At 54.2% G+C, this 230,686-nt stretch carries 226 protein-coding genes, 5 tRNA genes and 1 other annotated feature (1 of these 232 running past the window's edge); of the genes, 40 read left to right on the top strand and 191 right to left on the bottom strand.

Annotated features, from left to right (window positions below):
* The 20 genes from dxs to FHS19_RS10815 form a co-directional block, all read right to left on the bottom strand.
* A protein-coding gene (dxs, locus tag FHS19_RS10910) for a 1-deoxy-D-xylulose-5-phosphate synthase (protein ID WP_183581878.1) crosses the window boundary here: on the bottom strand, positions 1-303 show its beginning. Its footprint begins 1,605 nt before the window's first position; the window shows 303 of its 1,908 coding nt (coding positions 1-303); its start codon is at positions 301-303; the stop codon falls past the left edge of the window.
* Between the two features lie 118 nt (positions 304-421).
* Positions 422-1,348 carry a polyprenyl synthetase family protein gene (locus FHS19_RS10905; protein ID WP_183582900.1) on the bottom strand — a complete coding sequence of 309 codons (927 nt, stop codon included), beginning with the start codon at positions 1,346-1,348 and terminating at the stop codon, positions 422-424.
* Positions 1,320-1,583 (bottom strand): exodeoxyribonuclease VII small subunit, encoded by a 264-nt coding sequence (gene xseB, locus FHS19_RS10900; RefSeq protein ID WP_183581877.1) that lies wholly within the window; start codon positions 1,581-1,583, stop codon positions 1,320-1,322. The genes FHS19_RS10905 and xseB overlap by 29 nt, the downstream gene beginning before the upstream one ends.
* Positions 1,573-2,937, bottom strand: coding sequence for an exodeoxyribonuclease VII large subunit (gene xseA, locus FHS19_RS10895; RefSeq protein WP_183581876.1), 1,365 nt, complete (start codon positions 2,935-2,937; stop codon positions 1,573-1,575). Before xseA ends, xseB begins: the two co-directional genes overlap by 11 nt.
* Positions 2,938-2,950: 13 nt before the next feature.
* Positions 2,951-3,808 (bottom strand): bifunctional methylenetetrahydrofolate dehydrogenase/methenyltetrahydrofolate cyclohydrolase FolD, encoded by an 858-nt coding sequence (gene folD, locus FHS19_RS10890; protein WP_183581875.1) that lies wholly within the window; start codon positions 3,806-3,808, stop codon positions 2,951-2,953.
* Between the two features lie 60 nt (positions 3,809-3,868).
* Positions 3,869-4,312: a transcription antitermination factor NusB gene (nusB, locus tag FHS19_RS10885; RefSeq protein ID WP_183582899.1), complete on the bottom strand. Its 444-nt coding sequence runs from the start codon at positions 4,310-4,312 to the stop codon at positions 3,869-3,871.
* Between the two features lie 164 nt (positions 4,313-4,476).
* Positions 4,477-4,710: a DUF2273 domain-containing protein gene (locus FHS19_RS10880; RefSeq protein WP_076170017.1), complete on the bottom strand. Its 234-nt coding sequence runs from the start codon at positions 4,708-4,710 to the stop codon at positions 4,477-4,479.
* Positions 4,711-4,725: 15 nt separating this feature from the next.
* A complete protein-coding gene (amaP, locus tag FHS19_RS10875) occupies positions 4,726-5,265 on the bottom strand; it encodes an alkaline shock response membrane anchor protein AmaP (protein WP_183581874.1) in 540 nt (179 codons plus the stop codon).
* Between the two features lie 78 nt (positions 5,266-5,343).
* A complete protein-coding gene (locus FHS19_RS10870; RefSeq protein ID WP_183581873.1) occupies positions 5,344-5,751 on the bottom strand; it encodes an Asp23/Gls24 family envelope stress response protein in 408 nt (135 codons plus the stop codon).
* A gap of 121 nt (positions 5,752-5,872) precedes the next feature.
* Positions 5,873-7,216: an acetyl-CoA carboxylase biotin carboxylase subunit gene (accC, locus tag FHS19_RS10865; RefSeq protein ID WP_183581872.1), complete on the bottom strand. Its 1,344-nt coding sequence runs from the start codon at positions 7,214-7,216 to the stop codon at positions 5,873-5,875.
* 28 nt (positions 7,217-7,244) lie between these two features.
* Positions 7,245-7,742: an acetyl-CoA carboxylase biotin carboxyl carrier protein gene (gene accB, locus FHS19_RS10860; protein WP_183581871.1), complete on the bottom strand. Its 498-nt coding sequence runs from the start codon at positions 7,740-7,742 to the stop codon at positions 7,245-7,247.
* 148 nt (positions 7,743-7,890) lie between these two features.
* The gene (locus tag FHS19_RS10855; RefSeq protein WP_183581870.1) at positions 7,891-8,778 is read right to left on the bottom strand and encodes a SpoIIIAH-like family protein; all 888 of its coding nucleotides are present in this window, start codon (positions 8,776-8,778) and stop codon (positions 7,891-7,893) included.
* Positions 8,779-8,827: 49 nt separating this feature from the next.
* The gene (gene spoIIIAG, locus FHS19_RS10850) at positions 8,828-9,466 is read right to left on the bottom strand and encodes a stage III sporulation protein AG (RefSeq protein ID WP_183581869.1); all 639 of its coding nucleotides are present in this window, start codon (positions 9,464-9,466) and stop codon (positions 8,828-8,830) included.
* A gap of 16 nt (positions 9,467-9,482) precedes the next feature.
* On the bottom strand, positions 9,483-10,247 hold the full coding sequence (gene spoIIIAF, locus FHS19_RS10845) for a stage III sporulation protein AF (protein WP_183581868.1): 765 nt from the start codon (positions 10,245-10,247) through the stop codon (positions 9,483-9,485).
* 15 nt (positions 10,248-10,262) lie between these two features.
* Positions 10,263-11,453 carry a stage III sporulation protein AE gene (spoIIIAE, locus tag FHS19_RS10840; protein WP_183581867.1) on the bottom strand — a complete coding sequence of 397 codons (1,191 nt, stop codon included), beginning with the start codon at positions 11,451-11,453 and terminating at the stop codon, positions 10,263-10,265.
* 17 nt (positions 11,454-11,470) lie between these two features.
* Positions 11,471-11,860, bottom strand: coding sequence for a stage III sporulation protein AD (gene spoIIIAD / locus FHS19_RS10835; RefSeq protein ID WP_076170009.1), 390 nt, complete (start codon positions 11,858-11,860; stop codon positions 11,471-11,473).
* Positions 11,861-11,872: 12 nt separating this feature from the next.
* A complete protein-coding gene (spoIIIAC, locus tag FHS19_RS10830) occupies positions 11,873-12,076 on the bottom strand; it encodes a stage III sporulation protein AC (protein WP_076170008.1) in 204 nt (67 codons plus the stop codon).
* Between the two features lie 14 nt (positions 12,077-12,090).
* Entirely contained in the window at positions 12,091-12,609 is a 519-nt protein-coding gene (spoIIIAB, locus tag FHS19_RS10825) for a stage III sporulation protein SpoIIIAB (protein WP_183581866.1), read from the bottom strand.
* Positions 12,602-13,645, bottom strand: a complete 1,044-nt coding sequence (gene spoIIIAA, locus FHS19_RS10820) for a stage III sporulation protein AA (protein ID WP_221223899.1) — start codon at positions 13,643-13,645, stop codon at positions 12,602-12,604. Before spoIIIAA ends, spoIIIAB begins: the two co-directional genes overlap by 8 nt.
* 78 nt (positions 13,646-13,723) lie before the next feature.
* The gene (locus FHS19_RS10815; protein ID WP_376771897.1) at positions 13,724-13,993 is read right to left on the bottom strand and encodes a YqhV family protein; all 270 of its coding nucleotides are present in this window, start codon (positions 13,991-13,993) and stop codon (positions 13,724-13,726) included.
* Between the two features lie 368 nt (positions 13,994-14,361).
* Here FHS19_RS10815 and FHS19_RS10810 point away from each other — a divergent pair, with 368 nt between their 5' ends.
* Positions 14,362-15,099, top strand: coding sequence for a 2-phosphosulfolactate phosphatase (locus FHS19_RS10810; protein WP_183581865.1), 738 nt, complete (start codon positions 14,362-14,364; stop codon positions 15,097-15,099).
* Between the two features lie 77 nt (positions 15,100-15,176).
* On the opposite strand, the gene FHS19_RS10805 is transcribed toward FHS19_RS10810, so the two are convergent.
* The 5 genes from FHS19_RS10805 to FHS19_RS10785 all read right to left on the bottom strand — a co-directional run bounded on the left by FHS19_RS10805 (position 15,177) and on the right by FHS19_RS10785 (position 19,505).
* The gene (locus tag FHS19_RS10805; protein ID WP_183581864.1) at positions 15,177-16,430 is read right to left on the bottom strand and encodes an aspartate kinase; all 1,254 of its coding nucleotides are present in this window, start codon (positions 16,428-16,430) and stop codon (positions 15,177-15,179) included.
* Between the two features lie 312 nt (positions 16,431-16,742).
* A complete protein-coding gene (efp, locus tag FHS19_RS10800; protein WP_105444627.1) occupies positions 16,743-17,300 on the bottom strand; it encodes an elongation factor P in 558 nt (185 codons plus the stop codon).
* 40 nt (positions 17,301-17,340) lie between these two features.
* Positions 17,341-18,417: a M24 family metallopeptidase gene (locus FHS19_RS10795; protein ID WP_183581863.1), complete on the bottom strand. Its 1,077-nt coding sequence runs from the start codon at positions 18,415-18,417 to the stop codon at positions 17,341-17,343.
* A gap of 50 nt (positions 18,418-18,467) precedes the next feature.
* Entirely contained in the window at positions 18,468-18,914 is a 447-nt protein-coding gene (gene aroQ / locus FHS19_RS10790; RefSeq protein ID WP_116229636.1) for a type II 3-dehydroquinate dehydratase, read from the bottom strand.
* Between the two features lie 81 nt (positions 18,915-18,995).
* Positions 18,996-19,505 (bottom strand): YqhR family membrane protein, encoded by a 510-nt coding sequence (locus tag FHS19_RS10785; protein WP_312887196.1) that lies wholly within the window; start codon positions 19,503-19,505, stop codon positions 18,996-18,998.
* 129 nt (positions 19,506-19,634) lie between these two features.
* Here FHS19_RS10785 and FHS19_RS10780 point away from each other — a divergent pair, with 129 nt between their 5' ends.
* Together FHS19_RS10780 and FHS19_RS10775 are read left to right on the top strand one after the other, a co-directional pair.
* Entirely contained in the window at positions 19,635-20,630 is a 996-nt protein-coding gene (locus FHS19_RS10780; protein ID WP_183581861.1) for a DUF1385 domain-containing protein, read from the top strand.
* 6 nt (positions 20,631-20,636) lie between these two features.
* Complete coding sequence (locus tag FHS19_RS10775; protein WP_183581860.1) at positions 20,637-20,957, top strand: SA1362 family protein; 321 nt, start codon at positions 20,637-20,639, stop codon at positions 20,955-20,957.
* 87 nt (positions 20,958-21,044) lie between these two features.
* Here the strand turns inward: FHS19_RS10775 and FHS19_RS10770 are convergent, their stop codons facing one another.
* From FHS19_RS10770 to mntR, 3 genes are all read right to left on the bottom strand, one after another.
* Positions 21,045-21,965 (bottom strand): patatin-like phospholipase family protein, encoded by a 921-nt coding sequence (locus FHS19_RS10770; RefSeq protein ID WP_183581859.1) that lies wholly within the window; start codon positions 21,963-21,965, stop codon positions 21,045-21,047.
* Between the two features lie 79 nt (positions 21,966-22,044).
* Positions 22,045-23,631 (bottom strand): family 10 glycosylhydrolase, encoded by a 1,587-nt coding sequence (locus FHS19_RS10765; protein WP_183581858.1) that lies wholly within the window; start codon positions 23,629-23,631, stop codon positions 22,045-22,047.
* Positions 23,632-23,890: 259 nt separating this feature from the next.
* On the bottom strand, positions 23,891-24,316 hold the full coding sequence (gene mntR, locus FHS19_RS10760) for a transcriptional regulator MntR (protein WP_076169997.1): 426 nt from the start codon (positions 24,314-24,316) through the stop codon (positions 23,891-23,893).
* 204 nt (positions 24,317-24,520) lie between these two features.
* On the opposite strand from mntR, the gene splB reads away from it, so the two are divergent.
* On the top strand, positions 24,521-25,591 hold the full coding sequence (gene splB / locus FHS19_RS10755) for a spore photoproduct lyase (protein ID WP_183581857.1): 1,071 nt from the start codon (positions 24,521-24,523) through the stop codon (positions 25,589-25,591).
* Here the strand turns inward: splB and FHS19_RS10750 are convergent.
* The 8 genes from FHS19_RS10750 to FHS19_RS10715 all read right to left on the bottom strand — a co-directional run bounded on the left by FHS19_RS10750 (position 25,588) and on the right by FHS19_RS10715 (position 33,497).
* A complete protein-coding gene (locus FHS19_RS10750) occupies positions 25,588-26,301 on the bottom strand; it encodes a cytochrome c biogenesis CcdA family protein (protein ID WP_183581856.1) in 714 nt (237 codons plus the stop codon). The two genes, splB and FHS19_RS10750, sit on opposite strands and share 4 nt — an antisense overlap.
* Positions 26,302-26,315: 14 nt before the next feature.
* Positions 26,316-27,119: a metal ABC transporter permease gene (locus FHS19_RS10745; protein ID WP_183582897.1), complete on the bottom strand. Its 804-nt coding sequence runs from the start codon at positions 27,117-27,119 to the stop codon at positions 26,316-26,318.
* A 56-nt stretch (positions 27,120-27,175) separates the two neighbouring features.
* Positions 27,176-27,883, bottom strand: a complete 708-nt coding sequence (locus FHS19_RS10740; RefSeq protein WP_446686413.1) for a metal ABC transporter ATP-binding protein — start codon at positions 27,881-27,883, stop codon at positions 27,176-27,178.
* A 76-nt stretch (positions 27,884-27,959) separates the two neighbouring features.
* On the bottom strand, positions 27,960-28,919 hold the full coding sequence (locus FHS19_RS10735) for a metal ABC transporter substrate-binding protein (RefSeq protein WP_183582895.1): 960 nt from the start codon (positions 28,917-28,919) through the stop codon (positions 27,960-27,962).
* A gap of 274 nt (positions 28,920-29,193) precedes the next feature.
* Complete coding sequence (metG, locus tag FHS19_RS10730) at positions 29,194-31,176, bottom strand: methionine--tRNA ligase (protein WP_183581855.1); 1,983 nt, start codon at positions 31,174-31,176, stop codon at positions 29,194-29,196.
* Between the two features lie 448 nt (positions 31,177-31,624).
* Positions 31,625-31,906, bottom strand: a complete 282-nt coding sequence (gene yidD / locus FHS19_RS10725) for a membrane protein insertion efficiency factor YidD (RefSeq protein ID WP_183581854.1) — start codon at positions 31,904-31,906, stop codon at positions 31,625-31,627.
* A gap of 4 nt (positions 31,907-31,910) precedes the next feature.
* The gene (locus FHS19_RS10720; RefSeq protein ID WP_183581853.1) at positions 31,911-32,378 is read right to left on the bottom strand and encodes a Fur family transcriptional regulator; all 468 of its coding nucleotides are present in this window, start codon (positions 32,376-32,378) and stop codon (positions 31,911-31,913) included.
* Between the two features lie 141 nt (positions 32,379-32,519).
* Positions 32,520-33,497, bottom strand: a complete 978-nt coding sequence (locus FHS19_RS10715) for an ABC transporter substrate-binding protein (protein ID WP_183581852.1) — start codon at positions 33,495-33,497, stop codon at positions 32,520-32,522.
* 210 nt (positions 33,498-33,707) lie between these two features.
* Between FHS19_RS10715 and FHS19_RS10710 the strand changes: the two genes are divergently transcribed.
* Both FHS19_RS10710 and FHS19_RS10705 read left to right on the top strand, forming a co-directional pair.
* Entirely contained in the window at positions 33,708-34,721 is a 1,014-nt protein-coding gene (locus tag FHS19_RS10710; RefSeq protein WP_183581851.1) for a FecCD family ABC transporter permease, read from the top strand.
* On the top strand, positions 34,718-35,776 hold the full coding sequence (locus FHS19_RS10705) for a FecCD family ABC transporter permease (RefSeq protein ID WP_246426538.1): 1,059 nt from the start codon (positions 34,718-34,720) through the stop codon (positions 35,774-35,776). Before FHS19_RS10710 ends, FHS19_RS10705 begins: the two co-directional genes overlap by 4 nt.
* A gap of 133 nt (positions 35,777-35,909) precedes the next feature.
* Here the strand turns inward: FHS19_RS10705 and FHS19_RS10700 are convergent, their stop codons facing one another.
* The 7 genes from FHS19_RS10700 to FHS19_RS10670 all read right to left on the bottom strand — a co-directional run bounded on the left by FHS19_RS10700 (position 35,910) and on the right by FHS19_RS10670 (position 46,184).
* Positions 35,910-38,378 (bottom strand): copper amine oxidase N-terminal domain-containing protein, encoded by a 2,469-nt coding sequence (locus tag FHS19_RS10700; RefSeq protein ID WP_183581850.1) that lies wholly within the window; start codon positions 38,376-38,378, stop codon positions 35,910-35,912.
* Positions 38,379-38,665: 287 nt separating this feature from the next.
* Complete coding sequence (gene nagZ / locus FHS19_RS10695; protein ID WP_183581849.1) at positions 38,666-40,279, bottom strand: beta-N-acetylhexosaminidase; 1,614 nt, start codon at positions 40,277-40,279, stop codon at positions 38,666-38,668.
* Between the two features lie 44 nt (positions 40,280-40,323).
* Positions 40,324-41,112 carry a response regulator transcription factor gene (locus tag FHS19_RS10690; protein WP_221223897.1) on the bottom strand — a complete coding sequence of 263 codons (789 nt, stop codon included), beginning with the start codon at positions 41,110-41,112 and terminating at the stop codon, positions 40,324-40,326.
* On the bottom strand, positions 41,087-42,934 hold the full coding sequence (locus tag FHS19_RS10685; protein ID WP_183581848.1) for a cache domain-containing sensor histidine kinase: 1,848 nt from the start codon (positions 42,932-42,934) through the stop codon (positions 41,087-41,089). Before FHS19_RS10685 ends, FHS19_RS10690 begins: the two co-directional genes overlap by 26 nt.
* 25 nt (positions 42,935-42,959) lie before the next feature.
* Positions 42,960-43,787, bottom strand: a complete 828-nt coding sequence (locus FHS19_RS10680; protein WP_183581847.1) for a carbohydrate ABC transporter permease — start codon at positions 43,785-43,787, stop codon at positions 42,960-42,962.
* Positions 43,787-44,671, bottom strand: coding sequence for a carbohydrate ABC transporter permease (locus FHS19_RS10675; RefSeq protein WP_183581846.1), 885 nt, complete (start codon positions 44,669-44,671; stop codon positions 43,787-43,789). Before FHS19_RS10675 ends, FHS19_RS10680 begins: the two co-directional genes overlap by 1 nt.
* A gap of 127 nt (positions 44,672-44,798) precedes the next feature.
* Positions 44,799-46,184 carry an ABC transporter substrate-binding protein gene (locus FHS19_RS10670; protein WP_183582892.1) on the bottom strand — a complete coding sequence of 462 codons (1,386 nt, stop codon included), beginning with the start codon at positions 46,182-46,184 and terminating at the stop codon, positions 44,799-44,801.
* A gap of 244 nt (positions 46,185-46,428) precedes the next feature.
* Between FHS19_RS10670 and FHS19_RS10665 the strand changes: the two genes are divergently transcribed.
* Positions 46,429-47,145: a Crp/Fnr family transcriptional regulator gene (locus tag FHS19_RS10665; protein ID WP_183581845.1), complete on the top strand. Its 717-nt coding sequence runs from the start codon at positions 46,429-46,431 to the stop codon at positions 47,143-47,145.
* Positions 47,146-47,583: 438 nt separating this feature from the next.
* Entirely contained in the window at positions 47,584-48,468 is an 885-nt protein-coding gene (locus FHS19_RS10660) for a hypothetical protein (protein ID WP_183581844.1), read from the top strand.
* Positions 48,469-48,533: 65 nt separating this feature from the next.
* Here the strand turns inward: FHS19_RS10660 and infC are convergent, their stop codons facing one another.
* The 9 genes from infC to FHS19_RS10615 all read right to left on the bottom strand — a co-directional run bounded on the left by infC (position 48,534) and on the right by FHS19_RS10615 (position 56,183).
* Positions 48,534-49,016 carry a translation initiation factor IF-3 gene (gene infC, locus FHS19_RS10655; RefSeq protein ID WP_183581843.1) on the bottom strand — a complete coding sequence of 161 codons (483 nt, stop codon included), beginning with the start codon at positions 49,014-49,016 and terminating at the stop codon, positions 48,534-48,536.
* Between the two features lie 87 nt (positions 49,017-49,103).
* A complete protein-coding gene (locus FHS19_RS10650; protein ID WP_183581842.1) occupies positions 49,104-49,832 on the bottom strand; it encodes a hypothetical protein in 729 nt (242 codons plus the stop codon).
* Between the two features lie 131 nt (positions 49,833-49,963).
* Positions 49,964-50,683 (bottom strand): hypothetical protein, encoded by a 720-nt coding sequence (locus FHS19_RS10645; RefSeq protein ID WP_183581841.1) that lies wholly within the window; start codon positions 50,681-50,683, stop codon positions 49,964-49,966.
* Between the two features lie 164 nt (positions 50,684-50,847).
* Positions 50,848-51,168, bottom strand: coding sequence for a winged helix-turn-helix transcriptional regulator (locus tag FHS19_RS10640; RefSeq protein WP_183581840.1), 321 nt, complete (start codon positions 51,166-51,168; stop codon positions 50,848-50,850).
* 287 nt (positions 51,169-51,455) lie between these two features.
* A complete protein-coding gene (locus FHS19_RS10635; protein ID WP_145023765.1) occupies positions 51,456-52,187 on the bottom strand; it encodes a ThuA domain-containing protein in 732 nt (243 codons plus the stop codon).
* A gap of 12 nt (positions 52,188-52,199) precedes the next feature.
* On the bottom strand, positions 52,200-53,168 hold the full coding sequence (locus FHS19_RS10630) for a sugar phosphate isomerase/epimerase family protein (RefSeq protein ID WP_183581839.1): 969 nt from the start codon (positions 53,166-53,168) through the stop codon (positions 52,200-52,202).
* A gap of 62 nt (positions 53,169-53,230) precedes the next feature.
* Positions 53,231-54,325, bottom strand: a complete 1,095-nt coding sequence (locus tag FHS19_RS10625) for a Gfo/Idh/MocA family protein (RefSeq protein ID WP_183581838.1) — start codon at positions 54,323-54,325, stop codon at positions 53,231-53,233.
* Positions 54,318-55,085 (bottom strand): sugar phosphate isomerase/epimerase family protein, encoded by a 768-nt coding sequence (locus FHS19_RS10620; RefSeq protein ID WP_183581837.1) that lies wholly within the window; start codon positions 55,083-55,085, stop codon positions 54,318-54,320. Before FHS19_RS10620 ends, FHS19_RS10625 begins: the two co-directional genes overlap by 8 nt.
* A 48-nt stretch (positions 55,086-55,133) precedes the next feature.
* Positions 55,134-56,183 (bottom strand): Gfo/Idh/MocA family protein, encoded by a 1,050-nt coding sequence (locus FHS19_RS10615; protein WP_183582891.1) that lies wholly within the window; start codon positions 56,181-56,183, stop codon positions 55,134-55,136.
* Between the two features lie 155 nt (positions 56,184-56,338).
* Here FHS19_RS10615 and FHS19_RS10610 point away from each other — a divergent pair, with 155 nt between their 5' ends.
* Both FHS19_RS10610 and FHS19_RS10605 read left to right on the top strand, forming a co-directional pair.
* Positions 56,339-57,187, top strand: a complete 849-nt coding sequence (locus FHS19_RS10610) for an AraC family transcriptional regulator (RefSeq protein ID WP_116229617.1) — start codon at positions 56,339-56,341, stop codon at positions 57,185-57,187.
* A gap of 18 nt (positions 57,188-57,205) precedes the next feature.
* Positions 57,206-57,478, top strand: a complete 273-nt coding sequence (locus tag FHS19_RS10605; protein ID WP_183582890.1) for a glycoside hydrolase family 99-like domain-containing protein — start codon at positions 57,206-57,208, stop codon at positions 57,476-57,478.
* Between the two features lie 75 nt (positions 57,479-57,553).
* On the opposite strand, the gene yxiS is transcribed toward FHS19_RS10605, so the two are convergent.
* From yxiS to FHS19_RS10590, 3 genes are all read right to left on the bottom strand, one after another.
* Positions 57,554-57,862, bottom strand: coding sequence for a protein YxiS (yxiS, locus tag FHS19_RS10600; RefSeq protein WP_076169969.1), 309 nt, complete (start codon positions 57,860-57,862; stop codon positions 57,554-57,556).
* On the bottom strand, positions 57,855-58,820 hold the full coding sequence (locus FHS19_RS10595) for a Gfo/Idh/MocA family protein (RefSeq protein ID WP_183581836.1): 966 nt from the start codon (positions 58,818-58,820) through the stop codon (positions 57,855-57,857). The genes yxiS and FHS19_RS10595 overlap by 8 nt, the downstream gene beginning before the upstream one ends.
* 93 nt (positions 58,821-58,913) lie before the next feature.
* Complete coding sequence (locus tag FHS19_RS10590) at positions 58,914-59,600, bottom strand: TerC family protein (protein WP_183581835.1); 687 nt, start codon at positions 59,598-59,600, stop codon at positions 58,914-58,916.
* 338 nt (positions 59,601-59,938) lie between these two features.
* On the opposite strand from FHS19_RS10590, the gene FHS19_RS10585 reads away from it, so the two are divergent.
* Positions 59,939-60,553, top strand: coding sequence for a TVP38/TMEM64 family protein (locus FHS19_RS10585; RefSeq protein ID WP_183581834.1), 615 nt, complete (start codon positions 59,939-59,941; stop codon positions 60,551-60,553).
* Positions 60,554-60,637: 84 nt separating this feature from the next.
* Positions 60,638-61,603: a peptide-methionine (S)-S-oxide reductase MsrA gene (gene msrA / locus FHS19_RS10580; protein ID WP_183581833.1), complete on the top strand. Its 966-nt coding sequence runs from the start codon at positions 60,638-60,640 to the stop codon at positions 61,601-61,603.
* Positions 61,604-61,729: 126 nt separating this feature from the next.
* Here msrA and FHS19_RS10575 read toward each other — a convergent pair whose 3' ends face one another.
* Complete coding sequence (locus FHS19_RS10575) at positions 61,730-62,110, bottom strand: lipid II flippase family protein (RefSeq protein ID WP_246426537.1); 381 nt, start codon at positions 62,108-62,110, stop codon at positions 61,730-61,732.
* Positions 62,111-62,191: 81 nt separating this feature from the next.
* On the opposite strand from FHS19_RS10575, the gene FHS19_RS10570 reads away from it, so the two are divergent.
* The gene (locus tag FHS19_RS10570; RefSeq protein WP_183581831.1) at positions 62,192-62,656 is read left to right on the top strand and encodes a DUF2188 domain-containing protein; all 465 of its coding nucleotides are present in this window, start codon (positions 62,192-62,194) and stop codon (positions 62,654-62,656) included.
* Between the two features lie 144 nt (positions 62,657-62,800).
* On the opposite strand, the gene FHS19_RS10565 is transcribed toward FHS19_RS10570, so the two are convergent.
* Entirely contained in the window at positions 62,801-63,505 is a 705-nt protein-coding gene (locus tag FHS19_RS10565) for a YitT family protein (RefSeq protein ID WP_183581830.1), read from the bottom strand.
* A gap of 656 nt (positions 63,506-64,161) precedes the next feature.
* On the opposite strand from FHS19_RS10565, the gene hmpA reads away from it, so the two are divergent.
* Complete coding sequence (gene hmpA, locus FHS19_RS10560; protein ID WP_183581829.1) at positions 64,162-65,364, top strand: NO-inducible flavohemoprotein; 1,203 nt, start codon at positions 64,162-64,164, stop codon at positions 65,362-65,364.
* A gap of 331 nt (positions 65,365-65,695) precedes the next feature.
* Here the strand turns inward: hmpA and FHS19_RS10555 are convergent, their stop codons facing one another.
* Positions 65,696-66,193, bottom strand: a complete 498-nt coding sequence (locus FHS19_RS10555; RefSeq protein ID WP_183581828.1) for a Crp/Fnr family transcriptional regulator — start codon at positions 66,191-66,193, stop codon at positions 65,696-65,698.
* A gap of 304 nt (positions 66,194-66,497) precedes the next feature.
* Between FHS19_RS10555 and FHS19_RS10550 the strand changes: the two genes are divergently transcribed.
* Complete coding sequence (locus tag FHS19_RS10550) at positions 66,498-66,881, top strand: YhjD family protein (RefSeq protein WP_183581827.1); 384 nt, start codon at positions 66,498-66,500, stop codon at positions 66,879-66,881.
* 141 nt (positions 66,882-67,022) lie between these two features.
* Here the strand turns inward: FHS19_RS10550 and FHS19_RS10545 are convergent, their stop codons facing one another.
* From FHS19_RS10545 to FHS19_RS10505, 9 genes are all read right to left on the bottom strand, one after another.
* Positions 67,023-67,937 carry a hypothetical protein gene (locus tag FHS19_RS10545; protein WP_183581826.1) on the bottom strand — a complete coding sequence of 305 codons (915 nt, stop codon included), beginning with the start codon at positions 67,935-67,937 and terminating at the stop codon, positions 67,023-67,025.
* A 16-nt stretch (positions 67,938-67,953) separates the two neighbouring features.
* Positions 67,954-69,315 carry a nucleotide sugar dehydrogenase gene (locus tag FHS19_RS10540; protein ID WP_183581825.1) on the bottom strand — a complete coding sequence of 454 codons (1,362 nt, stop codon included), beginning with the start codon at positions 69,313-69,315 and terminating at the stop codon, positions 67,954-67,956.
* A 69-nt stretch (positions 69,316-69,384) separates the two neighbouring features.
* A complete protein-coding gene (locus tag FHS19_RS10535) occupies positions 69,385-70,194 on the bottom strand; it encodes a response regulator (RefSeq protein ID WP_183581824.1) in 810 nt (269 codons plus the stop codon).
* A 50-nt stretch (positions 70,195-70,244) separates the two neighbouring features.
* Positions 70,245-71,612, bottom strand: coding sequence for a glycosyltransferase family 2 protein (locus tag FHS19_RS10530; RefSeq protein WP_183582889.1), 1,368 nt, complete (start codon positions 71,610-71,612; stop codon positions 70,245-70,247).
* A 43-nt stretch (positions 71,613-71,655) separates the two neighbouring features.
* A complete protein-coding gene (locus FHS19_RS10525) occupies positions 71,656-72,849 on the bottom strand; it encodes a HEAT repeat domain-containing protein (protein WP_183581823.1) in 1,194 nt (397 codons plus the stop codon).
* 36 nt (positions 72,850-72,885) lie between these two features.
* Entirely contained in the window at positions 72,886-75,120 is a 2,235-nt protein-coding gene (locus FHS19_RS10520; protein WP_376771855.1) for a hypothetical protein, read from the bottom strand.
* Positions 75,121-75,668: 548 nt separating this feature from the next.
* Positions 75,669-75,971, bottom strand: coding sequence for a hypothetical protein (locus tag FHS19_RS10515; protein ID WP_183581822.1), 303 nt, complete (start codon positions 75,969-75,971; stop codon positions 75,669-75,671).
* Between the two features lie 19 nt (positions 75,972-75,990).
* Complete coding sequence (locus tag FHS19_RS10510; protein WP_183581821.1) at positions 75,991-76,491, bottom strand: YhjD family protein; 501 nt, start codon at positions 76,489-76,491, stop codon at positions 75,991-75,993.
* Complete coding sequence (locus tag FHS19_RS10505; RefSeq protein ID WP_183581820.1) at positions 76,488-77,756, bottom strand: DNA polymerase IV; 1,269 nt, start codon at positions 77,754-77,756, stop codon at positions 76,488-76,490. The genes FHS19_RS10510 and FHS19_RS10505 overlap by 4 nt, the downstream gene beginning before the upstream one ends.
* Before the next feature lie 294 nt (positions 77,757-78,050).
* Between FHS19_RS10505 and FHS19_RS10500 the strand changes: the two genes are divergently transcribed.
* Positions 78,051-78,725, top strand: a complete 675-nt coding sequence (locus FHS19_RS10500) for an SOS response-associated peptidase (RefSeq protein ID WP_183581819.1) — start codon at positions 78,051-78,053, stop codon at positions 78,723-78,725.
* Between the two features lie 126 nt (positions 78,726-78,851).
* Here the strand turns inward: FHS19_RS10500 and FHS19_RS10495 are convergent, their stop codons facing one another.
* The 8 genes from FHS19_RS10495 to FHS19_RS10460 all read right to left on the bottom strand — a co-directional run bounded on the left by FHS19_RS10495 (position 78,852) and on the right by FHS19_RS10460 (position 87,515).
* The gene (locus tag FHS19_RS10495) at positions 78,852-79,238 is read right to left on the bottom strand and encodes a cupredoxin domain-containing protein (protein ID WP_183581818.1); all 387 of its coding nucleotides are present in this window, start codon (positions 79,236-79,238) and stop codon (positions 78,852-78,854) included.
* Positions 79,239-79,277: 39 nt separating this feature from the next.
* Positions 79,278-79,472, bottom strand: a complete 195-nt coding sequence (gene tatA, locus FHS19_RS10490; RefSeq protein ID WP_183581817.1) for a twin-arginine translocase TatA/TatE family subunit — start codon at positions 79,470-79,472, stop codon at positions 79,278-79,280.
* A 66-nt stretch (positions 79,473-79,538) separates the two neighbouring features.
* Positions 79,539-81,218, bottom strand: coding sequence for a GMC family oxidoreductase (locus FHS19_RS10485; protein ID WP_183582887.1), 1,680 nt, complete (start codon positions 81,216-81,218; stop codon positions 79,539-79,541).
* Positions 81,219-81,285: 67 nt separating this feature from the next.
* Positions 81,286-82,068, bottom strand: coding sequence for a gluconate 2-dehydrogenase subunit 3 family protein (locus tag FHS19_RS10480; protein ID WP_183581816.1), 783 nt, complete (start codon positions 82,066-82,068; stop codon positions 81,286-81,288).
* A gap of 309 nt (positions 82,069-82,377) precedes the next feature.
* Complete coding sequence (locus tag FHS19_RS10475) at positions 82,378-82,665, bottom strand: stage VI sporulation protein F (RefSeq protein WP_076169947.1); 288 nt, start codon at positions 82,663-82,665, stop codon at positions 82,378-82,380.
* A 62-nt stretch (positions 82,666-82,727) separates the two neighbouring features.
* Positions 82,728-84,779, bottom strand: a complete 2,052-nt coding sequence (recG, locus tag FHS19_RS10470) for an ATP-dependent DNA helicase RecG (RefSeq protein WP_183581815.1) — start codon at positions 84,777-84,779, stop codon at positions 82,728-82,730.
* A gap of 13 nt (positions 84,780-84,792) precedes the next feature.
* Positions 84,793-85,650 (bottom strand): fatty acid kinase binding subunit FakB, encoded by an 858-nt coding sequence (locus FHS19_RS10465; protein WP_183581814.1) that lies wholly within the window; start codon positions 85,648-85,650, stop codon positions 84,793-84,795.
* Positions 85,651-85,709: 59 nt separating this feature from the next.
* Positions 85,710-87,515, bottom strand: a complete 1,806-nt coding sequence (locus tag FHS19_RS10460; protein ID WP_183581813.1) for a fatty acid kinase ATP-binding subunit FakA — start codon at positions 87,513-87,515, stop codon at positions 85,710-85,712.
* Positions 87,516-87,800: 285 nt separating this feature from the next.
* Between FHS19_RS10460 and rpmB the strand changes: the two genes are divergently transcribed.
* Entirely contained in the window at positions 87,801-87,989 is a 189-nt protein-coding gene (gene rpmB, locus FHS19_RS10455) for a 50S ribosomal protein L28 (RefSeq protein ID WP_047910965.1), read from the top strand.
* Positions 87,990-88,343: 354 nt separating this feature from the next.
* On the opposite strand, the gene spoVM is transcribed toward rpmB, so the two are convergent.
* From spoVM to FHS19_RS10360, 19 genes are all read right to left on the bottom strand, one after another.
* Entirely contained in the window at positions 88,344-88,424 is an 81-nt protein-coding gene (gene spoVM, locus FHS19_RS10450) for a stage V sporulation protein SpoVM (RefSeq protein WP_036707696.1), read from the bottom strand.
* A 150-nt stretch (positions 88,425-88,574) separates the two neighbouring features.
* A complete protein-coding gene (locus tag FHS19_RS10445; protein ID WP_076169943.1) occupies positions 88,575-88,835 on the bottom strand; it encodes a hypothetical protein in 261 nt (86 codons plus the stop codon).
* A 4-nt stretch (positions 88,836-88,839) separates the two neighbouring features.
* Positions 88,840-89,502: a ribulose-phosphate 3-epimerase gene (rpe, locus tag FHS19_RS10440; RefSeq protein ID WP_089548135.1), complete on the bottom strand. Its 663-nt coding sequence runs from the start codon at positions 89,500-89,502 to the stop codon at positions 88,840-88,842.
* Positions 89,503-89,506: 4 nt separating this feature from the next.
* Positions 89,507-90,421, bottom strand: a complete 915-nt coding sequence (gene rsgA / locus FHS19_RS10435) for a ribosome small subunit-dependent GTPase A (protein ID WP_183581812.1) — start codon at positions 90,419-90,421, stop codon at positions 89,507-89,509.
* Positions 90,422-90,577: 156 nt separating this feature from the next.
* Positions 90,578-92,725, bottom strand: a complete 2,148-nt coding sequence (pknB, locus tag FHS19_RS10430) for a Stk1 family PASTA domain-containing Ser/Thr kinase (protein ID WP_183581811.1) — start codon at positions 92,723-92,725, stop codon at positions 90,578-90,580.
* On the bottom strand, positions 92,722-93,498 hold the full coding sequence (locus tag FHS19_RS10425; protein ID WP_183581810.1) for a Stp1/IreP family PP2C-type Ser/Thr phosphatase: 777 nt from the start codon (positions 93,496-93,498) through the stop codon (positions 92,722-92,724). Before FHS19_RS10425 ends, pknB begins: the two co-directional genes overlap by 4 nt.
* Positions 93,499-93,505: 7 nt before the next feature.
* On the bottom strand, positions 93,506-94,546 hold the full coding sequence (gene rlmN / locus FHS19_RS10420; RefSeq protein ID WP_183581809.1) for a dual-specificity RNA methyltransferase RlmN: 1,041 nt from the start codon (positions 94,544-94,546) through the stop codon (positions 93,506-93,508).
* Between the two features lie 154 nt (positions 94,547-94,700).
* A complete protein-coding gene (rsmB, locus tag FHS19_RS10415; protein ID WP_183582886.1) occupies positions 94,701-96,026 on the bottom strand; it encodes a 16S rRNA (cytosine(967)-C(5))-methyltransferase RsmB in 1,326 nt (441 codons plus the stop codon).
* Between the two features lie 56 nt (positions 96,027-96,082).
* Entirely contained in the window at positions 96,083-97,015 is a 933-nt protein-coding gene (gene fmt, locus FHS19_RS10410) for a methionyl-tRNA formyltransferase (protein WP_183581808.1), read from the bottom strand.
* A 6-nt stretch (positions 97,016-97,021) separates the two neighbouring features.
* Positions 97,022-97,504 carry a peptide deformylase gene (def, locus tag FHS19_RS10405; protein WP_183581807.1) on the bottom strand — a complete coding sequence of 161 codons (483 nt, stop codon included), beginning with the start codon at positions 97,502-97,504 and terminating at the stop codon, positions 97,022-97,024.
* Positions 97,505-97,591: 87 nt separating this feature from the next.
* Positions 97,592-100,135, bottom strand: a complete 2,544-nt coding sequence (gene priA / locus FHS19_RS10400) for a primosomal protein N' (RefSeq protein ID WP_183581806.1) — start codon at positions 100,133-100,135, stop codon at positions 97,592-97,594.
* Entirely contained in the window at positions 100,135-101,361 is a 1,227-nt protein-coding gene (gene coaBC / locus FHS19_RS10395; RefSeq protein WP_183581805.1) for a bifunctional phosphopantothenoylcysteine decarboxylase/phosphopantothenate--cysteine ligase CoaBC, read from the bottom strand. Before coaBC ends, priA begins: the two co-directional genes overlap by 1 nt.
* Positions 101,362-101,523: 162 nt before the next feature.
* Positions 101,524-101,748: a DNA-directed RNA polymerase subunit omega gene (rpoZ, locus tag FHS19_RS10390; protein ID WP_183581804.1), complete on the bottom strand. Its 225-nt coding sequence runs from the start codon at positions 101,746-101,748 to the stop codon at positions 101,524-101,526.
* A gap of 45 nt (positions 101,749-101,793) precedes the next feature.
* Entirely contained in the window at positions 101,794-102,366 is a 573-nt protein-coding gene (gmk, locus tag FHS19_RS10385; protein ID WP_183581803.1) for a guanylate kinase, read from the bottom strand.
* Positions 102,367-102,382: 16 nt separating this feature from the next.
* Positions 102,383-102,643, bottom strand: coding sequence for an extracellular matrix/biofilm regulator RemA (gene remA, locus FHS19_RS10380; RefSeq protein ID WP_006209218.1), 261 nt, complete (start codon positions 102,641-102,643; stop codon positions 102,383-102,385).
* Positions 102,644-102,699: 56 nt separating this feature from the next.
* Complete coding sequence (locus FHS19_RS10375) at positions 102,700-103,596, bottom strand: YicC/YloC family endoribonuclease (protein ID WP_183581802.1); 897 nt, start codon at positions 103,594-103,596, stop codon at positions 102,700-102,702.
* Between the two features lie 35 nt (positions 103,597-103,631).
* Complete coding sequence (locus tag FHS19_RS10370) at positions 103,632-105,515, bottom strand: bifunctional homocysteine S-methyltransferase/methylenetetrahydrofolate reductase (protein WP_183581801.1); 1,884 nt, start codon at positions 105,513-105,515, stop codon at positions 103,632-103,634.
* Between the two features lie 208 nt (positions 105,516-105,723).
* On the bottom strand, positions 105,724-106,563 hold the full coding sequence (dapF, locus tag FHS19_RS10365; RefSeq protein WP_183581800.1) for a diaminopimelate epimerase: 840 nt from the start codon (positions 106,561-106,563) through the stop codon (positions 105,724-105,726).
* A gap of 78 nt (positions 106,564-106,641) precedes the next feature.
* Positions 106,642-109,437, bottom strand: coding sequence for a calcium-translocating P-type ATPase, SERCA-type (locus tag FHS19_RS10360; RefSeq protein ID WP_183581799.1), 2,796 nt, complete (start codon positions 109,435-109,437; stop codon positions 106,642-106,644).
* Between the two features lie 189 nt (positions 109,438-109,626).
* Between FHS19_RS10360 and FHS19_RS10355 the strand changes: the two genes are divergently transcribed.
* Positions 109,627-111,384: an Rqc2 family fibronectin-binding protein gene (locus FHS19_RS10355; protein WP_183581798.1), complete on the top strand. Its 1,758-nt coding sequence runs from the start codon at positions 109,627-109,629 to the stop codon at positions 111,382-111,384.
* Between the two features lie 140 nt (positions 111,385-111,524).
* Here FHS19_RS10355 and thrS read toward each other — a convergent pair whose 3' ends face one another.
* The 9 genes from thrS to FHS19_RS10310 all read right to left on the bottom strand — a co-directional run bounded on the left by thrS (position 111,525) and on the right by FHS19_RS10310 (position 122,527).
* The gene (gene thrS / locus FHS19_RS10350) at positions 111,525-113,453 is read right to left on the bottom strand and encodes a threonine--tRNA ligase (RefSeq protein ID WP_183581797.1); all 1,929 of its coding nucleotides are present in this window, start codon (positions 113,451-113,453) and stop codon (positions 111,525-111,527) included.
* 439 nt (positions 113,454-113,892) lie between these two features.
* Positions 113,893-114,753 carry a PHP domain-containing protein gene (locus tag FHS19_RS10345; RefSeq protein WP_183581796.1) on the bottom strand — a complete coding sequence of 287 codons (861 nt, stop codon included), beginning with the start codon at positions 114,751-114,753 and terminating at the stop codon, positions 113,893-113,895.
* A gap of 64 nt (positions 114,754-114,817) precedes the next feature.
* On the bottom strand, positions 114,818-115,723 hold the full coding sequence (locus tag FHS19_RS10340) for a selenium metabolism-associated LysR family transcriptional regulator (RefSeq protein WP_183581795.1): 906 nt from the start codon (positions 115,721-115,723) through the stop codon (positions 114,818-114,820).
* Positions 115,724-115,894: 171 nt separating this feature from the next.
* Complete coding sequence (locus FHS19_RS10335) at positions 115,895-116,332, bottom strand: hypothetical protein (protein ID WP_076169925.1); 438 nt, start codon at positions 116,330-116,332, stop codon at positions 115,895-115,897.
* 313 nt (positions 116,333-116,645) lie between these two features.
* Complete coding sequence (locus FHS19_RS10330; RefSeq protein WP_183581794.1) at positions 116,646-116,909, bottom strand: YlbG family protein; 264 nt, start codon at positions 116,907-116,909, stop codon at positions 116,646-116,648.
* A gap of 36 nt (positions 116,910-116,945) precedes the next feature.
* On the bottom strand, positions 116,946-117,383 hold the full coding sequence (locus FHS19_RS10325; protein ID WP_183581793.1) for a YlbF/YmcA family competence regulator: 438 nt from the start codon (positions 117,381-117,383) through the stop codon (positions 116,946-116,948).
* A gap of 114 nt (positions 117,384-117,497) precedes the next feature.
* Positions 117,498-119,411 carry a helicase-associated domain-containing protein gene (locus FHS19_RS10320; RefSeq protein WP_183581792.1) on the bottom strand — a complete coding sequence of 638 codons (1,914 nt, stop codon included), beginning with the start codon at positions 119,409-119,411 and terminating at the stop codon, positions 117,498-117,500.
* The gene (locus FHS19_RS10315) at positions 119,408-121,168 is read right to left on the bottom strand and encodes a DNA repair helicase XPB (RefSeq protein ID WP_183581791.1); all 1,761 of its coding nucleotides are present in this window, start codon (positions 121,166-121,168) and stop codon (positions 119,408-119,410) included. Before FHS19_RS10315 ends, FHS19_RS10320 begins: the two co-directional genes overlap by 4 nt.
* 183 nt (positions 121,169-121,351) lie before the next feature.
* Positions 121,352-122,527, bottom strand: coding sequence for a M20 family metallopeptidase (locus tag FHS19_RS10310; RefSeq protein WP_183581790.1), 1,176 nt, complete (start codon positions 122,525-122,527; stop codon positions 121,352-121,354).
* 206 nt (positions 122,528-122,733) lie between these two features.
* Here FHS19_RS10310 and FHS19_RS10305 point away from each other — a divergent pair, with 206 nt between their 5' ends.
* Together FHS19_RS10305 and ftsW are read left to right on the top strand one after the other, a co-directional pair.
* Positions 122,734-123,081 carry a YugN family protein gene (locus tag FHS19_RS10305; RefSeq protein ID WP_105444577.1) on the top strand — a complete coding sequence of 116 codons (348 nt, stop codon included), beginning with the start codon at positions 122,734-122,736 and terminating at the stop codon, positions 123,079-123,081.
* 11 nt (positions 123,082-123,092) lie between these two features.
* Positions 123,093-124,352 (top strand): putative lipid II flippase FtsW, encoded by a 1,260-nt coding sequence (ftsW, locus tag FHS19_RS10300; RefSeq protein ID WP_183581789.1) that lies wholly within the window; start codon positions 123,093-123,095, stop codon positions 124,350-124,352.
* Between the two features lie 90 nt (positions 124,353-124,442).
* Here ftsW and FHS19_RS10295 read toward each other — a convergent pair whose 3' ends face one another.
* Positions 124,443-124,829: an Asp23/Gls24 family envelope stress response protein gene (locus FHS19_RS10295; RefSeq protein WP_183581788.1), complete on the bottom strand. Its 387-nt coding sequence runs from the start codon at positions 124,827-124,829 to the stop codon at positions 124,443-124,445.
* 152 nt (positions 124,830-124,981) lie between these two features.
* Between FHS19_RS10295 and cax the strand changes: the two genes are divergently transcribed.
* Complete coding sequence (gene cax / locus FHS19_RS10290; RefSeq protein WP_183581787.1) at positions 124,982-126,055, top strand: calcium/proton exchanger; 1,074 nt, start codon at positions 124,982-124,984, stop codon at positions 126,053-126,055.
* Positions 126,056-126,270: 215 nt separating this feature from the next.
* Here the strand turns inward: cax and FHS19_RS10285 are convergent, their stop codons facing one another.
* The 5 genes from FHS19_RS10285 to FHS19_RS10265 form a co-directional block, all read right to left on the bottom strand.
* Positions 126,271-126,561 (bottom strand): Fpa/YlaN family protein, encoded by a 291-nt coding sequence (locus FHS19_RS10285; RefSeq protein WP_183581786.1) that lies wholly within the window; start codon positions 126,559-126,561, stop codon positions 126,271-126,273.
* Positions 126,562-126,917: 356 nt separating this feature from the next.
* Entirely contained in the window at positions 126,918-127,163 is a 246-nt protein-coding gene (locus FHS19_RS10280) for an HPr family phosphocarrier protein (RefSeq protein WP_076169916.1), read from the bottom strand.
* Positions 127,164-127,308: 145 nt separating this feature from the next.
* On the bottom strand, positions 127,309-128,424 hold the full coding sequence (locus FHS19_RS10275) for an aminopeptidase (protein ID WP_183581785.1): 1,116 nt from the start codon (positions 128,422-128,424) through the stop codon (positions 127,309-127,311).
* A gap of 152 nt (positions 128,425-128,576) precedes the next feature.
* Positions 128,577-129,398, bottom strand: a complete 822-nt coding sequence (locus FHS19_RS10270) for a hypothetical protein (protein ID WP_183581784.1) — start codon at positions 129,396-129,398, stop codon at positions 128,577-128,579.
* A gap of 133 nt (positions 129,399-129,531) precedes the next feature.
* Positions 129,532-131,517 (bottom strand): sensor domain-containing diguanylate cyclase, encoded by a 1,986-nt coding sequence (locus tag FHS19_RS10265; protein ID WP_183581783.1) that lies wholly within the window; start codon positions 131,515-131,517, stop codon positions 129,532-129,534.
* Between the two features lie 485 nt (positions 131,518-132,002).
* Here FHS19_RS10265 and rpsD point away from each other — a divergent pair, with 485 nt between their 5' ends.
* Complete coding sequence (gene rpsD, locus FHS19_RS10260) at positions 132,003-132,602, top strand: 30S ribosomal protein S4 (protein ID WP_183581782.1); 600 nt, start codon at positions 132,003-132,005, stop codon at positions 132,600-132,602.
* A gap of 160 nt (positions 132,603-132,762) precedes the next feature.
* On the opposite strand, the gene tyrS is transcribed toward rpsD, so the two are convergent.
* The gene (gene tyrS / locus FHS19_RS10255; protein WP_183581781.1) at positions 132,763-134,016 is read right to left on the bottom strand and encodes a tyrosine--tRNA ligase; all 1,254 of its coding nucleotides are present in this window, start codon (positions 134,014-134,016) and stop codon (positions 132,763-132,765) included.
* 57 nt (positions 134,017-134,073) lie between these two features.
* Positions 134,074-134,337: a binding site (T-box leader), on the bottom strand.
* A gap of 148 nt (positions 134,338-134,485) precedes the next feature.
* Here tyrS and FHS19_RS10250 point away from each other — a divergent pair.
* On the top strand, positions 134,486-137,602 hold the full coding sequence (locus FHS19_RS10250) for a transglycosylase domain-containing protein (protein ID WP_183581780.1): 3,117 nt from the start codon (positions 134,486-134,488) through the stop codon (positions 137,600-137,602).
* Between the two features lie 201 nt (positions 137,603-137,803).
* On the opposite strand, the gene acsA is transcribed toward FHS19_RS10250, so the two are convergent.
* Complete coding sequence (gene acsA / locus FHS19_RS10245) at positions 137,804-139,528, bottom strand: acetate--CoA ligase (RefSeq protein ID WP_183581779.1); 1,725 nt, start codon at positions 139,526-139,528, stop codon at positions 137,804-137,806.
* 283 nt (positions 139,529-139,811) lie between these two features.
* Here acsA and FHS19_RS10240 point away from each other — a divergent pair, with 283 nt between their 5' ends.
* The gene (locus tag FHS19_RS10240) at positions 139,812-140,444 is read left to right on the top strand and encodes a GNAT family N-acetyltransferase (protein WP_183581778.1); all 633 of its coding nucleotides are present in this window, start codon (positions 139,812-139,814) and stop codon (positions 140,442-140,444) included.
* Positions 140,445-140,618: 174 nt separating this feature from the next.
* Here the strand turns inward: FHS19_RS10240 and FHS19_RS10235 are convergent, their stop codons facing one another.
* From FHS19_RS10235 to FHS19_RS10220, 4 genes are all read right to left on the bottom strand, one after another.
* Positions 140,619-141,317: a 5'-methylthioadenosine/adenosylhomocysteine nucleosidase gene (locus tag FHS19_RS10235; RefSeq protein WP_183581777.1), complete on the bottom strand. Its 699-nt coding sequence runs from the start codon at positions 141,315-141,317 to the stop codon at positions 140,619-140,621.
* 206 nt (positions 141,318-141,523) lie between these two features.
* Positions 141,524-142,537 (bottom strand): catabolite control protein A, encoded by a 1,014-nt coding sequence (gene ccpA, locus FHS19_RS10230; RefSeq protein ID WP_076169906.1) that lies wholly within the window; start codon positions 142,535-142,537, stop codon positions 141,524-141,526.
* A gap of 90 nt (positions 142,538-142,627) precedes the next feature.
* Complete coding sequence (gene ytxJ / locus FHS19_RS10225) at positions 142,628-142,975, bottom strand: bacillithiol system redox-active protein YtxJ (RefSeq protein ID WP_076169905.1); 348 nt, start codon at positions 142,973-142,975, stop codon at positions 142,628-142,630.
* Between the two features lie 112 nt (positions 142,976-143,087).
* Positions 143,088-143,393, bottom strand: coding sequence for a hypothetical protein (locus FHS19_RS10220; RefSeq protein ID WP_183581776.1), 306 nt, complete (start codon positions 143,391-143,393; stop codon positions 143,088-143,090).
* A 353-nt stretch (positions 143,394-143,746) separates the two neighbouring features.
* Between FHS19_RS10220 and FHS19_RS10215 the strand changes: the two genes are divergently transcribed.
* On the top strand, positions 143,747-144,271 hold the full coding sequence (locus FHS19_RS10215; RefSeq protein WP_183581775.1) for a type 1 glutamine amidotransferase domain-containing protein: 525 nt from the start codon (positions 143,747-143,749) through the stop codon (positions 144,269-144,271).
* A gap of 91 nt (positions 144,272-144,362) precedes the next feature.
* On the opposite strand, the gene ptsP is transcribed toward FHS19_RS10215, so the two are convergent.
* The 4 genes from ptsP to aroA all read right to left on the bottom strand — a co-directional run bounded on the left by ptsP (position 144,363) and on the right by aroA (position 149,954).
* Complete coding sequence (ptsP, locus tag FHS19_RS10210) at positions 144,363-146,141, bottom strand: phosphoenolpyruvate--protein phosphotransferase (protein ID WP_183581774.1); 1,779 nt, start codon at positions 146,139-146,141, stop codon at positions 144,363-144,365.
* Positions 146,138-148,024 carry a glucose PTS transporter subunit IIA gene (locus FHS19_RS10205; RefSeq protein WP_183581773.1) on the bottom strand — a complete coding sequence of 629 codons (1,887 nt, stop codon included), beginning with the start codon at positions 148,022-148,024 and terminating at the stop codon, positions 146,138-146,140. The genes ptsP and FHS19_RS10205 overlap by 4 nt, the downstream gene beginning before the upstream one ends.
* A gap of 128 nt (positions 148,025-148,152) precedes the next feature.
* The gene (locus FHS19_RS10200) at positions 148,153-148,596 is read right to left on the bottom strand and encodes a CoA-binding protein (RefSeq protein ID WP_183581772.1); all 444 of its coding nucleotides are present in this window, start codon (positions 148,594-148,596) and stop codon (positions 148,153-148,155) included.
* Between the two features lie 65 nt (positions 148,597-148,661).
* On the bottom strand, positions 148,662-149,954 hold the full coding sequence (aroA, locus tag FHS19_RS10195) for a 3-phosphoshikimate 1-carboxyvinyltransferase (RefSeq protein ID WP_183581771.1): 1,293 nt from the start codon (positions 149,952-149,954) through the stop codon (positions 148,662-148,664).
* A 130-nt stretch (positions 149,955-150,084) separates the two neighbouring features.
* Here aroA and FHS19_RS10190 point away from each other — a divergent pair, with 130 nt between their 5' ends.
* On the top strand, positions 150,085-150,390 hold the full coding sequence (locus FHS19_RS10190; RefSeq protein ID WP_183581770.1) for a rhodanese-like domain-containing protein: 306 nt from the start codon (positions 150,085-150,087) through the stop codon (positions 150,388-150,390).
* Positions 150,391-150,582: 192 nt separating this feature from the next.
* Here the strand turns inward: FHS19_RS10190 and FHS19_RS10185 are convergent, their stop codons facing one another.
* Entirely contained in the window at positions 150,583-151,098 is a 516-nt protein-coding gene (locus FHS19_RS10185; RefSeq protein WP_246426536.1) for a shikimate kinase, read from the bottom strand.
* A gap of 220 nt (positions 151,099-151,318) precedes the next feature.
* Here FHS19_RS10185 and FHS19_RS10180 point away from each other — a divergent pair, with 220 nt between their 5' ends.
* Positions 151,319-151,612 (top strand): hypothetical protein, encoded by a 294-nt coding sequence (locus tag FHS19_RS10180; protein ID WP_246426535.1) that lies wholly within the window; start codon positions 151,319-151,321, stop codon positions 151,610-151,612.
* On the opposite strand, the gene gnd is transcribed toward FHS19_RS10180, so the two are convergent.
* Positions 151,603-153,015 (bottom strand): NADP-dependent phosphogluconate dehydrogenase, encoded by a 1,413-nt coding sequence (gene gnd, locus FHS19_RS10175; protein WP_183581768.1) that lies wholly within the window; start codon positions 153,013-153,015, stop codon positions 151,603-151,605. The two genes, FHS19_RS10180 and gnd, sit on opposite strands and share 10 nt — an antisense overlap.
* 181 nt (positions 153,016-153,196) lie before the next feature.
* Complete coding sequence (locus tag FHS19_RS10170) at positions 153,197-153,793, bottom strand: YkzI domain-containing protein (RefSeq protein WP_183581767.1); 597 nt, start codon at positions 153,791-153,793, stop codon at positions 153,197-153,199.
* A 309-nt stretch (positions 153,794-154,102) separates the two neighbouring features.
* Between FHS19_RS10170 and FHS19_RS10165 the strand changes: the two genes are divergently transcribed.
* Positions 154,103-154,729 (top strand): DUF1054 domain-containing protein, encoded by a 627-nt coding sequence (locus FHS19_RS10165; protein WP_183581766.1) that lies wholly within the window; start codon positions 154,103-154,105, stop codon positions 154,727-154,729.
* 85 nt (positions 154,730-154,814) lie between these two features.
* Here FHS19_RS10165 and FHS19_RS10160 read toward each other — a convergent pair whose 3' ends face one another.
* The gene (locus FHS19_RS10160) at positions 154,815-156,098 is read right to left on the bottom strand and encodes an MFS transporter (protein WP_376771850.1); all 1,284 of its coding nucleotides are present in this window, start codon (positions 156,096-156,098) and stop codon (positions 154,815-154,817) included.
* A gap of 179 nt (positions 156,099-156,277) precedes the next feature.
* Here FHS19_RS10160 and FHS19_RS10155 point away from each other — a divergent pair, with 179 nt between their 5' ends.
* Positions 156,278-157,753 (top strand): aminotransferase class I/II-fold pyridoxal phosphate-dependent enzyme, encoded by a 1,476-nt coding sequence (locus FHS19_RS10155; RefSeq protein ID WP_183581765.1) that lies wholly within the window; start codon positions 156,278-156,280, stop codon positions 157,751-157,753.
* A gap of 103 nt (positions 157,754-157,856) precedes the next feature.
* On the opposite strand, the gene FHS19_RS10150 is transcribed toward FHS19_RS10155, so the two are convergent.
* The 3 genes from FHS19_RS10150 to FHS19_RS10140 form a co-directional block, all read right to left on the bottom strand.
* A complete protein-coding gene (locus tag FHS19_RS10150) occupies positions 157,857-158,174 on the bottom strand; it encodes a DUF1292 domain-containing protein (RefSeq protein ID WP_076169893.1) in 318 nt (105 codons plus the stop codon).
* A 94-nt stretch (positions 158,175-158,268) separates the two neighbouring features.
* Positions 158,269-158,820, bottom strand: a complete 552-nt coding sequence (locus tag FHS19_RS10145) for a copper amine oxidase (RefSeq protein WP_183581764.1) — start codon at positions 158,818-158,820, stop codon at positions 158,269-158,271.
* Between the two features lie 195 nt (positions 158,821-159,015).
* The gene (locus FHS19_RS10140) at positions 159,016-159,207 is read right to left on the bottom strand and encodes a hypothetical protein (RefSeq protein WP_145023670.1); all 192 of its coding nucleotides are present in this window, start codon (positions 159,205-159,207) and stop codon (positions 159,016-159,018) included.
* A gap of 132 nt (positions 159,208-159,339) precedes the next feature.
* Between FHS19_RS10140 and FHS19_RS10135 the strand changes: the two genes are divergently transcribed.
* Positions 159,340-160,077: an MBL fold metallo-hydrolase gene (locus FHS19_RS10135; RefSeq protein WP_183581763.1), complete on the top strand. Its 738-nt coding sequence runs from the start codon at positions 159,340-159,342 to the stop codon at positions 160,075-160,077.
* Positions 160,078-160,180: 103 nt separating this feature from the next.
* On the opposite strand, the gene FHS19_RS10130 is transcribed toward FHS19_RS10135, so the two are convergent.
* The 3 genes from FHS19_RS10130 to FHS19_RS10120 form a co-directional block, all read right to left on the bottom strand.
* Positions 160,181-160,420 carry a DUF3892 domain-containing protein gene (locus tag FHS19_RS10130; protein WP_076169889.1) on the bottom strand — a complete coding sequence of 80 codons (240 nt, stop codon included), beginning with the start codon at positions 160,418-160,420 and terminating at the stop codon, positions 160,181-160,183.
* 88 nt (positions 160,421-160,508) lie between these two features.
* Positions 160,509-160,952: a GNAT family N-acetyltransferase gene (locus FHS19_RS10125; protein WP_183581762.1), complete on the bottom strand. Its 444-nt coding sequence runs from the start codon at positions 160,950-160,952 to the stop codon at positions 160,509-160,511.
* Between the two features lie 285 nt (positions 160,953-161,237).
* The gene (locus FHS19_RS10120) at positions 161,238-161,438 is read right to left on the bottom strand and encodes a hypothetical protein (protein WP_183581761.1); all 201 of its coding nucleotides are present in this window, start codon (positions 161,436-161,438) and stop codon (positions 161,238-161,240) included.
* Positions 161,439-161,602: 164 nt separating this feature from the next.
* Here FHS19_RS10120 and FHS19_RS10115 point away from each other — a divergent pair.
* A tRNA-Val gene (locus tag FHS19_RS10115) sits at positions 161,603-161,675 on the top strand.
* Positions 161,676-161,770: 95 nt separating this feature from the next.
* Here the strand turns inward: FHS19_RS10115 and FHS19_RS10110 are convergent.
* The gene (locus FHS19_RS10110) at positions 161,771-162,088 is read right to left on the bottom strand and encodes a hypothetical protein (protein ID WP_183581760.1); all 318 of its coding nucleotides are present in this window, start codon (positions 162,086-162,088) and stop codon (positions 161,771-161,773) included.
* 185 nt (positions 162,089-162,273) lie between these two features.
* On the opposite strand from FHS19_RS10110, the gene FHS19_RS10105 reads away from it, so the two are divergent.
* From FHS19_RS10105 to FHS19_RS10095, 3 genes are all read left to right on the top strand, one after another.
* Complete coding sequence (locus FHS19_RS10105; RefSeq protein WP_234489327.1) at positions 162,274-162,453, top strand: YjfB family protein; 180 nt, start codon at positions 162,274-162,276, stop codon at positions 162,451-162,453.
* A gap of 202 nt (positions 162,454-162,655) precedes the next feature.
* Positions 162,656-162,850, top strand: a complete 195-nt coding sequence (locus tag FHS19_RS10100) for a hypothetical protein (RefSeq protein WP_183581759.1) — start codon at positions 162,656-162,658, stop codon at positions 162,848-162,850.
* Positions 162,851-163,012: 162 nt separating this feature from the next.
* Positions 163,013-163,186: a hypothetical protein gene (locus tag FHS19_RS10095; protein ID WP_183581758.1), complete on the top strand. Its 174-nt coding sequence runs from the start codon at positions 163,013-163,015 to the stop codon at positions 163,184-163,186.
* Between the two features lie 78 nt (positions 163,187-163,264).
* On the opposite strand, the gene FHS19_RS10090 is transcribed toward FHS19_RS10095, so the two are convergent.
* Positions 163,265-164,005: a glycerophosphodiester phosphodiesterase gene (locus FHS19_RS10090; RefSeq protein ID WP_183581757.1), complete on the bottom strand. Its 741-nt coding sequence runs from the start codon at positions 164,003-164,005 to the stop codon at positions 163,265-163,267.
* 173 nt (positions 164,006-164,178) lie between these two features.
* Between FHS19_RS10090 and FHS19_RS10085 the strand changes: the two genes are divergently transcribed.
* Positions 164,179-164,340 carry a mechanosensitive ion channel protein MscL gene (locus tag FHS19_RS10085; protein ID WP_183581756.1) on the top strand — a complete coding sequence of 54 codons (162 nt, stop codon included), beginning with the start codon at positions 164,179-164,181 and terminating at the stop codon, positions 164,338-164,340.
* 33 nt (positions 164,341-164,373) lie between these two features.
* Here the strand turns inward: FHS19_RS10085 and FHS19_RS10080 are convergent, their stop codons facing one another.
* Together FHS19_RS10080 and FHS19_RS10075 are read right to left on the bottom strand one after the other, a co-directional pair.
* Positions 164,374-164,865 (bottom strand): general stress protein, encoded by a 492-nt coding sequence (locus FHS19_RS10080; RefSeq protein ID WP_183581755.1) that lies wholly within the window; start codon positions 164,863-164,865, stop codon positions 164,374-164,376.
* Positions 164,866-164,969: 104 nt separating this feature from the next.
* Positions 164,970-165,086 (bottom strand): sporulation protein YjcZ, encoded by a 117-nt coding sequence (locus FHS19_RS10075; protein ID WP_183581754.1) that lies wholly within the window; start codon positions 165,084-165,086, stop codon positions 164,970-164,972.
* Positions 165,087-165,299: 213 nt separating this feature from the next.
* On the opposite strand from FHS19_RS10075, the gene FHS19_RS10070 reads away from it, so the two are divergent.
* Entirely contained in the window at positions 165,300-166,382 is a 1,083-nt protein-coding gene (locus FHS19_RS10070; RefSeq protein ID WP_183581753.1) for an AI-2E family transporter, read from the top strand.
* A 29-nt stretch (positions 166,383-166,411) separates the two neighbouring features.
* Here the strand turns inward: FHS19_RS10070 and FHS19_RS10065 are convergent, their stop codons facing one another.
* The 7 genes from FHS19_RS10065 to FHS19_RS10035 form a co-directional block, all read right to left on the bottom strand.
* The gene (locus FHS19_RS10065; RefSeq protein ID WP_183581752.1) at positions 166,412-166,822 is read right to left on the bottom strand and encodes a hypothetical protein; all 411 of its coding nucleotides are present in this window, start codon (positions 166,820-166,822) and stop codon (positions 166,412-166,414) included.
* Positions 166,823-166,854: 32 nt separating this feature from the next.
* Positions 166,855-167,523, bottom strand: a complete 669-nt coding sequence (locus FHS19_RS10060) for a uracil-DNA glycosylase (protein WP_183582883.1) — start codon at positions 167,521-167,523, stop codon at positions 166,855-166,857.
* A 172-nt stretch (positions 167,524-167,695) separates the two neighbouring features.
* Positions 167,696-167,781, bottom strand: a tRNA-Leu gene (locus FHS19_RS10055).
* Between the two features lie 152 nt (positions 167,782-167,933).
* Positions 167,934-168,019, bottom strand: a tRNA-Leu gene (locus tag FHS19_RS10050).
* Positions 168,020-168,044: 25 nt separating this feature from the next.
* A tRNA-Ile gene (locus FHS19_RS10045) sits at positions 168,045-168,121 on the bottom strand.
* A gap of 38 nt (positions 168,122-168,159) precedes the next feature.
* Positions 168,160-168,236: transfer RNA gene (locus FHS19_RS10040), tRNA-Met, on the bottom strand.
* Between the two features lie 109 nt (positions 168,237-168,345).
* Positions 168,346-168,510 carry a hypothetical protein gene (locus tag FHS19_RS10035; protein ID WP_163879495.1) on the bottom strand — a complete coding sequence of 55 codons (165 nt, stop codon included), beginning with the start codon at positions 168,508-168,510 and terminating at the stop codon, positions 168,346-168,348.
* 209 nt (positions 168,511-168,719) lie between these two features.
* On the opposite strand from FHS19_RS10035, the gene FHS19_RS10030 reads away from it, so the two are divergent.
* Positions 168,720-169,586 carry a YitT family protein gene (locus FHS19_RS10030; RefSeq protein WP_183581751.1) on the top strand — a complete coding sequence of 289 codons (867 nt, stop codon included), beginning with the start codon at positions 168,720-168,722 and terminating at the stop codon, positions 169,584-169,586.
* A gap of 150 nt (positions 169,587-169,736) precedes the next feature.
* On the opposite strand, the gene pyrE is transcribed toward FHS19_RS10030, so the two are convergent.
* From pyrE to lspA, 12 genes are all read right to left on the bottom strand, one after another.
* Complete coding sequence (gene pyrE / locus FHS19_RS10025) at positions 169,737-170,378, bottom strand: orotate phosphoribosyltransferase (RefSeq protein ID WP_221223895.1); 642 nt, start codon at positions 170,376-170,378, stop codon at positions 169,737-169,739.
* Positions 170,375-171,112: an orotidine-5'-phosphate decarboxylase gene (pyrF, locus tag FHS19_RS10020; protein WP_281382511.1), complete on the bottom strand. Its 738-nt coding sequence runs from the start codon at positions 171,110-171,112 to the stop codon at positions 170,375-170,377. The genes pyrE and pyrF overlap by 4 nt, the downstream gene beginning before the upstream one ends.
* A gap of 21 nt (positions 171,113-171,133) precedes the next feature.
* Positions 171,134-174,346 (bottom strand): carbamoyl-phosphate synthase large subunit, encoded by a 3,213-nt coding sequence (carB, locus tag FHS19_RS10015; protein WP_183581750.1) that lies wholly within the window; start codon positions 174,344-174,346, stop codon positions 171,134-171,136.
* Between the two features lies 1 nt (position 174,347).
* On the bottom strand, positions 174,348-175,478 hold the full coding sequence (locus tag FHS19_RS10010; protein WP_183581749.1) for a carbamoyl phosphate synthase small subunit: 1,131 nt from the start codon (positions 175,476-175,478) through the stop codon (positions 174,348-174,350).
* A 148-nt stretch (positions 175,479-175,626) separates the two neighbouring features.
* On the bottom strand, positions 175,627-176,910 hold the full coding sequence (gene pyrC / locus FHS19_RS10005) for a dihydroorotase (RefSeq protein ID WP_183581748.1): 1,284 nt from the start codon (positions 176,908-176,910) through the stop codon (positions 175,627-175,629).
* Positions 176,911-177,021: 111 nt separating this feature from the next.
* Positions 177,022-177,930: an aspartate carbamoyltransferase catalytic subunit gene (locus tag FHS19_RS10000; RefSeq protein ID WP_183581747.1), complete on the bottom strand. Its 909-nt coding sequence runs from the start codon at positions 177,928-177,930 to the stop codon at positions 177,022-177,024.
* Between the two features lies 1 nt (position 177,931).
* Positions 177,932-178,486: a bifunctional pyr operon transcriptional regulator/uracil phosphoribosyltransferase PyrR gene (gene pyrR / locus FHS19_RS09995; protein ID WP_105444544.1), complete on the bottom strand. Its 555-nt coding sequence runs from the start codon at positions 178,484-178,486 to the stop codon at positions 177,932-177,934.
* Between the two features lie 351 nt (positions 178,487-178,837).
* On the bottom strand, positions 178,838-179,095 hold the full coding sequence (locus tag FHS19_RS09990) for a twin-arginine translocase TatA/TatE family subunit (protein WP_183581746.1): 258 nt from the start codon (positions 179,093-179,095) through the stop codon (positions 178,838-178,840).
* Between the two features lie 89 nt (positions 179,096-179,184).
* Complete coding sequence (gene tatC / locus FHS19_RS09985) at positions 179,185-179,952, bottom strand: twin-arginine translocase subunit TatC (protein WP_183582880.1); 768 nt, start codon at positions 179,950-179,952, stop codon at positions 179,185-179,187.
* Positions 179,953-180,145: 193 nt separating this feature from the next.
* On the bottom strand, positions 180,146-181,399 hold the full coding sequence (locus FHS19_RS09980) for an LL-diaminopimelate aminotransferase (RefSeq protein ID WP_183581745.1): 1,254 nt from the start codon (positions 181,397-181,399) through the stop codon (positions 180,146-180,148).
* Positions 181,400-181,494: 95 nt separating this feature from the next.
* A complete protein-coding gene (locus FHS19_RS09975) occupies positions 181,495-182,403 on the bottom strand; it encodes an RluA family pseudouridine synthase (RefSeq protein WP_376771896.1) in 909 nt (302 codons plus the stop codon).
* A 47-nt stretch (positions 182,404-182,450) separates the two neighbouring features.
* Positions 182,451-182,948: a signal peptidase II gene (gene lspA, locus FHS19_RS09970; protein WP_183582879.1), complete on the bottom strand. Its 498-nt coding sequence runs from the start codon at positions 182,946-182,948 to the stop codon at positions 182,451-182,453.
* Positions 182,949-183,180: 232 nt separating this feature from the next.
* Between lspA and FHS19_RS09965 the strand changes: the two genes are divergently transcribed.
* Entirely contained in the window at positions 183,181-183,918 is a 738-nt protein-coding gene (locus tag FHS19_RS09965; RefSeq protein ID WP_183581743.1) for a TraR/DksA C4-type zinc finger protein, read from the top strand.
* Here the strand turns inward: FHS19_RS09965 and FHS19_RS09960 are convergent.
* The 38 genes from FHS19_RS09960 to FHS19_RS09775 form a co-directional block, all read right to left on the bottom strand.
* Positions 183,915-184,244: a DUF5665 domain-containing protein gene (locus FHS19_RS09960; protein WP_183581742.1), complete on the bottom strand. Its 330-nt coding sequence runs from the start codon at positions 184,242-184,244 to the stop codon at positions 183,915-183,917. The two genes, FHS19_RS09965 and FHS19_RS09960, sit on opposite strands and share 4 nt — an antisense overlap.
* Positions 184,245-184,422: 178 nt before the next feature.
* Complete coding sequence (gene ileS / locus FHS19_RS09955; protein ID WP_183581741.1) at positions 184,423-187,515, bottom strand: isoleucine--tRNA ligase; 3,093 nt, start codon at positions 187,513-187,515, stop codon at positions 184,423-184,425.
* Between the two features lie 959 nt (positions 187,516-188,474).
* Positions 188,475-188,972, bottom strand: coding sequence for a DivIVA domain-containing protein (locus tag FHS19_RS09950; RefSeq protein ID WP_183581740.1), 498 nt, complete (start codon positions 188,970-188,972; stop codon positions 188,475-188,477).
* Positions 188,973-189,120: 148 nt separating this feature from the next.
* Positions 189,121-189,903 (bottom strand): YlmH family RNA-binding protein, encoded by a 783-nt coding sequence (locus tag FHS19_RS09945; RefSeq protein ID WP_183581739.1) that lies wholly within the window; start codon positions 189,901-189,903, stop codon positions 189,121-189,123.
* Between the two features lie 9 nt (positions 189,904-189,912).
* Positions 189,913-190,185 carry a YggT family protein gene (locus FHS19_RS09940; protein ID WP_183581738.1) on the bottom strand — a complete coding sequence of 91 codons (273 nt, stop codon included), beginning with the start codon at positions 190,183-190,185 and terminating at the stop codon, positions 189,913-189,915.
* Positions 190,186-190,192: 7 nt separating this feature from the next.
* Complete coding sequence (locus FHS19_RS09935; RefSeq protein ID WP_183582878.1) at positions 190,193-190,639, bottom strand: cell division protein SepF; 447 nt, start codon at positions 190,637-190,639, stop codon at positions 190,193-190,195.
* Positions 190,639-191,331: a YggS family pyridoxal phosphate-dependent enzyme gene (locus FHS19_RS09930; protein WP_183581737.1), complete on the bottom strand. Its 693-nt coding sequence runs from the start codon at positions 191,329-191,331 to the stop codon at positions 190,639-190,641. Before FHS19_RS09930 ends, FHS19_RS09935 begins: the two co-directional genes overlap by 1 nt.
* Entirely contained in the window at positions 191,328-192,194 is an 867-nt protein-coding gene (pgeF, locus tag FHS19_RS09925; RefSeq protein ID WP_376771894.1) for a peptidoglycan editing factor PgeF, read from the bottom strand. Before pgeF ends, FHS19_RS09930 begins: the two co-directional genes overlap by 4 nt.
* Positions 192,195-192,280: 86 nt before the next feature.
* Entirely contained in the window at positions 192,281-192,598 is a 318-nt protein-coding gene (locus FHS19_RS09920) for a YlmC/YmxH family sporulation protein (RefSeq protein ID WP_183582876.1), read from the bottom strand.
* Positions 192,599-192,906: 308 nt separating this feature from the next.
* Complete coding sequence (gene sigG / locus FHS19_RS09915) at positions 192,907-193,689, bottom strand: RNA polymerase sporulation sigma factor SigG (RefSeq protein ID WP_076169861.1); 783 nt, start codon at positions 193,687-193,689, stop codon at positions 192,907-192,909.
* Between the two features lie 77 nt (positions 193,690-193,766).
* The gene (gene sigE / locus FHS19_RS09910; RefSeq protein WP_076169860.1) at positions 193,767-194,489 is read right to left on the bottom strand and encodes an RNA polymerase sporulation sigma factor SigE; all 723 of its coding nucleotides are present in this window, start codon (positions 194,487-194,489) and stop codon (positions 193,767-193,769) included.
* A gap of 147 nt (positions 194,490-194,636) precedes the next feature.
* Positions 194,637-195,602 carry a sigma-E processing peptidase SpoIIGA gene (gene spoIIGA / locus FHS19_RS09905; protein WP_183582875.1) on the bottom strand — a complete coding sequence of 322 codons (966 nt, stop codon included), beginning with the start codon at positions 195,600-195,602 and terminating at the stop codon, positions 194,637-194,639.
* Between the two features lie 493 nt (positions 195,603-196,095).
* Entirely contained in the window at positions 196,096-197,220 is a 1,125-nt protein-coding gene (gene ftsZ, locus FHS19_RS09900; protein ID WP_183581736.1) for a cell division protein FtsZ, read from the bottom strand.
* 61 nt (positions 197,221-197,281) lie between these two features.
* A complete protein-coding gene (gene ftsA, locus FHS19_RS09895) occupies positions 197,282-198,562 on the bottom strand; it encodes a cell division protein FtsA (RefSeq protein WP_183581735.1) in 1,281 nt (426 codons plus the stop codon).
* Positions 198,563-198,757: 195 nt separating this feature from the next.
* On the bottom strand, positions 198,758-199,525 hold the full coding sequence (locus FHS19_RS09890) for a cell division protein FtsQ/DivIB (protein WP_183581734.1): 768 nt from the start codon (positions 199,523-199,525) through the stop codon (positions 198,758-198,760).
* Between the two features lie 61 nt (positions 199,526-199,586).
* The gene (gene murA, locus FHS19_RS09885) at positions 199,587-200,870 is read right to left on the bottom strand and encodes a UDP-N-acetylglucosamine 1-carboxyvinyltransferase (RefSeq protein WP_152398416.1); all 1,284 of its coding nucleotides are present in this window, start codon (positions 200,868-200,870) and stop codon (positions 199,587-199,589) included.
* A gap of 16 nt (positions 200,871-200,886) precedes the next feature.
* Positions 200,887-201,792, bottom strand: coding sequence for a UDP-N-acetylmuramate dehydrogenase (gene murB, locus FHS19_RS09880; protein ID WP_183581733.1), 906 nt, complete (start codon positions 201,790-201,792; stop codon positions 200,887-200,889).
* A 159-nt stretch (positions 201,793-201,951) separates the two neighbouring features.
* Positions 201,952-203,061: an undecaprenyldiphospho-muramoylpentapeptide beta-N-acetylglucosaminyltransferase gene (gene murG, locus FHS19_RS09875; protein ID WP_183581732.1), complete on the bottom strand. Its 1,110-nt coding sequence runs from the start codon at positions 203,059-203,061 to the stop codon at positions 201,952-201,954.
* A 5-nt stretch (positions 203,062-203,066) separates the two neighbouring features.
* Positions 203,067-204,164, bottom strand: a complete 1,098-nt coding sequence (gene spoVE / locus FHS19_RS09870; protein WP_183581731.1) for a stage V sporulation protein E — start codon at positions 204,162-204,164, stop codon at positions 203,067-203,069.
* A 48-nt stretch (positions 204,165-204,212) separates the two neighbouring features.
* The gene (gene murD, locus FHS19_RS09865; RefSeq protein WP_183581730.1) at positions 204,213-205,634 is read right to left on the bottom strand and encodes a UDP-N-acetylmuramoyl-L-alanine--D-glutamate ligase; all 1,422 of its coding nucleotides are present in this window, start codon (positions 205,632-205,634) and stop codon (positions 204,213-204,215) included.
* A 3-nt stretch (positions 205,635-205,637) separates the two neighbouring features.
* Positions 205,638-206,603 (bottom strand): phospho-N-acetylmuramoyl-pentapeptide-transferase, encoded by a 966-nt coding sequence (mraY, locus tag FHS19_RS09860; protein ID WP_183581729.1) that lies wholly within the window; start codon positions 206,601-206,603, stop codon positions 205,638-205,640.
* Positions 206,604-206,623: 20 nt separating this feature from the next.
* The gene (locus FHS19_RS09855; RefSeq protein WP_312887245.1) at positions 206,624-208,024 is read right to left on the bottom strand and encodes a UDP-N-acetylmuramoyl-tripeptide--D-alanyl-D-alanine ligase; all 1,401 of its coding nucleotides are present in this window, start codon (positions 208,022-208,024) and stop codon (positions 206,624-206,626) included.
* Positions 208,024-209,511 carry a UDP-N-acetylmuramoyl-L-alanyl-D-glutamate--2,6-diaminopimelate ligase gene (locus FHS19_RS09850; protein ID WP_183581728.1) on the bottom strand — a complete coding sequence of 496 codons (1,488 nt, stop codon included), beginning with the start codon at positions 209,509-209,511 and terminating at the stop codon, positions 208,024-208,026. Before FHS19_RS09850 ends, FHS19_RS09855 begins: the two co-directional genes overlap by 1 nt.
* A gap of 66 nt (positions 209,512-209,577) precedes the next feature.
* Positions 209,578-211,605 carry a stage V sporulation protein D gene (locus FHS19_RS09845; RefSeq protein WP_183581727.1) on the bottom strand — a complete coding sequence of 676 codons (2,028 nt, stop codon included), beginning with the start codon at positions 211,603-211,605 and terminating at the stop codon, positions 209,578-209,580.
* 92 nt (positions 211,606-211,697) lie between these two features.
* Entirely contained in the window at positions 211,698-213,977 is a 2,280-nt protein-coding gene (locus tag FHS19_RS09840) for a penicillin-binding transpeptidase domain-containing protein (RefSeq protein ID WP_183581726.1), read from the bottom strand.
* An 18-nt stretch (positions 213,978-213,995) separates the two neighbouring features.
* On the bottom strand, positions 213,996-214,412 hold the full coding sequence (locus FHS19_RS09835) for an FtsB/FtsL family cell division protein (protein ID WP_183581725.1): 417 nt from the start codon (positions 214,410-214,412) through the stop codon (positions 213,996-213,998).
* Positions 214,413-214,498: 86 nt separating this feature from the next.
* Positions 214,499-215,449: a 16S rRNA (cytosine(1402)-N(4))-methyltransferase RsmH gene (gene rsmH, locus FHS19_RS09830; RefSeq protein ID WP_183581724.1), complete on the bottom strand. Its 951-nt coding sequence runs from the start codon at positions 215,447-215,449 to the stop codon at positions 214,499-214,501.
* Between the two features lie 20 nt (positions 215,450-215,469).
* Entirely contained in the window at positions 215,470-215,907 is a 438-nt protein-coding gene (gene mraZ, locus FHS19_RS09825) for a division/cell wall cluster transcriptional repressor MraZ (RefSeq protein WP_076169844.1), read from the bottom strand.
* 215 nt (positions 215,908-216,122) lie between these two features.
* A complete protein-coding gene (locus FHS19_RS09820) occupies positions 216,123-217,394 on the bottom strand; it encodes an adenosylhomocysteinase (protein WP_183581723.1) in 1,272 nt (423 codons plus the stop codon).
* A gap of 27 nt (positions 217,395-217,421) precedes the next feature.
* Entirely contained in the window at positions 217,422-219,053 is a 1,632-nt protein-coding gene (gene bshC / locus FHS19_RS09815) for a bacillithiol biosynthesis cysteine-adding enzyme BshC (protein ID WP_183581722.1), read from the bottom strand.
* A 143-nt stretch (positions 219,054-219,196) separates the two neighbouring features.
* Entirely contained in the window at positions 219,197-220,126 is a 930-nt protein-coding gene (locus tag FHS19_RS09810) for an ABC transporter ATP-binding protein (RefSeq protein WP_183581721.1), read from the bottom strand.
* The gene (locus FHS19_RS09805; RefSeq protein ID WP_183581720.1) at positions 220,123-221,118 is read right to left on the bottom strand and encodes an ABC transporter ATP-binding protein; all 996 of its coding nucleotides are present in this window, start codon (positions 221,116-221,118) and stop codon (positions 220,123-220,125) included. Before FHS19_RS09805 ends, FHS19_RS09810 begins: the two co-directional genes overlap by 4 nt.
* A gap of 14 nt (positions 221,119-221,132) precedes the next feature.
* Positions 221,133-222,080 (bottom strand): ABC transporter permease, encoded by a 948-nt coding sequence (locus tag FHS19_RS09800; RefSeq protein ID WP_116229530.1) that lies wholly within the window; start codon positions 222,078-222,080, stop codon positions 221,133-221,135.
* 2 nt (positions 222,081-222,082) lie between these two features.
* Positions 222,083-223,015 carry an ABC transporter permease gene (locus tag FHS19_RS09795; RefSeq protein WP_094598767.1) on the bottom strand — a complete coding sequence of 311 codons (933 nt, stop codon included), beginning with the start codon at positions 223,013-223,015 and terminating at the stop codon, positions 222,083-222,085.
* 238 nt (positions 223,016-223,253) lie between these two features.
* The gene (locus FHS19_RS09790; RefSeq protein ID WP_183581719.1) at positions 223,254-224,927 is read right to left on the bottom strand and encodes a peptide ABC transporter substrate-binding protein; all 1,674 of its coding nucleotides are present in this window, start codon (positions 224,925-224,927) and stop codon (positions 223,254-223,256) included.
* 165 nt (positions 224,928-225,092) lie between these two features.
* Positions 225,093-225,485, bottom strand: coding sequence for a DUF3397 domain-containing protein (locus FHS19_RS09785; protein ID WP_183581718.1), 393 nt, complete (start codon positions 225,483-225,485; stop codon positions 225,093-225,095).
* 6 nt (positions 225,486-225,491) lie between these two features.
* Complete coding sequence (locus tag FHS19_RS09780) at positions 225,492-226,460, bottom strand: ketopantoate reductase family protein (RefSeq protein WP_183581717.1); 969 nt, start codon at positions 226,458-226,460, stop codon at positions 225,492-225,494.
* A 153-nt stretch (positions 226,461-226,613) separates the two neighbouring features.
* Positions 226,614-227,264, bottom strand: coding sequence for an RsfA family transcriptional regulator (locus tag FHS19_RS09775; RefSeq protein ID WP_183581716.1), 651 nt, complete (start codon positions 227,262-227,264; stop codon positions 226,614-226,616).
* A 328-nt stretch (positions 227,265-227,592) separates the two neighbouring features.
* On the opposite strand from FHS19_RS09775, the gene FHS19_RS09770 reads away from it, so the two are divergent.
* Positions 227,593-227,829, top strand: a complete 237-nt coding sequence (locus tag FHS19_RS09770; protein WP_076169833.1) for a DUF2626 domain-containing protein — start codon at positions 227,593-227,595, stop codon at positions 227,827-227,829.
* Between the two features lie 220 nt (positions 227,830-228,049).
* Positions 228,050-229,150 (top strand): coiled-coil domain-containing protein, encoded by a 1,101-nt coding sequence (locus FHS19_RS09765; protein WP_246426534.1) that lies wholly within the window; start codon positions 228,050-228,052, stop codon positions 229,148-229,150.
* A gap of 40 nt (positions 229,151-229,190) precedes the next feature.
* Here FHS19_RS09765 and FHS19_RS09760 read toward each other — a convergent pair whose 3' ends face one another.
* Entirely contained in the window at positions 229,191-230,411 is a 1,221-nt protein-coding gene (locus FHS19_RS09760; protein ID WP_183581714.1) for an extracellular solute-binding protein, read from the bottom strand.
* Between the last annotated feature and the right edge of the window lie 275 nt (positions 230,412-230,686).

Here is a 230,686-nt window from a genome sequence, read left to right as displayed (position 1 = left end):
TTTGACAAAGCCGCACATCCCCTTGTATTTCCGCAGCGTATCAAACTGATCCATCCGGCCCGTCAGCATCTTGTGAACGTAGGCCTGATGTCCTACATCGAAAATAAATTTATCGCGCGGGCTGTTGTAGCAATAGTGCAGGGCCAGCGTGAGTTCCACCACTCCCAGATTTGATGCGAGATGCCCCCCGGTGACCGACAGCTTCTCAATCAGAAATTGACGGATTTCGGCCGCCAGAGAAGTGAGCTCGTCAACCGATAGTGATTTCAATTGTCCTGGCTCGTTAATTTGTGGAAGCAGCACGGCAATCTCCCCGCTTTCCTTCGTAATTAGTGATATGGTTATCCATAATATTCTTCCATGATTAGATTCTTTTCGCCATTATATCATAAAATGCCCATCATACATAAAGCATCATGCTCTAATGGTCTCTGTGCATTAAATAATCCGCGATTTCCAGCAGGCGCTCCCGATCCTGAAAACCGGCGTTCAAGACAGCCGTTTTGGCTTCACGGGTCAATGACTCGACCTGCTGCTGCGAAGCCTCAAGACCGATAAAATAAGGATATGTCACCTTCTCCTGCTTGATGTCGCTCTGTGTCTTCTTACCCAATTTTGCCTCGTCTCCAACCAGATCAAGGATATCGTCCTGAATTTGAAAAGCGAGCCCCAGTCGGCTGCCAAACGTACGCAGTGCTTCCAACTCGCGCTCCGAACCTCCGGCAATCCGTCCGCCGGCCAGGAGCGAGAAGACGATCAGATCACCCGTCTTGTGCTGGTGGATATACTGAAGATGTTCCAGATCCGTGAGTCCCTGCTCCCCTTCCATATCGGCCGCCTGTCCGCCGACCATCCCTCTTGGACCGGCCATCTCCGCGAGGTCCTTTACGATGGCCAGAACCGGGGCCGCATCAATGCCATGTTTCACCGAGATTTGGGCAATGGTATAAAAGGCATGCGTAAGCAGGGCGTCTCCGGCCAGAATAGCGGTAGCTTCGCCGTATACTTTATGATTGGTCAGTTTGCCCCGGCGGTAGTCATCATTATCCATAGCTGGCAAATCATCATGAATAAGCGAATAGGTATGCACCATTTCAACGGCACATGCCGCATCAAGGGCAGCCTCCCCGTTGCCTCCGAGCGCTTCGCAGGCGGCAATGACCAGCAGCGGACGGAGCCGCTTCCCTCCGGCCATCAAGGAATACGTCATGGATTCCTTTAAAGATGAAGGAACCTGCCAATGATACGGCAGGCTGTCCTCTAATGAGGCGGTTACTTTCTCGGAAATCTGCTGCATGTATTCCTGGAACGAAACCCGGTCACTCAAAAACTTCACCGCCGCTCTGATCGAGCTGTCCGCCGCCGAACGGCTTCTTGCGAAGCTCTCCATCCTCTTCGACGATTATCTCGATTTTCCGTTCCACCTGGTCGAGCTTCTGCCCGCACAGCTGGGACAGCTTCATTCCCTGCTGGAACAGCTCGATCGCCTTTTCGAGCGGAACGTCGCCGTGCTCCAGTTCTCCGACGATATCCTCGAGCTGAATCATCGCGTCCTCAAAGCTGAGCTCTTTTTCATTCCCCATGATCCTGTCCATCCTCCTTCAGTTCCCATACCTGGCAGGATAACTGGCCGTCGTTCACTTTGATATGAACCACGTCGCCAGGCTGTACCTCATGAATCGATTTAATTAAACGCTTCTCCTGCTCGTCATAAACGAGGCTGTAGCCGCGGGCCATGACCTTCAGCGGACTGAGGGCGTCCAAATGGCGCACGCCGGAAGTAAGCTGGGATTTCTTGTCTTTCAATATGTTCTGCATCGACTGAAGAAGCTGCCGGCGCGCCGCGTCGTTGCGGCTCCGGGCTCCTGTCAGCTGCTCCTGTGGATTGTACCGCATCAGTGCATGGTACATGCGGCTTCTCTTTTCCCGGTTCAGCTGAACCCGGGAACGCAGATTGCCGCTCAGGCGCTGGCGCAGCATGTCCAGGCGCTCGGCATGCTGCAGCATGTAGCGCCGCGGATGCAGCAGCACGGGCGAGCGCTGCAGGGACGCCAGCTGCTGGCGGCTGCGCTTCACCCGCTGCTGAAGCAGCTGCAGCAAGAGCCGTTCCCGCTGCTGCAGCCGCGCCTTCAGCTCGCCTGCATGCGGCACGGCCAGCTCCGCGGCCGCGGTCGGAGTCGCCGCTCTCAGGTCTGCGGCGAAATCCGCGATGGTGAAGTCCGTTTCGTGCCCGACGGCCGAAATGACCGGTATTTGCGAGGCGCGGATCGCCCGCGCGACCATTTCTTCGTTAAAGGCCCACAGCTCCTCCAGTGAGCCGCCGCCGCGGCCGACGATCAATACATCCGCTTCATCCAGCTCGTTCATCGTGCGAATGGCCTTGACGATCGAGGGAGCGGCTCCCTTCCCTTGGACCAAGACGGGAGCGAGAATGATCCGCGCCCGCGGGTAACGCCGCTCCAGCGTCGTCATAATATCGCGTACGGCCGCACCGGTCGGCGAAGTGATGACGCCGATCGTCTCCGGAAATTCCGGAATCGGCCGCTTGCGGTCTGAAGCAAACAGCCCTTCTTTCTCCAGCTTTTCCTTAAGCTGCTCATAAGCCAAATACAGGCTGCCGATCCCGTCGGGCTGCATTTGGGTGGCATAAAACTGGTACTGTCCGTCCCGCTCGTATACCGTAACGTTCCCTCTTGCGATGACCCTTGAGCCCTCTTTGGGGCGAAACGGCAGCCGCTGGTTGTGGGAGGCAAACATGATCGCTTTGATCCGGCTTCCCTCATCCTTGAGCGTGAAATACATATGCCCGCTGGAATGGTGGGTAAAATTCGATATTTCCCCACGAATCCAGACGTCGGACAGCAGACTGTCCGAGTCCATCTTCATCCGGATATAACGGTTCAAATCCTTGATTGAAAAAATACGCTGCGGCTCCATGGCATCAGCTCCGTTATGCCAATCCGTGGTGGCGTTTGGCCGCGATCAGGGTGTTCTGCATCAGCATCGTAATCGTCATCGGACCTACGCCTCCAGGTACCGGCGTAATCGGGCCCGACACTTCCTTGACGCTTTCGAAATCCACGTCTCCGGCCAGCTTGCCGGTCTCCAGCCGGTTCATGCCCACGTCGATGACAACGGCACCCGGTTTGACGAAGCTCGCATCAATGAAATTGGCCCGACCGATCGCAACGACCAGGATGTCGGCCTGACGCGCAATGTCCGCCATCCCGATCGTCCGGGAGTGGCACATCGTCACCGTCGCGTTCTCCCGCTGAAGCAGCAGCGAAACCGGCTTGCCGACGATATTGCTGCGGCCGATGACGACTGCATGCTTACCGGCCAGTTCTACGCCCGCACGCTTGATCAGCTCGATGACGCCTGCCGGCGTGCATGGAAGAAGGCTGTCGTCCCCGATGACCAGGTTGCCGACGTTTACCGGATGGAATCCGTCAACGTCTTTGTCTACCGCGATCGCGTTAATGACGGCCTTCTCGTCAATATGTCCGGGAAGCGGCAGCTGGACAAGGATGCCGTCGATGGTGTCCTGCTTGTTCAGCTTGTCCACCAATGCAAGCAAATCCTCCTGAGTCGTCGAGGCCGGAAGCCGGTGAACCTCCGAATAGTATCCAAGATCGTGGCACGCTTTTTCCTTGTTTCTCACATATACCTGGGAAGCCGGATCCTCTCCTACCAGCACGACGGCAAGTCCCGGAGTGACGCCTTTAGCGGCCAGCTCCTTGACTTCGGCGGCGATTCCGGTCCGGATATCCTCAGAAACCTGTTTTCCATTGATAATAGATGCTGTCATGTCGCTCTCTCCCCTATGTTTTAAATTGGCAAAGCGGACGGTTAGCGTCCATATGCAAGACTATGACTTCAATTGATCGAGCTCGCGGATCATGTTCCCCAGGACTCCGTTGACAAACTTGCCTGAATCCTCGGTTCCGAAATGCTTGGCAAGCTCGATCGCCTCATTGACGGCAACCTTGGCCGGCACGTCGTCGCGATACAGCATTTCATAGGCGGCGAGGCGGAGGATTTGGCGGTCCACCTTGGAGAGGCGGCTCATTTGCCAGCCTTTCAAATAATTCTCCAGCAGATCGTCCACCGCTTTTTTACTGCCCCAAATGCCGTTTACGAGCCCCAGCACATATTCCTTCAGTTCCGCTTCATCGGTGATCGTCCGCTCGGTATCATTTTCTTCGGCGGCATCCTCCAGCAGCATTTCCAGCGCTTCTTCGCTTGTTGCTTCGTTCATTTCCATCTGATACAGGCACTGAACGACCAGCTCCCTGGCTAAACGTCTTTTCATCATGTTCCTCCTAGAACCTTGAAATTTCCTCTTGTCCTTATTATGGGTCACCGCGGGAATAAAAACATCGTGATTTGCACAAAAAAACCGTGAGCATGTCAATCTCCAGAATATGGGCTTCAAGAAGCTGCAGCTCTTTTTCCGGAGAAAGGCATATCACGGGTTCATTTGAACGGGCGCCAGCGCTCGGAGAGCCACTGACCCATTTCCCGCCAGCGGAAAAAGGAATCCATCCGCAGATCCTTCCTTTTGCCGGCAGAATATCCTATGAACACTACCAATGCAAAGAACAACATATCCCAAAAACCCGCAAACAAATAAATAAAACCGAAAAAAATACCGCCGGCAATGCCGGTAATCCGCCCTTTGTGACTCTCCCAAATTTCTTTCCAGATCACTCGGAGAATTCACCTCTATTCCACTCTACTCTTGATCACTGGCGCATGGGCCACATTCGCTATATATACCGCCACGTTAGAGACCGGAATGCCTGTCGTATCCTGAAGGTGATCATGAACCTGCTTCTGGACGTCGGAGGTCGTGGCCGGGATAGACACATCGCCATCAACGACGGCACGAATCATGATTTCAAGACCCGCCTCCGTCACATGGATCCTGGCCTTCAGGTCTTTGACGCCCCGCACCCGCGAAGCCGCCTTGAGGCACAGATTCTCAATCGTCTCCACCGAGATCTGGATGTCGCCGAATTCGGTCCTCTGATCAATGGAGTGGACATGCGATCTGTCCGGGCGAATCGAAATATAGAAGAAGCGGATACTGAGTAAAAAGAGGATCACCGCCGCCACGATGACCGTTAGCTGAAGCTCGGCTGTGTTCAGCAGTTCATCCGGAGACGGAACCAAATCACTCATGAGGAGGATGGCAAATACACATATTACTCCGATACTCAAGCTGTAAATAAACAGCAGAAGTCTGTCCAGTATCTTAGCCACGAACAGCACAGCCTCCTTAAATTAGAGTAAACCCTCGACATTTCGGGTGTCGGGGGTTATGATGACCAATTGAATCCTTTATTTTACACGCTGACTGTAATCAACGTCTTCGACTCTTTCGGCGTTCTTGAAGTAAACATCATGGATATGCACATTAACTTCAATGACCGTAAGGCCTGTCATCATTTCGATGGAGCGTTTGACATTGCGCTGGATTTCCGTCGCCACTTCCGGCAGGCGGTTTCCGTACTCGATAATGACCGAGACGTCCACAGCGGCTTCGCGCTGGCCGACTTCCACCTTCACACCTTTGGACAAATTTTTGCGGCCGAGCAGCTCGGCGATGCCTCCGGCAAATCCGCCGCTCATGCCGGCGACGCCCTTCACTTCCACCGTCGCAAGACCCGCAATGACTTCGATCACTTCAGGTGCTATTTGAATTTCACCGATGTCCGTACGTTCAAATTCACTCGGTAATGTGCTCATCCCTGAATCAACACACCTTTCGGATAATATATAAAACCGCTTCAGACGAAAGCAGGATTGCCCCTAATCATTCATACTATACCATTTGGGGAACTTTATGACAAACAATCCGAAGCAGGCGTCAGATTTCGTTCTCCTCCAAAAACTTAATGTCAAAATCGCCGCGGTTGAACACCGGATGCTCCATCAGCTTCTGATGGAACGGAATGGTGGTGTGGACGCCTTCGATCACAAATTCGGACAGCGCACGCTTCATCTTAGCGATCGCCTCCTGACGCGTCGGTGCCCATACGATCAGCTTCGCGATCATGGAATCGTAGAACGGAGGAATGCTGTAGCCCGGATAGGCCGCACTGTCCACCCGTACACCGGGACCGCCCGGAGGCAGGTAAAATTGGATTTTGCCCGGAGCCGGCATAAAGTTGCGGTCCGGATCTTCCGCGTTGACACGGCATTCGATCGACCAGCCGTTAATCTGAATGTCTTCCTGTGTAAACGACAACGGATGCCCTTCAGCGACCGAAATCATTTCTTGGATCAAATCCACGTTTGTGACCATTTCCGTAACCGGATGCTCCACCTGGATGCGGGTGTTCATTTCCATAAAGTAGAACTGGCCGTCGTTGCCGAGCAGAAATTCCAGCGTGCCCGCACCGGAGTAGTTAACGGCAAGGGCGGCGCGTACAGCTGCTTCACCCATCCGCTGACGAATGTCGGGAGACAGCACCGGACAAGGCGCTTCCTCGATCAGTTTCTGACGGCGGCGCTGCACCGAGCAGTCGCGTTCGCCCAGGTGAACGACGTTGCCATGGTTGTCAGCAATCACTTGAATCTCAACATGCTTCATGCCTGTCAAATACTTTTCCAGATAAACGCCGGCATTGCCGAACGCCTTTTGGGCTTCCTGCTGTGCCGCCGTGATCTGCTTAATCAGCGCCTGTTCGTCCTCAGCGATACGGATGCCTTTTCCGCCGCCGCCGGCCGTCGCCTTGATGATCAATGGGTATCCGATGTCCCGGCCGATCATCACAGCCTCATCCAGATCCTCAACCAGCCCGTCGGAACCCGGAATGACCGGTACGCCGGCGCTCTTCATCGTCTGCTTCGCCACCGCCTTGTCGCCCATCTTGTTGATGGCGTCGGCCGAAGGTCCGATAAAGGTAATGTTGCAGGACTCACAAATTTCCGCGAAGTCGGCATTCTCGGCGAGAAAACCGTATCCCGGATGAACGGCGTCGCACTCCGTCAGCGTAGCGACGCTCATAATGTTGGTGAAATTCAGGTAGCTGTCTTTCGAAAGCGTTGGACCGATACAGTATGCCTCGTCCGCCAAACGGACGTGCAGCGCCTCCTTGTCCGCCTCCGAATAAACCGCAACGGTGGAAATGCCGAGTTCGCGGCAGGCCCGGATAATCCGGACCGCGATTTCACCGCGGTTGGCAATCAGAATTTTTTGAAATTTCATGCAAGTAACCTCCTCCATTGTGCGGTGCCTACTCCGACTTCACCAGAAACAGAGGCTGCCCGAATTCCACCAGTTGTCCATTCTCCGCAAGAATCTCAACGATGGTGCCTTTTACTTCGGCTTCCAGCTCATTCATAAGCTTCATCGCTTCTATTATGCAAACCGTCGTTTTCTCGTCAACGCGGTCACCGACGCTCACAAACGGTGCGGCATCCGGAGAAGATGCTTTGTAGAACGTTCCTACCATTGGGGAGACAATTTTATGTAGTGAGGAAGCCGCATCCGGTGCTGCTGCCTGTCCTGCTGCAGGGGCCTGTGCATTGTCGGCGGGTGCCTGTACGTATTGCGGGGCCGGCTGTGCGGCAGGAGCCTGTACAAATTGAGGCGCAGCCTGGACGCTAACCACTTCGGTTTTGCCCGGCTTGCGGATGGAAAGGCGTGCTCCTTCCGATTCAAGTTCAAGTTCATGTACGGAGGTCTCATCGACCAGCTTGATCAATTCTTTTATCTCGTTCAATTTAAACATTCGCAATTCACTCCTTCAGCTGCGTGGAAGCCGTGGCTTCGGACAATTCATACACATAACGATAAGTATTATAACATAATCGGAAGAAATGGAAAGAGTCCTGGGCTGTCCCGGACTCTTTCGACGATATTTCTGTTTTTCCGCCATTTTACTCGGAAACGACCTTCACGCTGACTTTGTCCTGGGTTACTTTCAGCTCTTTCATCACCAGCTGAACGATGCCCGCTGCCTGCTTGGCATCCATTTTGTCGCTCAGGACGAGCACTTGGTATTTGTCATCATCTTCCTTCACGAATGCGTTCGCAAAGGAGAATTTCTGCTCCAGTTCTTCCTCGATGCTTTCGATGATCGTCTCTTTGTTTTCAAGTGCCTGCAGTTCCTGGCTCGCCTTGGCCGAAGCTTCGCTGTCCTTGCTCATGTCATTGATTGACGCCATCAGGTCGTTTGTTTTTTGAGCATTCGTCTGCGACCGCTGCCATTGAAGGGATTCGAGCATGCTGCTGCCTGACGAAGCCTGGGAAGCCACCTCCTGCAGAATCTCATCGTCCGTTTTCTCCGTGCTTGCGGTTGTCTTGCCGGCGTCTGTTTTACTTGTGGATGCCGTTTTGCCGTCCGCAGCCTTATCGGTTGTCGCTTCGCTCTTTTGTCCAGCGGCGGCCGTATCTTTGGCTGTGTCTTTGGCTGCGGCGTCTTTATCCGCCGTGCTGCCTGCAGCTGCCGTATCCTTCGCCGCATCTTCCTTCGACGGATCCTGGGCTGTATCCTTCGCGGCGGAACCGTCGGCTTTGCCTGCGTCCGCCGTCTTGTCACCCGACTGACCCGATGTCACGACTTCGTCTACGACAACCCCGTTGTCCTTGCTGCCGGCCGAAGCCGTCGTCTTGGCGTCTTTGTCGGTCTTGCTGTCCACCTGCTGGCTGTCGGCGACCGGCGTCTTCGACGTCCCGGAGTCTTCTGTAAACAGATAATAAGCGGACAGGACTACCATCAAGCTCAGCATCGAAACCAACCAAATCGTTTGTCTTTTACTGTTCATTCGTTAAATCCTCCTCATAAGTCAACTGGATTATATCGGGGAAATCGGCTTACCCCTGCTTGCGCGGAACGACGGAGATCCGGTAGTCCGGTACGTTCAGGCCTTTTTCCACCGCGTCCACAATCAAGTTGCGAACCACTTCGTTCTCTGCACCTTTGGCTACGATCAGCACCCCGCGAATCTGCGGTTTTACCTTTTTCGTTATGATTGGCGTCTGCGTTCCCGACTGCTCGTAGGTGACGATCTCCCCATCCCGGGTATATTGGGTCGTATGGCGCTGTCCGCCGTTCGCGTCGTTTTCTTCCGACTGCTGCTGGGAGTCTTTTACATTCCTTTGATAGACGATTTCCTCCGTGGAATCCACCGTGACCATGACGTCCACCGTGCCTACGCCAACGATTTTCTCCAAAATGTCCTTCATCCTGCCTTCGGCCGTTTCCTCAATCGCTGCAAAGTCCGAAGTCTGTCCTGCCGAGCTCTGGAACGTTTCCTGGGACTCGGCCCCAGCCGGAGGCTCCCTCCCTATGTTTTCGTTATCGAGTTTCTTCACATTGACAAAGGAGTTGAACAGCACGATAGCCACCCCGATCAAGCCGACGATGATCAGCCACCTGAACGTATGCACCCGCTTCGTCCCTCCCTGTCCGCCCCCCAGCCATTGCTCAAGCTTCTTCAGCCAGTTCCCCATCGTTTCACCTCCGCCTTCATAACCGGGACTCCTGCCCGGATCCGCTTCGTACCGTGATCACTTCCGGATCGATATTCCATTCGCTTGCCAGCAGCTTACGGACTTCGCCGGCGCTTTTGTCATCCACCGCGCCTGCGGCCTCCTGTGCTTGATCCTCGCCCGGATCAGAATTCAGCTGATCCGGTCCAGCCTGCTTCTCATCCGGCTCGATCGTCACCTGCACGTGAACCGGCTTCACCGGCTCGATCTGGATGCCGCTCTCCCCCTGGGTGCCACCCGAACTGCCCGAATCACCTTGCGAGTCCCTCATTGTAACGGTCACCGCACTAATGTACGGCTGTGACTGATCGGCTCCGGCGTTCGGATCTTCGTTAGACTGCGGCAGTCCCAGCACAACCTGCACGTTCGCGGGTTCCTCGCCGGTTTGCTGCTTGATCTGTTCCTTCATCGTGGAAGCCACCTGCTCTCCCGCCCACTGGAGCGTTTGTTTCTGCTGCCGATGCTTGATCTGTTCGGCTTCGTCCATGATCTGGTCGAGGCTGGTTTTGGAACCGCCGCCGCCTGGCTGCCGGTCCATCCGGCTGATCGCTGCACTCAGCTTGTCGAGCGGCGCGTCGGTCACGATTCGGATCAGGGGATTCAGCAAAGTGACCAGCACGAGCAGGCTCAGGACCAGCTTGACGTATCGTTCCATGGATCTGCTCGGCAGCAGCATATCGACGAAGGTGGCGAGCAGCACGACCATGATGACTTCCTTCAGCCAGTTTCCCAGCCATTCCATGGGCTCCCCCTCCCTTCACCGCATCATGACAGTCACGTTGCCAGCCGTCAGCATAATGGTGATCGCCAGGAAAAACATCAGTCCGACCGCCGCCAGGGCGGCAAAGACGTAAATCATGCTTTTGCCGATCGTGTCCAGGCAGGTCGTGATCGGTGAATCTCCCAGCGGCTGCATGATGGCCGCCGAAACTTTGTAAATGAGAGCGAGCGTCAAGATTTTGATGGCCGGAAAAGCGCAAAGGAACAAAATGATGATGACGCCTGCCAGACCGATGGAGTTTTTGACCAGCAGCGATGCCGAGATGACCGTGTCTGTCGCATCGGCAAACATTTTGCCGACGACCGGAATGAAGCTTCCTGAGACGTATTTGGCCGCCCGGATCGTCACCCCGTCGGTGATGGATCCGGTGATGCCCTGTACGGAGATCACGCCGAGAAAGATCGTCAGCAGCACCCCGAGCAGCCCGACGCTGATATTCCGCAGCAAGTTCGCCATCTGCGTCAGCTTGTACTTATCCGACAGTGAGCTGACCAGATGAAGCACAGCCGAGAAGAAGAGCAGCGGAAACACCATGACGTGGATCAACGTTCCGATCGTATTGATCATGAAGATGATTAGCGGATGCGTAACGGACACTGTGACGATATTGCCCATGGAGGCCAGCAGAGCGAACAGCAGCGGTACCATGGCCATCATGAAGTCGATCATCCGGTCTATCGCCTCTTTGGCATAACCGATGGCGACGTTGAAGCTGTTGATGGCCAGCACGATGATGACCATATAGCATAGTGCGTATGCGACTTTGCTGACCGTTTTCCTCTCAAAGGCCGCCTGGAGCGTCTCCAGAATCATGCTCATGATGCTCAGGATGACGATCGTGACGAGCAGCTTGCCGTTGTACAGCACCTCGTGCCACATAAAGGTCCCTGTCGCCGTTAGCACCGATTTAAGGCTGAAGCCGCTGCCGCCGGGAAGGAGCATATCCATGAAGGATGGTGTTTTCTGGTCCGGAAAAAATCCCCCGTACTCCCTCATCAGGGAATCCCAGTACTTCTCCACCTGATCCTTCGGCAAATTCTCCGCCTGGCTCTTAATCAGCTGATCCGTGGGTGAATCTGCAAAGACCCGGGTGATTCCCGCTACCATGAACACGATAAACAAGATAACGATGTGCATTTTTTCCGGCAGTCTCCGCAGTCCCGGCATGTCTTCACCCCTCTCCTTCAGGCTGGCAGCAGCTTAAGCACCGTTTCGATGATAATGCCGATAATGGGAATGGCAAGCACCATGATCAGCACCTTGCCCGCGAGTTCGATTTTGGAAGCGATGCTCTCCTGCCCGGCGTCTCTGACGAGCTGTGCTCCAAACTCGGCGATATAAGCAATCCCTATAATTTTCAGTATCGTTTTCAGGTAGATCATCTGGACTCCCGACGCCTCGGCCAGCCGCTGGAGCTCCTGGATGACCATGCCGATTTTGCCGATCAGGAACATAAAGATCAGCACGCCGGTCGCGGCGGCCAGGACGAAAGCGAACATCGGCTTGTGCTCCTTAATGACGAGGATCAGAATCGTGGACAGGAGCCCAAGGCCTACCACTTGAATAATTTCCATGGATAGCAACCCCTACTGGAACAAAAAGATGGTTTTGATCTCCTGCAGCAGGTTATCGAGCAGCCGGACGACCATGAACAGCACCACGACAAAACCAATGACCGTCACCCAATGAGCCATATCCTCTTTTCCCATTTGCTTCAGCACTGTGTGAATCATGGCAATGATGATGCCGATTCCCGCAATCTGGAAAATTGCGTTCACTTCAAAGTTCATTCCTAGGCACCTCGCTAAAAGATCAAAATAACGATCAATGCTCCGATGAGCAGCCCGAGACTTTTACTGATCTTCTCGTATTTGGCCTGGTCGTCCCTGGCTGTTGCTTCTTCATGCTTCAACTGCTCGACGGCCAGCTGGATGTGCTTGATTTGGTCCTGCCGGTCGCTTGTCCCGAGCGTGAAGCTGAGCTGATGCAGCACCTCGCGTTCAGGTGCCTTCATGGAGGTCCGCTTCCAGTTCTCATGGAGAGAACGCTGGAGGCTCTCCTGGGCGGTCAATCCTGTGGCCGGCCCCATCTCATGTGCTGCATTCAGAAAAAAGGTATGGAGAGGCTCCCGCATTTGATCCGCTATTTTGCGAAGTGCTTCCGGAAGTGGGGTAAATCCATAGGTGATTTCGGTCGACAGCCGCTGCAAGGCCAGGATCAGCTCCCGGATCTGCTTCGGCCGGCTGGCAAACTGCCTGGCCTGATGGAATCCGGCCAGTGTGCCGGACAGCAGGATCAGTACGGCGCCAAAAAGCTTAAGCAAGGAAGTTCACCCCTCTCTGGCTGCCCGTCTGAAGCTGCAGCGGCCGGTGCTGCTGGTCGAGGATCCGGCAGCTTAACCCTTGTGCCTTCCTTTTTAAAAGAACGTACCTCTCAAACATTCCGGTCTCTACGAGCCCGGCCAGTGCGGGCCGGTGCTTCAGCTCTTCGATCCCGCCGGCATGCGCCGTGGCGACGACCGTAATGCCCGCATGCAGCGCCTCCGTCACCGATTCGGCGTCCTCTCCCCTGCCGATCTCGTCCACCATGAGAACATCCGGCGACATGGACCGGATCATCATCATCATGCCTTCCGCCTTCGGACAGGCATCCATCACGTCGGTGCGGGGTCCGACGTCAAAGCTCGGCACTCCCTTAAGGCAGCCGGCAATTTCGGACCGTTCGTCGACGATGCCCACCTTCATCCCCGGCAAGCTGGATTTACCCTGGCCAGGCAGTCCGCTGCTGATCTGTCTCGCCAAATCCCGCAGGAGGGTCGTTTTGCCCTGCTGCGGTGCCGAGAGCAGAAGCGTATGCCGAATCCGGTTTCCTTGCCTATCGATCAGAAAGGGGAGAATGCCGTCAGCGGCACCTCTCACTTCCCGGGCAATCCGCACATTGAATCCGCTGATGTCACGGATATGCTCGACATGTCCGGCGTGAAGAACCGTTCTCCCTGCCAAGCCGATGCGGTGTCCGCCGGGAATGGTGATAAAGCCTTTGCGAAGCTCTTCCTCCATCGTGTACAGTGAATGGTTGCTGATCAGATCGAGCAGCCTTCGGCTGACCTCCCGCTGCGGCTTGTACGCCTTGTCCGCATCCAGCGTCAGCGTGCTTTGTCCCGTAACGTAGTGGTGTGTGCCTGCGCCGTTGATCTCCAGCGGCCTGCCTTCACGGATGCGTACCTCCTCCACGACGCTTAGAATATGGTGAGGGAGCTGGTGAAGGATCGATTTGACCGGCTCCGGAAATAACTCCAGCCAGTTTGGATTTGAAATAGGACCACCCCCGTGCTGCCTTTCTCCTGCAAGCTTGTTCAACTTCTGATGGATAAACTACTAGATGTTTTCTTACTTATGTCTATGCTTGGCCCTTAAATTTATGACCACTGTAATCTATCATTTTTTGAGAATGCCGATTAAGAGACAGGACACGCCGAAAAAGATCCACGCCATCTTTCCCCAGGAAAGCTTATCGGCAACGCCGATGAGCCCGATGGAAGTCGTCAGGATGAGCACCGTTGGCCCGACGAATGCCAGCAGGGAATTGACCGCCAGCGCCTTATCCACCTGAGCGAGCTTCAGCATCAGCAGTGCCGCGGCGATTTCCAGACTGCCGGAGATAAAACGGAGCGTAGCCATGCTGACCACGAACTTGTCCACAAAAATGACCCCCTTTTGCGAGATTGTACTTCTAACCTCATAGATATGCGGGACTCTCTCTTTTTAGTTGTCTTTTACAAGAAAGATTACGGAAAATAACTTGGAAAAACGGAGGTGCCGCGCTGATAGTCAAAAGAGGCATGTCAAGGCCTCTATTTATTAACTCCTATATTTGGAACAAAATGTTCCGGGCTTGCATATATTGTTTGGTGAAATACCTATCCGCTTGTCAGTTGCCTGGGTTGGACCTGTCTGCAGACAAACTGCCTGCATCCGGCCAACCAAAAGAGGACCGTTCAACCATCGGCATCTTCAGGGCTAAGCAGCTGAAAGAGGTGTCGTATTATTTACAGATGCATAAGGAGGATTTATCCATGCGGGTGGATGTCATTGCCAATGTGGACGAAGTAAGATCGGAGGAGTTTGTGCAGAAGAGCGCCGTTGTGATTGACGTGCTGCGGGCAACCAGTACGATGATCACGGCTCTGGCCCAAGGCGCTACCGGGCTGATGCCCGTGGAGACGGTTCCTCAAGCCCAGCAAATGCGGGGAGACCAAACGTTTGTCGGTGGAGAACGGTATTATAAAAAAATCCCCGGTTTTCAGGCAGGGAATTCGCCGCATGATTATATGACCCCTGAAGTTGCCGGAAAGCTGGTGGTGCTGACCACGTCCAACGGGACCCGGGGGCTGCTCAAATCGCATAAAGCCGCCAGAATCTTTGCCGCTTCATTTATGAATGGGACGGCCTGTGCGTCGGCTCTGTTATCGTTCGGGAAAGATGCCATCCTTCTTTGCTCGGGATGCCGCAACGACTTTTCGCTGGAGGATGGCCTGTGCGCGGGAATGATCATCGATGCGATGGAGTCCATTTCGGACGCGCCGCTTCAGCTGAATGATCTGGGCCTGGCGATGAAGCATACGTACCGGCAGTGCAAGGGATCCCTGTTTGAAACTGTAATGGAAGGATGTGCGGCGAAGCAGCTGGTCAAGCTGGGGTTTGCACATGACGTCGAATACTGCACGGGGATTGACACGGTCCCTGTCGTGCCGTATGCGAAGTCGGAATTGATCCTGACACCGTTGTTCGCGATTGCTGCGAACCGCGGATAAACCAAGCCGCGCTGAAATAAACAAAGCCGCCCCCTGCCATGGGGACGGCTTTTTTGTATGAATATTTTCGTTCTAACCTAGCGGCGGTCCTGCGGGCCTCCCACAAACACCTGCGCATCGGTATCGAGGTTATAGGCGGTATGAAGCGCTCTGACCACCTGCTCGAGATTGCCGCCTTCGATGACGCAGGACGTTTTAATCTCGGATGTGCTGACCATTTTGATGCTGACGCCCTGCTTGGAAATGACATCGAACATTTCGGCCGCAACGCCAGGATGGCTGATCATGCCCGCGCCTACGATCGATACCTTGACCAGATTGTCTTCCGAGGTGACTTCACGGTATGGAAGCGTGGATCTCAAGTCCTTGATGACCTGAAGTGCCTGGCCGCTTTCCGACAGAGAGGTGGTAAAGGAAAAGTCCGCCTTGCCGTCCTGAACGCCGCTCTGTACGATGATGTCTACGTTGATACCAGCGCCGGCGAGCGCTCCGAACACCGTGGCAAGAACGCCGGGAACGTCTTCCACTCCCAAAATACTGATTCTTGCCACATTTTTATCATAAGCGATGCCGCTTACCACTACTCCCTGCTCCATGCTGGTTTCCTCCTTCACAACCGTGCCTTCATTATAGTTAAAACTGGATCTGACGACGAGCTTCACCTGGTGATGCTTCGCGTACTCCACCGCGCGCGGATGAAGAACGGCCGCCCCAAGGTTGGCCAGCTCCAGCATTTCATCATACGAAATTTCCTCCAGCTTGCGGGCGCACTTCACGATTCGCGGATCCGTCGAATAGATGCCATCCACGTCGGTATAAATCTCGCACACGTCGGCGTTAATCGCCGCAGCCAGCGCAACGGCCGTCGTATCGGATCCCCCGCGGCCGAGCGTCGTGATTTCCCCTTCTTCGGTCATGCCCTGGAATCCGGCAACGATCACGATGTTTCCTTGCTGCAGGGCTTCGTTCACCCGGTCCGGTACAATATCCATGATTCTCGCTCTGCCGTGTACCGGCTCTGTCCGGAATCCCGCCTGCCAGCCTGTCAGCGAAACGGCACTGCGGCCGAGCTGATGAATGGCCATCGACAGAAGTGACATGGAAATCTGCTCCCCGGTGGTCATCAGCATATCCATCTCGCGTGCAGGCGGATTTGGGTTGAGCAGCATCGCCTGATCGATCAAATCATCTGTCGTATCCCCCATCGCGGAAACGACTACCACACACTGGTGTCCTTCGTCCTGTTTCTCGACGATACGCCGGGCCACGCGCTGCATACGCTCGATATCTCCGACGGAACTGCCTCCGAATTTCATGACGTACAGTGACAACTTCGATTCACTCCCCACTCATTGTACAACTGGGCATTATGCAATCATTTCCCACGCCGGTAAAACCGCCCGATCCTATTTCTATATGCGATCAGCACCCTTTTCGCCAATAGACTGGCCATGGTGAAAAAAGCAGGATCTCATGTTGCAAAATGCTGACAACTGTCTAATTTTACGCTTTAAACTAGTATAATACGAAAGTACATCCGATTGTTAATGTTTTTTCATGGGATTATACAAAAAATCCTCCTTTCAGAAGGAAAGGAGGATCGGCATAGCCCTGACGGGTGTTAAGGCATTCTATCGCCGGCTTTACGCGCGGGAGATATATTTACCTTCACGGGTGTCGATCAGAAGCACATCGCCTTCATTGATGAACAAAGGCACTTGAACGTTCAGGCCGGTTTCCAGCTTCGCGTTCTTCGTCGCCCCTGTAGCCGTATTTCCTTTAATGCCTGGCTCGGTTTCAACAACCTTCAGTTCGACGCTGGTTGGCAGGTTGATCCCGAGAATTTCGCCCTGGTAGCTGACGATGTTCACGTTCATGTTCTCTTTGAGGAAGTTCAGTTCCCACTCCAGCTGATTGCTGTCCAGCGTGAACTGGTCGTAGGTTTCGTTGTCCATGAACGTATGCTCTTGACCGCTTGCATACAGATAAGAAACGCCGCGGTTTTCGATGATGGCACGGCCGATCGTTTCACCTGCGCGGAATGTGCGCTCAACGGTGTTGCCGTTACGGAGGTTTTTCAGCTTCGAACGTACGAAAGCTGCACCTTTACCTGGTTTAACATGCTGAAAATCGAGAACGGTAAAGATGTCGCCATCAACTTCCACCGTCAGACCTGTTTTAAAATCGTTAACTGAAATCACTGAAATGCCCTCCTAAAGGTTTAAGTATATATTGCATTTATCACGCCGGTAAAACGGTGAAATCTTTTGACGAATGCGTCAAGATCACAATCCCCGTCTCCGTGATCACAATATCGTCTTCAATGCGTACGCCGCCGAGACCCGGCAGGTAAATTCCCGGTTCCACGGTCACGACCATGCCCGGCTTCAACACATCGTCGCTCAGCTTGGACAGGCGAGGCATTTCATGAACCTCCATGCCGAGGCCGTGCCCCGTACTGTGGCCAAAATTGTCGCCGTAACCGTACTTCGTAATCATATCGCGGGCAAGCGCGTCCGCTTCGCGGCCGGTCATTCCCGGCTTGATGTTCTGGAGTGTGTGGAGCTGGGCTTCCAGCACAATGTCATAAATTTCTTTAAGCTTCGGATCCGGATCCCCGATCGCAATCGTCCGCGTCAAATCGGAGCAGTACCCGTCAAGCAATGCGCCGAAGTCGAACGTGATGAGCTCGTTTCCGGCAATTACCCGTTCGCTGGCAACACCGTGCGGCATGGCGGAACGCTCTCCGGAAGCGACGATCGTATCGAAGGAGGAAGAAGTGGCACCGTGGCGGCGCATATAAAACTCCATCTCCAGATCGACTTCCCGCTCCGTCATTCCCGTCTTGATAAACCCGAGAATATGCTTGAACGTATCGTCGGCCAGGTCCGCCGCTCTCTGCATTACCTTCAGCTCTTCGTCATCCTTGAAGATACGCAGCTTCTCCACGAGGCCCGAAACCGGCACGAGCTGGATCGGTTTGAGCTGCTCCGCGTAAGCAGTGTATCCTGCAAAAGATACGTCATCCTGCTCGAATCCAAGCTTGCCGATGTTTGCGGAAGCCAGCAGTTCCTTCACCGTTTCCGTCACCTTCGGCCCGTGCTCGACGATCGTAAATCCCTTCGCTTGCTGCGGTGCCTGGGTCATGTAACGAAAATCGGTCAGGAGGTACGCATCATGCAAAGTGATGAGGACATATCCCGATGAACCGGTAAATCCCGTTAAATAGCGGCGGTTAATGGAACTGGTTACAAACATGGCTTCCACATTGGATTGCTGCATCGCTTCACGCAGCTTGTTCACTCGATTGATGCTCATCGTTACACTCCTCTCTCATGTACAGCTTTCCCCGGGGAAAGAGGCAGCGACTACTGTCCCTGACTTTCCAAGTGGCGCAGCAGTGCCATCATGCCAAGTTCATAGCTGACAGCGCCGAATCCGGCAATTTGACCTACGGCCACGGGAGCAATCACGGAAGTATGGCGGAACGTCTCCCTTGCGTGGATGTTCGACAAATGGACTTCCACCGTCGGAATTTTAACGGAACTGATGGCGTCCCGGACGGCATAGCTGTAGTGAGTCAGCGCGCCCGGATTCAGAACGATGCCGTCGGCATGACCCAGCGCGGCATGGATCCTGTCAATGATATCTCCCTCATGGTTGGACTGATAAAATGTGACGGACACGCCCAGGGCCTCCGCTTTCTCAAGCAGGCCTTCTTCAATCGACGCAAGACTTTGAGAGCCGTACACGCCAGGCTCCCGGAGTCCGAGCAGATTCAGGTTCGGTCCGTTGATCACCCAAATGGTTCTCAAAATGGTATTCCCACCCTTTGTCGTCAAATAACCATCTGCTATTTTAACATAGGGGATGTCTTCTTGAGAAGTTTTTTTGCTCTAGTGCGCCTTGGCCCTGCCGGGTTCCCGCTTGCGCTCATCCGTAAATTCAAAGGCCACCGTATATCCGATGAACAGCCCCCACAGCAGGTACAAGCAAAACTCGGTGACGATCGTATTCCATGTCAGATGATTGAGACGGTTCATCATGCCGAAGGCGGGACCCGCCACAAATAAGACGGCCCACCAGCAGATACCGTATATGATACCCGGCCACGGACCGGCCAGTTTCCGGAACAGCAGCGTATAGATGACTGCCGCGACTATGGAAAACGCAATAAAAAAGAGCCAGCCAAGCAGATCTCCGGCCCCGCTTTTCAAAAAAGAATGCTTGAAGAAAGGCTCGGCCAAAAAGGCCGGGATGACGATCGTGAAATGCAGCCAGTGGAAAACCCAGTGAACCGCCCCCCAGAACAAACCGGCAAAAAAGCCGAGCTCCAGCGAGAAAGCAAGCGGATTGGTATGGCCTGTATTCGTATGCTGCCGGATTGCAGCTCCTTGAGAACTCACTTTGAATATCACCCTTTTTGTTTTTCTTAGTATGTTCATTTCGGGCCGGGGCTAATCCAACTAGAAATCGCACGGGAAATTCGTTACAATAAAGGCATCACAACTAATCATTCGGGGAAGGTGAATTGTTTGTCGGAGCAATCCAAAACGGTCAGCTACGGTGGCCAAGCCGTCATTGAAGGCGTTATGTTTGGCGGTAAGCACGTCAATGTCACCGCTGTGCGGCGGAAGAATCAGGAGATTACATTTTTGGAGGTGCCGCGCGAGGATAAGCCTTGGGTCGGCAAATTGCGCAAAATCCCTTTCCTTCGCGGTATTGTCAGTATTATAGATGCAAGCGCCAAAGGTACGAAGCACCTGAATTACTCGGCGGAATCCTACGCGGATGACGAAGTGGAGCCGGAGGAGCGCGCCAAGCAAAAGGAGAAAGAGGAATCCGGCTGGAGCTTAGGGATGATCATCGGCGTGGCCGCGGTCGGCGTACTATCGTTTCTCGTGGGCAAGCTGGTGCTGACGCTGGTGCCTGTATTTTTGGAGAATTTCATTTTCGGCAAGATGTTTGACAACTATATCCTGCATAACCTTATAGAAGGCGGCATTAAACTGCTGCTGCTGCTCGTTTACCTATGGGGCATTTCCCAGACCCCGGTCATCAAGCGGTTGTTCCAGTACCATGGAGCGGAGCATAAGGTGATCAGCACCTATGAAGCGGGAGAAGAGCTGACGGTAGCCAACGTGCAAAAGCACAGCCGGCTGCATTACCGCTGCGGCAGCAGTTTCATGATGCTGACGATCGTGCTGGGCGTGCTGATTTATTCGCTCGTTCCGTGGGATAATATGACGCAGCGGGTTCTGCAGCGGATCATCCTGCTTCCGGTCGTCATCGCCATTTCGTTTGAATTTCTGAAACTGACCAACGCGCTGCGCGACGTACCGGTGCTGCGGTATCTCGGTTACCCGGGCCTTTGGCTTCAGCTGTTGACTACGAAGGAACCCAAGGATGACCAGGTAGAGGTGTCCATCGCCTCCTTCAACCGCATGCTCGAGCTTGACGCCCGGATGGAGGAAGCTCCCGGGGCGGAACAACCTGTGAGAAACGGAGTCTTGGATCCCCTGAAAGGATGAGATGACATGAAAAGGCAGGCTGTAATTTTCTGGATTGCCATTGTACTGGCTGCCATCGGACTGCTCAGCAACATTTTTTTTGGCGGTGCAGGATCGCTTATGAGTTTGCTTGTGCCCTTGATCGTGTTCGGTGTCGTTTTCCTGCTGTACAAATTCCCGCCTGCCCGTTACAACAAGCGGCCCAAAGTTAAGCCGTCACAGCGTACGATGGAGAAATACAATGCGTCCAAACGCGGTCAACCATCCGCCAAACGCAAAAATTACCCTTTCCAGGTGATTGAAGGCTCAAAGGGTAAGAATGACGATCAACAACCGAAATACCACTAAGCGCAGTTTGAACAAATATCGAAAACAAGGCATTCGCCCCTCCTTCCAACGGAGGACCAGCGAATGCCTTTTATTTTTCCCCTTATGTCACGGCTTCCAGCCCGCGAAAAATTTTTTCCCTGCCTGCAAGCCGGACTCATACAGCTGCTGGCTTTCTTCCGGTGTAATATGAAACTGCGTCGTTCCGACGCCGAGGGTCGGAATTTTGATCGTCCGGATACGGTTCTCCTGCTCGATGTACCGCTCATCATGAGCGGACAGCATCGTTTCAAACATCGCCTGCAGCATGCTGATCGGCCCGCGGATCAGATGGGGTTTGTTCGTCGTTCTGCCGACCATTTGAAATCCGATCGTCGGAACCGGCTTCTGTCCGGCCCCTTCCGCAGCGTCGTCAAAGAGCCACAGCGGGAAATTGCTGAGCAGCCCTCCATCTACGATATAGACAAACTGGTCGACGAACGATTTTCCCCTGGCCGCTTCGCCTGTCATTCTCAGCATGACCGGGTCAAAAAAGTACGGAATGCTCGTACTCATCCGGATAGCCTTGGAAACCGCAAACCTGGACGGGTTGGCGCCCAGCTTGCCCAGGTCTTCCGGAAGCACCAGAATGCGCCCGTTCGTAATATCCGAGGCGATGATCATCAGCTTGCCTTGGGGGATATCCGCAAACGTCTTGACCCCTTTGGCCGCCAAAATATGGTGGATCCAGACTTCGAGCGCTTCCCCTGAATACAGCCCTTTCTTCAGCAGCAAGCGCGTGGCGGGTCCGATCACTTTGGTATTGAATATAGGCGCGCGGTGAAGAAAGGACTCAAAGGGGGTCGTCTTCACGATCTCGCTCATCTCGTCGGCCGAAAACCCCGCCGCCAGCAGCGCCGCCACAATGGAACCCGACGAGGTACCCGCCACCCGGTTAAATACTACCCCGGCTTGCTCCGCAGCCTTGACGGCTCCTGCCAGCGATATGCCTTTCACTCCGCCGCCCTCGAACACCGCGTTGACGATCATAATAAAACCCCCGTCTCTCATTATCCCACAGTAAGATATGAGCACGGGGGTTCATTCATGACAATGTTCTATGAATTTATCATTGCTGGTAATAGGCGGTCAGCGCCTGAACAATGCCAAGCGGATTTTTGAGCAGATCCTTGGCGCTGTAGAAGATGCTGCCTTTGACTGCGTCGTATTTCGTATTGTATTGAAGCTGGTTGATGATCTCCTGCGCCGACTGCCATCCAGCTTCGGCGGTTCCCAGCTTGTACGGGGCATGACCGATATAGAGATCCACTCCGGTGCCCTGCACTTCTTGCGCCCACCAGTCGACGAGCTTGTCATATTGGGCGATTTTGAAGGACATGCTCCAATAAATTTGCGGTGCCACGTAATCGATCCATCGCTGCTTCACCCAGGTTCTCACATCCGCGTACATGGAGTCGTACGCCGTTACGCTGGCTTTGGTATCGGAACCCGTCGGATCGTTGGACTGGTTGCGCCATACGCCGAATGGGCTGATGCCAAACTGAACGGCTGGCTTGGACGCGTGAATCGACTGACCCAGCCGCTGCACGAATTGGTTTATGTTATCGCGGCGCCAATCCGCTTTGCTCAAGCCCTGCGAATTATAGGCTGTGAATGCGGCGTCATCGCTGAACGTTCCGCTCGACGGATAGAAATAATCGTCCAGATGGACACCGTCGATATCGTACTTATTCACGACTTCCATCACGACGTCGATAATATGCTGCCTTGCTTCCGGAATGCCCGGGTTGATGATCAGCTGGTTATTGATGGATACGACCCAGTCGGGATGCTGAACCGCCACATGATTGGCCGCCAGCTTGCTCGTGGTCGTGTCCAGATTAGCCCGGAACGGGTTGAACCAGGCATGGAACTGCATCCCCCGCTTGTGGGTTTCCTCGACCATATACTGGAGCGGATCATATCCCGGATCTTTGCCTTGCGTGCCGGTAAGCACCTTCGACCACGGAACCAGATTCGAAGGGTAGAGCGCATCTCCGGCCGTCCGAACCTGAACGAACACCGCGTTCAGTCCCATGGCCTGCAGCTTGTCAAGTAAAGCGGAATATTCCTGCTTCTGCTGCTCGATTTTGCCGTATGAGGACGTTGTCGGCCAATCCAGGTTATATACTGTCGAGATCCAGGCGCCACGGAGCTGGCCGGAGCCGCTTCCCCCCGATTCACCAGGCGGCTCGGTAGGTATGTAAGCATTTGATGTTAAGGTAATCGTTCTTGTCACCTGGTCCCAGTCCACCTGCAGACCGAGCTGTTCCCCGACAAAACGGAGAGGGACCAGCACGCGGCCGCCCCGAAGCTGCACGGAGGCATCAAGGGCGACGGAGGCTCCATCCACCAAAGCCGTCTTTTTGCCGCTGGTCAACGTAATCGTATGACTTCCGCCTGAAATATCGGCGGTTTTCGCGCTTTGATTCCATGCGACGGCCGCCCCCAGCCCTTCGCTGATCACGCGGATTGGAACCATCGTCACATTCACTTTTGGCATGATGTACGGGGGAATATCGCTGACCAGCTGCTTCCCGTCCAGGACCATCGTGATGATGTTTGCAGCCTTGGCCTGCTGCTGCCCCGTAAACGGAATCAGCAGCACCAACAGCAGCGATGCCACGATCCACCTATGAAACTTCCGAAACGCCATTCTACTAATCCTCCATTATTGATAGATTTGCGGGTAAAAAAATCGGTCATCCGCGCGCTATCTAGAGATCACCATCCGGCATCATACAACCTTGAAATCATGATCTGCTGAGTAAAGCGCGAACGACCGATCGGGCAGAAAAGCTGCAGCCTTTGCTGCGTGTGCACGCGGGTTTGCCAGTCTTGGCTGGAAATCACCGGATTACGTGCTGGGAATGAAAGAGGCACCTGTCGTTTGAGGGTTCGGACAGATGCCTTGTTTACGAATCGCTGACCAATTCATTATGAATGTTCCGCAGCTCCTCCAGACGCTGTCCATCCCGGCGGAAATATTCCACCAGCGTCTCGATACGCGTTATGGAATCCCAGCTTAAGTGGTGCTCGATGCCTTCGACATCTCCATAAATATTTTCCTGCTGAACCCCGATCATCGTCAGGAATTCCTCCAGAAGCTGATGCCGGTCGACCAGGCGTTTGCCCATTTTCTTACCTTTGCTAGTCAGAACAAGGCCGCGGTATTTTTCATAAATCAAATATTCGTCCTTGTCCAATTTCTGGATCATTTTGGTAACGGACGAGGGATGAACCTCCAAGCCTTCGGCGATGTCCGAAACACGCGCGTATCCTTTCTCGTCAATCAATTTATAGATACGCTCCAAATAATCCTCCATGCTGGGCGTTGGCATTATATTCCCTCTCTTCTTTAATAAACGTCAATCATCTGGCCCGATTACCTGCTCTTGTAATGATACATGTTCTCAAGAGGACTTGGCAAGTCCTGCCGCCGCCGCGCTCTCCCCAACCTGATCAGTTATTGCCACGGGTTGCCCCTGCCCCCTGCACACATACTATACTGAAGCCCGCATATTTTCCTGGAAAGGAGTCGTTCTATGGGTACTGGTGTTAAAGAAAAGTCCCGGCGGACGCTGCGGCCGACAAAGCCGTTTGTCCCCGATCTTGTTTATTTTGAACCGGATGCGCTGAACTATCCCAAAGGCCGGCACATCATGGAATGGGTCAAGTCCAAAGACATCCCTTACCGTATGACCAGCTCTCATAACCGGATCACCAATTTACCAGGCGAAACCGATCAGGAAAAATACAGAAACGCCAAGCGAACCCTCGTCGTCGGCGTGCGGAAGACGCTGAAGTTCGACCAGTCCAAGCCTTCGGCCGAATACGCCATTCCGATCTCAACCGGATGCATGGGTCACTGCCATTACTGCTATCTGCAGACGACGCTCGGTGCCAAGCCCTATGTCCGAGTCTATGTGAACACACCCGATATCATTGGCGCCGCCAAGCAATACATCGAGGAACGCGCGCCGGAAATCACCCGATTTGAAGCGGCTTGTACTTCAGACCCGGTTGGACTCGAGCATATTACGGGCTCTCTGGCGGAACTGATTACCTTTATGGCCGGCGAAGAATTCGGCAGACTCCGGTTCGTGACCAAGTACCATCATGTCGATCCGCTGCTCTCGCTGAAGCATAACGGACATACCCGCATCCGGTTCAGCATCAATTCGGACTACGTCATCCGCAACTTCGAGCCGTCCACATCGCACTTCGAGGAACGGATCGAGGCCGCCGGAAAGGTCGCCAGGGCCGGCTATCCGCTCGGTTTCATCATCGCCCCGATCATTTGGTATGACGGCTGGCAGGATGGCTATGCCGAGCTTCTGAAGCGTCTGGCGGACACGCTCCCTGCCGAGGCGACGAAGGACTTGACGTTCGAAATGATTCAGCACCGCTTCACGAAAACCGCCAAAAATATCATTGAGCAGCGCTATCCCAAAACCAAACTGGAAATGGATATCGCGAGGCGCAAGCAAAAGTGGGGACGCTGGGGCCAATTTAAATACGTGTATCCGGACGAACAGCAAAACGCCCTGCGCGAGTTTATCACAGAGCGGATTTTTGAACACTTTCCGGAAGCTACCATCGACTATTTCACCTAAAACTTAAGCCATTCGGGCGTGATGGCCTGCAACCAAATCGTAATTTTGGTCATTTGGTTCGTGAACAGAAGTACGCCCATAAACAGCATGAGCGCCCCGCCGATTTTCATCATCATCCCCGAGTACTTCACGATCCACTTGGTGGACCCGATGAAAAAGGCAAGTACAAAAAATGGAATGGCAAATCCGACGGTATACGCCGTAATCAGCGGAAACCATGCACCGGGTTCGGTCGCCGCCAAAGCGATGATCGCCGCCAGGATCGGGCCGACGCAAGGAGACCATCCCGCGGAGAAGCCGATTCCGAAAATAAAAGAACCTATATAACCAGCGGGCTTGAACTTCAGATCCATCTTGAATTCGCGCATCAAAAAGCGCGGTTGAAAGATGCCGATCAGAAACAGCCCCATCAAAATGATTAACAGCGCCGACAGCTGGCGGATCAGGTCCCGGTTGTTGTTAAAGAAGTTGCCGAACAAACCGGCCCCGACGCCAAGCGTATAGAATACGGCGGAAAAACCTAAAATAAAGGCCAGCGTATGACTCATCGTCCGGAAACGGACTTCTTTTTTATTCTGCTCCGTCTTCAACGTCTGCACCGACATCCCGGTAATGTAGGAAATGTAGGAAGGGTACAGCGGCAGGCAGCACGGAGAAATAAAGGAAGCCAGTCCGGCGAAGAAGGCAAGCCAAATATTCAAGTTGGACAAAGGACAAGTACCTCCTACGTTGATAATCCCTTCTTGCCCGCCATCGTCAAGATCAGCAGCGCAATCAGCAGCAGCACGATGGTTGCTCCCGGAGCCAGGTTCCATACGCCGGCAATCACAAGTCCTCCCACAACCGCAATCTCCGAAATAACCACCGACAGGATGACGGAAGATTTGAAGCTTCTGGCGATCAGGAGGCTGATAGCGACAGGAATGGTCAGCAGTGCCGATACGAGCAAAGCGCCGACGATTTTGATGGCCGTGCTGATAACGAGGGCCGTCAGGACGGTGATCAGCATGTTCATCATGCGCACAGGCAGACCGCTTACGCTCGCGGCGTCTTCTTCAAAGCTCAGCAGGAAAAACTCTTTGAAAAAGAGCGTAATAACAACCACGACGAGCAGCGTCACAGCCCCTACCACGTACAGATCCTGGGTATCCAGCGTATAAATGCTGCCGAACAAATAGCTCATCACATCTGTATTGTAACCCATCCCGAGTGTGAAAAACAAAGAAGCCAGCGCAACGCCGCCGGACATAATGATCGCTATCGACAGCTCGGCATAGCTTTTATAAGCTTTTCTGAGCTTTTCTATCGCAAAGGAAGCCAGAACCGCAAATACAAGACCTGCCCCCAGGGGATACAGCTCAATCAGAAAACCGAGCGCCACTCCGGCGATCGTGACATGCGCAAGCGTGTCCCCGATCATGGACAGGCGCCGCAGCACGAGAAAGATGCCGATCAGCGGTGCGGTGATCCCGATCAGCAGACCGCCGGCAAGCGCTCTTTGAAAAAAATCACTGAGGATAATTTCTATAGCCAACAATAACGACTCCTTCGACTGCTTTTAATATTTTGATAACGATGGTGCTGTTATGATAATGAGTGCTGCAGGTCCTGAACCTCGCAGTCCTGAATCTCATGGGAATGTCTGACGAAAAATTCAATCTTGCCGTTTTTCTGCTTCGGTTTCTCGCCCAAATATCCCTCAATCATGTCCATATCGTGCGAAACCATCAGCAGCGTCATATGATGATGCCGGTGCATGTGGGTAATCAGCTCGAAAAATCCGGCCTGCGTCTCCGCGTCAATGCCCACGGTAGGCTCGTCCAGTATGAGCAGATCCGGGTTGTTGATCAACGCCCGCGCAAGGAAAGCGCGCTGCTGCTGGCCGCCTGACAGCTCGCCGATCCGTTTGCTGGCGATGTCTTGAATCCGCATGACCTCAAGCGCATCGTCACACTGCTGCTGCATATGTCTGTTTACCCGGCGGAACAGGTTTTTATTATTGTAGAGCCCGGAGAGAACCACCTCGCGAACGGTAGCCGGGAACAAAGGGTTAAACGAATTTTTCTGCGGGACATAGCCTACCCGCTCCCAGTCTTTGAACCTGCGAATCGGCTGGCCGAACAGCCGGATGCTGCCCTGGCCGCTGGGCAGGAGGCCGACGATCATCCGCAGCAGCGTCGTCTTGCCCGCCCCGTTGGAGCCGATAATGCCGACAAAATCGCGTTCTTTCACGGTAAAGTTCAGATCGTTGATGACCTTTTGGTCCCTGTATGAAAAGGAGATGTTCTCCATCTCGATAATCGGTTGATGACAATCGTCCATCATCGGCGTAAACATACGAAATCCGCCTTTCTGTTAGTTGCTTCATTTATTGTAATGCGAGAATGAGGTTATGCAAATTTTTGTCCATCAAGGTAAAATAGTCGTCGCCCTGCTCCTGCTCTTCCTTCGTCAGCCCTTCGAGGGGGTTCAGGACGGACACGGTCGCTCCGGTCTCGGAAGCCAGCGTTTTGGCCAGCCGGTCGGAGACCAGCTCTTCGAAAAAGATATACTTGATTCCTTCCGACTTCACCAGGTTCGACAGCTCCACCAAATCGCGGGCACGGGGCTCGGCATCCGGAGACAAGCCCATGATGGGATGCTGCTCCAAGCCGTAATCGCGGCACAAGTAGCCGAAGGCCTGATGGGACACGACGATTTTGTGACGCGGAACCTGTGACAGCTCCGTCTCGAACTTGCGGTGAAGCTCCTGCAGCTTCCGGCTGAGCTCGGCGTATCGCGCTTCGTAAGCCTGCGCATGCTGCGGATCGGCCTCCACATAGCTGTTCTTGATGTTCTCGGCCATAATGATGGCTGATTTCGGGCTGACCCAAGTGTGGGGGTCGATGTGATGCTTGTGCCCGGTCCCCATGCCCTCGCCTTCGAGATCATGCCCGCCGTCTTCTTCGCCTTCGATCAGCTGGATGCCTTGGCTGACCTCAACGGCCTTCACCTTGGAGTCCCGGTTCAGCCCCTTCAGAAAATTCGGTACCCAGCCTTCGAGACCGGCTCCGTTATATAAAAACAATTGCGACTTGGACGTGTTTACGATATCCTGGCTTCGCGGCGTCCAATCATGCGGTTCGACACCGGCTGGCAGCAAATTGATGACGTTGGCGTCCTCGCCGCCGATTTCCTTGGCAAACTCATAAATCGGATAAAACGTCGTAATGACATTTACTTTATCCGGATCCAGCTGTGCGTTCCCCGAGTTATCGCAGCCGGTAAAAACCAGCATCGCCATCAGAAGAAACGCAGGCGCCAGCATCCGCTTGATCACATTTCTCATATTCACAGATGTACGCTCCCACTAATCGTAACTTTTACTAATAAGATTATGAATGGGCTTATTTTATTTGTCAACCTTGGTTGAAAAATTACCAGTGGAAAGTGAACGATGTGTGCCAACGAAACGGAACTTTTTGGATCTTGAGTGTCTTCCACGAGATCGATATCCCTTATGTCTGGACGACAAAAAGACGGAAGCCCGCTGCTTGCGGGATTCCGTCTTCCTATGATCCATTTAAACCATGCTTACCTTTAGGTGCTCTATCTAAGCGCTCCTACTTCACGACCGCTCCGTTCGGCATGCTGTCCGGCACTGTCGCCAGCGTCAGCTGATCGCCTTGGGATGCCGCCAGAATCATGCCCTGCGACAGCTCACCGCGCAGCTTCACCGGCTTCAGGTTGGTGACGCAGATGACCTTGCGGCCGACCAGCTCTTCCGGCGTATAGAACTTCGCGATACCTGATACAACCTGCCGCTGCTCGAAGCCGAGATCAAGCTGCAGCTTGAGCAGCTTGTCGGCTTTCTTGACAGGCTCGCAGGCGATAACCTGGGCCACGCGCAGTTCGACCTTGGCAAAATCCTCAATGCCGATTTCTTCCTTCAGCTCAGGCGCATCCTGCGGCGCGGCTGCTTCGGCCGCCTTGCCGGCTTCCGCTTCCTTCGCGGGAGCTTCGGATCCGGTCATCGCCTGCTTGATGTACGCGACCTCTTCTTCCGCATCCAGGCGCGGGAAGATCGGATTGCCTTTCACCAGCTGCGTTCCTTCCGGAATCAAGCCGATCGTCTTGCCGCTGTCCCATTCGGTCAGCTCACCTTGCTGAATGCCCAGCTGCCCCCAAATCTTCAGCGGAGCCTGGGTCAGGAACGGCTGCAGCAGGATCGAGCCGATCCGCAGGCTTTCGACGAGGTGGGACATGACGGACGCCAGCTCTTCGCGCTTCGCCTCGTCTTTTGCCAGCGCCCATGGCTGCGTTTCGTCGATATATTTGTTGCTGCGGCTGATAAATTGGCCGATGGCCGTCAGCGCAACGGAGAACTCCATATTTTCCATCGCTTCTTCAACTTTACCGTATACATCCTTCGCCGCTTCCTCCAGCGACGAGTCAAACGGAGTCACGCCGGAGCGGTACGCCGGAACCCGTCCCTCGAAATATTTGTCCACCATCGCCACCGTGCGGTTCAGGAGGTTGCCGAGGTCATTGGCCAGATCAGAGTTAACGCGCTCCACGAAGCTCTCCGGCGTAAACGTGCCGTCCGCGCCGAACGGAACCTCGCGCAGCAGGTAATAGCGAAGGGCGTCCAGACCGTAACGGTCGATGAGCGTGACCGGATCTACGACGTTGCCTTTCGATTTGGACATCTTGCCGTCCTTCATCAGCAGCCAGCCGTGTGCAAACACTTTCTTCGGCAGCGGCAGGTCGAGCGCCATCAGGATGATCGGCCAGTAGATCGTATGGAAGCGGACGATTTCCTTGCTCATGAGATGAACGTCAGCCGGCCAGTATTTGTCGAACAGGCTTGTATCTTCCGAGCCGTAGCCCAGCGCGGTGGTGTAGTTCAGCAGCGCGTCGATCCAGACGTAAATGACGTGCTTCGGATCGCTTTTCACCTTGACGCCCCATTCATAGGTTGTCCGGGACACCGCCAGGTCTTCCAGTCCCGGCTTGATAAAGTTGTTGATCATTTCGTTCTTGCGGGACACCGGCTGAATAAAGTCCGGATGGTCTTCATAGTATTGGAGAAGCCGGTCCACATATTTGCTCATCCGGAAGAAATAGCTCTCTTCCTTGACGCGTTCAACCGGCCGACCGCAGTCCGGGCATTTGCCGTCTACCAGCTGCCGTTCCAGGAAAAACGATTCATCCGGCGTACAGTACCAGCCTTCGTACTCTCCCTTATAAATATCGCCCTGCGCCAGCAGGCGTTCAAACACTTCCTGAACCACCTTCGTATGACGCGGTTCCGTCGTCCGGATAAAGTCGTCGTTGGAAATGTCGAGCTTCTTCCACAGCTCCTTGATCCCCGCCACGATGTCGTCGACGAACTGCTGCGGCGTCTTGCCTGCTTCAGCGGCCTTGCGCTCGATCTTCTGACCGTGTTCGTCGGTTCCCGTCAAATAGCGCACATCGTAGCCGCGCAGCTTCTTGTAACGAACCATGGCATCGCCGGCCACGGTCGTGTATGCATGGCCGATATGCAGCTTGTCGCTGGGATAATAGATCGGCGTCGTCAAATAAAATGTTTTCTTGTCAGCCATTGTTCATCTTCCTTTCCAAAATCGGCGTTCCTGTATCTTCTGTGTGAACACAAAATAACCCCACGAAGTGGGGCTTTTGCTGTGATACCCTATTCAGGTACTTTGCGGGGGCCCCGAGGATACAAAAAAACTCCCGCCCCTAATGGGACGAGAGATTCCTCACGTGTTACCACCCAAATTCCCTGCGCCTTCGCAGGCGGCAGGCTCCATCAGTACCGGCCTGTCTCAGCCGCGCACTGTCCATTATCGCTGGATCACGCCGCTCCCTTACGCATCCCCTTATTAAAGATGCTGCTCGAAAGCGGTTCCTCCCGGACCATCTTCGGAGACTTCGCTTATACCGGCTTTCAGCTGCCCCGGCTCTCTGCAATAAGCTACCGTTCTCTTACTCATCCGTTCCTCGGAAATGTCATATATTCCATAATATACTGAACCCGCATGCCGCGTGTCAAGTCAGGTGTCCCTCGCCATCGGAAGGATGAGGGGCGCCTGCGCCTTCCTTCTCCTTGCGCGGGGGAACCAGATCCACTCCGCCCGGATGAAACGGATGGCACTTGGCGATCCGTTTCATGGCAAGCCACGATCCTTTGGCGGCCCCATGCACCTCGATCGCTTCCATTGCGTAGGCCGAGCACGTCGGGTAGAAGCGGCAGGTCGGCGGTTTTAACGGCGAAATGTATTTGCGGTATATGATAATCGGTCCTTGGACGATTCTTCGCGATACGCCCATGGCATCAATGCTCCCCGATACGCCCGGACGCCGGATTGGCATTCAGTCCCGCATCCGCAGGCTGCCGGCAGTCTTTACAATATCCGAATACTTCAAATTTATGCTTCACGACCTGAAATTCGTCTGGCGTATCCGCCATCGACACCGGGCAGAAGCTGATCGGATACGTCTTCTCGCATTGCAGGCAGATCATGTGATGATGGTGGTGGTCTTCGCTGCAGCTGGCTTTAAATTTGACCCCGTCCTCAAACACGATCTGTTCGAGAACGCCCAGCTCCTGCATGACTCGAAGATTGCGGTATACGGTATCGAAACTGAGTCCGCTATATTTTTTGCCCATGAACTCATAGACATCCTTGGCTGACAAATAACCCGAATGTTCACCAAATAATTTGGCGAGCGTCTTGCGCTGGTCGGTTATGCGCAGTCCCTGCTCGGACATGGCGTCAATAATCTTCTCCGTCGAAAGCATACGCTCATCCTCCCATTCTATGCTTAAAGCCGAAAGCCACTCTTGTTTACAACATTTGTCTACTATTTATAATGCATCAAATCCCGTCCTCCGTCAATGAAGCAGGGGACCCCTGACGGAGCCCCCTGCGTGCGCTTTGATTTATTTAAAATAGGATACCAGCTGGTCGAGCATCAGATTGGCTGCGATTACCCCGCCGGCGGTGTTCCAGATGGCGTCGTCCACGCGATGGGCGTTGCCCTTCTTGACCACATCAAGGTTCTTCCAAAGTTTGTCTTCGGTCCACTCCTTCTCCATCTTGCTGCCTTCGCCGTCGCCGGTTTCATAGGTAAAGTAGAACAAAATGTCGCCGTTCATGTCCGGAATGCGCTCTTTGCCGACATCGTCGGAGAATCCGGGATTATCCTGCACCGCCGGGCGGGCGAGGCCGATTTCCTTCAAAATAATGCCGGAGAACGTGTCGTTATAGTAAATCCGCGCCTTGCCCGGCATAAACCGGACCATCGACACTTTCGTGCTCAATTTGTCGCCGATCTGTGCTTTCACGTCAGCCACATGCTTATCATAGTCGGCCAGCACCTGATCGCCCTTTTCTTTCTCGTCGACCGCATCGGCCCACAGCTTGAAGTTTTCTTTCCACTCACCTCGGAGCGTTTCGGAAAATACGGTTGGAGCGATGGCGGACAGCTGCTCGTAAATTTTCTCCTGGCGCATTTTCGTGCCCAGAATGAGGTCCGGTTCAAGCGCAGCGATCGCTTCCACGTTCGGTTGGCCTTCGTCGCCCACATTTTCTACGTCCTGCATTTGATCCTTAATATGGGGATACCATGGGTCTCCGGTCCAGGATTTAACGGCACCCACCGGTTTGATTCCCATGGACAGCAGCGCTTCGGTTCCTTCATTCGTCAAAACGACGATTTTCTTCGGATGTGCCGGTACTTTGACCTGCCCCATAACCGTATCAATCGTGCGATCCGCATCGTTCGAAGCTCCTGCTTCCGTACTGCTCTCTCCTGTACTTCCGGAAGCGGTGCTGCCGCTGCCGCTGTCTTTGCCGCATGCGGACAATACCAGCACAGCAGCCAACAACATAAGTATAAGGCCGTTCCATTTTCTCATAAGTAAAAGCTCTCCCCTTCTAATCTCCTGATAATGATTCTCAGTATCGTCCTAATCCTAATTCATAGCGCCAGCATTGTCAATAAACTTCCTGCATTGAAGTCCAAAAAACATCTACTGAAATTGAGAATCAGCCTCATTGACAAGCCTATGCGCTCCACTTAAACTTTAATATGTTATTTACAGCCTGATTGAAAAGAGGGGTATGCCGTGCAGCCGGAATGGTTACATAGATCATCTGCCAAATGGACCGGTTTGATCGCAGGGCTCGTCCTCCTGCTCTTATGTGTTGCAGCCAGCATCCTCTTTGGGGTGCACAGCACCAATTGGAGGGAAGTTGTCGAAGCCTTCACTTCGTTTAATGGGAGCAATGAGCATATTATCGTCCGTGACGTCCGCGTGCCGCGCGCGCTGATCGGCGCCTTCGTCGGCGGAAGCCTGGGAATTTGCGGTGTGCTGCTGCAATCCCTGACCAAAAATCCGCTTGCGGATGCAGGAATATTCGGCATTAATGCCGGCGCCTCCCTGCTTGTCGTAGCTTCATTCGTCCTGCTCGGCGTCAGCTCGCTCGCTTCCTTCACCTGGATCGCTTTCCTCGGGGCGGCTGTCAGCTGTCTGTTCGTTTTTGTTCTCGGCTCCGCCGGGCGGCAGGGCTTAACGCCGCTGAAAATTACGCTCGCCGGGGCGGCCATTACCGCCTTCTGCAGCTCGCTGACCAACGGCATGCTCATCATTAGCGGCCGGGCGATGGAGGAAGTGCTGTTCTGGATGTCCGGTTCCGTTGAAGGCCGGAGCCTGAGCATTTTGCTGGGGCTTCTGCCTTACATGCTTGCGGCTTGGATCGTCGCCCTTCTCATCGCCTCGTCCGTCAACACGCTCATGCTCGGCGAGGACGTGGCACGGAGCCTGGGGCAGAAGACCGTGCTCCTCAAGCTGACCATGGGACTGCTCATCGTCGTGCTGGCAGGCAGCTCGGTCGCGGTCGCCGGACCGATCGGGTTTGTCGGGCTGGTCATCCCACATATCGCCAGGGCTCTTGTCGGCAGGGATACCCGCTGGCTGGTCGCCTACAGCGCACTGCTGGGAGGCATCCTGCTCCTTCTTGCGGATATTGCCTCCCGCTTTATCGCCATGCCCCGGGAGATCCCGATCGGCGTCATGACGGCGATCATCGGAGTGCCGTTCTTCATCCACGCTGCCAGAAAGGGGTTGCTTCGCCAATGAGCCGTTCATCCAGACCGAAAGGCCCCGTCAGCGTCCGAATGGGCGGGGATGCGGTTTCCTTTCTCACATCGAGACGCCAGATCGCTATCCTGATCATTCTGGCCATTGTCCTGCTGCTTGCGGTCATCATCAGCATCGGCTTCGGCACGAAATACGTGAACCCCTGGGAAGTGACCCAGGCGATCTTCGGCCAAGGGAACAAGCTGGACGTCGTGGTCGTGCAGAAGCTCAGGCTTCCTAGGGTCATCGTCGGCGCATTGGTCGGGGCCTGCCTCGCCATGTCCGGAGCGATTACGCAGGGACTAATCCGTAATCCCCTGGCTTCCCCGGACATTATGGGCGTCACGAGCGGCGCCTCCGTCGCGACGACGGCCATCATTACCCTGATTCCGTCGGCCAGCGTGTTCTGGCTGCCGCCGGCTGCCTTTGTCGGCGCAGCGCTCACCACGCTGCTGATTTATGTGCTCTCGTGGAAAAAGGGCGTCAACCCGCTCATGCTGGTCCTGATCGGCGTCGGCATCGGGGCGGTAGCTTCGGCCATTTCCACGATGCTGCTCGTCACAGGCCCGACAGACGTCGCACAGAAGGCCTTTAACTGGCTGCTGGGCAGCGTTTACGGCAGCTCTTGGAAGCATGTCAACATGATGCTGCCCTGGTTCATCGTGCTGGGCGCGCTCAGCCTCATCTTCGCCCGCCGCATCAACATGCTGCAGCTCGGCGACGACTTGGCCGCCGGGGCCGGCAGCCGGGTGGAGCGCGACCGGACGATCCTGCTCTTCATGGCCGTCGGGCTCGCCGGGGCCGGCATCTCCGTAGGCGGAGCGATCGGTTTTGTCGCCCTCCTCGCCCCCCACATCGCTCGGAAGCTGATCGGGTCATCTTACGGCTCCCTGCTTCCGGCCAGTGCCTTAAGCGGGGCCATCATCGTCGTCGTGGCGGATGTCCTCGCCCGCAACCTGTTCACCCCGCTGGATATTCCGGTCGGCGTGTTTACATCGGCCGTCGGCGCGCCGTTCTTCATATTCCTGTTATGGAAGAGCCGCAGCTCTTCCTAAAGCAATACGGCAGCAAATGCATTATAAAAAACACAAAGAAGACCCCCATCTACCGCAGCTGCGGTGGATGGGGGTCTTTGCATTGCCTATAAGAATAAAAAGAATAATAGCTGTCTTCCGTAATATGATCCGCTTACTGCTTCATCTGGGGCATCGGCATCAGGAGCAGGTTGATCGGCAGGTTGCTGCCAGGCGCCGGTGTGTACCAAATTTCTACGCTTTGCTCATAGTTGCCGGTACGGTACAGAACGCTCGTTTCGTTCGGCGCATTGACTTCCTGGCTGTTGTTGGCTGCCTGCACCTGCTGGCCGTTCACGAGCAGGATGCCGCTGTATACGCCGCCGCGCGGGTTAAGCGTAATCAGCGTATTCGGAGCGACGCGGTTCAGCTTGATTTTGTACAATACACCAAAGTTGCCTGCATTGGAAGCTTCGGTTCCATAAATCCCGTCCAATCCCCTCAAGTTCGGATCCACGTTGTTATCACCGAGAACGATACGCGTTTCGCCGGTGCCAAGCACTTCGTCGGTAGACATGTTGACGACGGAATTCGGATACGTTCCCCGGTTATGAACGTCACGATCAAGGGCCGGAAGGAATGGCAGTGACTGAAGCGGATCCTTCGTGGCGTCGAGCATAATGACGCTGTATTTGACCGGATAGTTGCTGAATGCATCCGCCAATACGGAGATGCCTTCACCCGGTTTGATTTTAATATTGTTGATATTGGTCATAATGACCTTGCTCTCGCCAGGAGCGAGGGTGATATCTTGACGGCCCGAACCGCTCGTCATGGAATCGAAGTAACGCATAACGGACGCTTTGCCGTGACCTGTCGCATACGGGCTTGGTCCGCCCATGCCGAAGTTCTGGATGTTGATCGTGTTGTTCATATCGAGCATCGTGTTGGTGGCAATGACGTAAACCTGCATGTTTTTGTTGGTCGCATTGACATGGTGGAGCATGAACCGGGTGCTTCCGAGTGCCGTTTCCTGATACAGGAGGCCTTCGGAATATACCGTCTCCGGGCTGTTGCTGCGGATCAGCGTGGCTGGATCGGAAGTTGTCGTGAAGGCCGCTGTTTTCCAGCTAGGCACCGATCCGCCGTTGAACGTAAATTTGTCTCCCACCGGCGTGAAGAGCTTATTGAATTCATCTTCGGTGTACAACGTTTCGTTCGTAATGACAACGGTCTGCTGGAACTCGCTTACCGCGCCGTGTTTGTCTGTAACTTTGAGCCGAATCGTCTGAGGTCCAGGCTGGAAGAACGCCTTGCGGTCGTTCAGCCATTCGCGGCTGACGATTGCGTCTTCATCATCTGTACTCTGGTCGGTAATGGTGATCAGTTCACCCATTTTGTATTGTTCTTTGTCGGTTGTAAAACTGGCCACCGGCGGCTCGTTCGGCTTGAGCACGTTCACCGTGATGCTGTACGGATCACTCCACTGTCCGCTGGAATCCTGAACATAGTGGGTCACCGTATGCAGTCCGGGTTCTTGGAACATGTCCTCTTTCCCTTCCCAGCGCTCGTCAACGATTGGCAATCCGTTAGGAGAGGTCGCTTGGGAAATGTAGTTTACCGTCGTTTCGCCTGCAAAAATCTCAGTGGGACCCACGCTAAACGTCGCTACCGGCTTCGTCGATAGGTTCAGAATGACGCGCTTCCCAGGCTGGTCGACCGTGTAAGGAATGCCCAGCGCCTGCGTGATCGACGTGAGCGGGACCATAAACGTATTTTTGTACTGATACGCAGGGCCCTTCATCGGTTTCGCCTCTCCGTTGACGCGGTAGCTGCTGCTGTTGGTTTTGAACCGGAGCTCGTTGTTATCTTTGATAATAATCGTTTCTTTCGTCTTGGCGTCATACGTCAGCTTCAGGCCAACGCGTTCCACCATGGCGCGGATCGCCACGTAAGATACTCCGTTCTTGACGGCCATCGGCTGCCCGGCCAAGTACAGTTTGCCGTCCTGGTACATTTTGTTGCTGTTCATCATGAGGATCAGCTGGCCGGCCTGACCGGTTGTCGTACTTCCCGTCGCCGTAATCCCCTGCGGATCGGTGGTTATCGCGGTGCCGTCTGCCGTGCCATCGGACTGTCCTTCGTTTCCTTGTGAGCCGGCGTTTTGGCCGTTCGCCGCTTGGCCACCGTCATTTGCGTTCCCGGTGCTGCCATCGGTTTGATCGGAAGTGCTTGTTCCGTCTGTCGTGCCGCCGTTCGGAGCAGCGCCTTGTTCAGCGTTACCGGTCGTTCCCGCGGTTCCCGAACCTGTGGTGTCTTGGCCGGTAGTTGTCGTAGTGTTGCTTGTACCGCTTTCAGTTCCCGGCGTGCCAGTCGTTCCCCCTGTATTCCCGGTTGTATCTGTCGTGCTGGACGTGCCTGCAGTTCCTGTAGTACCGTTAGTGCTTGCAGCGCCCGAATTGCCAGAATGGGTTGTACTGCTCGTGATGTTATTGGTGACTGCGCTTGCCGCTGCATTGTCTACACCTTGGACCGTTCCCGCATTTTGCTGGACCTGTACCGCGGTTTCCGCGCCGGCCGGCAAGACCAGAGCGGTTTGTGATGCAGCTAACACTGCAATCATGGTCAATTTCTTGAAATTCATCTCCAGACTCCTTCTGCTCCCATTTTTAAATCACGTTCTACTCTAACGAGCCTCCCGACCCCATACAAAAAAAGAGGCTGACGCTAGTTCCCCCCGACATCAGATCCATCAAGCGTTATGTTTTTTCTGATATCATTGAAAAGACATAGTATTAGACGCTTCATTCCCCGAAAAGTTGCTATCGATTTTACAGATGCGCAAAAGAAAAAGGAAGGATATCCCAATTGGGCATCCAACCTTTGGTAAATCTACTCCGTAAGCCCTTTTCTTTCAGATCATCATGCTCCCTAGGACGTCGTGGTTTGACTGCCAAGGCTAACCGGCAGCGCCCCTTCCGCCTTAGCATGCCCCGCTAGAATGGAAGCCAGCCCTTCCATAAAATAAGGCGTATTTTCGTAGCAGCACAGGTATGCCGGCGAGGCAGGTACCGCCGCCAGATCGTATGGGTTCCGCGTTGAGGCTACCACGAGCCGCTGTGGCTGTAGCGCGATCAACCCTTCGACGAGTCTGCGCTGACCTGCAGGAAGCCCGCCACCCGCCGTGTATGTGGCGATGACGATCTGGCGATAACCTTGGGCGGCGGCCAGCACCTGTTCGACCTCGTGCAGATCAGGCTCCGCGCTGATCGTCAGCTCATTTACGTCCTGTATGTATTCCGACAGCGCCTGTCCGAGGGTCTTCACTTCCGTCCACGGCTCATCTACCTGTGTCTCCGAGCGGAGCTCCGGCCACACGACAAGGACCCGCTGGTCCTCCTGAAGCGGCAGCTGTCCTTCGTCTTTGACGAGCGTAATGCTGCCCGCTGCCACTTCCCGCAGCAGCCGCTCGGTCTCCGGTTTTTCATGCCTTTCAAGGAAGGCAGGCGCGCCTCCTTGGGTAGCTGGGGGCTGCAGCCGCTTCTCCTTCAGCTTCAGGATCCGGTTCACGGCAGCGTCAATGACGCTTACCGGAATTCTTCCGCTGCGCACGGCTGCCTTGACCGCTTCAATCGCTTCGATTTGATCCTGAAGCGTATGGCTGACCAGGACGATGTCCGCTCCCGCCTCCACCGCACGCACCGCGCCTTCGCCCACGCCAAAATGCTTAGCAATCGCGTGCATTTCCAGGCAGTCGGTCACGATGACACCCTCATAACCGAGCTGATCACGAAGCAGGCCGGTGAGCACCGCTTTGGACAGCGTCGCCGGAACCGCCTCCTTCTCGATGGCCGGGAAGACGACATGTGCCGTCATAATGACGTCCACCCCGTCCCGGATCGCCCGGACGAACGGCTTCAGCTCCACCTCGCGCAGCCGCTCCATGCCGTGCTCCACCGATGCCAGCCCCAGATGGCTGTCGACGCTGGTATCGCCATGCCCCGGAAAATGCTTCGCTGCCGCCGATACACCGTGCTCCTGGTACGCCCGAATGGCGGCCGAGCCGTGCTCAGCTACCTTCTCCGGATCTTCGCCGAACGATCGGACGCCGATCACCGGATTCCGCGGGTTGTTGTTCACGTCAAGCACAGGAGCGAAGTTCATGTTAATCCCAAGCGCGCGCAGCTCCTGAGCGCCGATGGCGGATACCCGGTAGGTATAGTCCGGGTTTCCCGTCGCCCCAAGTGACATATTTCCCGGAATGCGGCTCACCCTCCGATGGTCGATGCGGGCCACCATGCCGCCTTCCTGGTCAATAGCAATCCACAGCGGCAGCTTCCCCTGCTTCGCAGCTATCTCCTGAAGGGAGGAAGACATCGCGGCCACTTGTTCCGGCTCGCCGATGTTCCGGCGGAAATAAATGACGCCGCCCACATGGTACTCTTCGATCAGACGGCGGATTTGCTCATCCGGCTCCTGCGCGTGGAACCCGCAGATGAACATTTGCCCGATTTTTTGCTCAAGCGTAAGATCCGATACTAACATGACATGCCCACTCCCTATTCATATATTGCTCTATCCGTACGCCCCTACCCGGCCGATCTTCCCTTGGTCTGGTCACGGAATTCGGACGGCGTCAGCCCGGTGTGCCGCTGGAACACCTTGGTAAAGTACCTCCGCTCCTGGTAGCCAATGCTGCTGCCGATTTGCGTGATGCTTTTGTCGCTGTGCGTAAGCAGATATTTAGCGGTTTCAATCCGTTTGCCGGTCAAATATTCGACGAAGGTGACGCCGAGGTGATTTTTGAACAGCAGGCAGAAATAGCTGCAGCTGATGCCCAGGTGTCCAGCCAGCTCCTCGATGCCCAAATCGCTGCCAAGCCGCTCTCCGATATAAAGAATCGCTTCCGACATCAGCTGCTGCGGGCTCTTTCTGGCCCCGCTGTCCCTGCTGTCCTCCTCAATCCGGGCGACGGTCACCTGGAACGGGTCGCTGCGCCGTTTCCGGAGAATATCCTCACGGGCGGAACGAATTGTATTCTCCAGCTCCTTGTAGTGGATCGGCTTGCAGATGTACTCCCTGACATTATACTTGATCGCCTGCCGGGCATACTCAAATTCCTGATATCCCGTCAGCAGAATGATTTCGGCGGCGGAACCGCTTCTGCGCAGCTCGCCGATCAGGGTCAGGCCGTCCATCACGGGCATGCGAATGTCGCACAGCACAATATCGGGAGTATGGAGGCTGCAAATGTCCAGCGCTTCCTGTCCGCTCCGGGCGGTGTACACCTGCATCTGCATGTCGCTCCACGGAATAACGCTTTTCAGATTGTTCAAAATCGGGGCTTCATCATCAACCAGCAGCACGTTCAGAATCATCCAAGTCCCTCCACTCGTTGTCTGGTATGATACATTGAATTATCGTTCCGGTGGTGCCGGACGAACAAATGAACAACCCGTATACATCGCCGTAGTGAATCCGGATGCGGTCGGCCACGCTGCGTACACCGAGTCCCCTGCGTTCGTGGTTCACCTGCATGTCCTTCTCTTCCGGCGGTTCCCCGCTATCGCTCTTCATGTATTCAAAAGCCGCCAGCTGCCGCGGACTAATACCGATGCCGTTGTCCTGCACTTCCAGAACGAGCCGGCCTCGCTCTTTCCAGCAGGACACATAAATCATGCCCTTATAGCCGATCCCTTCAAAGCCGTGCTGGATGCAGTTCTCGACGAGCGGCTGCAGGGTCAGCTTCAGCACGCTGCGGCTCCGCAGCTCCAGCGGAATATCGATCTCATATTCAAACAAATCCTGAAATCTGAATTTCTGGATTTCCAAATAGCTCTGCAAATGCTCGATTTCCTGGCCAAGCGTAATCTCCTCATTGTCCTGGATGCTGATCCGCAAAATGTTACCGAGCCGGTGCACCATTTCGCTGACCTTCTCCCCTTCGTTCTGAACCGCAAGGACGTTGATCGACTCGAGCGTATTGAACAGAAAATGCGGTTTAATCTGGGCCTGGAGCACCCGCAGCTCCGCCTTCGCCTTCTGCTTCTGCTCCTTCTGGATCTGTTGAAACAGGCCGTTGACCCGTTCAACCAGATCGTTGAAGCCCTTCGCCAGAATATGCAGCTCGTCTTTGCCCCGGTGATGCACCTGGACATTGAAATCCCCGCCTTCCACTTTACGCATGAAGCGGACGATGACCGCGATCGAGCCCGTAATTCGGTTCATGAAGACCATGTTGAAGGTCACCGCCGCCAAAAGGCAGACGAGCGTAATGCCGATAAACCATTTGGCAAAGACCAGCGTTTCCTGCGACAGGGAGCTCCACGATGTGACGGAAACCAGGCTCCAGTTATATTCTTTCATATGATAAATCGAAACGATGCTTTTTTCCCCGTTAAACGCCGTCTTGAAGCTCTGAAAATCTCCGCCGAACTTGACGTCCCTCTTCATCACGGACTGAATTGGCTGGCCGTCCAGCACTTTATTCGGATCGTACAGAATCAGTCCTTTATCGTTCACGAGCATAAAATCGGTGGACTGCATATCACGGTTTAAAGACAAATTGCGGAAGATCAGCTCGATATCCCAGTTTTTGATTTGGGTCACCAGGATCCCGATATTTTTAAAATAGCTCAGCTCCTTGATGAGCCGAATTTGTGTAAACACCGGGTCGGATCCGGTAATTTCCGGGTATTCATGCGGTCCGAGCCATTTGGGGACCCCGTTCAGGGCCATAACCTCTTGATATAGCGGATGGGCTTTAAACTCTTCAAATGACAGCGTATTAAAGTCTTCCTTGGTGAAAATGGAGACTGTGCTCGATGGCCCGCTGCCCTGCAGGTTGTACAGATAGGCATAACTGATGGCAGGATGATTGTACAGCAGGCTCCGGAAGTTGCGCTGGCTGTTGTTCAGGTTCAGCTGCTCGGCATCGTTCAAATCCTGTTTGGTCGGGTCCTTGGCGATCAGCGCCATATGAAACACCGAGGTTGCGATGCCGTTATCCGTCACGTTGTCCATCTGCTTCAGCACGCTGTTGATGCTGTAGCTGATGGCTTTAAGGGAATATTCCGTCTGCCGGCTGTATTTGGTCTCAATCGAATGAGAGGTCACTATAAAGGTAACGACGCCCAGCACGCACAGCGGAACGATGATCAGTGTAACAAATGCCGTAAACAATTTTACCCGCAAATTCATTGGCATTCATCCATTTCTTTGCATGTTATCCCTTAACACCGCCTGCTGTAACGCCTTCAATGATTTTCTCCTGAAGGATCGCGTAAATCACGATGACCGGTACGACGCTGTAGACAATGCCGGCCGACATCTGCGCGTAATTCATCTGGTATTGATCCCGGAACTGCACCATCCCGACCGGGAGGGTCCGCAGCGAATCATTGGAGAGGAAGTAGTTGGCTAGCAAAAATTCGTTCCAGTTGCCGAGGAAGTTCACGATAAACACCGTAACCATGGCCGGAACCGTCAGGGGTACGACAATTCTAGCAAATATACCCTGGGCTTTCAACCCGTCCATGACGGCCGCTTCCTCGATTTCGCCGGGCAGGGATCGCATGAACGCCGCCAGTATGATGACCGAGAACGGGAGCGCGTTGGCGATATACGGAATGATGAGCGCCAGATGCGTATCCAGTATCCCAAGCTTGCGGACAAGCAGATAGATCGGGAGCATAAGCGCATTGTTCGGGATGAGCATGCCGATCAGGATCAGGCCGGACAGCAGCGCGCTGATTTTAAAATGCCGCATGCGGGTTATCGCAAACGCAAACATCGCGGCGATCAGGATGGATACGACGGCCGACAGAATCGAGATATACAGGCTGTTGAAAAAATAGGTGCTGATTTTGGCGTTGACCCATGCCTCCACGTAATTGCCTAGCGCAAACTGCTTCGGAATGCCGAACGGGTTCAGGGCGATCGCATTGTTATCCTTTTTGACCGAAGAGAAAAGCACGAACAGGAACGGGAAAAGAATAACCAACAAGTAGGCCATCAGGACGATGTGGGGCAGCAGCTTTTTGAGCCTGGTCATCAGTATTCAATCCTTTCGCTGCGCCTTGCAATCAACAGCAGGTACAGGGCAGTCAGTATTAATGTAAAGACGAAGATGAGAACGGAAATGCTGTTGCCGTAACCGTATTTGAAGTTCGTAATGGCATATTTGATCATGTAGGTGGCCATGACATCTGTCGAGCCCGCCGGTCCGCCCTTCGTCATGACGATGACGATGTCCGCGGCTTTCATCGCTCCGGCGATGGACAGCATAATGACGACGGAGATGATCGGTTTAATGAGCGGCAGCGTAATGGAGAACGCCCGCTGTACGGCCGTTGCTCCGTCGATGGCGGCGGCTTCGTCCAGCTCGCGGGGAATGGAAATAATGGCGGCGAGCACCATGACGATATAAAAGCCGGTCCACTGCCAGGCATTGGTAATCAGGATGGACAGCATCGCGTATTTTTCGTCGGAGAGCCAATACAGCGGTTCAATGCCGAACACTTTTAAAATATTGTTCAGCAGCCCGATGTTCGGCTCATAAATAAATCCCCAGAGGATGCCGATCACGGCGGTGGACATGATCGAGGGCAAAAATACCGCCGTCTTGTACAGCCCCTTCAGTTTTTTGACATGGGCAATCAGCAGCGAAAAAAAGACGATCAGCGGCACCTGGATTCCGCAGGAAAAGAGAATGAAATAGCCGTTATTCCGGACCGCGGTCCAAAACCGCTTCTCCGTCAGCGCCTTTACGAAGTTGTCGAAGCCGATGAATTTCGGATCGCTGGATACGCCGTTCCAGCTCGTTAGGCTGTAACGGATCGAGCTTACAATCGGATACAGAAAAAACATGGCAAACAAAATCAAGCAGGGAAGAATAAACAGGACGTAGAGCGCAGGATTCTTCAGTGCTTTGTTCATGGAGTTCCTCCCAACGCGGGCGCTTGTGGTCGTCCGCCCGAAAAAATGTCATGCTCCCTCCAATCGAGGGGCTTTGCGAAAAAACAGGTGCCCCGGTTTGACCCGAGGCACACCGCATCATTTGCCGTTATTCTTCCAAGGAATTCGCTTCCTCTTGTGCCTTCTGGAGCGCTTCGCCCATCTTCTCAGACGTCGTCTGGTTGCCGATCAGCTTTTGGATTTGAATGTTGCTGATTTCCGTCGTCACGTCGGCCTGCACGAGCGAGTCGAATGCCGGGAAGGAGGACTGGGCCGAGTTCAACACGTCGACGATTTGCTTCATCAGATCGTCGGTAATGCTCGACTCCAGCACAGACGCATCCAGCTTCATGGCCGGCAGGACCCCGTCTTCCACCAAGCCGCGGATCTGCATTTCCTCATTGAACATGTTCTTGATAAAGACTTTCACCGCTTCCAGCTTGCGCGGATCCTTGGCGACCGCGGACGAGAAGCCGTAGCCGTTGTTGACGTCGCGCATCAGCGCCGTCTGATCGCCTACGCCGCCGTCCACCGGCGGAAGGTTGAAGAAGCCGACTTTGCCGATCATGCCCGCACCGGATTCCCCTTGCTTGAACACCGAAGACTTCCAGGTGCCGTCATACATCAAAATGGCTTCCCCGCTCGTAAATTGGGTTGTGTACTCGGCATATTCAAAGCCCAGCTCGCCCTTTTTGAAGTAGCCCTTGTCAACCCATTCCTTATGCTTTGCAAACGCCTTGACCATGTTCGGATCGTTCCATTTGGCTTCGCCGGTAGCGAATTTGTTTGTAATGTCCGGTCCCGCGTAGCGCGACCACAGATGGTTGGTCAGCATCAGCGGCACCCAGCCTGCCTTGGAGGCTGCTGCCATGGGCACCTTGCCGTCGGCCTTGATTGCGGCCAGCTGCTCTTCCAGCTCGGCGAACGTTTTAGGCGGCGCCCAGCCCTTTTTATCGTAATACTCCTTGTTGTAGAAGAAGCCTTCGCCGGATCCGCCGATCGGCAGTCCGTAGACTTTTCCTTCGTAAGTGAACGGCTCGAGCGAGCTGAACTTATCCTTAATCCCCAGCTCTTCAATAATCGGCGTCAAATCGAGCAGCTTACCCTCCTTGGCGTACACTTTGGAATCGGGGCTGCCAAACAGGTCGAAAATATCCGGCGGATTGCCTGCCGCCATTTCGCCGCGCAGCTTCTCTTTCCGGTTGACGTCGGACTCTACTCCGTCCAGCTTGAACGTTAACCCCTCGATTTCGCCCTCCGTCTTTTTCACGACGTCCTGCAGAATGGCAAAACGCTTCTCTTTGTCCTGGCCAACCTGCGTATGTCTCAGGGTCAGCTCGAACGGTTCGGCCTTTTGCGCTTCCTCCGTCTTCGGTTCCGTTCCTGCTGAACCGCCGCCCGTCTCTCCGGCCGATTTGTTATCGCTTCCACAACCGGATAACGCGAGCGACGCCGCGAAGCATAACGAGATCAGCAGCATCAAACTTCTTTTCATCTTCATCTGGTTGAACCCCCTTAGCAATCTGGTTTACATGCTTAATTATAAGAAGCGGCCGCCATATCCGTAAGGAGAATATTCCGCTAATGAAGGGGGAAAATCCTCCACACCAAGTGAAAATAATCACATTGTTAGAAATTTGACACTTTTTGCCCGCCCGGCGCGCACTCAGCCGCCCGTATTCTCGCTATAATGAGGATAAAGGCAATCATTACAGCAAGTCAAAAAGGGGAAATGAACGATGAGCACACTGCCTGCACTCGAGGAAACGGTCCGGAATACATGCTGCTTCTCGGACACCAACTTCACACGGATGCTTTCCATGATGACGGAAATGAAAATGCCTGCGGGTTCCCACCTGTTCTGGGAAGGGGATGCTGCGGACAGATTTTATTATATCAACAGCGGATGCGTTAAATTAAGCAAATCCTCAGTCGAAGGGAAAGAGCTTATCGTCTATATGTATACAAGCGGTGATATCGTCGGTCAAGCCGACCCGATCGGCAGCCGTACGCACAGCTATACCGCCGAGGTGCTTGAGGACAGTATCATCGGCGTGATCGACCAGCAGGATATGGAATTTCTCATCTGCCAGGACGGCACTTTTGCGATGGATTTTATGAAATGGATGGGCAACCATCACCGGCTCACGCAGACCAAGTTCCGGGATTTAATGATGTACGGCAAGCCCGGCGCGCTCTGCTCGACGCTGATCCGGCTCGGTAATACGTACGGAGAACATACCGGAGGACGCATCATCATCCATAAAAAGCTCACCAATACGGATCTGTCGAACATGATCGGAGCTACGCGCGAGAGCGTGAACCGGATGCTGGCCGACCTCCGCAGATGCGGTGCCGTGGACATGGTGGACGGACTGATTGTCATTAACGACATCTCTCATCTGCAGGGCATCTGCCACTGTGAGCATTGCCCAAAAGAAATATGCCGGATCTAAGAGAAATCATCACTTCCCTCTGCGAGCAACGCAGGGGGTTTTTCATTGGCTAAAAGGAGGCTGTATGGCTTCGATTCCTTTCTACCATCCTCTAATTTTTCTCTTTCCACCCTTCCAAATACCTATATTCATTAAAGCGCTTTCTTCATATACTATTAAATGATTCTAAAGACCTATATATAATGCGGAATAAAGAACCGATCAATTGGATAGCACCTATTTCCAAGGACTCATCAACTACGCAGATCTACCTATCATGTCGTGGGCCTGCTATCAGACTACAGATCCTTGTAAGGAGGACTGAGATCCGCCAATACCAGGAACATCATTAGCATTACCCGCTGCCAGATCTGGTCATAAGGAATCGTGTTTGTCGTGAAAGAGGGTCCATCGAATCAGGTAGTACCGCATATCACATAAAGGAGTGTATCGATTGTCATGTCAAGTAAATATTCATTGCGTTCAGGATGGATTGCCGCCTTCGTTGTATTATGGTTTGCCGCGGGTCTCTTCCCCGGAAACGAGGCTAAAGCGGAAGGTTACACCAAAGCCACCTGGCTGTGGAACACGGTTCTGATCAAGACGGAAGCCAAGGAGATGCTGAAATTTTCGGCCGATCACGGAGTCCGTACGATTTATCTCCAGACCAACAGCGATATTCCTGCTTCCTACTATAAGAGCTTCATTAAGCAGGCCGGAGCTTTGGATATCCGGGTCGATGCGCTCAGCGGCGCCCCGTCCTGGGGACTTACCTCGGAACGTTACAAAATCACAAGCTTCCTCGAATGGGTGAAGGCGTACCAGAACGGCGCTGCAGAGGACGAGAAGTTCCAGGGCGTTCATGTCGATATTGAACCCCACGTGCTGCCTCAATGGAAGTCGGACCAGACCTCGGTCATCCGCCAATGGCAGGAGAACGTCCGGTATTTAACCGATAATGTGCGTGAAATGAATTTGCCAGTTGCCGCCGATATTCCGTTTTGGCTCTGCAACTATACGACAGCGGACGGAACAAGCACGCTGAGCCGCTTCATGATCAGCCAATATGACGCGGTTGCGATCATGTCCTACCGGGATACCGCTGACGGCATCTACAGCACCGCCAAACGCGAACTGGAAGAGGCAAACTATCTCGGCAAGCCGGCCTTTGCTTCCGTCGAAACGAAGCCGAGCAGCGAAGGCGAATTTATTACCTTCTATGAGGAAGGAAAAGCCTATATGGATTCCCAGCTGGGCAAGCTGCAGGAGATGGCTCAGGTCAACGCCTCATTCGCAGGGGTGTCCGTTCACGACCTCGACGGCTGGAGATCGCTTATAGACTAGACCGAACCGCAGAAAAGCCCCTGGGTGCCTGAATTTATCGGCGCCCGGGGGCTTTTGTCCTCTTGTTATGCGACCGGATCGATCTGTACGGCAGCCTGCTTGCCGCTCACTTGGATCCCTGTTTTGGCGCGGCCCCACTCCTTCAATTCCCGAATGAGGTCCTCCAGCAAAGCTTTGGCGGCGGCGCCCTCCTTGCCTTGCACCCGGACCACCAGCATGACCGCATTTCCCGCCTTTAATATTCGCGCAGCCTGCTGCTTTTTGGTGTCCAGATCATGCTCCTCGATGTTTGGGGTCAGCCGGATCTCCTTCACCTTTACCACCCGGTCGGGAGATTTGGCTTTGGCTTCCTGGGCTTCCTTCTTGGCGTCGGCGGCAGCCACCAGCCGGCACGGCGGCGGACTGCTCATCAGCGACGTGCAGACGAGGTCCACTTTCAGCCTGCGGGCCATGGCCAATGCTTCCTTAGTCGGGAGGATCCCGATATCCTCGCCGTTCAAGCCGGTTAATTCCACTTCTGACGCCTTGATCTTCTCATTCATCCACATGGGTTACCCTTCCTTCTACACACGACATGTATCATTAAACCTAGGCGTTCATATCAAATTAGATGTCAGCCTGGTTCAGCTTGTCCATCATACGCTTGCCCGCTCCAGCCTGATTTCCACTTCGTCCTGCGGTGTCAGCTTCATTTCCAAACCGCTATCCACCAGTTCCTTCCCGTTCACCTTGACGACCCACTTCTCCACCGATTTGGGACTGTATCCCTGAACGGTGTCCACGTACATTTTATTATCCGTCAGCTTGACGAAGCCGCTGTAAGCCAAGACGTCCCGAACGCTTTGATTCGCGGTGTACGGATATACGTAGGAATGTGTCATATCAGGCTTCATCGACCCGCCGTCCAGTTTCAGCACCGCAAATTCGGGAGCCTTCGCTTCTTTTCCGTCCTTTTTAGGATCGGTGTACTGAATGTTGATGGAAATTTCGTCATGCTCCTGCAGCACGGTGTCGAGGTTATCCTTGCCCAGCTTCTTGCCATTGATTTCAAATGCCCACTCAAATAACGGATCCAGGGACACCTGGCTGATCGTCAGGACGCTGCCGTTGTCGCTGAAACCGACAATGCCGCTTCTCTTTAGCCCTTCCCGGACCGTCACGCCCTGTTGCAAATATTGTTGTAAATTTTGGATGACCGCCGATGAGAAGAAACCGTCTTTTTCCGAGAGAGAGACTTCCCCATTGACGTCATTCGAATAAACGTTAGCCGATGCCTCCTCCTGGTCGGCTTGTTTACAGCCTGTCAGCAGCAGCGTTGTTATGATCAACATGATGAATGCAGCTTGTAGAACCGGCTTCCTCATCGAATAACCACCTTTGTTTCCGCAATTCGCAGGACTCTTCCAAAACGCAAATAGAGCCCTCCCCTGAGGACTCTATTTTACCATATACGAGCCGGGTCCGCATAATCCGCGCATTCCGGCAGATCCTTCCTTTAATCGATCAGAGGCTCCATAAACGTCCGGGTACCATCGGTATTTTTCAAATAAGGGCCCAAACCGAGAAAATTCGCCTGATCCACGTATACGCCTGTCATCCACGTGCCTTCCAGCACCTCGCCCCCAAACTGCAGCATCAGCGGCGGAGCCGATATATATTCCTGGTAGATCGGAAATTTCGCGTTGTGCTTCTTGTAACTTTTGCCAAGCTGGATCAGAGGGGCTTCATGAACATAGGTAGGCACAAAATAAGTGGAGATGACCTCCAGTTCTTCTTCTGTGAAAAAAGGAGTGTCGCCGAGAAAGGGGTGGAACATGGTGATTTCTTCGTACTGAGACCAGATGATGACCTGCAGCAGCATGCTCTGCACCCGACCGTTGTGAAAGATGTATTCATGCTTGGAGGTTCCGTCTGAGGTAGGGTTCGCTTCAAGGCTCTCGACATTATGCCGCTCACACCCGATGCATTTCCAGCCCGTAGGGCCTTGAATCCATTTCTGAAAAATCATACTGCTCTTGTCTTTGTCTTCGTCGGCAGGCGACACCTGAGCAGGCCTGTCTATGGTCCAGCGTTTCCAAATCGATTCCGGCCAATACCGGCACAGCATGCTGAGCGTCTTGTCGTAAATGCCCCGAACCTTGACCGAAGCGCTTTCAAGCTCGTGTACATCGTCCTTGCCGTACCCTAATCCCTGGGAGAGTATGATCTTCCTCATCGTCATCCGCCTCCTTATACGCCGAAAAGGCAGTTTTTTACCAATTATACTACAGACTCCGTCATTTGGTGCAAGTCTTTTCCTATAATTAACAAAAACCCTCCTTAATGGAAGGAAGGTTTGTCGTTAACGGGTTCCCGTAGAACCGTACTTTTCGGACGGTTTTACAGCTCAACCCACTGCTCTGCCCACTCTTGAACCTGCTCCATAACGGGACGCAGCGCCCGGCCTTTATCCGTCAGCTCATATTCGATACGGACAGGCGTTTCCGGATAAACGTGCCGAACCAGAATGCCTTCGGTTTCCAAGTCTTTCATGCGTTCGGACAGCATCTTATCACTCATCGAAGGGATCAAATTCGATATATCCTTGAACCGTTTCGGACCATCCATCAGGGAAAAAACGATCAAGCCGTTCCAGCGTTTTCCTAGTATGGAGAAAGCATTTTCGAATCGCGGACACATGCTAAATTGTTGTTGATTCATGATCTTCACCTCTTTACAGAATCCATGTAAACAGTTACGTCTCATGAACGCTTACATTAAGTTAGTACATTTCATTTTAACACATTTTTGTGCAAAATGAAACAAGACAACCGCTGGAAAGCTCCACAAATGTTCATTCCCTTTCAAAACGAGACTCCCGATTCCTTGCTGGTCCCATACTGATCCACTAATTTGCAGACAGTCCGAAAATCATGCATGCTCTGCAAACAAGCAAAAAAAAAGCGGCGGTTGAACCGCCGCTTTTGGCTGCTGTGCCTTGCGAATACTTACAATACTGCCGCCGGCTTCAGCTCTCTGACCGGCTGCATGTTGCCGAATACCGGAGCCGAAGTTTGGAGAGGATACGCCCAGTTGATCGCGTTGGCGATGACTTTCAGAATTTCCGGCTGGTAATAAGTCGGGAACGTCTCATGGCCCGGACGGAAATAGAAGATCTTCCCTTGGCCTCTGCGGAAGGTGCACCCGCTTCTGAACACTTCGCCGCCTTCGAAATTACTAATAAACACGAGCTCATCCGGAGCCGGAATATCGAAAAATTCGCCGTACATTTCCTCATGCTCGAGGATAATCTTGGCGTCAATGCCCATGGAAATCGGATGGGACGGGTTCACGTTCCAAATGATTTCCTGCTCTCCGGCTTCTCTCCATTTGAGATCGCAGGAGGTTCCCATCAACGCTTTAAACGGTTTGGAGAAATGGCCGGAGTGCAGCACGATGAGGCCCATGCCGCCAAGCACGCGTTTTACGACACGCGCCACCACCTCGTCGCTGACTTGGTCGTGGGCCATATGGCCCCACCATACAAGCACGTCTGTGGCATTCAGCACTTCTTCGGTCAAACCATGCTCCGGCTGGTCCAGCGTCGCCGTTGTAATCGCAAAGCCGTTGCCGTCCAGCCCCGCTGCCAGCGCGGCATGAATGCCTTCCGGATAGACTGCCTTCACTTCGTCGTGAATATTTTCATGAACGAATTCGTTCCAAATGGTTACATTAATCACTGATTTATCCCCCTAGACCCACCACATCTCGCCGAGTGGCTCTTCGATAAGTACTTGCTGCAGGTTTTGAACGGCTTTGGAGAAGCCTTCTTCAACAGACATCAGGCCGTCTTCATGCTCGATGCTGACAACATAATCATAGCCGACGAGGCGCAGTGCGCTGATAATGTCAGCCCATGTTTTCACGTCGTGGCCGTAGCCTACGCTGCGGAACTGCCAAGCGCGGTCCAGCATGTTCGTGTAGGACTGCATATCGGTCAGGCCGTATTTGTTGACGTTGATCGGATCGATAACGGTATCCTTCGCGTGGAAGTGATGGATCGCACCTTCACGGCCCAAAATGTGGATCGCCTGCACCGGATCGATGCCCTGCCACCACATGTGGCTCGGATCCAGGTTGGCGCCGATCGTTTCGCCGGCCGCTTCACGCAGGCGGAGCAGCGTCGCAGGCGTGTGCACCGAGAATCCGCCGTGGAGCTCCAGCGCGATTTTTACGTTATGCTCTTTGGCAAACTTCGCTTGTTCGGTCCAGTAAGGGATGACTTTGTTCTCCCACTGCCATGCGAGCACTTCCTGGTAATCGTTTGGCCAAGGCGCAACCGGCCAGTTCGGATATTTGGCATCCTCATGGTCGCCAGGGCATCCGGAGAACGTGGTTACCACTTCAACGCCCAATTTCTCAGCCAGCAGCACCGAGTTTACGAAATCCTCGTGGTCGGCTTGAGCCAGATGCTTCTGCGGATGCAGCGGGTTGCCATGGCAGCTCAGCGAGCTGATCGTCAGGCCGCGGGATTCGATCGCATCCTTGAACTGCTTTAATGCGGCTTCGTCCTTCAGCAGCTCCGCCGGCTTGCAGTGCGTGTTGCCGGGATTGCCCCCAGTTCCGATTTCAACAGCCTTCAATCCTTTGGAGACGACATAATCCAAAGCGTCCTCCAGTTTGCGTCCACCAAACAATACCATAAATACTCCCAGTTTCAAGTGTACTCCTCCTCATTCTTGGTTATCGTAGCTATAAATAATTGCTTCTATGCAAAGGATGACTATTCCTCAAAATAAACGGCTTTGCCCGTTTTGGCAGACTCGTAAATGGCTTCCAGAATCTGCGTGACCACATATGCCTGCTCCGGTTTGACAACCGGATCTTTATCTTCCAGGATGGCTTCGAGCCACTGGCGCTGCTCCTTGTCGGCATCGGTCTCTGCCGATCCGGAGTAGAAGGCTACGCCGCCGGCGTTCAGATCCACCGTGGTTTCATAGAGGCGGCTCATTTTCTCGCCATTGATGCGCAGGCCGTCCTTCATGTCAGCCCCGCCTTCCGTCCCGGCAAGAACCGTTTTCGCTTCCCCGGTTTCCACGACGTTCAGCGCCCAGCTGGACTCCAGAACGATGGTTGCGCCGTTCTGCATCGTAATGAAACCGAATGCGGAATCCTCTACCTTGAATTCTTCCGGATTCCACGGGCCGAAGGCATTGGCCGCATTCTCTTTATGACCCAGCTTGTGGAAAGTGCTCCCGAGCACGCTCTTCGGCTGATAGTTGTCCATCAGCCAGAGCGTCAGGTCGAGCGCGTGGGTGCCGATATCGATCAGCGGCCCCCCGCCTTGCTTTTCCTCGTCAAGGAACACGCCCCAGGTCGGAACGGCACGGCGGCGGATGGCCAGCGCTTTGCCGTAATAAATGTCGCCGAGCTCCCCGTTCTCGCACAATTCCTTCAAGTATTGGCTGTCGTTGCGGAAACGATTCTGGTAGCCGATCGTCAGCTTCTTGCCTGTGCGCTTGGCGGCGTCCACCATCTCTTTGGCCTCGGCGGCCGTCTTGGCCATCGGCTTTTCGCACATGACATGCTTGCCGGCTTCCAGCGCCGCCACCGAAATGACGGAGTGGGAATCATTCGGCGTACATACATGAATGACGTCGATGCTTGCGTCCTTCAGCAGTTCGCGGAAATCCGTATACACTTTGGCGCCTTCTGCGCCGAACTCGGCAGCGGCCTTCTCGGCGCGCTCCTGCACGATATCGCAGAACGCAACCATTTCCGCCTGGGGCTGCTTCTTGAGACTCGGCATATGCTTGCCGTTGGCGATTCCTCCACAGCCGATAATGCCGATTCTTAGGGTTTTGCTTGAGCTAGACATTCACGGGTCCTCCGTTTCTGGCATAAGATTTGATCCATTCCATGCTGGCTGCAATGCTTTCGAGCGGTGGTCTTTCACAGAAATCCTGCTCCACAACGATCCATTCCACGCCGGCTTGATCCGCTGCCTCGGCTACGGCTTCCAGGTTGACTTCGCCTGCGCCGAGCTCGACCGTCTGCGGTGTGCCGTCTTCTTTCCGCTTTACGTCCTTCCAGTGCACAATCGGAAGGCGTCCCGCATACTTCTCGATGTACTCCACCGGATCGTAGCCGGCAAAATATACCCAGCACGTATCCAGCTCGACCTTCAGCAGGTCGGCGGGCACCGCTTCATACATCGCGTCGAACACCGTTTCCTCGCCGCGCGTTTCCGTAAATTCAAAATCGTGGTTATGATACAGCAAGGTCGCTCCCTGAGCGGCGCATTTCTCGCCGATACGCTTCAGGTTGTCAAACACCTCGTCCCACTTGCGCTGCTCCTCGCCAAGGTAAGGAACGATCAGGCTGCTGTTGCCGATCTCCTTGTTATAGGCGATTTCCTCGTCCAGTGCGTTCTGCATCCGGTCGTACGGCGTATGGGTCCCGATGGCGACCAGACCGTTCTCGTCCAGCAGCTTCTTGACCTCGGCGCTGGAGCGTCCGAAGAAGGTGTGGAATTCCACGCCCTGATAACCCAGCTCTGCTACTTTCTTCAACGTACCCTCAAAATCCTTTTCCATTTCATCACGAACCGTATATAACTGCAGTCCAAGCTTCAACATATTGGTTCACCCCTGTGTTCGCTTATTGTCATCTCGTGAAGATGACCGTCATTCATGGCTGCTCGCAAGTACGACATGGCTGCCGCTAATGGAAGACTCTTCAAAGGCATACATGGCTTCCAGCACGTGGTAAGCCAGATTGCCGTTGGCCCGGTGCTTCCGCCCCGAGCGGATCGCTTCGACCATGTCGTTTACGCCGCGGCCGCGTTCATTCTGGGTGCTCTCAAATATGGGCGTCAGCACCTCCCAGTCGCTGGAACCGCTGCGGCGAAGCTTGACGTCGCCGTTAAAGAAGTTCGGATCCGGCAGACTGAGCGTTCCTTCCGTACCGTAAATTTCAATCCACGGCAGATTGGCCCCAGCTTTAACATCAAAGCTGGTAATCATCGTGGCGATGGCGCCTTGTTTAAAATCGATGGTGCCTGCCAGATGGGTCGGTGTCTGCACTTGAATCTGCTGGCCGCTCTTAGGCCCCGAGCCGATCGTCCGCACCGGAATCTGGGCACCCACCGAGGCGCTGATCCGGCGGATCGAGCCAAGCAGCTCTACCAGCGCCGTCAGGTAATACGGACCCATGTCCAGCATCGGACCGCCGCCCGGCGCGTAGAAAAATTCAGGGTCCGGATGCCAGCCCTCCGGGCCGCCGCCCATCATAAATGCGGTTGCCGCCACGGGTATACCGATCCTCCCGGCATCGATCGCCGCTTTGGCGGTCTGCACGCCTGATCCAAGGAACGTATCCGGCGCGCTTCCGGCGCGCAGGCCTTTCTGCTCCGCCAGTTCAACCACGCGCTTGCCGTCCGGCAGCGAGGTTGCCAGCGGCTTCTCCGCGTATACATGCTTGCCGGCTTCAAGCGCCGCCAAATCGATGGAGGCATGGCTGCCGGGAATCGTCAGGTTGATGACGAGCTCAATTTCCTTATCCCCCAGCAGCTCATCCACGGTGTATGCGTTTGCAATCCCAAACTCTTCAGCCCGCGCCTGGGCGCGTTCAGTCACCAGGTCGGCAACCGCCACCACTTCAACGACCGGGCTTTTCTTTAAATTCTCCAGGTAAATGGCACTGATGTTGCCGCAGCCGATAATGCCGGCTTTCATTTTGTTTTCCACGAAAGTCACTCCTTACGATGCGGAATGCGTATTCAACAATCTAGTAACATGGTATTCCGAATTTATTTATATTAAAATGAATAATATGATCGAAACATGAACAATCTGGTCATTATTTTTTTGATTGCAAAGGGAGTCATACCATGTCCACCCAAGATTCAGTCCACATTTATACAGCAGGATTTTCATTTCATCATAAACCGTTCTACATGAGCGAGATGGACGGAGTTAAAAATTACCTCATGCGTCTGCAGACCGACGGCAGATGCCGCGCACTGGTGGACGGTGAGCTCGTTCCCGTGGAGTCGGGCGATCTCTTGATTTATTCTCCTGACGAGCCTTACGAGCTGTTGATCGGTGAGGAGCCGAACGCTCAAGGCGAGCTTGCCGTGGAAAGCGGCGACTATCATATTTTTTTCGGCGGTGAGTGGATCGACCAGTGGTGGGCCAAGCAGAAACGGCCGACGCGCATCCGCGTCCCTCTTAACGAGAGCCTGCTCAGCCTGTTCCGCCAAATCGTGCTGGAGCAGCGGAGAATGTCCAATCCGTATCCCGAAATATCCGGATACTATATGCGGATTTTATGCCTCGAAACGGACCGCCTCCTGAGCGAGCATCCCTCCACGACCCCGAGAACGTACTTGGCTTACCGCATGAAGCATTTTATTGAAGAACACGCCTCGTTGTCCTTCAAGCTGGAGGATGTCGCTTCGCATGTCGGCATCAGCGTCTCCAGGGCGGTCCATCTGTTTAAGGAGGCCTTCGGGACAAGCATTATGCAGTATACGCTGGATGTCCGGCTGGAAATGGCCCGTGAGCGGATCGTGTTTAGTCCGATGTCGCTCGAAGACATTGCGGAAACGTCGGGATTCGGCAGTTATACGTATTTCCACCGGGTGTTCCGGTCCCGGTTCGGCAAGTCGCCCAAGGAGTACCGCATGGAGAACAGGGAGCAGATCCAGACCGGGATCGGCGTCCGTTCGCCGAACTAAAACATCGGATAAGACAGGCTGAAGCCGGCGCGGATAAGCGCCGGTTTTTTCACGCTGCCAGCCGCAGCATCTCCGCGCAAGTTCGGCTGGTATCTGGCAAGGCAGATCGAAAGGGCAAGCCGGCTGTACCGCAGCGAGTCTCTGTTTATCAACGCCTGGAACGAATGGGCGGAAGGAGCTTACCTTGAACCGGACCGGCATCACGGCTACCAATATTTGAACGCGGTGAAAAACGCGCTTGAAGCATTCCGCGGGCTATATCGGCCGCAAATAAGCTCTCCCGCCCTATGAGCAAAGAAGCCATGCCCCCGATACGGGGCATGGCTTCTGGACTGCTTTATCATTCGATGCCACAGCAAAAATTGCTTATTTTTTGGCTCTCGCCGCGATCGTTTCAGATACGACAAACGCCAAGTCTTCGTTGCCGAACAGGGACAGAACACCAAGCACGGTATCGTCCGGAATCGGGCCGGCCTCCTCTTTAGGTACAGTCAGGTCCAGCACCCGCTGCAGGCGCTCGTTGTCCCCCTGCTGCGGATATGCCTGCCGGTACAGCTCCAGGGGGTCCAATCCGTGATTGACGCACCACTGGGCAAAAACCAGGATCATCATATCCTCATCCTGCCGGTAGCTTTCCACGATGCCTTCTTCCAGCGACTTCTGCCGTTCATCCATTGTCAGTCCCCCCCTTCTTCTGCTCCGCCAGCCTCGATGCCAGCTCATGGCTGCGCATGACCCGCTCGGCGCGAATGGTGCAGTCTTCCGGAGAAGCGAGATGCTCCAGAAAATGGTCCACGGCCCCGCTGAAGCCTCGCCTATGCAGGATCGAATCCCAGCTTCCGAATTCGCATGTCTCGGGCAGCCTTCCCTGCCCGCACAGAACCGCATGCTCCAGATTAACGACTTCCGCCGACCGGCCGCTTCCGTGAAGCTCGAGCTTCTCTACATCCGTTCCGGCTTGCCGGACCATACTGTACCTTCCCGTGGCATTTCGGCCGAAGCCAAGCTCGCCGGAGGTGTGCAGCAGCCGGCCCTGTTCATCCTCGCTTAGATGGTGATGAAGCAGCTCGTAATCCTTTCCGCCCAGCCAGAGCAGCAGGTCCAGCATATGGATCAGATCGTCGTAAATCGTGTCGCTGCTGCTCCCTTTCTGCAGGGTGGTCCGGTGCTTGGTGGCAGCGGCTTGAACAAATCCGCCGGTCTCTTCAATCCATGCCTTTGCCCGCATATACAATGGGGCAAACCGGCGGTTAAAGCCTACCGCAAGCAGCAAGCCTTGCTTTGAAGCCAGAGCGGCCAGTTCCCTGGACTTGGCGAGATCCGTCGTCAGCGGCTTGTCGACATAGACGGATACCCCGCGTTCCAAACAGGCTTTGACCACGTCATAATGGGTGTCTGTCGGGCTGTGGACAAAAACGGCATCCAGGTCCCATGACAGCAATTCTTCCAGGTCGGTCGTCCCTTGAGGAAACCGGTAAGTCTGCGTCACGCGCTGCACCGTAGCTTCGGAGCGGCTCATCACCCCGGCGACCTCCACCTTCTCATGGTGGGCCAGCAGCGGAAGATATACCTTGTGGGCGATATCGCCGAGCCCCGCCAGCGCAACCTTCCGCTTACGATTTATTACATTCATGCCTAGGGTCCACCTTTCTCCAATCCAACGTACCTTCCGGACATGCCGGACAGATACCCATTATACCGTGTTTGGCCGGTATTTTTAAGACGTTTACAGCGACTCTACCGCCCGGTTTTCCTTCTGCTTCTTCTTTTTGGTCAGCAGTCCCGCTACGACGACGGCGGCAATGATTACAATTTCAAACCCGTACTTCAGGACCGGGCTGGCAAACCAGTCGTGAATGAGCGGCTCCTCCACCAGCATTTTGGATGCCGTCCAGGCCAGTACCGCCGCGCCGATCGTAATAATGACCGGGAAGCGTTCCGTCAGCTTCAGAATGATCGTGCTGCCCCATACCATGATCGGCACCGAAATTGCCAGGCCGATAATGACGAGCAGGAAGTCTCCATGAGCCGCTCCGGCTACCGCCAGCACGTTATCGAGCCCCATCATGGCATCGGCGATAATGATCGTGCGGATGGCCGCCCACAATTGATTTCCTGCCGAAATGTCGTGCTTTTTCTCATCTATCAGCAGCTTATACGCGATCCATACGAGCGCGATTCCCCCGACAAGCCGCAGTCCCGGGATCAGCAGCAGCTGTACGACCAGCAGCGTGGCGATGACCCGGATGATGACGGCACCGACGGTCCCCCAAATAATGACTTTTTTCTGGTCTTCTTTTTTGACGTTCCGTGCGGCGAGCCCGATTACAATGGCGTTATCGCCGGCAAGAACCAGGTCAATGATGACGATGGACATAAGCGCTGCCCAAAATGCCATAGTAAACAATTCCATACGATTTCCACCTTTCTGTGTTTGAGTGAAATGATTAGTCGCCGCACTAAAAAAAGCGCCCCTTACCTTCATTAGGTAAAATGGCGCTTTTTGCCCACCAAAAAAGACCTTTACCTAATGAAAAATCAGGCAAAGGTCTCGCAAAACAACATAATCGTTGCCAATAAAGCCGGGGATACCGATCCCGTAGTGACGACTTTATTGCATGAGCTACTCCCCTTTGGGAACTATTCACTTGTTGGAACCATTATAGCAAAACTCTAATGCAATTACTATAATTTTTATTCATTAATTTTTGGTATGATGGAGATTATAGGCTAAGTGGAAAGGAAATCACGATGAAAAAATGGCTGCTGCCCCTCTTGTACATCCTACTGCTCGTTTGGGCCTTCCTGTACCGGGACGCGATCATGGCGGCGCTTAGCGAAAGGCCGTCATTCCTTCTGCTGGTCGGAATAGCCGCCTTGGTCGCCCTGTTCCCTGTCGTTCCCTATAAGCTGGTCATCGCGGCGCTCGGCTACGCCTACGGTACCCTGTGGGCGGCGGTCGTCGCCTGGATCGGAACGATGCTGGCGGCCACGATTCTGTACGGGCTCGTCCGCTACTTGTTTCGGGACCGTGGCAGGCAGTATCTGGAACGGATCAAGTCGCTGCAGACCTTTACCACATTTATTGAAACGCATCCTTTTGTCAGTATAGCCGCCGCGCGGGTCATACCGATCGTTCCGCAGATGGCGGTCAACATATTCGCCGGGGCCGCGGCGCTTCCCTTCTGGAGCTACACCGCCGCTTCCGGGATTGGCAAGGTGCCGGGCATCCTGCTGTATGCCTACCTGGGCGGCAATCTGTCCGCACATCCGTGGATCTCCGCCGCTGCAGCTGCCGCTTATGTCCTTTTGCTCGGGCTGATCGCGGTAATGTACCGCCGCCTCTCCCGAATGAGACCGAAATAACCGGGCTCCTTGGTTCCCTTGCGCGGATGGATTATAATGGAGTTGTACACCTTACTTACGATTTGAAAGAAACGGAGTGATATCATGAGCGACGTACAACCAGTTGAACATAAAGCCACTTTTGCGGGTGGATGCTTTTGGTGCATGGTAACCCCGTTTGAAGAGCTGCCAGGCATCGTCCGCATCGTGTCCGGGTACACCGGCGGCCATAAGCCGAACCCGACTTACGAGGAAGTATGCTCTGAAACGACGGGGCATGTGGAAGCAGTGCAGATTACGTTCAATCCGGACATTTTTCCTTATGAAAAGCTGCTGGAGCTGTTCTGGCAGCAGATCGATCCGACCGATGCGGGCGGGCAGTTCTACGATCGCGGCTCATCCTACCAGACCGCTATTTTTTATCACAGCGAGGAGCAGCGTGAGAAGGCCGAAGCATCCAAGCAGGCGCTCGAAAGAAGCGGTCGCTTTGACAAGCCGATCGTGACGCCGATTTTGCCTGCCGCCCCGTTCTATGAAGCGGAAGAGTACCACCAGGATTACCACAAGAAAAACCCGGGACATTACAAACGGTACCGGAAAGGATCAGGCCGCGATGACTTCCTGGAGAAGCACTGGACTCCTGAGAAAAACAAGGAAGAACTGAAACAGCGCCTGACGCCGATTCAATACGAAGTTACCCAGAACAATGCCACGGAGCGGCCGTTCCAAAATGAATTCTGGGATCATCATGGCGACGGTATTTACGTCGACATCGTGTCCGGTGAGCCGCTGTTCAGCTCTACGGACAAATATGATTCCGGCTGCGGCTGGCCGAGCTTTACCCGGCCGATCCGGGACTACTCCATCAAGGAGAAGCTGGACATGAGCCATATGATGGTGCGGACCGAGGTGCGCAGCAAAGGCTCGGACTCGCATCTGGGCCATGTATTTGACGACGGACCGGGGCCGAACGGCCTGCGCTACTGCATCAACTCTGCAGCGCTTCGCTTTATTCCGAAGGAAGACCTGGATAAGGAAGGATACTCCGAATATAAAGTGCTGTTTGAATAAACGGCGATGCCGTTCTATGCGAGAGCAGCGGCTGACAGGCACTGGTGATCGTTCTTTCATATAAAAAAAGGTAAGGCTTGCTGCCTTACCTTTTTTATTGCCGTACCCTTGCTCCGTCGCTCCAGATCAGCCGGAGATAAGCCAACCGATCCAGAACGCGCAGGGAACGAGCAAAAGCTGGGCCGCGATCGTCCCGGCGCAGCGGGATACGAGCATCAGGCCGAGCACCTGATTCATCCGTCCCAGACGCGACTCTCCACGCAAGGTCCGATCCGACAGCAGAGCGATCCGCGGATCGACGAGCAGCGTCAGCAGAATCGTCGCCACCCCGTTGATCAGACCGGAGGAGGTCGATGCCGTCAGCCGGGAATCCGGCCACAGATAAGCGGCATACAGCGCGGGCAGCACACCGACGGTATATATGGCCGTCACAGCCATATTGATCACCATCAGGCGTCTGGGCATTCGGCCTTGAAACAGGCTGCGCAGCATCTGGAAATTCGGCATAACAGGCGGATGACCATCGTTTGATTTACGCGACGCCGGGTAATATAGGGGTAAACGAGAACTGGTTTGGAGGGATGGATAATGCCTTGGAATAAGCATGATTACCCTGTATCTATGAAAAACTTGGAGCCCCGTGTGCGGAATAAGGCGGTCGAAATCGCCAACGCGCTGCTCGAGGAAGGCTATGAGGAAGGACGCGCCATTGCCATCGGCACGGCGCAGGCGGAAAAGTGGAATGAGGATCATCCGGCCGGTGAAGATGGGCAATCACAGCATACGTCCGGCCATTCGGATGACGAGCGGGACGAGCAGTCAGGCAAGTCTTCCCGGTCCCGCAGAGGCCAGAGCGGCGATGCCGACGTCCATGTCGTAACCCATGAGGACGGATGGGCGCTCAAGGTGGAAGGCAAAGCCAAGCCTTTGTCGACTTTTGGATCGAAGAAGGAAGCTATGGATGAAGCGGAAGACTACGCCGAGAAGCACGATGTCCATGCCATCGTTCATGGTAAAGACGGCAAAATCGAGAGCAATCGAAGTTATTCGTGATCCTGTTCATGCCATCATTCATGCAAGGACGGCAAAATTGAGCGAAGTATTCTTGATATGTTTTGGCGGGAGGCTTCTTACGTTGCCCCACCCTGCCGTAAACAGCAAACCGCCTGATTCCCTCAGGAACCAGGCGGTTATCTATCAGTGGACACTCCGAACTTTGTGAACGGGTTTGGCTGCAGGCTGTTTCTGTCCCGCGGACATTTTAGGTGCGGCATCTCCCGCTGCCGGCGAGGTACGATGCGCACGAAACGAGACCGTATAAGTGATCATTTTCCCTGCAATGCTTACGGCCAAAATCGTAAACAACGTTTCCTGGAGAGGCAGATAAAACAGGGACACCAGCAGGACGACCGCATCGAGCAGAATAAATACGGTGCCGACTTTAAGGCCGGTGAGACGGCTGAGCAGCAGAGACACGATATCGTCGCCGCCTGTCGCTCCTCCAAACCGCAGCACCAGTCCGGTTGCAAAGCCGGACAAGACGCCTGACAGCAGCGCTGCAAGCAGCAGGTTGCCGTGAAGATTGATGTCAAGCGCAGAGTAGCGTTCCATCAGATCGTAAAAAACGGAAAACGAAACGGTCGCCACAAGCGTGTTCACAATAAATTTGCGTCCATTCAGCAGCAGCGCCACCAGGATCACCGGAATATCCAGGATCAGCACGGTCACTGCCGGGTCAAATCCGAATGCGTACTTGCCGAGCAGCGACAGTCCAACAAAGCCGCCCTCGGATAGATGATTCTGAAAATTAATGTGATAATACGTAAAAGCCAGTAAAAAAGTACCTAACATCATAATAGCGATTGGTCGAAGCATTGAAATTACATGGTCTTTCTTCCTCATACAGGTTACCCCTCATCGTAGTTAGTTGGTCAGGGACGCGACTAACTTCCGCGGGAAGAAACCTGTAGGACCGAGTCCTTCGCATCTTAAGCTTCCTTCTTTCGCGAGAAGTTTGTCACAACCCAATATCCGGGCGCTTGTTCTCTACGATGGAAGCTAAGTGTAAGAGAGATCATAACGTTTCCAAATCGTCCTTTGGGGAATGTTCCTTCGGGGACACATGGTATCCTGATCCTTTCTTTTGTTTGATAACTTCTATACTTATTATACCACAGTTGCACTGCCTGCTAAACAGCTTGCTGCGGAGAATGCGTTAGAATACGTCTATTGTCGTGCATTCTATGAAGCCAGACTGCTTTTTAATATGGTAGTTTTTCTTGCGATATAAGGAAACCAGCCTCCGAAGCTTATAGTTTCTTATATCTAAAAGAAGGGCTTCTATGCCGCAGGCACTGTCATCCAGATTTCAGGAATGATACCGTGATACCGTGTCATATCCTATGCCCTTTTCCGTCGGATCATGTCTTCCAGAACGTAATTTCAAGTTCACACAATGTCAATTATTTATGTGACTGAAATCACAATAAAGGGTATGCGGCTTTTCTATACTTAACTTATGAAACCGTTAAATATTACGTTGAAAGAAGGAACCTTTTATGCTGAGCCAACAAACCATTGATACGATCAAATCGACCGTTCCGGTACTGGAAGTACACGGACAGTCCATTACATCCGTCTTTTATAACAATCTCTTCAAGGATCATCCGGAGCTTCTGAACATATTCAACCATGCCAATCAGCGCCAAGGACGGCAGTCGGCGGCCCTGGCGGGTGCCGTCTATGCCGCTGCCGCCCATATCGATCACCTCGAGGATATCATTCCAGCCGTCAAGCAGATCGGGCAGAAACACCGGGCGCTGCAAATCAAGCCGGAACACTACCCGATCGTCGGGCAGTATTTGCTCGGCGCCATCAAGGAAGTTCTTGGCGATGCGGCCACGCCGGAAATTCTCGGAGCCTGGAAAGAAGCTTACGGCGTCATCGCAGACGCATTTATCAGCGTGGAAGCGGAAATGTACAAGGAAGCTGAAGCCGCACCGGGAGGCTGGTCCGGCTTCCGCCCATTCGTCGTGGAACGGAGAGTGAAGGAGAGCGAAGTGATCACTTCCTTCTATTTAAAACCGCAGGACGGCGGTCCCATCGCCTCTTATTTGCCGGGACAATACATCACCGTCCGCGTCCAGCCTGAAGGCCAGCCGTATACGCAGATCCGCCACTACAGCTTGTCCGCCGCACCGGGCGGTTCTTCCTACCGGATTTCGGTGCGCCGCGAGGATGCCGCGCCAGGCAAACCGGCAGGCATCGTCTCCAACGATTTGCACGTGAATGCCCAAGAAGGCAGCGTCCTCGAGATCAGTGCGCCGGCGGGCACGTTTACGCTGGATCAGACCCATGACATCCCTGTCGTGCTGATCAGCGGTGGAGTCGGCCTGACGCCAATGGTCAGCATGCTGGAGACGCTGCTGAAAGAACAGCCAGCCCGTAAAGTCGCATATGTTCATGCGGCCATTAACGGAAGCCATCATGCGATGAAGGAGCATATCGCCAACCTTGAAGCCGAGCACCCGCAAATGTCCTCCTACCTCTGCTATGAGACGCCGCTTGAGGGAGACAGCTGCCATAAAACCGGGTATATCGATGCCGCATGGCTGCAGCAAATCGTCGATCCAAACGCTGATGTTTACTTCTGCGGCCCGGTTCCGTTCATGCGCACCGTCTACAGCGCCCTTAAGGAGCTGGGAATCCCCGCCGAACGGATCCATTACGAATTTTTCGGCCCGGCAGGTCAACTCGACTGACATATCGTTGGCGGATCAGCTCGGTTAGCTTATCAGCGGCGGGATAACTTGCCTATCAGACAATGATATTTTAAGGCCAATATAACGCACAGATGGGTCAATGCAGTTCGCTGATCAGCCAATACGATTTCATGCCGTTCAATACGATTTACTGAAATGTAAAAAGGGGCTGCCCCTTCAGGTTCTCTGGACCTGGGGGGCTGCCCTTTGTTTGTTTGCCGGACCGTGTTTCGTACCGTTTAACCGTTTGTGTATGACGGGATGGCTATATGGCGGGATGATGGCATAACGGTCTGACGATAAGTGCACTTTTCAAGCCCCGCGCCGCGGTTTAATGCCCCCGGAGCAGCCGGTTGATCGTTTCCCTGCGTACTCCAATTAACTGCCCGATCTCCTCCTGGGTCAGCAGCTCGGTAAAGTGGATGCCATGGGCGTAGCTGTTTAGCCAATCGGTCAGCAGCGCCAGCCGCTCCGCGGGAGTCCCCACGGTAAGGTGGTCGATCCGCTGCTGCATAAAGCGTACCTTCTCCTGCAGCAGAAGGGCGATTTCAAGCGCCTTCTCCGGGTGCTCGCTCAGCTCGCGGTACCATTCCTCCGCCGGTATTTTCTCGACTTCGCTGCGCATCAGGGCCGTTGCCGTTCCGTGGATATCCTTCGGGGTGATCAACGAATGATGAGGCACCGTTTCCCCCGGATAAAGCACGTTAAACAGAACGCTGTTCCCATTTTTATGAAGCCTTGTTACCTTGAACAAGCCGCTCTTGATATGGTATAAAAATTCCCCGCTGTCCCCCTGTCTGAATAATATTTCTCCTTTGTTCAAAAACATGATTCTTCCTCCAGCCTAAAGTTCCGCGATTCCAAGTTTCTTTGATCCAATGCCGATCGACGAAGCTAACCATGGTATCGTCGCAAGATAAAACTTTGATGTGTGTCGCGCGTTGTCGTATGCTGTGTGTTCTATAAGTGCGTCAATCGACGTTTCTTTTCTTATTATACCAAAATCGCCCGTCCGGGCCGAAGTCCTGGCCGCTTCCATAAATTCGTTATTGCCTTCCCGAATACTTTTGCTATAACATGAGTATAATTAGAACATACGTTCCTATACTGTCTGCAAGGAAGTGCCATGCCTCATGAAAGCATCCCTCCCCCCTCCGGCCCCTTCGGAAGAAGACAGCCGTCTGGTCAAAGCCTATCTGCTGCATGTGGTTTTGCTTGATGCGCTGGAGCAGGACGTTCGCCTCATCGGCACCGTTCCGCTGAAGATGTCACAGCTGTATATCCGGGCCCTGTCATCCATCCAGGATCAGATCATGGCGAGCCTGACGTCGATCCGCCGCGAGATGAAGGCCCGCGGTGTCCGGGTTTACGAGGAGACGCGTACCGCCAAGGGCATTGAGGCGTCGTACCTGTGCCGCGGATACCAGCGGCGGTTCGCCATGCTCTGGACGTACGTGCAGGCGGAATCGGGCCTGGTGCTCAGCCGCTATCTCGGCATCCGGCTGCCGGACGCCTGAAGTGAATCCCCCGCCAAGCGGGGTTTTGATTTCGATATGCGATGTGCGTTCAATCTTATGCGGTGCTCGGTCAGCTGACATTCCATCCAAGCGAAAAAAAGGCGTGCGAAAGGTCCCCCTCTTCGCACGCCTGATTTCATTTTACTGATTGGACTTCTCGGGCTTCTCATCCGAAGCCGCCGAAGCGATTTTGTCCTGCCAAATTTCATAATGGTGTACCGCCAGTCCGGCAAAGGAAGGATGGCTGTCGCCCAGACTGTTCACAGACTTCATCTCTTCCTCCATCACAGGCACGGCCTTACCAAAAAACGTGATGTGCGAACCTTCTTCGGTGTCTCCCAGCTCCATGCCGATCCATACCGATTTACCGAGCTGGTCCGCTTCATCCAACTGCTCGCGGGCCAAATCGTAAATCTTCCGTCCACTGTCCCGGTACGACATGACGGCGACGGCATCAAACTGGCTGATCATCCACCGGCTGAAGTTCCCGCTGCCGTCTGCAGCTTGAACGTTGCCCAGCCAGAAGGGAACGGCCGCACTCATGTACAGGCCATTCTCCCTGCCCTGGGCTACCCATTTCTCCACATTGCTGCTCCATTCGCTGACTACGCCGTCCTGATCCCTCCCCCAGCGTCTTAACTGATAGGGCTCCACATCCAGCTGGATGCCGGCAAACTTCTCGCTTGGGGCTGCCTTGGCATTGTAGTCAAACACCCACTGCAGAAATTGATCCGCCTCCCTGCGCTGGCGTTCATAGGCCCAATCGGGCTGCCCGTCCAGCGCGTGCACGGCAATGCCTTCCTCATAGGCTGCCGCAATAAAGCGGCGGTAGTCCTCATCGCTTACTTTTTTCTGAACCTGAAGGAAGATCGTGCCTACGTTTTGCTCCCTGCAGAATGCTATAATTTTGCCGGGATCCTTGATCAGCTCGGTATCCCACAGCCAGGTCGCTTTTTGATCTTCCATCGTTGACGATTTTAACAGGAGAGGCAGGAGCAGCAAGCCGCAGATGACTAGGATCACCGGGATTTTCGCTTTTTTGAGCAGCTCTCCCAAACCATCCCCTCCTTTATTACCCGATTAACGCCACATCCGGCTCTTCCACGTGCTGCACCGAATGTCCGATTTTATAAATATGAGGCAGGGTGTAGTTTTTGAATGCATTGCGCGTATCGATGATCGGCACGCCCATCGCTGCGATTTCGCCGTAGTCGAGTCCGCTGTGGTTGGTGATCAGCACCATGCAGTCGTATTTTTTAAACTGCGCCGAATCGTAGGCTACGCTGTGAACGGTCTCGCCGTGTTTGTCGCGGAAGCTGACAGCGTACGGATCGTAGTATTCCACGTTCGCGCCGTTCTCTTTGAACAGCTCGTAGACTTCAAGCCCCGGAGATTCGCGCAGGTCGCTGATGTCCGGCTTGTAAGCCATGCCGAGGATGAGAATCGACGATTTCTTGATGGACTTCGCGTATTCGTTCAGAATCGTCGACGTCTTGCCGATAACGTAATACGGCATGTTGTCGTTGGTTGACTGCGCCAGCTCGATAAACTTGCTGTAGAAGCGGAAGCCCTTCGCCTTCCACGACAGGTACATCGGATCGAGCGGAATGCAGTGTCCGCCGATGCCAGGACCCGGGTAGAATGGCATAAAGCCGAACGGCTTGGTCGCTGCCGCGTCGATAACCTCCCAAATGTCGATGCCCATGCGGTCGCACATCATGGCCATTTCGTTGATGAAGGCGATGTTTACGCTGCGGAACGTGTTTTCCAGCAGTTTGGACATTTCAGCCACTTTCGGCGAAGTGACGGGCACCACCGTCTGCACATACTGGGAGTAGAGCGCCGTTCCCAGCTCCAGGCAGGCCTCAGTCGTACCGCCGATAACTTTTGGCGTATTGAAGGTGTTAAAGCGGACATTGGAAGGGTCCACACGCTCTGGAGAGAAGCAAAGGAAGAAGTCCTCGCCTACCTTGTAGCCGAGCGCTTCGATTTCCGTCTGGATGAGCTCTTCGGTCGTACCCGGGTAAGTGGTGCTTTCCAGGGTAATCAGCATGCCTTTTTTCATGTGCAGCTTGATTTGATCCACGACGCTCGTAATGTAGGACGTATCCGGATCCTGGTTCTCGCTGAGCGGTGTCGGTACGCAGATGCTGAGCGCGTCGATGACGGCAATCATGCTGTAGTCCGTCGTCGGCTTGAAGCGTCCGCTCGCCACGACCGCGGCCAGGTCTTCCGAAGAGATATCGGTGATATAGGATTCGCCCTGGTAGATTTTATCGATTTTCGCAGGATCCACGTCGATGCCGATAACGGTAAAGCCCTGCTTGACCATTTCCACGGCCAGCGGAAGTCCTACATATCCTAATCCTACTACGCCCAGTACGGCTTTTTTGGTTTTAATGGCTTCCAACAACTGCTTATATTCGTGATTCACAAGCACTCAACCTCCATTAGATGTAAGTTTTGGTCTGCTGCTAAGTAACGCTCAAGAAAAGCGGATGATTTAGTGAAAGCAACGATGTATGCGGGCATCCAGCTCTACCGGAGAGAAAGGCTTGGTCACATAGTCATCTACTCCGTGTTTAAAGCACTGGCTGATTGTCTGTTCTACACGCTGTTCGGTCAGCACGACGATTTTCGGCGTGTGGTCGACCGGCAGCTGCTGAATTTGGTGAATGAACGGCAGTCCGTCAATCCCGTAAAGGTTGAGCTCCGTCAGCACCAGATCGGGCTCCCATTTCTCGATGAGTTCCAGGGCGGACGTACCGTCATGGGCGGCCAGCGTCTCGTACCCCTGCATTTTCAGTCGAATTTGGAGAAACTCGCGGACGGTAGCGTCATTATCGACGATCAGAATTCTTCCAGCCTCTTCCGCGGCCTCCTCTTTCGTAAATATATGGATATCGGACGATGTGCTGAGCTTCGTGGACTCAGCCATCTGTTTGAGAACGCCAGGCGTAGGTTCGACCTGCCCCGGGAATACGGCCAGCGTAATCCGTGGGTCAGCATCCTTCACCGTCTCCTGCAGCTGCTGCTTCAGCAGCAGCGCCTGGTAATGGGCCGCATCCAGCGTAAGACCCGGCAGCAGAATCGCCAGCGTCCGGGTTTGTGCATCCTTCAGCACCTCATAGTCGTCGAGCCCGGAACCATGCTGCAAAATCTCCCGAACCCGCTCTTCCAGCTGCGGAGGGTTCGCACTGCTGTACAGGAACATCATTCCGCAGGTGTCCGGCGACGTTTCCTTCAAACGCTCTCCAAGATGGTGATACACATCGGTCGTCTGTTCTCTCTGTAAAGTTACGGTTTGCGGCATAATCCACTCCCACCTCTCTCAAATGATATGATCTTTCGAATCGGGACCTATCAGGCAGTTTTGCTTTCTTCACTCCAGCTCTGCCGGGTCATCGTTCCCCAGGAATTGTTGTTCTGGAGATACTGGATATGTCCTTGGACGCGCCACAGCACGCCGAGCTGATGGTATCCGAAAAACTTCAGCGCGGAGAACAGCAGCATTTTCCACAGATCGGACAATTTCTTGTATCGCCGGAAGGCAATTTCCTCCAGGATGATGGCACCGACACTGAGCAGATAACCGCTCAGAAAGTTAAGCAGGAAGAAAGTCAACAGAATGCGCCAGTGAGTCATGTCCAGCAGCGTATATCCTACCAGAGCCAATAGGCCCGTGATTCTAAAATAAGGGTTTAACGTTTCAAACAGGACGTTGTAAGGCATCGTAATCAGTCCCATGACCTTGTACTTCGGATTAAACAGCATTCCGCGGTTCTCGATCATGTTCTTCAGATTTCCCCGCCCCCAGCGCTTACGCTGGTTGGAGATGATCTTGTACGTATCCGGTGCCTGCGTCCAGCAGACCGCTTCGGGGCAAAAGGCCACCTTGTACGGAATTTTATGACTGAGCATATATCGGTGAAGCTTGATGATAATGTTCATGTCTTCTCCCGGATAACCGCCGCGGTACCCGCCGACGGCAATGACATAGTCCTTGCGGAACAGCCCGAACGCGCCCGAGACGATGATCAGACCGTTCATTTGGCTCCAGCCGATCCGTCCGCCCAGGAAGGCTTTCATATACTCGATGGACTGGAACATCGGCCAGATCTTGCGCGGCAGCGATACTTTCTGCACCGCGCCGTTCTCGATCAGACAGCCGTTGGCAATGCGGACGTCGCCGCCGATCGCCACCATTTCCTCCGGATTCTCCATGTACATGCGGGCCATGCGGATCAGGGCATCCTTCTCCAGCAGCGAGTCCGCGTCGATGGAAGAGATCAGCGGATAGTGCGACAGGTTGATGCCCGCATTCAGCGAGTCGGCCTTGCCGCCGTTTTCTTTATCTATTACAAACAGAGAGGGATAATCGGGATTATGGTAAACACCGCGCACTTCCTGCGTGTCGATCGTCCCCCGGAACTCCGGATTCGTCATTTTCTTCAGCCGGAATTCCTTGATGAGCACATCCACCGTATTGTCGCTCGATCCGTCGTTAATAACGATGACCTCGTAGGTCGGATAGTTGAGCGTCAGCAGGCAGTTGACATTCTCGCTGATGGTCAGCTCTTCATTGAAGGCCGGCACCAGCAGCGATACCGGCGGCACCAACTCCGAGCCGGACAGCGTATTGTAATTGGAATATCTGGATCTCCGGTAGATGGTCCCGATATTGCGGTACGATAAAGCCATAATGGTAAAATACAGAATGTTGACGATCATGACGTAATACACGGCTATCATGCCGTAATACAAAAGTATGTCTCTAAGCAGAGTAATCCCCTCCTACTGCGGCTACCCCGCCAACCCGTTTGGCCGGCTGCTTCACGCCGAAATACCGGTCGTACAAAAGCCGTTTTTTGTTGTAAGCCACCATTTGTTCGATTGCGCTGTGCTCGCGCTCTTTTTCCATCACCAGCTCGATCCGGTGCAGCGCAGCCTCGCGCTGGATGCCGGCCCCGGTCAGCGCGGCCTGGCACAGGGCCTCAAAGCCGGCTTCTCCCAGCTGCGCCAAGCTCTCAGCGCTGTTATAGCGCACCTTCCAGCTGGAATCGCGGAGCGCATCGGTCAGCAGCGGAATGCTGCCTGCGGCGTGCAGCTGGCCGAGCGCTCTGGCCGCTTCGGCCCGGACCTCCCAGCTTCGGTCGCTCATCAGCTGGGCGATGGTATCGTCCTTGAGCGCCGGGTTCGTGGTGAGGTACAGCTTGACCGCTTCGGCGCGCACGTCCTTTTCTTCCGCACCGACCAAACGTCCCAGAACCGGCATGACTTCCGGCACGGCTTGTCCCCACATGGCCACCAGTCCCACCTTGACCAGCGCGGAATCGGAGTCGTTCAGCAGCTTCAGCAGAATCGCGCTCGAATCCAGGCCTGTCTCCAGCATAATGTCCGCCGCCAGGTTATGGATCGGCTTGCCGTGGGATAAGAGAGTACGCAGCATCTGGAGCAGATCCTCGCTGTTATCCGCCGCTTTCGCAATGGAACGGGCCAGAACGATCGACAGCGAGCTGTATTTGCGTTTTTGCAGGATGTTCTGCAGCATCGGCACCGCCTCCCGAGCACGCATGCCTCCCAAGCGGTAAGCCGCCTCCAGCCTCCGGCCGTACCGGATGCTGCGGAGTGCTTTCAGGTCCTCCTCCACAAAGCCGGCCTCCCGGCACAGCTCGATCAGCTTGTGGCGGTAGTCCCCTTTAAACTGCTCGATCCACTCGATGAATTTATCCTGAACCACTCTCTTCTCAAGCTTTTTCAGCTTGCCGGGCGGAAGCCTCAATTCGACATTATCCTGCAGATTAGCCTGAACGTACACAAAGTAGTCATGATGCTTCTTCGCATACATTTCACGGTTCCGCAGTTCCCGGTTATGCGATATTTTCATCTGGAACAACAACAGGATCCCAAGGGCAATCAAGCCTAGGCACACATAGATGAAAATATAGGCAACGGTTAAATGAAACATGTTAGCAGGTTCCTCCTTTTTAGAAAGTCAATTCTCCTACTCCTTTTTCTCTTTAGGGCCGGAAATTTTCGTAAAAGCGTCCTTCATGATGTAATAGCTCTGCTTCAGCTGTTCACTGTACTGCACCGTGTCCCACTGCTTCCAGGTATACAGCGGCAGGCTCTGCACATTCAGCGTCTTCTGATCTCCTCCGGGCCAGGACACGCCGCTTCCGTCACGCTGGACGATCCACGGAATAAGCCGTATCCCGTTGGTTGTGGTCGTGCCGAAGTAACTCCGTTCCTTCAGCGGACCGTAGTCGATGACCTGCAGGGAGCTCGGATCCGAGAAGCCCAGCAGCATCCACGGGATTCTCATCTCTATCGAATCACCGCTGTACTGCCAAGAAGTCAGCGAGTCGAACGTCTCCTTGCTGCGGTCTGTCGTCCCCCTCTTCAGCGTACCTATCGTCTTGTCGATGAACGGATGCGAATAGCGCGTATCCGGCGGATTCATGAGCAGGCTGATCGCCAGCTTCCACGGATGGAACGGCGACGTATTTCCTGCCTCGGCCTCGGGCAGCATCCAATAACCCTCTTTGCCGTACAGCCGCTGGTGAAAATCATAATCGGCCGCGATTTCCACCTGAGACTCCTCGTCCTTGCCGATTTCGATCAGCGTCTCGGGCGCCCCGCCTTCCAGCTTCCTCCCGGGAAGCTGCTTCGCGGACGGCTGGTTGCCGCCTGTGATCGTGTCGGCACCGATATAGAGCTTCGACTTGGCCGGATCGAATGGATGATCGAGTTTCATGCCGATGTACAGGTAGCCCTCATCATGCGTAATTTTCATATCCTGGACTCCCGGGATCTTGCCCTGCCAGTGCTGTACTTCCCCTTCCGGGAGCCTGTCCCAGTCGGTGAGATTGCCGTCAATCGTAATCAGCTTCTCCTTGCCCGGCAGCATGCCGAGCAGGCCAAACATTTTTTCATTGGTCAGCACGTTGATCCAATAGGACCTGCGGTCTTCAGGCAGCTCCATCGGCATCGTGTTCCAGGTCTTCTTGAACCATTCGTCCTGCCACATGAACAGGATGGCGCCAGCGTAGCCTTCGTCGTAAATGTCCTTGGTCAGGGAAGCATCGATCTCTCCCTGTTCCTTCTCGTTGTGACCGCCCTGGTCGCGCCCTCCGGCGCCAAAATGCGACACGCCGACAGAGGAAGGAACACCATACTCCGTGACCATCAGCGGCATGTCCTTATACTTGGCCTTTAGCTGATGGAGATAAGCTTTGTAGGTATTATAGTCCCCCTGGTCATCCTTGACCGTCTGGAGCGTCGAATCCGTCCGGAAAAAGTCCGGGTAATACGGATAGGCGTGATAAGCGGCGAAATAACCGCCCTTCCAGCCGGTAGGCTGAACATGCCGGGCATCAACGCTAACCATGTCCTCCTCAAACAGCGGTTCGCCAGGGTGGCTGAGCACATCGGTCGTGACCCAGTTGGTGAAAGTCACGGGATGCTCCCAACCGTAATGCTCCTCCTGCTCGGCTGTATAGTCAAGCAAGCTGGCCAGCCAGTTTTCGAACGGAGACGCGTCCTTCGTGGCCGAAAAATACTTGCCCTGATAGGCTTTCACATCGCTGTGCACCTTGTTCGTATTTTTGACCATACCCGGATCCCATTCGGTTCCAAGATGCCATCCCATCAGGTACTTGCCGGCATTCGCTTTGTACTCCCCGCTGGCCGAACCCTGCTTCTGCGGAATCGTGACGTCGCCATATACCGCGGCCACCGCATTTTTGATTTCCTCTTTGAACTGTTTCGTAATATCCCCCGAATAGGCGTCCTGCTGCTCAATCAGCTGTTCTTCGGGCGACCAGATCCCCTGCATAAAATACAGAGGGTCGTCCCCCTTGTCTTTGTTGTACTTGACGAGAGCCTGATAGAATACGGGCTGGTGAATCGTATAGACCCGTATGACGTTGGCGCCCATGTCGTCAATTTCTTTAAACCAGCGCAGATAATCTTCCTCGGTCGCCGGAAGCTCCCCCGGAAAATGTCCCGGCACCGTGGCGCCAAGGTTAACGCCTTTAACGAATATCTCTTTCCATGTCCCGTCCTTTTCGTACTTCAGGAAACGGTCCCCCTGGGTTTTAAACGTAAATCTCGTACCGTCCGGATCTTTGTAGGCCGCAGCCGTCGGGTTCTTTAACATCAGTCCCGCCGCCCCGCCTCCGGCTATGAGAACCGCAGCCGCCGTGATCCAAATAAATAGTGTTTTACGTCTGATCATCGCCTCTTCGTTCCCACCTCGTTTTCGATTTTTGCCTCATCGGTCCGGGGCTTGGCCTTCGCCTAAATCTAATTTTTAACTATCGGCCCCGATCTGTAAACTAGGCTAGTAGTTGGAAATTTCCCACCCCGCCGACCTAGCCCGCCACTCCCTCATGCGGACCACAGAGCCCTGCCATCCCCTGTCAGCCGGCCCCGTTACGAATGACAAAGAAACGTAAACCAAGCCTAGAGCCGACAGGTTAACTGGACATTTATACGCCTTAAAATTGCTAAAGTTGTGGTCTTTTTAACAGCTTTATCCATAAAGATTACAAAATTGATACCATAGTCCGATAAAGCGACAGCGAAAAACCGCGTTACATCAACGTTTGCCAATTTATGTCACAAGACAAAAATGAGAAGGTGGTCCCGGATAGGACCTCCTGTCTTTTTTTCACTAAATCATTCCATTAATTGGATTGCAATTACCAGACTTTTCGGTCATTTTTGTGGTCCTTCCTCCCCGTGCCCCCGCTCCTTTTTGACTAGGATCATTGGGCAGGTTTTTCAAAAATCAATCACCAGGGGGGCTTTTTTTAAAATCGCAATTTGTTGAAATTTACCATTGGCGGCTATTTCCATGCCGAATTGCAAAACGTATGATCCCCCGGATTTCCAAAATAGGAAATGGGACCCATTCCGTTCTTGAGCGTTCCACTCCCAGTACCTACCCTGTATCCCGGCGGTTGAACCTGGTAATTTCTGCTGCCATGCTTCGCATTCGTCGTCAAGGCCATAGCGGCCTGAATGTCCGCCGATCCTGATCTCGCCTAGCACGGCACGGCCAAAAGCCCGTTGTCTCCCAGACAAGACAACGGGCTCCATTCCATTATTGCTGCTTCTGATCCTGCAGACGGGCATACAATGCCGTAATCAGCCGGTCCGAGTACCGTCCGATTCTTACGCTGACCTCGGTGCGCATATAATCCCGCGTGATCGTAAAGGTATCCTCATACCCATGAAACGTATACCGGTACCAGATCATCTGGGTGTCCTTTCCCTCCTGGGTCAGATCGATGCGCTCATCGACCATGGTTTGTTCCACCTTGGACAAATCCTTCTGGATGTCCTGCAGCAGGACCTGGGCCACCTTCGAATAAAGGTGTTTCAAGGCCTCGCTTGACGCCTCGATCGCCTGGATCCGCTTCTTCACAATCGATATCATGACCGGAAGCAGGATCCTGTCCCGCATCAGCTCCAGGTCCTCCCGGCGGGGCGGCCGGTGCTCCTCCGGCTGCTGCGACCGCCGCTTCAGCAGCTCCTCCCGGTGCTGGGGCAGCATCATGCGGCTGGATTCCCAAATTCCGTTATTCTCAAGCTTCTTGCTCATTTATAATGCCCCCCGATTTTCATGGACCGCTCCTCCGCCTGGCCGGCGCCCGTAAGGGAAGAAGCTCTTACGATCGCCATGCTGCCGTACCGCTGCTTGATATGGTCCGTCGCCTTTTCCAGAGCCCGCAGCCGCTCCTGGTCTTCAAACAGCGTCAGCTGGTAATTCCGGTCGTCGCTGAGCTCGCTCAGCATGACCCCGGCGCGCCTAACGGGCATGCGGTCCCAATGCTTATAAAAAATCGTTTTTACGGCTTCATATACCTTGTTCGTGTTGTTCGTGGGATCGGGCATTTTCATCTGCCGGGAAAAGCCTGTCGGCGCGTCATAAGGGCTGCACATGCAGCTGACCGTGACGACCGAGCCCATGTATCCCTTCCGGCGGCAGTCGCGGCATACTTCTTCCGTCAGCTCCAGCAGGATCGTGTCGACCTCCTTGGGGAGGGCGTAGTCCCGGGGCAGCGTCATCATATGCCCGACCGATTTGGGAGGCTTGTCGAACGTTTCCGGGGTCACCTTGCTGTCGTCCATACCGTTGGCGGTGCGCCACATCACTTCGGCCTGGATATCCGACTGCTTGCCGAACCGCGCCCGGAATTTATCCTTCAGCTGGGGAAGAGGCGTTCTCGCCACATCCCCGATCGTCGTCATGCCGAGCTTGGCAAAATGGGCCGTCATACGCGAGCCCACCCCAAACATTTTATGGACCGGCTGCGGCCAGAGCTTCTCCTCGACGTCGGCCTTGGGCAGTATAAAAATGCCCTCCTTGTTCTTCTTCGCCCAAATGTCGGTGGCAATTTTGGCCAAAATTTTGTTCGAGCTGATGCCGACCCGCACCCAGACTCCCGTCTCCTCCATTACCTTCTGCTGGATTGACTTCGCAATGCTCACAGGGTCGCCGAAGAGAGCCAGGCTGCCGGTCACGTCCAGAAACTGCTCGTCGATGCTGAATATTTCCACCAGATCGGTATATTCTTCGTAAATCCGGGTAATCTGAAGCGAAACATCGATATAATGCTGCATTCTGGGACGCATAATGACGAGATCCGGGCACTTCTTGAGCGCCTCCCCCAGCCGTTCGGCGGTGGATACCCCATAGCTTTTGGCGATCGGGCAGGCGGCCAGAATGATGCCCGACCTGCGCATCGGGTCTCCGGCAACGGCGAGCGGCCTGTCTTTATACTCCGGATGATCCGCCTTCTCTACGCTTGCATAAAAGCTCTGACAATCGGCCAAAAATATAATTCTCTCCTTTGATCTGCTCAAGCGCACACACCCTCCACATCCACTTTGGCATTTCGTTAAACCGGTTTGGGCCGGGCAGCTCCGCGAAGCTCCCTCAAGACCGCTTGTCGGAAAAATGATCCGGGCCGCTTCCCTCTCCACGAAGCATGCTCACTCGGTAAGCGAACGTATATTCGTATTATATACCAAACACATGTTCGTTATGCAAATGTATTTTTTGACAGCCACCCGTGCTGCTGGCAGACAGGCTGGCGTAAACCGGCATCCCGCGGTACACTGGTTACAACGATCATTTCAAGAAGAGGGGTATGCCTGATGTGCGGCCGTTATACACTGACCGTGTCGATGGAAGAATTGATGCTGCGCTATGAGCTGGAGCTTGCGCTGAACTTTCATCCCCGTTACAATATCGCTCCGGCGCAGAACGTACTGGCCGTCATTCATGACGGAAGCGGCCTTCGCGCCGGGCAGCTCAAATGGGGTCTGGTCCCGTCCTGGGCCAAGGACAGCAGCATGGGGAGCAGGATGATCAACGCCAGAAGCGAAACGCTGGCGGACAAGCCGGCCTATAAGCTGCCTTTTGCGAGGAAGCGGTGCCTGATTCCGGCCGACGGATTTTATGAATGGATGAAAACCGACAGCGGCAAAGTCCCTTACCGGATTACCCTCCGGGGCGGGGGAATCTTTAGCATGGCCGGCCTCTACGACACCTGGCTGCAGGAGGACGGCAGCAAGCTGAGCACCTGCACGGTCATCACTTCCGAGCCCAATGAGCTGATGGCGCCGATCCATGACCGGATGCCCGTCATTTTGCGTCCGGAGGACGAAATGGCCTGGCTGGACCGCGGGCAGACGGACGTAAACGCCCTGCAGAAGCTGCTTGTGCCATATCCTGCCGGGGAAATGGAAGCTTACCCGGTCTCAAGGTCGGTCAATTCGGTTAAAAACGATACGCCTGATTGCATCGAGCGGGTGCCGGAAGGCGCGTAACCGTTTATATGCAAAAAAAGCGCCGCCTTGCGCGAACCTTTACGGTCCGGCTGGGCGGCGCTTTCCCGATTCTGACTCCCGTGTCGTCAGAAGGCAGTCCGGTGCTCCATCATCTGCTAAGCCAATTTATTCAACAATCAGGGTCCCCTTCATATCGCTGTGGCCGGCACCGCACATGACGGAGCAGTGGAACTCATGCTCACCTGCCTGATCGGCGGTAAATTCTGCCGAGCTTGGCTTCTGCAGGTCCACGTTGAAATCGGGAATGGCCAGGCCGTGGTTTCCATCTTTGTTCTCCAGCGTAATTTTGACCTTTTCGCCCTTTTTGACTTTGATCTCGGATGGCTCGAACTTAAAGTTTGACGCCGTCACCTTGATTTCCTTCACGCCGTCCGAGCCGCCGGAAGACGAAGACTCATCCGACGAGCCGCTCCCGCTTCCGCCGCCGCTTCCGCAGGCGCTAAGCACAAAAGCCAGCAGCAGTGTAAGTCCCATCAGCATCCATTTTTTCATGTTAAATCCCTCCATTTGAAATAAATAAGTATTGTTGTTCTATTGTCCTTCCTGGCGGCGCCCCGCATCTGGCTTCTCCTCATCCTCTTCCGTCAGATGCCGCGCGGAGCTGCGGAATTCGTGAAGCGTCGTTCCCACCGCCTTGCCGAGCTGCGGGAGCTTGGACGGCCCGAACAGCAGCAGGACGAGCAGCAGCAACAGCAGCAGCCCCGGTATTCCGATCGTCGAAAGCATGGCCGATCCCTCCTTTTTCATGAAGTTGCATGACCGTCATCGCAGGAGCCCGAAGACACTGCCCGTTCAGACAAGCACGCCCCCCTGCTTCAAATACTTCTGGATCCCTTCCGCCGCCCGGTAGGCGAGCGCGCCCACGGTATCGGTCGGATTGTAGCCGCTGTTATGCGGAAATGCCGAAGCACCTACCACAAACACGTTTTCCGCTTCCCACATTTGCAGGTAACTGTTCACCGCCGATGTTTCCGGGTCCGCGCCCATAATGACCCCGCCGGTATTGTGGGTGGATTGGTAAGGAACGATATTGTACGGATCGAGCTTGTCTTTGACCTCCACATGAGAAGGACCCATCTCCTTCATGACCTCCCCCGCCTTGTCTGCCAGAAACTTCGTCAGCTCACGGTCCTGATCTTCGAAATCAAACGTAATCCGCAGCAGCGGTTTGCCGTAAATGTCCTTATAGGTCGGATCGAGATCCAAATAGTGGTGCTTCCAGGGCAAACTTGCCCCCTGAATCGCTACGGTCAGCACGCGGTTAGCGTACTTCAGCGTGGTCTTCTTCCATTCCTTGCCCCAGGTCGGCGTGCCCTGCGGCGCCGGATTGTTTTCGATCGGGCGCAGGCCGTTCTGGCTGATCCGGATGCCCGCCCCGTGCAGAAACTTCAAATCGGAGTGGTCAAAGTTGTCCCCGTTGAAGTCGTCGAACTCCATCCCGAGCGCCCCGGCGCCCATGAACGTGCTGAACTCCTCATCATCGTAAAAGCCGACCGCATGCCCGGAGTTGACCTGATACGCATAATTCCGGCCGATCGTTCCCCGGCCGGTTTTCCGGTCATAGGGCGTTCCGAGCTTGGAGCTCAGCAGCAGGCGCACGTTATTCAGCACGAAGCTGCCGAGAATGACCACGTCCGCCGGCTGGGTCACCTCTTCCCCGGTCACCGTGTTGATGTACACCACCCCGGTCGCCTTTTTGCCGTCATGGAGAATTTCGGTCACGTTTGAGAACGTGCGCACCTCCAGCTTGCCGGTGGCCATCGCCGTCGGGATGACGGTCACGACCGGATCCGCCTTGGCGCCGTACTCGCAGCCGAACCGCTCGCAAAATCCGCAGTACTGGCAGGCCGCACGGGAGACGCCGTCGGGATTTTTGTAATTCTCGCTCAAGTTTGCCGAAGGGATCATGTATGGATGGTATCCGAGCTTTTTCGACGCCTTTTCGAACCTTTGCAGAATCGGCGTTTTTTTCATCGGCGGAGTCGGGAACGGATGGGATCGTTTGCCAAGCATCGGATTTGCTTCCGATTCCCCGGAAATGCCGGCCATCTGCTCAAACTTATCGTAATACGGCTCGATTTCGTCATACGTGATTCCCCAGTCCTGCAGCTGCATGCCCGCGGGAATTTTGCCTTTTCCATACCGGTCGACCGTCTGGCTGTAGATCTCAAAATCATACGGCAGGAAGCGGTGCGTCTGCCCGTTCCAATGCGATCCGGCACCGCCGAGCCCGTCCCCCAGCAGGAAGGACCCATAGCTGCGCATCGGCAGCGCCCTCATCGACTCCGTATTGCGGAACGTGATCGTTTCCTTGGACAAGTCCTGCATCAGCTCAAAACGCCGCGCATACCGCAGCTCATCATGATCCATGAAATAATCTTCCGTACTCCGGCTCTTTCCGCGCTCCAGTCCGACGACCTGGACGCCCGCTTTGGTCAGCTCGGCCGCGAGGATGCCGCCGACCCAGCCCATTCCAACAATAACCACTGGTACTTTAGGTAATTTGGCCACGTCTGATGTCCCCTTATATCTGTGAAATTTATTCGCTCATGTGAGCCTGCAGGCTTTTCGGCTGGATCTGGACCAGCCCTTCCTTCGTAATCTGCTGGGCATAGCTCATCTGGTTGCCCGGAAAATTCCGCATCTTCCACCCGTTCATATTCCGGTTGCCGCCATAGAGCGGATCGGCGTATACACCCTCGATCGTCAAATTTTTCAGCATGTTGAAGAAGCTGCTGCTCGTCACCCCGCGCATGGGGAATTTGTCCCCTTTCTCCATGGCGGTCAGCACTTCGTCCTGCTGCTGGCCCTCAAGCTCCGTAAAAGCCTTTTGATGCTTCTGCTGGCAGTAGCTCTTCAGTCCCTCGAGGCCCAACGTGAACATCTCGTTGCGTTTCAGCCGCGACTGTTCTCCCTGCGTTGTCTGGGCCTGGACAAAAGGACCCATCATATAGTCCCGCGCGTTATATCCCCATGGGCCTGCGAGCTGATGATCAATAAAAAAGGCCACGCCCAGCGCCTTGGCTCCGGGACCGTTCTCATCTACGGGATAAATCCTTTCGGCCGCCGCTTCGGTCATTTTAAACTGCTCCTGGTTAAAGAACATCAGCGCATCCTGCAGCGAAGTCTCTGGTTTGCTGCTGGCCGGCGCCGGGGCCTGATTTTTCTCCAGACTGTCCGTCAGGACGCCCCCAAACACGCCGCCGACGACCAGGCCGCCCAGCGTCATCCCCGAGGCTTTCAAAAATTTCCGCCGGGATTCATCCGGTTCTTTCGACCGGGCCGGCTTGCTGCTCTTCCCCAATTTCAGTCCTGGCAACATGATCCCTCCAATTATGAATATTGTGGATGCAATAAAAAGAAGACCACTTCGAATCAGTTACCCAAAATTTCTCAGTTTCAAACGATTATCTGACATCAGACACCATATTGTGACCAAATGACTAGGACGAATCTCGCGGTTTCCGTAACAACCGCCGCTTGATCGTCGAAGGAAGAGAGTCCGCAAATAACCTGTTAACCTATGATGTCAAGAAGTTCGGAAAGGTCTCGCTGCTGCCTGCTTTTGCATACAAAAAAAGCCCCCCGGGTTTCTCCCGGAGGGCTGCACGCTTACCGTTTGTATGCTTTTTTAGCGGAACATTCCCCACAACTTGATCAGGTGGAACGTATTATTGGGATCGATCTTTTGGGCGATCACAAACCGGACGATTTGTCCTTCCTCGGCGCCGGTCAGCTTCTCGTTCAGAATGGACGATGCCGATTTGACCAGCCGCTGCACTCTGGCCGGATCCTGCAGGTCCTGTTTGTTTACGCCTTCGATCAACTTTTTAATGCGCTCCTTGGTGGCCGGATTTTTCATCTTCAGCTTGATCCGTGCGACCAATTGGGGGCTGATTCCGTACTGCTGATAACCCATATTGGCACCTCCCGTCTAATGCAGTCCAACTAAGTATATGACGGGAGGGATTGTCCACTGACCTAATCGACCAAATCTCCTTGAAAAATCTGCTCCTGCTGCAGATAGTCCCGCAGCGGCCCGTACACCGGGGACGTCCAAAATGCCGGATCCGCCACCAGCCGGGCGGCGTCATCCCTCGCCTGCTCCAGCACGGCGAAGTCGCTGACCATGTCCGCCAGGCGGAACTCGGGCAGACCGCTCTGCTTCGTGCCGAAGAAATCGCCCGGTCCGCGAAGGTCCAGGTCACGCCGGGATACTTCAAAACCGTCGTCGGTCTCGGTCATGACGTTCATGCGTTCCTGCCCGACCTCCGACTTCGGATCGGCGATCAGCACGCAGTAGGAAGCGTGCTCGCCGCGCCCGACGCGGCCGCGAAGCTGATGCAGCTGCGACAGACCGAAACGGTCCGCGTCCATAATGACCATCAGCGTTGCATTCGGCACGTCTACGCCGACCTCGACGACGGTGGTCGAGACGAGCAGCTGCACCTCGTTTTCGTAGAAGGCCCGCATCACTTCTTCCTTCTCGGCCGGCGTCATGCGGCCGTGCAGCAGTCCCACCTTGTAGGAAGGGAACGCCTGCTGCATCTGAACATGCAGATCAATCGCGTTCTGCACGTCCAGCTTGTCCGACTCCTCGATCAGCGGGCAGATCAGGTACGCCTGGCGTCCCTGGTCCACCTCGCGGGCGATGAAGCCCAGCACCCGGTCGAGCATATTGTGCTTGACCCAGTACGTCGTAATCGGGATCCGTCCTTTTGGGCGTTCCGACAGCGTGGATACGTCCATGTCACCGAACGCCGTAATCGCCAGCGTCCGCGGGATCGGCGTCGCGGTCATCGTCAGCACGTCCGGATTATAGCCCTTGCGCCGCAGGATGCCGCGCTGGTTGACGCCGAACCGGTGCTGCTCGTCCGTGACCACCACACCCAGCTTGCGGAAAAACACGTCCTCCTGGATCAGGGCATGCGTCCCGACGACGATGTCGGTTAAGCCCATCTGCAGCGAGGCGAGCAGATCCTTGCGCTTGCGCCCCGTGACGCTGCCGGTCAGCAGGCCGACGGTGATGCCGAACGGCTCGAACAGCTTCTGCAGCGAACGCATATGCTGCTCGGCCAAAATTTCGGTCGGCACCATCAGCGCGCCCTGATAGCCCGAACGCACCGACGCGTACAAGGCGATCGCCGCCAGCACCGTTTTGCCGGAGCCGACATCACCCTGCAGAAGCCGGTTCATGCAGTGCGGCGAACGCATGTCCTGCAGAATTTCGAGTTCGACCTTCTTCTGCGCATCGGTGAGCTCGAACGGCAGGCTGCGCACGAACTCGCGCATCGTTTTGTTGTCCACCGTATGGACGACACCGTCCATACGCTCCCGGTTCAGGGCGCGGAACGCCTGCATTTTCAGCTGAAACAGGAACAGCTCCTCATAGACCATCCGCTCGCGCCCCTGCTGCCCTTCCCCGGTATCCTGGGGCTGGTGGATCGTAGCGATCGCCTTTTTCCGCGGCATCAGATGGTACTTCCGCAGCAGTTCCTCCGGCAAAATTTCCGGGATCATTTCCCCGTACTGCTCAAGCGCCTGGGTCATCGTTTTGCGCATCCAGGTCTGCGTAATCTTGCCCCCGACCGAATAGACCGGCTGCACCGTACCGCTACGCCATGCCCCCTGGTCCGGAAACTCCGATTCCGACACGGTCAGCTGCATGCGGCGCTGATCCCATTTGCCGACGAGCACGATTTCCCGCCCGGAGGTCAGCTGATCCTTCAGAAAATGCCGATTGAACCAGGTGGCGGTGAACATCCACTCCTCAGCCATCATTTTGCAGCTGAGGCGGGACTTTCGCCCGTACCGCTGCAGCACGGGAACACCCATCACCTTCGCCTGGATCGTAATTTTGTCCCCGTCCTTCACGTCCTGCAGCGAACGGAGCCGGTAATCCTCGTACCGGAACGGATAATATTCCAGCAAATCCTTCACCGTAAAGATGCCAAAGGCGTGAAGCTCCCCTTCTTTGAGGGCGCTCACGCCGCGGACCTGCCGTACCGATATTTGTTCAAGACTCAGACTCATGGTTATCCCTCATTTAAGCGGGCCATATAAACACGGCCAGTGTCCCGGGCCCGACATGGGTTCCGACGACCGGTCCGATGTTCGTCAGAACGACCTCCTGCAGCCGGAAGTCCCGCGACAGATCCTCAAGCACGGGCTCGGCTGAAGCCGGGTCGGCCGTATGGCCCACTGCCACATTGATGTTTTGAACGCCGCCCAAATCCTCCCGAAAACGCTCCAGGATCCGGGCCAGCGCCTTCTTGCGGCCTCTGACCTTCTCCACCGCATAAATAATGCCTTCTTCGTCAATGGACAGAATCGGCTTGATGTTCAGCAGGTTGCCGATCACGGCCGCCGCCTTGCCGATCCGTCCTCCCTTTTGCAAATACTCCAGCGTGTCCACGAGAAAATACAGCTTGCGCTGCCGCCGCATTTCCTCGACGGAACGCACGATCTCCTCTGCCGTCTTGCCTTCGGCCGCCAGCCTGGCCGCATGCACGACCAGCAGGCCGAATCCGTAGGACGCCGATTTGGAATCGACGATCGTAATATCCGGGTCGCCCTCCAGCATGGATTTGGCAATCGTTGCCGATTGATACGTGCCGCTCAGTCCGGAGGAAATATGAATGGAAATGATCGGCGAGCCCGGATATTCATTCATAATTTCTTGATAAACCTGCATATAATCTGCTGGAGAAGCCTGCGACGTGGTCGGAAGCTGCTCGGACTGGACAAGCCGTTTGTAGAACACCTCGGCGGAGATATCCACACCGTCTTCAAAGGTATCCTCGCCGAACATCAGCCGGAGCGGAACGACGTGGATGTCATGCTGCTTCGCGATATCCTCGGGTATATCGGCCGTACTGTCCGTTACAATTACCGGTTGGGTCATCGAATGGGGCCTCCTTCATTTTCATTCAAACTTCGATTTTCGGTCCCAAGGCCGCTCTTTTAGGATTCCACTGAAAAAATGTAATAGTACAGCGGCTGTCCGCCCTGATGCACTTCAATTTCGGCATCCGGGTACTGCTCTGCCAGCCAGGTGGCCAACTCGCCCGTCATTTCCGGGTTCGCCTCTTCCCCGGCGAGAATGGTCACAATTTCGTCCCCATTCTCCAGCATCTTGGTCAGAAGCTCCTGGCATGCGGGCAAAAGCCCTTCGGCAGCCGTCACGATCTTCGAATTTTCGATGCCGATAAACTGGCCGGCCTTAATATCCAGCTGATCGATTTGCGAGTCGCGCACGGCGTAGGTCACCTGACCCGATTTGATCCGGCCGATCGCTTCCAGCATGCTGCTCGTATTCGTCTCCTCGGAATCTTCCTCCGAGAAGGCAAAGGCCGCGGCAATGCCCTGAGGCACCGTCTTGCTCGGAATGACCTTCACGCTGCGTTCGCCCTCAAGCAGTTCTCCCGCCTGCTGGGCAGCCAGCACGATATTGGAGTTGTTCGGCAAAATATAAATATGGTGCGCGGAAATGGACGCGATCGCGTTCACAAAGTCCTCCGTGCTCGGATTCATCGTCTGGCCGCCCGAGAGAACGACATCGACGCCCAGGCTCTTGAAAATGTCCGCAATGCCCTGTCCGGAGGCCACGGCGATAAACCCGTAAGGTGCCAGTTCATCGGCCGGCGGCTCGGCCGGCGCCTCTTCCGGCGTGTGGTCCATCGATTCGACCGGAATATCGGCAAAAATCTCCGGCATCGGCGCGATGTCCATCCCGGCCGACAGCAGGTCCCGGTGCTGCTCGCGCATGTTCAGAATATGAATCTGGGTAATTTCGCCGTAACGGAGCGCCAAATTCAGCACTTCGCCCGGTGCTTTGGAATGCACGTGAACCTTGATGATCTCGTCATCGGCAATAACGATAATCGAATCCCCGTTCATTGACAACGCTTTCCTGAATTGATCCTCGTCGAAATGCGTATCTGCCGCATCCCCTAACTTCCGGTTAATGAAAAATTCCATATCGTATAAAAATTCGATGTCTTCCGTTTCCAGACGGGACTGCGCAATATCCGGGACTTCCGCTGCCACCGGCACAGGCTTGACCTGGGTTCTTGCTGCCGCCGGTTGATCAGGGGCCGGGTGTACCGCGCCCGGTGCCGCAAAGGACTGGTAGTCATAGCCGCCTTCGCTGACGCTGTGCAAATATTGCAGAAATCCCTCGTAAATATATACCAGACCTTGTCCCCCCGAATCGACAACCCCCACCTGCTTCAGCACGGGGAGCATCTCCGGAGTCTGGGCTAACGTTTCTTTTGCTTTGGCGAGCACCTGCTCCATGAGCTCCGTAATATCCGGCGTGCGCCGCGCCAAAAATACCGCATGCTTCGCAGCTTCCTTCGCAACCGTCAGGATCGTGCCCTCCACCGGCTTGACCACCGCCTTGTAAGCTGCGTCAACTCCGGTCTGCAGCGCCTGCGCGAACTGAACCGCATTCAGCTCGTCATAGGTTGCGGCATAGCGTCCAAAGCCCCGGAACAATTGGGAGGTAATCACGCCGGAGTTCCCCCGCGCGCCCATGAGCAGTCCCTTGGACAGCACGCCTGCGCTGTGCCCGATCGAATTCGAATTGTTTCTCTTCAGTTCAGCAACGCCCGCACCCATCGTCAAGTTCATGTTCGTTCCCGTATCCCCGTCAGGAACCGGAAACACATTCAATGAATTGACATGCTCGGCATGCTGCTGCAATTGTTCCGCCCCGGCCAGAACCATAGCGGTAAAGTCAGTTCCATTCAAAGAACGCTTACTCAATGATAAATCCCCTTCCTAGCTTGATCCTCTAAGCCATTGGCGTCCTTATAAATACGAATCAATGCACGTTTTCGTTTCGCCATTCGTCCAATTTCGGATAATCATATTCAAAAAAATAAAATGTTAATTGATCCCATCTCAAAATAGTATGGGCTAATCAACATTGTACTATAAGACACCCCAGAAATAAATGTTTTTGCAGGCGGTTGACGAAGCATTTTTTGCTATGATAAAATATATAAGTATTGTTTTATGCAGGTGTTTGGAGCTAAGGAGGTGTAATCTATGTCTCGCAAATGTTATGTGACTGGCAAAAAACCAGGCAGCGGTAACCACGTATCCCACGCTAACAACCGTAACCGTCGTTCTTGGGGTGTAAACGTTCAAAAGGTTCGTATCCTCGTTGACGGCAAACCAAAGCGCGTTTATGTAAGCACTCGCGCGTTGAAAGCAGGTAAAGTTACCCGCGTTTAAGTAATGACATATAAGCAAAAAGCACCTAGTTTCCAGCAGGTGCTTTTTTAATGCCTTTGGCCGGTATCAGTAGGCAGCCATGCCGCTGGCATCTGTCAGAGGTTTTTTTGAAATATAAGGGTTAATCCGCCTGTGTTCTTATACCGGCCTTATATTTCATCCGCGAAACGTGAGCTCCGCCTGTAAGAAAAACGTCTATTGATGTGCTCTCATGGGAAGACGGACTGCGTGCAGCAGAAGTTTTTCTTGCGATCATAGAATCGTTCAGCTCCGCTGAAACTTGTATGTTCTACGATCTTTAATAAGGCGAAGCCGTTTACGGTTGTGCAAGCGGCATACCAAAGGGTATCAAGATCAGCTTTTGTGAAACGTGTTTAAAAGAGCCTTCACGAATCCTCCCAAAAACTTTGGCAGCTTAAACGTGTAAAATTTCATATCTCACCCTCCCCATCATTCTCATGTCATCACGGTATGGTATGCCCTGAACCAGATCAATGTTAAGACGGAACAAAAAAAAGGTTACATGAGAACCTTGACTCATGTAACCATATGTATGCTCAAAGAGCACGCCCTATGCCTTAAGCCTCAAGCCGAAGCCGGAGACAATTGATAAAATTGGTAGACCGACAGCATGAAGATAAACAGCAGGTAGTACAGGATTGAAAAAATAACGTAGCCGATCCTTAATCCCTTGCGTTCGTTTTTCCGGAAATAATAAATGGCCAGCACCACCGCGATCAGCGAGGCGATGGCATTAAACGGCGATTTCAGAATGGAAAATATACCGAGTAACAGGCCTGTTCCGATACTGGCCAGAGTCAGATACAGCGCGTCTTTGAATTTCATGAAGTTATTTTCCCCCGACGCTGCGGCGGATGGCCGAAATGGCAGCGGCTCTGTCAGGCTGTGCATACACGGCGCTTCCCGCCACCAGCACGTCGGCACCCGCCTCGGTTACCAGCGGCGCCGTCTCGGAGGTAATGCCGCCGTCCACTTCGATATGGACGTTAAAGAGCGAAAGTTCGTTCAGCCGCTGGCGGATTTGGCGGATTTTGTGAACGGTGCGCGGAATGAAAGCCTGTCCGCCGAAGCCCGGATTGACGGTCATGACCAGTACCAGGTCCAGGTCCTCCAGCACTTCGCTGATCGCAGAAGCCGGCGTGCCCGGATTCAGGGCAACCCCCGCCTTTACACCGAGCTCTTTAATCATATGCACGACGCGGTGCAGATGCGTGCAGGCTTCCGCATGCACCGTAATGAAAGCCGCTCCCGCCTTGGCGAAATCCGGGATATACCGCTCCGGATTCTCGATCATCAGATGCACATCCAGCGGCAGGGTGGTGTGGGGGGCAATGGCGCTTACGATCGGCGCCCCCAGCGTAATATTCGGCACAAAGTGCCCGTCCATGACGTCGACATGAATCCAGTCGGCTCCGGACTTCTCCGCTTCGGCAACCTCCTGTCCCAGTTTGGCGAAATCCGCCGACAATATCGATGGTGCGATTTTAATCATCGTGTCAATACCTCCGCTTCTTTTCTTTCATTTCCGTATAAAACTGCACGTAATGCTCGTAGCGGCTTGATGCAATATCCCCGCTCTCCTTCGCCTCAATGACTTTGCAGCCCGGTTCGTGCGTATGGCTGCAGCCTCGGAATTTGCACCGCTCCGCGTAAGGCGCGAATTCCCGGAAGCAGGTAGACAATTCCTCCACGCCCAGCTCCAGGAAATCCAGCTGGCTGAACCCCGGCGTATCGGCGACAAAGCCGCCGTTATCGAGCTCGATCAGCTCCACATGGCGCGTCGTATGCTTCCCGCGCCCCAGTCTCATACTGATGGCGCTGGTCTCGAGGGACAGTCCGGGAACGAGCCGGTTCAGAAGCGAGGACTTGCCGACACCCGATTGGCCCGAAAACACGCTGATGACGCCCGTAAGGCGTTCTTTCAGCTCGCTGCTTCCCAGGCCGGAACGTGAACTCGTAACCAGAACCTCATAACCGACCCGCTCATAGAGCTCCTTGACGGCCATTACCGGGTCCTGGGCATCCGTTTCCGCCGCAAGCAGATCCTGTTTGGTGAGACAAATGATCGTCTCCAGGCCGGAATGCTCAATATGGACCAGAAATTTGTCAAGCAGGGACAGGTTGAGATCCGGTTCACGCACGGAAAACAACAGGACCGCAAGCTCCGCATTGGCAACGGGCGGGCGGATCAGTTCGGATCGGCGGGGCTTGATTTCGTCCACCATCCCCTCACCGTTCTCGGTAAGGGAGTACACCACATGATCCCCGACAAGCGGAGAGGTGCCTCTCTTCTTGAAGATCCCCCGCGCGCGGCACTGTACGGCTTCGGCGCTTCCTACGGCTTTTCCGTTCTCCAGCGGTTTGACATAGTAGTATCCGCTCAGAGCTTTCACGATTACTCCATCAGGCATACATTGCAAGGCCTCTCTTTCTTTCCGGCTACTGCCGATAGAGCAGAGCCGGAGATAATATGATTTGTAGTACTTAAAAGTTAACTAACTTGGACATCTATTCAATATGTCCTCGTGACATGGCGATTATCTGTAAATGACCGTTTCGGTGTCGGGTCACTTACCTTTATCCTTACCTTTCCCTTTGTCGGGGTGATCGTTCAGAGTCGTATCCGTTCCCTGATCATTCCCGTCGCCGGAATCCCCCTGATCGCCCCGATCCGTTTCATGGCCCGGATCGCCGGGATCCTCGCCTCCCATTGCCGGGAGCTCGATCGGTGGAACGGTGCCGTTCTGCACATCGGTGTACCGTACGGAATACGTATCGAACACCTGGCCGTCGCGCAGTACCGTGACGACGGCGTCCCGGTTCGGATCGACCACCAGATCGATCGGCAGCACCTGCGTCGTTTGGACGGTCTTCGTTCCCCAATCGACCGTTTTGCCTTCGGTATGGGCGTCCGAGTATTTGATCTGGATTTTCGTATTTTTGCCTTCCTCAACCGGAGCCACAGGCAGGTTAAGCGTATAGTTCAAAGCATCCGCCGGGTAGCCTTTGCTTATCGTGAGCGTGATTTCGGCGTTCGGCGTGGCCTGGGTATTCGGGTCAAACGGGAACTGCTTGATGACTTTGCCCTTCTCAACCGTATAGCTGTTTTCCTCTATGACACTCAGAAGTTTCAGGCCGTTTTTCTCGATCAGGTCCGTCGCTTCCTGCTGCGTTTTGCCGATCAAATCCGGCATTTTTACGGTTTCCTGGCCTTTGCTGACCACTAAAGTAATCTGCGTATTATCTGTATCGACTTCAGCATTGGCTCCCGGATCAGAGCTGATAATCAGGCCCTTTTCAACGTCGTCGCTATAGTCCTCTTTCTTCAGGATGTTATCGTCTTTGATACCCTTGGCAAGCAGCGCCTTTCTCGCATCGTCAAACGTCAGATTCTTCACGTCAGGCATCGACACCTTAGGCTTCTCCATGCTCACCGTCAGCTGAATCGCCGCGCCTTCTTTCACGATCGTACCTTCTGGCCTGCTTTGCTCATAAACGACGCCTTCGTCGACGCCCATCTTGTACTTCCGGATGACCGGATCTTCCACCAGCAGCCCCTTGTCGGTGAGCGCTTTACGTGCCTGATCCTCGGTCATGTTAATGACGCTAGGCACAGTTACGTTCGGCACGACCAGCTTCTGGTTGACATACCACACCACGCCGGCCAAAGCCAATAGAACGACCAGGGTCAAGCTGATCCACAGCGCCGCCCTGCCCGACTTTTTCTTCTTTGGCTTGCCTTTGCCGACCGCCGGCTCGTCCGCCTCGTCATCGTCGTCCACGGCCTGCGCTTTCGCTCTCGAAATGGAGCGAGGCTGGGGCTTGATGGCCGGTATGACACGGGTCCGATCCTCATCGTCCATATCGTCAAACTCGATCTTCGGCTCATTCCGGCGCTCCGGCAGCAGGCAGGTCTCCAGGTCCTGAAGCATTTCCTTGGCCGACTGGTAACGCTCCTGCGGATTTTTGCGCATCGATTTCAGAATGATGTTCTCGACGCTCTGCGGAATAAGAGGATTCACCTCGCGCGGCTCCTCGAACTCCTCTTGAAGATGCTTTAACGCCACGCTGATCGGGCTCTCCCCCAAAAACGGCAGACGTGCGGTCAGCATTTGATACAGTACGATACCAAGAGAATATAAATCCGACTTTTCTCCGGTCACCACGCCCTTGGCATGCTCCGGAGAAAAATAATGTACCGATCCGACCACCGAACCCGTCTGCGTAATCGTCGTCGACGTAACGGCACGTGCGATCCCGAAATCCGTTACCTTTACCCGGCCGTTGCGGCCGATCATAATGTTATGCGGCTTGATATCCCGGTGGATAATTTGATTCTGATGCGCATGATCCAGCGCGTCGCAAATCTGCGAGGCGATTCGCACCGCTTCGTCCACCTGCAGGGGAGCCCGCTCCTTGATGATCTCATCGAGATTATGTCCCTCGACGTATTCCATAACGATATAATGAATGTCGTCTTCCTGGCCCACATCATAAATGCTGACCACGTTCGAATGCGATAGCGAAGCCGCTGACTGTGCCTCCCGGCGGAAACGGCGAATAAATTCCTCATCGTGCACAAACTGTTGGCGCAGCACCTTAATGGCTACGTTCCTGCCCAATAAAATATCATGAGCTTTGTAAACGAGTGCCATCCCGCCGCCACCGATCCGCTCGATCACCTCATAACGACCGCCCAATTCGTGTCCGATCATGAATCCCACTCCTTTATGCTTTGCCCGGCGACTTCGTCTTGAAGTTCGAACAGGGCGACGGTAATGTTGTCATCGCCTCCGGCGAGAAGTGCCAGTTGAAGTAAACGGTCCGCTCTTTCTTCCAGCGGCAGCTCGCGGTTTCCGGATATTTGCCCGATGTGCTCGGAGCTGACCAGATCGCTTAAGCCGTCGCTGCACAAGAGCAGCACCTCTCCGGGGGAGAGGCTGATGGGATACAGGTCCACGGACACGTCAGCGTCCGTTCCAAGCGCGCGCGTAATCGCATTGCGCATCGGGTGGACTTTCATATTCTCCAGGCTGATTTGTCCGCGTTTGTACAATTCATACACCAGTTTATGGTCTTCTGTTAATTGGACGACCTCGCCGCCGGCAACCTTGTAGGCCCGGCTGTCGCCGATATGTCCGATGTAGCCGGAATCCCCGCTCAGGAGCAGGGCCACGACCGTCGTTCCCATGTTGTAAAATTCCTCGTGCTTGGAGGCCTCGGTATAAATCACATCATTGGCGTGCAGGATGGCGTCGCTAAGCGCCGCTTTCAGGCCTTCCGGCGAAATGCCGGATTCCAGCGAGGACAGGTCGCCCGTCATGGTTTCGACGGCCAGCCGGCTGGCTGTGTCGCCCGCTTGATGCCCCCCCATGCCGTCAGCGACGATCCCGAGGGTATAGCCCTGCGGCAGCTGGCCGACCCATACCGAGTCTTCATTGACCGAACGAACCCGGCCAACGTTACTGACATGAACAGTTTTGATCAAATTCCTCTCACCTCAACTCCATGTGCTTGGCCCGCAGCTGTCCACATGCGGCCGCGATATCGTGGCCCTGCTCGCGGCGGATCGTCACGTTCACGCCGCTATCGGCGAGAACCCGTTGAAACTGGAATATATCGTTACGGGACGTTCTGACATACTTGCGCTCCGGCACGTGATTGACCGGAATCAGGTTGACGTGGCACAGCATATCCTTGAGCACGTTCGCCAGCTCCTGGGCATGCTCCGGACGGTCGTTAACGCCGCCGATCAGCGCGTACTCAAACGTTATACGCCGGCCTGTTTTGGCCAGGTAATAGCGAAGGGATTCCATGACATCCTCGAACGGATAACGGCGGTTCACGGGCATCAGCTTCGAGCGGAGCACGTCGTTCGGCGCATGGATGGAAATCGCCAGATTGATCTGGGTGTCCTCATTCGCGAATTTATAAATGTTCGGCACGATGCCGCTCGTGGAGACGGTAATATGCCGCTGCCCGATGTTCAGTCCTTTTTCATGAATCATGATGCGCAGGAACTTCATCGTCGCTTCATAGTTTTCAAAAGGCTCACCCGAGCCCATAATAACGATGCTGCTGACGCGTTCCTCTTTCTCGTCCAGAATCTTCTGGGCCTGCACCACCTGGGCCACGATCTCCCCGGCTGTCAGGTTCCGCTTCAGACCGCCCAGCGTCGAGGCGCAGAAGGTACAGCCGATACGGCAGCCGACCTGGGTCGTGACGCAGATGCTGTTGCCGTAGCTATGCTTCATGATGACTGTTTCAATCGCATGGTCGTCATGCAGGCCGAACAGAAACTTGACGGTTCCGTCCTTGGATTCCAGCTTCGTAATTTCCTGCAGCGTCACAAACTGGAACTGGTCGTCCAGCTTTTTGCGGAGCTCCTTGGAGAGGTTCGTCATTTCGTCGAAGCTGTTGACCCGTTTGACGTAGAGCCAGTCAAAAATCTGGCCGGCACGGAACGCGGGTTCGCCGTTTTCCTTCGCCCAATCTTGCAGGTCTTCCAGATTCAAATCATATATAAAAGGTTTCATTTTCACCACACCTGTCTTTTCATTCATATGCTTATTGTTTCTCATTCTTCCTATTTTAACACAAATAAAAGTAGCGGTAAAAGAGAAAACCCGCCAAGCTCGCGCCCGGCGGGTTACAGGAAGCAGCGGCTGCCCGTGCGGGCGGTCCGCTAGTTTAGGAGAGTCTCTGGATCCGTGCAATGTAAAATCCGTCGCTATGAAAATGCTGCGGCAAAATCTGTACGCCGCCGCCCCGCGATAGCGCCGTACCCAGCAGCTGTTCCCAGGCAGGTGGCGCATCCGGTGCTATAGCGAACTCCGGGTGGTTCCTAAGGAACCGCTCGACGTTCTCTTCGTTCTCCCGCGGCTCGATCGTACACGTGCTGTACACGAGAATGCCGCCGGGCCGAAGCAGGGCCGACACCGATTCCAGCAGCCGGTACTGCAGGGCCGCGATCTCCTCGATGTCCCCTGGGGTCTTGGCCCATTTCAGGTCCGGCTTGCGCCGGATAACGCCAAGGCCGGAGCATGGGGCATCCAGCAGAATGCGGTCGAAAGACGCCGCCGGATAACGCGCGGCCAGCTCCAGCGCATCGCCGGTCACCGGCTCGATTGCGTCCAGCCCGAGCCGCTCGGCCTGCTCGCGGATCAGCTTCTGCTTATGCTCGTGCAGATCGTTGGCGATGATCTTCCCCTCGTCCCGCATCAGCTCCGCCATATGCGCCGACTTGCCTCCGGGGGCGGCGCAGCAGTCGAGCACCTTCATGCCGGGCTCGGGACCTACCGCATCCCCGACCAGCATCGAGCTCTCGTCCTGCACGGACAGCTGGCCATCCCGGTACCAGCCGGTCAGGGCCATGTTGCCCCCGCTGCGGACGAGAATGCCTTCCGGCGTAAGCGGAGACGGCACGGCGTCCATGCCTTTCGCCTCCATCTCGCCAAGCAGGCCGTCGCGGCTGATCATCGTCGTGTTCACCCGGACGCTCACGGCCGGAGGCTCGTTGTTCGCCCGGCAGATCGCCTCGGCCGCTTCTTCCCCGTACTGCCTGATCCAGCGCTGAACCAGCCATTCGGGATGGGAATGCTCCAGCGCGATCCGTTCGGCCGGTCCGAGACGTTCCGGCAGAACAAGCTTGTCGGGACTGCGCAGGACGCTCCGGAGCACGCCGTTCACCATGCCGGAAATGCCCTGGTGGCCGCGGCGCTTGGCCAAGTTCACGGCCTCATTAACTACGGCATGGGAAGGAATGCGGTCCAGGTACATGATCTGGTACAGACTGAGCCGCAGCAGGCTCCGCACCCAGGGCTGCAGCTTGCTCACGCCTTTGCTGACAAAGCGGTTCAGGAAATAATCCAGCGTGTTCATCCGGGAGATCGGACCGTACACGAGCTCGGTCGCAAGGCCGGCATCCTCGCGGGACAGGTTCGCGCGCTGCAGCGCAGCGTTCAGCTGCAGGTTGCTGTAGGCGCCTTCCTGCTCCACTCGCGTCAGGATATCCATCGCCAGCTCGCGTGCCGAGGGCTGGCGGCCCTTCCGTTCTTGGGTTCCACGTCCGCTCACTTCAGCACCGTCCCGGGCGTCATGCTGGTTCCCCGGATAAACTGCCCGGCATCCATCGCCTTCTTACCGCTTGGCTGAATATCGGTCAGCCACAAGGCCCCGTCGCCGGTTTTCACTTCAATACCCTCCGGCGTAAGCTGAAGCACCGTTCCCGGTGCCGCTTCCTTGGAGGCCTTCTCTCCTTTGCGGGAGCCCCAGACCTTGAACACGTCGTCGTTCCAGAACGTAAACGCCCCGGAAAAAGGCACCAGGCCGCGAATTTGATTGTAAATATCGCGCGTGGACTTGCTCCAGTCGATTTTCTCGTCTTCACGCTTCAGGTTCGGAGCGTATGTAGCCTGCGAGTCATCCTGCACCGTCACCGGGATGCCGCCTTCCAGCAGCCGCGGCATCTGCTCTTTGAGCAGCGCCGCCCCGGCGGTGCTCAGCTTCTCGAACAGCGTTCCCGAGGTATCTTCGTCGGTGATGGGTACCTCCACTTGAGCGATCATGTCGCCTGTGTCAAGCCCTTCAGCCATGTACATGAGCGTAATGCCCGTCACCGTCTCGCCATTGATGATGCAGCGCTGAATCGGCGCGCCACCTCTGTATTTCGGCAAAAGCGAGCCGTGCACGTTGACGCAGCCCTTGGCAGGTAGATCCAGCACCGCTTTCGGCAAAATTTGCCCGTAGGCGGCCGTAACGATCAGATCGGGCTTGTAGGCCGCGAGCTCGCTTACCGCCTCGGGATTGCGCATGCGCTGCGGCTGCAGTACCGGCAGACCGTGCTCAAGCGCCACTTCCTTGACGGGCGTCGGCATCAGCACCTTCTTCCGTCCCTGCGGACGGTCCGGCTGCGTGACGACGGCCACGACGTTGTAGCCCTCCTCAAGCAGCATGCGGAGACTGGGAACGGCAAACGCGGGCGTCCCCATAAAAACGATATTCATCAGGCATTACTCCTTTCCGGCGCGTTCCGGTGTATACTCATACACTCTTTCTGCAATGTCGGTAAACAGCACGCCGTCCAAATGATCGATTTCGTGCTGGAAGCATCGGGCCAGCAGGCCGGTGCCTGTAATCGTCAATTCCTTGCCGTTCTCATCCAGCCCTTTCACCGTAACCTGCTCGGCACGGCGCACGTCCCCGTTTAATCCAGGGATGCTCAGGCAGCCCTCCGGGCCGAACTGCTCGCCGTCCTTGGCTACGATTTCCGGATTGACCATCTTGATCAGGCCGTGCTCATCGCCGACGTCGACGACGATCAGTCGCTTCAAAATGCCGACCTGCGGCGCGGCCAGGCCGACGCCCTCCGCGTCGTACATCGTGTCCGCCATGTCGTTCAGCAGCTTTTTGACATTGGGGGTAACTTCTTTCACTTCTTTAGCGGTTTTATGCAAAACCTCATCCGGTTCTTTCACAATAATTCGGATCGCCATGCTGACACCTTCCTTATCGGGTTCAAATATTCATTGTTAGTTATTCATCCATAATTCCATATGATGACGGTACGCCGCTTAGCGCCGCTACATCAGCATTTGCGGGTCTACATCGATACTGATTTGAAGCTTCGGATTCTGGGCGGTATCCTCGAGCTGCTCGGCGGCTTCCCTGACCAGGCCGACAGCGTCGATGGTCCCACGCCATTTTATCATACATTGAAATCTGTATCTATTTTTTATCCGGGGCACAGGAGATGCCACAGGCCCCAGCACGTCAAAAGCGTCCGAGGTCAGCCGGTCCAGGCTGCCGTACCAGCCATTCTGCCGGGCTTTGCCCTGGAGAACGGATACCATGTTCTCCGCCATCCGGACGAGAAACGGCAGCTGCTCATGCGACAGCGTGACTAGAATCAGCCGGCAGTACGGCGGATAATGCAGGTTCCGCCGGTGCTTCAGCTCCTCCCGGACAAACGAATCGTAATCATGCCCGCTGGCGTGAATGATCGAATAATGATCCGGCGTATAGGACTGGATCATGACCTCGCCGGGCAGCTGGTGGCGGCCGGCCCGGCCGGCGACCTGGGTCAGCAGCTGGAACGTCTTCTCGGCGGCGCGGAAATCCGGCAGATTGAGCGCCGAATCGGCCGTGATGACGCCGACCAGCGTTACGTCCGGAAAGTCTAGCCCTTTGGCCACCATCTGGGTGCCCAGCAGCACGTCCGCTTTTTTGTCCCGGAACTGCTTCAGCAGCTTCTCATGCGACCCCTTCTCCGTCGTAGTGTCCACGTCCATCCGGATCACCCGGATCCCCGGGAACAGCTTCGCGAGCTCCTCCTCGACGCGCTGCGTACCGGTGCCGAAATAGCGGATATGCTCGCTTCCGCAATCCGGGCACACGGACGGTGCCGGCTCGGCATAGCCGCAGTAGTGGCAGCGGAGATTGTTCGATTTCTGATGGTATGTCAGCGAAATGTCGCATTCGGGACAGCCCGCCACGTAGCCGCAGCTGCGGCACATGACGAATGTGGAGTAGCCGCGCCGGTTGAGCAGCAGCACGGTCTGCTCCTTGCGTTCCAGCCGGGCCGCAATCGCCTGATGCAGCGAACGGCTGAACATGGAGCGGTTGCCTTCTTTTAATTCTTCCCGCATGTCGATGATTTGTACTCCAGGCAGCTCGTTGCCGAGTGCCCGGGCTTTCATCTCGAGCAGCATCGGCGCAAACTCATCGTTAACCTGCGATCTCGCGGCATGGTAGCTCTCAAGCGATGGCGTCGCCGAGCCCAGAATGACCGCTGCGCCGTGCTGCATCGCCCGCCGGACGGCCACGTCCCGGGCATGGTATTTCGGGCTCTCTTCCTGCTTGTACGACGTTTCATGCTCCTCGTCCATAATGATGAGCCCGATCTTGGCAAACGGCGCGAACACCGCCGATCTGGCACCGATGGCTACGGCCGCCCGGCCTTCGCGGATTTTGCGCCATTCATCGTAGCGTTCCCCGCCCGACAGGCGGCTGTGCATGACGGCGACCTGGTCGCCGAAGCGCCCTTTGAACCGCTCCACCATCTGCGGCGTCAGCGAAATTTCCGGCACAAGCACGATGGCCTGCCGGCCCTGCGCGATGCAGCGCTGGATGCTCTGCAGGTAGATTTCGGTCTTTCCGCTGCCCGTAACGCCATGCAGCAGAAACACCCCGTGCCGCTGCGCATCGAGCACCGAAACAATACGGTCATAGGCGTTCTGCTGCTCTGCTGTCAGCGGCAGCGGATCGCTTGGTTTGAACCAGCGACCCTGGTAAGGGTCCCTGAACGCTTCTTTGTCCTCGATCGTAATGTAACCTTTATCCGCAATCCCTTTCACAGTCGCGGCCGACACCTGCAGCGTTGCCAGGACATCCTTCAGCGCAAGCGGAAGCATCTCTTTCATTTCCACAATAAACTGCAGCACTTCTCGCTGACGCTGCGCTTTCGGCGCGAACGACTCCAGGGCGGCCTCCGCTTCCTCCGGCGTTACCGCAAGATCGACGGCTTTCAGCGTCTTGATCTGCAGCTTGTCCTTGATGGATTGGTTTTCCTGCAAAACACCCCGGCGCAGCAGCGATTTGATCACCGGCGCGCTGTCCGGAAACTGCCGGCTTAGCTGCTTGAAGGTGACCTCACCCTTTTTTTCGACGAAATCAAGAATCGCCCGCTCGTCGCCGGAAGGCTCCAGTTCCAGTTCGAGCAAGCCGCTGGAATACAAATCCTCAGGCTCCTTCGCCTGCGAGGACCCCAAAGAGATAAACCGTTCAGCTTTGCCCTTGAGGGCCGTAGGCACCATGACCTGAAGCGCCGTAATCATCCGGCAGGCATACCTGCGGCTCATCCACGCGGCCAATTCCACCAGCTCTTCGGACAGCGGCGGAATGACGTCAAGCACTTCCTGAATAGCCTTAAGCTTCATGCCGGCAGCCGCTGGCTCCGGCTCAAGCGCGACCACGAATCCCTGGACCGTGCGGTGGCCGAACGGCACGCCGACCCGGCTTCCCACCTCGATCCATGCCCGCATGGATTCGGGAATGAGATAGTCAAAGGGACGGTCGGTATCACGCACCGGGACGTCGACGATCACCTTTGCCACACGTATCTCCATCAGGACAAAGCCCCGTTCATCCGGGCCGCAGCGATCGTCAGCAGGCGCCGGGCCACGTCGTCCTTGGTCATTACGGGCATTTGTTCGACCAGTCCGCCGGCATCGTACACCTGAACCATGTTGGTATCCGATCTGAAGCCGGCTCCCTCCGCCGTCACGTCATTGGCCACGATCAGATCGGCGTTTTTCCGTTTCAGCTTATCCTGGGCATATTTCTCCACATCATTCGTCTCCGCCGCGAACCCAATCAAAAACTGCTTTGTCTTCGTTTTGCCCAGCTCCTCCAAAATATCCACCGTTTTGACGAGCTCGAGCGTCATCGTATCCCCTGACTTTTTCATTTTGCTTGCAGCTGTCACCTTCGGACGGTAATCCGCGACGGCCGCCGCCTTGATGACCAAGTCGCAGTCCTCCCAATGTTCCAGGACTGCCCGGTACATATCCTCGGCGGACTGGACTTTCACCGCCTCAACGTCCGCAGGGGGCTCAACGTCGGTATGGCCGTAGACCACATGCACGTCCGCGCCCATTTCTTTAGCGGCCTTGGCGATGGCAAACCCCATTTTCCCGGAAGAATCATTGGTGATGTAACGCACCGGGTCGATCCGCTCAACCGTTCCGCCCGAAGTCACGATGACCTTTTTTCCGCGGAGCAGACCCTGTCCCTGCACGGATGCATGATCAGCCGCAAAAAAGCGCTCCACCACCTGGACGATCGTTTCCGGCTCCTCCAGCCGCCCCTTGCCCACATAGCCGCAGGCAAGCAGTCCTTCGCCGGGCTCGATCATCATCGCGCCCCGGGATTCGAGCAGCCGCATGTTGGCTTGAACCGCCGGATGGGCATACATATGCACGTTCATGGCCGGTGCGATCATGACCGGCGCCTCAGTGGCCAGCAGCGTTGTCGACAGCATGTCGTCCGCCAGACCATGGGCCATTTTCGCGATCATGTTGGCTGTAGCCGGGGCGATGAGGACCAGGTCGGCCTCGTCGGCCAAATGGATATGGGAGACGACGGATGGATCGCGCTCATCGAACGTGTCGCTGTATACCGGATTTTTGGACAGATTCTGAAAGGTCAGCTCTGTAATAAACTGCTTCGCTGATTCCGTCATGATCACGTGGACGTCTGCGCCTTTTTGCACCAGCTTGCTGCACAGACTGGCCGCCTTAAACGCCGCGATTCCACCCGTAACGCCGAGCACGATGGTTTTGCCGGTTAACATACGATTTCCCCGCTTTCCGTTTCATTTAGATAGAGAAAAAAATACAACCTTGCGGTTGTATCTGGAAGACGTCTATACACTCTTGCTGCAAACTAAATATGAGTTCTTGTTTAGACCCTCGGCATAACAGCAGAAAAAGCCCCGTCCCGGGAGGAGCAGGCTTTACGCCTTATCCTCATCCCGTTCAGCGACCGGTTCCGAAACCACACGGATCATATCCCCGTAAATTTCCTCAAGCGCCACGCCCACGTACTTGTGGGATCTTGGATGCTTCAGGTCGGTCTTTGCGCCCTCGCGCAGCTGTCTCGCACGGCGGGAGGCCGCGACGACCAGCGAGTATTTACTGTCGACTTTATTCATCATTTCATCAATCGATGGGTACAACACTTGGCGACACCTCTTTTATTATTCTCAAATGGCTGCTGTCTTCGTTTATTTCCTGATTTTACAATGTTCGGCGATAATAATCGATTCTATTCGTTTGCAGGCGCAATCAATCTGATCGTTGACCACCGCATAGTCATAATGCTGCATCAAATTGATTTCGTCAACCGCCACCGTCATGCGGTGATCGATCGTAGCCTGGTTCTCCGTACCGCGCCCGATAATCCGGTCCTTCAGTTCGTCCAAGGAAGGCGGCAGGAGGAAAATGAATACTCCCTCGGGAAACTTCTGTTTGACCTGCAGGGCACCCTGCACCTCAATCTCCAAAATAATATCGTTACCGCTCTCCAGCGTCTTCTCCACGAAATCGCGCGGCGTCCCGTAATAGTTCCCCACGTATTCCGCGTACTCCAGAAGCTGGTCGTTCTGCATCATATCCAGAAACTGCTCACGGGTTTTAAAAAAATAATTGACCCCGTTCACTTCCCCCTGGCGCGGACTCCGTGTCGTCGCCGATACCGAATAGACTAAATCCGGCAGCTTCCCGCGCAGCGCGCTGCACACGGTCCCTTTACCGACCCCCGAAGGTCCTGACAATACAAATAATATTCCTTTTGACATATTACTCCCCATCTTGTTATTCGTCATTATCGTCATCTTTGCTGGACAGGCGATGAGCTACCGTCTCCGGCTGCACCGCCGACAGGATGACATGGTCGCTGTCCGTAATGATTACAGCGCGCGTCCTGCGCCCATAGGTCGCATCGATCAGCATGTGACGATCTCTTGCTTCCTGAATAATCCGCTTAATAGGCGCTGACTCGGGGCTTACAATCGAAATGATTCGGTTAGCCGATACAATATTCCCGAAGCCGATGTTAATGAGTTTGATTGCCATATTCAGGTTCTTCCCCCTATTCATTTGACTCTCTCCTGTTTTCTGTCGAAATCGCCTTACTCAATATTGGCCAGTTGCTCTCTAATTTTTTCCAGCTCCGCTTTCATTTCGACAACACGGTTTACCAGAGTCAGATGATTGGCCTTGGATCCAATCGTATTGACTTCCCTGTTCATTTCCTGAATCAGAAAATCGAGTTTTCTTCCGACCGGTTCATCCGCACGAAGTAATCCTTTGCATTGCTCAAAATGGCTGTGCAGACGTATCAATTCCTCATCGATATTGCAGCGGTCTGCAAAAATAGCAATCTCCATGCCAAATTTATGTTCATCAAAGGCAAACGAACCGTCATTCAGTTCAGCCAGCCTTTGTTTGAGCTTACTGCGGTATTCTTCGACTACGCTGGGTGCGAGCTGTACCATTTCTCCGTGGAGCTTCTCCAGCCGGTTCAGGCGCTGCTCCACATCACGTGCAAGGAAGCCGCCTTCGGAAGTCCTCATTGCGACGAGTCCTTCCATGGCCTTGACAAGACCCTCTTCAAGCACGCGTCCCCACTCTTCAGGCTCCGGATCCTGGACCGTCCCGACTTCCTCGGGAGTCAGAAACACGCCCGGCAGGGACAGCAGGTCTCTTACTGTCAACTCGCCGCTCAGGCCATACTTCTCGGAAACCTCACGCGCCGCCTCCATATAAGTATGGACGGCTTTATGATTTAACAAAACAGGCGGAGCGTTATTCTCTTCCGCCTCCTTGTTAATAAAGACATCGATCCGGCCGCGCTTGACAAACCGCTGTACCGTTCTTCTCAAAGGGTCCTCAAAGCGTGTCCATTCACGCGGCAGGCGTATGACCACTTCGCAGTATCGGTGGTTCACGGATTTCACTTCAATTTCCACTTTATACCCTCCGAAATGAAGGGCGGATTGACCGTAACCGGTCATGCTGAAAGACATCGGCACCACATCCATTACACTATTGTAATTGATAACTATCTGTGAAACAAGGGGGGCTGCCGGCGTCCGGATTTCTCCCACACATGGCTGATGAGCTGGGCGCTCATGTCATACAGCATAAACGGCGTCATTAAGTAAATTCCGTTAAAATGCTCCATCGCCACGTCGAGCAGCTCTTTCGCAATGGCAACCCCCATGGCTCTTCCTTCTTCGCCTTCCAGTCCGCTCATCCGGCGGCGCACATCGTCCGAGAGCTGGATTCCCGGCACCTCGTTGTGCAGGTATTCCGCGTTACGTCCGCTCGCCAGCGGCATGATGCCGAGGAAGATCGGAATGTCGAGGTGGCTCGTTGCTTCCTTCAGCGCACGGATCAGCTCCGGATCGTACACCGGCTGGGTCATGATATAATCGGCCCCGGCAGCGATTTTGCGTTCCAAACGCAGCACGGCTTTGTCGAGATGCTTCCCGTGAGGGTTAAACGCCGCGCCGACGACGAAGTTCGCCTTTTGCTTGAGCGGCTTGCCGGAGAAGGCGATTCCCTCATTTAACTGCTTGATCATTCGTATAATTTCAAAAGAAGTCAAATCGTATACGGAACTCGATCCCGGCAAATCGCCAAAACGTGCAGGATCGCCCGTGACAGCCAGCACATGATCAATGCCTAGGGCGTCAAAGCCCATCAGATGCGACTGCGTTCCGATCAGGTTGCGGTCCCGGCAGGCGATGTGCACCAGCGGGCGCAAGCCGGTCTGCGCCTGCACCAGATGACCGAGGGCCATGTTGCTCATCCGCGTAACCGCAAGCGAGTTGTCGGCGAGCGTCAGCGCGTCCGCACCGGCATCCTTCAGCACCTGCGCTCCCTTCATAAATTTGGCGATATCCAAATCGCGCGGAGGGTCCAGCTCCACGATGACGGTGTGACGCTCTTTGACGAGGTCAACCAGGTTCGTTTTGGCGCCTTCGCCTTCACCATTGCCGTCTGGCGCAAGATGTTCATGGATTTCGATCGGGGCGGGCACGATGTCAATCGGCCCGTACGTAATCGGCTGCGGCTCGTAGCCCTGAAGCGCGGACGAAATGGCCGCGATATGCGCCGGAGTCGTCCCGCAGCAGCCGCCGATGATCCGGGCGCCGAGATCGGCGAATTTCACTGCCATCTGGCCGAAGTAATCCGGCTTGGCCCCGTACTGATATTCCCCATCCACATAATCGGCGACACCGGCATTCGGATATACCGACATCGGCACGGACAAGTGGCCGCCGAGAGTCTTCATCGCGCTCATGATGCCGTTAGGGCCCGTACGGCAGTTAAAGCCGATCACGTCTGCGCCCTGCTGCTGCATCATCCGGAACGCTTCCGGCATCGTATAGCCGTCCAAGGTCCGAGCCACATCCTCAACCGCGAACTGGCAGATGACCGGCAGCGGACTGAGCTTGCGCACGATGGACAAGGCCAGATACAGCTCTTCCACATCATAGAAGGTTTCAAGCAGGATGCCGTCCACTCCTTCTTGAAGAAGGGCCTGGATCTGCTGCTCGAAATATTTCTTAAGCTCGGTCGTCGAGACATTGGTCCGTTTGCCGCCGCGGATCGAACCGATAGCTCCGACCACATAGCCGGCGGATCCCGCTACTTCCCGTGCAATCCGGACACCCGCCCGGTTGATATCCTCCACCTTCGACTCCAGACCATATTTGGACAGTTTGTCGAAGTTGGCTGAAAACGTATTGGTCTCAATAATTTGAGCCCCGGCTTCCACATAACGCCGGTGAACATCTTTGATGACCTCCGGTGAGGTCAGGTTCAATTCTTCATAGGAAATCCCTACAGGAAAGCCCATTTGATATAGAAAAGTGCCCATCGCTCCGTCGCCGATCAGCACCTGTTGATCCCACGCTTGACGCAAATCCGGTTTCATGTTGGCTCCTCCACCCCGAAAAAGTAGTTTCACATTAATGTATCATAAATCGGCGCACAAGATAAGTCATAGAATCCTCCAGTTATATTACTAGAGTCTGATTCGGGCTGCCTGTACCCCCGGAAGCAGGAAAGCCCGGCGGATCGTATCCGCCGATACGCTCCCCGGGCTATTGAAATGTTAATGCAGGTCTTTCAAATCCGGGCGTTTATACGTCCTGGACGCTTCCCGTATACACGACTGCCGCCGGGCCTGTCATATACACGTGGTTGTCTTTCTCGCTCCAATCGATGAACAGGTCTCCGCCCTTCAGCCGGATCGATGCCGACCGGTCGGTTAAACCGTTCAGGACGGAGGATACGAGGGTTGCGCAGGCCCCGGTACCGCAGGCCAGCGTCGGACCGGCGCCGCGCTCCCAGACGCGCATATCTACGGTACCGCGGTCCTTCACGGTCGCGAATTCGACGTTCACCTTTTTCGGGAATACCGGATGCACTTCCAGCTTCGGTCCCCACGTGGCGAGGTCGAAGTTCACCGCATCGTCCACGTAAATAACGCAGTGCGGATTGCCCATCGAAACGGCCGTAAACCGGAACTGCCGGCCATCGGCCTCGATCGGCGCATCCACGACCGGGTTCGCGTCAATCGTTGTCGGTACGCTCAATCCGTCGAGCACGGGCTCGCCCATATCCACCGTGACGGTGGCGGCCAGTCCGTTGTCCACATGGATCGTCACCGGCTGCACGCCGGCTCCAAGCGTTTCAATCGTAATATTTTCCCCGCTGACATAGCCGTGATCAAACACGTATTTTGCAACGCAGCGGATCGCGTTGCCACACTGCTCCGCTTCCGAGCCGTCCGAGTTGATGATCCGCATGCGGAAATCCGCCTTCTCCGACGGCAAAATATATACCAGTCCGTCCGCTCCGATACCGAAATAGCGGTCGCACCATTTCAAGGCGAGCTCTGCCGCGTTGTCCGGCAGAGCCGTCTCGCCGTAAATCACGATAAAATCGTTCCCGAGTCCGTGCATTTTTGTGAATTCCATGGATGGTGCCACTCCTTTGATATGCTAGCTTTTACTGTCCACTAGCATACCGCAAACGGCCGGGCCGTGCTATTGACTTTATGCAGAAATGTTTGTACTTTTCGCCACGAGGCGGCCGCTTCCCCGCCGCTTGTTGCGTCTTCCGCCCCATACGCTGCCGATGCCCATCAGGAAGGTCGGCACGCCGGCGCCGACGATCGTAATGCACCATTCGCGGAAGCCGAGCGGCACGGTTTTGAAGATCGGCTGCAGCGGCTCGATGTACATGACGCCGAGCATCAGCAGAACCGAGGACAGCACCGCCAGCACCAGGTACTTGTTCTGCAGCGGGTTGCGGTGGAAGATCGATCTGGAGCTCCGGCAGTCGAACACGTGGATGAGCTGGGCCATGACGAGGGTCGCGAAAGCTACCGATTGGGCTTTGGTGATCTGGGCGGCGTTGTGCGGGTCCACGCGGAGGGTGAGCCAGAACGCGCCGAGCGTGCACAGACCGATCAGGAAGCCGCGGCTGATGATCTTCCATCCCAGCCGGCGGGCGAATATATTTTCCTTGGCCCCGCGCGGCTTGTGTTCCATTAGATCCTTCTCCGGCTGATCCACGCCCAGGGCCATCGCCGGGAGGCCGTCGGTCACGAGGTTCACCCATAAAATCTGGATCGGCAGCAGCGGCAGCGGCAGGGCGAGCATCATCGCAAAGAACATCGTCAATATTTCGCCGACGTTCGATGCAAGTAAATACCGGATGAATTTGCGGATATTCTCATAGATGCTCCGGCCTTCCTCGATCGCCGCCACGATCGTCGAGAAGTTGTCGTCGCTGAGGATGAGCGCCGATGCTTCCTTGGTGACGTCTGTACCGGTGATGCCCATGGCAATGCCGATGTCGGCCGCCTTGATGGCCGGCGCATCGTTGACGCCGTCGCCGGTCATGGCAACGACATGGCCTTTGCGCTGCAGCGATTTGACGATGCGGAGCTTATGCTCAGGCGACACGCGCGAGTACACGTACACGTTGTCGACCTTCGCATCGAGCTCCTGATCGTCGATCTGCGACAGCTCCTGGCCGGACATGGCTACGCCTCCGCGCGGCATAATGCCAAGCTGCTGGGCGATCGCCTCAGCAGTCGTGCCGTGGTCGCCGGTGATCATCACCGTCTTGATGCCTGCCCGGCGGCAGGTGCTGATCGCATCGCGTACTTCGCGGCGCGGCGGATCGATCATGCCGGCCAGGCCGACGAAGACGAGCTGGCTCTCGGCGTCCGCTTCGCTGTCCAGCGAATCATGCGGACGCAGGTCGCGGTATGCCGTCCCCAGCACGCGAAGCGCAGAGGAGGCCATCTCTTCGTTGGCGGCAAGCACTTTCTGACGGAGCGTGCCGGTAAACGGAACGACGTTGCCTTCCCATAATATATAAGTGCACTGGTTCAACAGCACGTCGGGCGCACCTTTGGTGCATAAAATTTTGCCGCCCTGGTGGCTCACCACGACCGACATCAGCTTCCGCTCGGAATCGAACGGGAATTCCTTATCCCGCTGATACAGTGCCGACAAGGACTGCGTCGTCATCCCCATTTTGGAAGCGAGGGTGATGAGCGCCCCTTCGGTCGGGTCTCCCTTCAGCTCCCATACCGGTCCCTGGGGCTCCTCCTTGCCTTTGCGCTTGCCGCGCGACTCCGGAGCAGACGTCTCGTAAATTTCCGCGTTGTTGCACAGCGCGCTGATCTGAAGCAGCCTGCGCAGCCCCTGATCGTTCTTCAAGTCGACCGGCTTCTTCTCTTCGAGGATTTGTCCGGTCGGCGCATAACCGTCGCCGGTGACCTCCAGGCTTCTTCCTCCGACCCATACGCGCGTAACGGTCATTTTGTTCTGCGTCAGCGTTCCGGTTTTATCGGAGCAGATGACCGACGCGCAGCCCAGCGTTTCGACCGACGGCAGCTTGCGCACGATCGCCTTCCGCTTGATCATCCGCTGCACGCCGAGCGCCAGCGCGACGGTCACGATGGCGGGCAGGCCTTCGGGGATCGCCGCCACGGCTAGGCTGACTCCGGCCAGGAACATGCCGACGGCAGGCTGTCCATGCAGAATCCCGGCGACGACGACCATGACTGTGAGCCCCAGCGACAGGATGATGAGCATTTTACCAAGCTGCTCCAGGCGGTGCTGAAGCGGCGTTTCCTGCGCATCCGTATTTTGGATCAGATCGGCGATTTTCCCCATTTCCGTATCCATTCCGGTGCGGACGACAACGCCTTTGGCAGTCCCCCGCGTCATCATGGTTCCCATGAAACCGGTGTTCTTCTGATCGCCCAGGGGCACGTCCGCTTCTTGAATAGCCTGGGAATGCTTGCCTACCGGAACCGATTCCCCGGTCAGCGCGGATTCTTCAATGTAACAGCTGCTCGTTTCCAGCCAGCGGACATCTGCGGGCACACGGTCGCCGCTTTCCAGCAGAACGATGTCCCCGGGGACGAGCATTTTGGCGGGCACCTGAACCACCTTGCCCCCCCGAAGCACCTTCGCTCCCGGAGCGGACAGCTGCTTCAGCGCGTTCAGGGAGCGTTCCGCCTTGAACTCCTGGATGAAGCCGAGGACCCCGTTCAGCAGAATGATGGCGATAATGGTGATCGCGTCCAGGTATTCGCCAAGGAGGCCCGAAACCAGCGTTGCCCCCATCAGCACCAGCACCATGAAATCTTTAAATTGGTTCAAAAATAAGGCCAAAGGAGAAATACGCTTTCCTTCCGAAAGCTCGTTCCACCCGTTTTTCTTCCGTCTTTCCTCCGCCTCTTCTTCCGAAAGGCCCTGATGCGGGTGAACGCCGAGGACATGCTGCAGTTCTTCCGCGTCCAACTGATGCCATTTTTTTTGTTCCATAGCTTCCCTTTCCCTCCCGGTCTTTGTGCGCTGCGGGTATTCAACAGCTTTTCCACCTGCCTATCGTAAATGTATTCGGACAGGGCCTAAAATATCACAAGCCGGGCCTCTTAAGTTTTTGGCCAAACTATGGCATCATAGTATGGAGGCAATCGTAACCAAGTACAGCGTAAAGATGGGAGATACACTATGGCATTAGACGGAATTGTAACGCGGGCCCTTGTCCATGAGCTGCAAAGCCTTCAGGGCGCCCGGATCAGTAAAATATACCAGCCCAATGATCACGACCTGCTCTTTCATCTCCGGACCCGGGCGGGCAACGCCAAGCTGCTGCTGTCGGCCAATCCGACGTATCCGCGGGTGCACTTCACCGAGCGCAGCTTTCTGAATCCGCAGGAGGCGCCTATGTTCTGCATGCTGCTGCGCAAGCACTGCGAAGGAGGCATTATTGAAGACATCCGGCAGGTTGGAATGGAGCGGATCATTCATATTACGGTCAGACAGCGGGATGAGCTGGGAGACGTTTCCTCGAAGCAGCTCATCATCGAATTGATGGGCCGGCACAGCAACATTATTTTGTTGGACCCTTCGAGCGGGACGATCCTGGACGGCATCCACCATGTCACCCCAAGCATCAGCAGCTACCGGGTCGTCATGCCGGGCTTTTCCTATACGGAGCCTCCGCAGCAGCATAAGCTCAATCCGCTAGAGGTTTCCGGAGAGCAGTTCGGACAAAAATATACCGAAGTGGCAGATGCTGAACCGATATCTTGGATCGTGGATACGTTCAGCGGCGTAAGCCCGCTCGTTGCGCAGGAGATCGTGCACCGCGCTGGTCTGCAGGCCCACCCGGAAGAAGGGCCCGAAGCTGACGAAGCGCGCCGAAGCGCCTTATGGACCGCCTTTACCGGGCTGATGGACAGCGTCAGGCAGCAGGCATACCAGCCGATGTCGGGTGCGAACGCCAAGGGAAAAATGGTTTTTTCCGCCGTCGAGCTGACGATGATAAAGGAAGAGGTCAAGCGCTATGAATCCATCAGCACATGCATGGAGGATTATTACGGCGAAAAAGCCGAGCGCGACACCGTCAAGCAAAAGACGAGCGATCTGCTGCGTTTCCTGCACAATGAGCGCGCCAAAAATATTAAAAAGCTGGACCACCTGCACGCCGATCTGGAGGAAGCCGCCGATGCAGACCAGTACCGGATTTACGGCGAGCTGCTGTTTGCCTCCCTGCATTCGATTGCGAAGGGGGACAAGGAAGCGGTCCTGACCAACTTTTATGACGAGGACCAGAAGGACGTGACGATTCCGCTGGACCCGCTGCTCAGCCCTTCCGATAACGCCCAGCGATATTTCAAGAAATATAATAAGTATAAAAACAGTCTGGCCGTCATCGACGAGCAGCTTGCCATAACGAAGGAAGAGATCCGTTACATGGACGACCTGCTCCAGCAGCTGGCCCATGCATCCATGAACGATATCGAAGAAATCCGTGAGGAGCTTGTTCAGCAGGGATATCTCCGCGACCGCAGCAAAAAAACGCGTAAAAAGAAGAAAAATGACCGCCCTACACTGCATGTATTCACATCGTCCGAGGGCATCGAAATTTATGTTGGCAAAAATAACCTGCAGAACGAGTATGTGACCAACAAACTGGCCAGCGGCAGCGATACGTGGCTGCATACCAAGGACATCCCCGGGTCCCACGTCGTTATCCGCAGCAGCCAGTTCGGAGACCAGACTCTGGAGGAAGCCGCCCAACTGGCCGCTTACTTCAGCCAGGCCAAGGAATCCAGCAGCGTGCCGGTCGACTGCACCCTGATCCGCCACGTGCATAAGCCGAGCGGCGCCAAACCGGGCTTTGTCATATATGATCACCAGCGGACGCTGATCGTCACGCCAGACGAGGAAGTGATCAAGTCGCTTCCGAGCGTCATTAAATAAAAAGGATGTAGCATATTAAAGAATTGAGACGTGCTCAATGAACCGGCATAAGCCGCAGCCCATATTCAATAGAGAAGGCTGTATCCTCCTCCGTTCCTAAGAACGGGTGGGATACAGCCTTTTTTTAATGCCTTCCTGACTTATTTTCCTGTATGTTTATCCCGGATTTCCCGGTTTAAGCGCTCGATGATGTCCGGCAGCTGCTGCTTGCCCAGATCCCCTTCGCCCCGCTTGCGGACCGCCGCTGCACCCGCCTCCTGCTCGCTCTTGCCGACGACGAGCACGTACGGCACTTTTTCCAGCTCGGCTTCGCGGATTTTGTAGCCCAGCTTCTCGTTTTTGGCGCTGACTTCAACCCGGATGCCCGCTTTTGCAAGCGACTGCTTAACCTGATATGCATAGTCCAGATCGTGTTCGGATACCGGGACGACTTTGGCCTGGACCGGTGCCAGCCACAGCGGAAAAGCTCCCGAGTAATGCTCCGTCAGAATACCGATGAAACGGTCGATGGAGCCGTAGACGGCGCGGTGAATGACGACCGGGCGATGCTTCTGGTTGTATTCGCCGACATAGCTTAGACCGAACTTCTCCGGCATTTGAAAATCGAGCTGGATCGTCCCGCACTGCCAGCTGCGCTTCAGGGCATCGAGAATATGAAAATCGATTTTCGGGCCGTAGAAAGCTCCGTCCCCCTCGTTCAGGCGGTATTCGATCCCCCGCCGCTCCAGCACGCTGCGCAGCGACTGCTCGGCCTGCTCCCACAGCTCATCCGAGCCCATGGAATCCTCCGGCCGCGTCGACAGTTCAATCCGGTATGAGAAGCCGAATATGGCGTACATGTGGTCGATCAGATCGATGACGCCGGCGATTTCCTCCTCGATTTGGTCAGGTCTGACAAAGAGGTGAGCGTCATCCTGGCAAAACGTCCGCACACGCATCATGCCGCTCAGCGCGCCCGAATACTCGTGGCGGTGAACCTGTCCAAACTCGGCCAGCCGGATCGGCAGCTCGCGGTAGGAGCGAAGGCCGCTTTTGAAAATCAGCATATGCCCCGGGCAGTTCATCGGCTTCAGCGCATATTCCGTCTCGTCCACCTGAGTAAAATACATGTTGTCCTTGTAGTGATCCCAGTGCCCGGATTCCTCCCACATCCGCTTGTTCATCATAAGCGGAGTGCGAACCTCCTCATATCCTCTTGTGTTGTGCAGCTCACGCTCCAGCTTCTCCAGCTCATTCCGGATGATCATGCCTTTAGGAAGGTAAAACGGCATGCCCGGCGCTTCCTCCGAGAACAGGAACAGTCCCTGCTCCTTGCCCAGCTTGCGATGGTCGCGCTTCTTCGCTTCCTCAAGCATGTGAAGATGCTCGTCAAGCTCCGACTTCTTGGGGAAGGCGGTGCCGTAAATCCGCTGCAGCATCTTGTTGTCCGAGTTTCCGCGCCAATAGGCTCCGGCCACGCTCAGCAGCTTGAACGCTTTGATTTTACCCGTGGAAGGAAGGTGCGGACCTCTGCACAGGTCTACAAACTCTCCCTGCTCGTAAATTGAAATTTCGGCGTCTTCGGGCAGGTCCCGGATGAGCTCGAGCTTCAGCGGCTCCTGCAGCTGCGCGAACAGGTCCAGCGCTTCCTTCCGGCTGACCGCCTTCCGCCGTATCGGCAGATCCTCCTCCGCGATCCGCTTCATTTCCCGTTCAATCCGGGACAAATCATCACTCGTCAGCGGGCTTGGAAGATCCATATCGTAATAAAAACCGTCCTCGATGACCGGCCCGATTCCCAGCTTGACGGAAGATGCTCCGAATAAACGCTTCACGGCCTGTGCCAATAGATGCGCCGTGCTGTGCCGGTACACCTCGATTCCTTCCGGACTGTCCACCGTCACGATTTCAATGCTGCCGTCCTGCTCGACCGGCGTACTGAGATCCACCAGAATCCCGTCAATTTTGCCCGCTGCGGCATTTTTCACAAGGCTGCTGCTGATCGATTCGGCGATGCTCTCCAACCGGACGCCTTGCTCGAATGCTCTTACCGAGCCGTCCGGCAGTTTGACTTGTATTTCCTTGTTCATGTTCTTCCCTCCGTCAAATTCAGTCTACTTGGTGAACGCAAAAAAACGCATCTCATCCCAAGGGACGAGTGCGTTCAGCTCGTGGTTCCACCCTAATTCGACCTGCATCCGACGGTTCATCCGAACACGTACATCTGCAAAGCCCTTATTAAGCATCCGATATCGGGGATTAACCGGTTCCTTCTACTGCCGCGCGTAAAAAAGGCGGGTTCAATGGGACGGCTGCAAAGGGGTAATTTCTGAACCGGTGTCAGGAGAAGCTTGCACCACTCACTTCTCTCTCTGGGCAGTCCTGGATCGAAATCATGTCTTTGGTCATCGCCTTGAAATGTTTAAGCCTGTTGCTTGGTTCAACATTATAGTACGGCCTGGAAGCCCGGCGCAAGCCCAAATTTGCAATTTTGCAAAAAAAGGTGAAAACCCGCCTGGGCACCGATGATTATTTTGTTTCCCGCTGAAGCTGGTCCAATACGGTCACCGGGATCCTCCGGCTGCCGATATCCCCATGGAAGACGACACCCTGCCGTTCCCCGTGAAAATCGGAGCCCGCCGTGACGATCAGCCCATGCTGGTCAGCCATCCTCAGGTACCGTTCCTCATCGGCCGGGCCGTGATCGGAATGGTAGACTTCGATTCCGGCAGGCTTCGCTTCCTGCAAAATCCGTTCCACCAGCGTGTCGTCGCCGTAAATCCCCGGATGGGCCAGCACCGGCGTCCCGCCGGCTTCCCGGATCCAGGCGCAGGCATCCGCGGGTGTAATCCGCGGAACGGATACGTAGGCAGGCGCATCCTCTCCCAAATAGCGGTTAAAGGCGTCCCGCATGTCGGAGGCATAGCCATTCTTGACCAATACATCGGCCATATGCGGCCGTCCGACACTTTCATCCGGCTTCAGCTCACGCCCCAGCCCGGCAATGACCTCCTCGAGCGTGATGGAAATTCCAAGCTGCTGCAGCTTCGCGATCATCTGATCGTTGCGCCGTTCCCGGGTCTGTCTCAGCTCGGCGAGATGGTTCAAAAACGGTTCATGGGCTATGTCGATGTAATAACCCAGTACGTGAATATCTTTACCGCCGGCACGGGTGCTGATTTCGACGCCGGGAACGACCGTGATGCCGAGACGCTTCCCGGCTTCCAGTGCCTCCGGAACGCCTCCCACGGTGTCATGGTCGGTAATGGCCACGGCTGCGAGCCCCTTCTCGCGGGCGATCTGAACGTTCTCCGCCGGTGGCTGCATACCGTCGGAAGCCGTCGTATGCGTATGCAGGTCGGCGTATTTATGATCTGTGGACATATCCATTCCTCCTTTATTCATTCAGCGTCTTTCGCTCTGCGGCGTGTTCTTATTAACTGCCCGTTGGGCCTTATTCCCCCTGCTGCTCCTGCTGCTGTTTGAGAAAATTCAAAAAGGTCACGGCAGACAGCGGAAGCAGGGTGGATTTCAAATGAATGGCATAAAACTGCCGCTTAAACTCGGCGTCCCGGATCGGAATGATGGTAACCAGGTTCAGTGCGGTTTCATGCTTGACCGAAGCCGGCGACAGCATCGTGATGCCGAACCCGGCCTCGACGGCGGATTTCACCGCCCCCGTGCTTCCGAGCTCCATCGAGGTCTGCAGGCTTTGTGGATCGATCCCCTTGTGGATCAGCACGCTTTCCATGACCTGGCGCGTGCCCGACCCTTTTTCCCGCAGCACGAACGGATAGGCAAGCACTTCCTCCAGCTCGACCGATTCCCGCTCCGCCAGCGGATGGCCGATAGGCACGATCAGCTTCAGCTCGTCCTGCATGACGGGATCGATGACCATATCCGGATGGTGGATCGTCGCCTCGATCAGGCCGAAATTCAGCTGATGCTTCGTAATCTCTTCGATGATCTGCGTGGTGTTCATCACTTTCATCATAATGCTGATGTGCGGATACTGCTGCCCGAACGGACCGAGCAGCCTGGGCAGGAAGTATTCGCCGATCGTGAGGCTGGAGCCGAGCTGAAGCCGGTCCTGCAGCATATGGGTATGCGATGCCATCGCATTGTCCGTTTCCTTGACCAGAGCGATGCTCTTTGCCGCATACGGCAAAAGGGTGATCCCCGCTTCGGTCAGCTCGATCTTCTTGGTGGAGCGGATCAGCAGGCGCGTCCCGAAATATTCCTCCAGGGACTGAATCTGCATCGTAACGGCCGGCTGGGTCATGTGCAGGGCGCTCGCCGCCGCCGAGAAGCTCCCGCGTTCCGCCACGGTATAAAAAATGTGGAGCTGGTGAAAATTCATGACATGCTCTCCCCCTCGTCGTTCTTATATTGTATCCGATTCGGCCGCGAACCACCAACGCCGTTTCACGTTTCAGCCGCGGGTAAAGTCTGCTGCAGCCGGCACATGAATCAACAAAAAGGAGCATGGCTTCCCGTGGGGGGAATCCATGCTCACGCTTACAAAAAGCGGTTATTTCCGCTTGCGAGTATTTTTAATCAACGTCATTCTCCGCGAATGGCGCAGCCAGGAATAATATGACTTCAGGTCCCTCAGCTCGATCGTCTCCGACATCTTGCCCAGGAACGTCACGATAATCATCTTGTGCAGCGGATTTCCGCTGATGTCGGTTTCCCCTTCGATCTCCGCAAATTCCGCGACGACGACAAGATCTTCGTCAATCAGGTAAACGTCCTTCTCATTCCGGTAATAGGGAGCGATCCGGCCCTGCTTCAGGCACTCCCACATCCATGCGGCTATATCATCTATACTATGGATATCACTATGAATCCGGTCGTTGTACCTTGTCTTCGCATGATGGGTAATGACGATGTCGGCTACCCGCTTATCCCCTAAGGTCACAAAAAAAGGTTCATAGGTGCTCCATCTTTCCATTCCTTTGTCGCGCATGGACTATCACTCTCCACTACATAGGACTTTGTATCTATGTATTTATGCCTATTATATTACATCATTACCACGTTCTTCACAAGCTCCAAACTACGTATTCCGGCATATTTTCATATACGGAAAAGAGGACCGGCGCATCTAGGCATGCCATATCTGCGCCAATCGGATATTTTCCTTGCTGGATTCACAAGCCTTTGCGGCTCAATCCGTAAGCAACGATTAAAAAAAAGAAGCAGCCGAATCCGGCTGCTTCCTGACAATACGAAACCTTCCAGGTGGGATTGAAACTTATGACAGGCAGATGAACCTCCTACTACAAGCCATAAAATCTGGTTTTATCCGGTCCGTCGCTCGAATATTCCGTCTTGATCTCGTTGCGGTAGGAGCGTTCAATTTTACGCACATAGGAAAGGCGCCGGATATTTTTGGCTACTTCCTCGGCCCGGTCCGCATTCACGTACATGACGACATAGTGCATCCGGCGAGATATATAGTGAACGGTCCCGTACTTCTCCAAATTCCGCGCTGCCTTGACATCGCTAACCCAAATGATATACCCCGTCCGTTCTGCAAACATGATTTTCCCACCTCACTTATACTGGCTCTCTATATTTTACCCGCCGCAGGAGCATTTGCCCCCGCCGCCGCATCCTTTCAGATGCGAATCGTTGCCCGGCACCTTGATCGTATCCGATACGGAATAAGCGATCATTTCGGACATTTGGTGCAGCATGTCATCCAAATTCTGCTCGGCCAGCTTGAACCGTCTCACTTCTTCGAACTGCTCCAGCTGCTTCTCTATGGCCTTGACCTCATCCTTGGCACTGTGGTAATTCGGATGGAAGTGGCCGAAACGCTGGGTCTCTTCGAAGAGCTCCTTCTTCTTCGCCAGAAGCCGGACAAGCTCCTGTACTTCCGGATTGCTGCCAACCTGCTGCTTCCAATATAAATAATCGGACACCTCAACCGACTGATTGATCATATCGCCTAATTCATAGGCGTTCATCAGCACGGCTGCCATGTCGACCGTGTTGATCTCCGATACGCTCATGAACTTCATCTCTATTCTATAAGAATGTTCTCCTCCGTCTGGAGTAGACTCTTTTATCATATCATAACCTTTGGCCCATAAGAAGAGGTTTGAACGCACTTCCTGCTGCTGCCCTCAGGTGAAAGAAGGCACAATCAGCCGGATTTGCTCCCAATCCCCCGGCAAGAGCAGAGCTTCGTCATCATAACCGTCCCGTTCCGGACCAAAGAGAGTTCCTTCCACCGCCCAAGGGTGGCTCCGAATCGCCCGCGGGATGAACTCCAAACGGCAGCCTCCGCGGGAAATCAGCACCTTGGTCTGCCATTCCAAAGCCTGTTCCATAATGTGCTGGGCCGTCGTTCCGTGATAATTCCGGAAATCCTGGGTCCACATCTTCGGAACCTGCCCGTAGCCGGGAAACAAGGACTCCGGTTTCGGAATGTCGGAATCCGGCTCGAAATACTGGATATTCCGGCCGCTGTATACCAGACCGCCCGCGGCGGAAAGCCCGGTTTGACGAAATTTTTCTGCATGGACCCGATGCCCCGCCAGGTCCGGTGCGGGTTCATGGATCAGTGGATATGCGGAAGCGGTCCTGCCGGGTTCAGCGATCGCCTTTAAGGGCGAGAGTCCCGACGAATCTAAAATTTTGCGCACTTCCGATACCGCGTCACGGTTCACGAGAAAATGCTTCGGACCAATCCGCTGCAAATGACCCTTCAGCTTTGGATGCGCTTCGATCCGATTGCCGTCTTCTTCAGCCGAACACGACAGCAGCATAGCTTCTTCAAAGCGGGTCCGGCCGATTTCCCTGCCCCACTGCTCCAAGGCCACCCTTACGTTCTCCGGGATGCCGCCGCTCGAGTAGTTGTCCAGCAGCTGCGTCATTTCGGTCGCGCTCATGCCGTTCTCCACCGCCCGGGCCGTGCTGCTGCGGGTCAAACGGTATATAGACATCCGTTCACTCTGTACCCGCTCCGAGCAGGCCAGCAGCTTCCATCGGATCCGGTACGGCACATCCGGTGGGACGATGACGTCAAAATCCGGCTGAACATAGAAGCGGCCATCTCCCTCCTCCTCTGGATCTTCGCCGCCCCAAGCCAGAATGGCAGCCGGATCCACGGTCCACCGGAAACAGCAGCGCCCCCTGTCGTCCTCACCGGTATCGCCCCAGCCAAACCCCGCCATCGCCGTCATCCACGCCCGGGCGCCCGCTTCCGAAACGGACCGGGTGAGCAAAACTTCCCGCTCCATCCAATCCAGCATATTCGTTATATCGTACCAGATCCCTGGCTTGAAAAAAGGATGGCAAAGAAGGTAACGGAAATGCTGCAGGGCCGGGCTGTTCGTGCCGTATCGGTCCAATACGGCCGGGAGCAGCACCCCGTTCATTTCCGGTTCAGACAAGTCCAGCCACTCGCCGAGCCGCTCCTCTTCCAGCAGGATCCCCTGGCTTTCTTTCACGCCAAGGCCGAGGCACAGCATCATATCGAGCAGCACCGCAGCCGCAAGCGAATAGGTTTCGGCATGCGCGTATTGGAGCTGCAGCGCTTCAAGGTCGGAATCTTTCAGGTGGGCTGCTTCCAGAAGTTTCTGGATATTTTTCTTATGAACCGTTCCTTTCGCCGTTAAGGGGAGCCCGTGCTCGGCCGCAGCCGCAAGCGCATGCAGCAGATCCAAGGCCAAGCCTGGCTTGGCTTCGTTGATCCTATGCACATTCAAATCAGGAACAGCTTCCGCTTCGGGGGTAAAGAACTGCCGATACAATAGACCCAGGCTTTCGAAGGGAACGTAGTAGAGCTTTTCTCCCCAAGCTTTTTTCACCGCCTGGATAAGGCCGGCTCTTCTCAAGCGGATAAAGGACAGCTCCAGCTCCGCGCCGCTTCGGCTGTTGATTGTCACCGTGGTCCGGACGTCGTCGCTGAACGGCTGCCCGGCAAAACGGACGATCAGCCGTTTGAGCAGCTCAGCATCCTCCGGAGCCAGCGTACGCAGGATGGACCACATAGCCGACTCCTGCGGCCGGTCATCGTTCAATTCAGTGCTCATGTTCGGGATGAAGCCTCCTTTATGTCTGGAATGGAACGTTCCTTTGCAGGATGGGAAGTCCACTCATGACCGGACCCATGACTCAACAGTCCGGGATCCGAATCATATCGGACGGAATACTCGTAACCCTGTTCGACCAGAAAGAGCTGACGGCGGATGGCAAAGTCCTCTTCTTTGCTATCTTGGGACACCAATGCGTAAAAATAAGCCCGGTTGTTACCGGTTTTCGGACGCAAAATCCGTCCCAGGCGCTGGGCTTCCTCCTGCCTGGAGCCAAAGCTGCCTGATATTTCAATCGCCACGGAAGCATCCGGCAGATCGACGGCAAAGTTCGCTACCTTGGATACGGCCAGCACTCGGGTCTCTCCCCGTTTGAAAGACTCATAGAGCCTTCCGCGTTCCTTGTGCGCCATTCGGCCCGAAATCAGCGGAACGCCCAGCGATTCGGACAGCTGCTTCAGCTGATCGATATACTGGCCGATAATGAGGACGCTCTCTTCCGGATGCTTAGCGAGCAGCTTGCGGACGACCTCGAGCTTGCCGGGATTTTCGGCCGCGATGCGGAACTTCTCCTTGCCCTCCGCGTAGACGTATGCTTCACGCAGCTCCGGCACCATTGCCACCCGGACCTCCGTGCACTCGACCCGCGCAATCCAGCCCATGGACTCCAGCTCCTTCCAGGGCATCTCGTAGCGCTTCGGTCCGATCAGCGAAAAAACATCCTGTTCGCAGCCGTCCTCCCGTACCAGCGTAGCGGTCAGTCCCAGCCGGCGGGTCGCCTGGATATCAGCCGTCGCCCGGAACACCGGAGCCGGCAGCAGATGCACCTCATCGTAAATGATGAGCCCCCAGTTCCGTTCGTTAAACAGACGCATATGCTCAAACTCGTCCTCTTTGGAGCGGCGGTGCGTCAAAATTTGATAGGTGGCCACGGTGACCGGGCGCACCTCCTTCTTCTGCCCCGTATACTCCCCGATCTGGGAAGGATCGAGCGTCGTCTTATCCGTCAACTCCGCGATCCACTGTCCGACAGAGGTCGCGTTGGACGTCAGAATCAGGCATTCGCACTGCTGCTTTTCCAGCACGCCGAGACCGATAACCGTTTTTCCGGCTCCGCAGGGAAGAACGAGGACCCCGCTGCCTCCGCTGCCGGCCACCCCTTCGAAAGCGTCGGCCGCCTCCTGCTGGTAGTCCCTCAGCGCAAAAGAGCCGCCCTGCGCTTTCCAGCCGATCTGCAGCGGCTGTCCCTCATGGTATCCGGCCAAGTCCAGGACCGGATAGCCGAGCCGCGTCAGCTCCTGCTTGATCCGTCCACGGCGGACCGCATCAAGCTCTGCCTGGTCCGGCGCGGCTCGCCGCAGCCCGCTGGCCTGAACGGCGGGTATCGCCAGCACTTCATCCAGCAGATGCGGATCGGATGCCGTCAGGTGGAGCTTCCCGGCTTCGGCCTTCGCCGCCTCAATCCGGAGCTTCCCGTATCTGCCCACCAGGCTGCGAATGTCCTGGATTAGCGCAGAAGGAACCTCCCATCTGGAGACCGACGCCAGAGCGCCGACGATTTCCTCCGCGGTCCATCCAAGCGAAGCGGCATTCCACAGCGATAGCGGGGTGATCCGGTACGTATGAAACGCAGAAGGACTCTTGACCAGCTCTGCAAAATGGGCCAGCTTCCCCCGGGCTTCCTCAAACCCCGGATGTCCGCATTCCAGCAGGATGGTCCGGTCCCTCTGCACGATGCACGCTTTTGTATCGCTCATCAAATCCCCTTCTTTCTAACCAAATGGTTCTTCCAGCCTTCAAACATATGAAAAAGTTCATCTCCTAGAGCGGAAATGAACTTTTCCTCTTCCATTTCAAGTTTTCCCATCATCCGCCAAAACATTCGTGCCCTTAGGAACCCTCCCTCTGTAAGACAAGGAGACTCGGCAGCCCGAGTCTGCTTATTCCCAGCCCTGATAGGATTGGGTCATCGTCACCAGCAGCTTGGCAGCGCTCAGCATGGCCGATTCGTCAAAGTCAAACCTTGGGTGATGATGCGGATAAACGGCCTGCAGCTCTTCATTGCCTGCTCCCACGAACATAAAGCATCCGGGGATTTCCTTCAAATAGTAAGCGAAGTCCTCGGCAGGCATAATTTTCTCGCAGCGCTGAACCATGAATTCTCCGAACACCTTCGGCGCTTCGCGGAAAAACCTCTCCGTCTCCGCTTCATCATTCACAAGCGGCGGGTAACCCATCAAATATTGAATTTTCGATTCGGCTCCGTAAGTCTGCGCCGTAAGCCGGGTTATTTCTTCGATCCGTCCGCGGATAAATTGGCGCGTCTCGTCGTCAAACGTCCGTACGGTCCCGGTAATCCGGCACGATTCGGCGATGACGTTCTGCGCGCTCCCGCCCTGGATCGTTCCGATCGTAACGACCGCCGGCCGAAGCGGATTCACCGAACGGCTGACGATGCTCTGCAGCTGCATGACCAGCGCCGATCCGGCCACCACGCTGTCCACCGTCACATGCGGCATGCCTCCGTGGCCGCCTTTACCGATGATATCGATAAAGAACTCATCTGCCGCCGCCATCATCGGTCCCGGCGTGCTGGCCGCGGTTCCTGCCGGGAACGGCGTCCACAAGTGCACGCCGTACACCGCGTCGGCCCCATCCAGAACGCCGGCCTCGATCATCCCCTTGGCTCCCCCCGGACATACCTCCTCCGCCGGCTGAAATACGAAGCGGATCTCTCCGGGCAAATCCGCCTTCCGGGCGCTGAAGTATGTCGCAACCGCCAGCAGGATCGACGTATGCCCGTCGTGACCGCATGCATGCATGACGCCCGGAACCTCCGACGAATAGCCGCACGACTTTTCATCCTGGATCGGAAGCGCGTCCATGTCCGCCCGCAGAACGACCGTTTTCCCCGGCTTGCTTCCTTTTAATACGCCGACCACCCCATAACCGCCGCCGAACCGTGTCCGGACGTCGATCCCCAGCTCCCGCAGTCTGTCCGCCACGAAGGACGACGTCTTCTCCTCGTGGTAAGACAGCTCCGGATGCCGGTGCAGGTACCGCCTCCACTCCACCATTTGCGGCTGCAGCTTGCTCAGCAATGCCTCATCTTTCATATGTATCCGTCCTCTCGCCATAGAATGGATGTTAAGTTGCCGATATGTCATCCCACATCGCGGTTGTGAACCCTTTTTTCTATTGTAGCAGAAACGCCTCGGATGGGGTATCGCCCCAATGTTGCCAAGGCTTGCACAAGTGTTTAAAACATAATATCATGAGTAAAGAACTTTACAGGCAACCAATAGAGGAGGATTTAGTAACCATGATTTTTGAAAATACGGGACTGGACGGCATCAAAGCCGACTTGGCGTTTATGGACGAAGTAGCCGAGAAAGTAGGCTTTGTCCGCTGGCAGTGGGAATACTACCGCGCTACATATGACTATAAGATTGAAGATAAAAACACCAATTCGGAGTATTTTGTCCGGATCAACACCCGTGCGGTGGAAGGCAAGCTGGAGAAGCCAAGCACCGTGCTGCAGATTGAAGCCGTGTACATGGGCAAGGCGACCTTCCCTCACGGGCTGGAATACGAATCTCCGATTCCGTCGTCCATCATGGGGATTGCAACCAAGAAGCTTCAGCAGTTTAAAGCCGCTCTGGAAGCCTAAGCAGGTCTCTTATGAGAGAAGAAAAACCCCAACAAACCAAGAGAGGGACGCCGGATTTCCAACTGCTCATCCTCACCTTGCTGTTGGTTGGTTTTGGACTGGTCATGGTATTCAGCGCCAGTTCGAGCTTGGCCATCGCTAGCAAGGATTTTCACTATGACTCGCTTTACTTTACGAAAAGACAGTTCATGTGGGCCGCACTGGGAACCATCGCCATGTTCGTCGCGATGAACATCCCTTACACCAGGTACAAGAAGCTGTTTGCCCCGCTGTTTATCGTGACAGTCATCATGCTAGTGCTGGTACTTTTCATAGGGAAAAGCCTAAACGGCGCCCGAAGCTGGTTCGGCGTCGGATCTCTCGGCATTCAGCCGACGGAAATCGCAAAGATCGCGATTATCCTGTACCTGTCCGCATTGATCAGCAAAAAAGGGGAGCGCTTCCGCGACCTGCGGACAGGCTATATCCCGGTCATGGTCATCGTCGGCTTTGTCGCCGGTCTCATCATGATGCAGCCGGACCTCGGCTCCTGCCTCATTCTGGTGGCCACGAGCGCCCTGATCATCTATGCCGGCGGCGCGAGCCTCAAGCATATGATAGGGTCCGCCCTGCTGCTGATCCTGGGTGCGAGCCTCGTGCTTGGAGCGAACGCCCTGATCAAGTCGGTGGCCCATAGCGGGGAACAGGCGGTGGAATCGAGCAACTATAAGCTCGGCCGGATTAACGCCTTCCTGGACCCGTTTAAGGATCCTCAGGGGGAGGGTTACAATCTGCTGCAGTCGCTGACCGCTATCGGTGAAGGGCAGTTGACCGGAGCCGGCTTCGGCAAAAGCGTTCAGAAGCTTCATTATTTGCCCAACCCCTATAACGACTTCATCTTCTCCGTCATCGGCGAAGAGTTTGGTTTTATCGGGACGTCAATCTTCCTGATCGTTTATATTTACTTCATCTGGCGAGGGATCATCATCGCACTGAGGTGCCCCGATCCGTTCGGAACGCTCGTCGGTATCGGGATTATGGGCTTGATTGCCATCCAGGCGTTCATCAACATCGGAGGCGTCACCCAAACGATCCCGCTTACCGGGGTAACCCTGCCGTTCATCAGTTACGGCGGAACCTCCCTTCTGATCATGATGGCGAGCATGGGTATCATGCTCAGCATCTCGCGGATCAGTACTTTACCGGCGAAGCAGGAGCAGGTGAAGTCGGTGACCGTCAAGAAACCGTCGGTCGCCGTCTCTTCCCGCAATCAGACGCGACGCTTTAACTAAAACCTTCAAGGTCGTTGCCTTTAAGGGAACCATACAAAAAAGACTAGAGGACGTTTGGTCCACTAGTCTTTTTTCGTCTTATTCGCGTGCTTATTTGGTGCGCACAGGCACCTCTTCGATCATGTCATCCTTGAAGGCGACGCCTTCCACTTTCACGTTCACTTCGACCACACGCAGACCGGTCATGCTTTCGACAGCTTCACGCACGTTTTGCTGAAGCATGCGGGATACTTCGTGAATCGGGGTTTCGTACAGCACGATGATTCGCAGGTCGATGGCTGCTTCCAGCTGGCCCACTTCCACCGTGACACCCTTCTGCACGTTTTTACCGCTCAGGCGCTTGGCCCATCCTTCCGACAAGCCACCCGACATGGCTGCGATCCCTGGTGTTTCGAGTGCGGCCAGTCCGGCGATTTTCGCTACGACATCATCTGCAATCCGTATGGTTCCATTCTCTAGTTGGAGTTGTTCCGACATGCTCCATCCTCCTTTACATCCATTATCCGTTATTGTAAATCCTAACAGGCCCAAAAAGCAAATCCCAAGCCCTGCCGATTTGTTTACAACCTTATGCAATTTGGGTATATTGAATAAGAATCGAACTTACATAAAGCAAGAGGTGTCAAAAATTGAAAAAATGGATTAGCCCCACCCTGCTCATCGTCTTCTTTATTCTTAGTGCTGTGGGACATTTCGCAGGCTGGGACGCAACGCTGCAGTTCATTCTGTCCGCGATTTCTGTCGTCTTTGTGGCCGGATTTTTGGGCAAAGCGACGGAGAGCGTATCGCATTATGCCGGACAGCGGCTCGGCGGTTTTCTGAACGCCACCTTCGGTAACGCAGCGGAGCTCATTATCGCCATCTTCCTCGTCAAGGAAGGCTTGTTCGACATGGTCAAGGCCAGCTTGACCGGTTCGGTGATCGGGAATTTGCTTCTGGTCTTGGGACTCAGCATTTTTGCCGGAGGGCTGAAATTTAAAGTTCAGAACTTTAACGTTTCGCTGGCGGGAATGAACGGCTCGCTGATGCTGGTTGCCGTGATCGCCCTGATCGTGCCTGCGGTATTCCTCCGCAGCCATTCCATTACGGGGAGCGATACCCAGCTGCTGAGCCTCATCGTGGCCTGTATTTTGATCGTGGCTTACCTCGCCTGGCTTGTCTTCTCGATGATTACGCACAAGAAATACTTGGCGGATGTCACCGATGAAGAGGATGAAGAGCTGCCGCATGAACACGAGCCGGAATGGTCCAAAGGGAAATCGATCCTGTACCTCCTTCTGGCGACCGTGATGGTCGCTTTTGTGAGTGAATGGCTGGTAGATACGCTGGAAACCTTTACGACGCGATTCGGGCTTAGCGAGCTGTTCGTGGGTGCGTTCCTTGTGGCCATCATCGGCAACGCGGCGGAGCACAGTGCAGCTGTCATGCTAGCCATGAAGAATAAGATGGGCGCAGCGGTTGAAATCGCCGTAGGCAGCAGCCTGCAGATCGCTTTATTCGTCGCCCCGGTGCTGGTTCTGATCAGCTATTTCTTCGGGCCGACCACGATGGACCTGGTGTTTACAACCATAGAGCTGCTTGCGATCGGCGTGTCGGTATTTATCGCCAAGTCCATTATCCAGGATGGCAAAACGAACTGGTATGAAGGCATGCTGCTGCTGGTCGTATACGTTATTTTGGGCGTATCGTTTTTCCTGGTGTAGTAGACAGCAGCATAGGCTCCCTAGCAAGGTAGAGCAGGGAACCGCAAAAAAGGCATGCGCTCCAGCGGAGTGCATGCCTTTTTATACGTATAAATTTATAAATCTCGGGACCTCCGATGTGAAGGCCAAGCTGCAACGGCTCATCATCGTTTGATACAGCACAGGTCGTCTGTAGTCTGCATCTTATGTAAGCCTGCTTGCGACAGGCTGATGATTTATGCTTCCCTGTTGTTCAGGGCTTCATAGAGGTTGGCCAGATTCTTCTCCAGCTCACTGACCAGCTGTTTGCCAGTAAGTTCGGGCACAAGACCGGCACGTACGGCAAAATCAACCTCACGTGAAAATCCGTACATCTGGGTGTCCAGCACTTCCTCATAGAGAGGGCAATAGCGTGTGGCCAGATTCTCCATTTGTACTTCAATAAGCTTCTCTATTTTCACTGCATCTTCTTTCAGCAGATTAATCGCCTTAATATTCAACTGCTCCTGCAGCTCAGATGAAGTCATGCATCTTCCCCCCTATGTCCAAAATCCTACAATTACACCCTTGTATTCTATTCTTAATATTAGACGAAATTGAACACCAATACAAGAACCTGGCCCAGAAAAACGTCCCGGGAAGCCGAAGGAACAGGAAACTCTGGCCCATCGTACGGGAAAGCCCCCGTTTCAATGCCAAGCGCGGCGCAAAGGGACTCTAAGAGGAAGGCTGACGGCGGTGTATGGTTCTAAAATAAACCTCATGAAGTGAGACTTGGGCTTTATGCCGACTCAGATACTGTGGGGACCCTGGAAAACATAAATTTTACAGCTTTAAAAAAAGCGCCCTTACTGTTGCCAGCAGGAGCGCTCTTCTTCATCGCTTACTCAGAGACCACGTTGACGTTCAGGCCGTGTTTGGCAAACACTTCCTTCATCGCCGTTTTAGCCTCGTCCGCATCCGGTCCATGAACATGAAGCTCATAGCTTTGGCTGCTTACGAGTGTCGTAAACAAACCGAGGATACTTTTGACATCGATGTACTTGTTTTCTGCTTGAAGTACGATCGAAGAGGTAAATTGGCTTGCCGTTTGGGCGATTTCTACAACAGCTGCGTTGTTACTGGACATAGGATCCCTCCGTAGCTTTTGATATCAAGTATACTATGATTTTACCACTTTTATGATACATTGAATCCGCTTTCTCGCGCAAGGAATTTCTGAAAAGCGCTGAACCAGCGGCCTTACGAGGCCGGGTTCCCTTCTTCTGCGATTCCTATTTCAAGTTTTCAGGATTCAACCCCTGCAGCTCCGGAATGACAAAGATGCCGTCTTTGCGGATCAGCACGTCGTCAAAGTATATTTCCCCGCCGCCATAGTCTTCACGCTGAATCAGCACGATATCCCAGTGGATGGAGGAACGGTTGCCGTTATCCGTTACTTCATAGGCTTGACCCGGGGTAAAGTGGATACTTCCGGCAATTTTCTCGTCGAACAGAATGTCCTTCATCGGGTGCAAAATGTATGGATTAAACCCAATTGCGAATTCGCCGATATAGCGCGCCCCTTCGTCCGAGTCCAAAATGTTGTTCAGGCGCTCGGTATCGTTGCTGGTCGCTTCCACGATCTTTCCGTCCTTGAAGGTAAACTTGATATTTTCGAACGAAATGCCGTTGTATACCGTGCTGGTGTTATAGCTGATCGTGCCGTTGACCGAATCACGCACCGGAGCGCTGTATACTTCGCCATCCGGAATGTTTTTCTCGCCTGCGCATTTTTCGGCGCCGATTCCCTTAATGGAAAAGCTGAGATCGGTGCCCGGTCCGACGATACGGACCTTGTCCGTCTTTCTCATCATCTCGGCAAGAGGATCCTGCGCTTTGTCCATCTTGGCGTAATCGAGGTTGCATACGTCAAAATAGAAGTCCTCAAAGGCTTCCGTACTCATATTGGCCAATTGGGCCATGCTTGGGTTCGGATAACGCAGCACCACCCACTTGGTGTGGTTGACGCGCTGCCCGCTATGTACCGGATGGTTGTAGAGCGAATTGAACAGTTTTACCTTTTCGTCAGGAACGTCGGCCAGATCATTGACGTTCTCTCCGGCGCGGATGCCGATATAGCAGTCCATCTGCTTCATCCGGTTCAAGTCGATGTCCGCCCATGTCTTGAGCATCTCTTCGCCCGCGTTCATCAGCATCGTGCGCTGTACCGATTTGTCGGTAATTTGGACGAACGGACGTCCTCCCCGCTTGCCGACTTCATCAATGACGGCCTTCAGCAGGTCGCGCTCCGAGCCGATCATCTCGACAAGGACGTTCTCCCCCGGCTGTACGTTTACGGAATAACCGACGAGGTTTTCCGCCAGTTTTTGAATTCTAGGATCACGCATTACTTATTTCCTCCCCTTGACATAACCTGTAAGCTATTTATTTGAACAAAGGTTAATTCATTCAGACTTATTGTAGCACGCATGGCAAGTCCCGTCAGCATGAGAGCTGCAGATAGCTGGCGGAAAGACCGGAGTCCGCCGGTCGGATGAGCCTATGGCTGGAATGAAACATCGTTGACCATCGTCTCCCGTGTCTGGGCACCATCCAGGTTGGTATAGTCGATCGCGCTCTCCGAAGTCAAACGAACCGGAAATCCGGACTTGCGGTTAATCGTCAAATGATAGACTGTGCTTACCTGGGCGTCGTTCAGCATCTGCCGCAGCTGCTTGTCCCCCTGATTCCAGAGCGTCTGCAGCTTTTGCTTTTCTTGGGGCTGTGCGCGGGTGTATCCGGGCTGCTTGCGGAGACCATTCATTTCGGATTCGAGCTGCTTCGTCAAAAAGTCCTTTGCGCTGGAGCTTTCCAGTTCGATCCGCAGCACTTTGGTGCCGCGGCCGGCGCTGGACTCCACCTTGATGCTTTTGGGAAGCCCATGAATGCCGTCGAGCTGCTGGAGAGGATTTAACCGGGTTAATGAAGGAGAGTTGTCCTCCGGGTTCGCTTCGCTCGACTGCCTCACCCATCCCCCGTCCTGCCTGCGGAAATTCGTCACCTTCACGGTCTTCCCGGTGATTCTCCGTGCCTGGAGTCCCGTCGTCTGAACCGCCTCCCCGCTAGGGATCACGCTCTCCATCGTCAGCTGGTCATGACCCGTGAGCCTGCCGGTGTAAGCAAAGTTCTGCACCTGCCCCTGATCCTGGGCGCGCACCGAAGCCAGGCCGCTAAATGAAAACGAATCTATGCCGGCCAGTCCGGTAATCGTCTGGGAAAACCATTCCTCCGGCGATTTCGAGTCCTGAAACATGCCGCAGCCTGTCAAACCGCCGCAAAGGCCGAGCAGCAGCAAGGCGGGAAGTACCATTTTTTTCATCATGGGAAAACTGCCTTTCCGGACAAAATGAACCAACGTTCATTCTCTATTAGGTCCTTTTTGCTTATAGACTGTCCCCCGCCCAGCCAGTTCATGCAAAAATAAGGCGCCCCCCACCCGAAAGTGAGGCCGCCTGTTACATATCATTCACGTCTTCCATTTGGATTTGGTTGCGTCCGCTGTTCTTTGCCCTGTAGAGGGCCATGTCCGCTCTGTAGAACAAGCTGTCTACACTCACCTGCGGGTCCGTCCAGCACCATTCCGCGATCCCGCTTGAAATCGTTACGGACGGGTTTGTCTCCCGAGCGACCCGGCTTCGGATCACTTCAGCGACTTTGACCGCCTGATGTACCCCTAGCTGCGGCATATACACGGCCAGCTCTTCCCCGCCCCAACGTGCAGGCACATCCTCCTCCCGGATGGAGGATTTTACGATATCGCTGACTTGCCTGAGAATGTCGTCCCCCTTCTGGTGGCCGTATGTATCGTTAACCTGTTTGAATTCATCAATGTCCAACACGATCAGAGACCCGCAAAAATCGCTCACTTGATACTGCTGAATCATCTTGTCAAGATAATGGCGGGCGTACATGTCGGTCAGCATGTCCCGGTTGGCCATCCGTCTCAGCTCGGCATGAAGCAGCGCGTTGCTCACCGACAGCCCGATGTGGCTGGACAAGGTCTGCAGAAGCCGGTAATTATCATAGGAAAAATAATGAGGGCTGCGGTGCGTCAGCAGAATCGCCCCCATCACCTTGCCGTTTACGGTCAGCGGTGAAGCGATGAGGGATTGCGAATGCGTGATTTCCATCAGCTTCGAAGGGACTTTGCCGTTCAGCGAATAGTCTGACAGAATCACAGGTTCCTTTTTATGAAATACAAGTCCGCCGAAGCCGTACTCTGCATCAAAAGACAGGGCAAGACCAGAAACGTTGGACGCCATCACCTCCAGAACGTTCCGCTCCTCATTGTACTGCAGGAAGCAGCAATAATCCGCCTGAAAAATATTCAGCATCTCCTCGCTGGCAAACTTGTATATATCCCCGAGCTTGAGGCTCTGGTTCAGCCGCTGGGTCAATTCGTTAATGAGGCGCAGCTCATGAATCAGCAGGTTCGACTGCTCGTAGAGCTTCGCATTTTCGAACGCATTCCCCGCCGTGTCGACTACCATGCCGATCAGCTGCAGGTCCAGGTCTTCCCGGAGCTCCCGGGACATCACCAGATGAAGCACCCCATAGACGCCCTGCTTGCCGCCTAGCGGTATGGCGATTTCGACCTGGTCCTCCATCCCTTCGCCACTGCCCTCCTGCATCATGAGCCTTCCATCCATAAAGGATCTGACGCAGATATCCTCGCCCCACGGATGAAACACGAGCGGCTCCACCCGCGGATTTCGGCTTTGATGGTCCTGGGACATGAGCAGCCTCGCCCGGATGGTAGGATACAGTACTTCAAGGCTGTCCAGAACTTCCGTCAGCACGGTATCGACGTCGATCTGATCATGCATCCGCTGCATGATTTGGAACAGGATGGACCGGCGGTTGGCCTCCCGTTCCGTGCTTTCCTGCACCTTCAGAATGTCCGATACAAGGGCGAACTTAAAACTTTTGTACAGACAGGAACGGTAGTGAAGCGCCATCGCGGCAACGGTGTCCCGAATCCCTTCCCCAAAAAGGTGTGCAGGAATTCCGCAGATCAGAAGACAGGCCCGCGCATGGTCCCGGCGTGTAAAGACCGGAATGACCGTCGTGACCCAGGTGCCTCCTGCGTCCGCCGGCTCATCAGAATGGACCCAGACTTGTTCCCCGGACTCCATGCAGCGGCCGATCTCTCCCGTCAAACCGCAGAAAGGTTCCGCAAGGAGAGCTTGATCGCCTTCGATCCACCGCCCCTCATAATCCGTCACGGCCCACAGGGCTTGTCCGCTTAACGGCAGTGACTGCCCTTCGGTGCGCCATTGGAAAAAGGCGTCCTGGATCACGTGATCCACATAGGGCAAATCATGAATGGACAAGTCGATCTCCTGCAGCCAGGAAGCAGCCGACTCTGAGGGAAACGCCAGCTCGGCGTTCGTCTGGAATAGGCTTTGATGCTTGGTTGTTTCTCGTTGGTGTTCTGACATAGACAGGCGCTCCTTTACACCGTGCCCAGAGGGTGTCTTTCAAGGCACCATAAAATCGCAATCAATCACATATTGTCATCCTTGCAATATGAAAATCCCCTTTACAAGATCGGGTAATGTCGGATGTGTTATAATAATCATATTCTACTCTGTTCCAAGCCATTTTGCACTCATATTTCAGATATTCGTCCTACTTTTTTAGGACTATAGCCCTATCGACAAAATTAGACTTTTCCAACACGATGTCAGGCCTTGACTTTTGCCTACTATATAATATAAAATCTATTGTTGAAAAAGACTGCAAATATAGTCTTGATTTGGGCGTAACGTTGTGTCACCCTCACGTCATTTGTTGCTGACAGGACAGCGGCTGAACTTTCCCGTCAGTTGTGCGTTTCGCCTTCGGACGACGCACTGGAAAACAAATACGGCGCAAATAGAGCCCTACTGTAAATTATTCGAAAAATAAAGGAGTCTACTATAACATGGCACGTTACACAGGTCCAAAGTTTAAATTGAGCCGTCGTCTGGGAATTTCCCTGAGCGGTACTGGTAAAGAATTGAAACGCCCTTTTCCTCCGGGACAGCATGGTCCTAACCAACGGAGAAAAATGAGCAACTACGGTATGCAGCTTCAAGAAAAACAAAAATTGCGCCACATGTACGGTTTGGGTGAAAAGCAATTCCGCACGCTGTTCGACAGAGCGCAAAAAATGCAAGGTATTGCCGGTGAAAACTTCATGTTCTTGCTGGAAAGCCGTTTGGACAACCTCGTTTACCGTCTTGGTTTCGCTAACTCCCGTGCAGGAGCGCGCCAATTGGTCGCTCACGGTCATGTGACTGTTAACGGCAAAAAAGTAAACGTTGCTTCCTACCAAGTGAACACAGGCGACGTGATCGGTCTTCGTGAAAGAAGCCGCAGCCTCTCTTCTATTAAAGAAGCGCTGGAAAACCGTGCGCATCTGCCAGGCTACCTGGAGTACAACGATGGAGCTTTGGAAGGTAAATACATCCGTTTCCCAGAGCGCGCCGAGCTTTCCCAAGACATCGACGAAAGACAAATCGTCGAATTCTACAACCGTTAATATTTGCTGCAACCAAGCCTGGAACTTATGTTCCGGGCTTTTTTGTTTGTTCTGGATGAATAACAGGGCTGACTGGCAGCCCTGTTATTGGTGGCAGTGACACTGCTTCCTGCTTCACACAGCCTTCTCACGGCTTCTCAAAGCCTTCATCTCAAAATTTCTACAACAGCCGGAGCTTGGCAAATTTGCGTCTTCCCGCTTGAACGATATCGCCGTCCCGGACCACGATCTCCGCGTGGGGATCCTCGAGTTTAACTTCATTCAGCTTGACCGCCCCCTGCTGAATGCTCCTTCTGGCTTCGCTGTTGGAAGAAGCAAATCCGATGAGGGTCAGCAGCCGGACGAGCCGGATGGCCCCTCCCTGCAGCTCATTTCCGGGGATATCGCACAGCTGGATATCTTCAGGAAGTGCACGCTGCTGAAAGACGGTGACGAAATGCCGCCGGGCCGCTTCGTCCGCCTCCTGCCCATGGTACATCCGGACAAAGGCTGCCGCCAGGTTCATTTTGGCATCCCTTGGGTGGATACGGCCGCCTTCCAAACCTTCGCGCAGAATCTGAAGGTCTTCATTCGTCATATCCGTGGCCAGCTCGAAGTATTTCACCATCAGCCCGTCCGGCACCGACATTGTTTTGCCGAACATTTCGTTCGGCGCGTCATCGATTCCGATGTAGTTGCCGAGGCTTTTGCTCATTTTCTGCACTCCATCCAGCCCTTCCAGCAGCGGAAGCGTGATCGCCACCTGAGGCTCTGCTCCGTACTCCTTTTGCAAGGTGCGGCCCATCATGAGATTAAACGTCTGATCCGTACCGCCGAGCTCGATGTCCGTCTCCAGCGCCACCGAATCCATTCCCTGCATCAGCGGATAGAAAAACTCGTGAATGCTGATCGGGAGCCCGCCGGCATACCGTTTGGAAAAATCGTCTCGCTCCAGCATGCGGGCCACCGTCACTTTGGAACCCAGCCCGATCACGTCGGCAAAGGTCATCGGGCCGAGCCATTCGGAGTTGTAATATACCTTCGCTTTGTCCGGACTTAATATTTTGAATACCTGCTCCTGGTACGTTTCCGCATTCCGCTTCACGTCCTCTTCCGTCAGCTGTCTGCGGGTTTCCGATTTCCCGGTCGGGTCGCCGATCCGGCCCGTGAAATCCCCGATGATCAGCTGCACCTCATGACCCAGCTCCTGGAACTGCCGCAGCTTGTGCAGGACAACCGTGTGCCCCAAATGAATGTCCGGAGCGGATGGATCAAGACCCAGCTTTACCTTGAGCGGCCGTCCTTGCACAACCGACCGGATCACCTTGCGTTCCAGCTCCTCATTCGGCAGGATTTCGACCGTCCCCCTCCTGATGACAGCCAGTTGGCGTTCAACCTCTTCCTTTTGGGCCGGCATGAGTTGTTCCCAGTTCATCGTCATCAACCTCTCTCTGATCCGTTAGTAAGTACAGCAAAAAGGCTCCTTCGCGTCCCAAGGGACGAGAAGGAGCCTGCTCGCGTTACCACCCTAATTAAAGCAGCCGCTCCGGGGACGATCCCCTTCCACCCACTGCTTTCACTTCATTACGATAACGGACTGCCAGGTCCGGTGCCAGACTACTGACGCTCCTGGTGACGCGTGTTCCTCCGGACGGCTCAAGACGGTAATTCAAAGGGGGAGGCTGCCGGTTTGCACCACCCACCGGCTCTCTGAACAGCGCAGGCCCCTTCTACTGGAGTCTTTCTTTGCCTTTTGACGATATGTGCTTTTTGGATTAACCCTATTTATACCACATACCCGAAAAAAGTCAATGATTTCCACCCATTCAGCCACGATTCGATCTCTGCATTCAAAATACGCAATTTATGCTATAATAGTTCCGTCAAAAGGAGGATAGCCACGAATGGTTGAAGATAACAAACAAAAGCCGGAAGAGCAGACCGCTCCGAAAAAACGGTCCTATGGCCGCATTATCGGCCTTACCGCGATGTGGATGCTGGTCGTCATCGTTATGGGAGTGCTGTTCGCCGGCGGTACGGCAGCCGGGTACCTCACTTCCATCGTGAAGGATGATCCGGTCCGTTCCAGGGCATTGATTGACCAGAAGATGAGCGAGAACTCCATTACGGGATTCGCCTACTTCCGTGACGGCACCCCCATCGGGCAGCTTCGGACCGATGAGGACAGACGCCCCGTGGAGTATAAACAGATACCGCCCATCGTCATCGATGCCGTCGTATCGATTGAAGACAATAACTTTTTTACACATAAGGGTGTTGACATCAAGGGCACGCTCCGTGCCGTCAAGCAGAAGCTTCTGCATGAATCCGTGCAGACCGGAGGAAGTACGCTCACCCAGCAGCTGGCCAGACGCGTATTCCTGAATCTGGACAAAACGGAAGACCGGAAGTTCAAGGAAATTTTGCTCGCCCTCCGGCTGGAGCGGTTTATGACCAAAGAAGAAATTATTACGGCATACTTAAACAAGGTTCCGTTCGGAAACGGATCCAGCGGCTACAATCTGTACGGTATCCAGGCCGCAGCCAAAGGCATTTTTAATATTAGTGATCTCAGCAAATTAAACGTCGCCGAGGCGGCTTATTTGGCCGGTCTTCCTCAGCTGCCTTCCCGATATTCGGCATTCAACGGCAAAGGCGAGTTTAACGAAGCCAACTTTAAGCGCGCCATCGACCGGCAGCATCTGGTGCTCCGGCGGATGCTTGAGGAGAGCAAAATTACGGAAGCCCAGTATAAGGAAGCGCTCGCTTTCGACATCCGTAAGCATCTGGCTCCCCATGTGGAGAAGGCTTACGCCACCTTCCCTTATCTGATGATGGAAACGGAGCGCCAAGGCGCCCAAATCATCATGCAGCTCAATGAGCAGGCGGAAGGCAAGGTTCCTGGAGACGATGCGAAGCAGGACGGCGACCTGCTTGAAGAGGCCCGGCAGCAGCTCAGTACGGGCGGGTATCGAATCTATACCACGATTGATAAAAAAGTGTACAATTCGATGCATAAAATCGCCGAGGATGACAGCAACTTCTCCCCTGACAGCAAAACCAAGGGAGCCGAGCAAACGGCGGCCATGATGATCGACAACAAGACCGGCGCCATTCTCGGCATGATCGAAGGCCGTGATTTTAACAAGGAACAGATGAACTATGCCACCCAGATGATCCGCCAGCCGGGATCGACGATGAAGCCGATCGCTGCTTATCTGCCGGCAATTGAATCTGGGGCTGTTCAACCGGCAAGCGTGGTTGACGATTCGCCGATCATTTTGCCGGACGGACAGAAAGGGTACCATATTCCCAAAAACTCAACTACGGGGTACAAGGGATTAATGACGGCTCGCACCGCCCTCAACAAATCGGTCAATACGGTCGCGCTTAAACTGTACAATAACATTGTCGGAATCCAGAACGCCTGGAGCTTTGCCAAGAAGCTCGGGATCACGACCCTGGAACCGGCTGACTATAGCGCTAAGACCGGCGTGTTAGGCGGTCTCGTTCACGGTGTGACGGTTGAAGAGCTGACCAATGCCTACAGCGCCATTGCCAACAACGGCCAGTTTAACGATGCTTACATGATCGAGAAAATCACCGACTCGAAGGGCAATATCGTGTATCAGCACGAGGCCAAACCGGTGCAGGCTTTTTCCAAGCAGACCGCCTATCTGATGACCGACATGCTGCGGACCGTGATCACCGAGGGAACCGGCGATGTTGTCCGCAAAGATTACAAGCACTTTAAGAACGTGCCGATCGTCGGCAAGACGGGAACGACCCAGAATTACGGCGACGTCTGGTTTATGGGGTATTCCCCTGACGTGACGCTTGGCGTCTGGGCAGGCTATAAGGAACAAATAAACACCTTGACCACCAAGGCGGCAAAGAAGCGCGCTCAGTCGATCTGGACCCTCGTTATGAACGAGGTGATCGACAGAGAACCGGAGCTGTTCAAGACTTCGAAGTTTGATAAACCGGACGGCATCGTAACCAAGACGGTGTCCGCCTACAGCGGCAAACTGCCGACATCGCTTACGGACCGGTTCGTGACCGACATTTTCAACAGCAAATATGTTCCGACGGAAAGCGATGACGGCATCGCCAAAGAGAAGTACATTACTTACAATGGCGTGAATTATATCCCGCAGGATGGTACGCCAGATGACATGTTGAAAGAGAAGGTCGTCGTAAAACGGGAACAACCGATTTCCGAGCTGATCAAAGAGCTCGAAAACGCGTTTGCCAAAATGAAAGGCGGCCACAATGCGCTGTCTTACTACCTCCCACAGGATGCCAGCAGCGACATGCCGACCAAGATCGATCCGCGTGTAGACGACGGCACCGCACCGGCTGCCCCATCGAACGCTTCGATCTCGTGGAACGGCAGCAAGGCCGTCATCTCCTTCAGTCCTACCGGACAATCCGATGTCGTCGGCTACCGGCTGTACCGCTCGGATCATGGCGGCTCTTACCGGAGACAGGCCAGTATCCTCGTCGGAGAAGGGTCATCCTTTACCAGCGCTGCGAGCGGCGGATCCAGCTTCTATGTTACGGCCGTGGACGTGGCTGGCAAGGAGTCCGCTCCGAGCATGACGGTCGGCCTTGGCGGCGGACTGACCAATATTATCGGAGGCACGGACGATCCGTCCGGGGAACAAGGTTCAAACGGCGGGCAGGACAATCCGGACGGCAATGTGACAACTGGGGAGACACCGGGAACGGAACAAGCGCCTCAGGCGGCTCCAGCCGCTCCTAGCGGGCTTCAGATGGCCGCTACGGAGACCGGAATCCAATTCCAGTGGAACGCCGCAGGAGCCCAGGAAATGGTCACGGAGTACGATGTTTACTACAGTGCGAATCCAAATGGGCCGTATATCAAATTAGGCACCAGCGCAGAACCTGCCTTATCGTACAGCACATCGACTCCGATCAAAGGTTACTTCTTCGTATCTGCGGTAAACAGCGCAGGCGAATCGCCAAAATCGCCGGGTGCCTACTTCGAGAAAAAGTAATGGACCTGGCGGCAGCTAAAACATCAAGAGAGGCAGTCCCGGGACGGGATTGCCTCTCTTATTTTCTAGAACAGCTCATGAGGAGATCGTGAAATGAAAACAGCCGGTCGTCTCGGGTATAACCCGAGACAACCGGCTGTACTTTTATTCTGAGTGAGTGTTATCCCTTACCGTTAGCAAAGATAACGATCAATTCTGCGCTTAGTCTTCAATTGTGGACAAATCGCCTGTCGGGAGGTTTAACTCCCATGCTTTCAGCACGCGCCGCATAATTTTGCCGGAACGCGTCTTCGGCAGCTTATCCTTGAACTCAATTTCGCGCGGTGCGGCATGGGCGGACAATCCCTCTTTAACGAAGCGGTAGATCTCGTCCTTAAGCTCCTGCGACTCGGTGTAACCTTCGCGGAGCGAAATAAACGCCTTGATGATCTCGCCTCTTGTCGCATCCGGCTTGCCGATGACGCCGGCTTCTGCAACCGCCGGGTGTTCGACAAGCTTGCTCTCGACTTCGAACGGTCCGATCCGCTCGCCTGACGAGTTGATGACATCATCGATCCGGCCCTGGAACCAGAAGTAACCTTCTTCGTCCATGTATGCCGAGTCCCCGGAAATATACCAGCCGGGAATTCTGAAATACTCCTGATACTTGGTCGGGTTTTTCCAAATCTGGTTCATCATCGACGGCCAAGGGGCCTTGATGGCCAGATTGCCCATCGTATACGGCGCCACTTCCTTGCCGTTATCGTCCAGGATGGCGGCTTCGATCCCTGGAAGCGGACGTCCCATGGAGCCAGGCTTGATCGCCATGGAAGGATAGTTACAGATCAGCTGCCCGCCCGTTTCGGTCATCCACCATGTATCGTGAATGCGCTGACCATATACCTTCTCGCCCCAACGGACGACTTCAGGGTTCAGCGGCTCGCCCACGGACAGAACGTGACGGAGGCTGCTGAGGTCAAACTGGGAGATCACATCGGCCCCGGCCCCCATCAGCATCCGGAAGGCGGTAGGTGCACTGTACCACACCGTAACATTGTATTTGTTAATTGTGCCGTACCAATCCTGCGGGCTGAAGCGTCCGCCGCGGATGACATTGGTTACCCCGTTCAGCCATGGGGCAAAAATGCCGTACGATGTCCCCGTTACCCAGCCCGGGTCAGCCGTACACCAGTAGGTATCGTCTTCCCGAAGATCAAGGACGATCCGGCCCGTATAGTAATGCTGAATCATCGCATTCTGAACGTGGTATACGCCCTTCGGCTTGCCGGTGGAACCGGAAGTATAATGAATAATCAATCCGTCGCTGCGGTCCAGCCATTCGATCTGCAGGTCCGCAAACGCTTCGTTCATTTCCTGCTTATAATCAATAATGCTGTCGTCCGTTTGCACGTTGTCGCCGACGACGAAAATATGTTTCAAATCGGGAAGCTCATCCTTCTTGACGCGCCCAAGCAGCTGCGGCGTCGTAATCAGGGCGACAGCCCCGCTGTCTTCCAGACGATCCTTGACGGCCGTCTCCATAAACGCTTCAAAGAGCGGTCCAACGACGGCTCCCACTTTCAAAATACCCATGAGGGAGAAATAAAGCTCCGGACTCCGCGGCATAAAAATAAACACCCGGTCTCCCTTACCGATACCGTATTTGCGCAGCACGTTGCCGAATTTGTCGGATTGCTCCTTCATCTCTGCAAAGGTATAAGACTCGTCACGGGAAGCATCGCTGTACAGGAGCGCCGTCTTCGATCCGCGTCCTTCCGCCACATGGCGGTCAATTGCCTCGTAAGCCATATTTACCTTGCCTGTGTCATACCAGGTGAAGTGTTTCTCCACATCTTCCCATTGAAACTCGGAACGAGCCTGTTCATAATCGCCCATATTGGATGATGAAACCACGCTCGGCAAGATTTCATTGTGAATTTGATCCATACTTTCATCCTCCCTCTGTTCTCCCATGCTAGGGCAGCGCTTACAATCTTGTATGAGTTCATGCCAATAGATTGACACCATACACACCATGACTTATTTTACGAGAGTTTTGAATGATTGCTGAAAGGGTATAGCATACAGGTTAAGCACTTACGGAAACAGCAAAAAAAGTGACTAATTTATGTCAGAGATATTATAGCACAGGATGTATGCCCCTGCCATTCCCTTTTCATTTATTTGTTTTTTTGCTATAAGTAGGTAAGAAGCAGAAAGGAGCGTCCAGATGGAACACCTCAAACTGTATCATGTCCATCCGCTGTCCCGCGAGGACCGCTGCCTGATTGTCGAAGGTCCCGTACCGCCGGGAAGGCTCGCGGAGCTTACGATGCATCCGGATCTTGACGCTTTCCGCAGGCCGGCCGAGCAGCACAAGGCGTTGATCGAAATCGCCGGCCTTGCGGAAGGGAGGATCATCATTACCCGGGAAGAAAACGTGATCGTCGGCTATGTCACCTTCCATTACCCGGACGAACAGGAACGCTGGTCGCAGGGCCATATGGCCGATCTGATCGAGCTGGGAGCGATTGAGGTGGCCAACAGCTACCGTTCCCTGGGACTCGGTCAGAAAATGATTACTACCGCCTTTGAAGGCGGCCAAATGGAGCCCTACATTGTCTTTACGACCGAGTATTATTGGCATTGGGACCTCAAATCCAGCGGCCTCAGCGTATGGGACTATCGCAAAATGATGGAGCGGCTGATGAAAGTCGTGGACATGGTATGGTACGCCACCGACGATCCGGAGATCTGTTCCCATCCGGCCAACTGCCTCATGGTCCGCATCGGCCGGGACGTTCCGCTGTCCTCCAAGGAACAGTTTGACCGGATCCGTTTCCAGCAGCGATTTATGTATTGAAAATATACATTGTTCTGGCAATAGCCTTCCTTTGCCGGACAAGCCGAAAAAAATCCCCGTTCTCCCGGAAGAGGGACGAATCGAGCCACTTAAGGCGCCGTTCCATCCTCTCTTCAAGGGACCGGGGATTTTTAAGTTGGTTTCCTATTGTTCCGATGCGGTCCCAACCGCTGACTACAAGCGCTGTACCATGTAATCCAGAATCGCATGTGAGCGGCGGGACGACGTTACCGTAAATTCGGCAAAATTGGCATGAGCCGAACCGTCGGCCTTGTCGGACATCGACCGGATCACAACAAACGGCACGCCGTTCATATAGCACACCTGGGCTACGGCAGAGCCTTCCATTTCGACGCATGCCCCTTCCATATGCTCATAAAACCAGGACACCTGATCGACGTTTGCGATAAACTGATCTCCCGAGAGAACCCGTCCCACCTTGCAATTGATCTCACCAAGAGCCTGGCAGGCTTCCTGCGCCAAAGCGATGAGACTTGCATCCGCCTTGAACTCCGATACTTCCTGGTAAGGAATCACGCCCCTTGCGTACCCGAGCGGGCTGACATCCATATCATGCTGCACGCAGTCCGATGAAATGACGATATCGCCGATGTTCAGATCCGGATGAACGGCCCCGGCCACGCCGGTAAACAGCACTTTGCCGACGCCAAACTGGTCGATCAAAATTTGCGTCGTCACCGCCGCATTGACTTTGCCAACTCCGGATTTGCAAACGATAACCGGCTTGCCTCTGTATGTACCCCGAGCATATTTGACGCCCGCTTTCGTGACCGTCTCCGCCCCTTCCATTCCTGCAAGAAGCAGTTCCACTTCCTCATCCATGGCTCCAATGATTCCTATCATTTCTGGCATGTCATCTCCAATCCTTTCAAGCTGTCAGTTCTCGATGATGCTGGCTTTTGCAAATATATGATTTCAGACGATAAGGCCTTGTTGCTATGAAAACAACTGCCGCATGTCTGCACCCCAACAGTTCGGAGCAGCACATCCCAAAAAAAGCTCCCGAAAGGAGCTTTTTTCACGAATATTCAACCTTTTTCATATTTAGATATGTTTGTTTATTCCTCGTTCACATGACTTACGGAGAGCCGCAAAATCGTTTCGTGAGGAAGAATGACCCGAGGGTTGTCCACATTTTCTTTCTTCATCAGCTTGGTCAAAAGACGCATGGCTACCGCACCCAAGTCGTACATCGGCTGGGCCACAGTCGTCAGCTGCGGACGAACCATTGAGGCCATGCGGATGTTATCCACACTGATGATCGAGAAGTCATCGGGAACCTTCAGACCTTCGTCTTGGATGCTGTGAATGGCGCCGATCGCCATTTCGTCGGTGGCCGCAAAGATCGCCGTCGGCTTCTTCTTCAGCCCGAGGAAATACTTCATCGCTTCCACACCGGACTCATACCGGTAGTTGCCGATGCGAACCAAGTCTTCCTGGTACTCAATACCGGCAGCTTCCAGCGCTCTCTTGTAGCCTTGGAAACGGGCGTAGCCGTTCGCCGGGTCCTGGAGCGTTCCGCTGATCATGGCGATGTCCCGGTGACCGTGACGAATCAGGGTATTCACCGCGTCAAAGGCAGCCGCCTCGTGGTCGATATCCACGGAAGGGTAGATGCCGTTCTCATCGCGGGTCGCACAGAGCACGATCGGCACAGCCGAAGTCTGGAAGGCCTGAATATGCTCGTCCGTTACGGTTCCGCCCATGAAGAGAAGCCCGTCTACCTGCTTCTCAAGCAGCGTGTTGATAACACGTATTTCCTTGTCTTTTCTCTTGTCAGCGTTACACAAAATGATATTGTAGTGGTACATATTGGCGATATCTTCGATACCCCGGGCGATCTCCGCAAAAATGGAGTTGGATATGTCCGGAATCACGACACCCACGGTTGTCGTTTTCTTGCTGGCAAGTCCTCTTGCCACTGCGTTCGGACGATATCCTAAACGTTCAATTGCTTCATATACTTTCTTCCGGGTCTGAGGCTTCACGTTCGGATTGTTGTTGACAACCCGCGATACCGTGGCCATCGATACGCCTGCTTCACGCGCCACATCGTAAATGGTTACCGTCAAATTCCTTCTCTCCATTGCAAATAAATTTTCATTCGTCAACCCATTAAACTCAATGATACGACAAAATTTTGCATTGTGCAATGATTACACTTACAGCTGTTGCAAATGCTCCTTAATCACTTCAGAAGTAATATGAGAATGAGACGTATGCCAGATGGGCGCCTGATTTTGAACCAGAATAACCTGAGGCGATTCATGCTGCACCCCAAGACGATCCGCCGCTTCCATCGATACCGGACGGTCTTCAACAACATGGATCAGACCATACTGTACGGCTTCATTCGGCTGATCTTCCAAGTAAGACATCATTTCCCGATACGCACCGGCGCTGATCGGGCAGCGTGTACTGTGCTTAAACAGCAGCAGAGGCTTATCTGTGGAGGCTTCCAATGCGGATTGCAGCTGATCGCTAGTAGTCAGTTTAGTCATTGTCGCCATTTGATATACATCCCCTTTTTTCGATTCAAATCCTGAATCTATCGTATCAAAAAGCTCGTGAAAAATCCAACATACCCAGCGAAAAACCCGAAAAAATGCAGCAAAACGTAAATCAGGCGTAAAATTGGTTCAATTCAGGCAGCATCGCCGACAGTTGCGCCAGCCGCTCCCGGATATTTTCGACCCACTCGTGGTCCTGTGTCTGTTCGGCAAAGCTGTATAAGTCCAGAAGCAGGTTGATGCGATCCCTCACCTCGGTTTCGATCTGCAGCTCCAAATCTTCGCGGGACAGGCTGTCGGGACGCAGGAACACCTCGCGAACCATCCCCGCCAGCTCATGGTGGTCAGCCAAAGAAAAGCTCCGACGGGAAGGACGCTCTCCGAGCATCTCGACGCATTTCTTCAGCACCGGTCTCATGCAAGGCAGCAGCTCATAGTTCGAACAATCGTCACAAGCAAGCACCGGAACATGCCGTATGATTACATTACGGGTATACATCACCGTGCGAAGGTCAAGTCTCAGGACTTCCCCACATTTACATTTTGATCCCATATTTCCACCCCATATATCTTTTTACATCTTTATATAGTCATTGTAAAAATAGTCGTTCCCCTTCGTATTCGCCCCTCCCGCGCTTGATTCCTTCCTCTCTCCCCCACCTGTTTTATTTACCAAACGGCCCATCCCTTTCTTGTAAAGCATGATTGTTCTATTCATTTTTGTTACACTGGAAACATAGGGACATTTACTCAGAAGGGAGCATGCTGAACATGAGATTAACCGGCAAAAAAGTCATCGCGCTCGTCGATGATCAGTTTGAAGACTTGGAGCTATGGTATCCCGTGTACCGGGTGAGGGAGGAAGGCGCCGAGGTGCACCTGGTCGGGGACAAGAAGGGACATACCTACATCGGTAAATATGGCGTTCCTGCCGTATCGGACTATTCGTTTGAAGAGGTGGACAGCCGGGATTACGACGGCATTTTGGTGCCCGGGGGATGGGCGCCGGACAAGCTGCGCCGCTACGGGAAGGTATTGCAGCTGGTGCGGGAAATGCACGAAGACCGCAAGCCGATCGGGCAAATTTGCCACGCAGGCTGGGTGCTGATCTCGGCTAAAATCTTGCAGGGCGTTACGGTGACTTCTACACCAGGTATCCGGGACGACATGGAGAACGCCGGCGCGATCTGGAAGGACGAGGCGGTCGTCACAGACGGACATATCGTTTCCGCCCGCCGTCCGCCGGATCTTCCGCCTTACGGCAAAGCCTTCTGCGATGCGCTTGCGGGGCGATAAGTAGCGGGGCAATAAAAAGAGCCTGACCGTCCACGTAGGTGGATCGGCAGGCTCTTTTCTTGGATTTATGCAGCTATGGCAGCGCAGACGCTCAGGAAGCGTTGCTGCCCTTTTCGCCCCGAGGCTGATGCACGCTCTCGTTATTGGCGCAGGCAGGTTCGGCAAATTCGGTCAGCAGGCGTTCGATTTCGACGCTGCTCTTCAGCTGGTAGCATGTCTGCGCCGTCCGCTTCGCATCGGAAGCCGTCGTGTTTAGTATCCGATGCTTCAGCTTCAGCAGCGACTGGATCGACATGCTCAGATGGTCCACGCCCAGCTCCAGCCAGATCGGAACCGAGCGTTCATCGCCGGCCATCTCGCCGCATACGCTGACAGGGATGCCCGCCCGGTGCGCCGCTTCCACCGTCGTGCGCAGCATCCGCAGGATCGCCGGATGGAAAGGATGATACATATGCGCGATCTGCTCGTTCATCCGGTCTACGGCCAGCACGTACTGCACGAGATCGTTGGTGCCGATGCTGAAGAAGTCGCATTCTTCCGCGAGCAGATCGGCAATGATGACCGCGGCGGGAATCTCGATCATGATCCCGACCGGAATGTCCTTGTCGTAAGCGATGCCCCTTGCGTCCAGATCGGCCATGGCCCGATGCAGCACTTCATGGGCTTGTCTGATTTCGTCGACTGATGAAATCATCGGGTACATAATTTTCACCCTGCCGAACGCGCTCGCCCGAAGAATGGCGGTCAGCTGCGTCTGAAAAAGCTCCTGGCGGTCAAGGCTGATCCGGATCGCCCGGTAGCCCAGAACCGGGTTATCCTCATCCGGCAGCGCAAAATAATCCAGTTGCTTGTCACCGCCGATGTCTAGCGTGCGGATCACCGCCCCAAGCTCACCTACTTGCTGGGCTACCTGGCGGTACACCTCAAACTGTTCCTCCTCGCTCGGAAACGTGCTGCGGTCCATATACAAAAATTCCGTGCGGAACAGCCCTACGCCATTGGCACCGTATTTCAAGGCCGATTCCACTTCTTTGGCCGAGCTGATGTTCGCGGCCAGGTGGAGTTCGCAGCCGTCCTTCGTGATCGCTTCGACGGCAGCCAATAGCTCCAGCTGCTCCTTCTTCGCCAGCTGACGCTCCCGGATCCGCACATATTCTTCCACGAGCGGTTCGTCCGGATTAAGATACAGTGCCCCGGTGTCCCCGTCGATGACCAGCAAATCTCCGGTCTGGATCGGATCCTTCAGCTTGTTCTCCAGCCCCGCGACGAGCGGGATACCGAGGGCCCGTGCCATAATGGCCGAATGGGACGTCTTCCCGCCGACCATCGTCACGATGCCGAGGACGTGGGAAGGATTCAAATGCGCCAGCTGGGACGGGGACAGCTCCTTGGCCACGAGAATATACGGCTGGGTGTCCGCAGGCAGCGTAATCTCCGGCGCGCCAAGCAGATGCTTGAGCAGGCGGTTGCCGACATCCTTAATGTCCATCGCCCGCTCTTTCATGTATTCGTCATCCAGCAGGTCGAACATCGTGACGAAATGATCGATCGCCTCTTTTACCGCGACCTCGGCCGCTTTATACTGGCGCTCGATGACGCCCTGGATTTCATTCATGAACACCGGATCGTCCAGAATAGCCAAATGGGCGTCAAAAATGCTCGATTCCTCTTCCCCCACCATATCCCTGAATTCGTTTTTAATAAACTCGATCTCATTTTTGGAGGTGCGTATCCCCTCATACAGCCGTTCAAATTCGTTGGCCAGATCTACTGCGTCGATCCCGGTCTCGGGCAGGTCCCATTCCCAGTTCGGCAGTACAAATGCTTTTCCAATCGCTACCCCGGCAGATGCACCGATGCCTTGTATCATGATTCCAAACCTCCAACATTTCTGTCGTGTAATACTACGGACATAACCGACGTCTGCCCCTTCTTGACGGCTTTGAACGGAGCGAAGCTCCATGACTTAACGCGGTCCGGATTGGTGATCACCATCGGCGTGGCAAGCGATGAAGCATGACTTCGGATATAGTTGATATCAAATTTAACCAGCAGCTGGCCGGGCTCCACCGCGTCTCCCTCCTGAACGACCGCGGTGAAATGCCCGCCCTTGAGCTGGGACGTATCGATGCCGATGTGAAGCAGCACCTCAAGCCCTTCCGGCGTCGAGATCCCGATCGCATGCATCGTCGGGTACAGGTGCATGATCGTCCCGTATACCGGAGACACGAGTTCCCCTTTCTCCGGCATGAACGCCACTCCGTCTCCCACCAGCTTGGCGGCGAAAATATGATCGGGCACTTCTTCGATCGGGATCATTTTCCCTTGGACCGGCGCACTGAACAGCACCTGCGGCAAATCCCGGTGCAGCAGCTTGTTCACTTCCTCGCGGATCAGCTCCGAATAGGTCCCGAATACAACCTGCACGTTGCCGCCGCCGAGCTTGATCAGCCCCGCGGAGCCGAGCAGCTTGAGCGCATTGCTGTCGATCATACGGTCGTTCTTGACCGTCAGCCGGAGCCGGGTGATGCAGGATTCCACCTGAACGATGTTGTCCTTCCCCCCGAGCGCTTCCAGAATGAGCGGCGCCTGATAAGGGATGTTGCCTGCCCAGTCCTCCAGCGTGGAGCCTTCCTCGCGGCCCGGCGTCGGAATTTGAAACCGCCGAATGGCCCAGCGGAACAGAAAATAGTACACGAGGCCGTATCCGAGGCCGATCGGAATAAGGAGAAGCGCGTTATGCGACAGATGGAAGTTCAGCAGGTAATCGATCGCGCCTGCCGAATAGGAAAACCCGTGATGAATATCGAGCGCGTACGTGATCCACATCGCGATCCCCGACAGGATCGAATGCAGGATGAATAAATAAGGCGCTGCGAACAAAAAGGCAAACTCGATCTGTTCGGACACCCCGGTTAAAAAGCAGACCAAGGCCGCCGTCAAAAACGTCTTCTTGACCTTCGGCTTCAGGTCTTCCCGCGCTTCCTGGATGATCGCCAAGGCGATGCCAGGCAGTGCGAACATCATAATCGGGAACAGACCGGCCATGAACGTGCCCGCGGTCGGATCCCCTGCAAAATAACGCGGCAAATCCCCCTGCACAATGCTGCCCGACGGGGTTTTGTAGGTTCCCAGCTGGAACCAGAAAATATTGTTGAGCAGATGGTGAAGGCCGAACGCGGTCAGGATCCGGTACAAAATGCCGTATAAAAAAAGCCCGAAGCCGCCCATATGCGCCATGAGCATGGTCAGCTCGTTCAGCGCCTTCTGCAGCAGCGGGGCGATAAAGACCATCACCCACGAAAACAGGGCGGAGAACAGCCCCATAAACAAAAGCACGAAGCGCGAGCCGCCAAAAAACTGGACAATCTCAGGCAGCTTGATATGTTTATACCGGTTATAGGCAGAGCCTGCGATCATGCCGAAAATGATGCCGATCAGCGTGGAAGGCTGAATGCCCCCATTACCCAGATGCCTCGTAATTTGATCATAGATAAACATCCCGGCCAGAGCCCCAAGGCCAGCCGGTCCCGCCTGGTTCGCCAGTCCCCAGGCCACTCCTACCGCAAACAGATACGGGAGGAAATAAAAAATACCCTGTCCTGCCCAAGTGCACACCTCTGCGACGCCCGGCAGCCCCCAGGCTGCCCATGGCAGACTGCCGACACACAGCAGTATGGCGGCCGACGGCAGAACCATCGTAGGCAGCATCACTGCTCTGCCGAGCTGCTGCAGCGATCCAAGCCAGTTCAAGACATGCACTCTCCTCTCAACACACACATATTTAAAATGGTACGCGTTGTTCAACTTTTTGTCAAAAAGAAAAAAGGACCTGCAGATTCTCTGCACGGCCCTGTCTTGAACTCTATCCGATGACTGTATTATCCGTTCTTTTGGCCGGGACGGTTCGGCCGGGTGACGGAGTCCTCCACCTTGATACAGCGGTCCATAATGACCCGCATGCCGTTCTCTTCGCCGATGCTGGCGGCTTCATCGCTGACGACGCCGAGCTGCAGCCACAGTACCCGCGCGCCGATGTCGGCAGCTTCCCTGGCCACGTCCGCGCAGTATTCGCTGCGCCGGAACACATCGACAATATCGACGGGTTCGGGAATATCTTTCAGCGAGGCGTAAACGGTTTCGCCAAGGATGGTTCCCTGAACGGTCGGGTTCACGGGAATGATCCGGTATCCGCGCTGCTGCATCGCTTCCGCAATCATGTAAGAAGTGCGGTCCGGCTTGTCGGACAGGCCGACGACCGCAATGTTGCCGGCCAGCTCCAAAATTTCCTTGATTTCTTCCCGGGTCGGATTTTCAAATGACATTGTTCATCCCGCCTTTGCTCTTTTTTCCTTCAAGATCGGATTTACCTGTACTTATGGCTTATGCGTTACTTTACCCATTCCACCTGGGCGCCAAGCGCCTTCATATGGTCGAAAAATTGCGGGTACGATTTGGCGACGTGGTACGCGTCCCTGATCCGCAGCGGCTGCTTGGAGCGCAGGCCGACGATAGTCAGCGCCATGATGACCCGGTGGTCGTAATGGGCGTTGATTTCAACGCCTCCCTCGACCCCTTCCGGCCGCCCGTGCACGATGATCTCCGCCTGGCGCTCCTCTACGTTGGCACCGGCTTTGCGCAATTCGGCCAGGTAATCGGTGATGCGGTCGCATTCCTTGTAGCGCAAATTTTCCACGTTATAGAAACGGGAGGTGCCTTCGGCAAACACGGCGGCCGCCACCATGGCCAGCACGGCATCCGTGGCCGCGTCCCCGTCGAACTCGACGGCTTTGAGCTTCCCGTTGCCGCGGACATGGACTTCGTCGTTCTCATGTGTCAGGGGAGTCTGCATCATCTGAAGCACATCGACAACGGCGCGCTCGCCCTGCTTACTATGCACAGGCAGGCGCTTGATCAGCACGTCCGATTCCGTGACCGCCGCCGCGGCCAGCACCGCCGCCGATCCGGGATAGTCACCCTGCACGGTATAGGTTTTCGCCTGATAGGACTGGTTGCCTGGAACGCGGAAATGTGTGTAGTCGTCGCTGGCGTGAATGACGATCCCCGCCTGCTCCAGCACCTCCAGCGTCTGACCGATGACTACTTTCGATTTCAAGTCGCCAGTCACCTCAATCTCGCTGTCCTCCGCCAGCAGCGGTGTCAGGAACAGCAGAGAGCTCAAGTACTGCGAGCTGACTTCACCCGATACCGTAATTCGGCCGCCTTTCGCCTGCCCGCCGCGAATCGTGATCGGCAGGCGCCCGTTGTTGTGCTCGACCTGCACGCCGATTTGCGTAAGCGCGGTGATCAGGTCGTCATGCGGGCGCTTGCCCAGCGAGTCCGGATACGTGTTGACGAACGTCACGTCCCGGCAGAGGGCGGCGGTCCCCATCAGGAAGCGCAGCACGGCGCCGGCATTGCCGACGTTCAGTTCCTTCACATCGCGCGGATGTCTGCCGAAGCCGGTAATGACGGCCTTCTCGTCGTCTTCGACGAGCGTAGCGCCGAGGTCCTGGATACAGCGGCGCATCGCGTCGCTGTCCTCGCTGTGAGCCGGGAAGTATACCGTGCTTGTCCCTTCGGCCAGTGCCGCCACCAGCAGGTAGCGGGTCGTATAGTTTTTGGATGAGAGAGCACCGATTTCCCCGCTCAGCCGGGGAGTCGGATGTACGATCATGTCCATGAGTAATCTCCTTTGCAACTAGTCGGTAGTATGGCTCTTCCCGCGGGTCTGTCCGGATTGACAGCCGATTTACTGCTTGGTTATCATAGGTGATGAACAGTATGATTACAGTCGAAAAGAGGTTTTAACATTGTCAACGATTCGTGAAATAGAGCCGTCTGAGGTGAGACGCCGCCTGCTTGCGGGCGAGTTCCTGCAGATGATCGACGTCCGTGAGGACGATGAAGTGGCCCAGGGCATGATCAGCGGCGCCAAGCATATCCCGCTGGGTGAAATTCCCGCCCGTCTGGACGAAATCCCGCAAGACGGCGAAGTCATTATGATCTGCCGCAGCGGCGGCCGCAGCATGCGCGCCTGCCAGTACCTGTCGCAGCACGGCATCGACTGCGTCAATATGGTCGGCGGCATGCTTCAATGGAACGAGGAAGAAGAATAATAATCCCCACAAAGTGAAGCTTTCGCTTCGATGCCTATTCAGGTACTTTGCGGGGGGCCCAGAAATCATAATCCCCACAAAGTGGAGTTATGGCTTCGATGCCCGTCCGGTTCTTGACCGGGCCGCAACATAAGCTATGGAAGCAGCAGCTTGACCCCGGTCAGGCTGCTGTTTCTTTTCGCAGAGATAAGCTTAGACGCGGTAATGCGCTAAAATTGCACGCATGACTTCTTCCGCCGCAAGGGCCGATGTGTCAACCGTGCAGTGGGCAAAGCGATACGCGTCTTTCCGCTCCTCAAGCAGCGTTCTCACCCGCTCCTCCGCATTGCCTGCAAGCAGCGGCCGGTTCCGGTCCCCCTGAACCCTGGCGATAATATGCTCCGCATCCGCCGTGAGCGCCACGACCAGACCGCCCTGCAGCATCAGCTCGCAGTTGTCCGGGCGCAGCACCGCGCCGCCTCCCGTCGCGACGATCACTCTTTCTCCGGAGGCGAGCACCTGCCGCAGCGTCTCGTTCTCGAGCTCGCGGAAGTGCTTCTCGCCATGCCGCTCGAAGATCTCCGGGATCGTCATGCCGGCCTTTTCCACGACGGCGGCATCCAGATCGATCAGCCGGTATCCGAGTTCCATAGCCAGCAGATCGCCGACGGTTGACTTGCCCGTGCCCATCATACCGATCAAGATAATATTTTGTTTAGTCCGGTTCAATAGAACACCCCTTTTTGCACTTGCTGCTGCCCATGCCGTTACTTGCTACATATCATAACACAGGCCAAAAACTTTCGACAATGCCGTCCTTCGCCCACAAGTCTATTTGCAGGAACTCTATCATATACATAGATCAACTTGATAACCAGTAGAATATGAGGAGTGGTTGAGAGGAGCCATGCATGATTCCCATAACCCATTACTAGGAGGCCCCAAACGAATGGAGCAAATCTTCGATCCCAAACACATTTTGTGCCGGGACGATCTGCTCTGGGTGCTTCATTACGTCCAAAAAAAAGTGGCCCAGAAAGATCCAGCCCTGCTGGAGCTTCCCAAGCCACGTCTAATGCGCAATTTTCAATACTTCGGAGAGGCCGCCGTCCTCCTGCTCAGCCGGTCATCCGCACAGGGGCTCGACGATGAAAGGATCCGCGTCTGCCTGCTGGAGGCTATGCACGGTCTTATTCAGAGCGGAGAAATCGAAGCGGCACCCCCAAGTAACGATTACTCCTGAATCCAGTTGTGATGGAAGACGCCTTCCTTGTCCACGCGCTTGAACGTGTGGGCCCCGAAGTAATCGCGCTGCGCCTGAAGCAGGTTCGCCGGCAGCCGCTCCGTGCGGTAGCTGTCGAAATATGCCAGGGCGCTGGCAAAGCCGGGAACCGGAACGCCTTGGGCCACGGCCGTGGCTACCGTCGTACGCCATGCTTCCTGGTAGTTCTCGATGATGTCCTTGAAGAACGGATCCAGAAGCAGGTTTTTCAGGCCCGGATCTTTCTCGTAGGCGTCGGTGATATTCTGAAGGAACCGGGAGCGGATAATGCAGCCGCCGCGCCAGATTTTTGCCAGGTTGCCGTACTGCAGATCCCAGCCGTATTCATCAGAAGCGACGCGCAGCTGCGCGAAGCCTTGGGCGTAGGATACGATTTTACTTGCAAACAGCGCCTTGCGGACGTTCTCGATAAACTCGGCTTTGTCCCCTTGGAACGGGGCCTTTTTCGGGCCGTTCAGGAGTTTGCTCGCTTCTACGCGTTCTTCCTTCATGGCCGAGAGGAAGCGGGAGAACACGGATTCCGTGATCATGGACAGCGGCACGCCCAAATCCAGGGAGCTTTGGCTTGTCCACTTGCCCGTTCCCTTTTGGCCCGCTGCGTCCAAAATAACGTCCACCATCGGTTTGCCCGTCTCCGGATCCTTTTGCGCGAAAATATCAGCCGTAATTTCGATCAGGTAGCTGTCGAGCTCACCTTTGTTCCAGTCGGAGAAAATTTCATGCAGTTCTTCGGCGCTCAAATCCAGCGTGTCCTTCAGAAGCTGGTAAGCTTCGCAGATCAGCTGCATGTCGCCGTATTCGATGCCGTTGTGCACCATTTTGACGTAATGACCGGCACCGTCCGGTCCGATATATGTACAGCAAGGCTCCCCGTTCACTTTGGCGGAAATCGCCGTCAGAATCGGTTCTACCAGTTCGTAGGCGCTCTTCTGTCCCCCCGGCATAATGGAAGGTCCCTTCAGAGCTCCTTCTTCCCCGCCGGATACGCCTGTCCCGATAAAGCGCAGTCCTTTTGCTTCCAGCTCCGCGCTGCGGCGCTGTGTATCCGGGAAGTACGCGTTACCTCCGTCGATGATGATGTCCCCTTCGTCTAGATGAGGCAGCAGCTGCTCGATCGTGGCGTCGGTCGCCTTGCCGGCTTGTACCATAATTAAAATTTTTCGCGGTGTTTCCAGCGAGTTCACAAATTCCTCAATCGAGAAAGTCCCCGTCAGATTTTTTCCTTCGGCTTCCTTCAAAAGATCATGCGTTTTTTCTGGAGAGCGGTTAAACACGGAAACGGTGAAGCCTCTGCTCTCAATGTTGAGTGCCAGATTTTTGCCCATGACAGCAAGGCCGATGACACCAATTTGTTGTTTCGACATATGTTTTTTCTCCATTCTTTGCGATTTTTTGATGAAAATTTTAGAACAAGCCTATTTTAACGTGTTTACGCGTGAAAGTGAAGTCCGGGTTCGGCACGCAGCTGCCCGTGATAAAACACCCCGCAGCGCATCCGAGGTGTTTATGAACGATCTTCCATTCTATTTTCGCACAAAAGGTAAGTTACCATTCAAGCATCATTAAATCCTTGGACAGGGCGGCGAGCTTCTCCTTGCTCTTCTCCGCTTTTTCGGCATCTCCGGCCTGCATGGCCTCGTACAGGCGCTCCAGCTCGTCATCCAGCTCAAGCCTGAGGAGCTGCAGTCGCAGGTCGCCTTCCTTGGAGAAATACATTTTGGAAATCTCCTGCTCCGTCATATAAGGACCCTTCTGATACAATACTTTTTGCTGATAGCCTGAAATTTCGACAAGCCGGATCACCTCGCCGAACAGAATGCTCTCGATCAGAATCTGGCGGTCCTTGAACCGCTTGACGATCGCGTGACCTCGGGTATCCTCGATCAGCTTCTCCATCCATTCCGCCAGCTTGGCGTCCCGGATCGTGTAATCTCCAACCATCTTATAACCGTTTTTCGTCCGGTTAAACCGCAGCTTGACGAGTTTGCGCCCCGTTCGGACGGAGATGATGAACAGGGTTTCGTTTTCGCTCCAGTACAACGAATAGCCGTCTTGAATCAAATCCTTGATCAGGTCCTGAATATGCCGCCGGTTAAACCGAAGCTCCAAATTGCAGTATTCCACTTCATAGCTCTTGTTCACGGCACTCCCTCCTTCAAAATTGGACCGCCTTTTGCTTTTTTCCTTCTCCCGCTTCGTAAGACCGGCGGGCCCGGAATCGGCCGGTGATTCTTCAGCTTCGTTATCAAGCTGATGGCTAAACAGCTTTGCTATATTTTATACTTTATCCTATGTAACGGTAACTTGGTTTATTGACTATTTTTACCCGGCCGGACGCAGCATCAAACGGAAAAGCACCGGCCGGCAGCCCCGCCATTTAAAGATCCGCCGCGGATTGTGGTATAATGGGACAAAAATTCAACACGCATTTGGATAGAGGAGGCAGCAAGAATGCCGTTTGCAGGATTTAACGCGCAAGATTTTGAAGTGTTTGATGTGGAGGGTCTGGAACCCCGGATGGAAGTGCTTATCGAGCGGGTTCGCCCCAAACTTGAAATATTAGGCAGCGAAATCGCTCCATTCCTGTCCGCGCTCTGCGGAGAGGAAATGTTCGTTCACGTGGCCAAGCATGCCCGCCGGACGGTGAACCCGCCGAACGACACCTGGGTGGCTTGGGCGGCGAACAAACGCGGATACAAAGCCCTCCCCCATTTTCAGGTGGGTATGTTCGGCACGCATCTGTTCATCATCTTTGCGATCATTTACGAGAGCACGAACAAGTCGGTTTTCGCAGAGCATCTGGAAGGCAAGAAAGGAAGCTCGGCTGTCAAAAAGCTCCCAAAAACGTTCTATTGGTCGATGGACCATATGGACCCCGGCTTTACACCGCAGTCTGAAATGACGGCCGCAGACTTCGCCAAAATCGCGGACAAGCTGAAGAACGTCAAGAAATCCGAGGTGCTGTGCGGACTCCGGATCGAAAAAGGGGACCCCGTGCTGGAAGACGGGAACAAGCTGGTGTCCGTCATTCATTCCACCTTTGAACAGCTGCTGCCGCTGTATAAAATGGCGTTCTAACCGCCGCGCCTTCGATGCAGACAATATAAAAGGATAAAGCAGCCGGTACGCTAAGCGCGCTGGCGCTCTATCCTTTTTTTGTTTGTTATGGCGCTTCCGTCCGCTTCTTGCGCGACAAAACGAGGTGGATCACAAACAGCAGCGCCATGACGATGCTGCTGGCGACAAAAGGCACCGAATGCCCAAGGCGGTCCCAGAGCTGACCCGAAACGAGCGGCCCGACCACCATGCCCGAGCCTTGGAGGGTGAGGAAGAACCCCCAAACCGCTCCCCGCTCGCCTTTCGGCACATGCGTCGACACGAAGGTATTCCAGGCGGGCAGGATCATGGCATAGCTGATGCCGACCACGCCTACGATAGCGAACACAACCGGCAGCGAGCGCACCGCCGAGAACATGCTGAGGGAAACGGCCGCCAGCAGAAATCCGGCATTCAAGAAGGGAGTGGTTCCGAACCGGTCGATCAGCTTCCCGCATGGAATGATCGCCAGCACCGTAATGCCCCCGCCAACGATCAGCAGCAGGCTGTACATATTCGGAGACAGGTGGAGCTCATTTTGAACGTACAGCGTGATCACCGGGCTGAGCAGCCCGATGACGAAGGATTGGAGAAACAGCGCCGGAAATACCAGCCAGCTGACCTTCAGGTTGTGCCTGATTTCGTACAGCGTTTTACGGATGCTGGCAAAAAGATGATTCACCTTCCCGAGCAGCTGGGGAAGGATACCCCTCACGGCTTCCGTCCTTCCTTCCGCCCCCTGCCCGTTTGCCTTTCCCCTTCCCGGGAGGAGCAATGCAACCAGAACGACGATGATGCAGCAGCCGATAAGGATAAAAAATAGCGTCTGATAGTTTTTATTCGTACGGTCCATCAAAAAGTTCATGATGATCGGTCCTGTGCCCGTTCCGCCCAGCGAGGCGATCTCGAGCATGCCGATCATTTGTCCGCTGCTGCCTCTCGGGCCCGAAATGGCTGTCGTCCCGGTCATGGCGCAGGGCCACAGCGGCGAAGTACCCATACCAAGAATAAAACAGGCAAGCGCCAGCCAGCCTGCGCCGGATAAGAAGGCGATCATGCCAACTGCGACGATGGTCAGCACCAGCGCCCCCGTCAGCGTTCTGCGGTACCCCAGCCGCTCGGCGATCCAGCCTGCCGGGCTGCGGAACAGGTTGTCTCCAATATATTGAAGCGAAAAAGCGAGACCGATCGTGTGGGCGCTGAGACCGAGCGAGTTTTTCATATAAACCGGCAAGATGGCCACCAGAAGCGACCCTTTCATAAATTCCACGAGGAATAGAATCGTCAGCAGCCCGATGAAAAAAGGCGAAATCAGCCGGCGGGCTGCCGCTGCTTCCGTCATTTGCGACACGCGTTTCACCACTTCCCTATTTTTATGGAGCGAATCCTCCCGGCAGTATGGTCTATACTAATAGTGTACCCCATATGGGGACGAGATTTTCACAGGGTCAAAAAGCCGCTTGCATTCGCCCCCCGATTTGCTATACTGAGCTTTGTAATTTTAACAGATGAAAGGTTGTGACAGCATACATGGACCATAGCCGTACCCCTTTATTTACAGCACTCAAACAGCACGCGGCAAAAAATCCCGTTCAGTTCCATATTCCCGGCCACAAGAAGGGAATGGGGACCGATACCGAATTCAGAGAATTTATCGGCGATAACGCCCTCTCTATAGATCTGATCAATATTGCCCCGCTGGACGACCTTCACCAGCCGACCGGCGTCATCGAGGAAGCCCAGATTTTGGCTGCTGACGCCTTCGGCGCCGATTACACATATTTCAGCGTACAGGGAACCAGCGGCGCGATCATGACCATGATTTTGACGATGTGCTCTCCAGGCGACAAAATCATCGTTCCCCGGAACGTTCATAAGTCGATTATGTCCGCAATTATTTTCTCCGGCGCCAAGCCCGTCTTTGTTTCGCCGGCCCGAGACGAGAATTTGGGGATCGACCACGGCATTACCGTCCGTTCCGTGCAGCGCGCCCTGGACCGTCATCCGGACACCAAGGCCGTTCTCGTCATTAATCCGACATACTTTGGAGTCTCGGCCAATCTGAAGGAGATCGTGGATCTCGCTCACAGCCGGCATGTGCCCGTTCTCGTGGACGAAGCCCACGGCGTGCTGACCCATTTCCATCCGGAGCTGCCGATGTCGGCCATGGATGCCGGAGCGGATATGGCCGCGACGAGCGTGCATAAGCTGGGCGGCTCCATGACGCAGAGCTCCGTGCTGAATCTGAACACGAAGAACGGCTATGTCAATCCGCAGCGCGTGCAAACGATTATCAGTATGCTGACCACGACGTCGACTTCCTACATTTTGCTCGCCTCGCTGGACACCTCCAGACGGAACTTGGCGCTGAACGGATATGCCATGGCCCAAAGTGCCATCGACATGGCGCAGTCCGCCCGCAAGCAAATCAATGAAATTGAAGGTCTCTACTGCTTCGGCAAGGAAATTCTCGGCGGGGAAGCGACTTACGATTTTGATCCGACCAAGCTGACCATCCATGTCCGCCACCTGGGCATCACCGGTTACGAGACCGAAAACTGGCTTCGCGAAAAGTATAATATCGAAGTCGAGCTCAGCGACATGTACAACATCCTGTGCCTGATCACGCCAGGCGACAATGAGGAGACCATCTCCATCCTGGTGAATGCGCTCCGCGAGCTGGCACAGACCTACTATAATGTAAACACGGCCAACGAGCTGGTTGTTAAAATTCCGGAAATTCCGCAGCTGTCCCTCATTCCAAGGGATGCCTTCTACGGGGATACGGAAGTCATTCCGTTCAAGGAATCGGCCGGACGCATCATCGCCGAGTTCATTTATGTGTATCCGCCGGGCATCCCGATCCTTCTGCCGGGCGAGGTCATCTCCCAGGACAATATCGACTACATCGTCGACCATGTGGACGTCGGGCTGCCGGTAAAGGGACCCGAAGACCGGTATATCCAAAACGTTAAGGTCATTGTGGAAACCGATCCGATTTTTTAATACGCGCGGCTGCTTTGCAGCCTGCACCAAAAAAAAGAAACCCCCGATCCCGCTTTCGCTGCGGTTCGGGGGTTTCTTGCTGTAGAGCTTTTGGCGAAAAGGATTACTCCTGGTCCAACTGGGCAACCAGCTCATTATAAGCGGCTTCCACCTTGTTCCATTCTTCTTCGTCTTCAATATTGTAAAGCATCATTTCCTCGTCTTCTTCCTCGACACGAAGGATGATGCCGTCCGCTTCAGGATTTTCACGTTCCAGCAGCAGTGCATAGACGTTCTCGCCCACATCAAATGTTTCGACAAGAACCATTTCCACGTCTTTGCCGTTCTCATCTGTCAGCGTCAGAACAAATTCCTCATGCTCGTGATCATGGTCATGATCATGATTGCAGGCTTCGCCGTGTTCATGCTTGTGATCGCTCATTTTTACAAAAACCTCACTTATGGTTGGAATGGATCATACCACCGTATCGTATCACGTCCGCATGATCTGGTCAATTTATCCTCCTGGAGGGTTGTCAGTTCAGCGCCGTGATCACTTTTTGCGATACGAGGACATAATCGCTGGTCTTGGTGGCTTTAATGTAGAACCCTACTTTATATTTGCCCGCACTGCTGAAATCATACGTAAAATCGTAGGTCCGGAACCAGAAATTATCCTTCTGGCTGCCGCTCACGTCCTGAGACTGGATATCCTTGACCTTCCCCGAAGGATCCGTAATAGCCACTTTTACGCTCGCCACATCGTCCGATAGGCTGTCCACCTGGCAAAATACGTTAAACTTGAGCTTCCCTTTATTGACATTGCCGAAGACGGTATCTCCATTAAACAGAAATATATGTACGTTAGGCTTAATGAATTCAACCTTGTTCGTATCTGAATTAAACTTTACAACCCCGTCAAACTCCCGGATCGGTACATAGGTTTTGCCATCAATGATATAACCGCCGTCCTGGAATTCCTTGCCGTTCATCCACACTCTGACCTTCTGGGTGATCGAATCCGCAAACACAGAACCTCCCATCAGGGAAAAGGCGAATACGCATACCATAACTTTCTTCCAATTCATCTTTTTCATTTCCCTCCATTTCCATCGTGATGTTGTATGTATATACGAAAAGTACAAACGCAAGTTGCGCTGTCCGAGCGGACAAAACTCACATTTTTTCTCAAAAGCGAAGGAGTTTTGCTCCAGGAGTACAAAAAAAGCCCCACTTCGTGGGACTTTGGCTCCAAATCTGGATGCAGTTCCTAAATCAGGTCCTTATTTCTTGGTTAAAATGCAGGGCACCCCTTTGCCGACCGCACCCGGAACTCGCATCCGTGCCGCGTACGCCATACCCCGGGCACAGGGCGTTTTACAGGCCTCGCATACGTCGGAGGTCACGAGTCGCATGCCGCGGATGACCTTTTCTCCTTTGGATTGTGCCGGTTTTTTGCTTTTTCCCTTCGCCATGACAAAACCCCATTTCGCGCGTTTACAGCATATTATGGGGGTCGATGGAAATTGGGAACTGTGGTGTATAATGAAAGAAAAAAATACGAACGGCGTGCTCGGCATGCCGCTCATTCACAGGAGGATCAACCGATGAGCTTGCAGCTTCAAATGCTGGGGACAGGCAGCGCCTTTGCCAAAAAGTATTTCAACAATAATGCCCTGCTCGGGGACGGGTCGTTCACTTTGCTGATCGACTGCGGAATTACGGCACCCCTCGCCCTTCACCAACTGGGCAAAACGTTTAACGACTTGGATGCCGTGCTGATCACCCATATTCATGGCGATCATGTCGGCGGTCTTGAGGAGCTTGCCTTCCAAATGAAATATGCGTACCATCGCAAAATGAAGCTTTATATCGCGGAATCATTGCGTGATGTACTGTGGGAGCACACGCTGAAAGGCGGTCTGTCCCAACCCGGCGAAATCACCTGCCTTGAGGACGCCTTCGACGTACATACGCTTCAGCCGGGGGTTCCCAGCCGCCTGTCGGAGCAAATCGAGCTGGAGCTCATACCGAACCGCCACATTCCGGGCAAAGACAGCTTCTCGCTCTATATTAACGGCCGGATTTTCTACAGCGCAGACATGACTTTCGACCCTGGGCTGCTGGATAAGCTCGTACGGGAACGCGGCTGTGATACGATCCTGCATGAATGCCAGCTGGAAGGACCGGGCGAGGTGCATACGACGCTGAGCGAGCTGCTATCGCTGCCGGAGCCTGTCCGGCGCATGACCCGCTTGATGCACTACGCGGATAACAAAGACGAGTATGTAGGTAAAACCGGAGAGATGACCTTCCTTGAACAAGGGCATGTATATACGCTATAACCTTGCAGGTCAATGTGGATTACGATGAAAAAAAGACAGCCGGCTGCAGAAAGATAACTTTACTGCAGCCGGCTGTTATTTTGGGAAGCATGACGCTCTTCTCTTATTCGAAGGTCGGCAGGTTATCGAGATTATTCGACGGATCGCCGTCGGCGTCCCCGCGGATGTACATCTCGCCGTCACGGCCTTTAAAGACGTTTACACCGGCAATGGCGCCCGCCTTCACTTCCTGCAGCGCCTGCTCGTAATCGAGCACCCGGCCCGACGACGTTTGAAATGCCGTCAAGTCGCCGTCACCATTTTTTTGTACTGCGATAAATTGTTCTCTTCCCGGGTTTCCCATCGATATCCACTCCTTAAGTTGTCATGATATATCAAGGTGACATATGGATATCGTTCCCTGAGAACATGGATTTATACGAAGATAAAGCCTACAGCGCTTTCTTCATACGGACATGCGGAATGCCGGCGTCATCGAACGGCTCCTTGGAAATAACTTCGTAGCCTTGTTTTGCATAGAATTGTTCAGCCTGGCACTGAGCGTCCAAGATGGAATAGGCCAGCCCCAGTTCCCTCGCCCGCTCTTCCATCGCCATCAGCAGGATGCGGCCGAACCCGTGGCTGCGAAACTCGCGGCGAACGGCGATTCGCTGCATCTTGGCGGTATCGTTATTGTAATAAATGATCCGGCCGGTAGCCACATACTGATCCTTGTCCTGAAGGAGAATATGGTGAACATTTTCGCTGATCACATCGTATTCGTCGATCTCCAGGTCGGCGGGCACGTTTTGTTCCTTGACGAACACCTCCTGGCGGATGTCCAGCGCATGTTCCAGCTGCTCGGGAGTCGTCACGTATACTATTTCTGCAGGCATCGGTTACCCTCTCTTTCATGCAATCAATATAAAAACACGGCTGAATCATTATACAAAAAAATGATTTTCCTGTATAGTTGACCCATGAGAGCTCTATGGAAGGGAGACCATGGATCGTTATGGGTATGACCATTGCACTGATCGTCATTTTATCGGCCATCTTGATCTATTCATTCATTTATGTCATTCAGAAAGGGTATTCGCGCAAATGGGATGAGGAATAAGAAAGAAAAAAAACAAGGGCCCGTGCAGCAGGAGCACGGGCCCTATGTCTTGTCCAGAGAATCAGGGCGGCGTAATAGGGCCTTTGGAATACACATCCTCGCTGACCGATTTGCCGTATACGTCCAGCATAATCGGTGAATCGGCCATCGTTGAGCCGGGCTTGATTGGCTCCTGCGCATCCGAAAGCTCACCCGCGGGGGAACATCCGGCGGCAAGCAGCAGGCACAGCCCTGCCGCGAGCAGTCCGCTTTTGTTCGGCATACCGTGCCACTCCTTCTGTGTCAAATATACTTTAGTTTTCGCCCGTTTGGAGAGCTCCTAATCATGAACGGCAAAGAAATTGTGCATGCCATTCATGTGAGCAAAAAAAATGATTGACAGCTAACTACGTCGCTGTTAGTATATTAAGTGTATCTGACTTATACGATCTGCTAGCTCAGCTGGGAGAGCACCATCTTGACAGGGTGGGGGTCAGTGGTTCGAGCCCACTGCAGATCATCTATAGAAACCCTTGAAGCATAAGGCTTCAAGGGTTTTTTGTTTTTTTTACACGTAACCGCAGTGCCTTTATCCTGTCCCGTTAAAAAAATCATCTATTTTGTTCCGACATGGACCTCCGCCGTGTTTGTGAAGGAAACCGTTACATACGATATCTCAGGTTTCACATTTTCCAACAAAGGTGGGGTAACCAAATGAGTAAATTCTTTTTCCACGAACATGATCACGGCCATCGCTGCCATGTCCGCAGACCAAAACCAGTTGTCCTCAAAAAAGAAATCAAGAAAACGATTTTCGTCAAAGTAGACTGGGAACCTGTAATCAAAAAGGTCCACAAAGAAAAGCATGTTTCCTGCCATAAAATTCACAAACAGCACCACCACTTCAAAAAACGCCACCATAAAAGATGCCACTGTCGCGACCACTTCGGCGGAGACATGTATTAATTCCGGATTTTTCGGATGACATCAGCATGTCACCTCCCCTGATCACACGCCCGGGAACTTCGGTTCCTGGGCGGCAACTATTTTATAAATCACACCGAAAATCCGATAACATAGATGTTACCCATTTTACCCATTTTACATAGAGGAGGCTTATGATGGATATCCCTGCTTTATCGATGGCCATGAGCCAGTCCCGGCTGGCTCAAAATGTGAGCATCCAGGTGCTTAAAATCGCTAAGGATCAAGCCTCGCAAGACGGTCAATCCCTGGTCAAAATGCTGGACAGCAGCGCCGTACCCCATTTGGGAAATCGTCTTGACATCCGGATCTAGCACCTTGCTTTTTTACTGCCCCTCCAGACGGAGGGCTTTTTTTCTTTTTCTGCACACCCGTTCAAAATAAATTCATATTTTAGGTCCATATCCCCATTAATCAAACATCTGTTCTCTATCCATCAGCCGAAAATTATCTTATGATAAAGATAGTTATTGATACAAAAGTCTTACCAGTATGTGGATACGGGAGAATAGTCTCATGGAAAAGGAAATTGAAATGGCGATCCGCCGCGGCCATCATTTATTCGTTCAAAATTTGGATGGCGAATCCATTACCGGCATCCCCGAGAAATCCGATGATCCGGGTACTTTAAAGATGCGGACGGTGTACGGCTCCATGTGGATTCCGCTGGATGAAGTCGGCCATCTGTCACGACTCATTCATATTCGTTAATATTCGCCGCCCTGACTGGGCGGCTTTATTTTTTATATCACGCTGAACCGTCCGGCTGTCAGGTGCAGGAAAAGTGGTTCATCGGCTCTTTGAAGGTTTATCCTTACATATAAGGAACACACTATGGAAGTACCAACGATTCTACGGGAAGGACGTGTGGCGATGAATAAACCGAATGAAGAAGATCGTTTCCCTGGGGTCGACCCCATTCCGGAACCCGATCATGAAACGCCGTCATCCACGGACATGATTGAAGACGTGCTGGAAGAAGGGGCACGGGAATTGAAAAAAGGTAAACATCCGTCGAACGGGGAATCACCGGATCATCAGGGGTGACGCGTTCCCTCACCGTTCTCAAGACGTTTACGGGCACAAAATAACCCGATGCCGCCCAGGCATCGGGTTATCCGTGTTTTATGAGCCCACCGAGGCGCTCTGCAGTGCTGCCAGCTTATCCGGATAGTCGGTGATGATGCCCGCCGCTCCCGCGTCGATAAGCCGCTGCATTTCCTTTTCTTCGTTGACCGTCCATGGGTGGTATACCTTGCCGGCGGCCTTTGCTCCAGCCACAAATTCAGGCAGTACCGCGAAATGGTAGGCGTGCAAGGCGTCGGCTTCAACGCTGCGCGCATACTCCCACGGCTCATACAGTCCTTCCATGTACAAAATACCGGTGCGGATTTCAGGCGCGAGCTCTTTGCAAAGCCGCAGGGAATAGTGATTGAAGCTCGAGATGACGATCCGCTCGCTCAGGTTATAGCTTCTTACCATGCCGATGACCTTCTCTTCCAGCCCGGCATACGGCACCTTGGTATTTTTCAACTCAATATTCACGACGGTCCCGGTGTCTTTAACCAGCTCCAGCAGCTCTTCCAGCAGCGGAAGGCGCTCCTGTGCAAAATCGGGATGGAACCAGCTGCCGGCACCCAGCTTGCGAAGCTCTTCCAGGTCATAGTCTTTGACCCACCCGCTCCCGTTTGTCGTCCGCGACAACGTTTCGTCGTGAATCAGGACGAGCCGGCCGTCCCGGGTTAACTGAACATCGGTTTCAATCCCCGTGGCACCAAGCTCCAAACTGCGGGCAAACGCGGCCATCGTATTTTCCGGACATACCGCAGACGCGCCCCGGTGTGCAAAATTAATAATAGACTCCAAACTCTCTCAACCTCCCGACTGGTATTCTCGCAAACCTTACCAAATCATCGTACCTGTCTTATGTAATGCGAGTATAAACCGTAGAGTTTACAAACCGCTCCACCCAAATTGATTCCTCTCTGATGGTTGTATTTTATCATGGATTTATCCCGCATATAAGGAGGTATTCGTTCATGATCGTGTTTGACGTCATCGTCCACGGCGAAGTCAAAGAAACCATCCGGCCGGTCAACCAGCGGCTGCAGCACATCCTCGCCTACGTCACCGAAGAAGCCAAGATCCTCAGCAAAAAATACGGAACGACTGTAAATTTAAGCCGGAGAATCATTTATTGACCGGAAGGGGATCGGTACTCGATCGCCCTTTTTTTATGTCGATATACGTTTCTCTTTGTTCGTCTCGACGCACCGATGAGCCTCAAGAACATGCTGCGCCTCGATGCTTCGCTCCTTACTGCATTCCACAATGACCATAAAATGCCCCTGAATCAGCAGCTCCTCATAGCTCTCCGCATCCCTTTCGGGGACGCCAATCCCCATCAGACTGACAATGAGCCCGTCGTCTTTGCCGCCGACTTCCGCCCCTGCAAGTTTGGCCGCTGCCGGTCCCGATGCCCAGGTGATTTGATCCCGCAGCGTCAAGCTGGAGGTTAAATCCCGGATTTCGCCAAACAACCCGCTGGTACCATGCCTGGACACGGGTTCTTTCAAGCCGGTATCCCGGCATATGATAGATAGCTGTCTCTTGTCAAGGGCAAGCAGCGACACGTCCTTTTTGTCAAAATGACGTTCCCACAGCGCGCTGACCGCCAGCGCCGCATCCTGTCTCGTTCGGAACAATGCGATCACGAGTCGATTCATCCTCAATCCCTCCCAGGCTAAATAACGGTATGTAATTAGGTAAACTTTCACAGCCATAAAAAAACATCCCGGCCGAATACCGCCAGGATGTGTTGTGTTTCGTCTTAATAAATACAGGAACTCAAAATAATGACCAAAAGGATGAAGAGAACCAGGATGGCTCCCGTCGATTTAAAAACGCCGCCTGGACCGTACCCAGCGCCGCCTACGACTCCACTCATAGATTTGAACCTCCTTTTTCCTGGGGTCAATCTATATTATGTAGTCCCTCCGCGGTTTGACTGTACGAGTACCCTGTTTTCCTTAAACTTTTACCGTCCTCGGGCGCGATGGCAACAGCTCCCTGAATCATCCCTATGACATTTGGTTAATGGGTTGTAAAAGAGGAAACAGACCGTTACATAGGCTGGTCCATGAGAGCTGGGGGGATTTGATTGTTGCAGAGCAAATATTTTCGTACCTGTCTGGGCATCATCGCGGCACTTTTGATTATTTATTTGGGTGCCAAAGTAAAATTTATTTTCAATCCGATCGTGCTGCTGTTCAAGCTGCTGGTGGTGCCGGTGATGCTGGCCGGTTTCATGTATTACTTGCTGAGGCCCATCGTGAACTACTTGGAGAAGCATCACTGGAAAAGGCCGCTTTCGATTCTGTCGATCTACCTCGTATTCGTTGGACTGATTGCCCTGTTTTCGGTGCTGGTATGGCCAACGCTGCGCGAGCAGCTGATCACTTTTGCGGAAAACGCGCCTTACTTCGTGGAAGATTTGCAGAAGCAGTTTGAGGCTCTTCAGAAAAACAGCTTTTTCGCCAAGGCGCTGCCGAGCGAGTCGGAAATTTATGCCCGCGTGAGTGAATACCTCAACGGGCTGATTATGGCCATAACGGATTCGATTTCCAATTTTATTTCCGTCGTCTCCAACGTTGTGGTCATTATCGCCACCGTTCCGATCGTGCTGTATTACATGCTGAAAGAGAGCAGCAAGCTTCCGCCTAAAATTTTGCACATACTTCCCCGGAAATACCGGAAGGACGGGAAGGAAGCGCTGCGGGAAATCGATACGGCGCTCAGCAACTTTATCGTCGGCAGGGTCGTGCTGAATCTCATTCTGGGCGTGTTGATGTACATCGGCTTCCTTATTATCGGGCTTCCGTACTCTCTTCTGCTCGCGCTGATCTCGATCGTCCTGAACCTGATTCCTTACGTAGGCGCGATCATCGCCGCCATTCCGGTCGTCATCATCGGTTTTATCGATTCGCCGTCCGTCGCCCTCTGGTCCCTCGTCGTTATCATCGTCTCCCAGCAGATCCAGGATAATCTGCTGACGCCGATTATTTACGGCAAGCAGCTGGACATTCATCCGATGACGGCCATCGTCCTGCTGCTGATCGGCGGAGACGTATCCGGGATTGTCGGCGTCATTTTGGCCATTCCCGTCTATATGATCGCCAAAATCATCATCGTCCGGGTGTATGGGCTGTTTTTGGCGGAAAAGGTAGATGATATGAAAGAGTGAAGAAAAAAGGCATGCCCCAGACCAATGTCTCAAAGCATGCCTCGCAATGAACGGACCACGCAAGTGCACTCCGCTTTCCGAAAAGTCCGGCCGTCCGACAGGGTCACCGTCTCCGCATGATGCGAGCTCAGGGTGGCCCTGTATGCTTCCAGACGGTCCTTCCGCCAGATCATGACCTCGGACCCGAACAACACGGCGTTATCGAACTGCCGTTTGTCCTTCAGGATATATCCGACCGAATGAGGCGCGGCGTCAGGGGCATTTTTTCCCTCGGGAAGAAGCCGGATCGTACAAACCTCGCCAAACGGCAGCTTCAGGTCGTGCGGCCCGAGCACGAGCCATTCGTTATGTTCATCCCACTTGCGAAGCGTCCCCTTGACCCGGGAATGCAGCTTGTCATTGCACAGGATGGTAACCCGCCGGCCGATCCAGTTCTTCATGGCCCTTTCGCCTCCTTTCGCATAAAAATAAGTTACCTGTCAGGAATCGCCCAATCGACCGGTTTGATTCCATGGGCTGCTAAAAACGCGTTGGCTTTGGAAAACGGCCTGCTTCCAAAAAAACCACGGTGCACCGACAGCGGGCTCGGGTGAACCGACTGGATCACCAGATGCTTTTTCCGATCGATAAAAGCTCCCTTTTTCTGCGCATGGCTTCCCCACAGAATGAACACAACCGGCTTATCCCGCTCATTCAGCTTCTCTATGACAGCATCGGTAAATCGCTCCCATCCTAATCCTTTATGCGAATTTGCCACTCCATCCCGGACGGTCAGCACCGTATTGAGCAGCAGCACCCCCTGCTCGGCCCAATGCACCAGCGTTCCGTGGTTTGGAATCGGCGCCCCCAGATCGCTGTGCAGCTCTTTGTAAATGTTCACAAGGGAAGGCGGAATCCGTACGCCGGGTTTGACCGAAAAGCTGAGGCCGTGGGCCTGCCCGGGTCCATGATAAGGATCCTGTCCCAAAATGACGACTTTGGTATCCTGGTATGGGGTCAGCTTGAGCGCTTTAAAAAGGTCCTCTTTCGGCGGGTACACTTTGTGAAGCTTGTATTCCTTGGCCAGCTTATAACGGAGTTCCTGAAAATAGTCCTTTTCGGTTTCTTCCTTCAGCTGCTCGTCCCAATCATTATTAAATATCATGAAGCATTTCTCCTCTCTCGTAAATATATAAACCTATTTTTATAGAAAAACGTCTATCGACGCACATTCAAGGAAACCGTGTTCCGAAGCTTTTACCTGGTTATATCTAAAAAAATAAGCCGGCCCCGATCCCGGACCAGCTTACCCTGTTCAACTTGTTCGAATCTAATGCCGAGAACCGGGCTCGAACCGGTACGGTAGTCACCTACCGCAGGATTTTAAGTCCTGTGCGTCTGCCAATTCCGCCACCCCGGCCTGTCTATCACTTTTGTGACGACAAAATTTAATATAACATGTTTTGCCTATACCGGCAATCCTTTAATTTCCTTTTCTCTTAACGGCAATGCGTACAAAAAAACCGGCTCAGTCAAAGACTGAACCGGCTTCCTTTGAATTGTTCACCTGTATGCCGAGGACCGGGCTCGAACCGGTACGGTAGTCACCTACCGCAGGATTTTAAGTCCTGTGCGTCTGCCAATTCCGCCACCCCGGCATGCTGTTTCTTACGTATTGCTATATGGTGGGCCCTGAGGGACTCGAACCCCCGACCAGTCGGTTATGAGCCGACCGCTCTAACCAACTGAGCTAAGGGCCCTGATCAAGTATATACCGTACAGATAATGGCTGTTAAATTGGTTGCGGGGGCAGGATTTGAACCTGCGGCCTTCGGGTTATGAGCCCGACGAGCTACCGGACTGCTCCACCCCGCGTCATTAACCATATCAAATAGCGACAAGGTTTAATATACAGCATATGTACCCACTGCGTCAAGTATTTATTTATGGAATTGGCGTTAGTACACCCGGGAAGCCTGCCATGTCACGGCAAGAAGCGGACGCCGTACCTGCCTCTCCGTGAACGGAATATTTCAACGAGCCGCGGCTCTTCATAGCCGTAAATCCAGCTGTCCTGCTCCAGCCTTTTGGCCAGGCACCCTGCCTGAAATTTTGTCCGGTAAAGCTTACCAAAATACACCCATCGCATTCCTGCTGCCTTCCTTTCATAGATGAGCTGTTTTGATGCCTATTGTTGCCGCAAACGCCAAGGTTCATTCATAGCAGCAAAAATGTCAGCTAGTACAATGTCGAAAACGTTCGAAAAAAAGCGAGATTGCTTTGTGCTGAGCGGAAAAATCGTTTATACTGATAACTAAGTTGTTTAACATTTTAATTTCAGGAAAGTGGGGAATGTCCATGGCAAAAACACATAAAAGGCTGTCTTTTGCGGATCTGGTCAAAAAATTTGTATTTATTACGGTGGGGGCCGTGCTCATGGCCGTCGCGCTCGAGGTATTTCTGGTTCCCAATGAAATTATCGATGGAGGCATCACCGGGATTTCGATCGTCTTATCCAAAGTAACCGACTTTCCGCTCGGTATTTTTCTGTTCATTATCAACCTCCCGTTTTTATTTCTGGGCTACAAGCAGATCGGAAAAACGTTCGCCATCTCTACCCTTTACGGCATCGCCGTTATGTCTGTAACGACACAGCTGCTGCATCATGTCAGTCCTTTTACCAATGAGAAAATATTAGCGGTCCTGTTCGGCGGCCTTATTCTCGGCCTGGGAGTCGGACTCGTCATCCGTTTCGGCGGCTCGCTCGACGGAACCGAAATTGTCGCGATTCTGCTATCTAAAAAGCTCCGCATGCCGGTCGGCCAAATCATCATGATCATGAACGTATTCATTTTCATTGTTGCCGGTTTCGTTTTCGGTTGGGATTCCGCAATGTACTCCATATTTACATACTATATGGCCTCTAAAGTGATGGATATCGTGGTCGAGGGCTTGAACGAGTCCAAGTCGGTCACCATCATCTCGAATGAATACGAGGAAATTTCCCAAACGATTCAGGATCGCCTGGGACGCAGCACGACCTTCATGTACGCCAGAGGCGGCTACTCGAAGGAAGATACTCAAGTGATTTATTGCGTCGTCACCCGGCTTGAGCTGGCCAAACTGAAGGCGCTCGTGCAGGAGATCGATCCCAAAGCCTTTATTGCCATTGAGCATGTGTCCGATGTGCTCGGCGGCAATTTTGAGAAAAATGCCATCCACTAAATGATTTGAAAACCACAAGCTGGGGTTACAGGATGGTTCAAGAACGGTCCATATCCATGTGAACAAACTTAAAAAGGCAGCCCGCAGGGCTGCCTTTGCTGTATCATTTTATAAATGCATAAGAGATAAAATCACACAAGCGTCGTCCTCTTAGTTTCCGAACGACGACGGATCTTCTCTCCACGCTGTGAGCGCTTCGACGTCCTCCTGCTGAATGGCTCCCTTTTCCAGGGCTACTTCCATCAGCGCCGTATAGTTGGACAACGTTTGCAGCGGAATCCCCGCTTCGGCAAAGGCTTGTACCCCTTTATCGAGCTGATAGCTGAAGATGGCGAGCACGGCGAGCGGCTCAGCACCTGCTTCCTTCACGGCTACTGCCGCTTTAAGCGAGCTGCCGCCGGTCGAGATCAAGTCTTCGATGACGACGACTTTTTGCCCCGGCTTGATGATGCCCTCGATCAGGTTCTCCTTACCGTGCCCCTTCGCTTTATCGCGGATATAGGCCATCGGCAGGTTCAGCTTCTGGGCAACCCACGCCGCATGAGGGATACCGGCGGTCGCCGTTCCGGCAATGACTTCCGCATCCGGATACTGCGCCCGGATGATCGCGGCGAACGATTCGGCGATAAGCTCCCGGATTTCGGGGTAAGACATCGTCAGACGATTATCGCAGTAGATGGGCGACTTGATGCCCGAAGTCCAAGTGAACGGTTGTTTCGGCCGGAGCGCGACCGCTCCGATTTCAAGCAAATGGGATGCGATACGTGCTGGAATTTCTGCTAGGGTAGTCAAGCTTCGATCATCTCCTTGATAATTTGTTCAGCAGCTTCACGCGGGTTTTCCGCTGCCGTAATCGGACGTCCGACGACGATGTAATGGCTGCCTTGGCGAATGGCCTCGCCCGGCGTCAGGACACGCTTCTGATCTCCTACTGCGGAGCCTGCCGGCCGGATGCCCGGCGTGACGGTGATAAATGGCTGGCCGCAAGCCTCGCGGATCAGCGCCGATTCCTGGGCCGAGGCGACGACGCCGCCAAGTCCAGCGGCCTGCGTCAGCTTGGCGTAGTGTATCACCGCGTCCTGAACGCTGCCTTGAATGCCGATTTCACTGTTGAGCATCTCCTGGCTGGTGCTGGTCAGCTGCGTAACCGCGATAATGACCGGCCTTCTCAACCCAGGATCGGCCGCAAGCGCGGATTCGGCTCCATCGAGCGCCGCCTTCATCATCGCCGTACCTCCGGCAGCATGGACGTTAAACATGTCCACACCAAGACGGGTGATGCTCTCCGCGCCACCCCTTACCGTGTTGGGTATGTCATGCATTTTCAGATCAAGAAATACGCTGTAGCCTTTTGACTTCAATTCCCGCACAAAAGCGGGCCCTGCAGCATAATACAGCTGCATGCCCACCTTCAAGTAGCAGGGAATTCCTTCAAGTTCGCGGACCAGCGCGGATGCCGCCTCGGCATCCGGGTAGTCCAGGGCCACGATCAAGCGGCCCGCCATTTCTGTATACTTATCACTCATGCTTCTCGAATCTCCCCCTTCTCAGTTCGCAAAAGCCGGCATGGCCTGTGAAGAGAAGTTGAGGGTATCCAGCATATTCATCAGGGCTCTAACCGTGTCCAGCGAGGTCATGCAGACCACGCCGTTCTCTACCGCTTCCCGGCGGATACGGAATCCGTCGCGCTGCGGCGTTTTCCCTTTGGTCAGGGTGTTGAAGACGAACTGCGCTTCACCACCCCGGATCAGATCCAGAATGTTCGGTGTGCCGTCGCTGAGCTTCTGCACGGTCGTTACGTTGAGTCCGGCTTCGTTCAAAGCTTGAGCCGTACCTTCGGTGGCATAGATCTTGTAACCAAGGCGCTTGTAGCCCTTCATGAGCTCCACAGCCTCTTCCTTATCCTTGTCGGCCACGGTGACGATGATCGCACCCGATGCCGGAATTTTCATGCCCGCACCGATCAAGCCTTTGTACAGTGCTTTGGCGTACTGCAGGTCGCGTCCCATGACTTCGCCGGTCGACTTCATTTCCGGTCCGAGCGTTGGCTCGACTCTGCGCAGCTTAGCGAAGGAGAACACCGGCACTTTGACGGAAACGTAGTCGCTTTCCGGCCAGAGGCCTTCCTGGTATCCTGCGTCCTTCAGCTTGCGGCCGAGAATGGCCTGTGTCGCCAGGTTCGCCATCGGAATCGTCGTCACCTTGCTCAGGAACGGTACCGTCCGGGAAGAGCGCGGGTTTACCTCGATGACATACACTTCGTCGTTGTAAATGACGAACTGGATGTTCACCAGTCCGATCGTTTTCAGTTCCTTCGCAATCCGCGTCGTGATGGACACGATTTTCTCCTTGAGGTGGTCCTCCAGGTGCTGCGGCGGATATACCGCAATAGAGTCGCCGGAGTGCACGCCCGCTCTCTCGATATGCTCCATGATGCCCGGGATAACCACGGTTTCGCCGTCGCAGATCGCGTCGACTTCCACCTCTTTACCCAGCATGTAGCGGTCGATCAGGACCGGATGCTCCGGATTGATCTTCACAGCCTGCTCCATGTAGCTCAGCAGCTCGTCATCGGAGTAGACGATTTCCATCGCGCGTCCGCCAAGGACGTAGGATGGGCGCACCAGCACCGGATAGCCGAGCGATTGGGCCGTGTCTACAGCTTCGTCGACCGATGTGACCGTGCTGCCCTTCGGCTGGGCGATTTGCAGTCTCGTGAGCAGCGCCTCGAACTTCTTGCGGTCCTCCGCCTCGTCGATGCTTTCAAGGCTGGTGCCGAGAATGTTCACACCCGCTTTGCTCAGTGGTCCGGCCAGGTTGATCGCCGTTTGGCCGCCGAACTGCACGATGACGCCGATCGGCTTCTCCTGCTCGATGACGTTCATGACATCCTCGAAGAACAGCGGCTCGAAGTACAGGCGGTCCGACGTATTGAAGTCCGTGGATACCGTCTCCGGGTTGTTATTGATGATGACCGCTTCGTATCCGGCCTTCTGAATCGCCCACACGGCGTGTACGGTCGAGTAGTCGAACTCGATGCCTTGGCCGATCCGGATCGGTCCGGAGCCCAGCACGACCACTTTCTCCTTATTGGACGGCGTAACTTCGTTCTCCGTCTCGTAAGTCGAGTAGTAGTAAGGCGTTGTCGCCTCGAATTCGGCCGCGCAGGTGTCAACCATTTTGTAGACCGGACGCAGGCCGTTCGAGAGGCGGAACTCGCGAACTTCCGTCTCCGTCGTCAGGCTTCCAGCCTGGCTCTGGCTGCGGATCTCGGCAATCGCCCGGTCGGTGAACCCGCGGCGTTTCGCCAGGTACAGCGTGTCGTAAGAAAGCGTATCTTCCTGAAGCTGCGCTTCGAACGCGATCAGCCCCTGGATTTTATCGAGGAACCACCAGTCGATCTTGGTCAGGTCCTGAACGTCCTGCAAGCCGTAGCCGCGGCGGAACGCTTCCGCGATCAGGAAGATCCGCTCGTCGTCGGCTTTGACGAGGCGCTCGCGGAGCACTTCCTCGCTCAGCTCCTCCGTGCCTTTCAGATAGAAGCGGTGCACTCCGATTTCCAGGGAGCGGATCGCTTTATGGATCGATTCTTCGAACGTGCGGCCGATGGCCATGACTTCGCCGGTCGCTTTCATTTGCGTGCCCAGCTTACGGTTCGCCTGTACGAATTTATCGAACGGCCAGCGTGGAATTTTGCTGACGATATAGTCCAGCGTCGGCTCGAAGCAAGCGTAAGTCTGCCCGGTCACCGGGTTGACGATTTCGTCCAGCGTGTAGCCGAGGGCGATCTTCGCGGCCATCTTGGCGATCGGGTATCCGGTCGCTTTGGAAGCGAGGGCCGAAGAGCGGCTGACACGCGGGTTGACCTCGATGACATAGTATTGGTAGCTGTGCGGATCCAGGGCGAATTGCACGTTGCATCCGCCTTCGATGTTCAGCGCGCGGATAATTTTCAGCGACGCGGATCTCAGCATTTGGTATTCACGGTCCGAGAGCGTCTGGGACGGGGCTACGACGATACTGTCCCCGGTGTGTACGCCGACCGGATCAAAGTTCTCCATGTTGCATACGACGATGCAGTTGTCGTTCGCATCGCGCATGACTTCGTATTCGACTTCCTTCATGCCCGCGATGCTCTTCTCGATCAGGCACTGGCCGATCGGGCTGTACCGGATGCCGGAAGTCACCGTCTCGCGCAGTTCTTCTTCGTTCGCGCAGATGCCCCCGCCCGTTCCGCCAAGCGTGTACGCCGGACGGACGATCAGCGGGTAGCCGATCTCCGCAGCGAAGTCGAGCGCTTCTTCCAGGGTAGTGACGATCACGCTTTCCGGTACCGGCTGTTCCAGCTCGCGCATCAGTTCGCGGAACAGGTCGCGGTCCTCCGCTTTTTCGATCGAATGAAGCTGGGTGCCAAGCAGTTTAACGTTTTCCTGCTCCAACACGCCTGCTCTAGCCAGTTCCACAGCCATGTTGAGGCCGGTTTGGCCGCCGAGGGTCGGCAGCAATCCGTCCGGCCGTTCCTGGCGGATAATCTGTGTTACGAAGTCCAGGGTAATCGGCTCGATGTATACTTTATCCGCCGTGTTCGTGTCGGTCATGATGGTCGCCGGGTTGCTGTTGATCAGGACAACCTCGACGCCCTCCTCTTTCAGCGCTTCGCAGGCCTGCGTACCCGCATAGTCAAACTCAGCCGCCTGGCCGATGACGATCGGTCCAGAACCGATAACGAGGATTTTCTTAAGCTGTTTATTGATAGGCATATTATCGTGCTCCTTTCACGGCTGCAGCCAGTTCCGCCTGGCGCGGTTTTGCAGGTTTTTGCTGTTTATGGTCGGCAATCATTTTCAAGAACTCGTCAAACAGATAGCTGTTGTCGAAAGGGCCGGGGGCCGCTTCAGGGTGATACTGTACGGTAAAGGCCGGGTATTTCTTGTGCTTAAGACCTTCAACGGTCTTGTCGTTGTTGTTGATATGCGTAATCTCGAGCTCTGTTCCGGCAATGGAGTCATCCTTAACCGTGTAGCCATGGTTCTGCGAGGTGATATAGCAGCGGTTCGTCGCCAAGTCCTTCACCGGATGGTTGCCGCCGCGGTGGCCGAATTTCAGCTTCTCGGTGTCGGCGCCGCAAGCCAGGGCGAACAGCTGGTGGCCCAGGCAGATGCCGAAGATCGGATATTCGCCGAGCAGTTCCTTGATCGTCTGGATCGCATGCGGCACATCTTTTGGATCCCCAGGGCCGTTGGACAGCTGAATGCCGTCCGGATTCAGGCGGCGGATTTCCTCGGCCGTCGTGTCATGCGGAACAACCACCACGTCGCAGCCGCGGGAAGTCAGTTCGCGCAAAATACCGCTCTTGGCGCCGTAGTCGATAAGTACGATCCGTTCTCTAGCGCCTGGGCTGTTGTAAGTATGCTTCGTGGACACGCGCGACACCTGATCGGTCATCAGGGCGCTCGCGGCAAGGCGCTCTCTCAGCTCCTCGACGGACTGAGCGGATGTCGTCAGAATCCCCTTCATCGTACCGTGGCTTCGGATAAGGCGGGTCAGCATGCGCGTATCGATATCGCTGATGCCGACGATCCCGTATTCCTTTAGCAGCGTATCCACGCTGTACTCGGCGCGCCAGTTGCTCGGCACCGTTTCATGGCGGCGTACTACAAAACCGTGCACATACGGCGCAACCGATTCAAAATCGTCGCGCGTAATGCCGTAGTTGCCGATCAGCGGGAACGTCATCGTGACGATTTGCCCGCAGTACGACGGGTCCGACAGCACCTCTTGGTATCCTGTAATGCCTGTATTAAACACGACTTCGCCCGTCGTTTCTCCTTCTGCTCCGAAAGCACTGCCCGTAAACAGCGTTCCGTCCTCCAGCAGCAATCTTGCCTGCATCCCACTCACTCCTCTGTCAAATTACGTAAAGTTAGTATCTATATAGATTGCACTAAAGTTTTCGCCCTATAACATTCAATTCTTTAGTTCATTCTATCTATATCTGTCCCTATCTTGGATCAACCTATCCGTCCGGTTATATCCGGTCTTAGGCTTCAAACACCACTTTGCCGTCCATCCAGGTTTTTACCGGCCAGCCCTTCAGCTTCCACCCGGTAAACGGCGTATTCCGTCCCTTGGAGGCGAACTCTTCCGGATTCACCGCTTTTTCGGTTTCCAGGTCAATCATCGTCAGGTCAGCCGGAGCGCCTTCCTCAAGCCGCCCGGTGTTCAAACCGAACACCCGAGCTGGTTCTGAGGTCATCCGTTGAACCAGCATGGCCAGATCCCATTTGCCAGTCGCCACGAATTTGGTGTACAAAAGCGGGAAGGCCGTCTCAAAGCCAACGATGCCAAACGGTGCCATTTCCATACCTTTCGCTTTCTCTTCCGCCGCGTGCGGTGCATGGTCCGTCACGATGATGTCGAGCGTTCCGTCCAGCAGCCCTTCGATGCAGGCTTCTACGTCCCGCGGCGAACGCAGCGGCGGATTCATCTTCCAGTTGGCGTCCAGCCCCGGAATATCTTCATCCGACAGCAGCAGATGGTGCGGGCACACCTCGGCGGTGACGTGAATGCCGACTTCCTTGGCCTGGCGGATCAGCCGGACCGACTGTTCCGTGCTGACGTGGCACACATGGTAGTGCACGCCCGTCGCTTCCGCCAGCAGGATGTCCCGCCCGACATGAATCGCTTCCGACTCGTTCGGAATACCGATCAGTCCGTGCTGCACAGCAAACTTGCCTTCCGTTACGCATCCCCCTTCGACCAGGGAGTTCTCTTCACAGTGAGCAATCACCGGCATGTTCAGCTCTTTTGCCCGGCGCATGGCGTCTTTCATCATCTTAGCGTTCTGTACGCCGACGCCGTCGTCGGTGAAGCCGACCGCCCCCGCTTCTTTGAGCGCTTCAAAATCCGTCAGCTCCCGTCCGAGCTCCCGCACCGTAATCGCGGCATAAGGCAGCACCTTCACGATTCCCGCCTCGCGGGCCTTCTCCAGCACCAGCCGGACCGTATCCGGGTTGTCGGTTACCGGTTTCGTGTTCGGCATGCAGGCGATGGTCGTAAAGCCGCCCTTGGCTGCCGAACGGCTCCCGGTCTCGATCGTCTCCTTATGTTCAAATCCAGGTTCGCGCAGATGGACATGCATATCGATCAAGCCTGGCGTGACCAGCTTGCCGGCAGCGTCCGTCACTTCCGCCCCATCGGGAGTGCTCCAGCCGGCATCCGGTTCCACCAATGTCTTGATGATGCCGTCCTCGATGACGATATGCTTGCTTACCTGTTTCCCTTGTTCGTTCAGTACGCTGGCGTTCGTTATGATCTGTATCATGAGTACCTCCGGTCGTTGATTGGCACTGTGGCTTCCAATCTATTGTATAATAATAATTCACTTTTGTGTATATTTATTAATAAAATTTGCGTTTGCCTGTATATACCTCGATTATTTCATCGCCCGCTCCATGACAGCCATCCGGATCGGAACGCCGTTGCTCATTTGCGGGAAGATCGCCGACTGCTCACACTCGACGACCGCATCGTCGATCTCTACGTTCCGGTTCACCGGAGCAGGATGCATAATCAGTGTATGCTTGGACAATTTGGAAGCCCGCTCTTCCGTCAATCCGTACTGCGCTCTGTATTCCTCGGCTGATTTCAGCATGCCGGCCGCATGACGCTCCAGCTGAACCCGCAGCATCATGACCACATCCGACCGGAGCGCCTCTTCCATCGTTACGTATCTGGCAAAAGGCTCGAGCTCCGGTGCCGTCATATTATCCGGCGCGCAGAATTTGACTTCGGCCCCGAACTTCCGCAGCGCCCACAGATCCGATCGGGCCACACGGCTGTGTTTAATGTCACCGATGATCGACACCGTCAGGCCTTGAAGGCTGCCGAACCGTTTCTTCATCGTGTACAGGTCGAGCAGTGCCTGCGTCGGATGCTCATTGTTTCCGTCCCCTGCATTGATGAGCGGAACCGAGATTTTGCCGGACAGCTCCTCCAGCACCCCGGCCGGCTTCAGCCGGATGACGCCTGCGTCAATCCCCATCGATTCGAGCGTTCTTACCGTGTCGTAGATCGATTCGCCCTTCTCTACGCTCGAGGCAGCCGCCGTAAAGTTCAGCACCTGGGCGCCCAGGCGTTTCTCCGCCATTTCGAAGGAAAAGCGCGTCCGCGTGCTGTTCTCAAAAAACATGTTGGCTACGAATTTGGAGGCCAGCACCGGCACCAGCTTTTCATGCTGGGCTTCCCAGTATGCCGCCCGGTTTAGGATCGATTCGATTTCGTCGCGGCCCAGATCCTTCAGTCCAAGCAGGCTCCGGTCCTTCAGCTGCGTCATCGTTAGCATGTTATTTCTCCTCCCGGTTTTGCATAATCGTTACTTCGTCCTTGCCGTCGGTTTCCGTGAGGGCCACTTCAATTTGCTCGGATCTTGCCGTCGGTACGTTCTTGCCGATATAATCCGGCCGGATCGGCAGCTCCCGGTGTCCCCGGTCCGCCAGCACCGCCAGCTGGATCATCTGCGGCCGTCCGCAGTCCATCAGGGCGTCCATTGCGGCTCGGATCGTCCGTCCCGTATACAGCACGTCGTCGAACAAAATCACTTTTTTATCATGAATATCGAGCTTTTCCAAACCAATGTTTGCTTCGGTCAGAGAAGCTGCGCTGTCTTTCTGGTCGTCCCGGTACCGGGTGACGTCAACGGCGCCCCATGGAACCGGCGTGCCTTCGATTTCGAGAATTTTGCCGGCGATGCGCTGGGCCAGAAATTCTCCCCGGGTTTTGATACCGATGAACACACAATTTTCAATCCCCTTGTTCCTCTCCAGTATTTCGTGTGCAATCCTTGTCAGTGCACGGCGGATCGCCGTTTCATCCATAATGACATGCACCTCGTTGCTCATGCTCCACACTCCTTCTTCCGTTAAAAGGGATTTAAATAGCTGACCCGTGAAGGTTCCCTACAAAGCTAGGCTTTGCTGTGATGCCTGTTTAGATGCTTGGAGGGGACCCAGATAACAAAAAAACTCCCTGCCCGTAGGCAAGGAGTTAGAAGCCATCAGCATGCGCTGATCGACATAGAGATTCTCTGGGCGGCTTTAAACAGACAGTATGCTGCCGCGAAGTGAACCTCAGTTCACGTTACCTTGCCAGTCTCACGGGACTGATTTAAAGGTGCTTATTCAACTACACAAGATTATGACAGACTGAACGTCTGTTGTCAACCGAGCTTAGCCTTCCCAATCCGTGGAATTTTATTCCGGCAACCTCGGGGATGCGGCGGACTCCGTCCGAACCGCTTGAGACGGCTGCTCCTGTTCTGTCACGGGCTCCTGCGCGGGTCTGCGCTTCGGGCGCGGAGAGTCGCCCATAATGTCGCTCATTTCGTTTTTAAATTCCCGCAGCATGCGTCCGGCCGAGCGGCCCAGACCGGGCAGCTTGTTCGGTCCGAATAATAGCAGCGCAAGCACGGCCAGCAAAATGAAGCCCGGCAAACCGATATCGCTTAACATAATGTAAATCGCCCTCCTTTAAACTCATTTATACACCAGCTTCTCCATTTGATTTCAGCATACTTTCAACATTCAAGGCCGACCCTGCATTAGGCAGATCCATAATTCATCCGGTCTTTGGTCCCTGTATCCGTCTGCATTTGCTTGCGGTACACCAGCTTGGACATCATTACGCTGATTTCGTACAGCAGAATAAACGGTACCGATACCGAAATATGCGAAAAAAACTCCGGCGGAGAAATCATGCATGCGATGAAGACCAGCACCATATACGAGACCTTACGCATTTTCCCCAGCAATCCGGGGTTAATGACACGCAGCCTAGTCAGCAGCATCACCAGCACCGGCAGCTCGAACGCAAGCGACACCGGGACCACGATGTTGGTCAAAAACGTAAAGTACTGCGCGATGCCGTACGTCTCCACCAATCCCAGGTTTTTGGTCATATTCGTCGTAAAGCGAAACGCCATCGGGAACACGACCAAATAAGCAAAGGCAAACCCGACAAACAGCAGCACGAACGCAGCAGGCACATATTTTAACGCCGCTCTCTGCTCGCTTTTGCGCAGTCTCTTTTTGCCAAAAGCCCAAATTTGCAGCATCGTAAAAGGTACAGCTACGACCAGCGACAGGGCTCCGGCAATGTACATATACATGCGGACGCCCTCCCACGGGCTGAACGCGTTCCATTCGACCAGCGAGGCCGGCGGCCTTCCCCGCAAGAAGTGAAGCACGTCGCCCACCACGAACAGCGCCGCGATCATTGACACTAAAAACGCGCCCAAAATCCAAAACAGGCGCTTGCGCAATTCGCCCCAATGTTCGGCGTACGATTCCCATTTCCAATGTGTAAACAGAGCTGCTCAACTCCCACTTTAGGCCTTGTTCTCAAAAACAAGCGCCCTTATTGCTATGTCCACTTTACCATGTTTGACCGCAAAAATCATGGGCTTGTTTCCATATCCTCCAGCCGTTTCGGAAGGCAGTATATCGTTTGCTGCAAAAAAAAGATCCGCCCTGTGGTCAGGACGGATCTCACTCTTTATTCCATTAAAATTCGAATTCCACGTCGCTCAGGCGGCGTTTAATTTCAGCGATGACGCGCTTCTCGTCTTCTTGGCCCTTCGCTTCGAAAGTGACGGAGAAACGGACAAAGCTGCCGGCATCATCCCAAGGCACGGTAGAGATCAGCTTCTCGCGGATCAGGTACTGGGAGAAGTCCTCGCCGGAATTGAAGCGGATGCCTCCTTTGATTCCCTTAGGTGCTTCCACATAGAGGAAGAAGGAGCCTTTCGGTTTCTCGGCCTGGAAGCCCAGATCGTTCAGCGCGGCTACCAGCATATCGTGACGGCGGGAATACTTTTCGGCAATCTTCTCCGTAATTTCCGGATGGGCGAGACCGTAAGCGGCCGCTTTCTGGATGGCGATAAACTGGCCGGAATCGTTGTTGTCCTTCACGTCGCCGAAGGCTTTCACAACGAGCGGGTTACCGGCGATAAAGCCGATCCGCCAGCCGGTCATGTTGTAGGATTTGGACAGCGAGTGCAGCTCGACGCCCACGTCCTTCGCACCTGGAATCGACAGGAAGCTCAGCGGCTTCAGTCCGTCATAAGTCAGAGCTGCGTAAGGAGCGTCATGAACGACGACGATGTCGTACTTCTTGGCCCATTCCACCACCTCGGTGAAAAACTCGACTGTAGCGCTTGCGCCCGTCGGGTTGTTCGGATAGTTCAGGTAGATCAGTTTGGCACGCTGAGCGATGTCTTCCGGAATGCTCTTCAGATCCGGCAGGAAATTGTTTTCCTTCTTCAGCTCAACGGTGTACACTTCCCCGCCGAGGTATTTTGTGTGGGTTCCCAGAACCGGATAACCCGGTACGGTAATGATGGTCACATCGCCCGGGTTGATGAACACCGATGGAAGCATCGCCAGCGCAGGCTTGGAGCCGATGGAGTGAAGCACTTCCGTCTGCGGATCGATGCCGTCCACGTTGAAGACTTCCTTCAAGTATTGAGCCGCCGCTTCCTTGAATTCAGGAATTCCGTTATCCGCATAGCCGCGGTTCTCCGGCTTGGCCGCTTCTTCCGCAAGCTTGGCCACAATGCCGGCGTCGGCCATTTCATCCGGTTCGCCTACGCCAAGGTCGATCAGTTCCACGTCCGGGAAGTCTTTTTTTGCCTGGGCTTTAGCCCGCTTGATTTTTTCAAATTTATAGATGGCTGTGTCTTTACCATAATTGGAACCGCCGATCCGGTCCGCAAAGCTGTTCTGAATGTACGTTTGCTGGTACTGTTCGATACTCATGTATTCTTTCATCTCCTACATCAATTTCTACACCCCTAAATATGAAGGAATCCATGGCGGAATGCCATGGACTAATTATCGTATGATTTGTACTTTCAACGGCTGCGCAGGGACGTCAGCAGATCCTCCATATCGTCTGGAATCGGCGCTGAGAACTCCAAATATTCGCCGCTTGCCGGATGGATGAACCCAAGCACGCCGGCGTGCAGCGCTTGTCCGTTCATTTTGATGCCTTTGCTCCGCCCGTACATCGGATCCCCGACCAGCGGATGACCGATAAACTTCATGTGCACCCGGATCTGGTGAGTCCGCCCGGTTTCAAGCTGAAGCTCCAGCAGGGTGTAATCGCCAAAGCGCTCCTTAACCGTAAAATGAGTGACGGCGTGCTTGCTGTTCTTCTCCGTCACGGTGTACATTTTACGGTCGACCGAATCGCGACCGATGGGCGCGTCTATCGTCCCCTGATCATGGCTGACATTGCCGTGGACAAGGGCATAATAGTGCCGGGTCACGCTGTGGTCTTTCAGTTGAGCAGCCAAAGAGGCGTGGGCCATATCGTTCTTGGCAGCCATGATCAAGCCGGAAGTGTCCTTATCGATCCGGTGAACGATGCCTGGACGCAGCTCCCCGTTAATGCCGGACAAATCCTTGCAGTGGTACATCAGCGCATTCACCAGGGTACCCGAGGCATGCCCAGGCGCAGGATGAACGACCATCCCCCGCGGCTTGTTGACCACGATGACATCCTTGTCCTCAAAAGCAACATTTAGAGGAATATCCTCCGGAACGATTTCGACGACGGCCGGCTCCGGAACGGTCACTTCCAGGCGGTCACCTGCCGACAGTTTATAGTTGGCTTTGACCGGCTGACCGTTTACCAGCACATGGCCTGCGCTGATCCAGAGCTGGACCTGAGACCGGGAAATGTCTTCTTCCCAGGATTCCGTAATATATTTATCGATGCGTTCTTTGGCATGGACAGGGTCAACGACCCACTCCCTGATATCCGCACTCTCCGGGTATTCCCCCGCTCCGGATGTTTGTTCTTCGATCAAACCGGTTCATTCCCTTCATTGCTCTTGTTGTTCGATTCGGTTCGGTTCATGTCCATCAGCGAATCCAGTATAATGAGTGCCACCCCGATCACGATGCAGGAGTCGGCCACATTAAAAATCGGAAACGTATAGCTGCCGAAATTGAATTGTAAAAAGTCCACCACTTCGCCGTTCAGCGCCCGGTCGAGAAAGTTGCCGATCGCCCCTCCGAGGACGAGGCTCAGCGCTACCGGAAGCAGTTTGCGCGAAGACGATTTTCTCACCCGGTTCATATACCAGATAATCGCTACCACCACGATGATGGTAATGACGATAAAAAACCAGCGCTGGTTGGGAAGAATACCGAAGGCTGCACCCGTGTTCCGGTGGGAGGTAATCAGAAAAAAGTTGCCAATCACCGGAATTTCCTCTCTTAACTCCAATCTGCTGGCAATTAAATACTTGGTGCCCTGATCCACCAAAAACACGATTAAAGCGATTAAGTAGTACACCACAGCCATTTGTCACTCCGTTCTCATTCATTAGGCCTGTCCGCGCGGCCCGCGTACAGCCTTTCACGTCATGTAAAGACTTGTTTATTGTAGCATAGGGCGCCGGAAACCGTCCATAAACGGGGAATAGCGAAAACAATTTCCTTCTGTAAAACAGGCTTAATCCGCACATTCTAGATATGAAAAGAAACCGTCTTTATCGTTTAGTTGATGCGAAGCGGAAAGGGGCTTGATCATGCAGCATCTCACACAATCACAGCTGGATCATTTGCACAACATGCTCGAGGAACAGCGGGAATTCCTCCGCCGTAAGGATGACAGCAACAAACATTACGGCCTGGAAGACTCCATGCGCGACATGACTGGCGAGCTGTCGAACATCGACAACCATCCCGCCGATGTCGCCACTGAGCTCTACGCCAGGGAAGTCGATTTAACCCTTCAAGACCATGACGATCACCACATGGACCTCATCGAAATGGCGCTCGATCGATTCAAACAAGGGACCTACGGTCTCTGCGAAGAATGTGGAAAGCCGATCCCGTACGAGCGGCTGGAAGCCGTTCCGACGACGGCTTTTTGCAAAGAGCATTCGCCTAAGGTGCATGTAGAGAATTACCGACCTGTCGAAGAGGAATTTTTAATGCCTCCCTTCGGCCGGACGAGCTTGGACGAACGCGATGACCAGAACGGTTTCGACGGCGAAGACGCGTGGCAGATCGTTGAAAATTTCGGTACCTCCAACTACCCGGCCTATGCCGAAGGCCGGGAGGTTCACAGCTACAACGAGATTGAAATCGAAGCATTAGACGAGCTTGAAGGTTGCGTAGAGCCCTACGAGGCTTTTGTCGCTACCGATATTTACGGAAATCAGATCGAGTTTGTCCGCAACCAGGAATACCGGATGTATATAGACCAGGGCGAAGGCGTCAGCATGGACCAGCTTGGTGAAGAGGACGAGGGATTCATTTAATACGTATTCAGCTCCAGCTGGCGCTGGACAATCCGGACGATGTCGGCAATATAATCCCCGATAATCGGAAGATTGAGCGCCCCCAGCACCTGCAGCACATAAATGATCGTCGCGGCAAAAAAGGTGAACCCGATGGCAATCCCGACGCCGCGCGCCGCACCGGACAGCAGGTTCAACAGTATTAACCGGAATGGCCGGTGCAGAAGCTGTGTATATTCAGCGATCCGGGCCCGTTCCAATTGCTCGGCTATCTGCACCGTTAACCGGTAAACGCCGTTCAGCTTCTCTTCTTCCGATTCGGGAATGATGCTCTTCTTATTCGCCATCTCTGCAGTCTCCTCTCGGATCAGCGCGGTATCCACGTTCCGATGAACAACAAACGAGCCAAAGCCGGCGCGAAAATGGTATCCATTTTCCACACGGGCCAGAAGGCTCGTTTGTTCGTTTGTTGTGCTATTATGCGCCAAAGCGGCGATTGCCATTCAATGGCGGTGAAAAGGCAGGTTATCCGGCGATGCGGATACCCAGCGTTTTGCCGGCAAGGTCAACGCGCTCCATTTCGGCTTCTTGGCCGAACGCAAGCTCGTTCACCAGCACGTTTTCCCGGAGCACATGCTCAAACGCCCGGATCGCTGCCGTCAATTCTTCATCCGCTTCAAGGACCAGGGTGACGCGTTTTTCGATCGGCAGGTCGAGCTTCTTACGGTAGTCCTGAACGGCACGCACCACTTCACGGACCCAGCCTTCCTGTTCCAGTTCAGGCGTGATTTCTGTATTGAGCGCAACGGTGATGCCATATCCCGAAGCCGATGCAAAACCGGCCTTGGCCTGCTTCTCGACAAGCAGCTCGTCAGCCGTAATCTGCAGCTCCTCTCCATCCGGCGAAGTGACGTTCAGGCTGCCGGTATTGACGACGTTCCGCGTATCCTCCGGACTCATCGCTTTCAGGAAGCCCTGCAGGAACCCGATATTTTTTCCGTATTTCTTGCCGGCCACCTTCAGGTTCATCTTGAGCGTAAAGTCGACGAATCCGCTGTCGCTCGTCTCTACGACGATGTTCTTCACGTTGATTTCTTCCTTGATGATCTCCTCGTATCCGGCCACATCAAAATCACGGTCCAGCGACACAATCAGTTCGGACAAGGGCTGGCGGGTCTTGATCCCCGTTTCATTCCGCACGTTGCGGGCGAGCTCAACGACCTGGCGGGCGGTCTCCATATCTTCCTCGAGCGCCTTGTCGATCAGAGCTTCATCGGCAGCCGGATAATCGGTCAGATGAACGCTTTCCCCGCCGGTAAGGTTCGTGTAAATATCCTCCGACAGCAGCGGCGTATACGGCGCCATCAATTGGGCCAGCGTGACCAGCACGTGCGTCAGCGTGCCGTAAGCGGCCAGTTTGTCTTCCCCGAGTCCGCTGCCCCAGAAGCGGTCGCGCGAGCGCCGGATGTACCAGTTGCTCAGCTCGTCGACGAATCCTTCGATGGCCTTGGCCGAGTTGAGGAAATCGTTGCTTTCCAGCGCTTTATCCACCAGCAGGATCAGGCTGTTCAGACGGGACAGGATCCAGCGGTCGAGTTTATTCTCTGACGGCTGATACGGATGCTCGGCCGGGTTGTACCCGTCGATGTTCGCATACAGCGTCAGGAACGCGTGCGTGTTGACCAGCGTGTCGATCACTTTGGATTTGGCTTCACCGACGATGCCTTTAGAGAAGCGTTTGCTGTTCCAAGGTGCGCTGTCCGACAGGAGTGCCCAGCGGAACGCATCGGTGCCGTATTCGTTGATGATCTCCCAAGGGTCGATGACGTTGCCCTTCGATTTGGACATTTTCTGGCCGTTTTCGTCCAGGATATGCCCCGTGGCGATGACCGATTTGTAAGGCGCCACGCCCTTAAACAGGGTCGATACGGCCAGCAGGCTGTAGAACCAGCCGCGGGTCTGGTCGATCCCTTCGCAGATCATGTCCGCCGGGAACTGCTCCTCGAACGTGTCCACGTTCTCAAAAGGGTAATGGTGCTGCGCGAACGGCATCGAGCCGCTGTCGAACCAAACGTCGATCACTTCGGACGTCCGCTCCATCACCCCACCTTCGCAGTGCGGACAGCGCACTTTGACCTCATCGACGTAAGGCTTATGCAGCTCCAGATCGTCACTGATTTCGCCGATCGCCTGCGCCTTCAGCTCCGCAAAACTGTGCGGCGAAAATTCGCCTTTACACGATTCGCAGACCCAAACGTTCAGCGGCGTGCCCCAATAGCGGTTACGGCTGATATTCCAGTCCACCAGCTCTTCCAGGAACTTGCCGAAGCGTCCTTCACGGACATGGCCCGGATACCAGGTGACGCCATTGTTGTTGGCGATCAGCTGATCCTTGACAGCCGTCGTTTCGATAAACCAGCTCTCCATCGCATAATAGAGAAGCGGAGACTTACAGCGCCAGCAGAACGGATAGCTGTGCTCATATTTCTCCTTGCTGTACAACGTTCCTTTTTCAGACAGCATCTTCACGATGTCCAGATCGCAATCTTTCACGAAACGTCCGGCGAAGTCGGTAACCTCATCCGTATAACGTCCTTGGGCGTTCACTACGCTCACAAAGCTGATGCCGTTTTCCCGGCAGGTTTTGTAGTCGTCTTCCCCGTGGGCCGGCGCCATATGCACGATCCCCGTACCGCTCGAATCGGTGACAAAGGATGCGCCGACGATGATGTTGCCTTTTTCCGGCTTGATATAAGTAAACGGCGGCGTGTAGCTCTGACCGACAAATTCAGAACCTTTGTGCGTGGACAAAACCGTATAGTCGCCTTTCATTACGTCTTCAACCAGGTTTTTGGCGACGATGTAGACGCCATCTTCCTGCTGGACTCGGGCGTATTCCATATCCGGATTCATGGCCAGCGCCACGTGAGACGGCAGCGTCCAAGGCGTGGTTGTCCAGGCCAGCACATAATCGCCGCTGTCATGCAGCTTGAATTTGGCGGTGGCGCTCAAATCCTTGACGTCTTCGTAGCCCTGCGCCACTTCATGGGAGCTGAGCGTCGTTTGGCAGCAAGGGCAGTACGGGCTGACGCGGTGTCCGCGGTACAGCAGCCCTTTGCCGTGAATCGTGGACAGGATGTTCCACACGCTTTCGATGTAATTGTTCTCCAGCGTGATGTACGGATGGTCGAGATCCGTCCAGTACCCGATCGCTTCGGTCAGCTCTCTCCACTGCTTCTCGTACTCAAACACGCTGTCCTTACATTTCTTCACAAACTCTTCTATGCCGTATTTCTCGATATCCTGCTTACCGGAGATCCCGAGCTGCTTCTCCACGCCGAGCTCCACCGGCAGACCGTGAGTGTCCCAGCCGGCTTTGCGCACGACGCGGTAGCCCTTCATCGTTTTGTAACGCGGCACAAAATCCTTGATAACGCGTCCCAGTACGTGCCCGATATGCGGAGCCCCGTTGGCCGTCGGCGGGCCTTCGAAGAATACGAAGTTCGGCTTGCCCGAACGGTTTTCGATAGATTTTTTGAAGGTCCCTTCTTCATTCCATTTTTTCAGGATGCGCTGATCTCTCGTGCGCGCTTTTTCTTTGACATCGACCTTATGCATGATTATCCAACCTTTCGTAATCTTATAAAAGATTTCCCATCTCCCTAAATCCCTCTTCGTAAGAGGGACCCCGAGGGCGCCGCCCTCTGGACACCCGGAAATCTCCGTGGCGCATCATTTGGTGCGGACTTTCCCGATACGAGCATGTTCCCGCTTGCCGCCCGTCTTCCTTTGCCCCGCAAAAGTGAAGAGGGGCACGCTTGACGTTGGTGTTACCTTGTTACTAATTAAGAAGCTTCCCCATCATTCCCAACCCGCATGTTCCCCATCGCCAAATGGTCCTCACAAATCCGGCACACAGCCTGCGCATGTGCCACAGGTCGAGCGGTGCGAAGCCGCGTAAGACCCATCTCGCATGAGAGGTTCCGTAGGCGGTCCCCCCGAGGGGGCAGCCGGAGAAGAACCGGGCACCTCGACGAACATCGCTCTAAAACTCCAAACCAGCTCCGTCCTCGGAAACTTTCGGGTGTCCAGAGGGTAGAACCCTCTGGGGTCCCCCTTAGGATAAGGGGGATTTAGGGGGATCCGATCCGATCCGATCCGAAACAAAACAAAAATAAGCCTCATCCCCAAAGGGACGAGGCTTCTGCTCGCGTGACCACCCTAATTCCATTCTTTCAACAATCGTCCTTGAACCGCAAGGTGCAAGCACATTGATCAAAGAATGACTCCTCAGTCCATGCCAAGCATCTGGCATGGAGCCGATATAACGTTCGGCGGCCCGGTTCAGCTTACGCACGCAAACTAGCGTTTCAGCTTCACTTCTCAGGGAGGATCTTCGGCTTCGGTCTGAACATTGGCTTTCAGCATACGCCAACTCTCTGGGGAACAAATCCCAAGCTTACTTATCCCGTCATCGAATTCATATTTCGTTTCAAGTTTAACCCAATCACTTGCAAAAAAACCGATATGAATATATTTATATTCCTTTTTTCCGCAAAAGTCAACCAAGCAGAAGCCTAGTATACTTCGTTCGCTTCGCGCGTCTCCCTCTCCCGGGTTTCCAGCGCTTCCCATCCATCCTGGCTGAGCAGCTCGAGCTGGGCTTCCACCAGCGTCCGGAAACGGGTACGGTAGATCGAGGCTTGCTTCTTCAGCTCTTCGACTTCCATCGCGATCTTGCGGGCCTTGGACAAGGATTCGTTAATGATGCGGTCAGCATTCTTCTCCGACTCCTTGATGATGAGCTGCGCTTCCTTCTTCGCGTTGTTCTTCACTTCATCCGCGGCTTCCTGTGCAACGATGATGGTCTTGGACAGCGTCTCCTCGATATTCACGAAATGATCAAGTCTTTCCTGCAATGAGGCCAGCTGACCCTGAAGCTCCTTGTTCTCGCGGATCACGCTCTCATAATCCTTAATGACTTGGTCGAGAAACTCGTTCACTTCATCTTCATCATAACCCCGGATTCGGCGGGCAAACTCCTTGTTATGTATATCCAATGGTGTTAATGGCATTGATGCGCACCTCCTAAAATGTTCAGGTTCCCCTGTCGACGAGAGGTCCTGATGGGCCTCACCCAAATGTATCGGTCAAAAGTTACGATATCTTTAATATTCTTGGATAATTCATTTCGACAGCAAAGAGACAATTCCTGCTGTAGGTCTACACAAATTTCCCTATTTTTACGCGCTGGCGTCCTTTTTTCGTCATACCACCCGCCTCGATCACTTTAAACCGCCCGAACCCCTGCATCGAGACGAGGTCCCCTTCTTTCAGCAGAAAGGATGGATCATCGACGACTTTCCAGTTGACGCGGCAGCGGCCGGCACGAATGGGAAGCACCACCTTGGTGCGGCTGATGCGGTAGGCATCGGAAGCAATTCCATCTAAACGCAAAGAAGCGACCGTAATATCCTGCAGCTCCAGCTCAACCTGGCTTGTCCGCAGTTGTTCGATCGGCAAAATTTCGCGCAGCACGTGAATCCGGTGCACCTGTGTTAAGTTCATGTCGAGAAACGTACCGATCTCTTCGCAAACCACGGTGTGGCATCCATCCTCAAGCACATGGATATCCCCGATTTTGCTTCGTTTTACGCCGAGTCCCAGAATGGAGCCCATGTAATCGCCATGCTCCAGCGACAAAAATTTCTGATCACCAGAGTAGATGCTAAGCACCTTAAGTCCCATGTCCTCTTCGCTTAAATCCCGGTAATCTGGAGCCACCAGCGCCCGGCAGCGCTCTGCTCCTTCATAACCTCCGTCCAGGCGCACCTGAACGTCGGGGTGTCGGTTCACCAGCGACTGCAATATAAATGCCTGCCGCGGGTCCAAAAAATCGGTCAGCTTGACTTCGTGATATTCCCCGGCGTGAACGACCCATTCCCATGCCCGATCCACAAACTCGCGTTCATCCGGGTGAAAGTGATCATAAATGTCTATTTTCATCTCAGTCACCTAAAAGAATAGAGAAAAAATAATGAACCGCAATCCCTGCATAGCGAACTGGAGCACGAACAGAGCGACGATCGGGGAAATATCCAGCATGCCGAAGATCGGCGGAATAATTTTGCGGAAAGGGGACAGGTATGGCTCCACGAGCTTGCCGAGCAGCTCACCGATAAAGCTCTCGCGAATGTTCGGAAGCCATGACATGAGAACATAGATGATGATCATGTAGAAGTAGATGTTAAAGAGCAGCGTTAAAATCGTATCAATGTTTTGGGCCAAACTTGGCTCACCTCATTCTGTTGTAATCATGTTCCTCGGATAATAATTCCGAAATGGCACCCTGAATCTCGACCGTATCCGGTGTGCACAAAAAGATGTTATGGCCGATCTTGGAAATACCGCCGTTCAGGGCATAAACCGTCCCACTGAGAAAATCGATAATGCGGAGCGCCTGGTCCGAACGGACCCGCTGCAGATTGACAACCACCGTGCGGTGCGCGCGCAGATGGTCGGCAATGGCCTGTGCTTCGTCATACGAATGCGGCTCATGCAAAATGACCTTTACATTTTTCTGGGAGTGAATGCTGACCACATTATTGGTTCTAGTATTTCTACGTGTCTCAATGCTCGGGGTTTCAACTTCTTCATCCTCCACCGGCAGCTGCTCCCGTTCTACGACTTCCTCCTGCTCTTGTAATCCCAAAAAAGACATAAACTTGTTCATCACGCTCATCATTCCCCTTCCTGTTTACCTACTAGAATCGAGCCCAAACGGATCCAGGTGGCTCCCTCCTCAATGGCCACTTCAAAATCGTTGGACATTCCCATGGAAAGATCGATTAATGGCTCTCGCGTAATTGCCTGCCGGTTTATGTCGTCTCTTAGCTCCCGCAGCCCGCGAAAAACGGGCCGGGTATCCTCCGCCTCCCCTTCGAAGGGGGCCATGGTCATCAAGCCGGCGACCTTGATATGAGGAAATTGATGAAGTTCCTTCAAAAAAGGAACGGCCTGCTCCGGCTCCAAACCGTACTTGGTATCTTCTCCAGAAATGTTAACCTGAACAAAGGTTTTAATTTCCAGATTCCGGGCCGAGGCCACCTTCTCCAGTTCTTTGGCTAATGAAAGCCGGTCCAGCGAATGTATATATTCGAATTTGCCTGCCACGTCTTTGACTTTGTTGGTCTGCAGATGTCCAATAAAATGCCAGGTCCCGCGGGAACCAAGCGCATTCCATTTCTCCTCGGCGTTCTGCCAGCGATTTTCGCCGATATGCGTCAAACCGCTGTCCAGCACTCTTTCCGTCATGGCTGTGGACACGTACTTGGTTACAGCAATCACATTGACGTCTTCTCTGGATCTACCGCTGCGAAGGCAGGCTTCCCCGATGCGCATGTTGACTTCTCTAATCCGTTCTTCCAATGTCAAGGAAGATTCACCCCTTCTTTAAGCCCGATCCAACTCGCCATACGCCCTGTCGTTCCGCCGTCTTTTCTGTAGGAAAAGAACAAATCGTTGCGACAGCTCGTACACCATGATGTACATTCGATATGAGTCGGCAATATTCCTGCTTTCATCATAATCTGTCGATTTAATTCTTTCAAGTTCAGCATGCTTTTGCCGTCGGGTTTAGAGATGTAAAAATTGGCAGGGGAGTACAGTTCATTACCCAGGAAATGACTGGCCAAATCGTGCACATGACTCATCACCTTGTCATCTACCTCGTAACAGCAGGAGCCGATGGACGGTCCGACTGCGGCGTATATCTCCTCAGGTCGGCTGCCATAGGCCTGCCCCATCTTCTCCACCATAGCCGCGGCGATCCGGGCCACGGTCCCTTTCCAGCCGGCATGGGCCAGTCCGACCGCCTGATGAACGGGATCGTAAAAATATAGCGGCACGCAGTCCGCATAAAACGACGTCAGCAGCACCCCGGGCACGTTCGTCAGAAGCCCGTCCGTATCCTGAAATCCCGATTCTCTATTCCGGCTGCCGCGTCCGCGGCTTTCATCCGTCACCACCGCGATGTCCGCCCGGTGAACTTGTTCCCCGCACGTCCAGTCATCCAGCGTAAAGCCCAGCTCTTCCGCGACCTTCAAGCGGTTGGCTACCACCGTCTCCGGCCGGTCACCCACATGAAAAGCGGTGTTAAGCGTATCGTAAGGCGCGCTTCCCGCGCCGCCATGCCGTCCGGTAAATCCGGCGCTGATGCCGCTCCATTCACGGACCCACGGCTCCAGCATAAACAACGAAGGGCGCGAATCGCCCTCTTTTAACTTGAACGGTTCCAATTTCAATCACCTCAACTTCCAGTGTACCACATGGACACGGCTTGCATAAAACCAAAATGGTTGCTTTGACAAGGCAGCCCTTTCTTTTACACATCCCGGTAGCCGCGGCGGTCGGTCTGCTCCGTTCTCTCTCTGTAAGAGGCAGAGTCCTTCTCGTCCTGGAGCGTCCGCAGTTCCTCCATTTTGACGAGGACGACATCCGATCCGATTTTGACGATGCTGCTCCAAGGAATGATCAGGTCGCTGCCGCCTCCGAACAGCCCCCTGAATTTGCTGTAGCTTGGAACGACGATCGCTTCGATCCGGCCCTGGCGAAGGTCGAGCTCCAGATCGCTGATCTGCCCCAGCCTTTTGCCGTCCACGATGTTGATGACATCCTTCGTTTGAAAATCGGATATTTTCATGTTTCTGTCCACCGCCCAACGTTCTGGATTCACATGTTCCTCTCCTTTAGCAGTCTATTCATCAGACTCGTTCAATATATATGATTAATATATGCCGGCGCCGGGCAAAATGCCCATGTTTTGAAGCGAAATCCTCCGCAAAGCGCAGACTTTCCACGTTGGTCTGGAAGGACCATGCGGAACAGTTTCTCCGAAACTTTGTGATGACGACCCATGGTATTCATCCGGAAGCCGAGCAGCCGGCCATCTTATCATCCATAAAAAAAGACGGCCCGTAACGCCGGACCGCCTTGCTTCACTTCATCTATTCACGATTTCACGTGCTTTTGCATTTGCTGGATGGCCGATTTTTCAAGACGCGATACTTGGGCTTGGGAAATGCCGATTTCGTCGGCGACCTCCATTTGCGTTTTGCCCTCGAAGAAGCGCATGGACAAAATCATTTTTTCCCGCTGTCCCAGTCTCTGCATCGCCTCGCGCAGCGCAATCTCCTCAATCCAGGAGACATCCTTGTTTTTGTCGTCGCTGATCTGGTCCATCACGTAGATCGGGTCGCCGCCGTCATGGTAGATCGGTTCGAACAGCGACACCGGGTCCTGAATGGCATCCAGTGCGAAGACAACGTCCTCTTTGGGGACGTTCAGCACTTCCGAAATTTCGAAAATCGTCGGTTCCCTTGAGTTTTGATTCGTTAAGGAATCACGAACCTGCAGCGCTTTGTACGCAATATCCCGCAGCGACCGGGATACCCGGATCGGGTTGTTGTCCCGCAGATACCTGCGAATTTCCCCGATAATCATCGGCACCGCATAGGTTGAGAACTTCACATTCTGAGACAAATCAAAATTATCAATGGCTTTCATTAGTCCGATACAGCCCACCTGAAACAAATCGTCGACAAACTCCCCCCGATTGTTGAATCGCTGGATGACGCTGAGGACCAGTCTCAGGTTGCCGTTCACCAGCTTTTCTCTGGCTGTACGTTCGTTGTTTTGCTGTAAGTCATGGAACAGCTCCCGCATTTCCACATTGGTCAGGACGGGCAGCTTCGAAGTATCCACACCGCAGATCTCGACTTTGTTTCGGGTCATGATGATATACCTCCCAAGGAGAAACTAATGTACATTATCTCCCTGGAGGGTCATTTTATTCCTGATAAAAATTTTGCCTAAACCATTTTGTTGAACTCCTTGCGCAGCCGCTTGATGATGCGTTTTTCAAGCCGGGAAATGTAGGATTGGGATATGCCGAGCATATCCGCCACGTCCTTTTGCGTCTTCTCCTCTCCGTCCTGGAGTCCGAAACGCAGTTCCATAATCGTTCGCTCCCGGTCGGTCAGCTTGTCGAGCGCCTTGTGCAAAAGCTTACGGTCAACCTGCTCCTCAATGTTCCGGTAAATCGTATCATTTTCGGTTCCGAGCACATCGGAAAGCAGCAGCTCGTTTCCGTCCCAGTCGATATTGAGCGGCTCATCGAAGGATACCTCGCTCCGGATTTTGCTGTTCCGCCGCAGATACATCAAAATTTCGTTTTCGATGCAGCGGGAAGCATACGTGGCCAGCTTGATTTTTTTCTCCGGGTCAAATGTGTTGACCGCCTTAATCAGACCGATCGCTCCGATGGACACCAGGTCCTCGATGTTAATGCCCGTGTTCTCGAACTTGCGGGCGATGTACACGACGAGGCGCAGGTTGCGTTCGATCAGCATTGCCCGGATGGCCGCATCCCCGGTGGACAGCCGCTGAAGCAAATATTCTTCCTCTTCGCGTGTCAGGGGAGGAGGGAGAGCCTCGCTGCCGCCTATGTAATAGATTTCTTCGCTTTTGAGTCCCAAGAGAAACAGGAATCTGTAGTACTGCAGCTGCGCCACCAATCTCCATTTCACACGCATAATTGATCCTCCTATACGTTTTCTGAAGGAAAACGATCTTCGTAAGCATAAGCTATAAGTTTTCCGTAGGAAAACTGTCTTCGTAAGCATAACCTTTACGTTTTCCGCAGAAAAACAATCTTCGTAAGCTTCGGACCTTCCCTGCGATTAAAGGTTACCCGCCGTTTCCAACGGCTCTGCTGCAGGACTCTGGGCATCATCCTCAACCAGCTTCGGGTGGATAATGGCCCGATACGAACGGTCGCCCGACAGCTGTCCGCCGTCCAGCCCGATCAGCACCTTGCTGGCATGATGGACGCCGTCGCCGATCCGAATTTCCACCGCGTCCGGCTTGATGGCCAGCATGAAGGACGCGGTGCGGTTCACCCCCCGGTAGGGAACGAGACGAAGCCGGTCCTGCCACGCAAAATCCATATGTTCCAGCTCCATCACCAGTTTGTCCGGCTCTCCATCGGCCAGCCTTTCACACCATCCCGAAGGCAGGCGGTCCTCCCACAGAGAAGCTTCCATGACCATCACCGGCGTTCTCGTGAGCGGATCGCTCAGCTGATTGCCCGTGTCCAGCAGCCCCCTGCAGGTCACGCGGTGACCGCCGATCTCGACGGTGACCTCGCCCATAAATACGGATCGGCTTTCCAGCTGCTTCCGGGTCGAGTGAACCATTTTGAACCATAGCAGCATGCCAAACACCCCGATGAAGGTAAACCAGAACCCGATCTTCAGCTCAAACGACATGCCGCCGGAAGCCGTGAACCAGATTCCGTTAAAAATGTCTCCCGAATTTTGCAGCAAATAATGTATCCCGATAATCCCCCCGGCCACCGCAAAATTGATAATATAAAAGGCCCCCATATTCCGGATATAGTTTTGAAGACTTCCAAAACCGAAGGTTATCCATAACATCAGCAGGGATAAACCCAGCTTGACCATAAAGGTATACATAAACGAGAGCTGCGGCACAAACATCATGACGACATACAGGGCACCAACCACAGCCGCCACAATCAATCTCCACCACGGGGGTTTCAGCTTCCGCATCCAGGCCGTAAGCCAGAGCAGTGCACCGTCGATCAGCAGATTCGTGATGAATATCAAATCAATATACACAACCAGTGCTTATCACCTGCCTGACGCCTTGACATGTTTATGGAACGTTGGATCCATAACGCATACACGGTACCGCCGATATTCTCTTAAGCATTTTTGGGAGATGTGATTAGTATAAAAACAATACGGTTCAAAGTCTGTCTAAAATTGGAAGGGATTCCTGAACTTTTTTTGTCGAGTTCCGTTCTTTTATAGAGGAAGTTTCGGGGGAATAGAAGCGAAAGCCGCAGTTGGCTTGGGATTCGACACTCGCATTCTATCATCGAATTCTTATAAGCATTGAAATCCGGCTATAATGACAAATAATGAATTCTACAGAGAGAAACGTCTTCAGGTATTCGCACGGATGACAGAGATGACAGAGGCGATCATTCAGAAGTTTTCCGTCAATGATGTCATGCTGTTTAGGCTGTTCAGTTGCAATCCCGTGCCCTTATTCACGAAAAAAACACCCGTATTTCCGAAGAAATACGGGTGTTTGACGGATGGAATGCCATCCTTAGTCGTTATTGTTCTGACGGGAACGATTCCGCAGGAACGTTGGGATGTCCAGTTGATCGCTGCTTGTCTGATTCCCGAACGGGCGCAGGTTGTTCGTGTTGCTGCGCGATTCCGCAGGTTCCGACGGTGCCGGTGTTCCCTGCTTGCGCACCTGAGGCTGCTGCACAGGACGGTTCTCAAACCCGGTCGCGATGACCGTTACCTTGATTTCGTCCTTCATGCTCTCTTCAATAATTGCGCCGAAGATCATATTGACCTCCGGATCGGATGCCGAGGTAACGATTTCCGCCGCTTCATTGACTTCATAAAGGGATAAATTCGAGCCTCCCGTAATGTTCATGATGACGCCGAGTGCGCCTTCGATCGAAGTTTCGAGCAGCGGGCTCATAATCGCTTTACGTGCAGCTTCGGCTGCACGGTTTTCGCCTGTCGCTATGCCGATCCCCATCAAAGCCGAACCGCGTTCGGTCATGATCGTTTTGACGTCGGCGAAGTCAAGGTTGATCAGGCCGGGCACCTTGATCAAGTCCGAAATGCCCTGTACCGCTTGACGCAGCACGTTGTCCGCCTCGCGGAACGCCTCCATCATCGGTGTTTTTTTATCAACGATTTCTAATAGCCGATCATTCGGAATAACAATAAGTGTATCGACTTTTTCCTTTAAGGCTTCGATACCGAGCACAGCCTGGGTGGAACGCTTACGTCCTTCAAATGTAAACGGCCGTGTGACTACACCGACCGTCAGCGCGCCGCATTCCTTGGCGATTTCCGCGATGACAGGAGCGGCCCCCGTTCCGGTACCTCCGCCCATCCCCGCAGTAACGAAGACCATGTCTGCACCCTTCAGCGTATTCATGATCAAATCGCGGGATTCCTCAGCTGCTTTCTTGCCGACCTCCGGATTTGCGCCTGCACCCAATCCGCGGGTCAGTTTGTCCCCGATTTGCAGTTTGTGTTCCGATTTGGCCATATGCAATGCTTGAGCGTCTGTGTTCACCGTAATGAATTCCACGCCTTGCACGCCATTCTCGATCATCCGGTTTACAGCGTTGCTGCCGCCGCCGCCCACACCGATCACTTTAATCTGAGCCAAGCTCTCCATTTCAAAATCAAATTCCAACATATTTCCCCATCTCCCCCTCATTGTGCATGGATGGCCCGTCCACGTTATATGGAAAACCTGCTTAGATGAATTCGCTGAACATTTTCTTCAGCCGTTCGATAATACCCGGATTCTGGGCTGACTCCGAGTTGGTAGCAGGATTCGCTTTCGGTCGGTTCACTGTTTTCTTCACATTGCTGGTATTGGCACTCGCCGTGTTGTTGGTGCTGCGCACGCGAATGTTGCGGATCACGTTGTGCAGTACTCCCACACCGCTCGTATAGCCGGGATCTCTGACCCCGATATAATCAGGCACGGCGATTCGGACCGAAGCCGCCAGCTCGCTCTGTGCCACCTGAAGCACACCAGGCATGGAAACAGTTCCGCCTGTAAGAATATAACCTCCAGGCAGCTCGCTGTAACCAAGCCGCTTCACTTCTTCGCGGATCAGGTGGAAAATTTCCTGTACCCGGGGCTCGACGATAGCCGCCAAATCCTCCTGGGTAAACTCCTTTTCCACGTTGCTTCCGATACGGACCACCTTGAAGGTTACGTCCGGTGCGGCATCGGCCATCAACGCACAGCCGTATTTCAGTTTTACTTTCTCGGCCTGGTCGGTCAGCGTCCGTAACCCGTAAGCGATATCGTTAGTTACGAATTCCCCGCCGATCGGCAAAGAGGATGTGGCTGCGATCGCTCCCGCTTCAAACACAGCAATCGTCGTTGAGCCCGCTCCGATGTCGACCAGAACGGATCCCATCGTTTTCTCATCCTTGGACAAAGCCAGTTGGCCCGCTCCCAAAGACATCAGGACCAAATCCTTGATCTTGAGTCCTGCCTTCTCCACACATCGCAAAAGATTATGTATGGCTGTCTTAGCGCCGGTAATAATGATGGCCTCCACTTCCAAGCGAACACCGATCATGCCGCGCGGGTCATGAATTCCCTCCAGCCCGTCTACAACATATTGTTTGGCAACTACATCAATAATTTCCCGGTCCGGCGGTAGAGCGACAACTTCTGCGGCCTTAAGCACGCGTTCGATGTCTTCCTCGCCGATTTCCCGATCCTCATTCGATACCGCCACAACACCGTGGCTTGATTGAAGTCCGATAGTATTCCCCGAAATGCCGACATAGACCTCCGATATTTGAATACCGACCATACGCTCCGCGTGGTCAACGGCACTGCGGATGGATTGTACAGTCTGGTCAATATCTACGATTGCACCCTTGCGAATTCCTTCCGAGTCGGCAGATCCAACTCCAATAATATTAAAGGTTCCATTATTAACTTCCCCAATAATAGCACGAACTTTGGATGTACCGATGTCCAAACTAACAATGATGTCATTGTTGCTCAACCGTGGCACCTCCTGTTTTTATAAAATAACTGCGTAAAAAGACACTCAACTTTACATATTCAACATACATGATTCTTTCCCTCTTTTTTCTACAAATTTTTCAATTGCCAATCTTTGTTACGAATCTCTTCAAAATCAGAAGAAAAAAGAGGGAGATTTCATACTTGTCCGTAATTTTAATTGTAGCATTTTTTACTATTCATGAGTAGTGGCATTTTGGTCGCTGTTTTCCTCGCCGGAAGGCTGGAAAGGAACGTAAGAATCAGCCTCCAGCATCGTGATGACGCCCGGTTCTTCCGTTTCTATGACCTGGTTAAGATACTCGACCTTGTCTTTTAATAGCGAGATGGCTGTAATGACCTCAAACCTCGAGCGGGTGTACAGCTTGATCCGGTCCGGGAAGGACTCCGTCGGCGACGGGATGATCTCCGAGATGTCGGAGGTCAGTTCATTCGGAATTTGCCCCAGCACCTTGCAGAGCGCCGCTTTGTTCGGATCGGAGGCATTCCACTTCGTCAGGATCGGCTTCTCCACCGCGATTCCGGTGTTGTTAACCGACACCGTCGCACCGCTAGCGAGGATCGCCTGCAGATCCCCCTCCGCAGCAAGCTCGTATGCAACGGTAGGATACTCCTCGATCGTAACGTTAATGACGCCCGGAAACTGCTTGTCCACCGTCGCTTTTTGGATCGATTTCACCTTGAGCAGGCTGCTCTCCACCTTGGATGGAGATACGCCGAAAAACTGGCTGCCAACCTGCAGACCGCTGGCCTTCAGCAGCTCATCCCTGGTCGTAAACGTATTGCCCTTGAAGTGGACCTCCGTGACCTGGCTCATCGTCGAACGGAAGAACAGAACGGATAGGATCACGATAAATAGCAGCAGCAGGATCCAAATAATTCGTTTGCTGGCTTTTCTTTTAGGCTTGTCTTCTTTTAAAACAGGAATTTGGGCGTTAGGCATAGGATACTCTCCATAAAATGCCTCTTATCCCCTTCAACTGGCGAAGGGGATAAGCATGGCGTTAATTAGCTAAATCAAGCGGTTTGGGTACCGGCGTAAACCGATGTATATCCGCTCCGAGTTTTTGGAACAGCATTTCGATATGATCGTAACCGCGGTCGATATGATGCACCTGCTCCACCACCGTTTTGCCCTGTGCGGCCAGACCTGCAATGACCAGCGCCGCGCCGGCCCGCAAGTCCGTGGCTTCGACCGTGGCTCCGTAAAGGCGCTGCACCCCGCGGATAAAAGCGCTGTTCAGGTCGATCGTAATATCCGCGCCCATACGGGTCAGCTCGTCGACATGCTTGAACCGGCCTTCAAATACCGTCTCCTTCATGACGCTGAAACCGTCGGCTAACGACAGGAGCACCATCACCTGGGACTGCAAGTCAGTGGGAAACGACGGATACGGTGATGTTACGATCCGTTCCACCGCTTTGGGGCGGCTCATGCAGCTTACGCTCATTATATCATTGAGAATACTGATTTGAACACCAGCGCGCTTCAACACGTGGATAAGCGAAGACAAGTGCGCCGGATTGCAGTGCGTCAAAGTGACGTTGCCCCGCGTCGCCGCCGCTGCAATCATGACGGTTCCGGCCACGATCCGGTCAGGAATGATTTCATAAGTGCATGGGGTCAGCTCCTGGACCCCCTGGATCGTGATCGTATCCGTACCCGCGCCGATAATGCTGGCTCCCATCCTGTTCAAGAAGTTGGCTAAGTCCTGGATTTCCGGTTCGCGCGCGGCGTTCGAAATCGTCGTCGTTCCGCTGGCGGTGGCCGCGGCCATCATAATGTTTTCGGTAGCCCCTACGCTGGGAAAATCCAAATGGATGTCGGCACCGGTTAATTTGCGCGCCCTGCAAATAATTTGCTGATCCCTCTCCTCGATTTCCGCACCAAGCTCCTGAAGCCCCCTCAGATGAAGGTCGATTTTCCGTTCGCCAATCGCACATCCGCCCGGCTGATAAACGGCAACCTCGCCGAACCTGGCCAGAAGGGGACCCATCAGAAATATGGAGGAACGCATTTGCCCCATTAAGTCTTCCGGCACATGAAACGAATTGGCGGACGATGTATCCACGGTGACCGTCTCCTGCTCATGCAGCGTCTTGCAGCCGATCCTTTCGAGAATGCCCAGCATCACATCAATGTCCAGCAGCCGGGGGACATTATTCAGCCGAACTTCGCCTGCGGCCAGCAAGCTTGCTGCCAAAATCGGCAATGCGGCATTTTTTGCTCCATGGATACGTATGGTTCCTGATAGGGCTTTACCACCCTCAATCACCAATTTGTCCAATGTATCACCTCCGAGTTTACCGCTCACCAACCGCATACACTTCCGGCATCAGTTCAATGCCGTATTCAGTTTGAATCGTCTCCTGAATGTGATGCATTAATGTGAGCACGTCCTCTGCTGTCGCTTGACCGGTGTTTACAATGAAATTGGCGTGCTGCATGGACACTTCTGCCCCTCCTATCCGTTTGCCCTTCAAACCGGCATGCTCCACCAGCCTGGCGGCATGATCGCCTGGAGGATTGCGGAACACGCTCCCCGCGCAGGCCATCTGCAGCGGTTGGGTGCAGCGCCGGTATTCTTTGAAGTGGGCCATCGCTTCCGCAATTTGCTTGCGGTCTCCAGGCCGCAGTTCAAACACGGCTGTTGCCACGATCCCTTTGCGCTCATGAAGGATGGAGTGACGATAGGCAAAGGCCATCTCTTCTGCAGTGTAAGTCACCAATTCTCCTGTATCCAGTACAATCTCAGCGGACTTGAATATGCGTGACACATCAGACCCATGAGCCCCGGCGTTCATAAACACGGCACCCCCTGCGCTTCCGGGTATCCCTCCCGCAAACTCGAGGCCTGTTAAACCCTCTTTTCCGGCCAGGACACTAAGCTTTACGAGGGAGAAGCCTCCTCCGGCGGTAACCCGGTTTCCCTGAAAATGGGCATGATCGAGCTCCCCGCCCAGTTTGATCACGACACCGCGAAAGCCTTTGTCGGCAATGAGCAGGTTGGAGCCGCGGCCGATCTGCAGCCAGGGGATTTGATTCGCATGCAGCAGGGAAATCAGTCTTACCAGTTGCTCCACGCTGCCTGGGATGACAAGCGCGTCGGCAGGACCGCCGATTTTCCAGGTGGTATAGCTCTCCAGAGGTTCATTCCAGCGAATCGTTCCGACATGGGCTTCGGACAGTAGGGACTTCCACTGCTGCATCGCAAAGCATCCTCCTTTATTCGTAAGCGGGAAAGAAGCGGTAAGGACCGGTATACTGCGGCCGATCGTAGAACCGTGCCGGTATTCCATGGGTGATTGTCACGATTATAGAGTATCTTATGTAGTACATACCGCGTGTGTGACAATCGCCCACGGCTTTCACCGGCCCCGCGACAGGCGCCGCATTTCCTCCACGATGACCTTGGCCGAATCCGGTTTGCCCAGGCTCCGGGAGCTTGCGGACATTTCCTGCTGCAAATTGTAATTCATCATGATATCCTCAATGGACTCATAGAGCCGCTTGCCCGTCAACTCTTTCTCCAGGATGACTTTGGCGGCGCCGGCCTTCTCCAGCTCTCTTGCGTTGGCCACCTGATGGTTGTTGGTCACATTCGGGGAAGGAATAAGAATGGATGGAATCCCGAGCGATGTGATCTCCGCCAGGAAAGAAGCCCCGGCACGGTTAACGATCAGGGAAGTCGCCGCAAGCACTTCCGGCATGTTATGAATATATGGCAAAACGTGAAGATGATTAGGAAGGCTTCCAAGCCGGCTCCTGATATCCTCACGCGTTTGGTCAAAATAGGCTTCTCCGGTAACATAAACGAACTGGATATGCTTCAGCTTCTCAAGCCGCGGCGCCATTTCGATCATGGCGTCGTTAATGGCCTTGGCCCCTCTACTGCCGCCCACGATCAGAACGACGGAGCTGTTCATCGGAATGCCCAGTGTGGCAAAGCCTCTTTCCCGGTTCGCCGTCTGAACCGTCGTCGCCCGCGGATTCCCGGTGTAAATCACCCGTTTGGCTTTGGGAAAGGCGCCTTCGGAACCTTCAAAGCTTACGGCGACCGTGCTGACGTACCGGCTCAGAAACTGATTCGTCAGCCCGGGGATGGCATTCTGTTCATGAATGATGCTCGGGATGCCGAGCTTGGCAGCCGCGTACACCACAGGACCGCAGACATAACCGCCGGTGCCGATGACGACGTCCGGCTTAAATTCCTTCAGCAGCTTCTTCGATGTTTGGACTCCCTTTAGAAAACGCATAACCGTTTTCACATTGTCCATCGATAGCTTACGGCGAAATCCCGTAATGTCGATGGCCTCAAACGGGAGATTTTCCTGGGGAACAAGCTTGCTCTCCAGTCCCCGTGTACCGCCAATATATAAAAATTCGGAATCAGGATCTTCCGCTTCACATTGTCTCGCGACGGCGACGGCCGGGTAGATATGTCCTCCCGTACCGCCACCGGATAATACGACGCGCAATGTATTCACCTCGCATAACGTGATAGATTAAGTAAAATGCCGAGCGCGGTCAGCATCAGGGTTAACGATGAACCTCCGTAACTGATCAGCGGGAGCGTAATTCCGGTGACCGGCATCATGCCGATGACCACGCCGATGTTAATGACGACCTGGACGGCAACCATGCCGATGATGCCGACGGCCAGCAGGCTTCCGAACCGGTCCGGGATCGTCATGGCCACCCGCATCCCGCGCCAGACGAGCACCAGGAACAGCAGCAGCACGATCAGACCGCCGATAAATCCAAGCTCCTCCGCCAGAATGGAGAAAATAAAGTCGGTCTGGGGCTCCGGCACGTAGCTGTATTTCTGCCGGCTCATCCCGAGTCCAAGCCCCCCGAGCCCGCCGGGTCCGATCGCGTACAGCGACTGGATAATCTGGTAACCGGCGCCGAGCGGATCCGACCATGGATCTAGAAAAGCGGTAATGCGCTTCAGACGGTAGGGCGCGGCAATGATCAGCCCCGCAAAGCCGGCTACCCCGCCGAGTCCGAGAAACCCCAGATGGCTGAGCTTGGCCCCTGCCGTAAAAACGATCATCATCGACGCCCCCAACATCACCGTGCCGGTCCCCAAATCCGGCTGCATCATGATCAGGCCGAAGGCCAGTCCAATCAGACCGAGGGGCGGCAGCAGCCCTCTGCCGAACGCCGTAATGTTGAAATTCTCGCTGCTCAGCCACTTCGACAGGAACAGAATCATCCCGAGCTTCATGAATTCGGAGGGCTGAATGCCGAAGGAGCTAATCCCGAGCCAGCTCCGGGCACCCCCGCGCACAACGCCGATGCCCGGAATCAGGACGATGACGAGCAGGCCGAAGCAGATGATCAGTCCCGCCTTGGCGTATTTTTTCCATACATGGTAGTCCAAATTTGCGGTAAAAAACATCGCGACCAGTCCGAGTCCGGCAAACAGCATCTGTCGCTTGACGAAATAGAATGAGTCGCCGTAATCGTGAAAGCCCAGTACGGAGCCAGCGCTGTATACCATGATCATGCCGATCGTCAGCAGGCCCAAAATACAGAGAAAGAGCCACAGATCCGGCGCCGGTCGTGTCTTGTTCATGAGGAGGCCACCTTTTGCCAGGAAGTAGGGGCTTATCCACCCCCCTACTTAAAGATTATGCACCGCCTCTTTAAAAATGCGTCCACGCTCTTCATATGAGGTAAACATGTCCCAGCTCGCGCAGGCCGGTGAGAGCAGAACGACGTCTCCGGCTTCGGCGAGAGCTGCGGCCTCTTGTACCGCGGAACGCAGCACAGCGGTGGCGTCCTCACCAGTATCGGCTTTACGGATATGCTTTAATCCGGCCATTTCGGCAACTTTCGCGATTTTATCCGCTGTTTCGCCGAGCACCACGACCGCCTTGACGTGCTCGCTCAGCAGCGGCATCAGCTCCATGTAATCCGATCCGCGGTCCAGACCGCCGGCTATCAGCACGACCGGCTGATGGAACGAAGCGAGGGCCATGCCCGTCGCTTTGGCATTCGTCGCTTTGGAATTGTTGTAATAAGCAGCGCCGCCAACGTCTCTCACATACTCCAAACGGTGCTCTACCCCGTGGAACGAAGCCAGAGGTTCGGCCAACTTGTCTGGTGCCGCCCCGGCGGCGATCGCGATGGCGCAGGCCGCTGCGGCGTTTGCGACGTTAAACCGGCCGGGAATACCGATTTCCTTCACGGGGATGATTACCTGGGACCGCCCGTCCGAATCGCGGTATACAATGCTGCGCTCTTGATCGTCTTCCGTGTCCGGAATATAAGGCGGGCTCACATACACGCCGACTTGCAGTTCCTCCGTCGTCGAGAACGGAAGCAGCTTGGCCTTTATATAAGGCACCAGGCTGCGGCAGTAAGAATCATCCCAATTGAGGACCGCGGTATCTTCCTCTTTCTGGTTAGCGAACATTTTCGCTTTCGAAGAAGCATAGTCTTCCATGCTGCCATGATAATCGAGATGGGTTTCGGTCAGGTTCAGCAGGCAGCCGACACGCGGACGGAAATCCGTCGTCCCTTTCAGTTGGAAGCTGCTGAGCTCGGTCACCATCCAGTTGCCCGCATCGGCATCCTGCGCCGCTTCGCACAGCGGCGTGCCGATGTTGCCGGCGACGATCGGACGCATGCCGGCCGCTTCCAGCATTTGGCCCACCCACGTCGTGGTGGTCGTTTTGCCGTTGGAGCCGGTAATCCCGATAATCGGCGCCTCGCAGATATGATAGGCGACCTCCACCTCGGTCACCACTTCGATCCCGAGCTTCTGCGCCTCCTGAACCGGCGGAGCGGTATACGGAATTCCCGGATTTTTGACGAGCAGAGAAATACCGGGATGAACCAGCCCCTCGGGATGACCGCCGCAAATGACGGTAATTCCCAAGGTCTCCAGTTCCCCGGCTTCGGGACATTGATCCTTTTCCTTTCGATCATTTACGGTGACAATCGCACCGGCCTGGTGCAGCACTTTGGCGACCTGTACACCGCTTCGGGCAAGCCCGAGCACTACGATCTCTTTACCCCTGTACGAATCTGGATGCTTCATCTTCTACAACCCCTTGTTCAAGTAAAGTCCAAGTCCCGCGAGCACGATCCCTACCGCCCAGAAGGTGATGACAACCCGCCATTCGGACCATCCGGTCAGCTCGAAGTGATGGTGAATCGGACTCATTTTAAAGATGCGTTTGCCCCGGGTCTTGAATGATGCGACCTGAAGAACGACGGACAGCATTTCGATGACGAACACGCCGCCGATCACGATGAATAACAGCTCGGTTTTGGTGACGATGGCGATGCCTCCGATGGCTCCGCCGATGCCGAGCGAACCCGTATCCCCCATAAATACTTTGGCCGGATGGGCGTTAAATACAAGAAAACCGAGCACCGCCCCGATCATGGCAGCGGCACAAACGGCGGCTGACAGCGAGGTCGCCTGCATGGCGACGATGGCGAAAGCGGCAAAAGCGATGGCACTGACACCGGACAGCAGCCCGTCGACCCCGTCCGTGAAATTGACCGCGTTGGTCACGGCCATCATCATAATGACGATGAACGGATAATAAAACCATCCGCCCCAGTCAAACGACCACGACGTTCCCGGCACGCTGATCGCCGTGCTGTGACCGTTCTGAATGAGCAGGTAACACATGATCGCCGCGAAGAGCAGCTGCAAGATAAGCTTCTGTTTCGCCGTCAGTCCGAGAGAACGCTTGAACACGATTTTAATATAATCATCAAGAAATCCGACCAGGCCGAAGCCAAGTGTGGCCACGAGCAGCACATAAAAATCCGTATTAATGACGGAAAATTTCAGAAAAGCAAGCGTAAAAGCCAAAATAATGACGATCCCGCCCATTGTCGGCGTTCCCGCCTTCTTCAAATGGGTCTGCGGCCCGTCGTCGCGGACCTGCTGGCCGAACTTCATACGCCTGAGCAGCGGAATGAGCAGTGGAGCGGCAATCACCGCGAGAATAAAAGATACGCCGATCGTTAACAGCAATAGTTGATAGTCCATGGATTCACCCCCTCTGTGCGCTATTTCTGCAAGTTTTCCTTAACTAGAGCATCCACAATTTCTTCGAGCTTCATACCCCGCGATGCCTTTACGAGCACGACATCCTTAGCATGAACGCGCTTGATGAGATGAGGAATCAGCTCCGCTTTATCCGTAAAAGAAAATACGCTCAGGTCCGGACGAATCTTCCGGGCCGCTTCAGCAGTCTCCTCCGACAACGTTCCGTACGTGTACAGCACATCCACCCGGTCCGCCGCGGCGTACTGCCCGATCTCGGCATGGAACTCCTTCTCCTGCGGCCCAAGCTCCAGCATGTCCCCCAGCACGGCCACCTTGTGATGATAGCCTTTGAGACTATGAAGCGCGTCGATCGCCGCCTTCATGGAGGTCGGGCTGGCATTGTAGGCGTCATTCAGGATGGTCAGGCCGCTCGGGGCCACGATTTGCTCGATCCGCATCCCGGTCAGATGCAGTCCGGTCAGTCCCGTGCGGATGTTCTCCTCCGAAATGCCGAAATGACGGGCCACCGCCAGAGCCGCCAGGCAGTTAATGACGTTATGCTGGCCAAGCAGCGGCAGATCCAGCCCCTCCTCCGGATGCAGCAATGACGTAAAAATAATCCCCTTGCTGTGGAACATCATTCCTGTGGGATAATCGTCGTTGCTTTGGTCCAATCCGAACGTAAAAGTCCGGAGACCTTCGGGTTTCACCGTTTCGGGTTCGCCGAGCACCGTAGGAATCAGCGGCTCGTCGCCATGATAAATCAGAAGACCGCCTGGCTTCATGCCGCTGATAATTTCCACCTTGGCCCGGGCGATTTCATGTCTTGAACCGAGCTGAAGCAGATGCGCTTCCCCGATATTCGTAATGACCGCCACATCAGGACGGGCGATTTGGGAGAGACGCTCGATCTCATGCCGGCCGCTCATCCCCATCTCCAATACGGCGATTTCCGTGTCCGCCGGCATCTCCAAAATGGTTAAGGGCAGTCCAATATGATTATTGAAATTGCCCCCGGTTTTATGAACTTTGTAGGTTGTTGAGAGAAGGGTATACACCATATCCTTCGTCGTCGTTTTGCCGTTGCTGCCCGTAATGCCGACTACGCGGCAGCCTACTTCCGCCAGATAGGCCTCAGCCAGGGTCTGCAGCGCCGCCAGCGTGTCATCGACAACAATGACCGCTCCTACCGGCGCCTCGCCCCGATCACGCTGCCACAGTGTCGCGCCCGCTCCGTCCTTCAGTACGGATTCGGCATAAGCGTGTCCGTCGAAACGCTCCCCGACGAGCGGGACGAACAGGCTTCCTTGCTTTATTTTGCGGGAGTCCGTAAACACGCCTTGAATCGGCAGATCCCGGTGTTGTTCCTGCGAGAGAGTTCCTCCGCACATGGCGGCCATTTGGCCTAAAGTCGTCGTAATCACTTATCCAATCCCCTTATCGCTTCCTTGGCAACTTCACGGTCGTCGAAGTCATAGTTCGTCGTACCAATGGTTTGATAGGTCTCATGACCTTTCCCCGCAATCAATACTACATCCTGAGGGCTTGCCATTTCAATAGCCTTTTGTATAGCCGTCCGCCGGTCCACGATCATCTCGTAGCGCTCCTGCGGAACGCTGTCATCCTTCAGACCCTGCTCGATGTCCTTCAGAATCAGCTCCGGATCTTCCGTTCTCGGGTTGTCGGATGTGACAAAAATGAAGTCGCTGTACTTGGCCGCGATTTTGCCCATGATCGGACGTTTGGTCCGGTCCCGGTCCCCGCCGCAGCCAAACACGGTGATGATCCGGCCTTCGGCGAATTCGTTAACCGTCTTCAGCACGTTCTCCAGACCGTCAGGCGTATGCGCGTAGTCGACGATAACGGCAAAAGGCTGTCCGGCATCCACCGACTCGACCCGTCCGTCCACGCCCGGTACCGATTCCAGGCTGCGCTTGATATTTTCCAGCTCAATGCCTTCCAGCAGGCCGGCGGTGATGGCGGCCAGCGCATTATATACGTTGAACTTGCCGACCATTCTCAGCTGGATATCGGCACTGCCCCGGAAGGTGTCCACATGGAAGGAAGTTCCCTGCGCCGTCACCTTCACGTCGGTTGCCCGGACGTCCGCGCTGTTCTCAACACCGTATGTAATGACTTCCGCTGCCGTAATTTTGGCGAAGTAGGAAGACGCTTCATCATCCGCATTCAGCACGGCAAACTTGCGCTGCTCCGGCTGGTGGGCAAATTTGTTGCCCAGGCGGGCGAAGAACAAGCCTTTGGCTGCGCGGTATTCCTCCATCGTTTTATGATAGTCGAGGTGGTCTTGAGTCAAGTTGGTGAAAATGGCGGTACGGAAGTCTGTACCCTTCACCCGTCCTTGTTCCAGAGCATGAGAGGAAACCTCCATCACGCAGCACTCCACGCCGTTTGCCGTCATGTCATCCAGGGAACGCTGAAGCTCCAGCGCTTCCGGCGTCGTGCCCGACATCGGGAAGGTCCGTCCGCCGTAGCGCATCTGGATCGTGCCGATCAGGCCGGTGTTCACCCCTTGGTCGCTCATCATTTTTTCGATGAGGTAGGTCGTGGTCGTCTTGCCGTTGGTTCCCGTCACGCCAATCATTTTCATATGGGAGCTCGGCGACCCGAAAAACGCATCGGCCAGAACGGCCATGGCAAACCGGCAGTCCTTGACTACAATCTGCGGGAGGTCGATGTCCAGCTTCCGCTCGACAACGAGCGCCACCGCCCCTTTTTCCGCGGCCTGACCGGCATAGTCATGACCGTCGACCGTATGGCCCGGGAGGCAGATAAACAGATCTCCCGGCGCCACTTTGCGCGAATCCACCTGGATGTTCGTAATCGTGATGTCGCCGTCTCCGATAATTTGTGCCGTCGTTAATGCTGATGCCAGTTCATTTAGTTTCATGTCTTGATCCCTCGCTCTAGTTCTATTAGTCTCGAATATCGCCGCAATCGAATATGGGTTGAGGCATCATTCTGCTGTTGTGCCGGTTCCGTCCTGCGGCGTTTCCAGCTCGCCCTGAGGATCGCCCGAACCATCCTCCGGATCGTCCGCGCTGTCCGGCTGCTCTTTCACATCCGCTTCCGTTCCCATATAAATCCGGATCGTCGACCCACGCTCCACGCGGCTTCCCGGTTTGGGAGCCTGACTGATGACCGTGTTCCCGGTACCGGACTTGGCCAGCATAAAATTCATGTTGAGATCCTCATACAAATCTTCAACCGTCGCTCCTACCAGGTCAGGAACGGTGTCGATCGGCGTATCTCCATATTTATAAGTTTTCGGCAGCTGATCCTTACGCTCCGGCACCTTCAGCACATGCAGCGAATCCTCGAGAATGTGCTGGACGATCGGCGCCGCCACGACGCCGCCGAATTGAATGCCGGCCGGATTATCGACCGCGGTGTAAACAACGATTTGCGGGTCGTCCGCCGGTGCGAAGCCGATGAAAGAAACGATATGCTCCGTGGAGGAGTAGCGGCCGTTGACGACGATCTGGGCGGTACCCGTCTTGCCGCCGACACGGTAGCCGTCGATGAAAGCGGGTCTGCCCGTCCCTTTGGCCACTACGCTCTCCAGAGCCTCGCGCACCTGCTTGGACGTATCCTCCGAAATAACTTGTCGGACCAGCGTCGGCTTCGTTTCGCTCACTGTTTCGCCGGTCTCCGGATTAATCCAGGCTTTGGCGACATAAGGCTTAAACAGCTTGCCCCCATTGACGGCAGCCGACACGGCGGCCACCTGCTGGATCGGCGTCACGGACACGCCTTGTCCGAAAGCCGTCGTGGCCAGTTCGACCGGGCCCACCTGCGATGGCTTGAACAGGATGCCGTTCTCTTCCCCGTTCAGATCGATGCCCGTTTTGGAGCCAAATCCGAAATTGCGGATATAGTTAAACAGCGAGTCTTTGCCCAAACGCTGGCCCAGAACGACAAAACCCGGGTTACAGGAATTCTCCACGACCTGCAGAAACGTTTCGCTGCCGTGGCCGCCCCGCTTCCAGCATCTCAGGCTGGCTCCTCCGACCTTGATGTATCCCGGATCGAAAAACTGCTCATTCTTGAGGTCCACCTTCTTCTCCTGAAGGGCGGCCGCCAGCGTAATGATCTTAAAGGTCGAACCGGGCTCGTACGTCATCCAGATCGGCAGGTTCCGGTTATACACTTCGGATGGGTATTCCTGATAATTCGCCGGCTCAAATCCCGGACGGCTGGCCATCCCCAGAATTTCCCCGGTTTTCGGGTTCATCGCGATCGACCAGGCGCCGCGGGCCTGATACTGAACCATGGCCTGGTCCAGCTCCCTCTCCATAATCGATTGGATCGATTTGTCGAGCGTCAGCTGGAGGTTAAGGCCGTCTTTGGGCTCCTCGTATTTCTCGGAAGATCCCGGCATCAGTCTGCCCCCCGCATCGGACAAATAGGAGACGCTGCCGTTAATGCCCTGCAGCTTGGTGTCATACCTCTGCTCGATCCCGGTCAAGCCCTGGTTGTCGATTCCCGTAAAACCGAGAATGTGCCCGGCCAGGTCGCCGTATGGGTAAAACCGCTTATTGTCCTCAGCAACGACGATACCCGGCAGCTCTAAATCACGAATTTTCTGAGCAAGCTCCATCGTAATTTTGCGTCCACCGGGTTGCAGTCGTTCAATCCTTGATTTCTTGGTAATAGACTTCATAATCTTGTCTTCGCTCATACCCAGCAGAGGAGCCAGCGTCTTCGCCGTCTTCTCGGGCTCCTTGATCTGAACAGGGATCGCCATGATCGTCGGCGTGCTTATATTATAAGCCAATGGCGTACCATTGCGGTCCTGAATCTCGCCCCTCTTGGCCGTGGACGGAATTTCCCGGCGCCAGTTTTCCTCAGCCTTGGCGGATAATTCGCCGCTCTTCCCCAGCTGCACATAGGCAAGCCTCACGATCAAAGCGGCGAATAACAGGCACAGGATCAGCAAGCTCCACAGCAGCCTCCGCCTCATGGTGACGTTTGAAACCTTCATTTGTATCCCTCCCCGCTTCCCTACAGCTTCATGACTGTTGATATCATGAATATTCGGGACAACCAGGGGATAGAACAAGCTGTTGCCGCTTATCAGTTATCGCTGGCTTCTTCGCCGGACTTGCCACCTGCCGGATCGCCAGTCGACGTATCCTTCGAACCGGAATCTCCCTCTGTGGAGGAGGATGCGTCATCCTGCGATGCCTCGTCATCCTTGACCGGCTTCAGCGTCAGCTGGACGGACCGCTTGCCGTTCTTGTCGGTGACAAGCTGTTCGCTGACGTATCCCTCGCCTTGGACGGTAACCGAGCATTTCAGCAGGGTCAAAATATCCAGCGCATCGCGCAGCGATTCGCCTTTCAGATCCGGCACCGTCATCTTGTCGGTCTCCTCGGTGAGCAGATAGATGCGCTGCCCCGGGCTCATCGGCGTTCCCGCAGCCGGATACTGCCGGATGACCGAGGTGCCCTTGCCAATCGTCTCGAAATCGATGCCTGCGTTCAGCAGCTTTTGCTTCGCGTCCTTCGCGGCCAGCTTCGTGAGCGTCGGAGCGGCTGGGCGATCCACCGTCGATTTACCGTCCGATGTTTTTTTCGTGGTGGCCTTCGGCACACCCAAGTACGGCAGGGCCTGGGACACGATTTTTTTAAAGATCGGCGCCGCCACCGTGCCCCCGCCGACATCAGGGTCATTCGGCTGGTCCACGATGACGATGAGGGCGATCTTCGGATCGTTCACCGGAGCAAAACCGATAAAGGATACGACAGACTTCGAATAATCCGGTTTGCCGTCGGGACCGTATTTGACCGCGGTACCGGTTTTACCGGCCACCCGGTATCCATCGATGTAGGCGTTGCGCCCGGTACCTTTGACCTGGTCCGCGACAACCTGTTCCAGGTAACTGCTCGTTTCCTTGGCGGCTTCCGGTGAGATGACCTGACGGACGACCTTGCTCGTATCCGCAGACTTAATCACTTTGCCTGTATCCGGATCGGTAATCTCTTTGATAATTTGCGGTGTCTTCAATTTGCCGCCGTTCGCCACCGCGCTGATCGCGGCCAGCTGCTGGATCGGCGTGACGGATACGCCATGTCCGTAGGAAGCGGTCGCCACTTCGACGGGACCCGGCAGATTGATTGTTGTGGTTACTTCGCCGGGAAGCTCAATGCCTGTCTTCTGGCCGAAACCAAAGTCATTGATATATTTCAGCAGGCGGTCTTTCCCGAGCATTTCCGAGCCCAGCTTAACGAAGGCGACGTTACTGGAGCGCTTCACACCTTCCAGGAACGTGATCGGCCCCCATCCCGAACGGTTAATATCATGAAGGTACGTATGAGTCCCTTTGACCTGGATTTGCCCGGACTGGTAAATGGCGTTCGGATTAAACAGCTTCTCCTGCACCGCACCTGCGAGCGTCACAATCTTGAACGTGGAACCCGGCTCATACGTAGCCTTGACGGCATAGTTGAAGAAATCTTTCTGGTCCTTCGTGTTCCAGTACGTATTCGGGTTGAATGTCGGCAGGTTGGCCATCCCGAGAATTTCCATCGTCTTCGGATCGGCCGCAATGACCGTCATGCTGATCGGTTTGTATTTCTCATACGTTTCTTTCATCGCGTCTTCGATATAATACTGGATCGTGTCGTCGATCGTCAGCTTTAAATTTTTACCATTGACAGCCGGCTTGTACACCATATTCGCTTCGGGAAGCTGGTCCCCTTGCCGGTCGCTTTCATATTTCATTTCTCCGGGGATGCCATTCAGAACATCATCTTTGTATGCCTCAAGACCGGCGACAGCCTCACCGTCGCGGTTGGTATAACCCAAAATATGAGCCGCAAGCGTCCCCTTCGGATAGTACCGTTTCTGTTCCTTGAGCAGACCGAGCCCGGTCTCCATTACTTTTTTTTCTTTCTTAAGCTGGGCCTTTAATTCTTTATTCAATTCATCGATTTGGGCCTTCTTCGTTTCGTCAATTTTCCACCCTTCGTTCCGGACCTCCCGGTTGGTAAGGTACTCCCCTTCCTTGCCCTTGGCATTTACAAGTGCTTTAAGCTCGCTTTCTTCCTTGCCTAAAATCTTGTGCAGCCCTTCGATAATTTCGTTCTCCAGCCCGTTCTCATGGATAACGGCCGGATTGACGATAACGGTATAGGCCGGAACGTCGGAAGCGAGAATATCGCCGTTGCGGTCCGTAATCGTGCCGCGGGATGCCGGGATCGGTACTTTTTTCGTCCACTGGGCGACCGCCCGATCATGCCAGTCATCCCCGTTGACTACCTGCAGTGCAAATACCCGAATCAACAGAACAACAAAAAGGAGGGTGATGAATCCTCCTAGGAGCAGTGTGCGAAGTTTTATTCTTTTTACCATACTCAACCCTCACAAGCTCTATTTTTTTGCCGTTTCCGAACTTGTTCCGGCGTTGTCTTTACTTGTCGTATTGGAACGCGGAACGGTAAGCGCCTCCTTGCCCGGCTCTTGGAAACCGAGCTGGACCGCCTTGTCACGGATTCCGACTTCAAGGCGCTGCTTCTCGGCCTTAAGCTCTCTAATGGTCACATTCATTTTCTTAATGTTTTTGTCGACCTTCTGCCCCTGCTTGTTCAGGTCGTAAATGTTGGCGTTCTGCCAGATGATCAGGCTCGCCACCATGACGCATATTCCAACCGTCAGCAAATAGAGCAGCTTTTCCTTGATCGGCAGATATGTACGGCGAGTAACGACTTTCGTTTTCTCCCGGTACCCGGGAGACGTTCGTTCAGCGACTTTCTCCTTTACTGCCAGGTTACCACGCGTATAGGCCATGTCTGATTCCCCTTTGTCTTAGTCTCTACGCCCTGAACATGAGTCCTTGCCTTTAAAAATATGAATCGTGTGTCAGATGCGTTAGGTTATATTTTCTCAGCAACTCTCAGCTTGGCTGAACGCGCACGCGGGTTCTGTGCAAGTTCCTCTTCACCCGGCACGATCGGCTTGCGGTTGACCAGTTTCATTTCACCTTTCCCGCCGCACACGCACATCGGAAAATCCGGCGGGCAGGTGCATTTGCCTACGTAGCTGTTCAAAATTTGCTTGCATATCCGGTCCTCCAGCGAATGGAACGTGATCACCGATACCCTTCCGCCTGGAGCAAGACAGCGCACCGCCTGATGCAGCGCTTCTTCAAAAGCGCCAAGCTCGTCGTTCACTGCGATCCGAAGGGCCTGGAAGCTTCGTTTGGCCGGATGGCCGCCTGTTCTCCGCGCTGCCGCCGGAATGCCTTCTTTAATAATATCGACCAACTCGCCCGTAGTTTGAATGGCCTTCTGCGTTCTGTGCTCTGCGATCATTCTGGCAATCCGTCTCGAGAACTTTTCTTCGCCGTATTGGAACAAAATCCGGGCAATTTCCCGCTCAGGCCATTCGTTTACAATTTCGGCAGCCGTCAAGGACGCCGACTGATCCATCCGCATATCGAGCGGCGCATCGTAATTGTAGCTGAACCCCCGGTCCCCTTCGTCAAACTGGGGAGATGACACGCCCAGATCGAACAAAATGCCGTCCACCTGCGGAATGCCGTCCTTGCTCGGAACAGCCAGCTCCCGAAGGGTCTCCTCCAGATGCCGGAAATTCGTCTTGACCAGGGATACGCGGTCTGCGTACGGGGCCAGCCTTTCCTTAGCGTTATCAAGCGCCCAGTCATCCTGGTCCAACGCGATCAGCCTGCCGTATTCCCCCAGCTTGGAAGCGATCAGGGAACTGTGCCCCGCCCCCCCAAGCGTGCAATCGACATAAATGCCGTCTCTCTTCACGCGCAGCCCTTCTGTCGCTTCTTCTTTAAGCACCGTGATGTGATGAAACAAGCTGCAGCCCTCCAAACTCTCTACAAATCAAAATTCAAATCCACCAGCTTCTCAGCAATATCGTTAAACGTCTCTTCGGATTGCTGGAAGTATTCCTCCCAAGTATCCTTGCTCCAAATCTCCACCCGGTTCGATACGCCGAGCACCACGCATTCTTTTTCCAGCTTCGCGTATTGGCGGAGATTCCCCGGTAAATTTACCCTTCCCTGTTTATCCCACTCGCATTCCGTTGCTCCCGAGAAAAAAAACCGGGTAAACGCACGCGCGTCAGATTTCATCAGGGACAGTGATTTCAGCTTTTGTTCCAAAATTTGCCATTCATTCATAGGATATACAAATAGGCATTGGTCCAAGCCCCGGGTGACCACAAAGGAGGAGCCAAGCAGCTCGCGGAATTTGGCAGGGATGGTGACTCGGCCTTTATCGTCTAAGCTGTGTTGATATTCCCCCATAAACACCGGTCACTCACCCCTTTAACCCCAAATCCCCACTTTGTACCACTTTCCACCACTTAAGGATACTAGATTCGCCGGATAAAATCAAAATCCTGCCTTATCCACATGTTTTTTTGTGGATAAATCCGGCCCCGCCCTGCGCGGAAAAACAGCAAAAACCCCCTGATTCGCGAAGAATCAAGGGGGTTTTCCACATGTGGATAACCACAATTTACCGATTATTCGTGGGTGGACCAGCTGTCCAGATACCGGATTTGCTCCTGGCTCAACCGGTCGATCTGAATCCCCAGGCTTGCCAATTTATGGCGCGCTACCTGCTCGTCGATTTCGAGCGGCACGTTCAGCACTTGAGCGCCCAGGTTCTGATAGTTATCGTTCACGTATTTCAGAGACATTGCCTGCAGGGCGAACGTCATATCCATAATTTCCGCCGGATGCCCGTCTCCCGCCCCAAGATTGACAAGGCGGCCTTCGGCCAGAAGGTAGATTTTGCGGCCGTCCGTCAGCTTGTATTCTTCGATGTTACGGCGCACGGTGCGAACCGACTCGGCCCGTGCAGCCAGTTCCGGTTTGTTGACTTCCACATCGAAGTGACCGGCGTTGGACAAGATCGCCCCGTCTTTCATCACATCGTAATGTTCACCGGTGATAACATCTCGGTTGCCCGTCACGGTCACGAAGAAATCGCCGTGCTTCGCGGCTTCCAGCATCGGCATCACTTCAAAGCCGTCCATGTGCGCCTCCACCGCCCGGATGGCATTCACTTCCGTCACGATGACTTTGGCGCCGAGTCCCTTGGCCCGCATTGCCACGCCTTTGCCGCACCATCCGTAGCCTACGACGACAACGGTTTTGCCGGCTACGACGAGGTTTGTCGTGCGGTTGATCGCATCGAACACCGACTGCCCCGTTCCATAGCGGTTATCGAACAAATACTTGCAGTAGGCATCGTTGACCGCAACCATCGGGAACTTCAGCAGCCCGTCTTTTTCCAAAGCTTTCAGGCGGATAATGCCGGTCGTTGTCTCTTCCGCCCCCCCGCGGATCGTCTCCAGCAGGTCCGGCCGCTCCGAGTGAAGAATCGTCACCAGGTCTCCACCGTCATCGATAATGAGGTCGGGTCTGGTCTCCAGCGCCCGGATCAGAAATGCCTTGTACTCCACCGGATCCGGATTATATTTGGCCAGGACGGTCACACCGTCTTCCACGAGCGCCGCACATACATCATCCTGTGTGGACAGCGGGTTACTGCCCGTGATCGTTACATCCGCACCGCCGGCCTTTACCACTTTAGCCAGGTATGCCGTCTTGGCTTCCAAATGCAGCGAAATGGTGACCTTCAGCCCCTTAAACGGCTGCTCCGCTTCAAACTGCTTGCGGATTTCGTTTAACACCGGCATATGGGCCTCCACCCAATCGATTTTCAAATGGCCTTCCGGTGCCAGAGCCATATCCTTGACGACGCTGTTTTGCAGTGAAGATGAACTCATCTCATTGCCTCCCTATCCTCTAATTGATTAACATTCGATAATACGGTGCTCCGCCGTGAAATGGTCCGAGGTGCGGATCAAATCATGAATCCATTCGAGGCCATAGCGGTTTAAGTAGTAGAAAATATTAAACACCCGTTCCTGCGGCTTGCCCAGCGGAAACAAAGAAACACCGATCCGGTCCCACTGACGCAGCTCTGCCTCGTGCTTCTTCTCGACCGCTTCGCGTGTCTTGCGTTCCAAATAAGAAATTTGCTCCAAAATTTTGCCTTTGTTTTTCTCACTGAGCGGGATCAAACCGGATTGAATTGTGCCCAGCTCGCGGATCAGCGGTTCGTACAGCTGCTCAAAAGCCCGGCGCGTCTCGTTGAATTTCGGCTCGATATGAAAATCCTCCTGGCTCGAAAGCCACTTCTGGCGGGCTTCTGCAAACCGGTGCTGAACATCTTGGAATGTCACGCCGAACTTATTCATGTGTTTCTGCAGTGCGCCTTCAATCAATGTGAAGGACATCCGCGGCAGAAGGATCGGCATCCGGAGGCCAAGGACTTCGAAAGCCTGCTTTGTAATGGCCCAATAGGATATTTCCCCTTGCCCCAGCACGGTACAGAGTACCGGGAACAGCGATTCCTGCATCATCGGGCGCGTCAGCACATTGTTGCTGAACCGCTCCGGATAAGTGCGAAGCTGCTCCAGCAGCTCACTCTGGCTTAAGCTGACGATCCCTTTGCGATCGGTGAACTTGCCATCCTGTTTATACAGCAGCAGACGGTTTCCTTCATATATATAGAACAAATTGGCCCCGCCGGCCGCAACTTCCGCCTGAAGCGAGTAGCCTTTGCCGGTAATACACGCCGCCGCCTGCTGATAAGCCTGCTCCAGCGCATCGTTGCGTTCGATCATTTTTTCAAACACCGGGACTTCCAGCTTGCGCAGTTCGGCATCCGCCGAATCAAGCAAAATCAAGCCGTACTCGCCAAACAACCGGCCCAGCAGCTTGGCAAAAGCGTCGCTGAGATTATCCGACTGCTCCGACGCCTCATGGATCCATTTCAAAATCTCCGGCTTGTTATCGCTGTCCGGAAGCCACCTGCCCAGCTGGTCAAAGGACTGCTTCCATTCGTTTGGACCGATCGGAATCGAACTCACGGACGAGCGGGGTCCCGGCTTCGCCTCCATCTTGATTTTGGCGACCTTCAGCTCCGGCGTCATGACGTACGTATGGTTCACTTCATCGAAGTCATGGTCCTCACCCGCGATCCAGAAGACGGGCACCACCGGCCGGTTGAATTTTTTGGCCGCTTCTTGCGCCGACTGGATAATGGTCATGGCTTTGTAGATCACCAGCAGCGAACCGGTAAACAGTCCGCTCTGCTGTCCCCCCACCACGGCCAGCGTTCCTTCCTTCGCCAGTAAATCCAGTGAATTATGTACCGCCTGATGGTTATTGTGGCGGCTGTTATACCGCCGTAAAACTTCTGCCAATTCGGCCCGGTTAACCCGGCCGGACTCTGATTCGTCAAGCCATTCCACTCGCTTCAGCCAGCTTGCTTCATCGCGAAAATCTTCACCGTATAAAGGCTGTACTTCGCTAAAACGGTTTATATAATCATCTGCAAGAGCCGAACCGCTCTTGAGTGAGTCGGAAACCACATTCATGGGTATGCCTCCTATTCTGTGCCCAATCACTTCCGTGCTTACTTTATACTACCGCAATCTTTCTTGATTGTAACCAATGTTGTTGTATCCGTCAAAGCAAACAAAAAACCGCCGGGATCACCCGGCGGTAAAGCTGATAAAGCTTAGGCATATGGGGCAGCGACCCAATGGCCTTTAGAAACTTCCACAAGTCTCGTGTCTTCCTGATCCGCTGCATCTCCGCCTTTGGCGGAGTGAATCGGACCCGAATTTTCGTCGTTCATCAAGATCCGCTTCTTGTTTTCCTCCACTTCGGGATCCGGGATCGGAATCGCCGAGAGGAGCGTTTTCGTATACGGGTGAATCGGATTGGCGTACAGTTCCTCACTGTCGGCCAGCTCTACCATTTTGCCCAGGTACATCACCGCTACGCGGTCACTGATATGCTTGACCATCGACAGGTCGTGGGCAATGAACAGATAGGTCAGCCCAAGCCGGTCTTGCAAATCCTTCAGCAGGTTGACGACCTGTGCCTGGATGGACACGTCCAGCGCCGAGATCGGCTCGTCGCAAATAATGAACTTCGGATTAACGGCAAGCGCACGGGCAATCCCGATCCGCTGACGCTGACCGCCGGAGAACTCATGTGGATAACGGGTGGCATGGTCCGGATTCAGACCGACCATATCCAGCAATTCCTCTACGCGCTTCTTCCGCTCTTTGCGGCTGCCGGCCAGGTTGTGGATATCCAGCGCTTCGCCGATAATGTCCGACACGGTAAACCGCGGGTTTAAGGAAGCGTACGGATCCTGGAAAATCATCTGCATGTCGCGGCGCATCGCTTTCATCTTGGAAGGCGACAGCTTGTAAATATCCGTGCCGTTAAACTTTACGCTGCCGGCGGTCGGCTCGTACAGGCGGAGAATCGTGCGGCCCGCGGTCGACTTCCCGCAGCCCGATTCGCCAACCATGCCGAGCGTTTCGCCTTCACGGATGAAAAAATTAATGTTGTCCACAGCTTTGACGACCTTGCCGCCGCCGACGTTAAAGTATTTCTTGAGGCCTTCGACTTCGATCAAATGGTTCTCTTTCATGACGATTGAACCTCCTTGGCCATCGGATGAAGATTCCAGCAGCGCGCCATTTGGGTGTCGCTGAATACCGTCGCTCCCGGATTGATCCGTTCGCACACCTTCATCGCTTCATCGCAGCGGGCGCAGAATGCGCAGCCGACCGGCGGTTTGATGAGGTCCGGCGGCGTACCGATAATCGGAATAAGCGGCTCGCCCTTCTTCTGGTCCAGACGCGGCATCGAACGCAGCAGGCCTTTCGTGTACGGGTGCTGCGGGTTTTTAAAAATCTCCCACTTCGTCCCCGTCTCTACCACTTCACCGGCGTACATGACGATCACGCGGTCACACATGCCGGCCACGACGCCGAGGTCATGCGTGATGAGGATAATGGAAGTTCCGAGCTTCTGCTGCATATCCTTCATAACGTCCATGATCTGCGCCTGGATCGTCACGTCCAGCGCCGTCGTCGGTTCATCGGCGATCAGGAGTGCCGGGCGGCAGGCCAATGCGATCGCAATCATGACGCGTTGGCGCATACCGCCGGAGAACTCGTGCGGGTACTGGTTGAAGCGTTCTTCCGGGTTCTTGATGCCGACTAGTTTCAGCATTTCCAGACCGCGCTCTTTCGCTTCGGCGGAAGACAGCTTTTGGTGCTTGATCAGAACCTCGGTAATTTGCTTGCCGACCTTAATCGTCGGATTCAGGGAAGTCATCGGATCCTGGAAAATCATGCCGATGTCTTTCCCGCGGATCGCTTCCATTTCTTTATTGGTTTTCTTCAGAATATCGTCGCCTTGGAAAATAATCTGACCGCTCTTGATGTCTGAAGGAGGGGACGGGATCAAGCGCATGATCGTCTGCGCGGTCACACTTTTACCACTGCCGGACTCACCGACGATCGCCACCGTTTCTCCTCTGCCTATTTCAAAATTCATGCCGCGGACGGCTTTGACTTCGCCGCCTTTGACGTGAAAGGATACATGCAGGTCTTTTACTTGTAAAATCGGCTCCATGATCTCACCTCCTGTTATTTCAATTTCGGATCGAGCGCATCGCGGAGGCCATCACCGAAAATGTTAAATGCGAGCATTGTCAAACTGATCAGAATGGCCGGGAACAGCATCCGCCATGGGTAGTACATCCATCCGGTCAGGGCATCGTTAACCATCGAACCGAGGGAAGCGATCGGTGCCCGGACACCCAGACCGAGGAAGCTCAGGAAGGCTTCCGAGAAAATCGCGTTCGGTACGGACAGCGTCAAGGTGACGATGATCGGACCAACCGCGTTCGGCAGCAGGTGGCGGAACAACAGCCGGCCGGAGCCTGCGCCCATGGAACGGGAGGCAAGAACGTACTCCCTGTTCTTCAGCTGCATGATTTCACCGCGAACGATCCACGACATGTTGATCCAGCCGGTAATCGTCAGCGCCAGGATAATCGTACCGATACTCGGCTCAAAGACGACGAGCAGCAGAATCGTGACCAGCATATAAGGAATGGAATACAAAATCTCGGAAAACTTGTTCATGATAGCGTCGACGCGTCCACCGAAATAACCCATGATGCCGCCGTAAATGACACCGATCAAGAGGTCGATAAGTGCGGCAGCGAGACCGACGATCAAGGAAATGCGGGCGCCCATCCATGTCCGGACGAACATATCCCGGCCCAAGTCATCGGTGCCGAACCAGTGCTCCTTGGAAGGAGGCTGGTTCGTGGCCAGCAAATCGTTGGTGGCCGAATCGAATTTCGAAATGATCGGGCCGATAATCGCAGCCAGAATGATCAAGATGAGAACGACCAGGCTCGCCATGGCGAGTTTATTTTTACGAAGACGCTGCCAAGCGTCTCTCCACGCCGAAATACTTTCCCGCTGAATGATTTCAGCCTCTTTCTCATCGGTACCGATTTTCCGGAAGTCTTCGGGCGTCAGCTCTACGTTGTTATTCATCAAGGTTGGATCCTGTACAGCCATCGTTAGCCCTCCTTCCCGCCGGTTAATTTAATGCGCGGATCAACCAGCACGTACACGATATCGGTGATGAAACGGGCCAGCATCAGCAGAACGCCGTAGAAAATCGTCACGCCCATAATCATCGTGTAATCCCGATTGGTGATACAGTCGACGAATACTTTACCGATTCCGCCGATCCCGAAGATTTGCTCGATGACGACGGAACCCGTAATGACGTTGGCGGTCATCGGTCCGATATAAGTGACCACCGGCAAAATGCCGTTACGGATCACGTGCTTGAACATAATAGTCATCCAGTTAAGGCCTTTGGCCTTGGCTGTCTTGATGTAATCCGCATGCAGCACTTCGAGCATGCTAGAGCGCGTCAAGCGGGCGATAAAGGCAATCGGCTGCGCCGACAACGCGGCGACCGGCAGAACGTAGTCGAGCGGACCGTCAAAGCCCATGACGTTAAACCAGCCCAGCTTCTGGGCAAACAGATACTGGATCAGCGATGCCAGCACGAAGCTCGGAACGGCGATGCCGAGCACCGCCAGCACCATAGCGATATTATCAATAAGCTTTCGGTGGTACAGCGCGGCGAGCATGCCGAGGAGTACACCGACAATTACGGAAATAATGATGGCAAAGATACCCAGTTTCAGGGATGCAGAGAAGGTCTGCAGAATGATGCCCCCTACCTCCTGGTTCTGATGTTTCATGGAAATCCCCAGATCACCTGTTGCAATATCCCCCAAGTATTTGAAGTATTGCTGATATACCGGCTTGTCCAATCCATACTGTTCCATCAGCCGGGCTTGGATTTCAGGCGGTACATTTTTCTCGGACATAAAAGGGTTACCAGGAATGGCCTTCATCAGAAAAAATGTAGCCGATATCAAAATAAACAGCGATACCAGCATATAGAAAAACTTGCTCAGTACGTAACGTACCATGTCCGATTTACCCTCCCCGCTAAACTCTTCATACCATATGACCTCCAACTACCGCGGGGTCATATGTTAATTTTAAAGAACTCCGAATCTATTTGTCCATGCTATATATTTCAAATTAAAGAAACCCTTGGTAAAGATATATACTAAGCAAAAAAAACGGGATATATATGGAAGCTCCACATATATATCCCGAACAGTATTTATCAAGCTAAGCTGCTTTTGTTAGACTATTCGAAATTTATTCGAAATAAGCTCTTGTGAAGTCTACTTGACCGGCATAGTCGATCACAACGCCTTTAAGATTCGGTTTGATCAAGGCGACGTTTGTATAGTAGTAAATCGGCAGGACGATCTGCTGATCTTTAATGATCATCGTTTCAGCCTTTTTGAAGTCTTCCATACGTTTTGCTGTGTCCGGCGTAGAGAATGCGTCTTTGATCAAAGCATCATACTCTTTGTTTTTGAAGCCGGAATCGTTGTTGCCGCTGGTCGAAGTCCACAGATCGAAGAACGTCATCGGATCGTTGTAGTCCGGGCTCCAGCCGGCACGTGCGACTTGGTAGTTCAGATTCTGACGGTTCTTGAGGAACACGCCCCACTCTTGGTTCTCGGTCTTCACTTCAACGCCAAGGTTCTTCTTCCACATATCCGCTACGGCAAGCGCGATTTTCTTGTGCTTATCATCGGAGTTGTAGATCAAAGTGATTGGAGGAAGCGTTGTGTATCCTTCTTCCTGCATGCCTTCAGCAAGCAGCTTCTTGGCTTCTTCCATATTTTCGGTGAAGAAGTCGTCCTTGAACTCAGTGCGGTATTCGCCTTTGTCACCGGTAATACCTGGCGGCACGAATCCGAACGCAGGTGTTTCTTCACTCATCGTTACTTTATCGACGATATCCTGACGGCTGATGGCCATCGAGAACGCCTTGCGGATTTTCACATTGTCAAACGGTTTCGCTGTCGTGTTAAACACGTAGTAGTAAATACTTCCGATCGGTTTCAAATCGAGCTCGTCCTTCAGCTCGTTCTTCACGGCAGGCATTTGGTCCGTAGGAATCGTTCCGTTCGGGTTACCTGCATAGTCAAGCTGGCCTGCCTTATAGCTGGACAGTTCCGTTGCGCTGCTGTTGGACAGCGACATCGTCACCTTGGTCAACTTGATGTTCTGGTTATCCCAGTAGTTTGCGTTTTTGGTTACTTCGATCTTCTGACCGGTTGTCCAGGTTGTGAGCGTGAACGGACCGTTCGTAATCATCAACTTCGGATCGGTTGCCCATTTGTCGTTGTCTTTCACCGATTGATGAACAGGATAGAGCGTGTAGAACGAAGTCAGACCCAGGAAATAAGGAGTCGGATTGTTCAGCGTTACTTCCAGCGTGTTGTCATCCGTCGCTTTGACGCCAACTTGGCTGAAGTCGGTAATTTTCTTGGTGTTGTAATCTTCTACGCCTTTAATGTAATAAAGCTGATAGGCGTAAGGCGGTGCTGGGCTTGTAGCCGGATTCAAAACCCGCTCCCAAGCGAAGACGAAGTCTTTTGCCGTTACAGGGTCGCCGTTGCTCCACTTCGCGTCTTTACGCAGGTGGAACACGTACTTCAGACCGTCGGAGGAAACATCCCACTTCTCGGCCACACCCGGAATCGGGTTGTTATCCTTGTCGATACGCACAAGGCCTTCGTACATCATTTTCAGTACGGTGTTAGCTTGAGTGTCCTGGGCTTGCGCCGGGTCAAAAGTCGGCGGCTCAGCGCTCAGGTTAATGTGAAGTACTTGTTCTTTAGCAGCCGACGAACTTCCCTTGTCGCCACCGCTAGCCGTGCTGCCGCCATTGTCATTCTTGGAACCGCACCCAGCAAGTACAGTACCAACAACGAGGATCAGCGTCAGAATCATGAGCAGGCTTTTCCTTTTCATTAACTGTTCCCCCTAAAGGTAAATTAATTATGTGTATGGTTAGAAATTATACAACCAGTGGTCAAAAAAATCTACACAGAAAAACATGAAAATTTTACTTTCTTGTGACAAACGGCGAAAAACAAAGGTTTTCCCTGTCTTTTTGTTGATTAAAATTGTAAAATATTAGGCTCCAGTCTGTATTATGTATTTAAAAATACCGATTAATGTAAATATGATGTAGCTTGCGCTCATGAGCATAAAAGACATTCTCCATACGACTTTGGCGATTTTCCTGGCATCGATCCTGCCCTTGAGCCGGTTCTGGGCCCCGCCGATCAACCCCACCGCGATGAGCATAAACAAGAGGATCAAATAAAAACCGAACCTGGTATGGAACGTATTGTTGAACAGCGCCGCAACGGAAAAGATCAAGAATAAAGTGGTGACGTCCATAGCCAGCAGCAGTGCGCGGTTTCTGGTGTTTTTCCGCCAGTAATATCCTCCTAAATACACGAGCAAAAACGGGAAAAACGGAAGGATGCTCAAAAAAATAAATGAATTTCTCAAGAAATCCATGATTCCTCACTCCTCCTCTGCGATTAATCCTTCGATAAGCCGGGTCACCAGCTCGTTGACAGGGGCCAGAACCCCCGCCTTCAGCGCCATGTCCACAATGCTTCCATTAATCCAGCCGATTTCCGTCGGCGTACCGGCAAGCACATCCTTCAGCATGGACGAAGTATTCCCGGAAGTTGCCCTGCACACCTTCAATATTTGATCCCACATGTCATCTTCATACTGAATTCCGCATGCGTCGTAAACCGCTATAGTCTCTTCATACAATTCCTTCATCAGTTTCATCCTCGCCGGGCTTCCCAGCAGCTCACCGTTCGGAATCCTCCAGAGTGCGGTCAGCGGGTTGATCACCGCATTGATCAGCAATTTACGAAATATCATGTTATCGATGTCATTCGACAATACCGGGTAAAATCCTGCTTGTTTAAGGGCCTGAACAAGATTTAACCACCGGCTGCCAGCCTCCTTGCGGACATGTCCCGTACCGCTCTCGCCGATCCATGTGTCCCCTGATCCCGCGTGCAAAACTTCCGTATACGATGTTCTCTTTGCTCCTTCGGTCGTCACCGCGGCCAGCATATCCCATTCGGGCAGTATCGCCTCCAGCCTGTCCATATGCCCGTAGCCGTTTTGAAAACAAACGAGGACCGGCCGGCTGTGTCCTTGCGGAAGCCTGATTTGGGATAAATAGCGGCATACCGCCTCCGTATCCTTTTGTTTGGTCATGACAAGCACATAATCCCCCGGTTTCGTCTCCCAAGTTTGTCCGAGCTGTTCGATTGTACCGGATTGGAACTTCGCGGGGTCTACCTTCAATCTTCGATCACCGTCTTTGGCAATATGAATGCCGGTATGGCGGAGCTGCTCTGCCTGCCCGGCGCTGCGGCTCCAGATCCGTACCCGGCTGCCGGACCTGGCCAATTTTCCCCCGAACAGCAGTCCGAGTGAACCCGCGCCCACAATATCGATCAACATTAGCCTATCCTCCGTGTCCAATGGTTACTTTCCGTGTCCCTATTATAGCGCATACGGAATCACATTAGGCTTACACGCACGAAAAAACCCGTTCGGTTTGCGCAAACTTCACGCATCCGCACGGGATCTGCATTGCATCGTTTTGTATTGCTTTTACTCAATCCGCTCCAGATTGCCGTTGGCATCCATCTTGAACCGCGATTTCAATTCCTCATCCTCTTCGTTCAAAAAGGCAAGCCTCCGTGCCCGGTCCATAATTTGAATAAGCGCTTTGTAGTCGTCATTAACGACCCTGTAATCGGTCTGGACTTCACTGACCTCACGGGAGAGCCGCTCGTTGACCCTTCTCAAATTGTTCAGCTCTTCTTCTTTTTCACGGAGCTCCTTCTCCAGCATTTTCAGCTGGCGCCCGTTTTCCTGGAGGCTCCCTTTCCACTGTTTCAAAAAGCGGATGACCGCATCGATGGAGAGCGTCTCTTCACTGGCTCCCTCCACTTTGTAATAACCCGCCTCCGACTCGGTCAGACCTAAACCGGCCACCTGAATTCCCGAATTTGCCGGCTGCTTCTTATAGTAGCTCCGTTTCTGGCGCTGCGTCTTGGCCAGGCTGATCGCTTCCTCATACTTTTTACGGACACAGCTGTTCCAGCGGAATCCGCAGGCTGCCGCCGTCCTTCCGATTTTTTCGCCCACTTCCTCAAAAGCGGCCAACTGAGTGCTTCCTTCCCGGATATGCCTTAAGGTTACTTCCGCCAAAATAAGGTCATCCTCGCTGCTCCATGCATCTTGTCTAACTGCTGTCATGCAACAAAACCCTCCTAACAACATCCTAAAATAACCCGTCTCCATAACCGGATTGTTTACCGGGTACTGAATAAGGTATAACAGCTGCTTATTTTCATTTCTATGCTTCTCATAGAGTTCATAGAATCTATTTGATACTAAATTGTATTGCCAATTTGCAAAGTGCTCATACCCTCATATTGGAAATTTGCCGATGAATGGCAATGTATACTTTGTCTTCATGGGACCACAATAATAAAAACAACTTTTTCGTTTACACAATTTTGGGTTAACGATATAATGATACGTAGCTTAGCTATGACCGTACATAAGGAGAGGGGGATATAACGTGGCACGCATGTTTCGAGTACTCGGGTTCTTTACGCTCGCAATCGGGCTTATGGCATATGCCGGCAACATGGTCGAGATGGCTCTGTTGTTCTTCGTACAGACCGCATTTTTCGTCATCTTGGGGTATCTGAAATTTACGGAGAGAACTTACATTCTTCTCTTCTGGGGCTATATGATCGTGACGTTTACCGGTTTCAGCTATTGGACAGTATTCAAAATGGGATTACCGCTTTAATCCGATCATTAGAGAACCCAAAGAAAGCGATCCGACATCCAATGCCGGGTCGCTTTTTTTTCGCTTTGCAGATTTTTTATCGGGGCACTGCAAACCATCTGAATCCGCATGCCGGGGTTATCTGAGCTTGCTTAATCTGACAGGCTCCAAGAGAGATGATATTTTTTACCGTTGAATCATATATTTACAATGGACAACCATGGGGGAGGGATCAAATCCATTGAAGCCTTACAAACGACGCCTGCGAATCCTCTGCCTGCTTCTGCCGATGCTCTGCCTGTCGCTGCTCCGTCCCGTACACGAACTTCGGGCGGATCCGTCCGCCGGCGCCAGCACAGACGACCGCGAAATATTGCAGAACAGTCTGTCTGTTGTGGAAATCGACCGGGAGATTGAGCGGATCACCGCGCAGCAGCAGACCGTTCAGCAGGAGGTGAACAAGCTGTCCGGGCAGCTGGAAAACAAGCTGCTTCAGATCCAGGATCAGCAGAGCCGCGCGGGAGCCGTGATTCGTTCTTATTACATGGGGGAAAGGGAAGGCCTGCTCGTTGCTGTGCTGTCCGCCAAAGACTTGGGCAGCCTCATTCATATGTATGACGTCTACGAAATGATCATGGAGCATGACCGCTCGGTTCTTGACGCGTATCAATCGGAGTACACGGAGATTAAAAACACGAAGCTGGCCATGGAGAAAAAGACGGCCGATCTGGAAGAGATGAAATCCAATCTCATTGAGCAGCGGGCACGGGTATCGGCCCTGCAGCAAAAGGTCGATCAAGGAATCGCCGCCAGCAGCGATCCGGAAGCGCTTAAGAAAATGATCGAGGAATTTACGCTTTATTGGGAAAATGTCGGGCTAGACGAGGTAAAAACCTATTTCGACGCGCTGGCCTCAGCCATGAACGACCTTCCGGAGTTCATCCAGAATCAGGACGGGGCGATCCGTACCAACGGAACGACCTATAATATCGATATCAAGGAGGACGATCTGAACGCTTTCCTCAGGTCCAAAAACGATCTGTTCAAGCAGTTTGCCTTTCACTTTGGCGAAGACGAGATCACGGCCTCCGGCCAAAGCGGCACGCTGTCCCTTGAGGTTCGGGGCCACTATAGCGTCGAGGAGCAGCCGCAGAACGCCATCATGTTCCATGTGGATAAGCTCGTATTTAACGGTTATGAACTGCCTGATACGACATGCCGCCAAATGGAGGAAGAGTTCGATTTGGGATTTTATCCGCAGCAAATCGTCTCCTTCGTGAAGGCGACCGAGGTGAAAAGTACGGATAAAAACCTCCATGTCACGCTTAAGCTGTCCATGTAATTACAAAAAAGCCGGAGACGGGCCGCCCGCGAATAACGGATCAGCTTCCTCCGGCTTCCCCTCCTACAGCCTCCACGTAATCTACGGCCGTAGATCTGCCCGCAATATAATCGCCTGATGCTTTGACAAACACATCCCACTTCGCCTGCAGCCTGCCTGTGTCCTTATCGGTACCCGCCGTCTGAAGCAGGGAGTTGAGATGGAACGGCAGACCGGCCGGATTGAATACCGTATCGTCGTACAGGCTCTTCAGCGCCGGAAGTTTACCCGTAGCCTGGTACCATTCCTGCTGAACGACTGCCGAGCCCATATATGCAATCCACTCGGCCGCTTCCTTGGCATGCTGTGATCCCGCCGATACGGCGTAGCTGCGGCTGCGCAGGAGGGACGGATAAATGGCGTACAGCTGCTCTGGCATGCGCAGTTCTGTATTTGCCGTCTGAGTCTTCGCCGCTTCCGATACGGCGGAAATGGTTAGCGAAAGCTGGGCTTCGTCAGCGCCCTGGTCGACCTGATCCATTTGCATGAAAGCACGAGCCTTGTCGATCCAGTCCAGGGATACCTGACTCGGGCTTAGCGGATCGGTGCCCAGTGCTCCCATCAAAGCTGCAGCATCATAGCCGTCCCCGGACGAAATCTCCAGCAGCTGTTGATGACCGCGGCCCTTCGCCTTGCCAAGCAGCTCCTTCCAGCTGCTGATATCACCTGGAATATCCTTCATTCCAAGCGAATTTAGCGCTTCTTTATTCCATGCCAGCACATAAGGATCCATGTCGGCGGGTGTTCCCCACTGGTAGCCATTCCATTCTACCTCCTGCAGCAGCGGGTTCAGGGTATCACTATCCGCACGATTGCTTGTATAGAATTCGACGGGCAGCAGGTAACCGCGGGAAGCCATCGGGCGGACCCACGAGCTGTTGATGAGCATGACATCGGGGCCTTCCCCTACGGCCAGGGCGGAGGTCATCTGAAGGTACGCATCGGCGTCCGGGATGTTGTTCAATTCCACCGTGGCTCCGGTGTCGGTGACATATGTATGATTCAGCTCCTCGAGCTGCTTAAAATCCTCATCGCTCAGGTGAACGGTGACCCGGATGGGGGATTGGGACGTTCGCTCTTGTGTGGAAGGCTGTGGAAATAGAGACGCGTCGTCTTCCTCTTCATGACCCGGTGGGGTCTGTGACAAATCTTGCCCCTGGGATAAAGCGGTTAAAGAGAGCAGCAAAATGGCAAACAAGAGCCAGTAATTTTTCCGCCTCAAGTCTCTAGGCCTCCCCTCACAATACTTATACAATATTTTAGCAAATTCATAGGGCGCTTGTCCTATTTTTTTCTGGGAATGTATAACTGACTGTCAGAAATACGCCGACGAGCCCTACGAAAGGACAGCAAACAACGCCTGTAACTGTCTTTATTGTAATTCGAATATATTTGGTCCGCTGCCTGCAATTGTTAAACTAAAGAAAGACGTACCTGACAGACCGCGTGCAGCGGAAGTTTTTCTTGCAAGATCAGGAAACGGAGGCTCCGGAACTT

Origin of the sequence: Paenibacillus rhizosphaerae (assembly GCF_014192015.1) — a bacterium.
Classification (GTDB): domain Bacteria; phylum Bacillota; class Bacilli; order Paenibacillales; family Paenibacillaceae; genus Paenibacillus_AQ; species Paenibacillus_AQ rhizosphaerae.
This window is presented reverse-complemented; position numbering and strand designations above follow the sequence as displayed.

What these genes read in the sequence shown, in the direction of transcription:
- FHS19_RS10165 (WP_183581766.1), top strand. Translation starts at nt 154,103, where the DNA reads ATGCCGTTTGCAGGATTTAACGCGCAAGATTTTGAAGTGTTTGATGTG.
- FHS19_RS10130 (WP_076169889.1), bottom strand. Translation starts at nt 160,420, where the DNA reads ATGGGAAACCCGGGAAGAGAACAATTTATCGCAGTACAAAAAAATGGT.
- FHS19_RS10100 (WP_183581759.1), top strand. Translation starts at nt 162,656, where the DNA reads ATGGAAAAGGAAATTGAAATGGCGATCCGCCGCGGCCATCATTTATTC.
- FHS19_RS10615 (WP_183582891.1), bottom strand. Translation starts at nt 56,183, where the DNA reads ATGAAAGCCGGCATTATCGGCTGCGGCAACATCAGTGCCATTTACCTG.
- FHS19_RS09935 (WP_183582878.1), bottom strand. Translation starts at nt 190,639, where the DNA reads ATGAGCGTGATGAACAAGTTTATGTCTTTTTTGGGATTACAAGAGCAG.
- FHS19_RS10360 (WP_183581799.1), bottom strand. Translation starts at nt 109,437, where the DNA reads ATGGAACAAAAAAAATGGCATCAGTTGGACGCGGAAGAACTGCAGCAT.
- FHS19_RS10235 (WP_183581777.1), bottom strand. Translation starts at nt 141,317, where the DNA reads ATGCCAGAAATGATAGGAATCATTGGAGCCATGGATGAGGAAGTGGAA.
- spoIIIAC (WP_076170008.1), bottom strand. Translation starts at nt 12,076, where the DNA reads ATGAACTTTGAAGTGAACGCAATTTTCCAGATTGCGGGAATCGGCATC.
- ptsP (WP_183581774.1), bottom strand. Translation starts at nt 146,141, where the DNA reads ATGATACAAGGCATCGGTGCATCTGCCGGGGTAGCGATTGGAAAAGCA.
- FHS19_RS10690 (WP_221223897.1), bottom strand. Translation starts at nt 41,112, where the DNA reads ATGATTCTGAACGTGCTGCTGGTTGATGATGAAGCCCCGATTTTGAAC.
- aroA (WP_183581771.1), bottom strand. Translation starts at nt 149,954, where the DNA reads ATGGACATGATCGTACATCCGACTCCCCGGCTGAGCGGGGAAATCGGT.
- FHS19_RS09835 (WP_183581725.1), bottom strand. Translation starts at nt 214,412, where the DNA reads ATGGCCTATACGCGTGGTAACCTGGCAGTAAAGGAGAAAGTCGCTGAA.
- pknB (WP_183581811.1), bottom strand. Translation starts at nt 92,725, where the DNA reads ATGATCGGACACGAATTGGGCGGTCGTTATGAGGTGATCGAGCGGATC.
- ileS (WP_183581741.1), bottom strand. Translation starts at nt 187,515, where the DNA reads ATGCATAAGGTCGATGTCAAAGAAAAAGCGCGCACGAGAGATCAGCGC.
- mntR (WP_076169997.1), bottom strand. Translation starts at nt 24,316, where the DNA reads ATGCCAACGCCCAGCATGGAGGATTATTTGGAGCGTATCTATAAATTG.
- carB (WP_183581750.1), bottom strand. Translation starts at nt 174,346, where the DNA reads ATGCCTATCAATAAACAGCTTAAGAAAATCCTCGTTATCGGTTCTGGA.
- FHS19_RS10010 (WP_183581749.1), bottom strand. Translation starts at nt 175,478, where the DNA reads ATGCAGGCAAGATTGCTGCTGGAGGACGGAACGCTGTTTACGGGCAGT.
- FHS19_RS10030 (WP_183581751.1), top strand. Translation starts at nt 168,720, where the DNA reads ATGGCAAAAACACATAAAAGGCTGTCTTTTGCGGATCTGGTCAAAAAA.
- murD (WP_183581730.1), bottom strand. Translation starts at nt 205,634, where the DNA reads ATGAAGCATCCAGATTCGTACAGGGGTAAAGAGATCGTAGTGCTCGGG.
- yidD (WP_183581854.1), bottom strand. Translation starts at nt 31,906, where the DNA reads ATGGGCGTATCGCGAAGAATCGTCCAAGGACCGATTATCATATACCGC.
- FHS19_RS09810 (WP_183581721.1), bottom strand. Translation starts at nt 220,126, where the DNA reads ATGAAAGAGAACCATTTGATCGAAGTCGAAGGCCTCAAGAAATACTTT.
- pyrC (WP_183581748.1), bottom strand. Translation starts at nt 176,910, where the DNA reads ATGATACAGATCATAACGAACGCCAGCGTACTGAACGAACAAGGGAAA.
- FHS19_RS10065 (WP_183581752.1), bottom strand. Translation starts at nt 166,822, where the DNA reads ATGAAGAACTGGATCGGCCGGCGGGTTACCATCCTGTGCAATGACAAG.
- yxiS (WP_076169969.1), bottom strand. Translation starts at nt 57,862, where the DNA reads ATGGATGAACGGCAGAAGTCGCTGGAAGAAGGCATCGTGGAAAGCTAC.
- rsgA (WP_183581812.1), bottom strand. Translation starts at nt 90,421, where the DNA reads ATGCCTGATGGAGTAATCGTGAAAGCTCTGAGCGGATACTACTATGTC.
- FHS19_RS10200 (WP_183581772.1), bottom strand. Translation starts at nt 148,596, where the DNA reads ATGTCATTTGAAAATCCGACCCGGGAAGAAATCAAGGAAATTTTGGAG.
- FHS19_RS10855 (WP_183581870.1), bottom strand. Translation starts at nt 8,778, where the DNA reads ATGAACAGTAAAAGACAAACGATTTGGTTGGTTTCGATGCTGAGCTTG.
- FHS19_RS10525 (WP_183581823.1), bottom strand. Translation starts at nt 72,849, where the DNA reads ATGTTTCATTTAACCGTTGCCTATATTTTCATCTATGTGTGCCTAGGC.
- spoVM (WP_036707696.1), bottom strand. Translation starts at nt 88,424, where the DNA reads ATGAAATTTTACACGTTTAAGCTGCCAAAGTTTTTGGGAGGATTCGTG.
- accC (WP_183581872.1), bottom strand. Translation starts at nt 7,216, where the DNA reads ATGAAATTTCAAAAAATTCTGATTGCCAACCGCGGTGAAATCGCGGTC.
- FHS19_RS10265 (WP_183581783.1), bottom strand. Translation starts at nt 131,517, where the DNA reads ATGTCAGAACACCAACGAGAAACAACCAAGCATCAAAGCCTATTCCAG.
- FHS19_RS10535 (WP_183581824.1), bottom strand. Translation starts at nt 70,194, where the DNA reads ATGCCGCAAACCGTAACTTTACAGAGAGAACAGACGACCGATGTGTAT.
- FHS19_RS09850 (WP_183581728.1), bottom strand. Translation starts at nt 209,511, where the DNA reads ATGAAACTAAATGAACTGGCATCAGCATTAACGACGGCACAAATTATC.
- FHS19_RS10705 (WP_246426538.1), top strand. Translation starts at nt 34,718, where the DNA reads ATGAGCCGTTCATCCAGACCGAAAGGCCCCGTCAGCGTCCGAATGGGC.
- FHS19_RS09990 (WP_183581746.1), bottom strand. Translation starts at nt 179,095, where the DNA reads ATGTTAAGCGATATCGGTTTGCCGGGCTTCATTTTGCTGGCCGTGCTT.
- folD (WP_183581875.1), bottom strand. Translation starts at nt 3,808, where the DNA reads ATGACAGCATCTATTATCAATGGAAAACAGGTTTCTGAGGATATCCGG.
- FHS19_RS10140 (WP_145023670.1), bottom strand. Translation starts at nt 159,207, where the DNA reads ATGGCGAAGGGAAAAAGCAAAAAACCGGCACAATCCAAAGGAGAAAAG.
- FHS19_RS10565 (WP_183581830.1), bottom strand. Translation starts at nt 63,505, where the DNA reads ATGAGGAAGAAAGACCATGTAATTTCAATGCTTCGACCAATCGCTATT.
- FHS19_RS10280 (WP_076169916.1), bottom strand. Translation starts at nt 127,163, where the DNA reads ATGTCCAGTAACAACGCAGCTGTTGTAGAAATCGCCCAAACGGCAAGC.
- FHS19_RS10240 (WP_183581778.1), top strand. Translation starts at nt 139,812, where the DNA reads ATGGAACACCTCAAACTGTATCATGTCCATCCGCTGTCCCGCGAGGAC.
- FHS19_RS10715 (WP_183581852.1), bottom strand. Translation starts at nt 33,497, where the DNA reads ATGAGAAAATGGAACGGCCTTATACTTATGTTGTTGGCTGCTGTGCTG.
- spoIIIAD (WP_076170009.1), bottom strand. Translation starts at nt 11,860, where the DNA reads ATGGAAATTATTCAAGTGGTAGGCCTTGGGCTCCTGTCCACGATTCTG.
- FHS19_RS10735 (WP_183582895.1), bottom strand. Translation starts at nt 28,919, where the DNA reads ATGAGAAATGTGATCAAGCGGATGCTGGCGCCTGCGTTTCTTCTGATG.
- sigE (WP_076169860.1), bottom strand. Translation starts at nt 194,489, where the DNA reads ATGCGTGTGAAATGGAGATTGGTGGCGCAGCTGCAGTACTACAGATTC.
- spoIIIAF (WP_183581868.1), bottom strand. Translation starts at nt 10,247, where the DNA reads ATGGAATGGCTGGGAAACTGGCTGAAGGAAGTCATCATGGTCGTGCTG.
- gnd (WP_183581768.1), bottom strand. Translation starts at nt 153,015, where the DNA reads ATGTCGAAACAACAAATTGGTGTCATCGGCCTTGCTGTCATGGGCAAA.
- rpmB (WP_047910965.1), top strand. Translation starts at nt 87,801, where the DNA reads ATGTCTCGCAAATGTTATGTGACTGGCAAAAAACCAGGCAGCGGTAAC.
- FHS19_RS10320 (WP_183581792.1), bottom strand. Translation starts at nt 119,411, where the DNA reads ATGAGCACTGAATTGAACGATGACCGGCCGCAGGAGTCGGCTATGTGG.
- rpsD (WP_183581782.1), top strand. Translation starts at nt 132,003, where the DNA reads ATGGCACGTTACACAGGTCCAAAGTTTAAATTGAGCCGTCGTCTGGGA.
- splB (WP_183581857.1), top strand. Translation starts at nt 24,521, where the DNA reads ATGGGTACTGGTGTTAAAGAAAAGTCCCGGCGGACGCTGCGGCCGACA.
- FHS19_RS10215 (WP_183581775.1), top strand. Translation starts at nt 143,747, where the DNA reads ATGAGATTAACCGGCAAAAAAGTCATCGCGCTCGTCGATGATCAGTTT.
- FHS19_RS09775 (WP_183581716.1), bottom strand. Translation starts at nt 227,264, where the DNA reads ATGACAGCAGTTAGACAAGATGCATGGAGCAGCGAGGATGACCTTATT.
- FHS19_RS10575 (WP_246426537.1), bottom strand. Translation starts at nt 62,110, where the DNA reads ATGCCGAATTTCCAGATGCTGCGCAGCCTGTTTCAAGGCCGAATGCCC.
- FHS19_RS10310 (WP_183581790.1), bottom strand. Translation starts at nt 122,527, where the DNA reads ATGAAAGATGAGGCATTGCTGAGCAAGCTGCAGCCGCAAATGGTGGAG.
- FHS19_RS10520 (WP_376771855.1), bottom strand. Translation starts at nt 75,120, where the DNA reads ATGATCAGACGTAAAACACTATTTATTTGGATCACGGCGGCTGCGGTT.
- FHS19_RS10125 (WP_183581762.1), bottom strand. Translation starts at nt 160,952, where the DNA reads ATGCCTGCAGAAATAGTATACGTGACGACTCCCGAGCAGCTGGAACAT.
- spoIIIAE (WP_183581867.1), bottom strand. Translation starts at nt 11,453, where the DNA reads ATGCCGGGACTGCGGAGACTGCCGGAAAAAATGCACATCGTTATCTTG.
- accB (WP_183581871.1), bottom strand. Translation starts at nt 7,742, where the DNA reads ATGTTTAAATTGAACGAGATAAAAGAATTGATCAAGCTGGTCGATGAG.
- FHS19_RS10610 (WP_116229617.1), top strand. Translation starts at nt 56,339, where the DNA reads ATGTCCACCCAAGATTCAGTCCACATTTATACAGCAGGATTTTCATTT.
- FHS19_RS10680 (WP_183581847.1), bottom strand. Translation starts at nt 43,787, where the DNA reads ATGACCAGGCTCAAAAAGCTGCTGCCCCACATCGTCCTGATGGCCTAC.
- FHS19_RS10155 (WP_183581765.1), top strand. Translation starts at nt 156,278, where the DNA reads ATGGACCATAGCCGTACCCCTTTATTTACAGCACTCAAACAGCACGCG.
- FHS19_RS10220 (WP_183581776.1), bottom strand. Translation starts at nt 143,393, where the DNA reads ATGAGACCGGTGCTGAAGAAATGCGTCGAGATGCTCGGAGAGCGTCCT.
- FHS19_RS10315 (WP_183581791.1), bottom strand. Translation starts at nt 121,168, where the DNA reads ATGAGCGATACAAAAGCGTGCATCGTGCAGAGGGACCGGACCATCCTG.
- FHS19_RS10665 (WP_183581845.1), top strand. Translation starts at nt 46,429, where the DNA reads ATGAGCACACTGCCTGCACTCGAGGAAACGGTCCGGAATACATGCTGC.
- tyrS (WP_183581781.1), bottom strand. Translation starts at nt 134,016, where the DNA reads ATGAACTGGGAACAACTCATGCCGGCCCAAAAGGAAGAGGTTGAACGC.
- FHS19_RS10640 (WP_183581840.1), bottom strand. Translation starts at nt 51,168, where the DNA reads ATGAATCAACAACAATTTAGCATGTGTCCGCGATTCGAAAATGCTTTC.
- FHS19_RS10285 (WP_183581786.1), bottom strand. Translation starts at nt 126,561, where the DNA reads ATGACTTCATCTGAGCTGCAGGAGCAGTTGAATATTAAGGCGATTAAT.
- FHS19_RS10530 (WP_183582889.1), bottom strand. Translation starts at nt 71,612, where the DNA reads ATGATCGTCAACATTCTGTATTTTACCATTATGGCTTTATCGTACCGC.
- FHS19_RS10345 (WP_183581796.1), bottom strand. Translation starts at nt 114,753, where the DNA reads ATGGATATGTCCACAGATCATAAATACGCCGACCTGCATACGCATACG.
- FHS19_RS10740 (WP_446686413.1), bottom strand. Translation starts at nt 27,883, where the DNA reads ATGGAGAACATCTCCTTTTCATACAGGGACCAAAAGGTCATCAACGAT.
- FHS19_RS10585 (WP_183581834.1), top strand. Translation starts at nt 59,939, where the DNA reads ATGAAAAAATGGCTGCTGCCCCTCTTGTACATCCTACTGCTCGTTTGG.
- FHS19_RS10765 (WP_183581858.1), bottom strand. Translation starts at nt 23,631, where the DNA reads ATGGCGTTTCGGAAGTTTCATAGGTGGATCGTGGCATCGCTGCTGTTG.
- FHS19_RS10305 (WP_105444577.1), top strand. Translation starts at nt 122,734, where the DNA reads ATGATTTTTGAAAATACGGGACTGGACGGCATCAAAGCCGACTTGGCG.
- FHS19_RS10270 (WP_183581784.1), bottom strand. Translation starts at nt 129,398, where the DNA reads ATGATGAAAAAAATGGTACTTCCCGCCTTGCTGCTGCTCGGCCTTTGC.
- ftsZ (WP_183581736.1), bottom strand. Translation starts at nt 197,220, where the DNA reads ATGTTGGAATTTGATTTTGAAATGGAGAGCTTGGCTCAGATTAAAGTG.
- FHS19_RS10150 (WP_076169893.1), bottom strand. Translation starts at nt 158,174, where the DNA reads ATGAGCGATCACAAGCATGAACACGGCGAAGCCTGCAATCATGATCAT.
- xseA (WP_183581876.1), bottom strand. Translation starts at nt 2,937, where the DNA reads ATGGAGCCGCAGCGTATTTTTTCAATCAAGGATTTGAACCGTTATATC.
- FHS19_RS09820 (WP_183581723.1), bottom strand. Translation starts at nt 217,394, where the DNA reads ATGAGTTCATCTTCACTGCAAAACAGCGTCGTCAAGGATATGGCTCTG.
- nagZ (WP_183581849.1), bottom strand. Translation starts at nt 40,279, where the DNA reads ATGTTAGTATCGGATCTTACGCTTGAGCAAAAAATCGGGCAAATGTTC.
- FHS19_RS09960 (WP_183581742.1), bottom strand. Translation starts at nt 184,244, where the DNA reads ATGGCGAATAAGAAGAGCATCATTCCCGAATCGGAAGAAGAGAAGCTG.
- gmk (WP_183581803.1), bottom strand. Translation starts at nt 102,366, where the DNA reads ATGTCAAAAGGAATATTATTTGTATTGTCAGGACCTTCGGGGGTCGGT.
- FHS19_RS10670 (WP_183582892.1), bottom strand. Translation starts at nt 46,184, where the DNA reads ATGAAAAGAAGTTTGATGCTGCTGATCTCGTTATGCTTCGCGGCGTCG.
- FHS19_RS09795 (WP_094598767.1), bottom strand. Translation starts at nt 223,015, where the DNA reads ATGGTACGTTACGTACTGAGCAAGTTTTTCTATATGCTGGTATCGCTG.
- FHS19_RS10870 (WP_183581873.1), bottom strand. Translation starts at nt 5,751, where the DNA reads ATGAGCACATTACCGAGTGAATTTGAACGTACGGACATCGGTGAAATT.
- FHS19_RS09920 (WP_183582876.1), bottom strand. Translation starts at nt 192,598, where the DNA reads ATGAAAATATCCGATTTTCAAACGAAGGATGTCATCAACATCGTGGAC.
- FHS19_RS10340 (WP_183581795.1), bottom strand. Translation starts at nt 115,723, where the DNA reads ATGAATTTTCACCAGCTCCACATTTTTTATACCGTGGCGGAACGCGGG.
- FHS19_RS10105 (WP_234489327.1), top strand. Translation starts at nt 162,274, where the DNA reads ATGATGGATATCCCTGCTTTATCGATGGCCATGAGCCAGTCCCGGCTG.
- FHS19_RS10675 (WP_183581846.1), bottom strand. Translation starts at nt 44,671, where the DNA reads ATGAACAAAGCACTGAAGAATCCTGCGCTCTACGTCCTGTTTATTCTT.
- FHS19_RS10650 (WP_183581842.1), bottom strand. Translation starts at nt 49,832, where the DNA reads ATGAGGAAGCCGGTTCTACAAGCTGCATTCATCATGTTGATCATAACA.
- FHS19_RS10145 (WP_183581764.1), bottom strand. Translation starts at nt 158,820, where the DNA reads ATGAATTGGAAGAAAGTTATGGTATGCGTATTCGCCTTTTCCCTGATG.
- ytxJ (WP_076169905.1), bottom strand. Translation starts at nt 142,975, where the DNA reads ATGGCGACAATGACTAAACTGACTACTAGCGATCAGCTGCAATCCGCA.
- FHS19_RS10775 (WP_183581860.1), top strand. Translation starts at nt 20,637, where the DNA reads ATGAAAAGGCAGGCTGTAATTTTCTGGATTGCCATTGTACTGGCTGCC.
- pyrF (WP_281382511.1), bottom strand. Translation starts at nt 171,112, where the DNA reads ATGAGTGATAAGTATACAGAAATGGCGGGCCGCTTGATCGTGGCCCTG.
- FHS19_RS09980 (WP_183581745.1), bottom strand. Translation starts at nt 181,399, where the DNA reads ATGAGTATCGAACAGTACCAGCAAACGTACATTCAGAACAGCTTTGCG.
- rsmB (WP_183582886.1), bottom strand. Translation starts at nt 96,026, where the DNA reads ATGGATATCCTGACGCGAGTGGAGCAGGAAGGCGCCTACAGCAACCTG.
- FHS19_RS10700 (WP_183581850.1), bottom strand. Translation starts at nt 38,378, where the DNA reads ATGAATTTCAAGAAATTGACCATGATTGCAGTGTTAGCTGCATCACAA.
- FHS19_RS10550 (WP_183581827.1), top strand. Translation starts at nt 66,498, where the DNA reads ATGAAAGCATCCCTCCCCCCTCCGGCCCCTTCGGAAGAAGACAGCCGT.
- infC (WP_183581843.1), bottom strand. Translation starts at nt 49,016, where the DNA reads ATGTGGATGAATGAGAAGATCAAGGCGTCAGAAGTGGAATTAACCGGC.
- FHS19_RS10570 (WP_183581831.1), top strand. Translation starts at nt 62,192, where the DNA reads ATGCCTTGGAATAAGCATGATTACCCTGTATCTATGAAAAACTTGGAG.
- ftsW (WP_183581789.1), top strand. Translation starts at nt 123,093, where the DNA reads ATGAGAGAAGAAAAACCCCAACAAACCAAGAGAGGGACGCCGGATTTC.
- FHS19_RS10335 (WP_076169925.1), bottom strand. Translation starts at nt 116,332, where the DNA reads ATGCGCGACAAAGGAATGGAAAGATGGAGCACCTATGAACCTTTTTTT.
- FHS19_RS10375 (WP_183581802.1), bottom strand. Translation starts at nt 103,596, where the DNA reads ATGTCTTTCAGCATGACCGGTTACGGTCAATCCGCCCTTCATTTCGGA.
- rpe (WP_089548135.1), bottom strand. Translation starts at nt 89,502, where the DNA reads ATGATTAAAATCGCACCATCGATATTGTCGGCGGATTTCGCCAAACTG.
- FHS19_RS09790 (WP_183581719.1), bottom strand. Translation starts at nt 224,927, where the DNA reads ATGAAAAGGAAAAGCCTGCTCATGATTCTGACGCTGATCCTCGTTGTT.
- FHS19_RS10795 (WP_183581863.1), bottom strand. Translation starts at nt 18,417, where the DNA reads ATGAGCATCAATCGAGTGAACAAGCTGCGTGAAGCGATGCAGCAATCC.
- FHS19_RS10660 (WP_183581844.1), top strand. Translation starts at nt 47,584, where the DNA reads ATGTCAAGTAAATATTCATTGCGTTCAGGATGGATTGCCGCCTTCGTT.
- FHS19_RS10080 (WP_183581755.1), bottom strand. Translation starts at nt 164,865, where the DNA reads ATGAATCGACTCGTGATCGCATTGTTCCGAACGAGACAGGATGCGGCG.
- recG (WP_183581815.1), bottom strand. Translation starts at nt 84,779, where the DNA reads ATGAGTCTGAGTCTTGAACAAATATCGGTACGGCAGGTCCGCGGCGTG.
- FHS19_RS10480 (WP_183581816.1), bottom strand. Translation starts at nt 82,068, where the DNA reads ATGTTGCCAGGACTGAAATTGGGGAAGAGCAGCAAGCCGGCCCGGTCG.
- FHS19_RS10330 (WP_183581794.1), bottom strand. Translation starts at nt 116,909, where the DNA reads ATGTTTGCAGAACGGACGGGGTATATCATTTGGGTTAGCGATGTCAAG.
- FHS19_RS10000 (WP_183581747.1), bottom strand. Translation starts at nt 177,930, where the DNA reads ATGCTAACGATGACGCAGCTGAAGGACCGGAGCCTGCTTGGACTGAAG.
- FHS19_RS10500 (WP_183581819.1), top strand. Translation starts at nt 78,051, where the DNA reads ATGTGCGGCCGTTATACACTGACCGTGTCGATGGAAGAATTGATGCTG.
- FHS19_RS09780 (WP_183581717.1), bottom strand. Translation starts at nt 226,460, where the DNA reads ATGTTGATCGATATTGTGGGCGCGGGTTCACTCGGACTGCTGTTCGGG.
- FHS19_RS10685 (WP_183581848.1), bottom strand. Translation starts at nt 42,934, where the DNA reads ATGAATTTGCGGGTAAAATTGTTTACGGCATTTGTTACACTGATCATC.
- FHS19_RS10095 (WP_183581758.1), top strand. Translation starts at nt 163,013, where the DNA reads ATGAATAAACCGAATGAAGAAGATCGTTTCCCTGGGGTCGACCCCATT.
- FHS19_RS10625 (WP_183581838.1), bottom strand. Translation starts at nt 54,325, where the DNA reads ATGTCTAGCTCAAGCAAAACCCTAAGAATCGGCATTATCGGCTGTGGA.
- FHS19_RS10075 (WP_183581754.1), bottom strand. Translation starts at nt 165,086, where the DNA reads ATGAGTGGAGTCGTAGGCGGCGCTGGGTACGGTCCAGGCGGCGTTTTT.
- FHS19_RS10720 (WP_183581853.1), bottom strand. Translation starts at nt 32,378, where the DNA reads ATGCTTTCGACGGAGAAGATTATTGACGCCATGTCCGAGCAGGGACTG.
- priA (WP_183581806.1), bottom strand. Translation starts at nt 100,135, where the DNA reads ATGGAGATACGTGTGGCAAAGGTGATCGTCGACGTCCCGGTGCGTGAT.
- dapF (WP_183581800.1), bottom strand. Translation starts at nt 106,563, where the DNA reads ATGGAATTCACAAAAATGCACGGACTCGGGAACGATTTTATCGTGATT.
- FHS19_RS09950 (WP_183581740.1), bottom strand. Translation starts at nt 188,972, where the DNA reads ATGCCATTAACACCATTGGATATACATAACAAGGAGTTTGCCCGCCGA.
- sigG (WP_076169861.1), bottom strand. Translation starts at nt 193,689, where the DNA reads ATGACCCGAAACAAAGTCGAGATCTGCGGTGTGGATACTTCGAAGCTG.
- nusB (WP_183582899.1), bottom strand. Translation starts at nt 4,312, where the DNA reads ATGAAAAGACGTTTAGCCAGGGAGCTGGTCGTTCAGTGCCTGTATCAG.
- pyrR (WP_105444544.1), bottom strand. Translation starts at nt 178,486, where the DNA reads ATGAGCAACGAGGTGCATGTCATTATGGATGAAACGGCGATCCGCCGT.
- thrS (WP_183581797.1), bottom strand. Translation starts at nt 113,453, where the DNA reads ATGAACAAGGAAATACAAGTCAAACTGCCGGACGGCTCGGTAAGAGCA.
- remA (WP_006209218.1), bottom strand. Translation starts at nt 102,643, where the DNA reads ATGGCAATCAAACTCATTAACATCGGCTTCGGGAATATTGTATCGGCT.
- xseB (WP_183581877.1), bottom strand. Translation starts at nt 1,583, where the DNA reads ATGGGGAATGAAAAAGAGCTCAGCTTTGAGGACGCGATGATTCAGCTC.
- FHS19_RS10035 (WP_163879495.1), bottom strand. Translation starts at nt 168,510, where the DNA reads ATGCGATGGGTGTATTTTGGTAAGCTTTACCGGACAAAATTTCAGGCA.
- FHS19_RS09965 (WP_183581743.1), top strand. Translation starts at nt 183,181, where the DNA reads ATGCAGCATCTCACACAATCACAGCTGGATCATTTGCACAACATGCTC.
- FHS19_RS10085 (WP_183581756.1), top strand. Translation starts at nt 164,179, where the DNA reads ATGATCGTGTTTGACGTCATCGTCCACGGCGAAGTCAAAGAAACCATC.
- spoIIIAG (WP_183581869.1), bottom strand. Translation starts at nt 9,466, where the DNA reads ATGGGGAACTGGCTGAAGAAGCTTGAGCAATGGCTGGGGGGCGGACAG.
- FHS19_RS09840 (WP_183581726.1), bottom strand. Translation starts at nt 213,977, where the DNA reads ATGGTAAAAAGAATAAAACTTCGCACACTGCTCCTAGGAGGATTCATC.
- FHS19_RS10180 (WP_246426535.1), top strand. Translation starts at nt 151,319, where the DNA reads ATGGAGCAAATCTTCGATCCCAAACACATTTTGTGCCGGGACGATCTG.
- def (WP_183581807.1), bottom strand. Translation starts at nt 97,504, where the DNA reads ATGGCGATCCGAATTATTGTGAAAGAACCGGATGAGGTTTTGCATAAA.
- fmt (WP_183581808.1), bottom strand. Translation starts at nt 97,015, where the DNA reads ATGAATATCGTTTTTATGGGGACGCCCGCGTTTGCCGTTCCCAGTCTC.
- FHS19_RS09945 (WP_183581739.1), bottom strand. Translation starts at nt 189,903, where the DNA reads ATGAAAATAGACATTTATGATCACTTTCACCCGGATGAACGCGAGTTT.
- FHS19_RS09785 (WP_183581718.1), bottom strand. Translation starts at nt 225,485, where the DNA reads ATGGATTTCTTGAGAAATTCATTTATTTTTTTGAGCATCCTTCCGTTT.
- FHS19_RS09890 (WP_183581734.1), bottom strand. Translation starts at nt 199,525, where the DNA reads ATGCCTAACGCCCAAATTCCTGTTTTAAAAGAAGACAAGCCTAAAAGA.
- FHS19_RS10595 (WP_183581836.1), bottom strand. Translation starts at nt 58,820, where the DNA reads ATGAATGTAATAAATCGTAAGCGGAAGGTTGCGCTGGCGGGGCTCGGC.
- FHS19_RS10295 (WP_183581788.1), bottom strand. Translation starts at nt 124,829, where the DNA reads ATGTCGGAACAACTCCAACTAGAGAATGGAACCATACGGATTGCAGAT.
- FHS19_RS10510 (WP_183581821.1), bottom strand. Translation starts at nt 76,491, where the DNA reads ATGAGCAAGAAGCTTGAGAATAACGGAATTTGGGAATCCAGCCGCATG.
- bshC (WP_183581722.1), bottom strand. Translation starts at nt 219,053, where the DNA reads ATGAATGTGGTTTCCGACTCACTCAAGAGCGGTTCGGCTCTTGCAGAT.
- rlmN (WP_183581809.1), bottom strand. Translation starts at nt 94,546, where the DNA reads ATGAAACCTTTTATATATGATTTGAATCTGGAAGACCTGCAAGATTGG.
- FHS19_RS09805 (WP_183581720.1), bottom strand. Translation starts at nt 221,118, where the DNA reads ATGGAGCCGATTTTACAAGTAAAAGACCTGCATGTATCCTTTCACGTC.
- spoVE (WP_183581731.1), bottom strand. Translation starts at nt 204,164, where the DNA reads ATGAACAAGACACGACCGGCGCCGGATCTGTGGCTCTTTCTCTGTATT.
- FHS19_RS10325 (WP_183581793.1), bottom strand. Translation starts at nt 117,383, where the DNA reads ATGAGCGTATCGGAGATCAACACGGTCGACATGGCAGCCGTGCTGATG.
- murB (WP_183581733.1), bottom strand. Translation starts at nt 201,792, where the DNA reads ATGCAGCAGTGGAAGTCCCTACTGTCCGAAGCCCATGTCGGAACGATT.
- mraY (WP_183581729.1), bottom strand. Translation starts at nt 206,603, where the DNA reads ATGGACTATCAACTATTGCTGTTAACGATCGGCGTATCTTTTATTCTC.
- FHS19_RS10485 (WP_183582887.1), bottom strand. Translation starts at nt 81,218, where the DNA reads ATGGGCTGGGTCGGCGGCATCCTCGCGGCCGAGCTGACCAAAGCGGGC.
- FHS19_RS10555 (WP_183581828.1), bottom strand. Translation starts at nt 66,193, where the DNA reads ATGTTTTTGAACAAAGGAGAAATATTATTCAGACAGGGGGACAGCGGG.
- FHS19_RS10250 (WP_183581780.1), top strand. Translation starts at nt 134,486, where the DNA reads ATGGTTGAAGATAACAAACAAAAGCCGGAAGAGCAGACCGCTCCGAAA.
- FHS19_RS09845 (WP_183581727.1), bottom strand. Translation starts at nt 211,605, where the DNA reads ATGAAGGTTTCAAACGTCACCATGAGGCGGAGGCTGCTGTGGAGCTTG.
- FHS19_RS10645 (WP_183581841.1), bottom strand. Translation starts at nt 50,683, where the DNA reads ATGAGGAAGATCATACTCTCCCAGGGATTAGGGTACGGCAAGGACGAT.
- FHS19_RS10495 (WP_183581818.1), bottom strand. Translation starts at nt 79,238, where the DNA reads ATGAAAAAATGGATGCTGATGGGACTTACACTGCTGCTGGCTTTTGTG.
- msrA (WP_183581833.1), top strand. Translation starts at nt 60,638, where the DNA reads ATGAGCGACGTACAACCAGTTGAACATAAAGCCACTTTTGCGGGTGGA.
- coaBC (WP_183581805.1), bottom strand. Translation starts at nt 101,361, where the DNA reads ATGTTAACCGGCAAAACCATCGTGCTCGGCGTTACGGGTGGAATCGCG.
- metG (WP_183581855.1), bottom strand. Translation starts at nt 31,176, where the DNA reads ATGGCTGACAAGAAAACATTTTATTTGACGACGCCGATCTATTATCCC.
- FHS19_RS10135 (WP_183581763.1), top strand. Translation starts at nt 159,340, where the DNA reads ATGAGCTTGCAGCTTCAAATGCTGGGGACAGGCAGCGCCTTTGCCAAA.
- FHS19_RS10120 (WP_183581761.1), bottom strand. Translation starts at nt 161,438, where the DNA reads ATGCCGAACAAAAGCGGACTGCTCGCGGCAGGGCTGTGCCTGCTGCTT.
- FHS19_RS10275 (WP_183581785.1), bottom strand. Translation starts at nt 128,424, where the DNA reads ATGCGTGATCCTAGAATTCAAAAACTGGCGGAAAACCTCGTCGGTTAT.
- FHS19_RS10445 (WP_076169943.1), bottom strand. Translation starts at nt 88,835, where the DNA reads ATGAAATTCAAAGACGCGCTGTATCTGACTCTGGCCAGTATCGGAACA.
- FHS19_RS10620 (WP_183581837.1), bottom strand. Translation starts at nt 55,085, where the DNA reads ATGTTGAAGCTTGGACTGCAGTTATATACGGTTCGTGATGAAATGGAA.
- FHS19_RS10355 (WP_183581798.1), top strand. Translation starts at nt 109,627, where the DNA reads ATGGCATTAGACGGAATTGTAACGCGGGCCCTTGTCCATGAGCTGCAA.
- FHS19_RS10465 (WP_183581814.1), bottom strand. Translation starts at nt 85,650, where the DNA reads ATGACCCAACCGGTAATTGTAACGGACAGTACGGCCGATATACCCGAG.
- FHS19_RS10475 (WP_076169947.1), bottom strand. Translation starts at nt 82,665, where the DNA reads ATGGGTTATCAGCAGTACGGAATCAGCCCCCAATTGGTCGCACGGATC.
- hmpA (WP_183581829.1), top strand. Translation starts at nt 64,162, where the DNA reads ATGCTGAGCCAACAAACCATTGATACGATCAAATCGACCGTTCCGGTA.
- acsA (WP_183581779.1), bottom strand. Translation starts at nt 139,528, where the DNA reads ATGGATCAAATTCACAATGAAATCTTGCCGAGCGTGGTTTCATCATCC.
- FHS19_RS10810 (WP_183581865.1), top strand. Translation starts at nt 14,362, where the DNA reads ATGCGGGTGGATGTCATTGCCAATGTGGACGAAGTAAGATCGGAGGAG.
- FHS19_RS10590 (WP_183581835.1), bottom strand. Translation starts at nt 59,600, where the DNA reads ATGGAATTGTTTACTATGGCATTTTGGGCAGCGCTTATGTCCATCGTC.
- FHS19_RS09800 (WP_116229530.1), bottom strand. Translation starts at nt 222,080, where the DNA reads ATGGCTGTACAGGATCCAACCTTGATGAATAACAACGTAGAGCTGACG.
- tatA (WP_183581817.1), bottom strand. Translation starts at nt 79,472, where the DNA reads ATGCTTTCGACGATCGGAATACCGGGGCTGCTGCTGTTGCTGCTGCTC.
- FHS19_RS10370 (WP_183581801.1), bottom strand. Translation starts at nt 105,515, where the DNA reads ATGAAACCGGATTTGCGTCAAGCGTGGGATCAACAGGTGCTGATCGGC.
- FHS19_RS10770 (WP_183581859.1), bottom strand. Translation starts at nt 21,965, where the DNA reads ATGATCGTCAACGCGGTGTTCGAGGGCGGCGGAGTGAAAGGCATATCG.